Here is a 224,479-nt window from a genome sequence, read left to right as displayed (position 1 = left end):
GTCGAGCGCCTCGGCGAGCTCGCGGATCGTCGCGGTGGCGAAGTTGGCGAGGCCCTGCGCGGCGGGCGCGCCGGTGAGCGCCTGCGCGGCGGTGTTCATGATCTGGCCGATGGTGATCGAGCTGAGGTGCAGGTCGTCGAGCAGCCTGCTGTCGTCGCCGACCATCTCGGCGGGCAGCTCGGCCCGCTCGGCGGCCAGGCGGCGCAGCAGCTCGACCGTCGGCTCGCCGTCGGTCGTCGCGGCTTCCGCCGACGCCTTCGCGGGACGCGCCACCTCGCGGACGACGACGTCGGGGGCCGTCTCGCAGGGGCTCGCGAAGAACGCGAACTCCTTGCCGACCTCGAGCGGCCGCACGAGGCGTCCGTCGAACAGCACCTCGTGCAGCACGGGGACGCCGAGCGTGTAGGCGGCTCCGGCGACGCGGAGCAGCCCGGCCAGCGACTCGTCGTCGGTGTCGAGCGAGACGACGGGCACGTCGGTGATCGCCGAGGCGAGGTTCCCCAGCACCCGGCCGGGCCCGACCTCGATGAACATGTCGCAGTCGGCGGCGGCCTCCGCGACGGCCTGCGCGAACCTGACGGGCGCGACGATCTGCTCGCGCAGCAGCGCGGGAAGATCGGCCCCTTCGGCGAGCGCGCTGCCGGTGACCGTCGAGACGACCTTCGCGGCGGGCGGCGCGAACTCCTGCGCGGCGAGGTCGCGCGCGAACACCTCGGCGGCCGGCGCGACGAGCGGCGAGTGGAACGCGTGCGACACCCGCAGCGGCGTCCAGCCGAGCCCCGCCGCGCGCACCGCGCGGCCCAGCCGCTCGACCGCGTCGACGGGCCCCGCCACGACGGTCTGGCCAGGGCCGTTGTATCCGGCGACGACGACGGGAAGCCCGCCGATCAGTTCCGCGACCCGCTCGGGGGCCGCGCCGACCCCGGCCATCGTGCCCGGCTCGCTGTGCTCGGACATCGCCGCGCCGCGTCTTCTGGCCAGGCGCAGCACGGCGTGCTCGTCAAGCGACCCGGCCCAGTGCAGCGCGGACAGCTCGCCGAGGCTGTGGCCGAGCCCGACCCCCGCCTCGATGCCGAGAGCGGACAGCGCGCGCAGCCCCGCGACGGAGCCCGTGACGATGCGCGGCTGGGCGACGGCGGTGGCGACCTGGTCGCCGCCCTCGGGCAGCGCGGCGGCCCGGTAGACCGCGTCCACCTCGGCGAACCTGCGGCGGAGCGCGCCGCCGCCGCTGCCACGGCCCGAGCCCTGCCCGGGGAACAGGAACCCGACCTTGACGTCGCCGGCCCTGCCGAAGGAGCAGCCGTCGGCGGCGCGCATCGACGCCTCGCCGGAGTCCATGGCGTCGAGGAGCCGGTGCAGCTTGCGTTCGGCGTCCTCGGGCGACGCCGCGACGACCGCGGCCCGGTAGGGCAGGTCGCGCAGTTCGGCGCGCGCGGCGGCGGCGAGGTCGCCGAGCTCGGCGTAGGACACCTTGAGCACGAAGTCCGCGAGCCTGGCCACCCGCGCGCGCAGGTCGTCGGCCGAGACCGCGTCGACAAGCAGCAGCTCGGCGTCCTGGCGGGCGGCGGCCAGCGCGCTGAGCCGCGAGTCGAGCGCGCGACGGCGGCGCGGCGTGGTGTTCTCCACGACGATGTGGGTGTTGATGCCGCCGAAGCCCATCGCGGTGACGGCCGCGCGCAGCGGGCCGTCCACGGGCCAGGACTCCGCCTTGCGCAGCACGCGGAGCTGCGCCTTGTCGCCGTCGGCGGCCGACAGCAGCTCGTGCGGGTCGGTGCAGCCGAGGGTCGGCGGGAGCACCTGCTCGTGCACCGCCATCGCCGCCTTGATCAGCCCCGCGACGCCCGCGGCGGCCTTGGTGTGCCCGATCATCGCCTTGACCGTGGTGATCACGGCGGGCCGCGCGGCGTCGCCCGCGGCGGCCCGCGCCCGCGCCAGCGCGGTCAGCTCGTTGCGGTCGCCGACCTGGGTGCCGGTGCCGTGGCCCTCGAACAGCTCGACGGTGTCCGGCCCGAACCCCGCCCTCGCGTAGGCGCGGTCCATCGCGAGGACGTAGCCGCCGACCTCGGGACGGGTGATGCCGCCCCTGCCGTCGGAGGAGACGCCCCAGCCCGCGATCGTCGCGTAGACGCGGCGGCCCTGGGCGACGGCGTCGTCGTGCCGCATCAGCACGACCATGCCGCAGCCCTCGCCCGGCCAGAAGCCGTTCGAGCCGCGGTCGTAGACGCGCATCTCGGACTTGGCGAGCGCGCCGGTCTTGGCGAACCCGATGATCTCGAACGGGTCGATCGACAGGTCGACGCCGCCCGCGACCGCCGCGTCGAGGTCGCCGTCCACCAGGGCCTTGCAGGCGGTGGAGACCGACAGCAGCGACGACGAGCACGCGCCGTCGACGGTGTAGCCGCCGCCGTTCAGGTCGAAGTGGTTGCAGATCCGGCCCGCGATGGTGTTGGCGAGCCCGCCCGCGAGGGTGTCCTCATCGACGCCGGGGAAGGGGGCCTTGTAGGACTCCTCGTAGCCCGCGAGGAAGTCCGCGAGCCTGTCGTCGTCCCAGCCTTCTGCCTTGAGCGCGGCGGCGAGGGTGCGCTTCACATACGGCCAGCGCAGCCGCATGAGGTTCGCGCGGGTGAACTCGCCGGTCAGGGAGTTGCCGACGAGCACGCCGGTGCGCTCGCGCGGCAGTCCCTCGGCGGCGGGAAAGCCCGCGTCGGCGAGCGCGCGGGCCGCGGTGTCGAGGGCGAGCCAGTGGGTGAGGTCGGTCGACCGGTAGGTGCTGCCCGCGATCTTGTAGGCGACGCGGTCGAACGTGTAGCCCTCGATGACCGCGGCGGTCCGCGCGTAGAACTTGTCGGGGGCCGACGGGTCGGCGTCCCAGTAGTCGTCGAGCCGCATCCGCACGTCGGGCAGGCGGCGGAAGGCGCGGCGGCCGGTCACCGCGTTGTCGAACAGCTCGGCGGGGCTGGCGGCATCGGGGTAGCGGCACGCCATGCCGACGATGGCCACACGGGTCATGGCCGTGTCCCCTGACGGACCGCGTAGAACGCCGCGATGCGCTGCCGCCAGTCCTCGTAGGCGGGCAGTTCGTCGTGGGTCTCCAGCCCTGTCGTCTCCAGCCCTGTCGTCTCCGGCTTGGTCTCCAGGCAGACCGCCGCTGCCTCCTCCGGCGACATCCCGCACAGGATCTGGGTGGCGAGCGCGGTGTGCTCGTTGAGGATGCCGCCGCGCGCCCGCGCCTCGGCGGCGAAGGCGCTGCCCTGGGCGAGGAACGGACCGTGCCTGCCCGCCCTGTCGCGCAGGCGGCGCAGCTCGTCGGCGGAGCCGCCGCAGGCGTAGGTCGCGGCCAGGCCCGTGCCCGCCCACAGGTCCTCGTGGCGCTCGGGCGCGTAGGCGTCGATCAGGTCGGCGACCCAGTCGGGATGGGTGCCGCCGACGAACCACAGCGCCCTGCCGACGCCCTGGTCGACGGCGCGGGCGCGGTACCGCGCGGACCCGTGAGCGGGCCACGGGAACACGGTGTCCCTGTGCTGCTCGTGAACGTACCGGCGGGTGTGGAAGTACGCCTGGTGGAAGCCGTAGCCGTCCAGGACGAGCCAGCGCAGCAGCGGGTCGGGCGCGCTCGCCCTGCCCCACAGGGGCCTGGGCAGACGGGCCAGCGCCCAGCCGACGCCGACGTAGGCGGTGTAGACGTGAGCGCCGCCGCGTCCTTCGAGAAAGCTGTCGAACCTGCCTCCGCCGCCGCCGGGCAGCGCGTCGAGCATGGTGCAGGCCATGCCCGCGCCCTCGTAGGCGAAGCCCTGGAACCGCTCGGGCAGGGCGTCGAGGCTCCGCTCGGCCTCGGCGAGGTCGCGGGCCTCCATCACGTGTCCGTAGCCGGTGAGGAACATCGCGCCGACCGTCTCCAGCAACACGCGGCTTTCCGGGTCCTTCTCCGGAAAGCCGCGTGTTTCCAGCCGGGTGGCCGAGACATGCGGGGTGAGAATTCTGCGGCGAGCCGCGCGCCATCCTTTTGCCATTTGCCCAACCATCCCTCGATTGGCTGTGATCGGGATTTCCGATTCAATCTCGCAAATGGTCGGGCGGCCGGGCTACTCCGAGCGTGCCGCCTTGCGGCCGAGGCCCGTCGCCGAGCGCACTCCCCCGGCCGTCAGGGCCCCGCCCGCGAGGACGAGGAGCAGCGTGAACACCCATTCCCGTGAGCCGTCGTGCCGGTAGACCTTGTCGCGCCTGCCGACGTCGCGGGCCGCGACCCGCGCGCCGAGCACGACCGCGCCCTCGCCGCCGTACAGCGCGACGTCGGCGCGGACCGGGCCGCCTTGCGGCTGGAACGAGCCGAACCAGTCGCAGGCGCGGTGCCCGGGATGGGTGACGCACTCGAGCCGCTCCGCGGTGAACGTGCCGGGCGCGCCCGCGCCCGGCGTGGCCGCGCGCGCGACCTGCCCTGCCGTGGGCGCCGCGAGGTACAGCAGGAACAGCCCGAGCAGGGTCACGACCACGCCGAACGGCGACCTGCCGGACTTCGGACGCCGCGCGGCCGTGGCGGCGGCCTCCTCCTCCGGGTCGTCCCACACCGAGGCGTCGGGGGGACCCTGGACGGCGGCCACGCGCTCAGCCCTTTCCCGCGCCGACCAGCTCGCGGCGCTGCTCGGGCGCGCAGTCGCACTCGGCCGCCGCCCGCTCGACGGGGTTCGGGCGCAGGTGCACGATCATCGCGATGATCATCGGGATCGTCACGATCGCGTTGTAGAACAGGTGGAGCTCCACCCTCGGGACGAGGAGCTGGATGATGCTGGTGGGCACCGGCTTGTCCGCGATGTTGCTGTGGACCGTCGCCTGGATCAGCAGGAGCAGGTGCTCGAGGTGGTGCCAGACCTGGATGCCGAGCGCGATGTTCCACCAGGTCCTGGAGCGGCCGGTGAAGCCGCCGCGCAGCGCGATGAAGCCGGCGAGCATGAGCAGGGCGTAGCCGTAGTGCAGCCACTCGGACTTGACCAGCCACGGGAACTGGAGCCCGAGGACGCCGCGCGCCTCCGGCACCGGCCAGCCGAGGGCCCAGATCTGGTACGCCTGCGAGAGGTGCTCGGCCCAGTGGGCCACGACGATGAATCCGAAGACGCCGAGCGCGGTCTTGTGCCAGCGCGTGTTGAGAGCGGTCACGGGGGTCTCCCTGAAATTTCGGAGGGCTTATCCGAAAGGGTAGGAGAGGCTATTCCCGGCATCCTTATTCCAGAATGCTCAGATATGCGGAGGCGGGGCCGCTCCCGCACGGCCCCGCCTCCGACGCGCTGACGTCCCTCACATGCCGAGTATTTGTCCATTAAAGCGGTGTATTGCCGTGTTTGCGGGGCTGGGGGGCCTCGCGCTTGGCGCGCAGCATCGCGAGCGCGCGGGCGACGGCCGCCCGGGTGTCGACGGGGTCGATCACCTCGTCCACGAGGCCGCGTTCGGCCGCGTAGTACGGGTGGACGAGTTCGGCCCGGTACCGGGCGGCGAGCTCGGCGCGTCTGGCGGCCCGGTCGGGGGCGGCGGCGAGATCCGCGCGGTGCACGACGTCCACGGCGGCCTCCGCGCCCATCACCGCGATCTCGTTCGTCGGCCACGCGAGCGAGACGTCGCAGCCGATCGACCGCGAGTCCATCACGATGTACGCGCCGCCATATGCCTTGCGGATAATGACCTGGACGCGCGGGACCGTGGCCTCGCAGTAGGCGTAGAGCAGTTTCGCGCCGTGCCGGATCGCCCCCGCGTGCTCCTGGTCGGTACCCGGCAGGAAGCCGGGGACGTCCACGAGGGTGACGAGCGGGATACCGAACGCGTCACAGAACCTGACGAACCTCGCCGCCTTCTGCGCGGCCTCGGCGTTCAGCACCCCGGCGAGGACCATCGGCTGGTTGGCGACGACCCCGACGGTCTCGCCGTCGATCCTGCCGAGCAGGCACAGCACGTTGCCCGCCCAGCCCTCGTGCGCCTCCATCGCCTCGCCGTCGTCGAGGAGTTCGGCGGCGACCGCGCGCATGTCGTAGGGCCGGTTCGGTTCGACCGGCACGAGTTCGGCGAGCGCGGGCCGCTCGTCGTCGGCGGCCCCGCACGGCCCGGCGGCCGGGGGCTCGTCAAGGTTGTTGGACGGCAGCAGGGACAGCAGATACCTGACCTCCGCGAGGCAGGTCTCCTCGTCGTCGTACACGAACGCCGCGACGCCGCTGCGCCCGCCGTGCACGTCAGCGCCGCCCAGCTCCTCGTGGGTGACGCGCTCGCCGGTGACCGCCTCCACCACGTCGGGGCCGGTCAGGTACATCCGCGCGGTCCCCCTGACCATGAAGGTGAAGTCGGTGAGGGCCGGCGAGTAGGCCGCCCCGCCCGCGCACGGCCCGAGGATCACGCTGATCTGCGGGATGACCCCGGACGCCTTGACGTGCCTGCGGAAGATGCCGCCGTAGCCGTCGAGGGACATGACGCCCTCCTGGATGCGCGCGCCGCCGCTGTCGTTCAGCCCGACGAGCGGCGCGCCGCAGGCCAGGGCCAGGTCCATCACCTTGTGGATCTTCGCGGCGTGGGCTTCGCCGAGCGAGCCGCCGAACACCGTGAAGTCCTGGGCGTAGACGAAGACGCGGCGGCCGTGGACCGTGCCCGAACCGGTGACGACGCCGTCGGTCGGCGGACGCCTGCGCGCCATGCCGAGGCCGCTCGCCCGGTGCGCGCGGTGCGGTTCGAGCTCGGTGAACGACCCCTCGTCCAGCAGCAGGCCGAGCCGTTCGCGCGCGGTGAGCTTGCCGAGTCCGCGCTGCCGCGCCACCGCCGCCTCGTCGCCCGCCCGCAGCGCGGCGACGGCGGCGGCGCGCTCGGCCCGCAGCGCGTCCATCGTGCGCGGCGGCGGCGCGACCCGCAGCTTGCGCGGGACCGGCACCGGCACGTAGTCGGCGTCCGAGGGAATGGTCATCGGTCCTCCCGGGAATCGGTCCGCCGCCCGTCCGGACGGGACGGGCGGCGGACGCGGTCAGGCCGCCGCGGCGTGCGCCGTGCCCGGCGGGGTACGGTCGACGCCGACGACCTCGGCCTTGGCATCGCGCTTGCCGAGGTAGTGCTTGACCCACCAGCTGATCCCGCGCGCGGCGCACACGAGCGTCGTCGCGTAGAACAGCGTGTAGGTCACGTTGAACACCATCAGCACGCCGTAGGTGGTCGACACCCCCGCGCCGAACATGAACTGGGCCCGGCCCGTCGAGGGCGTGGTGCCCGGGTCGGTGATCATGTAGTTGGTGTAGAGGATGAACGCCACGCCGGACATGACGGCGAGGCCGGTGGACAGCGGGTGGTCCCAGATCCAGTAGCGCACCAGCGCCTGGATGACGAACCCGCCGGCCCAGCCCACGATGAGCAGCACGCGCTTGGTGAGCATCGCGTTGATGACGGTGCCCGCCATCGCGATGAGCAGCGGGATCAGGATGCGGAACTCGGTGTTGGCGTACTCGGTGAACTGGTAGGGCGGCGCGATGCTCGCCCAGGTGCCGAACGCGAGCAGCCCCGCGGTGATGCCGAGGTTCGACGGGTTCATGAAGTGCCGCATCCGGCCGTTGATCGGGGCCTTGAGTATGTACTTGCCGCCGACGCCGACCAGCACCCCGAACATCACGGGCCACCACTGGTCGTTGGCGTAGAACAGCATGTTCACGGCGAGGCTCGTGATGTGCGCGGGCAACAGGAACTCGTACAGGCCGCGGAACCCGCGACCACGGAACTTGGGCGCGCGTTTCTCGGTCCAGGCCGACAGGCTCTCCAGCATGACGTCGAAGGTGTAGCCGGTGGCGAGCGCGAGGAACGGCCACAGGTAGGGCTGTTCGAAACCCAGGATGGTGTAGCCGAGGATGTTGAAGACGGACAGCGACAGGGCGAAGTTGCGCAGCGCGAGATAGCGCGGGTCGGCCTTGGGCTTCTCCTCGGGCGCGGGCGGCGCGGGCCGCACCGCCTCGATCGTCGACGTCATCGGATCTCCTCCGCGGCGGTGTCGGACAGGATCAGGGAGTGGGTGCCGGGAGCCAGCGTCAGCTCCTGCGTGATCTGCTTGCCGGTGGCGTCGGCCCACTGGAGGCAGACCTTCACCGGGGCCGTGGCGTCGCCGAGGCCGAACCTCACCTGGAACGACCGCTTGCCGCTGTGGCCGCCGCCCCCGTCGAGCTGGCCGAGGCGGGTGCCGCCGTCGGCGGTCCAGATCTGGGCGGTCGCCCCGTAGGCCGGCGTGCCTGGGGCCTGGAGCCCGCCGCCCTTCCCGGCGACCGGGCGGTACAGGTTGAGCGTGAGGTGCTGGCCGAGGTCGGCGGCGCTGTTGGCGTAGAAGGCGGGCGGACCCCACTGCCTGGCGACGGCGAGGTCGAGCGCGCCGGTGCCCCTGGTGTCGCCCGTGGCGAGGCCGCGGGTCGGGACCGGCACGGCGAGGCCGAGCTGGTCGCTGACGTTGGTGTAGGTGCCGTCGCCCTCGGCCGCGAAGAAGGCGAGCTCGTCGGAGCCGGACAGGTCGTCGCCGGGCTCGACGTGCGGCCACATCTTCGGGTCGGTGTAGACGTGGTCGTTGGACATGGCGAGTTCCTGGAGCCACGGCCACCGGTTGATCTTGCCCTTGACGAACCCGTCGGCCTGCACGACGTCGAGGTGGCCGGTGTTGGAGAAGTCGCCGGTCTTGTAGTCCCAGCCCCAGCCCGTCCAGGCCAGGCCCTTCTCCTGGGCGCGCTGCACGAACGGGGCGTCGCCGTCGCGCATGAGGCGGTCGGCCTCGGCGGGGTCGGCCGCGGTGTTCATGAAGATGAGGTTGCTCTCCTCGAGGCCCCAGGCCGCGGTGATGTTGCTGACGAGGATGTCGAACCGTCCCTTGTTGTCCAGGTCGGCGAAGTCGACGCCCATGCCCTTGAACGAGTCGTGGCCGACGGCGAACGACTTCGGCGTCGTCGGGCTGCGGGTCGATTTCACCTCGTTGAACCTGATCTCGTCGGCGGTGGAGACGTTGTGCAGCAGCCTGTCCTGGCCGAAGTCGTTGGCGAGGTACAGCTCGGGCTTGCCGTCGCCGGTGAGGTCGGCGTTCGACGCGGCGAGGGTCCAGCCGCTGCCCGCCTCGAACGGGATCGCCTTCTTGTCCTCGACATAGGAGATGGTGGGCTTGTCGCCCGCCTCGCCGCCCAGCCAGCGCAGCACATGCGAGCCGCCCGCGTTGTGCGCCGAGGACATCGAGGAGTTCATGGTGACGTTGCGCAGGCCGGTCGGGTCGAGCACGTCGGAGTCGGGGAAGTAGTTGGCGACGACGATGTCGGGCTCGCCGGTCCCGGCGAACGACCCCACGGTGACGGCGTTGGTGTTCCAGCGCGGCCCGTGGTACCTGCCGTCCGGCGAGTGCCCGGGGACGAGTTCCGTCGGCTGGTAGGACGCCATCTCGATCTTGCTCGCGTCGGCCTTGGCGAGGAACACCACGGGGGTGCGGCCCCAGTAGTAGACGAGCAGGTCGAGGCGGCCGTCGCGGTTGTAGTCGCCGGGCACGCAGCCCATCGGGGCCATCTTCCCGTCCATCGGCAGCGGGGCCGCGTCAAGGACGAAGGGGGTGAACCGGTCGGCGGCCGAGGCCGTGGGCGTGTAGGTGACGACGACCTCGTCGGTACGCGTGTCGACGATGCACAGGGCCGTCGCCCGGCCCGTCCCCGCGAGGTCGTTGACGGCGATCGCCGCGCCGACCGAGGAGATCCACGAGCGGATCCGCTCATAGGCGGGGTTGACGTCGCGGACTGTCTTGGCGGGCGCGTCGTATCCGGCGGGCATCTCGATGGGTAGTTCGGTGAAGCCGTAGCTCTTGGCGAGGTCGCTCTTCTCCTCGCCGGACGCCTGCGGAAGGCGGGCGACGAAGAACATGACGATGATGGCGGCCAGGGCGACCGCGCCCGGCAGAAGGGCGCGGACTCGGCTGCTGGGTTCTGTGCTCATCTCTCCATCCCAGGAAGTGGCGGCTGAGGGGGCGGCTGGGGGACGCGGGGCACTGCTGGCGGCTACCCGATCGGCACCTCCGTGAAGTGGGCGCGGACCCTGCCCCGCCAGATCTCGTAGGCGGGCACGGCATGGGACTCGGCCGGGTCGACCGCCGCGCCGTCGGCGAGCGCGACCGCGCGCTCGACGGTCAGGCCGGTGAGCGCCTCGAGCGCCTCGGCCGAGTGCGGCGCGACATGGCCGGAGAAGGCGCGGGCGCGCGCGGCGAACACCGCACCCTGGGCGACCTGGGGACCGTGGCCCAAGCCGTCGGCGACGGCGCGGAACGCGGCGAGGTCGCGCGGCGCGCAGCCGCCCGCGAAGGTCGCGGCGAGGCCCGCGCCGCTCCACAGGTCGGCGCGGCGGTGCTCGGCGAACGCGCCGATCGCGTCGGCGACAGCGCGGGGCCGCGCGCCGTGGATGAACCACAGCGCGCGGCCGATGCCCTGGTCGACGGCGCGCGGGAAGTAGTCGGCGTCGCCCTCCCAGGCGTAGGGGGCGGGGACCTTCTGCTCGTCGACCCAGGTCCTCGTCTCGAAGTAGGCGCGGTCGAAGCCGTAGCCGTCGACGGCGAGCCAGGTCATCGCCGGGTAGTAGGGCGAGCCCGACAGGTCGGGCATGACGTTCTTCCACAGCGGGCGCGGCAGCCTGGCCATCGCGAACCCGATGCCGATGTAGGCGAGGAAGATGTGCGGCGCGCCGGGGCCGCGCAGCAGCGCGCGGGTGCGGCCGCCGCGGCCCGGCATGGCGTCGCGCACGGTGCACGCCATCGTCGCGCCCTCGTAGGCGAAGCCGCGCAGTTCGGGGGCGACGAGGGAGAGCCTGCGTTCCAGCTCCCACTGCTCGCGGGTGTCGATCCCCCACTCGAAACCGGCGATCACCGACTGCGGGATCTCCTCGAGCGCCGCAGCGGCGGGGGTCCCCGCCGAGGGGAAGCCGCGCGCCGCGAAACCGATGCGCGCGAAGGACGGGGTCAGGGCGAGCCTCAGCAGCGAGCCGAACGGACTCGGCATGGTGTGCCTCCAGGGGGTCAGGTGCGGGGCGACCTGCTGCCCATGGTCAATTCGCGCGTCGCGGGTTGCTTCTTTCGTGATGCGGCACCCGGCCGGCGCATCTCCCCCGGGTGGCAGCAAGGTGCGGGGCCGCGTCAGCTTCCTGCCGCCGTCCCGGCCCCCGCGGCGGCCCTGGGAAGCACACGATGGAAATGTGCGAGCGGCCAAGGGCATTGGACGGGAATAACCGGATGTTCATGGAAGTCACTTTGCGGCGGGTGCCGCCCGATCCGAACAACTCACCCGTCGACGGGATTCGGATTCTGGCGATGCTGCCGCGGCATTGGCGGACGGGGCTGCGCCGTGAATCCGGCGACGTCATTATCGAGGTCCGGCTCGACGCGTCGGCCACCGCACGCGCGATACGCCGGGAGATCTCCCGGGCCATCGCCGATCCGAGTGTCGGCGATTGGGAGCCCGCCGGAAGCAGATTCGTGCCCGACGCGGCATGGGAGAGGGGAAGGCGATGAGCGGACACATTTCCACCGGTTCTGGTTGCACGATTCGGTGGGCGGATCCGCGTGAGCCGGCGCACGCCGAGGCCGTCGCGCACATGTCGGCGGCGGAGGTCGAGCGCGCGATGGGCTACCACCGCGAGGCCGACCGGCGGCGCTTCGTGACCGCGTGCGGGCTGCTGCGCGCCGCTGCCGCCGCCGAGCTCGGCGTCACGCCCGGCGAGGTGGTCGTCGACCGGACCTGCCAGGGATGCGGCGCGCAACACGGCAAGCCGAGGATCGTCACCGACGGGCCGGTCCTCGAGGTGTCGGTCTCGCACGCCGGCGACCGGGTGGCCGTCGCGCTCAGCGCGCTGGGCCCGGTCGGCGTGGACGTCGAGCAGATCGTGCCGGGCGCGGCGGCGATGCCCGAGCTCGCGCTGACCCCGGCCGAGCGGACCATACTGCGCGGCGTCCCTCCCGAGGGGAAGGACGCGGCATATGTCGCCATGTGGGTGCGCAAGGAGGCGGTGCTCAAGGCGACCGGGCACGGCCTGCGCATCCCGCCCGACCAGGTGGAGGTGACCGGGCCCGACGCGCCCCCCGCGCTGCTGCGCTGGCCCCTTGACCTCGCCCCGGCGTCGGTGGGGCTGTTCCCGCTCGACCCCGGCCCCGGCTACGCGGGCGTCGTCGCGATCCTCGGCGCGGGCGGCCGTGACGTCCCGGTGGAGGGCCGCGCCTACGCGGCGGCGGACGCCCGCGTAACGGCTCCCCCCGCCCCTCTCCCATCGCGCCTAATGCACACGCTACGATAAAGTAGAAGGTGGGCGAACAAATGAACTTCATCATGATTCCCGGGCCATGGCAGGGGGCTTGGATCTGGGAAAGCGTGGTCCGGCGGCTGCACGAAATGGGGCATAGGGCATATCCCATAACGTTGACCGGACTCGCCGCCGACGCGGCCGCCGATGTCAGTTCGATCGGCCTGCGGACGCATATCAATGACATCCTGAGGGCCGTCGAGGAAAACGATGTGCGCGACGCGATCATCGTGGCGCACAGCCTTTCCGGCGTGGTCGGCGGAGTGGCCGCCGACCGCATTCCGGAACGTGTCGCGCGGGTCGTCTACCTTGAGGCGTTCGTGCCGCGCGCGGGCCAGGCCGTCCTGGACGCCTTCCCCGCCCCGCTCGGGGAGGAGGAACGGCGGCTGATCGACGAGAGCGGCGGCCGCTGGCCCGTTCCGGACAGCAGCGTGATCGCCGACGGGCAGGGGATCACGCCCAAGCAGGCCGACTGGCTCGTCCGGCACTCGGTGGACCACCCGGGCCGGCCGCTGTGCGAACCCGTGACGCTCAGCCGCCCCGCGGCAAGGCAGAAGGCCGTCTACGTGGTCTGCTCCGGCGACCACTTCGACGACGCGCTCGCCGCCGACGTTGAACCGCTGCGCGCCGAGCCCACCTGGTCCTTCCGCACCCTCGACGCCGGCCACTGGCCGATGATCTCGGCCCCCGACGACCTCGCCGCCCTCCTTGACGACGTCGCGCGGGAAGCCTCCCTCGAGGTCTCCCGCGCGTCGACCACCTGACTCCCCGCCCCGAGGCGGATCAGGCCATGGGCTAGATCCACTAGATCCAGTTGGCCTCGCGGGCGCGGAGCGCGGCCTGGAAGCGGTTGACGGCACCGAGCCGGGTCATCAGGTCGGCGACGTACCTGCGGTAGGTGCGGACCGAGACGTTGAGGTCGCGGGCGGCGATCTCGTCCTTGTCGGCGTCGCACAGTGCCGCGAGCACCTTGCGGTCCATGTCCGACAGCAGCGGCCCGCCGTCGCCGGGGCCCGCGTCGAGCACGTCGGCGGACTGCCAGATGGTGTCGAAGTAGGCGACCATCTGGGCGACGAGCCCGGGTTCGCGCACCAGCAGCGCGCCCTGCTTGGAGTCGCGCGGGTTGACCGGGACGACCGCCGCGCCCCGGTCGAAGATGACCATGCGGTCGAGCGGTTCCGACGTCACCCTGATCTCCGCGCCGAGCCCGGAGATCTCCCGTACGTACGCCGCCATCGGCGCGTCCTCGAGCGCCCCCGGATGGTAGACGCAGCGCAGCACGAGGCCGCGGCGCAGCGACCTGGTGTCCAGCGGCAGCGCCTTGTCGATCGCGGCGCGCGACAGCGGCCCGCCCGGATGGACGGCGAGGGTCTCCCGGTAGGAGAAGAACGCGAGGTCGTCAAGGCGCAGGCGGACCCGGTCGAGGCCGTTGATGCGCTCGATGTCGAGCGTGGGCTCCTTCGCCTCGCCCTGCCGCTGGTCCTCCACCAGGGAGGAGATCGCGTCGCGGGCGGCCAGGACCTGGCGGATCTGCCCGTTAAGGTCGTGCAGACGGCGTTCGATCAACCGCTCGACGCCGATCCTCGGCTCGGTGACGGCGATGCGGTGCCGGTCGGAGATCTCCAGCAGCGCGAGCCTGCCGAGCGCCTCGACGGCCGCCTCGATCGCGTCGGGGTCCCAGCCGAGCGCCTGGCGCACGGTGCCGATCCCCTCACCGGGGTGGCGGAGGAAGAACCGGTAGACCTCCTCCTCCTCGACCGAGATCCCGATCACGGACATGTCCATCCGGTTCCACCTCCCGCGGGCTGAACAGATCAAGACTAGACCTGGCCTTCCTCGGCGACGCCACCGCGCACGTGCTCCCCGGTGATCTCGTCGAGCCGCCCGGCGTCCCGGACCGGACCGTAGGAAAGGCAGTCCCACGCCGTGCCGTCGAACTCGTCCGGCTCTTCCATCACAGCCCCCTGTTTCACCTCGGTAGGAATGGACAAAATGGACAGACATCTTCACGATAGTCGGGTGGTTTTTCATCTGATGTCCGCTTAAGTGCGGTTCGCCGGGGTGCGCATTCTGGAAGCAGGACCGCAGGCCGGAAATCCGCACCACGGGAGAAGCGCGCGCGCCGGGCCGTCCCGACGATGGAGCGATGGCGCCGAAACTGCTCGCCGTCTCCGACCTCCATGTCGCGATGCGGGAGAACCGCGAGTTCGTCGAACGGATTCGCCCGGAAGGCGACGGCGACTGGCTGATCGTCGCCGGGGACACCGCGGAGGTGTTCGATGACGTGCGCTGGGCGCTCGCCGCCCTGAGCCGCCGCTTCGCCCGCGTCCTGTGGGCCCCCGGCAACCACGAACTGTGGACGGCGAAGCACGATCCCGTCCGGCTGCGCGGAGAGCGCCGGTACCGGTACCTGGTGGAGATGTGCCGCTCGCTCGGCGTCGTGACGCCCGAGGACCCCTACCCGCTGTGGGACGGCCCCGGCGGGCCAGTCCGGATCGCGCCGCTGTTCCTGCTGTACGACTACACGTTCCGCGCGCCGGGCACCAGGACGAAGGACGAGAGCCTCGCCGCGGCCTACGCGGCGGGGATCGTGTGCACCGACGAGTTCCTGCTCCACCCCGACCCGCACCCGACCCGGGACGCCTGGTGCCGGGCCCGCGTCGCCGAGACCGAGCGCAGGCTCGCCGCGCTCGCCGCCGAGCCCGTCGTGCTGGTCAACCACTTCCCCCTGGTCCGCGACCCCACCCAGGTGCTCAGGCACCCGGAGTTCGCGCAGTGGTGCGGCACCCGCGCGACCGCCGACTGGCACGTCAGGTTCAACGCGGCGGCCGTCGTCTACGGGCACCTGCACATCCCCCGCACGACATGGCACGACGGCGTCCGCTTCGAGGAGGTCTCGATCGGCTACCCGGCCGAATGGCGGACGCGCGGGACGGCCCCTCCGCCGCCCCGCCAGATCCTCCCCTTCGACACCGTCCGCTGGTGACGCGCACGGCCCGCCCCCGTCAGAGCCCAGCGGGCTCAGGGAACTCAGCGGGCTCGCGCAGGTCGACGGGCCCGCCCAGCCCGGCGGGCTCAGTCGGCTCCGCGGGCTCAGCCAGGTCGGCGCCCTTGGGCAGGTCAGCGGCCTTGGGCAGGTCGACGGGCTCGGGCAGGTCGGCGGGCTCAGCCAGGCCGGCGGGCTCGCGCAGGTCGGCGCCCTCGGGCAGGTCAGCGGCCTTGGGCAGGTCGGCGGGCTCAGCCAGGTCTGCGGAAGGCGCGGTGGGGCCGTCGAAGACGTCGTTGATGGCGGTCAGGCCGGAGAGCATCGTCGCGAAGTCGATCCGGCGCGGGCGCAGCCGGTGCGGGTCGATCGTCTCCTGCGCCTTGTCCCAGTAGTCCTCCTTGTTCCGGGTCCGGTCGTAGAAGAACCTGACGAACTCCAGCAGCGACCCGAGGAACTCGCGGTAGTCGCGCTCGTACGCGGCCATCGTCGCGGCCTCCGTCGACGGGTCCCGCAGCACCGCGTCAAGCGACTCCGCGAGCCCCTGCGCGCCGCGCATGGCGAGGGTGACGCCGGTGGACAGCAGCGGGTCGATGAACGCCGCCGCGTCGCCGACCAGCGCCCAGCCGGGACCCTGGAAGCTGCGGCACGTGTAGGACCAGTCCTTGATGCTGCGGAACGCCGCGGCGCGGGTCGCGCCCTCGGTCAGCGCCCGCACCTCGACGGCCTCGCCGAGCTCCCGCGCGTACAGCTCCTCAAGGCTCAGGCCGCTCGCGCGGAACTCCTCGATCGGGGTGACGTAGCCGACGCTCACCGTGCCGTCCGCCAGCGGGATGTACCAGAACCAGCCGTTCGGGCGGTTCTCGGTGACGGTGTCGCCGGCGCGGGTCCCCCGGTACTTCTTGCAGTCCGCCCAGTAGGTCCACACGGCGATGTTGCGCAGGTCCTCGTGCCACTCGATGAGGTCGAACCTGCGCGCCAGCAGGTGCTGCTGGCCCGTCGCGTCCACGAGGGTCCGGCAGCGCGCGGTGTGCTCGGCGCCCTCGCCGCGCAGCGTGTAGACGACGCCGGTCACCCTGTCGCCGTCCATCAGGACGTCCTTCACCGACGCCTCCTCCACCACCCGCGCGCCGAGTTCACGGGCGCGGGCGAGCAGCATCGCGTCGAAGTCGGCGCGGCGCACCTGGTGGGAGTACTCGTAGTCCGACGACTCGGTGAACCTGAAGTCCCAGGTGCCCTGGTTCCTCCCCCACAGCAGGGTGCCGCCATATTTGCGGTTGAAGCCGAGTTCGTCCATCCGCTCGCGGACGCCGAGTTCCTCGAGGGTCGGGATCGTCCCGGTGATCAGCGACTCGCCGATGTGGTAGCGCGGGAACCGCTCGCGCTCCAGGACGAGCACCCGGTGGCCGCGCTTGGCGAGCAGACCCGCGGTGGCCGAGCCGCCGGGCCCGCCTCCCATGACGATGACGTCGAATTCGGCCTCGGTGTCCATCACAAGCGTCCTCCCTGTTCGCGGCGGTGACCCTCAGCATGCGCCGACCGCTCGGCGGGGCACTTCTCCGAGATTGCCGGAGAGGTGAGACCGGAGAGGTGCGAGGGGCGCGCGCATTCAGCACGTCAGGAGGTGCGCGGGACTTCCTCACGGGCGGACGATGATCACCGGTGAGAATTCCCGGAGGGGGAACGGCGATGAGCGATTCCGGCCCGACCGTCCGACCGCTGACCGGCACGGAGTACGTGGAGAGCCTCCGCGACGGCCGTGAGGTCCACCTCTACGGGGAGCGCGTGAAGGACGTCACCGCGCACCCCGCCTTCCACAATCCGGTGCGGATGACCGCCCGGCTCTACGACGCGCTGCACGACCCCGAGCGGCGGGACGGCCTTGTCAAACCGACCGACACCGGCAGCGGCGGGTTCACCCACGCCTTCTTCACCACCCCGCGCGACGCCGCCGACCTCGTCGCCGACCAGCAGGCGATCGCGGGCTGGGCGCGGCTCGGGTACGGCTGGATGGGCCGCAGCCCCGACTACAAGGCGTCGTTCCTCGGCACGCTCGGCGCGAACGCCGAGTTCTACGCGCCGTTCCAGGACAACGCGCGGCGCTGGTACCGGGAGTCGCAGGAGAAGGTCCTGTACTGGAACCACGCGATCGTGCACCCCCCGGTCGACCGTGACCGGCCCGCCGACGAGGTCGCCGACGTGTTCGTGCACGTCGAGCGGGAGACCGACGCCGGGGTCGTGGTGAGCGGCGCGAAGGTCGTGGCGACGGGCTCGGTCCTCACCCACTACAACTTCGTCGCGCACTACGGCCTGCCCATCAAGGACAAGCGGTTCGCCCTCGTCGCGACGGTGCCGATGGACGCGCCCGGCATGAAGCTCATCTGCCGCCCGTCCTACACGGCCGCGGCCGCGATGACGGGCAGCCCGTTCGACTACCCGCTTTCCTCGCGACTTGACGAGAACGACACGATCCTCGTCCTGGACAAGGTCCTGATCCCCTGGGAGAACGTGTTCATCTACGGCGACATGGAGAAGATCCGGCTGTTCAGCGGCAGGTCGGGGTTCCTCGAGCGGTTCACGTTCCACGGCTGCACGCGGCTCGCCGTCAAGCTCGAGTTCCTCGCGGGGCTGCTGGTGAAGGCGCTGGAGATCACCGGGACCAGGGACTTCCGCGGCGTGCAGACCAGGCTGGGCGAGGTGCTCGCCTGGCGGAACCTGTTCTGGGGCCTGTCGGACGCCGCCGCGCGCAACCCGACCCCGTGGGTGGGCGGCGCGGTGCTGCCGAACGTCCAGTACGGCATGGCGTACCGGTGGTTCATGCAGCTCGGCTACAGCAGGGTCAAGGAGATCATCCAGCAGGACGTGGCGAGCGGGCTCATCTACGTCAACTCCGGCGCCGAGGACTTCGCCGACCCCGAGATCCGCGGCTACCTCGACAAGTACCTGCGCGGCTCGGGCGGCGCGGACGCCGAGGAGCGCGTCAAGGTGATGAAGCTGCTGTGGGACGCCGTCGGCACCGAGTTCGGCGGCAGGCACGAGCTGTACGAGCGCAACTACGCGGGCAACCACGAGAACGTCAGGCTCGAACTGCTGCAGGCCCAGTTGTTCGGCGGTCAGATAGATTCCTACACCGATTTCGTGGATCAGTTCATGAGTGAATACGACCTTTCCGGATGGACGGTCGACGACCTTTCCTCGTTCCCCGGGCTGAAGCAGCGCGGCAGCGATTTCCCGACGCCCTGACGATGGCATGAAGCTGGTATCTCGGCGGCAGTTTCCTGACATCGGCGGCCGCCCTTTCCGATGCGTTTCCGGCGCACGATGGGGGTCACGGTCCCGCTATCTCAGGGAGAGACCCATGACCCGTTCCGCAAGGCCCGCCTGGGTGGCCCCCTACCTCGCCAGGCTCGGCGTCGACGCGCCCGGCGCGCCGACGCTCGACGCGTTGCGCGCGCTGCACCGGGCGCACGTCGAGCGGCTGCCTTACGAGACCCTGGACATCCAGATGGGCGTCGCGACCTCGGTGGACCGGCGCGAGGCGGTGCGCCGGGTCCTCGCCGGGCGCGGCGGCTACTGCGTGCAGCTGAACACCGCGTTCGGCGCGCTGCTCTCCGCGCTCGGGTACCAGGTCACCGGCCACCGCGCCGGCATCCAGGGGCGTGGCGCGACCGCGCCGTCGGACGCCGGGTTCGCCCCGCACCTGACCCTCACCACCCGGCTCGACGGGGACGCGTGGCTGGTCGACGCGGGGCTCGGCGACGGCCTGTACGAGCCGGTCCGGCTCGCGCAGGGCCCCGTCGAGCACGGCCCGCTGCGGTTCACGCTGCTGCCGTCGCGGGTCGAGCCGGGCGGCTGGCGGCTCGAACACGACCCGCGCGGCTCCATCACCGCGATGGACGTGCGCCCCGCGCCCGCCGCCAACGACGAGTTCGCCGCATGGCACCCCTACCTCGCGACGTCGCCGAACTCCCGGCTGGTCAGGGCGGTGTGCGTCATGCGCCGCGACGCCTCGGGCGCGGACGTGCTGATGGGCTGCGTCCTGCGCAGGATCGACGCGGCGGGCCGGAGCACGCGGGAGCTGCCCACCGCCGCCGCCTGGTACGAGGCGCTCGCCGACGTGTTCGGCCTCCGCCTGGCAGAGATTTCCCCGCAGCGCCGCGAAACCCTGTGGGAAAAAGTGCGAAAAGCACATGAGGAATGGCTGTCGGCAGCACCGAAGATGCCGGTGGACGAGCAGTTGACAACGATGTGATGCATGGCCTCGCGCACGGGAACGCGCCGCCTGGTCAGCATATGGGAAAACCACCAGAGAAAGGCGAGTCGCAATGAGCGATCGAGCGGAGTCCCTGGCCGCGGCCGAACCCGTCGCCGATGTCCGCCTCGGCAGTTACGCCGGTGAGTACGTGCGGTGGGAGGAGCGGCTGTGCGGGCTCATGTCCACGCTCGGCGTCGCGCCGCGCGGGGTGGTCCAGGTGGGCGCGCACCGGGGCCAGGAGATCCCCGCGCTCGCCGCGTGCGGGTTCGGCAGGATGGTGCTGGTCGAGCCCAACCCCGACCTCACCTCGATCCTCGAGGACGAGCTCACCGCGTTCCTCGGCCCCGCCCTGTCCGACGCGGCGGGCCCGCCCGTCTGGGAGGTGGTCCGCGCCGCGGCGGGCCGCGCCCGTGGCCGCGCGGTCCTGCACGTCACCGAGTACGACCAGCAGTCGAGCCTGTTCGCACCGGTGGCGTCGCTCGCGGTGCGGCGCAGGGACATCACCCCCGTCGTCCCGGTCCACGAGGTCCAGGAGGGCTGCAACGTGCTCGTCGCCGACGTGCAGGGCGCGGAGCTCGAGGTGCTGCACGGCACCGACCTCGACCGGATCGACCTCGCCGTCGTGGAGGGCAGCGCGGTCCCCCGCTACCGTGGCGGCGCGACCCTCGCGTCGGTCGCCGACTTCCTGCGCGGCCGCGGCTGGCGTCAGGTCGCGGAGTACCCGCACGCGCGTCCGGGCGTCTCCGACGTCGCCTGGCTCGCGCCACGCCCCCGCCTCCTGCCCGCCTCCTGAGACTCGCGCAAGACTCAGCCCCGGCGTGCGCGCCGGGGCTGAGTCACAGGTGCCGGTCACACACCCGCGGGGGCGCGCTGCGGCGCGGCGTCCTCCACGGGCGGCTGGCCGCGCCACTTGACGCGCTTCTCCACGAACCGGATGATCGGCTGCTCGAACAGGTAGTAGCTGAGGGTCGACAGCACGATCGTCCCCGCCGTGACGGTGAGGAACAGGTCCCAGAACCCGAACTTGCCGATGAGCATCTGCACCGGGACGATCTCGCCGAACACACTGCCGCTCTCGAAGCGGAAGTACATGACGGTGAAGTGCCACAGGTAGATGCCGTAGGAGATCCTGCCGAGGAACACAAGGACCGGGTTGCCCAGGACGTTCTTCATGTAGCCCGTGGTCGCGCCGGGCACGACGAGCGGGACCATGATGAGGAACGAGAAGAAGAACATGCACAGGTGCCTGATCACCGCGGCCTCGGGCGACAGCCAGTCCGAGGTGCCCGGTGTGCTGAACGGCTGCGCGCAGTTGAGCGCGTAGAAGGCCAGCGCGCCGAGCCAGAACAGCCCGGGACGGGCGAGCGCGGCGCGGTGCAGCGCGGCGGGGCGCTCGGAGACCTCGGACTGCGCCGACCAGACGGCCATCGCCATGCCGATCGCGAACAGGCTGCACACGCTCAGCGGGTAGAAGTACTGCGACGGCCACATCTCGAACGCGCCGTGGATGTAGATCGTCCAGGCGTACTCGGCGGCGACGAAGACGCCGAGCGGGGCGATCATGCGGCGGGCCTTGGCTGCCGGGTCGGCGACGCCCTTGGCGAGCCGGTGCATGACCCAGGCCAGGACGGGGAGCAGCGCGTAGAACTGGATCTCCGTCGGGACGGTCCACAGCACGTCCATGCCGGCGTAGTAGTGGAAGTCGTAGATGTGCAGGAGCAGGTAGGGCCGCAGGACGTCCCACACGCCGGTGATGGCCGAGGCGTTGAGCAGCACGAGGTCGACGGTGACGACGAGCCAGAACGCCGGGAGGATGCGTGAGGCGCGGCGCAGGTAGAACTTGCCGAGGGCGGGCCGCGGCGCGTCGCCGAACGCCCTGCGCGCGAACGGCCGGTACAGCAGCAGGCCGGACAGGACGAAGAACGGCCCGAGGGACAGCTGGCCGGCCGCGAGGATCGCCCAGATGTCCCTGCTGTTCTCCGACGCGTTCGACGCCTGGACGAACGTGGCGAACGCGACGTGGGTGAACAGGACGCCGAGCGCGCAGACCCCGCGGATTCCGTCGAGGACCGGTACGCGTTTCTTCTGGCTGCCTGTGGGGATGTCAGCGATGGCCGTCATCGGGACCACCTTTCTGGAGTGCGTGCCGCAAGCATCGCGCGGCACCGCACCCCGGAACATCTTTCTAAATGCTTTGCGGCGTGCTTTGCGACCGTCTAGACAATGGTCACCGGAAATGTGTCGAGGCCCCTGCCGACCCAGGTTTCCCTGCGGGTGTACTGGCCCGCCTGGGCGAGCCCCGGGAAGCGCTGGAGCAGGCGTGGGAGGGCGATCGACGCCTCAAGCCTGGACAGCGGCGAGCCGAGGCAGAAATGCGCGCCCGCGCCGAAACTCAACGGCTGCACGTCGGTGCGTTCGGGATCGAACAGACCGGGGTCGGCATAACGTTTCGGGTCACGATTTCCGGCGCCAAGGATCACCAGGATCTTGCTTCCGCCGGGAATTGTCCTGCCGAACAGTTCACTGTCCTCGGCGACGAGGCGGCTCGTCGCCTGGACCGGGGCCTCAAAACGCAGAACCTCCTCGACGTACCCGGGCGCGAACGCGTCGTCGGCGCGGAGCCGCGCGGCGTGCTCCGGATGCTCGAACGCCAGGAGCAGCGCGTGACCGAGGAGGAACGTGGTCGTCTCGAAGCCCGCGGTGAGCAGCAGCATCATGTTCCCGACGAGCTCGTCGCCGGTCAGCCGGTCGGCGTCGCGGACGTGCGCGAGCGTGCTCAGCACGTCGTCGGACCCGCGGCGGCGGTCCATGAGTTCCACGAAGTAGGCGGCGAGGTCGTCCATGGCGCGGTCGGCGGGCGCGAGGCCGTCGGAGGTGAACCCCTCGAGGGCGAGGGTGAGGTCGGCGGCGATCTCACGGAACCAGACGTGGTCGGACTCCGGGACGCCCAGCAGCGCGCTGATCACCGCGATCGGCAGCCGCGAGGCGAACTCCGCGACGAAGTCGACGGGCGATCCGTCGCCGCCGAGCTCGGCCATGCCGTCGAGCAGCCGGTCGGTCATCTCCGCGATGCCGGTCCGCATCCCGGCGACCCGTGACGCGGTGAACCCCCTGCTGACCAGGCGGCGCATCCGCGCGTGGTCGGGCTCGTTGCGGTACAGCATCGAGTCGGCGTATCCGCGCAGCGACGAGTGCGCCCGCCAGCCGGGCGCGGCGCGGTCGTAGCCTTCGGCGTCCTGGACGCGCAGCCTCGGGTCGCGCAGCGCCCGGTCGCACGCCGCGTAGCCGACCGCCGCGTACAGGCCGGGCTTCACCTCCACGAGGTCGCCGTGCGCGCGCAGCCGCTCGTACAGCGGGTACGGGTCGGTCCTGCCCTCGGGCGACACGAGGGCGGCCAGCGCCTCCCGCGCGCTCATCGCGACCGTGGTCTCCATCGCGGGTCCTCCCGGGTCAGGCTGCGGTGAACTCGAAGACGGTGAGCTGCCCTGCGGGGTGCGCGGCGCGCAGCCGCAGCCCCGCGCGCACGCCGAGGTCGGCGAGCTCGGCCCTGCCGCGCTCCTTGCCGCCGTAGTAGACGAGCATCCGCAGGTCCATCCCGGTGTGCGCGGTGCCGTCCGGGCGGACCTTCTCCACCACGAACACCCTGCCGTCCGCGCCTGCGGCCTGCGCGCAGTTGGCGAGGATGCGGGCGGCGTCGCGGTCGTTCCAGTTGTGCAGGACGAACGACAGGAGGTAGCCGGGCGCTCCGGCGGGCAGCGGGTCGAAGAAGCTGCCCTCGACGACCTCGGCGCGCTCCGCGAGGCCCGCCCTGGCGAGGGCGGCGGCCGCCGCCCTGACCGTCTCGGGCTGGTCCACCAGGACGCCGCGCAGCGTCGGGTGGCCGGTCAGCAGCTCGGTGAGCAGGGAGCCGTCGCCGCCGCCGACGTCGATGAGGCGGCCCAGGCTCCCCCACGGGTAGGCGGCGCTGATCGCGGGCGCGCGGCCCGGGACGTTGCGGCCGAGCAGGGTGTCGAAGGCCGCGCCACGGGCGGGGTCGGCGGCGAGGTCGTCCCAGAAGCCGTGCCCGAACGCCCTGGTGAAGGCTGCCTCACCGGTGCGGACGGCGTGCGCCAGCTCGACGGCGGCGGTCTCGGCCTTGCCGATGCCGTCGAGGTCGAGCCAGCCGCGCAGGCCCGTCGGGTGCCCCTCGCGCAGCGGGCCGGCGAGCCTGCCGAGCCCGAACACGCCGGTGGCGGCGTCCCAGGTGAACACCTCGCGTTTGGCGAGGTAGCGCAGGAGCCGGCCGAGCGCGTCGGGGTCGGCCCCGACCGCCTCGCCGAGCTTGTCGGCGGTGTCCCTGCCGTCGGCGATGTGGTCGGCCACCCGCAGGGTCGCCGCCACCCGAACCGCCATCGGCGTCACGAGCTGCGCCATCGCCCAGACCTCGGCCCCGGTCCCGTCCTCGTCCGCGAACACCACGGCTCCTCCCGTCGGCTGCCCGCCCATCGTCGCGCCCGCGTCGCGGCGGCCACATCTCCCGCCGTGCGCTAGCGGAAGAGGGCCGGGTCCATCGGCGCGACGTCGCGGGCCACCGCCACGGGGAAGGGCATCCGGCCGAGGATGTCGGCGCGGACGTCGACGCCGGGGGCCGTCTCGACGAGGACGAGCCCGTCGCGGGTCAGGTCGAAGACCGCGCGCTCGGTGACGACACGGGCCTCCTGGCCGCGCCGCACCCCCTCCCCCGCGTGGTAGGTGGTGTGGTCGACGGCGCTGACGAACTTGGCGATGTCGCCCTCCCTGACGATCCGCAGCGCGCCGCCCCCGCACTCGGCCTTCAGCCCTCCGGTGCTGAACGTCCCGGCGAAGACGAGGCGGCGGGCGCGGTCGGCGATGTGGGGGAAGCCGCCCGCGCCGGGGTTGGCCTCGCCGAACCTTGTGACGTTGACGCGTCCCTCGGCGTCGAACTGGGCGAAGGCGAGCGCGGCGAACCGGCACAGGCCCGCGTCGATGAAGTCGAACTGGGCGGGCCCGTCGAGCAGCGCGGTCGGCCCGTAGTTGGCCGAGAACCGCCAGCCGCCCATGACGAGCCCGCCGAACGAGCCGTGCTCGGTGGTGAACAGGAACCGGTCGGCGGCGTCGGGGACGTCCTCGGCGAGGGCGAGCACCGCGTCGGAGGAGTTCCCGAACCCGAAGATCGCTGTCTCGCCCTCGCGCAGCTCGGCGGCGGTCCTGCGGGCGACGACCTTGTCGATTCCGGACGGCAGCCGGGGCACGAGCGCGGCCGGGTCGGCGACGGGACGCAGGTAGCCGGGGTCGCGGCCGACCCCCGTGCCGACGGGCTCGCCCTCGGCCACCACGACGTCGTCCACCAGCGGGGCGGGGATTCTGACCTCCCCCGCCGCGCGGGAGCCGCGCGGCACGACCCTGTCGACCTGGGCGATGACCCGGCCGCCGCAAGACTTCACGGCGAGGGCGAGCGCGAGACAGCTCGACAGGAGCGGCTGCCCCTCGAACGACAGGTTCCCGTCCTCGTCGGCGCTCGTCGCGCGGATGAGCCCGACGTCGAGGTTCCACGTCGGGTAGTAGAGGTACTCCTGGCCCTGGAACTCCACGAGTTCGACGAGGTCGTCGCGCGCGCGGTCGGTGAGGCGGCCGCCGCCGTGCCGTGGGTCGGCGTGCGTGCCGAGGCCGATCCGCGTCAGATGGCCGGGACCCTTGCGGGCGACCTCCCGCAGCCAGTGCATCGCCGCGCCGATCGGCCAGTTGTACGCCTCGATCCGGTCGGCCCGGATGAGCCCGGTGAGCGCGGGCCGCTCGCCGGTCGCCGGGTCGCGCGGATTGACGTAGGAGCCGGAGACGATCCGCTTCATCAGGCCCGCGCGGGCCACGTGGTCCATGCCGGGGATGCCGAGCGCGTCACCTGTCGCGCAGGTGAAGAAGAAGGTGAGGCCGTGCGGGGCGGACGTCGCGGCGTGCCGCTCCCCGAGCGCCCGCAGCAGCGCGTCGGGGGTGATCCAGCCGATGACGCCGGTGCAGCCGACGGTCTGGCCGTCGCGGATGCGGCCGACGGCCTGCGCGGCGGTCGTGACCTTGCTCATCACGCCCTCCTCGCGGCGTACCCGGCGAGCGAGGCGAGGGCGGGCTGGCGGGTGAGGCCGTCGGCGAAGGCCGCCGAGCAGACCTCGTCAAGGGCGCGCGCGTCGGCGGCGAGGGCGGTCTTGGCGGCGGCGACGGCGTGGCCGGGCAGCAGGGCGAGCCGCGCCGCGTGGTACTTCGCGCGCGACAGCGCCGCGCCGGGCCCGGCGAGTTCGTCAACGACGCCGAGCCGGCACGCCTCAGCGCCGGTGATCGGGGCCGCGCCCCACACGAGGGTGCGGGCGCGGGCCGGGCCCACCCTGTCGACAAGGCCGGACAGGCCCCACGGCGGCACCCAGCCGAGTTTGACCTCGGGCAGGTGCCAGCGGGCGTCGGCCGCGGAGACGACGAGGTCACAGGACGTCGCCAGCAGGAACCCGCCGCCGATCGCGAACCCCTCGACGGCGGCGACGACCGGCACTTCGAGGCGCTGGAGCGTCCTGGCGACGGCTCCGGCGGCCTCCTCGTGCCGGACGACCGCCTCCCGGTCGAGCCCGGCGAGCTCCTTCAGGTCTGATCCTGCGCAGAACCCCGGGCCGTCGCCGGTCAGCACGATCGCGCGGACGCCGGGGTCCGCCGCGAGGGCGAGCGCGGCGCCCCTGAGGGTTTCCATCAGCGCGCCGCTGAGCGCGTTGCGCACGCGCGGCCGGTGCAGCCGGACGACGGCCAGCGGGCCGTCCCTCTCGCAGAGCAGTTCGGACATGGGCGCTCCCTGTGGTGCGGATACCTGCAACGCATCGTCACCGGGGAGCGCGCCCGGCGGGCGGCCCGCGCGCTTCAGGTAGCTGACGGCGCGAATCCCGTTCCTGCCAGCCGTGGGACACAGCAGTTTCGGAGAAGCGCGGGCCGCGCGCCGTCGTCAGAATGGTCGGCGAACCATCCATCGACCAAGCCGCAGGCCGCCAGGCCGCACGAGTACGGCACGGAACGCGGGCCGCCCGGAGGAGCCGGGCCTCGTCAAAGTCGCGTTCCGGCGAGTACGGCCCGGGACGCGGGGCGGCCGGGAGGAACACATGCACGTCAAGGACGACTCGACCACCGCCGTCTCCGCCGACGGGACAGTGATCGCCTATGAAAAGGTCGGCCAGGGGCCGCCCGTCGTTCTGGTCGGGGGCGCGTTCAACACGCGGGACTTCGGGCCGAACGCCGAGCTCGCGCCGCTGCTCGCCGAGCACTTCACCGTCGTGAACTATGACCGGCGCGGCAGGGGCGGCAGCGGGGACACCGCGCCCTACTCGGTCGCCAAGGAGATCGAGGACCTGGCGGCGGTCATCGACACGGTCGGCGGGTCGGCCGCCGTCTACGGCATCTCCTCGGGTGCGGCGCTCGCGCTCGAGGCGGCCCGTGCCGGGCTGCCCATCACGCGGCTCGCGCTGTTCGAGGCGCCTTTTGTGGTCGACGGCACCCGGCCGCCCATCCCCGACTACGCCGCCGAGATCGACGCGCTGATCGCCCAGGGGCGCGCGTCGCAGGCCATCAAGCTGTTCATGCGCCAGGGCGTGCTCGTGCCCGGCTTCGTCGTCGCGATGATGCCGCTGATGCCCGCGTGGAAGCACATGAAGTCGCTCATCCACACGCTGCCGTACGACGTCGCGGTCCTCGGCGACACCGGCCGCGGCCTGCCGCTGCCCGCCGAGCGGTACGCCGACGTCACCCTGCCGACCCTCGTGGTGTCCGGCGGGAAGAGCCCCGAGTGGTCGCGCAACGCGATGGCGCACCTCGCCGGGATTCTGCCGTCGGCGCGGCTTGAGACGCTGCCCGGCCAGACCCACATCGTCAAGGCCAAGGCGCTCGGGCCGGTCCTCATCGACTTCCTGAGGGCCTGAGCACCGGAGACCGCGCGGAGGGGGGACGGCCAGGCCGTCCCCCCTCGCGTCATGCGGCGGGGCGCAGCTCCCTGCGCAACAGCTTGCCGTTGGACGAGCGCGGCAGCGCGGCACGGAACTCGACGGCCCTCGGGTACTTGTACGGCGCGATCGACCGCTTCACGAACTCCTGGATGCCGCGCGCGGTCTCCGCGGTCTCCGGCACCCCGGGACGCAACACCACAAAAGCCTTGACGATCATGCCACGGCCCGGGTCGGGCACCCCCGCGACGCCGCAGTCGAGGACCGCCGGATGGTCGAGAACGGCACGCTCGACCTCGGGACCGGCGATGTTGTACCCGGCCGAGACGATCATGTCGTCGCTGCGCGCCTGGTACCAGAAGTAGCCGTCGGCGTCGCGGACGTAGACGTCGCCCGTGAGGTTCCACCCGTCCCTGACGTAAGCGCGCTGGCGGGGGTCGTCAAGGTAGCGGCAGCCGGTCGGGCCCTGGACGGCGAGCAGTCCGGGGACGCCGTCGGGCACCTCCCGCAGGTCCTCGTCCACGATCCGCGCCCGGTACCCGGGGACGGGCAGGCCCGTCGCGCCCGGCCTGATGTCCCCGTCGGCGGCGGAGATGAACACGTGCAGCATCTCGGTCGCGCCGATCCCGTCGATGAGGCGGATGCCGGTCGCCTCGTGGAAGGCGTGCCAGACCCGTTCCGGCAGGTGCTCGCCCGCCGAGACCGCGCGGCGCAGCCCGGACAGCCGCCCGGCGAGGCCCTGTTCCAGCAGCGCGCGGTAGACGGTCGGCGCGGTGAACAGCACTGTCGCGCCGACCCTCTCGACGGTCTCGGCGAGCGGTCCCGCGCCGGGTCCCGGCTCGCCAAGGTAGACCGACGCGCCCGCGCGGAGCGGGAACACCACGAGGCCGCCGAGCCCGAAGGTGAACCCGATCGGCGGGGTGCCGAGGAAGAGGTCGTCGGGGACCGGTTTGAGCACGTGCGCGGAGAACGTGTCGGCGATGGCGAGCACGTCGCGGTGGCAGTGCAGGGTCGCCTTGGGGCGGCCCGTCGTGCCCGAGGTGAAGGCGAGCAGCGCGGTCTCGGCGGCGTCGGTCGGCACCGCGGGCAGCGGCTCCCTGCCCGCGCAGCGCGCGGCGAGGTCGTCGGGCGCGTCGCCGCCGAACGCGACGACGGGGACCCCGGCGAGCTCGCCCGTCGCGCGGTGGTCGCACAGCGCCGCCGACGGGCGGGCGATCTGGGTGATGGCGGCGAGCTCGTGCGCGCGCAGCAGCGGCATCGTCGTGACGGCGACCGCACCGGCCTTCAGCACGCCGAGCCACGCCGCGACGAGCCACGGGCTGTTCGCGCCGCGCAGCAGGACCCGGTTGCCCGGCACGATCCCGAGGTCGTCGGCGAGCACCCTGGCGATCCTGCCGGACAGCAGGTCGAGGTCGCCGTAGGTCAGGACGGCGTCCTCGGTGACGAGGCAGCGCCGGTCGGGGCCGAAACGCGCGACGGCCTCGTCGAGGAGGACCGCCGCGCAGTTCAGCAGCTCGGGATAGCGCAACTCCGGCAGGTCGAAGCTGAGCCGGGGAAGGTCGTGCGGCGCGGGCGTCCGCTCCGCGCAGAACTTGTCGACGTGCGCCATGACGCGCCTCCTCGCTCGTGACGGTGCCCCCAAGATCCCAGCCGGGCCGTCGGGCGACATCTTCGAGCGTGCGCGGACGCGGTCAGGCGGGCGGCGCGTCGGCCGGGCCGAACAGCTGCCGGACCTCGGCCTCGCCCTCCCAGCCCGGCCAGTTGTCGCGGTGGACGGCGAGGAACTTCTCGGCCCACTCGACGGCCTCGTCGCGGGAGGCGACGTCGTACAGCGCGTAGGCGGCGAGCGCCTCGGCCTCGCCGAACGGGCCCTCGGCGCGGGTGATCTCCCCGTCCACGACCCTGCTGCGCACCGCGGTGAAGGTCGGCGCGAACCCGGCGGTGTCGATCAGCGCGCCGGCCTTGGCCGCCTCCTCGCCGAGCGCGCCGATCGCGGGCAGCAGGCCGGGCGGCGGCGGGCCGATCTCGGCGTTCTCGGGCGTCCTGAGGAACATGATGAAACGCATGGCATTGCTCCCTGTGGGGTCAGCGGTTCTTGCCCTGCTTCAGCTTCTCGACGGTGTCGGCGACGCGCTTCGCGCGCGTCTCGGGCTTCTTGGCGGACTCGACGGCGAGCGCGAACGCCTTGCGGTGGCTCGCGGCGAGGCCGTCGAAGAAGCGCTTGGCCTCGGGCTCGGCGGCGAGCGCGGCGGCGAGGTCGGCGGGCACCGCGATCTCGCGCGGCGCGGTGTCGAGCGTGACCTCGACGTCCACCTCGTCGCCCGCCGCGATCCCGGCCAGCGCGCGGTTCTCGGCGCTCACCGGGATGCGGAACTCCCCGCCCATCGAGCCGACGGTGCTGGGGTAGGTGTGGCCGTTGATGGTGACGTTGACGGCGGGCCGCTTCCCGCCGCCGAGCCCGGTCACGACCTCCTCGGGCACCACGAGGCCGGTTGAGGTCTTCCCGTGCAGTCGCAACGTGGTCCGGAAATTCATGGTCGCGATTATTCCTTTCTGAGAGTGCCCCGAACGGGGCGCTGACCGGCTGAGCAATCTCGGAGAAGTTCCTCACGCCGCGTGATCACATTCGGTGGCCGCGGCAAGAAGTCGTGACCGTCCGTGTTCGCCGCGGACGAGGAGGTCGGTCAGCGCGGGGCCCGTCGCCGTCCCGCGCAGGGCCGCGGCCGCCGCCGCGAGATCGGCGGCGACCGAGTCGAGGACCGCGGCGACGGCGTCGGCGTTCTGCTGGAGGATGTCCCGCCACAGGGCGGGGGACCCGGAGGCGATCCGTGTCGCGTCGCGGACGCCCTGGCCGGTCAGGGCGAGCGTCTGCGGGTCCGCGTCGGCGAACCGCGCGGCGACGGCGGCGGCCACGAGGTGCGGCGCGTGCGACACCTCAGCGGCGATCGCGTCGTGCGCGGCGGCGTCGAGCACGACGGGCCGCGCGCCGCACAGCGCGACTGCCTCGCGGACCGCCGCGACGGCCCCGGGATCGGTGCCGGGGCCAGGGCACAGCGCCCACGTCCGTCCGGTGAACAGGTCGGCGCGGGCGGCCTGCGGCCCCGACAGCTCACGGCCCGCCATCGGATGGCCGGGCACGAAGCCGGGGTCGTCAAGCTGTCCGGCGATCCAGCCCTTGGCGCTGGCGACGTCGGTGAGCCAGCGGCCGAGGCCGCGCGCCCGCGCCTGCCGGACGGCCGCCGGCACCGCGCCGGGCGGCGTCGCCACGATGACGAGGTCGGCGGGCGGCGCGCCGTCGCGCAGCCGCGACCCCGCGCCGCGCAGGACCGCGGCGTCGACCGCCCCCGGGTCACGGTCGGCGAGCCTGACCCGCACCCCCCTGCGGCGCAGCGCGAGCGCCGCCGAGGTCCCGATGACGCCGCAGCCGACGACCACCGCCGTTCGCACATGCTCCGGACTCCGCACGAGCCCCGCACCCGTGAGTCCCGCGCTGCGTGTGAGTCCCGCACCCAGTGTGAGCCCCACACCCAGTGTGAGTCCCGCACTTCGTGGGAGCTCGCTACCCCGCCCGGACGGCCCTGCCCGCATGATCTCTCCCGCTGTGTCGGTGCCCGCACCGCCACCTTAGGCGGAAATTGCCGATAAATGGTGTGACAGGAAGCGGAAATGGCCTGGCAGCTTGCTGACGACGGCAAGACAAGTCAATTGTCCGCGACCAAGGCAGCATTGATTCCAGAAGGGCAGTGAAGAAACCGATAAAAGCAGAAAAATGGAGCTGATCGAAATGCTGAACGGAACCTCACGGGACAGGCTCGGCGGCGGCACCGCGTGGGACAAGCGCGGCGGCGGCACCGGCACGGCCTGGGACTGACTGACCATGCGCGTCGTCGTCGTAGACGCCTTCGACAGCTTCGTCCACACGATCGCCCACTACGTGCGGTCGGCCGGCGCGACGCCGGTCACCGTCAGGTCGGACGCGGCCACCCCGGCCGCCGTCCGCGGGCTCGCGCCCGACGCGATCCTGCTCGGACCCGGCCCCGGGCACCCCGCTGACTCCGGACACGTCCGGCTTGTCGACGCGTTCGCCGCCACCGTCCCCATGCTCGGCGTGTGCCTCGGCCACCAGGCGATCGGCCTCGCGTTCGGCGCGTCGGTCACCCCCGCCGCCCACCTCATGCACGGCAAGACGAGCCCGGTGCGGCACGACGGCCGCGGGCTGTTCGCCGGCCTCCGCCAGGGCTTCCCCGCCGCGCGGTACCACTCGCTGATCGTGGCGGAGCCGACCGTGCCCGCCGAACTCGAGGTCACCGCGCACGCCATGGACGACGGGTACGTCATGGGCCTCAGGCACCGGAGCCTGCCCCTTGAGTCAGTCCAGTTCCATCCCGAGAGCATCGCCACCGAGGACGGCGCGCGGCTCATCACGAACTTCCTCGGCGCGCACCGGCCGGGAAGCCGCCTCCTGGCAGCGGTCTGAGCGCCCCGAGGGGCGCGCGGAGAACAGGTGCACGGAAAAGGCCCGGCCACTCCGGCCGGGCCTTTTTCCGGAGTTTCTCAGGAAATCAGTTCACGGCCGGTGACCGCCCAATAGGCGGCGCTCATCTTGGCGAGGGTCTCCTGCCATTCCCGCGCCGGCACCGAGTCGGCGACGATTCCCGCGCACGCCCGCGTCGTGTAGACGCCGGGCTCGTGCACGAGGGTTCTGATGCACAGCGCCATGGTGACGTGCCCGCCGACGTCGATCAGCCCGAGCGCGCCGCCGTAGAGGCCGCGCCGGTCCTGCTCCAGCTCCTCGATGAGCTCCATAGCGCGGATCTTCGGCGCGCCGGTCATCGTGCCCGCCGGGAACGTCGCGGCGATGACGTCGTAGGCGTCGCGGTCCGGCTCCACGTCGGCCTCCACCGTCGAGACGAGGTGGAGCACGTGGGAGTACCGCTCGACGGCGAACAGGCCGGAGACCTCGAGGCTCGCGGGACGGCAGACGCGCGCGAGGTCGTTGCGGCACAGGTCGACAAGCATCGTGTGCTCGGCGATCTCCTTGGTGTCGGCGCGCAGCCTTGCCGCCGCGCCCGCGTCGTCGCCGTCGCGCGGGACAGTCCCGGCGATCGGGCGCATCGTGGCGCGGCCCCCCGAGACCCGCACGAACATCTCGGGGCTCGCCCCGACGAGCGTCCGCCCGGCGACCTCGGCAAGGTACATGTACGGGGACGCGTTGCGGGCGCGGAGCCTGCGGTAGGCGTCGAGCGGTGTCATCGCGCTGGCGAGGCGCAGTTCGTGGCCGAGCTGGATCTGGTAGACGTCGCCGACCGCGATGTGCCGCAGGCTCCGCGCGACCCGCGCGGTGAACTCCGCCTCGGTGACGCTGTCGGCGAGCGGCGTCGCGGGCGGGACGGCGGGCTCGGGCAGGGGCGGGAGCCGTGCCGAAAGGAGCGCGGCGATCTCGTCGGGGTCGGCGGCGGGCCAGGCGGCGGACGTGTGCGTGCGCAGCTCGGCGGTGCCCGCCCGCAGGTCGTAAACGACGCAGCCCTCGTGCAGGGCGAGGTGGACGTCGGGGAGCACGGGCTCCCCGGAGACCGGGATGTCCTCGATGTACTGCACCGACTCGTAGCCGAAGTGGGCGAGGAACCCGAACCTGAACTCGTCGGGCGAGCCGTCGGCGTCGAAGACCGCGTGCACGGCGCGCAGCACGTCCCACAGGTCGCGTGGCGTGCGCAGGGCGTCGCCGTCAAGGAGGGGCGCCACCCGCGTGCGCACCGCCTCGCGCACCTCGGGGACGCCCTCGATCCTGACCTCGGACCCGAACACCGAGACCGCGCACAGCAGGCCGAAGCCGACGTAGGCGCGGTGCTCGTCGCGGGCCTCAGGGTCGGCCGACTCCAGCAGATGGACGTGCGCGCCGCCGAACCGTCCGGCCAGCGCGCGGTAGGCGTCGAGGGGGTCGCCCGGCGTCAGCCCCCGGACTGCCGTGGTGACGGCGATCTTCCGCCCTGTGATGGTCATGGGTGTCCTCCCTGCGGTCGACGACGGCCGGGGACCCCGTGAGGTCCCCGGCCACGGCGGCGGACGCGGTCAGCCCGCGACGGGCTCGGGCTCGGCGGCCTCCGGCTGCGCCTGCCCGATCGGCGGCAGATGGCGCAGCCGCCTGGCGACGAGCACCGCGGCGAACGCCATGAGCACACAGCCGACGGCGGCGACGGCGTGCACCCCCGACTCGAAGGCGGCGGCGGCGCTGTCGAGCAGCGGCCCGGCGACGGCGTCCGGACTGTCGGCGGCCACGACGCTCGCCCCGGCGAGGCTGTCGGCGGCCGTCGCGGTGTCGGCGGCGGACAGCCCCGCCGGGACGTCGACCGACGCGCGGTAGACCGCGAAGCCGAGCGTGCCGAGCAGCGCCGCGCCGAGGGTGCCGCCGAACTCGTTGCTCATCTGGGCGAGCGAGCCCGCCGATCCGGCCTGCTCCTGCGGCGCGGAGCCGACGATCATGCCGGTGCCGAGCGCGACGAGCGCCGAGCCGCAGAACGAGAACACCGCGAACCCGACGATCAGGGTCTCCGTCGCGGCGTCCCCGGAGATCTGCGTGAAGACCGCGAGGACGGCGGCCGTCCCCGTCAGGCCCGCCGAGATGAGCACCGCCGGCCTGATCCGCGCCGCGAGGAACGGCACGGCGACCATGAACCCGAACGTCGCCGCGGCCATGCCGGGCAGCATCGCGAACCCGGCGCGCAGCGTGGACATGCCGTCGGCGAGCTGGAAGTACAGCATCATCACCAGCATCACGCCGCCGCCGGTGACCGCGTAGCACAGCTGCGCGACCAGCGCCGTGCTGATCACCTTGTGCCGCAGCAGACCGACGTCCACGACGGGGTCGGTCAGCGCGATCTGGCGGCGGACGAACACGACGCCCGCCGCGAGGCCGACCACGACCGCGCCGAGCGGCGCGGCCGCCCAGCCGTCACGGGCGAGCTCCTTGACGCCCCAGATCAGCGGGAGCAGCGCCGCGAGCGACAGCAGCACGCTCGCCGCGTCGATCCGGCCCGCCGCCTCGTTGCGCGACTCGGGCAGCACCCTGCCGCCGACCACGAGCAGGACGAGCATGACCGGCGCGCCGAGCAGGAACACCGAACCCCACCAGAAGTGCGCGAGCAGCACCCCGCCGAGCAGCGGGCCGACGATCGCGCCGAGGGTGAACGTGCCGCCCCACAGCGAGAACGCGCGGGCGCGCTGGCCGTCGTCGGCGAACATCGTGCCGATGAGCGCGAGCGTGGACGGCATCAGCGTCGCGCCCGCGACGCCGAGCAGCGCCCGGCACACGATGAGCATCTCGGGACTTGACGCGTAGGCCGTCAGCACCGACACCACGCCGAAGGCCACGGCCCCGACGAGCAGCAGCTTGCGACGGCCGACGCGGTCGCCGAGCGTGCCCATGGACAGCAGGAACCCGGCGAGGAGGAAGCCGTAGACGTCGTTGATCCACAGCTGTTGGGTGCTGCTCGCGCCGAGGTCGGCGGACAGGTTCGGGAGGGCGAGCAGAAGGACGAACAGGTCGATCGAGACCAGGAAGGTCGGCAGCGTGAGCACCGCCAGCCCGATCCACTCCCTGCGTCCCGCCTTCGGTGCGGCATCCACGATCGAGGGTCCTTTCCTAACGATGGGGGTCAGCTGACTCCGGCGGGGACGGCCGCGCGCAGCCTGACGGGCAGGCTCTGGTGGCCGTTCATGATGAAGGTCGGCAGCGGCTTCAGCTCGCCCGGCGGCACGGCCAGGCTCAGCTCGGGGAAGCGGGCGAACAGGCTCGACAGGCCGATCCGCGCGACGAGCCGCGCCACGCCCGCGCCGAGGCAGTAGTGCGGGCCGTGCCCGAACGACAGGTGCTCCTTGTCCCGCCGGGTCAGGTCGAACACGTCGGCGTCGGGACCGTGCAGCGCCGGGTCGCGGCCGACGCCCGCGTAGTTGACGAGGATCGGGTCGCCCTGCGGGATGACCACGCCGCCGCCGAGGTCGATGTCGGTGACGGCGTACCGCAGCGGGAGGTGCGCGAGCGGGGACTCCACCCTGAGCGTCTCCTCGATGACGTCGTCCCAGGTCGCCGCGCCCGACGTCACGAGGGCGAGCTGGTCGGGACGGCTGAGCAGCGCGGTGATGGCGTTGTCGAAGAAGTTGATGGTCGTCTCCGACCCCGCGCCGAGGATCGCGAAGATCGTGTCGGTCAGCTCCTCCTCGGTGAGGCGCGAGCCGTCCTCGTCGCGGGCGGCGATGAGGTCGCTGGTGATGTCCTCGCCCGGCTCCGCGCGCTTCGCCGCGATGTGCTCGGCCATCGCGCCGCGCCACCCGAGCAGGACGGCCTGGGCCTGTTCGGGCGTCACCGTCGTGTCGACCATCATGTCGATGACCTTGGCGGTCCTCGCGCGCGCCTCCTCGGACATGCCGATGAGCTCTGCGACGAGCATCGCGGGGAGCGGGTAGGCGAAGTTCTCCCTGAGGTCGACCACCTCGCCGGGCGGAACCGCGGCGAGCGCGTCGAGGAGCGTCGTCGTCAGGCCCTCGATGAGCGGGCGGACCTGCTCGGTGCGGCGCGGCGTGAACGCCTTGCCGACCAGGCGGCGCAGCCTGACGTGGTCCCTGCCGTACGCGGTGACCATGTTGTCCATCGCGACCCAGCTGATCATCTCCCAGTCCATCGGGATCGCGCCCTCGCGGAACGCGGGCCAGTGGCTGCGGGCGCTCTTGGTGACGTTCGGGTCGGTGAGGATGCGGCGGATCGCGTCGTGTCCGTTGACCGACCAGGCGAGGACGCCGCCGGGCAGCTCCACGAGCACGGCGGGCCCTTGGGCGCGCAGCGCGGCGGCCTCGCCGTGCAGATCTGCGCCTGTGACGTTGAGGACGGGGCAGCGAGATGACATGGGGGGCTCCCAAGGGTTCAGACGAGTTCGGGGAAGACCTCGGCGGACCGCCGTCCCATGAACGCCGCGAGGTCCGCGACGGCACGGGCGAGCTCGGGCAGGTCCTCGGCGACGAGCGCCTGCGGCCCGTCGCACAGCGCGACCTCGGGCCGCGGATGGACGTCGACGATCACGCCGTCCGCCCCGGCGACGACCGCCGCCCGCGTCAGCGGCAGCACGAGGTCGCGCCGCCCGCCCGAGTGCGACGGGTCGACGATCACCGGCAGGTGCGACAGCCGCTGCGCGACGGGGACCGCGGCGATGTCGAGGGTGTTGCGGGTCGCCGTCTCGAACGTCCGGATGCCGCGCTCGCACAGCACGATGTCGAGGTTGCCGCGCTGCGCGATGTACTCGGCGGCCATCAGCCACTCCTCGACCGTCGCGCTCATGCCGCGCTTCAGCAGGACGGGCTTGCCCGCCTGCCCGACGGCCTGGAGCAGCGCGAAGTTCTGCATGTTCCGGGTGCCGATCTGCAACATGTCGGCGTATTGGGCGACAAGCGCGACGTCGCGGGCGTCGACCACCTCGGTGACGATCGGCAGCCCGGTCGCGGCCCTGACGTCGGCGAGGATCTGCAGGCCGCGCTCGCCCAGGCCCTGGAACGCGTACGGCGACGTCCGCGGCTTGTAAGCGCCGCCGCGCAGCAGCGCCGCGCCGAGGTCGCGGGCCATCAGCGCGGCCTGGAGCGTCTGCTCCGGGGTCTCGACGGCGCACGGCCCCGCGATGACCGTCAGATGGCCGGGGCCGATCGGCACCCCGCACACCTCGACGGTCGAGCGCTCGGGCCTGTGCTCCCGGCTGACCAGCTTGTACGGGGTGGAGATCCGCATGACGCGGCTGACGCCGGGGAGCGCGCGCAGGCCGAGCAGCAGGAACCGTTCGACGTCGCCGACGAGTCCGATGAGCACACGGCTCGTGCCGCGCGTCACGAACGCCGAGCCGCCGACCGACTCGACAAGGGCGACGACCGAGCCGATCTGCCCGGGCGTTGCCTCCGCGGACATGACGATCACCATGGGGGTGCTTCCCTTCGGGGTGGGGTCGGCCTGTGCCGTCAGGCGGCGACGGCGTCGCGGAACTGGCCGGGCGCGCGGCCTTCCCCGGCGGGTCCCCGGTAGGACTGGGCGAGGTCGAGCCAGGCGTCGCCGAGCGGGCCCGTCGCGGTGACGGCGAGGTCGGCGCGGTGGCGGCGTCGGGTGACGAGCAGGCAGAAGTCCTCGGCCGGGCCGATGATCTTCTCGGCCGAGTCCTCGGGGCCGAACTCCCACAGGCGGCCCGACGGGAGCGTGATCTCGTAGCGGAACTGCACGTCCGGCGGGGTGAGGCCGCGCGACTGGTAGCCGAACTGCCACGTCAGCGCGGCGAACCCGACGAGGTGCTCGATCCGGTCGGTCCGCTCGACCGCCACGCCGAGCGCGTCGGCGATGTCCTGCCCGTGCGCGAACAGCTCCATGATCCCCGCGCACGCCAGGATGACGGGCGGCAGCGGGTTGACCAGCCACGGCACGACCTGGCCGTCGGGGACGGCCGCGAGGGCGGCGACGCAGCCGCTGCGCTCCTCCCGCCAGCGCCGCATCAGCCGCTCGGGCGAGTCCTCCGCGTAGTCGTCGAGCGCCGCGTTGACCGCGCCGTCGAAGTCCTCCTGGGCCGCCGCCGTCACGCGCGCGAACTCGTCGGCGTCCTCGGCCGCGAGCCGCGCCAGCCGGAAGATGAAGCACAGGTGCGCGACCTGCTGCGCCACGTTCCATCCCGGCGCGGGCGTCGCGCTCTCCCACGCTCCCGGCTCCAGCACTCCGACGAGCGCCTCCACCACTTCGCTCTCCCGCGCGAGGTCCGCAAAGACCCCCTGCACTCCGCTCACCCAAGCACCCCTTCCGGGTCCCGGACGCGCCCACCGCGCCGCTCCCCCCACCCTGCGCCCCCACCCCACCCCCGGTCTTCTTCCCCCATGCGCACCTCCCCGCCCCCGACGGACGGACCCGCCACACACCTACCCGACGCGCAAACAGTCCCCGACGGACGGACCCGCCACACACCTACGCAACGCGCGGACGGCGCCCGGGGACTCTCTCGACGCGCGGGAGCGCGAGGCGCGGGAGCGCGAGGCGCGGGTAGGCCGGGCGGCGGCCGGGCAGCCGTTAAACGGGCACGACGCGCACCTGCGCGACGCGCGGACGGGTGTCGGTAGACGGGCACGACGCACACCCGCACGACGCGCAGGCCCACGAGGCGCAGGTAAGCGGGGCGGCGACCCGGGGACCGTTGGACGGGCACGACGCGCAAACGCGCGAGGCGCGGGTAGGCCAGGCGGCGGCCGGGCAGCCGTTGAACGGGCACGACGCACACCTACGCAGCGCGCGGACGGGTGCCGGTAGACGGACACGACGCACACCCGCGCAAGGCGCAGGTAGGTCGGGCGGCGGCCCGGGCCCGTTGGACAGACACGACGCACACCTACGCGACGCGCGGACGGCGTCCGGGGACCCGCACGACGCCCACCCGCACGACGCGCAGGCGCGCAAGGCGCAGGCGCGCAAGGCGCAGGCGCGCAAGGCGCAGGCGGGCCGGGCGGCCGTTGAACAGGCACGACGCACACCTACGCGACGCGCGGACGGCGTCCGAGGACTCGCTCAACGCGTGGGCGCGCGGGGCGCAGGTAGGTCGGGCAGCGACCCGGGGCCCGTTGAACGGGCACGACGCGCACCTACTCGACGCGCGGACGGCGTCCGGGGACCCGCACGACGCGCACCCGCAAGACGCGCGGGAGCGCGAGGCGCGGGCGCGGGTAGGCCGGGCGGCGGCCCGGCGGTCGTTGGACGGGCGCGACGCGCGCCTGCGCGGCGCGCGGGCTTGCGGGTGGGCTGGGGGCTTGGCGTGCGGGTGGGGGCGGGCTCGACGTACCTGCGCGGGCGGGCCAGTGGGCCGGGGGCCCGAGGTGCGGGCGGGCCGGGGGCGGGAGCGGGAGCGGGGGCGGGGTGGGGGCGCGAGGTGCGGGTGGGGCGGGGGTGGGGTGTCGGGAGGGGGTGGGGGTCAGGGGGTCAGGGGGTGGTGGGGGGTGTGGGGGTTGGGGAGGGCTAGGAGGACGGGGGGGTCTAGGGGGCCGGTGGCGGTTAGGGTGAGGTCGGTGTTCGTGGAGCCGGGGTTGACGTCCACGCGGACTGCGCCGACGGCGGTGCGGGGGGTGGTGGGGCCTGGGGCGGGGGACGCCTCGGAGCGGCCGATGAGGTTCCAGGTGCCGAGGGGGACGCCGTCGAGGGTGAAGCGGCCGGGGCCGCGCAGGAGGGCGAACGCGACCGGACGGCCCTCGATGATCCGGTCGGGGAACAGGCCGACGAACACCGGCTCCTCGCCGAGCGACGACACCACCCGGCCCGTCACCCGTCCGGTGGTGCGGTCCCCGGCGACGGCGGCGGGCTCGAGGCGCGGGACGACGCCGCCGAGCTGCCGGTACGTCGTCGGCGGCATCCCGACGCTGTAGGCGAAGCGTTTGCTGAACGACCCGACGCTCGCGTAGCCGACCCGGTGGCTGATCTCGGTGATGGAGTCGGTGCCCGAGATGAGCAGCCGCCTCGCCTCGTGGATGCGCAGCGCCGACAGGAAGTGGCCGGGCGACAGTCCTGTCATCCGGTGGAACACCCGGGAGAAGTGGAACTTGCTGAACATCGCGGCCCCGGCGAGGTCGTCGATGGCGAGCGGGCCCGACAGGTCGTGGCGCATCAGCTCGATCGCGCGCAGGATCGACCGTTCGACCTGCCGTTCGTTCAGCCGCGCCGGGCGCGGGATCTCCCGGTCGACGTGCCGCGACATCGCCGCGACCGCGGCTGCCGCGTCCCGCCGTTCGAGCGCCGCGAGTATCCCCAGGTGCTCCTCGTGCAGCACCTCCTTGGCGTCCGGGGTGAGCGAGAGCCTGCTCCACGCCTCGACCCAGAGTTCGTGCGCGGCGCGCTGGGCGGCGGCGAGCAGCTTGTTGCCCGCGATCCTGGCGAGTTCGGCCTCGAACAGCAGGTTCAGCGAGCCGAGCTCCGCGCTCTGCGGCAGCTCCTCGGCGTTGCGCGACATGACGGCGCGCAGCCGTGCGAGGCCGTCCGGGGTGATCCGTTCGGCGGCCAGCTGGACGATCTTGATCTCCAGTCCGGCCCGCAGTTCGACGAGGTCGGCGAGGAAGTCGGCGTTCACCGGCCGTCCCATGAGCAGCGCCCCGGCGATGGGGTCCTTGCCCGGGTAGACGACGAACGTGCCCGACCCGCGCCGGATCGAGACGCGTCCCGCCGACTCGAGCACCTTGAGCGCCTCGCGGACCGCGACCCTGCTGACGCTGAGCGCCTCCGACAGCTGTCTTTCCGACGGCAGCCGGTCGCCCGCCCGGTAGGTTCCGGACTCGATCAGATGGGAAAGTTGCTGTCTGACCTCCGCATATATCCCCACTTGCCGGATCGGCACAAGCGGGAACGTTCCACGGGTTTCTCTGCTCAAGGGGGTTCTCCAGGCATGGCGAGCTGCCAGTGGACTAACCAATCCTCTGAACGACCCTGACTGATGTCAATGCGCTCCCACGAACCCACCGCTTGTGGCCATCCGCCCCGCGCGGCACTCCCCACCCTCTACATTCTTCTCCCGCCCCACCCACCGGACCAGGCATTTCCCCCACAACCCGCCAAACCTCCGCCCCAAGCCGAAATGCCTCCCCCGCATTTCGGAAACACACGAGAAACCGCGAGTTAATGCGAACACTCGACCGCCCCCGGGGTGCACCCGACGGATTCCGGGGACGCGTGAAGCGTCCCCGGAATCAGGTCCCACAGGGCCCGGGAGCCGGAGTCAGGTGAGTTCTGCGGTGAACTCCGCGGCCGTCATCGGGGTGGAGAACATGGGGTAGTCGTAGCGGAGGGCGTTGTCGTGTTCCTCCTGGGAGGTGGCGGCGACGCAGTCGGACAGGGTGATGACCTGGAAGCCGTGCTCGTAGCCGGTGCGCATGGTCGACTCGACGCAGCAGTTGGTGAGGAAGCCGCCGAGGGCGATCGTGGTGATGCCCTTGCTGCGCAGGATGAAGTCGAGGTTCGTGCTGGCGAAGGTGTCGAGGCCGCGCTTGCCCTCGATGACGATGTCGCCGGGCTGCGGGACGAGCTCGTCGATGATCTCCGCGCCCCAGCCGCCCTTGACGAAGGCGTTGCCGTCGACCACGCCCTTGAGGATGCCGTACGGGTGCGAGGTGATCTCGTAGTAGCCGGGGTGGAACGTGATCGGCGCGTGCATGATCGTGACGCCCGCGGCGCGCGCGGTCTCGACGGCCTTGCGGGTGTTGCCGAGCATGCCGGTCGTCTCCATCACGCCCTTGACGGCTTCGTGCAGCACGCCGCCCTCGGAGGTGAAGTCGTTCTGGTACTCGATCAGCACGATCGCCGTCGTCTTCGGGTCGATGGCCATGGTCTCTCCCAGGGATGATGTGAGTCACTTCACTTAACCACTTATCAGACAAGCAGGCAAGCGGTAGGATCGTCGGCATGGACCCGATCGTTTTTCGCGCGGTGACCCGCACCCCGCTCAGCCTGCTGGTCTCGGGGCAGGTGCGGGAGCTGATCCTGTCCGGCGCGCTGCCGGTGGGCACCGAACTCCCGAGCGAGAAGGACCTCGCCGACCAGTTCGGCGTGTCGCGCTCGACGGTGCGCGAGGCAGTCCGGATCCTCCAGGCCAAGGGGTTGATCAGCGGCGGCGACACCGTCTCCACCGCCAAGCCGAGGGTGTCCGACGCGCTCGCGTCCGGCAGCGCGTCGGAGGCGTTGGAGAGCGCGTTGCGCCTGGGCAGCGTTCCGCTCGGCGACCTCGTTGAGCTGCGGCTGGCGCTCGAGGGCGCGGCCGTCGCCAAGCCTGGGGTGGCCGACCTCGAGGACGCGCGGGACGCGTTGGAGACGATGCGCATGCCGGGCGTCGACGTCGCGACCTTCCACGACGCGGACGTCCGCTTCCACATCTGTCTCGCGGGCGCGGGCGGGAACACCGCGTTCGCGCTGGTCATGTCCGCACTGCGCGACGCGATCGGCGGGCACCTGCTCGCCGCGCTCGATCGGCTTGACGATCCAAGACCCACCCTCGCCAGGCTCGTCGCGGAGCACGCGGCGATCCTCGAGGCCGTCGAGAGCGGGTCGGGCGAGCGCGCCGCCGAGCTGATGCGCGCGCACATCTGGGACTTCTACGCGTCGGCGCTGTCATGAGCTTCCTTTCCGCGCTGGCCGCGGCAGTTCCCGACGTCGTCACCGACCCCCAGATCCTCACCGGTTACCGGTCCGACCAGATGGCGCTGGCCGAGGCGGGCGAGCCGCTCGCGCTCGTGCGCGCGCGGTCCGTCGAAGACGTGTCGGCCGTCCTGCGGCTCGCGACCGAGCACGGCGTGCCCGTCGTGACGCGCGGGGCGGGCTCCGGCCTCGCCGGCGGCGCGAACGCGATCGACGGGTGCGTCGTGCTGTCCGTCGCGGCGATGGACGAGATCGTCGCCATCGACGCGGACGCGCGCACCGCCACCGTCCAGTGCGGCGTCCTCGGGGGCACGCTCGCCGAGGCGCTCGCCGCGCGCGGCCTGTGGTACCCGCCGGACCCGGCGAGCAAGGCGTTCTCCACCATCGGCGGGAACATCGCGACCAACGCGGGCGGCGGGTGCTGCCTGAAGTACGGCGTCACCGGCGACCACGTCGCGGCGCTCACCGCGGTCCTGCCGTCGGGCGAGGTCATCCGGACCGGGGGGCGGCAGCGCAAGAACGTCGCGGGGCTCGACCTGACCCGGCTGCTCGTCGGGTCGGAGGGCACGCTGGCCGTCATCGTGGAGGCGGTGCTGCGGCTGCGGCCCGCGCCCCGGCCGCCCGCGACGCTCGTGGCTTTCTTCACGACCGTGCAGGACGCGGCCGAGGCCGTCGGGGCGATCCAGGCGTGCGGCGACCCGTCGCTGCTCGAGCTGATGGACCGCACCACGATCGGGGCGGTCGAGCGGGCCACCCGGATGGGCCTCGACACCGACGCGGGCGCGCTGCTCATCGTGCAGACCGACGAGCCCGACCCCGACGCGGCACTAGCGCGCTACTCCGACGCGTGCGCCAAGGCGACCGAGCTCGCGAGCACGACCGACCCGTCCGAGGGCGAGCAGTTCCTCGTCGCCCGCCGCCAGGCGCTGCCCGCGCTGGAACGGCTCGGCCCGACCCTCCTTGACGACGTCGCCGTCCCGCGCGCCGCCCTCGCCCCGATGATCGCCGCGATCGAGGAGATCGCCGCCCGGCACGGCGTCACCATCGGCACCTTCGGCCACGCGGGCGACGGCAACCTCCACCCCACGATCGTCTTCACCCCCACCACCGAACCCGCCGCCCGCGCCGCCTTCGAGGACATCGTCCGCACCGCCCTGTCCCTCGGCGGCACCATCACCGGCGAACACGGCGTGGGCACCCTCAAAACCCCCTACCTGACGGAAATGCTCGGCCAAACCGAACGCTCCCTGATGCACCGCATCAAAACCGCCTTCGACCCCACCCACACCCTCAACCCCGGCAAAGCCCTCTAACTCCCCGAGCACAGCGCGCCCTGGCCGTCGCGGGTCAGGTTGAGGTTCGGGGGATGAGGTGGGCGGTCGGGGGGGTGGCGGGGGGTGGCACGTCCTCGGCGCGGCTCGCGGCGACGATGCGGCGGACGAGGTCGGCGGCGCTGGTGGGGGGGTCGTCCAGGGCGACCGTGGTGAGGGCGGGGGTGTAGAGGGCGGCTAGGGGGTGGTCGTCTATGCCGACCACGGCGACCTGGGCGGGGACGGGGACGCCGAGGTCGGCCAGGGCGGCGAGGACCGCGAAGGCGGTTTCGTCGTTGTAGGCGCAGATGCCCGTTGCGCCCGTGGCGAGGAGGGCGCGCACGGCCTCGCGGGCGGCGGCGCGGTCGGGGGGGACGGCGCGGGACTGCGGTTCCGGCATGCCGAGTTCCGCGCAGGTCTGGGCGGCGGCCTGGCGGCGTGCCGCGTCGAAGGTCGCGAGCCGGGGGTCGGCCGTGCCCGCGTAGGCGACGGCGCGGTGGCCGCGTTCGGCGAGGTGGCGCACCTGGAGGACGGGCGGCCGCTCCGCAGGAGGGGCGTCCGACAGCGCGACGACCAGCGGCGCGCCGAACCTGCGCAGGTAGGCGTCCTCGGCGCGGTCGGGCTCGGTCAGGTGCAGCACGACGGCGGGCGCTAGCTCGGTCGCCGGATGCCGGATCGCCGTGGACGGGTCGTACCCGAGCTGCCAGACAAGGTTCAGGCCGTGCGCGCGCAGCCCGTCGGCGAGGGGTTCGAGGTAGGGCGCGTAGCTGGGCGGGATGATCGGCTCCCGGTGCGCGAACAGGACGAGGTCGCTCGCCCCCCTGGCCAGCGCGCGGGCGGGCGCGTAGGGCGTGTACCCCAGGCGCGCGGCGGCGGCGCGGACGCGTTCGCGCGTCTCGGCGGGGATCGTCTGCCCCGGCTTGTCGTTCAGCACATAGCTGACGGTCGCCGCCGAGACCCCCGCCGCGCGGGCGACCTCGGCGCTGGTGACCCGGCGCTGCCGACCTCCCATGCTGACCTCCTCCAACGCGCGCACCACATCTTGACGCCGCCGTAACGCGACATTAACTTATGCGCCTAAGTGATTCTACTTAAGCGCGTAAGCGCAGCGTGGAACCCACCCACCCCATCCCTGCAAGAACATCGGAGGGTCACATGACCTCCATCGACAGCGACCCGACCCCCGACTCCCCCACCACCGAACCCTCCCGAGCCCGTGTCGCGGACTCCGGTGGGGACAGCCCGGCCCCCTCAGGCCCCGGTGCGAACAGCCCGCGACTCGGGCGGCCCGGCGCAGCCGGACCTTCCGGAGCCCGCGTTCCCGGCCCAGGTCAGCGCAGCCCGAAAGACGGTAGGCCCGGCGCGGCCGGGCCTACCGGAGCCCGTGTCGTGGGCCTTGATGAGCGCGGCCCGGAACTCGGGCCGCCCGGCGGAGCCGGGTCTTCCGGAGCCCGTGTCGCGCCGCCCGGTGCGGGCGGTTCGGGGGCGGCGGGGCCCGGGTTGTGGACCTACTTTGCGCTCTGTCTGGCGAACCTCGGGCTGTACACCATGTTCATGGGGGCGCTCACGCTGCTGCTGCCGCAGCAGGTCGCCGCGCTCGTCGGGGAGGACGGCAAGGTCTCGGCGCTCGGCCTGGTCACCGGCATCGCCGCGCTGGCGGCGGCCGTGGCGCAGCCCGTCGCCGGGTACCTGTCCGACCGGACCCGGACCAGGCTCGGCAGGCGCAACACCTGGGTCCTGGGCGGCGGCATCGCGGCTGCCGTCCTCATCTACCTCGTCGGACGCACCGCGACGATCCCGATGCTGATCCTCGCGTGGTCGGCGGTCCAGGCCGCGGGCAACGCGGTGCAGGCGGGCGTCACCGCCGCGCTCGCCGAGCGTATCCCGGTCGAGCGCCGCGCCTCGGCCTCCGGCGTCATCGGCCTCGCGACGATGCTCGGCATCGTGGTCGGACCCGTCGTCGCCAGGGCGGCGGGCGGCGGCGAGGCCGGATACACCGCGCTGGCCGGGGTCGTCCTGTTCAGCTCGCTGATCTTCGCGCTCACCACCAAGGACCGCCGCGCCGCCGAGCCCGTCGCCGCCGCACCCGGCAAGCCCGCCGCGCCGCGGGACCCGCAGGTCCGCCGCGACTTCTGGTGGGGGTTCTCCGGGCGCGCCGCGCTCTTCCTCGCCTACGCCATGGTCAGCGGGTACACCCTGTACATGCTCCAGGACTACGTCGGCCTCTCCGCCGAGGACGCGGAGTCCAAGGTCACCCTGCTCAGCGGGGTCATGGGCGCGGCGGTGATCGTCGTCGCGCCGCTGTCCGGACTCGCCGCCGACAAGACGGGACGGCTCAAGCCGTTCGTCATGGCGTCGTCCGCCCTGTTCATCCCGGCCTTCGCCGTCATGTACGCGATGCCGACCCTCACCGGCATGGTGACCGGCATGCTCCTCGTCGGCCTCGCCTTCGGCTCCTACATGGCCGTCGACCAGGCGCTGATGACCCGCATCCTGCCGAGCATGGACGACGCGGGCCGCGACCTCGGCATCCTCAACATCGCCTCGGCGGGTCCGCAGATCGCCGCCCCGTTCGTCGCGAGCCTCATCATCTCCGCGATGGGCGGCTACCGGACCCTCTTCGCGGCAGGGATCGTGCTCGCCGTCCTCGGCACGCTCGCGATCCACCCCATCCGCTCAGTCCGCTGACCAGAAAGAACGACACGATGATCTACCGAGACTCCACCGCGCCCGTCGAAGCGCGCGTCGAGGACCTGCTGTCCCGGATGACCCTCGAGGAGAAGGCGGGACAGATGTTCCACACGATCCTCCTCATGGGTCCGGACGGTGAGCTGTGGGAGGGCGAAAGCCCCTTCGGACACGTCTCGACCGACGCGTTCGTCTCCGGCAAGCTCATGACGCACTTCAACATCCTGCAGGCCGCGCCGCCCGCGCAGATGGCCGGGTGGCACAACCGGCTCCAGGAGCTCGCGGCGCGGACCAGGCTCGGCATCCCGGTGACGATCTCCTCCGACCCCCGGCACAGCTTCACCGACAACCCCGCGACTGCCCTGTTCGCCGGCGCGTTCTCCCAGTGGCCCGAGTTCCTCGGCATGGCCGCGACGCGTGACGCCGAACTCGTCAGGGCCTGGGCGGACATCGTGCGGCGCGAGTACCTGGCCGTCGGGATCCGGGTGGCGCTGCACCCGATGGCCGACCTGGCGACCGAGCCCCGGTGGGCGCGCGCCGTCGGGACCTTCGGCGAGTCGGCGGAGCTCGCCGCCGAACTCGTCGCGGCCTACATCCGGGGCATCCAGGGCGACGAGCTCGGCCCGCACAGCGTCGCGGCGATGACCAAGCACTTCCCCGGCGGCGGCCCGCAGAAGGACGGCGAGGACCCGCACTTCGCGTACGGCCGCGAGCAGGTGTACCCGGGTGGCAGGTTCGAGCACCACCTCATCCCGTTCGAGGCGGCCTTCGCGGCAGGAACGTCGCAGATCATGCCTTACTACGGCATGCCGGTCGGCACCGACCTCGAGGAGGTCGCGTTCGGGTTCAACCGCGGCGTCATCACCGCGCTCCTGCGCGAGAAGTACGGCTTCGACGGCATCGTCTGCACCGACTGGGGCCTGCTCAACGACATGGAGATCGGCGAGACCACCGAGGTCGCCCGTGCCTGGGGCGTCGAGGACCTGACCCCGCGCGAGCGCGCCCGCAAGGCGCTCGACGCGGGCGTCGACCAGTTCGGCGGCGAGGCGTGCCCCGAGCTCATCGTCTCCCTCGTCCGCGACGGCGAGATCACCGAGGAGCGCATCGACGTCTCAGTCCGCCGCCTCCTGCGCGAGAAGTTCCGCCTCGGCCTGTTCGACGCGGCCCCGCTCGACCCCGACGAGGCCACCGCCACCGTCGGCCGCGCCGACTTCCGCGCCGCGGGCCTCGAGGCCCAGCGCCGCTCGCTCACCCTCCTGAAGAACGACGGCGTCCTCCCGCTGCGCCCCGGCGTCCGCGTCTACACCGAGGGCGTCGACCTCGGCCCCGAGTTCCCCACCGCGACCTCCCCCGCAGACGCCGACGTCGCCATCCTGCACCTGACCGCGCCCTACGAGCCACGCTCAGGCAACTTCCTCGAAGCCCTCTTCCACGCGGGCGACCTCTCCTTCCCCCCATCGGAGATCGACCGCATAACGGCCATCGCCGCCCAAACCCCCACCGTCATCGTCATCCACCTCGACCGTCCCGCCGTCATGCCCGAGATCAACGAAGCCGCCTCCGCCGTCCTCGCCGAATACGGCGCCGACGACACGGCCCTCACCGCCGTCCTCACCGGCGCCCACTCCCCCGAAGGCCAACTCCCCTTCGACCTCCCCTCCTCCATGAAGGCCGTCGAGGCCAACCGCCCCGACGTCCCCCACGACACCGCCGACCCCCTCTACCCCTTCGGCCACGGCCTCACCTACTGACCACCCCTCACCCCTGCGCCTTTGGTGGCCCCACTGGGCACGTCCGATGTCGGACGTGCCCGATGGGGTCAGGGGGTGTGGGAGTTGGTCATGAGGGCGGCGAGGTCTTCGGGGTTGAGGAAGGAGGGTGGGGGTGGGGGTCCCCAGTTGAAGAGGCCGCGGGCGCCCTCGAAGGTTTCGGGGGTCCAGGGTTGGTCTTCGGGGATGGTGTCCATGTCGGAGTAGTACTCGCTGAACATGCCGGACGGGTCGCGCAGGTACCAGAAGAAGTTGGAGCCGGCGTGGTGGCGGCCGAGGCCCCACACGTGCCGTTCCGGGTGGTCTTCGAGCATGCGCTGTGCGCCCCGGCCGATCTCGTCTATGTCGTCGACCTGCCACGAGGAGTGGTGCGGGAAGACGACGGGCGAGCGCATGACCAGGAGGTTGTGGTGGTCGGTCGAGCAGCGCAGGAACGCCGCCGCGTCCTTGACGTGGTCGCTGGCCTTGAAGCCGACCCCGTCGCGGAAGAAGGCGACGGTCGCCGCGAAGTCGGTGCTGCCGAGGACGACATGGCCGAGCTTGCGCGGCCGGACCGGGCCCTCCCGCAGGACGCCGGGGGCCCGGACGCCGACCCTGTCGAGCCTGCCGGGACCGTTGTACGGGGTCGCGGCCACGACGGGCTGGACGAGCCGTGACTCGACCTGGAGCACCGCGCGGACCCCGGTGCCGGGGTCCGTCGCGGTGAGCGTGCCCCCCTCCTCCGCCGCCGCCTCGACGCCGAGCGCCGCGAGCGACGCCGCGGCGCGGCCGAGGTCGTCGGGGTCGTCCACGCCGATCCGTACCTCAACGAGGCGTCGGAAGGGCGCGTCGGTGAGGTGCAGCTGACGGCCTCCGTCGGTGCCGGAGAACCAGCCGCCGTCGTCCTCGGTAAGGCCGAACTCGCGGTAGTAGGAGCGGGTCTCGGCAAGGTTGGGGACGCCGAGGGTGATGGAGCTCAGACGGTGCAGTGCCACGGGCTCCTCCTCAGACGAGCGGGGTGATCTTTTCCTCGATGCCGAGCAGTGCCTTGCCGTAGACCTCCGCGCCGATCGTCTGGGAGATGACCGCGTGCCTCGCCCCGACGTTGACGTCGCGCCAGATCCGCTGGAGCGGGGACACCTCGGCGAAGCCGCCCGCGCCGTGCGCGTTCATCAGGATGGTGAGGGCGTCGACGATGTGCGCGACTGCCGCGCCCGCGTCGGCGCGCACCCTGGCCCGCGCGGTGTAGTCGAGCGACTCACCGCGTGCCGCCGCGCCGTCGACGTCCTTGGTCGCCCTGTCCACGAGCAGGTGGGCGATGTCGATCTTGGTGGCGGCCTCGGAGATCTGCAGCTGGAACGCCGTCGACTCGGCCTGGGTCTCGAAGAAGGTGTAGGAGATGGGCTTCTTGCCCGCCTTGTCGATGACGAGGTTCAGCGCGGCCCTGCCAAGGCCGAGCTGCGGGCCCGCGAGGACGAGGGTGAGCAGCGGGATGAACGCCGACCGGTACAGCGCCTCCTCGGTGTGCTCGGTCGCGTAGGTTCCCTCGACGGCCTCGGGAACCGACATCACCCGGTGCTCGGGGACGAAGAGCTTCTCCCCTACCAGGCAGTTGCTCGCGGTGCCCCGCATGCCCGCCACGTGCCAGACGTCCTCGACGGTGAGCTCCGACGCGGGGACCAGCACGAGTCCCTGGTCGACGACCTCGCCCGCCTCGTTGGTGAGCGGCGTGCCGAGCACCGCCCAGGTCGACCACCAGGAGCCCGAGTTGTAGTACCAGCGCCCGGAGATCTCCCATCCGCCCTCGACCTTGCGCGACGTGGCGGTCGGCGTCAGCACGCCGGTGACCCTGGCCGGCCCCGAGCCGAACACCTCGTCCTGTGCCCGCTCGGGGAACAGCGACGCGAGCCAGTTGCACACGTTGGTGAGCGCGACGACCCAGCCGGTGGAGCCGTCGGCCTCTCCGATCGCGGCCGAGACGTCGAGCATCGTGCGCAGGTCGGTCTCGTGGCCGCCGTAGCGCTTGGGCACCGAGACCGCGAACAGCTCGGCCTCGGTGATCGCCTCGATGCACTCGGTGGCGACGCGCCGGTCGGCCTCGGTCTTCGCCGCGTGTTCGCGGACCAGCGGCTGGAGCGCGACAGCGCGGGCGACGAGTTCAGCGGAAGTTGTCATGTCTTTCCTCCTCAGATGGGGGTGGTCAGCGGGAGCAGGCGGTGATCGCGTCGGTCACCGCGCGCCTGGGGCGTTCGGCGTAGTGGGAGTGGGTGCCGAAGGCGCGGTGGCCGTAGACGAGCGGCGCGGCGACCCTCGTCTCGGCGTCGGTGACGGCGCCGAGCAGGAGGATGTGGTCGCCGCCCTCGATCTCCTGGGCGAGGTCGCAGGCGATCCAGCCGGGCGCGCCGACCAGGCGCGGCAGCCCGGTCTCGAACCGCCACTCGACCGACGCGAACCTGTCGACGCCGCGTTTGGCGAAGACGAGTGCGTCGGCGTCCTGGCCGTGCCCGAGGACGTTGACCCCGAACCTGCCGGTGCGCCGGACGCGCTCAAGGAGCGACGACGCCCGGTCGAGCGCGACGGTCACCATCGGCGGCCGCAGCGACAGCGACGCGAAGGCGCTGACCGTCGTGCCGTAGGGGATGCCCTCGTCGGCGGCCGTCACGACGGTGACGGGTGCGCAGACACCGGCCATCAGGTCGCGGAAGGTCTGGTCGGTGACCATCTCCTGCTCCCTTCTATTCATCATGATGATTATGGAGATATTGGGATCCAGGGGCTGTCCTCGTCAAGAGTTGGCGCTAATGTTTATGACGAATTGGTCCCCGGGGAGGGTGCAAGTGGCTGCCGCCGACGAGCAGAACGACATACCCGCGCTCCGGCGCGACGAGTGGCGCCGCCCGGAGCGGAGGGCCGAGGCGGGCCGCTCCCGGGCTGAGGACGCCGCCGATGTCATCGCCGGGCTCTCCCTCGGCGTCAAGCAGGGCACCAGGCTCGGCACCAAGGAGGAGCTGCGGGCCAGGTGCGGGGTGTCGGTCGGCACCTTCAACGAGGCGGTCCGGCTCGTGCAGGCGCGCGGGCTCGTCACCGTGCGGCCCGGCCCCGGAGGCGGGCTGTTCGCCGCCGAGCAGTCGCCGATGGTGCGCCTCGGCCACTCCGTCCTCGCGCTCGACTCCGACAAGTCGTCGGTCTCCGACGCCGTCCGCATCAGGGACGCGCTCGACCCGCTGCTCATCGAGGACGCGCTGTGGCACGCCTCCCCCGCCGACATCGCGGCCCTGCGCGAGCTGCTGAAACCCATGGCCTCGGCGGTGGCCGACGCGGACCCGACGGCGTTCGTGCACGCCAACTGGCAGTTCCACGTGCGGATCGCGGCGATCAGCCAGAACCGGATGCTGCGCTCGATCTACTCGACCCTGCTCGACATCATCGAGGGCCACACGCTGTCGGTCCTGCCGACCGAGGACCGGCCGCTGCCCGAGTACATCCAGCAGCGGTACCAGCTGCACTCCTCTCTTGTCGACGCGCTGGAGCGCAGGGACGCGTGCGAGGCGTCCCGCCTCATCCGGGCGCACAACACGAGCTCCGTCGAGAGCTGAGCCGGGGTGCGGGCCCGGCGCGGCCCGCACCCCGCGTCTCACGGGTTGACGACGGCCATCCACATCGGCTCGCTGCGGGCGCGCATCGCGCGCACCGCGTCCTTGACGTCGGCGAGCGCGAACCGGTGGGTGAGCAGTTCGTCGACGTTCAGGGTGCCGTCGGTGAGCAGGCCGATGACGTCGGTGGCGTCGGTGCGGGTGCATGAGCGGTTGCCGACGATCCGCCACATGTTCGCCATCATCGCCACCATCGGCAGGGGCAGCGGCGCGAGGTTGCCGCCCATGTGCAGCATGGTCCCGCCCATCGCGAGCGAGGCGAGCGCCTGCGCGGTGCCCGCGCCCGCCGGGGTGTAGTCGGTGAGCGCGTCGACGCCCTCGGGGACGATCGCGCGCAGCGCGCGGGTCAGGCCGCCGGTCGTCTCCCAGTCGTCGGCGAGCTCCTCGGTGGCCACCGTCTCGACCGGCAGCGCGCCCGCGAGCTCGCGGACCGCCGCGAGCCGTTCGGCGGAACGGCCGACGAGGATCAGCCTGCCCACGCCGAACAGCGGCGCGAGCTTGACCGTCGCGGTGCCCATCGTGCCGGTCGCCGCGGTGACGAGCAGGGTGCCGCCCAGCGGGACCGCCGCGCCGCGCAGCGCGCGGACCGCGTTGGCCAGGTCGTGGACCTTGGCGGCGAGGTCGAACCCGATCGCGTCGGGCAGCCGGTCGACGAGCCACCACGGCACCCGGATGTACTCGGCGAGGCCGCCGTCGTGGTACTCGGCGTACAGCGGGGCGGGTCCCGCGCCGAAGGCCGCGTGGCCGATCATCGCGGCGTCGGGGCACATCTGCTCACGGTCGCTGCGGCAGTACCCGCAGGAGCCGCACGACAGGTTGGGGTGGACGCGCACCCGGTCGCCGAGGCCGATCCGGGTGACCTGCTCCCCCACCGCGACGACGTGGCCCGCCGCCTCGTGCCCCAGGGTGGTGGGCAGGTGGCGGAAGGCCCCGCGCTTCAGCAGTTCCATCATGCCGGGGGCGAGTCCGGCGGCGGCGACCTTGACGAGCACGTCATGGGGTCCTGGCTGGGGAATGTCGATCTTCTCGAGGGCGAGGTCGGGGGAGTCTTGACGGGCGCGGGCGGCGAGCATGGTCGACATGGGGACGGTCGTCCTTCTCCTGTGCGGGGTGGGTGGGGGTGGTGCGGGGTCCGGCTTGCCGTTCAGGCGTGCCTGACCCCGTCGGCGAACTCGGGGATGGTGAGTTCGGCCTTCCTCGTTGCGGGCGCGACCTGGGGAACCGGCCGCGCCGACAGAAGCGTGATGCTGACCGACTCGTCGTCGGTCACGCTGGTGAACGCGCAGCCGACGGGGACGCGCACGAAGTCGCCGGGCGCGAGCTCCACGACGCCGCGCTGGGTGGCGAGGGTGCGGCGGCCGCTGATCTGGTACTGGATCTCCTCGGCGTCGCGGTGCCGCACGTAGGCGCGCGGTTGCGCGGCCGTCAGCCGGGTGGTGCCGAGCCAGACGTGCGACGAGCCGTACAGCCATGTCGTGCCCGTCTCCTCCCCGACGGTCAGCACGGGGATGCGGGCCGCCTCGTAGTGCGCCTGCTCAAGGAGGATCTGTTCGTCCACGGGCTGGATGGCGACGTCGTGGCCGAGTCCGCCGAGGCACTCGGTGACGAGTTCGTTGACGACCTTGGGTTCCCACCCGTCGAAGGGCGGGAACAGCGGCGCGGAGACCCGGTCGGCCCGGGCGATCTCCGTGACTGGCGCGGGGATGTAGAACAGCAGGTGGCTTTCCCGCCGCCCGTAGTTGTCGTGGGCCGTGCCGACGGGGATGCGCGAGAACTCTCCCGGCCTGTGCTCGACGGTGCCGAGTTCCGTCATGAGCGTCCGGTCTCCGGCGATCTGGTAGGAGATCTCGTCAACGTCGCAGTTGCGGTGGTAGAAGGGCTGGCGGTTGTCCATCGTCTGCCACTCCACGCGCAGGTGGTCGCCCTCGTAGACGCCGCGCGGCGGGGCGAAGGGCTGGGCCTGGTAGTCCGGCGCGAAGCTGACGACCTCGAGCGGTTCTGCGTCCTTCCACAGCTTCATCGGCCCGGGGACCGGCGCGGTGAAGAACAGCTCCTCACGCCGTCTGACGACGCGGGCGGGGCCGCCCGGGGGAAAGGAGTCGATGGTCTCCTTGACGATGCCCATGGGGTGGTCTCCTCGTAGGTGGGGTTACCGGTCGGCGAGCCGGCACAGGTAGGCGAAGCCCTGCTCAAGCTGGGCGGCGGGCCAGCATTCGACGCGTTTGGCGGCGGCCTCCGCGGCGTCGGAGAAGTGCGTGACGGGCCCGGCGGCCATGGCGTTGAGCTGGAGCGCGCACGCGCGGTCGAGCAGAACGGCGTGCATGACGGCGGCGGCGACGCCCGTCCCCGCCGCGACGAGCCCGTGTCTTGGCATGAGGGCGGCGGGCGCGTCGCCGAGCGCCGCCGCGAGGTCGCGGCCGAGCGCCGGGGTGCCGATCAGCCCGCCGGTTCCGGCGAACCTCGGCACGTCCTTGCCCCCGAACAGCGCGCCCTCGTGCGAGATCGGCAGCAGTGCGGTGCCGAGCGCGCCGAAGGCGACGGCGGCGCGCGCGTGGGTGTGGACCACGCAGTGCGCGTCGGGACGTGCCTTCAGGATCTCCAGGTGGATGAAGACCTCCTTGTGCGGGGTGCCCTCGCCCGCCACGACCTGCCCGTCGAAGGAGACGAGCTGGACGCGGTCCTGGGCGGTCTCCTCAAGGCCCCAGCCGGGGGCCTTGATCCAGACGCCGCGTCCTTCGGGGTCCCGCACCGCGACGTGGCCCCAGATCATGTCGCCCTGGCCCGCCGCCGCGAGCGCGCGGCCGGCCCTGACCGTCAGGGCGCGGGCGGCGGCCTCGCTCGCGGGGACGGTCATCTCGGCAGCGCCGCGTAGTAGGCGGCCGCGCCCGGGTGCAGCGGCACGGGCGACGTGCCGATCGCGACGGGGTCGAGCGGGTAGGTGACCGGGCTCCGGTCGGCGGGGATGTGCCGGTACTGGCGTTCCAGCGCGTCGCGGGTCTCGCCGAGAATCCAGGCGATCGTGTAGGCGACGTCGTCGGGCAGATCGGTCGTGGTCAGCAGGAGGAAGTCGCTGAAGTCGAGGGTGTGCAGCTCGTCCTGGCCAGGCAGGTAACCGGCCGGGAGGACGGCGTCGGGCCAGCCGAGGTCGTCGCGCAGCCCGTCAAGGACATGCGGCTCGAGCGGGAGGAAGGTCAGGTCGGGCGCGATCTCCTGCCAGTCCGGGACCATGATCGCCTCGTGGATGATCGCGTCGGCGCGGCCCGCCCTGACGTGCGCGATGGAGTCGAAGGGCCGTTCGTCCTCGAGCAGACGGCCTCCCCAGCCCGTCACGTCGATCTCTGACCTGGTGAGGACCTCGTGCGCGGCCCAGCCGACGTGGTTGATCCCGTCGTGCATCGAGGTCGCGAGGCTGAGCGCGGGCCGCGCCTTACGCAGCTCCGCCACCGAGGAGACCCCCAGGGACTTGTGTACGCCGAGGACAAGGCGGTCGCGCTGCGGGAGCACGCCCAGCGCGCGCACGTGCGGATACGCCTCGCCCGCGTAGACGCCCCCGCCGTCGAGCGCGGCGGTGACGAACGCGGAGGGCGTCGACAGGGCGATGTCGACCTGTCCCCTGGCGACCGCGTGGACGGCGTCCGCGCCGCCCCTGCCGTTCCAGATCGCGATCCGGGTGTGCGGTCCGCTCCGGTCGCCGAGTTCGAGGGAGATCCAGCCGCAGATGCGGTGCAGGTTGTACTGGCCCCAGTCGCCCTGCAGGTGCAGCGTGATCGACCGGTCGATGCGGGGTTCGTCGGGTCTGCCCATGGACGAGCGCTCCAAAAGATCGTGGTGTCTTACATTACAGGATGCATGTCCTGAATCAAGGGACTGAGTGGGTACCCTACAGGCTACGCGAAAAAACGGAAAGAGTCCCTCCGTATTGGTACGCTCCCGGCATGACCCAGCCGAAGCCACCGCGCAAGGACGCCGCGCGGAACCTGCGCCGCGTCATGGACGCCGCCGCCGAGCTCTTCGCCGAACGCGGCCTCGACGCGACGCTCGAGGGCGTCGCCCGCCGCGCGGGGGTCGGCGTCGCGACCGTCTACCGGAAGTTCCCCGACAAGGAGGCCCTGGTCGAGGCGCTTTTTGTGGAACGGCTCTCCCGGCTGACCGAGATCGCGGAAGAGTGCCTCGCCGTCCCCGACTCGTGGGAGGCGCTGGCCAGGTACATGGAGTTGATCTGCGCCGAGCAGGCCGGCGACCGTGGCTTCGGCGACGTGCTCATCAGCGGGGCCTTCGGGATCGAGCGCATCGTCCGGGCCCGCGACAGCCTGCTGCCGCTGGCCATCGAGGTCCTCGGACGCGCACAGCGCGACGGCCACGCCCGCGCCGACCTCGCGGCCACCGACCTGCCGCTGCTCATCCAGGCGGTCGGGTCGATCGCGGCGTTCACCCGCGACGCCGCGACACCGGTGTGGCGGCGGCACCTCGCCGTCGTCCTCGACGGCATGCGCGCGCCCGGCGCGACCCCGCTCGACGGGCCCGCGTTCACCCCGCAGGAGATCGACGCCGCGACGCAGCGGCTGTATCCGGCGAAGCGGTGAAGCGCCGTCATCCGGCGCCCGCGAGGCTGATCCCGTGCCGGGAAAGCGCCGCGCCGACGCGCGTGTGGTCGTCGGCGGCGAAGACCGCGGCGACATACCTGTCGGGCTTCACCAGGACGAACCTGCCGCGCGCCGATCCGAGCGCGGCCGCAAGCCGTCCGTCGGCGTCCGCGACCGCACGCCGTCCGGACGTCGCGCGCGGCAGCCGTTCGCCCAGCACCACGTCGACGCGGTCGAACGGCCAGGCCACCAGCGCGTCCCATGCCTCGGCGGGCACGTCCACCCCCAGGAGCACGGGGTGCTCCCCCAGCACCGCGTCGAGCCTGCGCGGGTGCGGTTCCGACGGCGCGAGCACGAGCGGTTGCGGGAGCTGCGTCCCCACGAGGCGCTCGTCGCCCCGGCCCGTCCTGACCACGAGCCCGTCGGCGTGGACCGCGCGCGGCCTGAACCGCATCTCCGCGAGATAGCGGCGGCCGCGCGCCGACCTGAGCAGCGCGCGCACGACGACGTCCCTGAGCAGCGCCCGCCGCGCGTCGGTCGTCATGACGACCCGGCCGAGCCGCTCGGAGAACGCGACCATCGCGGTGGCATGCGGCCGTCGCTCCGGCTCGTAGGTGTCGAGCAGCGCGTCGGACGCGCGGCCGTGCCAGACCTCGGCGACCTTCCAGCCGAGGTTCGCCGCGTCGCGCACGCCGGAGTTCAGCCCCTGGCCCGCGAACGGCGGCATCATGTGCGCGGCGTCGCCGAGCAGGAAGCATCTGCCGTCACGCCAGCGGTCGGCGACCACCGCGTTGAACGTGTAGTTAATACACCTTTCGACCTGCTCGGGGGCGATCGTGCGGTGCGGGGCCACGAGCCGCTGGATCGTGGCGAAGTCGGGACGGGTTCCGCCCGTGCCCTCGCCCGGACGTAGACGGAACTCGTAACGGCAGCGCCCGTCACGGCCCGGCACGATCACCGTGGGCCGCTCCGGCGTGCCGTGGTGCATGCCGTACCGCTCGTCGTGGGCGTCGCCGAGGGTGTCGGCGACGAGCCAGACGTCCTTGTGGCTCGTGCCCGTCATGTCGATCTTCTTCAGCTCGCGCAGGATGCTGCGGCCGCCGTCGCAGGCGAGCAGCCATGACGCGGCGAGCTCGCGGGTCTCGTCGGTCGCGACGTCGCGCAGGGTCGCGCGGACGCCGTCCTCGGCGTCGGCCACGTCCACCAGCTCGGTCGAGAACGCCGTCGTGACGTTCTCGCGCGGCGCGAGCGCGTCGAGCAGGGCGCGTTCCAGCTCGGGCTGCGCGAACTGGTTCTTGAACGGGTAGCCGAGCCGGTAGGGCTCGGGCCCCCGCGCGTGGAAGAGCTGCCTGCCCTTCCTGTCGTAGTAGCGGGTGCCGGTGCCCGGCACCACGATCCGCATGACGGCGTCGGCGAGGCCCGCCGACTGGAGCGTGCGCAGGGACTCGTCATCGAGGCTGATCGCCTTGGCCTCGTCGCTCGTCGTCGCGTTGCGTTCCACGAGGACGACGGGGACGCCGCGCGCGGCGAGGAGGTTCGCCATGGTCAGTCCGACGGGCCCTGCCCCGACCACGAGGACGGGAAGCGGGGATGGGGTCATGCGAGCGCGCCGTCGAGGAAGGCCCAGGTGCGCTCCCACGCCTCGGTCGCGGGCCCGGCGCGGAACATGTGCGGGCGCGCGTCGCACGCGAAGGCGTGCCCGGCCTCGGGGTAGACGTGCTGGGTGAAGGCGACGCCCGCGTCGGCCAGCGCCTTGTCGATCGCGTTGACGTGCTCGGCCGGGATCGTCGGGTCGTCCGCGCCGACGTGCAGCAGCAGCGGCGCGGTGATGGACGCCGCGCGGTCGAGGACGGCGTGCGGGCCCGCCGCGATGCCGGGGCCGTAGAAGACGACGGCCGCGCCGAGTCCCGGCAGCGCGGTCGCGGCGGTGAAGGCGGCGCGGCCGCCGAAGCAGAAGCCGGTGGCCGCCGTCTTGTCCGCGTCGATCCCCTGCTCGGCGAGGTGGTCGAGGCACGCGGTCACGTCGGCGACAATCGGGTCGACGCCGATGGCCCCGATCAGGCCGACCGCGTCGGTGTGCCGGTCGTAGGGGAGTTCGGCCACGCCGGTCCGGTGGAAGAGGTCGGGGGCCAGCGCGAGGAAACCGCGCTCGGCGAAACGCCGGGCGATGTCCTTGATGTGCGCGTTGACGCCGAACGCCTCCTGGAGCACGATCACCGCGCGCCCGGACGGCGTCGCGGGCCTTGCCACGTGGACGTTCATCGGCCCGTCGGCGGTGTCGAGGGTGATCAGGTCGCTCATGGTGTGTCTTTCCTGTCTCGGGTGTTCAGGCTTCGGCGCGGACGGTGTTGCGCAGGACGCCGAGCCCGCTGATCTCGACCTCCACGACGTCGCCGTCGGTGAGGAAGACCTGGGGGTCGCGGCGGAAGCCGACGCCGGAGGGGGTGCCGGTGAGGATGACGTCGCCGGGCTCGAGGCGGGTGAAGGTGGAGATCGTGCTGATCAGCTCGGGCACGTCGAAGATCATCAGCGCGGTGGTGGAGGACTGGAGCTCGACTCCGTTGCGGCGGAAGGTGATGTCCAGCTTGCCGGGATCGACCTCGTCGGGGGTGACCAGCGCGGGGCCGAGCGGGGTGGCGTCGTCCCATGCCTTGCCCTGGGTCCACTGGTGGGTCTTGTACTGGAAGTCGCGCATCGTCACGTCGTTGCAGATGGTGTAGCCGAGCACGTGGTCGAAGGCGTCGTCGCGGGCGATCCTGCGGCCGCCGCGCCCGATGACCACGGCGAGTTCCGCCTCGTAGTCGACCTTGTGCGACTCGGGCGGCAGCACGATCGCGTCGCCGTGCGCGATGAGGTTCGAGGCGAACTTCGGGAACAGCACGGGGTAGGTCGGCAGCTCGCGGTTGCTCTCCTCGACGTGCGCCCGGTAGTTCAGGCCGACGCAGAAGATCTTTCCCGGCCGGGAGACGACCGGCAGGAGGCGCAGGTCGTCCACGGGCACGCCGACGGGCTCGGCCTCGGCGTCGCGCAGCGCCTCGGGACTGATCGCGGCGTCCACGGCGGTCAGGCCGACGAGCCGGTGGGCGAGGCCCGCCTCGACCCTGGCGAGCGCCGCCACGCCGTCGGCGTCGCGGAAGGAAACGTACTTCATGGGTCCACTCTCCAGCCGATGCGTCCTGATAATCAGGCATCTGTTCCTGTTGCGCGGAACAGCTTAGGCATGGTTAGAGTTGTTTCGCAATACAGGAACTATGTCCTGATATACGAGACAAGGAAGAGCATGGCCATCGCGAAGCTGGGCCACACCGGCCTGTGGGTCTACGACCTGCCCAAGATGCGGGACTTCTACGAACGGGTCCTCGGCCTCACCGTCACCGACGAGGACGCCGACCTCGGCATCGTGTTCCTCAGCGCACGCCCGGAGGAGGAACACCACGAGTTCGTCCTACAGACCGGGAGGACCGCGGCGATCGGGGACAAACAGCAGCACCAGATCTCCTGGCGGGTGGAGTCCCTCGAGGACATCCGCGCCTTCCACCGCGTGTTCGCCGCCGAGGGCGTCAGGGTGCAGCAGGAGGTGACGCACGGCAACGCCTTCGGCATCTACTTCTTCGACCCCGAGGGCAACCGCAACGAGGTCTACCTGCGCGTCGAGCGTGACGTGCCCCAGCCGTTCCGCAAGACCATCGACTTCGGCATGGAGGCCGCGGAGATCTGGGCGGAGGCCGACCGGCTGCTGAACGACGGCGGCACCGCCTACCAGCCCGTCCAGTGAGCGTGCGCCGCCGTGGCATCCCGCCACGGCGGCCGGGCCGCGCGGGTCTAGGCGGCGATCCGCGCGAGCTTCTCGCTGATCGACGCGGCCGCCGCGCTGACCGCCGCGGCGACCTCGGGCACCCGCTCCTCGGGGACCCGGTGCGCGAGGGCGGCGACGCTGACGGCCGCGGCGACCGCGCCGGACTCGTCGCGGATCGGCGCGGCGACGCCGACGACGTCGGGGTCGAGCTCGCCGCGCGAGACCGCGTAGCCGAGCTCGCGGATCTCGGCGAGCCGCGCGAGCAGGGCGTCGGCGTCGGTGACCGTCGCGCCGGTCAGCCTCGGCAGCCCGCTCGCCTCGATGACGCTCCGCACTTCTTTCTCCGGGGCCCAGGCGAGCAGGACGAGCGCTGACGCGCCGGCGTTGACGGGGAGGATGTGACCGCGCTCGTAGGACAGCCGCACGGGACTGTCGGTGGACTCGCGCTCCAGGCAGACCACCGAGGTGCCGGTACGCCGGGTGAGCAGCACGGTTTCGCCGACGTCCGCGACGAGCTCGCGCATGACCGGCCGCGCGACCTCCGACAGCCCGATCCCCTTGCGCGCGAGCCTCGCCAGCTCGAACACCCGCGGCCCGAGCCGGTAGCCGGACGGCCGCTGCTCCTCGATGAAGCCCGACGACGCGAGGCTCTGCAGATACCGGTACGCGGTCGACCTGGCGACGCCGAGCTGGTCCGCGACCTCCTGGCCGCCGATCACCAGCCGCTCGTCGTCGAACAGCGCGAGGATGTCGAGCGCCCGGTCCGCGGTGGAGTTCCGCTCCCGGTAAGTCCCGGAGCGCCCCTGACCCTGTCCTGCCATACAGGAAACCCTACACGCCCCTCAGGCCGCCGTCGGCCCCGTCGCCCAGCCCGTCAGCGGCGGCGGCGCTTGGGTGCCGCGCGCTTCTGCGGCGTCCGTTTGGGCGGTTGGGGGGCGCGGCCGCGCGAGCTGTTGGCGGTGCGGCCCCGGACGATGCCGATCAGCTCCTCCATCAGGTCGGACGTCTCGCCGGCGGGCCAGGCGAGGCCGATCCGCGACTGCGGGGCGTCCGTCACCGGGCGGTAGGTGAGGTCCTTGCGGTGGTGGAGCCGGGCCAGCGACTGCGGGAGCAGCAGCACCCCGGCCTCGGCGGCGACGAGTTCGATCGCGTCCGCCGTGCTCTCGGGACTGGTGAACGCGGGATTTCCGGGCCGCTCGGTCCAGTCGATGACGTCGTCGAGCGGGGCGATGACCTCTTCGTCGGCCAGGTCGGCGAGCGTGAGGTCGTCCACCGCGGCCACCGCGTGCTCCTTCGGCACCACGACGACGGTGGTCTCCACATAGAGCGGGATCACCTGCAGGCCCTCGCGCTCAACGGGCAGCCGCACGAACGCCGCCTCCGCGCCCCCGTCACGCAGGAGCGGAACCGCCTCGGCGGCGGACACCTGAATCAGCCGAAGCGGCACATCGCGCACCCGCTCGGCCCACACCCCCGCCCACTTCGCGGGCGTCACCCCCGGCGCGTACACCAGCCGGAACTCGCCCTCACTCACCTCCCCACCCTAACCCCGTTTCAGGGGCGGGGGGCGCGGCGGCGCAGGACGACGACCGCGCCGACGGCGAGGGCGGCGGCGAGCGTCAGGGGGATCGTCAGGTCGGGCCGGGAGGAGGTGACGTATTCGGTGACCGTCACGACGGCGCGGTAGGGGTCGTCGGACGCGGAACGGGTGAAGTGGATGTCTTGGGTGATGTGCGCCGCGTTGAACGCGCCGTCGTAGCGGGTGAGGAAACGCGGGCCCGTCAGGGTGGCGGAGATGGTCGGGTATTGGGGGTCTGGCTTCACCTCGCCCGCGAAGGTCAGGTCGGCCGGGCCGCCCTGCGGGGCGGGGTTGGTGACGTCCATGCGATGGTCGGCCAGGACGTACAGGCGCAGCGGCTGAAGGCCCTCGGCGGTGGCCGACAGGCGCATCGGGTAGACCGGCGTGTCGGTCTCGAACGCCAGCCGCATCGGCGGCAACCCGTCGGCGAGGCTGCCGGAGGACGGGGCGAGCCGCACCGCGACGACGAGCCAGCCCTCCGCGAGATAGGGCTCGAGCGCGCCTTCGAGGTCGTCGGGCAGCGTGAAGCCGTTGCGGTCGAGCCAGCGTGACACCGCTGCCGCGTCGTCCCCGCCGAGTTGCGCGACCTCGTACGGCCCGAGCCGCACCCGGTCCACGACGGTGACGCCGCGATCGGCCGCGCCCGGCGCGCCCGCGCCGACGCCGTCGCCGTCCACCTCGACCCGCCGCACCTTGACCTCGGGCCGGCTGATCCGGTCGAGCTCGGCGAACACCTCGCCGTCGGCCACCTCGAACCGCGCCCGCGCCGGAACCGGCATCAGGAACGCCGCCCGGTCCGCCGCGGACCGCGCCTGCACCGCAAGGGTGATCGACTCCGTGCGCCCGTCGAGCTCCACGAGCGCGGTCTCCCGCAGCGCCCGCAACTCGTCATTGGCGACGAACGCCCCGCACGCACACGCCCGCGACGCGACAGGCCCTCCCACCACCACCCCCACGACGACCCCGACCACCACCGCGACCCGCCGCACTCCCGACCAAATTCCCATACCCCCTCCGACTCCCCCACCCCCGCCCGGGTTCCCACCGCCACCCGGGTTCCCGCCGCCACGCGGTGCGATCCCGTCAGGCGGGCGGGGGCGTGGTGGGAGGCGGGGCCAGCATACGGTCGACGATGATGTGCAGAATCGCACGGAAGTAATTCCTCGCCTGCACGTCGTCGGACCGCAGCATGCCTTTCTTCGGAGCCAGCAGCCCCGTGCTCAGAAACCCGTTGACACACCAGATCACAACACCAAGAAAGGCATAGGGCCCAAGGTCCGGCGGCACCACATCCTTGATCTTCCGCGCGGACATCTGCATCAAAGGACGCGTATAAAGATCCTCCACCTCAGGAATCCCCGTCGCGTCCGACGCCCACCGCTGCGCCCACAGCGCAAGCAGATCCGGATTGGCAAGAAAAACATCCATATAAGCATCAGCGATCTGATGCGCCGCCTCATACGGCGACTCAGTCCTGTCAATGACCTCCTGAATCCTCCCCCGATGCTCCTCATACATCCGATCCATCATCTGCAGGTAAAGCTGCCTCTTGTCCCCGGCGAGACCGACGACCGTGGAGACCGACACTCCCACCGAGTCCGCGACGAGTTCGAGGGAGGTCATGTCATAGCCGAGACCCGCGAACAACCGCGTCGCGACATCAATGACCCGCTCGCGCGTGACCTCTTCTCTCACACCCCTATCCTACGAGACGACCCGACGATCCGGACATCTCATCCCTCACGGGGACGCCAACGATCGCTCCGGAAGTTCCGAACCTCCTCTATATCCTTATTTCACTAATCTTTTCCCCACACCGTGCTACATGCCGGAATTCGTCAAGTGCGCGCGGTGGTCTCGTCAGGGACGCGCTGGCAAACTCAGAAGTGTCTCGGCCTCCGCGACAGACGCGATCGGGCGGTCGAGCGCGCGGGCGAGGCGCACCGTGCGTTCGACCAGCGGCCGGTTGCCGACGGCCGGCTCACCCTTGCGCAGGTACAGGGTGTCCTCCATGCCGGCGCGCGCGTTCCCGCCCATGGCGAGGCCGATCGCGGTCAGGTCGAGGTTGGCCCGGCCGATCGCGATGATCTGCCACACGGCTCCGGGCGGCAGGCGTCGCACGATCGTCGCCAGGTTGTCGGCGGTGGCCGCCGCGCCGCCGACCACGCCGAGGACGATCGAGAACTGGAGCGGGTCGGCGAGAAGCCCTTCGTCGTACAGGCGCAGACACGCGTCAAGGTGCCCGGTGTCGTAGATCTCCAACTCGGGCTTCACGTCAAGCTCGCGCATCCGCGCCGCGAGCCGCCGCACTCCGTCGGGCGGATTACGGAACTCCCCCGCGCCGAAACTCATCGTGCAGGGATTGAGCGTGGCCATCCGGGGCCGCAGCTCGACGAGCCTCGCGCGCTCGGCGAAGTCCACCGAGAGCCCTACGCCGGTGGACAACTGGACGAGGATCGGACATCGCTCCGCGATGAGGTCGAGCGTGCGGCGCGCGACGGTGAGGTCGGCGGTCGGCCTGTCCTCCTCGTCGCGCAGATGGATGTGGGCGACCGCCGCGCCCAGGTGGTACGCCTGTTCGACGGCCGCCGCGATCTCGTGCGGCTGGGTCGGCAGGTGCGGGTTGTCGCTCTTACCGGCGATCGGACCGGTCGGCGCGACGGTGACGATGACGCTCATGGGCTCTTTCCGTTGTCGAGGGGGTACGTCGGCGTGTCCACCGCGACCTCAGGACGTGACGCGCAGCGCCGCCATCGGGCAGGCCCTGGCGCCGGCCGTCGCGGCGGACTCCAGCTCGGGCGGAAGGTCGCCGTGCCGCACGCTGACGACGCCCTCGTCGTCGAGTTCGTACACGGCGGGCGCGGTCAGCTCGCATCGCGCGTGCCCCTCGCACCGCGCCCGATCCACGACGACGTTCACGGGCGGGCCCCCGTCGGGACGACGCGCAGGGGTATCGAGCGCAGGCTGCGGACGATGGGGTTGCCGCGCCGCTCGACGTCCCCGGCAAGCTCGAAGCGGTCGACCCGCTCAAGGAGGGACGCGAGCAACTCGGCGGCTTCGAGCCTGGCAAGCCCCTGGCCCGCGCAGCCGTGGATGCCGTAGCCGAAGGCGAGGTGGTCGACGGGGTTGCGCCGCAGCTCGAACTCGGTGGGCCTCGGGTAGTGCCGCGGGTCACGGTTCGCCGCCGCCCAGTGCAGCATCACCCGCCGCCCCGCCGGGATCGCGACGCCGTCGACCTCGGCGTCCCGCCGGGTGACGCGCCAGAAACCCTGGACCGGCGACTCGAGCCGAAGGATCTCCTCGAAGATCGGCCCGGCCAGGGTCGGCTCGTCCTTGAGCTCGGCCCAGACGTCGGGTCGCTCGGCGAACAGCCGCAGCATCGCGCTGACCGCGTTGACCGTGGTGTCCATTCCCGCGGTCATGTAGGCGCTCATCGCCTTGACGGCGCTGAGCCGGTTCAGCCGCCCGTCGTCGACGGCGTCGAGGATGGTCTCGCCCCAGCCGCCAGGCGCGATCTTGGCGCGGTCGGTCATCGCCTCCATCCAGACCTGGTAGGAGATGAGCGCGTCGAGGTGCTCCTGGGCGTAGGAGCCGAAGGGTCCGAACGCGGCGAAGATGGCGTCCGCGCCGGGGTGCAGCTTCTCGCGTCCTTCCAGCGGGAGTCCGACGAGGTCGGCGACGACGTTGATGGGGTAGACGGCGGCGAGGTCGGCGACGCCGTCGAAGGTGCGGCGCTCGACGAGTCCGTCCACGAGGCGATCGGCGTAGGAACGGATCTGCTCGCGCACCGCGGAGAGGCCGCGCGGAGCGAGCTTCTCCCGCAGGACGGCCCGCAGCTGCTCGTGCTCCGGCGGGTCTGCGCTGAGGATCGAGCCGGCCAGCCGCTCGTTGAACTCCGGGGTGAGCGCGACGCCCTCGGCGGAGCTGAACGTCTGCCAGTCGCGGGCCGCCGCGCGGACGTCGTCGTAGCGGGTGAGGACCCAGAAGTCGTAGCGGCTGAGGTGGACCGCGGGGCTCAACTCGCGGAGCCGGTCAAGCGTGGGGAACGGGTCAGCGACGATGTCGGGGGCGAAGAGGTCGAGGTCGGAGACTTCGGTGGGTTCATTGGTGGCGGCGTTCGACATGGGCCATCCCTTCAAGGGGGCGCGGGGGGTGGGTCGAGCGTTGACGCGGTCGAGCACTTGCCCGGAGGCCGCGGCGGCGTGCGGCGCATCTGCGGTCCAGGCATGCGGGACCAAGCCCTGCTCCGCACGGTGAGCCGAGCTTGTGGGGTCGGGCTTCGTGGGGTCGGGCTTTGGGGGGGTCGGGTCCTACGAGGCGGGGGCCTGGGATGACGCCCCCGCGATCACCAAAAGTGGGTCATCCGCCTTTCACTTCGGGGGACACCGCGGCTTCCCGCGCGTCGAGCCAGGCCAACGCGCGCTCGGCCCAGCGCACTTCGAGTTGTGCGCGTTCGAGGTCGCCGGAGTAGGCGAGGACCCGCAGTCCCAGGGTCAGGTTCCGGGTTTCCTCCGGCCGATTCCGCAGGCGTAGATTGATGCGTTCGTGTTCGCCGGACTCGATCGCGTCGAGGATTTCGCGCAGCCTCCGGCAGTGCCGCTCGTGGTGTTCCCGGTGTGCTTCCAGATGAGCCCGAAGCGCTTCGGGAGCGTCGTCGGCGAAGATGAGCTGCAGGCGCTCGACGTCGCGGTTCGGCGGGTAGACGGGAGGGGAGTTGACCCACTCGGTGAGGACGGATCGGCCTTCCTCGGTGATCCGGTAGGTGAATTTCTCAAGGTTCTCACCCGCCATATCGGGATCGCGGGTAATGAGACCCATTTGCGTCATACGCCGGAGTTCCGGGTAGATCTGACTGTGCCGCGCACTCCAGAACCACCCGAGTCCGGTGTCGAACTGTCGCGACATGTCATATCCGGTACCGGGACCGGTCGACAAATAACCAAGAATCGCAAGACGCAGAGACACCAGCAGTCCGATCAGATCGTCCTCTTGAGGGGTTCCACCCTAGCCAGCGCGATGGTCGGCGGCGGGCAGCGGTTCGGCGTCGACCAGGACGAACAGGACACGGCAGATCCCGCCGGAACGGTTGAGCCAGCCGTGCCGCGTTCCCCGCTGCACCAGCAGGTCGCCCGCGCGCAGCAGCCGCTCGGAATCGTCAAGGACCGCGTGGATCTCGCCCTCGATGACGTAGCAGTAGTCAAGGGAGCTGGTCCGGTGCAGGTAGACCGACTCATCGGTCCGCGGCGCGAAGTCCACGACGCGGCACACCGTCCCCGCGGGCGGGGGCGGCAGCGACGGCGTCGCGCCGATCGGGTCCTCGTACGGCTTCGCGTTGTCCGGCACGCCGTCGTGCCGCCAGATCTCGAAGACCGTGCCGCCGTCCGGCGGTTCCCACTGATGGGGGCAGACCTCGTCCGCGACGACCACGGCGCGGCCGTCGCCGTCGTGGCCGGTGACCACGCGCCTGACCGGTTCCAGCGGCGTCATGAGCGACCTCCCTGTCCGCCGGCCGCGACGGCGAGCGGCGGCCGGTAGGTGAACCCGTCGCCGCCCGTCTCGAGCGCGACGGGGTTGCGCAGCGTGCCGAGCCCGTCGATCTCCACCTCGACCACGTCGCCGGGGCGCATGAACACCGGCGGTCGACGCCGCAGCCCGACGCCCCCGCACGTCCCGGTGACGATGACGTCGCCGACCTCGAGCCTTGACGCCGTCGAGACGTAGTGGATGAGGTACTCGATGGAGAACAGCAGTTCGCCGATCGACGCGGACTGCATCACCTCGCCGTTGAGCCGCGTGGTGAGCCGGTGACGGTAAGGGTCGCCGAACTCCTCGGGCGTGACGAGCCACGGCCCGAAACCGCCGGTCGAGCCGAAGTTCTTGCCCATCGTGATCTGGGTCGTGTGCCGTTGCCAGTCGCGGACCGAACCGTCGTTGTAGCAGGCGTAACCCGCGACGTGGCGCAGCGCGTCCGACACCGGGATGTGCCGGCCGGCGCGGCCGATCACGACGGCGAGCTCGCCCTCATAGTCGAGTTCGGCGGAGACCCCGGGCACCAGCAGCGGCCGCCCGTGCCCGACCTGGCTGGCGGCCACCCGCAGGAAGAACAGGGGGTGGTCGGGCACGGGCCGGTCTCCGCCCTCGCGCACGTGGCTCAGGTAGGTCAGCGCGGCGCACCAGATCGCGTGGGGATCCGGGACGACCGGGAGGAACTCGACCTCGGCCAGCGGTATCGCCGTTCCCGACCCCTCAGGGCGCAGGTCGGGGCGGTCGCGATCGAGCCAGGCGAGCACCGAACGCATGTCACTCGGCGCGTCGGCGCGCAGGTCGGTCAGGGCGACGAGGCCGGCGTCGGTGACGACGCCGACCGCGGCGGTGCCGTCACGGACGTAACTGGCGAACTTCATCTCCTTGCCTCTTTCCACCGCGAGCGGGTGTCGGCGGTGAGGCGAATCTAAGATGTACGCATCAACATGTCAATATTGACATAGCTGGCCGGGCGGGGGATCGTTCGAGCCATGCAGGAACATGACGGCACGACCCCTCCCCCCTATGACGTCCTCATCGTCGGCATGGGGCCGGTGGGCGCCATGGCCGCGATCGCCGCGGGCCGGGCCGGACTGCGGACGTGCGTGGTCGAGCAGGCCGCGGACGTCTACCCGCTACCGCGCGCGGTGCACTTCGACGCCGAGATCATGCGGCTCTTCCAGCGGGCGGGCCTTGCCCCGGCCGTCGAGCCGATCATCGGCCAGTACCGCGGCGGCGTGCACCTTGGCGCGGACGGCGAACCCATCCGCGACTTCCGCGTGCCCGCCGAACGCGGCCCCCTCGGCTGGTATCCGCACAACACCTTCCTCCAGCCCCGGCTCGAACGTGTGCTGCGAACCGCGGTCGCCGACCTTGACCGCGTGGACGTCCGGCTTGGCTGGACGGCCGAGAAGATCCGGCAGGACGACGACGGCGTCGACGTCACGGGCCGCACCGCCGCAGGAGTCGCCGAGGCGCTGCGCGCGCGGTGGGTCATCGCCTGCGACGGCGCGAGCAGCACGGTGCGCAAACAGGTGGGCATCCGGCTCACGGACTACGACTTCAACGAGCCGTGGATCATCATCGACGCCGTCGTCGCCGACCCCGACCGATTGCCGGACTACTCGGTGATGTGGTGCGACCCCGCCCGTCCCGGCACCTACGTGCCCCTGCCCGGCAGCCACCGGCGCTGGGAGTTCATGCTCCTGGACGGCGAGACCGCCGAGACCATGGGCGCGCCGGAGAAGATCGCCGAACTCGTCGCGCGGTCGGTCGACATCGCCGACGTAGAGCTCGTCCGGAGCGCGGTCTACCGGTTCCACGGCCTGATCGCGGAACGGTGGCGCGCGGGGCGGGTCTTCCTCGCGGGCGACGCGGCCCACCAGACGCCCCCGTTCTACGGCCAGGGCATGTGTCACGGGATACGCGACGTCACCAACCTCGTCTGGAAACTCGAGCTCGCCGAGCGGGACCCGCGGTTCCTCGGGCTGCTCGACACCTACGGGCTTGAGCGCCACCCGCATGTCCGGACGGTCATCGACGCCTCGGTCGAGAACGGCCGCTACATCTGTGTCCTCGACCCCGAGGAGGCGCGGCTGCGCGACGAACGGCTCCGCGCCCGCGCGGCCGCCGGCAAGGACGTGCGGTCCTTCCGGTCGGTGATCCCCGGCCTGGTGGCCGGGCTCGTGCAGCCGGACGGCGAGGGAACCGAGGCCGGACAGCTCATGCCGCAGCCGACGGTCAAGGGACCCGACGGCGCGGAGCTCCTCCTTGACGAGGTCCTCGGCGACGGGTTCGCCCTCCTCACACTCGACGGCCCGCGCGCCGCCGACGACGTCGAGTGGTTCACCGACGTCCTCGACGGACGCGTGGTCGGCGTGGACGAGACAGTCGACGCGACAGGTGAGCTGCGCGACTACCTCGCGGCGAACGCCGCGACCGCCGTCCTCGTGCGGCCCGACCGCTATGTCTACGGCTTCGCGCGGGGACCGGCCACGGCCGACGACCTGCTCGCCGAGCTGCGCGACCACATCGCGTCCTACCAGCGCTGAATGAGGGAATCGATGACCGGTATCCGTCCCCGCCTGAGCCATCTCGGGTTCTACGTGCGCGACCTCGACGGCCAGGCGGAGTTCTACAAGCGGGTCTTCAAGCTCCTGGAGACCGACCGCGGCGTCTCCGGCGCGGGCGACCCCATCGTCTTCCTGACCGGCGACAGCGGTGAGCACCACCAGCTCGTCCTCACCGCGGGCCTCCCGCCTGAAGCCGCACGCACCTGGCTCAACCAGGTCTCGTTCCGCGTCGCCTCGCTCGCGGAACTGCAGGAGTTCTGGGGGTGGCTGCGCGAGTGCGGCGTCACGCCGAGCGCCACGGTCAGCCACGGCAACGCGTGGAGCGTCTACTTCCCCGACCCCGAGGGCAACAACGTCGAGGTCTACGCGAACTCGGACTGGTACGTCCCGCAACCGTTCCGCGAGCTCATCGACCTGAGCCGCCCGACCGAGCAACTCCTCGCCGAGACCTACGAGAGCGTCCGGCAGAACGGCGCGTTCCAGCCTGTGGCGGAATGGGCCGCGCGGGTCGAGGAGCGGCTTGACGCGCTCAGCTCGACCACCCCCCACTGACCGATCCAAGGACGCACAGCATGAAGCACGCATTCCCGGCCCTCGCGAAGGAGGCATGATGCCGACACTTCACGGCGTCGACCCGCTCACCGGTACGCGCACCCTGAGCAACGCGCGCGAGTGGCTGCACGCCCATCTCGACACGCGCAGCCACCCGTTCAACGCCATCGCGGTCGAGGAGGCGCGCAGGGTCGTCGACGGGCTGCCCGGCCTCGAGCCCGAACCATGGGCCGAGGCGTGGCTCGCGGCGGCACGGACGTTCGAGGCGCGGGCGCTCGCCGCGCTGTCGCGTGACCGGCCGGCCGACGCGCGCGAGGCGTGGTGGCAGGCATACCAGTTCGCGTTCCTCGGGCGTTATCCGACGCCGCTGCACCCGGCCAAACAGTTCGCCTACGACGAGGCACGGCGCTACTTCCTCAAAGCCGGCGCGTTGGACGGCGTCGAGCGCGTCGAGGTGCCGATCGCCGACGGCGACCGGGAGGGAAGGGACCGGGTGACCTTCTATCTCGCCCGGCCGGACACCGCGACGGCGTCGGCACCGGTGGTGCTCGTGTGGGGCGGCGTCGACGCCTGGAAGGAGGAGACGTACGTCCGCACCGCCGGGCTGCGCCGCGACGGGATCGCGACGATCCATCTCGACATGCCGGGCGTCGGCGAGTCGCCGCTGTTCGCGGGCCCCCGCGGCGAACGCATGTGGGACCCCGTCTTCGACTGGATCGACCGCAGCGACCTCGACAGCGCCAGGGTCGCCGTGCTCGGGCTGTCGTTCGGCGGCTACTGGGCGATGAAACTCGCGCACACCCACCGCGAGCGGCTGACCGCCGCCGTCAACTGGGGCGGCGGCGTGCACCGGACCTTCCAGGTCGCGTGGCAGGAACGCTCGCGCGGCGCGGGGTCCTACCTGATGGACCTGATGGCCGCCCGCGCCAGGATCTTCGGCGGCACGACGTTCGAGGACTACATCGCGCGCTGCCCCGAGCTGTCGCTCCTCGACCAGGGCGTCCTCGATCGGCCGAGCTGCGACCTGCTGCTGGTCAACGGCAAGGACGACAGACAGAACGACCCCACAGACACTTACCTGTCCCTGGAGCACGGCTCACCCAAGACCGCGCGGCTCTTCCCCGGAGGCCACATGGGCGACGGGCCGGTGGGCGCCACCGTGGCCGCATGGCTCAGGGACCGGCTCGCGCCCGCGAACACCGCGTCGTGAAGGACGGAACCGATGACCGATAGGCACCTCATCACGCACCTGCGGCACGTCGACATCGCCATGCCCGACCTCGACGCGCAGCTCACCTTCTACCGCGACCTGTGGGGCCTCACCGAGGTCGCCGCCGACTCCGGCGTGCGCTTCCTCGCCGCCGAAGGCTCACCCGAGCAGTACGTCGTCAGGCTTCGGCGCGACCGGCTGAAGCGGCTCGACCTCGTCGCGTTCGGCGCGGCGAGCGTCGCCGACGTCGACGCGCTGGCCGGCGGGCTCGTCAAGAACGGCGTGCGCATGGTCCGGGAACCGGGTCCGCTCGACACGCCGGGCGGCGGGTACGGCGTCAGGTTCTTCGACGGCGACGGCCGCGTCGTCGAGGTCTCGGCGGACGTCGCCGTCCGCGCCCACCGCAGGATCGAGGCGCGGGAGTCCATCCCGGTCCGGCTCTCGCACGTGGTGATCAACTCCCCCGCGCCCCAGGCGACGGTCGACTGGTACGTCAGGAACCTCGGCTTCCGGCTGTCCGACACCCTGGTGCTCGGCGACCGCGGCCCGTTCATGTACTTCCTGCGCTGCAACCCGCAGCACCACAGCTTCGCCGTCGCGCGGGCGCCGCACGCCTCGTTCCACCACGCGTCCTTCGAGATGCGCGGCCTTGACGAGTACATGCGGGGCACCGGACGGATGCTCCGCCACAAGGTGGAGAAGGTCTGGGGGCCAGGACGCCACTACGCGGGGGACAACACCTTCAGCTACTTCCTCGACCCGGCCGGCAACACCGTCGAGTACACCACCGAACTCGAGCTGCTGGACGAGGACACGTGGCATCCCCACGTCTACGACATGCTCGCGAACGAGGACGTCATCGACCAGTGGGGCACGGCCAACCCGATGAACGAGGCGGTCGCGGCCCGTCAGTTCAACGACCCCGACCACTGCCTGTTCCAGGCGCCCCCGATCTGAGCGGAGAGCAGCGCGATGCAACCATCCACAGTGAAACCGGGACGAGTCGCGGTGGTCGGATCCGGCCCCGCCGGCATGGCCGCCGCGCTCTCCATCCGGCAAGCCGGACACGAGGTGACGATCCTGGAGCGCTACCCGGAGACCGAGCCGCGCGGGAACATCCTCAACCTGTGGCCTCCGCCGCTCAAGGCGCTCGGCCTGCTCGGCGTGGACATCGAGGACATCGGCGCCCCCTGCCAGACGGTGTTCTACTCCGCGTCCGGCAGACGCCGCCGCGCCGAGATCCGCATCCCCGACGAGGTCCAGGCCGAGTACGGCGGCGACTTCATCGGCCTGCTCCGACCCGAGCTATACGCCAGGATGCACGCGGCGCTTCCGGACGGCGTCCTGCGGACCAACGTCGCCGTCACGTCCTTCACCCAGGACTCCCGTGGCGTCACCCTCCAGCTGGAGGACGGCTCCGAGGAGAGCTACGACCTCCTCGTGGGGGCCGACGGGGTCGGCTCGATCGTGCGCGGCGCGCTGTGGGGCGACGTCCCCAAACGCGAACACAACCTGCACATCTTCGGCGGCTACACCCTCGCCGACATCGCCGCGGAACGGGGCATCTGCGCCATCTCGTGGTCGTCGACCGTCCAGGGCAGCTGGACCTCGATCCGCAGCAAGGGACGCGACGGATTCGAATGGTGGGTCGTCGCGGCGCACGACGCCGACCGGCCCTTCGAAGGCGACCTGCACGCCGAGGCGACCCGGCTCGCCGGCGGCTTCACCGGCCCGCTCCCCGCGCTCATCGCGGCCACCGACCCGTCCCACATGCACCGATGGGTCCTGCGCGACAGAAAACCGCTGGCACGCTGGTCACGCGGCCGCGCCCTCGTGATCGGCGACGCCGCCCACCCGACCTCCCCCTACGCCGGCTACGGCGCGGGAATGGCGATCGAGGACGGCTACTTCCTGGGCCGCCGCCTGCGCGGCGTCGACCTCTCCGACGCCTCCGCCACCGAATCCGCCCTCCTCGCCTTCGAAAAGCCCCGCCGCGCCCACACCGCACGCCAATCCCAACAGGCTTACCTCCTCAGCCAGGTATGCCACCACGCCCCACGCCCCCTCCGCCCCCTCCGCGACTTCATCTTCAACCGCACCCCCCTCCTCCAAAAAGTGGCCGCCGACTCAACCCCCGGCCTGATCATGAACCAACTCAACGTCATCCTCGAAACAGAAAAAACCTTCACCTAACCCCACCCGCCCCCGCCCTTCCAGCCCACGAGGCTTTCGGGTCAGCGGATGAGGATGAGGCCGCAGCTGTAGGCGCGGGCGTGGCCGATTCCCTGGGTGAGGGCGGTGACGAAGACCTTCGGGTCGGTGACCGTCAGGGTTCCCTTGATCTCCGCGCGGGCGATACGCAGACCCTTGTGCGGTGCCTGGCTTGAGGCGCGTGGAAGGAGACGAAGCGCGAGCCGTTCGGTGTCGGCGACGGCGCCGATGCGGGTGACGCCGTCGGGGGCGACCGCGGGTTCACCGATCGGTTGCAGCCGGCGTGCGAACCAGGTCCGCACGTGTTCGGGGCGGGTGTGCGCCACCCGGACGCCGCGGGTTTTCGGCGGCGAGCCAGGTGCCGGCGGGATACTGCGGACCGGGTTGACGACAGTCCTGAAGTCGACCCGGTCGCCGACCCGGAAAGCGCGATCCACGATGAGGGTCTCCGGCACGTCGGCGAGGGCTCCGCGGGGCATCCCGCTCCAGTCCGCGGGAACCGACGACTGAACCACGAGGTTCACCCTGGCCTGCCGTAGGTCGACGGCCCAGGTCGACAGCACGCCCATCTGGGCACGGGCGTCGCGGCTGCCGTCGTCCACCCAGCCGCCGAAACCGCTCATGACGGTCCGGTGCATGTCCTGCGCGTCGAGGAGGGACCTGGCGACGAACGGGTGCCGCGCGTCGAGGGTCAGCAGGGTCTGGGTGGTGACGAACCTCGCCGCGCCGCCCGGACCTGAGGGTGTGTGCGCGGTGGTGGCCGGTGTGTTCACAGGATGATGTCCCATCCACGGGCGTTCGGGGCGATGGTGATGCGGTGCCGTGTCTCCCAGCGCAGACCGTGAACGCCTCCGTCAGCACCGAACCGTACGGGCTGGTCCGACAGCGGTCCCGCGCCAGGGATCGGGCTCGGGCTCTCGATCCATGCCAGCGGGCGCACACCGGTCGCCGGAGCGGACGGCGAGCCTTCGTAGCGGTGCACGTCAGGGAGCAGCGCGTGCGTCTCGAACACCTCCTTGAGCGCCCCCGGCACAACGCCGAGAGCGAGGTCTCCCGAGGGCGGGCACGCCTTGCGCCCGAGCCAGAGCAGGCGTTTCGGGTGTTCCAGGGCGTGCGCGATCCGGTCAAGGAGCGCCACGTCGGAGTGCTCGAGGCCGACGAGGAAGGCGGCGTCGGCCAGGTACCAGCGTTCGGTGATCAGCGCGTGGCGGTGGACCTGCCCGGAAACGAGCGCCCCTGACTCCGGGTCCGCGGAGACGTACTTCGGCGAGCCGTACCATTCGTCCACCTCCCATCGGCCGAACGCGGTGGACGTCGCACTCTCCGTCCCGGGGATCTCGACGGCCTTGGCGGCGCGCCGGTAGTCGGTGATGAGGTCGCGGGGACGCAGGGGCATGGTTCCTCCGCCGACCGTGTGGTAGTCGCGCAGCGCCGTGCCCGGCCTGTCGGCACGGACTCCGAACCTGACATGCGCGAGTTCGCCAAGGGGCTCGTCCCGGTCCAGGCCGAGAGCGGCGGCACACAGCCCGATCACCCCTGACTTCGTGGGATGGCTCCGGGTGTCGCGGTGGGCGAACCGGCCGGTGACGCCCCATGACTGCAAAGGCCCGGCCAACCGGACGAGCAGGACATGCGTGTCGCTCACGGGATGAGGTCCTCGATCCGCTCCACCACGGCCAACGAGGTCGGCAGGCTCAACTCCCCGAGCAGGGCGTCGACCTCGGGGTCGTAGGTGAGCACGCGTTCGGTCCGCAGATCCGGGCGGCGGCCGCTGACGAACCCGTGGTGGCGCAGCAGTCTGCGGACGGCAGCCGGGCCGGCCGGCCCCTCCCCTCCCGCCGACGCCGGGCCTTCGTCGACCGGCCGCTGGAACGCGGACGCGTAGTTGTAGGGGCGTTCCCCCTCGAACGCGAGGACAAGCGCGGGGAGCGAACCGGTGGACGCCGTGGAGTTCTTCTTCGCCTCAGGGACCGCCTCAACAAAGGCGTTCACGAACTCCGCCTCGGCCTCGGACGCCGCCGCCTCGGCCTCCTCCTCGGCCATCCCCGCGATCCGCAGGTTGGCGCGCAACTGGACGCGGTCGAGAACGGCGTGCCGGTAGAAGGTGCCGGAGATCAGGGACTGGTATCCGGTCATCCCGGCGCCCGCGTCGTCGGCGGAGTCGAGGAAGCTGAGCGCGTTGCGTTTGCGGTCGAGCTTCGCGTCGTCGGCCGCCGCGTAGAAGTCCTCGATCTGCTCCGCTTCGTGCACGGTGAAGGCGTGCCCGGTCTGCACAGCGCCGTCGACGTTCGGGGAGTCGGGGATCTCCGCAAGGAAACGGCCATAGAGGGCGATGTCGATGGCGTCGCGGGGGGCCAGGGCGAGCAGGACCGCGTCACGGGTGGGCCTGGGCAGCGGTGGCAGCGTCGGCTTCGCCGCGGGCGCTTCTTCCGTGGCTTCCGCCGTCTCCGTCTTCCTGGCTCCGCGACGTGGTTTCCGCGCCGCGATCTCCGCCTGCGCCGCGAAATACTCGTCGCGCCACGCCTTGATCTCCTCCGCCGCGGCGGCGATATGGCCGGCGATCCGCGCCGCCGCATCGGACGGCGCGAAGATGAGGACCTTCGTCAGATTCGCCACAGTCCGCTTCTTCGGGTCACCGAACTTCAGGCCGCTCCCCTCCATCACCGCGCGCGTCGTGACGAGCGCATCATCCTTCTCCCAGCCGTGAGCGGACTCCAACTCGCGGCCTGCGAGGATCGCCCACTCCCTCGTCCGCACCCCCATACTCCGCCCACGAAGCGCGCCACGACCTGCGTTGGCGCGGTCGCGGGTGTGGACGCGCTCGGCCCGCCGCCGGGCCTGACTTGTGATCATGTGGCGTTCGACGCCCCCGAAAACGAGGGTCTTGGGCTGCGCGTTCTCGTCACGGACGGGAAGAACCGCGGCGAGCGTCTCGATGAGGTGCAGGGACAGGAACTGGCTCCGTGATGCCTCAGTCACGAGGTGGTGTCCTTCTGTTCGTCGTTGGGTTGGTGCGTGCGGCCCGGTCCTGCTCCGGCGGGGTGTGGAACTCGACCGACCACCAGTAGCCGATCCGCGCCCTGCGGTCGTTCCAGAAGACGAGGTCGTCGGCGAGTTCGGTCCAGGACGGGGGCGGCTGTTCACAGGACCGCAACCGGGTGACGGCGTGCTGGAGATGCCGCCACGGAACACCGCGCCTCGGCGCGGTGATCCGAGCCATGAGGCGCTGGGCCCCGGGGTTGTCCGGCCCGCGCCCCGTCCCGTCGCCGATCCGGCGGGCCGCCTCGCCGAGGCTGCCGGTGCCGTACGAGGGACTGGAACGCCCCTGGTGGTAGATCGCGAACAGGAAGGCGATCCGCTCGAACATGTCACGGTGTTCGTCACCGCCGTACCAGCCCGCTCGGATGTGCGCGTTGGTGCCGCCCCTGGCCCTGCGCAGTTCGGCGAGGGTCCCGTATTCGCGGTTGCGCACGAGGGTGGTGAGCCAGGCGGTGAGCGCGGAGCTGTCGTGCGGCACAGGAAGCCGCTCCGGATCCGCTCCGGCGGACGGACGGGGCTCGGTCACGCGTGGATCTCCCCTTTCAGTTCCGCGGGCGCCCAGATGTCGGCGATGTCGTCCTCGAACCGCCGCACGGCGCGGGCCCGCGCCTGGTAGTTGCGATCGCCCGGCGGCAGCGCGTCAAGACGCCGATGCAGGTGCGCGCGGGCGGTCGCCAACAGGTCGGCCGCATAGGCGAGGAGCGGTTCGGACACCGGGTCCTCGGTCTCCAACCCTCGGTCGACGACCTCGTCGAGCAGCTCGTAGAAGGGCTGCTCCGCGGCCGGCCAGAAAGCCCACCGGGCGTCGAGACGGGCGATCTGGCCCGCCTCGTCGGCGGCCCGCACAGCCGGGAAGGCGGTCTCGGCGGCCACGACCGCCGCGCGCCTCAGGCTCGCCGCGAGATACTCCGCGACCTTGGACCCCCGCCAGGAAGCCCGGTAAAGATGCTCCGCCATCCCCGGGGCGTACGGAAAGGCCCCGTGTGTCCACGCGACCGGCAGCGCGTGGTTGGCCAGCAGCCCCACCGCCCAGAGGTGGTACGGGGCCCCCGACTCCCACCGCTCATGTGGCACTAGTTCGCAGAGCCTCGCGTACAAGCCGGTCTGGTTCTCCACGACTGCGCTGTAAAGCGCGTGCGCCTCCTGCCAGAGCGCCCTCGTGGGGGACGGCCACAGCGGCTTCTCCACGCCATTCATCGTCCTGCTGAACACGGCGTCCTGGAGGTGCAGCTGAGGATCGAGCTCAAGGAGTTCACCGGCGCCTATGACGACCTTGTCGACCAGAATCTGGCCACGCGGTCCCGGACGCGGACGCAGCAGCACTGACCTCCCCAGCGAACTGTGCAGGTCCGCGGCACCCCGAGGCGCCCTGGGCGCTGCCTTCTCCTTGAAGGTCCGGCGCTTGATGCCGCCCGCCGTCCATGACGTGTTGAGCTCGTCCTTCGACCGGTCCCCAGCCGGGTAGAGGTTCAGACGCAGCGTCTCCCCCAGTGTCCGGCCCAGGGCGACGACACGGATTCGTCCCGTGAGCCGAGCCGCCGCGAGATTCGTCACCTTGGGGCCGAGCCGCTCCCCGGACATCCTGGCCCGGCCCGGGAGGCCGTACACGTGCTGCGTGAGGGTGGCCCGAAAGGCGTCGGCCGCCGAGAGCGGACTGTCGGCGTCGAGGTGCTGGTGACTGAAGTGCAGCGAATAGTCGCCCGCGCCTTCGATCAGCAACTGGGCGGTTCCCACACCCTTGTCCTCAAGGTCCTCCTTGAGACAAGAGTTCTGCAGCAGGGGTACCTCCTCGTGGAAGAGGTCCCAGGAACCCGCCGGCTGGCGGTCCAGCCACGCCGCGGCCGGTGCCAGGTCCCTACGCTCCGTGATCCACGTACGCCACTCCTCGTCCGACGACGGACAGGTGCCCGAAGCGAAGCAGATGGCCATCAGATACTCGATGACGGCGACCGTCTCCCCAGGCGACGCACAGTCCACAGACACGAGGTCATCGGCCCTGGCAAGAAGCCCACACAGCGAGTAGTGCGCGACCGCCCCATCAAGCGCGACCGTCGGTACGCACGGCTGGCACCGCGGATCCCAACTGGGACACCACCTCCCAGCGGCTCCAGACAGAGAGGGTTCAGACAATTCCTGACTACCACTCTTTCGACCATGGACAGCGGACAGGCACCGGCTAGGCCGGACTGCGGATCGACGTGTCCCCACACACGCGGGGAAGGAATCGGGCAACGCCCTTGAAGCCGTCGACGGGCCACTCCCGCCATCGCGGGAAGTATTTCCTCGGTTCGCGCACCACATTTTCGGAACAGAGGACGTTCGGGGGTTTCGGGAAAGCGGACGAACAGGAGGACTTACACTGGGAGGTCGCCGAAACAACGGCGGTCCCGGCAGGACCGCACCGGCGGACCCGGCGAGGTCCTTGGGCGGTTCCCGTCCCGCGCACACGGGACAGGAACCGCTGAGTGGCCGGGGCAGGCCGCTCTTGGTGCTTTGGGTGCACCAAGAGCGGCCCTCACCAGAGGTGGTCGACGATCTTGCCCACCACCGCAGCGACCACGATGAGGGTCATCTCCCATCCATGGCGCTCCCACCACTCACGCGGCGACGTCCTCATAGTTCCTCCGTACCTGGACCTCCACCGTGCGATCTGCACGGCGGGCGTCCCGGTACGGCCAAGGCGTCGCCGACACACAGATGTCTACCGCAGCGCACCGGCCTGGTGGGGCAGATTCCTCCAACCGGCATGGCTCGGACGATGGGTCAAGGCCCTCGACGCTGTCGACTCGACTGTGTTTGGCGGTGTCGGCTCAGCGCCGTGCTTCGCGGCTTCGGTCGGGCGGAGATGAACTTCGCTGACTTGGGTTCAGCGGGGGCGGCGGCGGATGAGGATGTTGAGGGTGGTGCGGGCGTCCTTGCGGCGGTCCGGGGTGGGGGCGAGGACGGAGATGAGGGCTACGAGGAACATGACGCCCGTGTACAGCAGGCCGACGCAGCCGCTCAGGGCCGCGGTCCAGTAGAGCAGCTGCGGGAGTTCGGACATTGATCAGGTCCTTTCAGGAGTCGCATCTCGGCTCGTGCGGTGATGGCTCCACGGTCGCGGAAGCCGGGGGCGCGGCAAAAGTTCTGATGGCCCTCATTCCTATTTGCGCAGGTGGGACCGGGATTACCTGACGACTCCGACCTTGAGATTCCGTGTCAGCCGCAGGTGGAGGGGAGACGGTGATCGATATCGACAGGACCGCGCGCAACCGCTTGGGCGCGATGGTCAACGAACTCTGGGAGGCGACGGGCCTGCGGTGCCGCCAGGTGACGGAACTCGGGGTCGCCGACCGGACGTTCCGCAACTGGCGTCGTGGGACTGCCCCGTCGCATGAGCACACCGAGAAGTTCAGGTCCGTGCTGCACTCCCTACAGCAGGCGGCGGGCCGCGAGTTCTACACGGAGGAGGAGTGGCACACCGCCCTGCGCGCGGCACAGGAAGAGGCGTACAGATCTCGGGACAAGCAGCTCGATCGGCCCCGGGCGCATCCTGATCGCCACGTCGTCACCGCGGCCGACCTCCGGAAGCGGATGCGCGAACGCAAGGTGATGGACGCGTTCGTCGGCGACCCAAGTCCTCGGGCCGCGTCATACCTGTGCTGGTATGCCGATGCTCCCGTCGGCAAGACCACGTTGCTCGCCGACTACGTGCGGCGGCCTCCGGCCGACGCCGACATCTTGTCCTACCTCGTCTCCCCCACGTACGGCACCGACACACGTGCCAGGGTCGAGACCGAGATGGCGGCTCAGATCGCGGTGTTGCTCGGCACTCCGCTACCCGATGTTCCCCGGGGCGTCGGGGCGTGGAAGGCCCTCTTCACCGAGGCCGCAAGAAAGAGCGCGGGCCGAAATCGGCGGCTCCTTCTCGTCGTCGACGGTCTCGATGACGACGCGGCCTGGTCAGGGCTCGCGGCCGACGGAGGGACGAAGGAACCGGCCCGGAGAACGGCCCGTGGCAGCGTCGCCGCCTTCCTTCCCGCGTCTCCGCCGCCCGGTATGCGGATCATCGTCTCGCTCAGACGCCGGCTCCGCTTCCCCGACGACCTCCCTGCCCGGCATCCACTACGGGGTGGCAGGAACCTGTGCCTGCGGGAACTCCTCCCGGTCGAAGACGCGCCGCCCGCCCGACGGGAATCACACCACGCCGACTTCAACCGGGTGGTGATGGGCCTGCTCGCCGTCGCGGAGGGCGGTCTTCGCTCGGCGGATCTGGCGGATCTCACCGGGATCCCTGCCGCCGATCTCGACCGCCGTCTGGAAGGACAGCCGGGGCGCTCGTTCCGCCTGGACGATCCGGTGCTCCAGACTTATGCGCTCGCCGACACGGACCTCGTCCGGTCCGTCAAGACAAGGTTGGGCGAGAAGGGCGTCGCCCGGCACACACGGGCGCTGCTCGACTGGTCGCGGCGCTGGTGCGCGGCCGGCTGGCCCGACGGGACTCCCCCGTTTCCGCTGGCGCATCAGCTCCGGCTGCTCACCGGCACGGCGGAACGCGCCGACTATGTGCTTGACCACGTCCGGCTGCGCCGGCTGGCCGACGTGTTCGGCCCGGACGCGGCGCTGGCCCAGCTCGACGCGTTCGAGGAGGAGGTGGGCTCCGCCGGGGAGGTCTCCCCCGCGGGTCTCGCGGTGCTCGTCCGGCTCGCCGCCGCCCGGGCCGTCCTGCGCGGGGAGCCGCGCGAAGTTCCCTTCGAGGCACCCGGGCTTCTTGTTCGGTTGGGCGAGGTCGAGCGCGCCCGCGGCCTCGCGCGTTCCGCGCCGACCGCCGCGGCGAGGAGCGCGCATCTCGCCGACGTGGCGGTGGAGATGGCCCGCTCCGGACGGGACGGGGCCGAGGCCGTCGCGCGGGAGGCCGCCGCATGGCTCGTCAACGCCGGCCCGGACTTCCCCGGTCTCCACCGGGACCCCGAGACGCATGCGCGGCTGCTCGGCGCGGCCCGCGAACTCGTCAGGCTGAACTGTCACCACGACGCGCGCCCACTACTCCGTGCCGTGGTCGACGATCCGGCGGCCGGAGTCGAAGCGCTCACCGAGGCGGCCGGGGCACTCGCCGAGATCGGCGACCCGGAGATCAACGAGGCGTTGTGCGCGCGGGCCGAGTCCCTGGGCGCGGGCAGCGTCCGTGCCCGTGCGGCGGCGGTCGACCTCTGGGGAGCCCTGGGACACGCTGTGCCCTCGCTCAGGGAGGTCGCCGTGGCCCACATCCAGACCATCTGCGACGAACTCGGCAGCTCAGCCGGACTCGCCGCCGTCGACGTCATGGCGGTCAGCGCGTCCGCTCTCTTCCGGCTCCGGTACAAACGGCCCTATGCCCGTCACCTGATCGGGACCGCGAGGACCCGGATCACGGAGGCGCTGGCCGACCCGGCGGCGCTGTCCGAAGCGGACCGGGCCCACCTGGACCGCGAGCTTGCCGGAACCTTGGCGCGGATCATCCAGGCAATGCACGACTCCGACGCCACGCTCGGTGTTTCCGCCGTTGGCGAGCAGCTACTGCGGTCCCTTCCAGAAGATCTGCGGGTCGGCCTGCTCGGCGACGACATCGCGGGACGCGCGGCGGAGATCGTCGCGACCTCCGTGGAACGCAGGAAGCAGGTGACGCGGAAATGGGCTGCCGAACAGCGGGCGAAGAAGAACGCGAAGCGCCGGGACTACTACGCGCAGCAACAGGGGTGGGCCAAGGACCGACGGGCAGGGAACGCCGGGCGGGCGCAACAGGTCGCGTCGCCGCCTCGGCAGAGGGGATCGCAGGAGCCGGAACTCACCGCCAGCGGGGGTCCCCTGCGAGAGGCGTACGACCACCTCGCCGCGGGGGATCTCCTGCGCAGCCGGAAGTCACTGGACGACGCCCTGCGCAGCCGCCGCGCTTCGTCCGGGCAGCCCTTGGTCCCGGGGAACTGGACGGTGGACCTGGCGCAGGCGCTGGGCACAGCCGGCGAGTTCAGCGCGGCCGAAGCCCTCGCTGAGCACCTGCCCGTCGGGCCGGACCGCGCACGCCACCTCGCGGCGCTGTCTCTCGGGTGCTCCCTCGGTGGGCACGGGCTCGAAGGCCGCCGCTATGCCCGCGAGGCGGCGCGCTCGGCGTCCGGCGGCACCGAACCCGCACTCGCTTACGCGGTCGCCAGAGCTCTCGCCTGGGCTGGGGAAGAACTCGCGGTGGCGGGACTGCCCGACAACGTCCAAGCCCTGACGGCCATCGCGGCCGGGCTCGTACGCCACCGCCCGGAGGAGGCCGCAGGTATCACCGGGCCCCTCATCGAGAAGCTCACACGGCGGAACTCCCCGGGAAGCGCCCTGCGCGTCGTTCCCGACCTCGCGGCTCTCCTGCTCGCTTACCCCGACGTCCGGCGACCCGACCCCAAGCTGTCCGAAGCGCTCCGCGACGCCGCACTCAACCTCGCCCGGAAGCCACCGCCACGGCACGCACCTTCCACAGCCGTCATCTCCCTGCTGACGCGGCTCGGTCTCCTCTCAGAAGAGGACACCCATGTCGTCACGGCGGAGACTGACACCTGGCGGCACTCCCACAGGTCAGGGCAGACGCCTTGCGGCGAACTCGCCGTGCTCTTCGCCATGGACGGCGACACCGCCGCCCTCGACCGCCTCGTGAAGGCGGCCCGGACGCCGGACGCGCAGACGGCGATACTCAGTGCGGCAGCCGCCTACTTCGCGGGAGTTCCTGTGGCCCCGACCGTGGCCCGCGCAGCCGCACACCGCGTGGTACGGACCTGCCTGGCACTCACCCGCGCAACCGAAACCGAAGCTCCGCCAGCCGAGGCCCCCGCCCGAACTTTCACACAACGCCTCCTCAAAACCGGCGGATGGCCCCCAACCATCCCCCTCCTTCCCACCCTCGCCCCCGATTCCCTGACCCCCCTCGCCACACTCACCGGACACATGCTTAAGTTGCGGGATGCTGGGTGGGTCGGTAGAGGGCCGCTTGTGTCGGGAAGGCTGCGATGACGGTGGAATCGCGTCATATAGCGCCGGCGTACACTGCGGATTGGCAGGTTTGGCTGGCTGAGAACCTGCTCCGCGGTGTTGAGACGGACAAGATCGTCGCCAAGATGGTCGATCATGGCTTCGCGGTCGGCGACATTCGGGGATGGATCGCCGCGCAGCGGGAAGCGCCCGCCTTTCGTGCGGCGTTGAGGGTTCAGGCTGAGCAGCATAAGTTGCGCTCTTTGACTGACGCGCTGAGCGACCAATGGCGTCAGTCCCCCACCGCCACGGTCGTCCCGGTGATGGACCCGCCCGACGTCGACGCGTTCTTCACGAACCACTATTTCGCGAACCGCCCGGTGGTTCTGCGCGGGCTCGCCGCCTCCTGGCGCGCGGTGAGCCGCTGGACGCCGGAGTACTTCGCCGAGTCCTTCGGAGACCGCACCGTCGAGATCACCGCCGGCCGTGACGCCGACCCCCGGTTCGAGGACAACTTCGTCGCGCACCGCACCGAGGTCGCCATGCGCGACTTCGTCAAGGACGTCATGGACGGCACGGGCAACGACCGTTACCTCGTCGCCAAGAACCACGTGCTCCAGCGCCCCGAATTTCAGACCCTCCTTGACGACATCCGCTGCCCGGACGGATTCCTGGATCCTGCGGGGCTGAGGGAGTCGGCGAAACTGTGGTTCGGACCCCTCGGCACAGTCACCCCTTTCCACCACGACGCGTGCAATATCCTGTTCGTCCAGATCTACGGGTCCAAGAAGGTCCGCATGGTGGAACCGCACGAGCTTCCGCGCCTGTACAACGACCGAGAGTGCTTCAGCCCCGTCGACCTTGACGACATCGACCTCGATCGCTTTCCTTGGATGACGGACGTGCCCGTGGCCGAGGCCGTCGTGCGCCCGGGCGACGCGCTGCTCATCCCGCTCGGCTGGTGGCACTGGGTCAAGTCCCTCGAGGCGAGCATCTCGCTGTCTTTCACCGGATTCGCCCTCCCCGGCCGCCCGAGCATCTGGCGGTACCGCTGAGCGAACACGCTCACTCCGCGCGGTAGTTCCCAAGCAGCAGGTCGGCGAAGGTCGTCGTCTGCCACAGCACGCACGCCACGTCGTTGTGGAGGGGGCGCCGGCGCAGCAGCACATCGGTGGCGTCGTACATCTGCAGCCCGTCACGGGAGAAGTCGTAGCCGACGTCGATGAGGAGCGTGTCGAGCGCGGACACTCCCGCGATGACTTCCAGCCGCAGCCCGAGCAGCGGGGCGGCCCGGCGTAGGAGCGTCGTCGGGTAGCGGTAGACCTGGGGGTGCCCGTAGGTCGCGAAGCAGACCGGCGGGTCCTCCAGCGCGGCCGCCGTCACCGTCGCCGCCATCTTCTGATACGACGGCAGGCGCGGCTTCCGCTCCTCGTACAGGTGCAGGAGGCTCACGACCTCGGGGTTGAGCGAGCGCAGGTACTCCTCGACACCCGGCGTGGCGTCTACCGTGAACACACGCCGGCACCTGCTGACGACGGCCTCCGCCTCCCGCGTCAGATGGTGGACGCCGAGCACGCCGAGTCCTACCGCCGCGATGTCGAACGGCGCTTCCGCGGTGGGTCCACTCATACGATCCTCCTCATCAGGGCCTCGGCGGCGGCGAAGCGTTCGTCGGGGGTCTCCGCGCCGAGCACAGCCTCGACCTCCGGCCGCAGCGCCTCGACGACGAGAGCGTCGAGATCCGGATCGTCCAGCGGCCCCCACGCCTCCTCGAACGACCCGCTGAACGGCGAAGGAAAAGGCCATGGCGAGGGCGACGGAGACGGGAAGGGGGAAGGGAACGGAGCTGGCGTAGGGAAGGGCGAGGGAGCCGGATAGGGCGAAGGCGAGGGCGCTGGTGACGGCGAAGGATAGGGCGAGGGATACGGGGGCGGATACGGCGGCACCGGCGTGGGATCAGGATGGGGAGGCAGCGGATACGGCCCCGGCTCAGGGCTGGCGGCGCTTGCCGGGGCGGAGGAACTTCCGGCCTGGGAGGTCGTGGCGGCGCTGGAGAACGGGGGCGAGCCGGCGCTGCTCTGGGCACCGCTTACCGTCGAGCCCCCGACGCCCACGCCCACGCCCACACCGCACCCATCGCCAGCTCCCGCACCGACGCCTACTCCCGCTCCGCACCCTTCGCCTGCTCCCTCACCGACATCAACGACGGCGCATGGCCGTGGTTCTGGCTGGGGTCGGCTTGCTAATCGGACTACCAGTCCGTATCTTAATCCGGACCAGTAGTCCGATTGATTGGAGGGGCGTATGTCTGCGGCTATGGATGTGTTCGGGAGGCTTGCCGCGGTGAGTGTGGAGGGTGGGGGGCCTGAGGCGATGCTTGATCTGTGTGGGGAGGACGTGGTGTTCGAGTTTCCGTTCGCGCCGCCGGGGCGGCCGGAGAGGGTCGAGGGCAAGGCCGCGCTTCGGGAGTATCTGCGGTCGGTCGCGGACGCCGTGCGGTTGGAGGCGGTGCCCAGTCTTGAGGTTCATGAGAGCGTCGACCCGAATGTGGCGATCATCGAGATGACGACGACGGGGACGGTCACGGCGACCGGGGCGCCCTTCAGGCAGCGGTACGTCGCCATCCTGACCGTGCGCGACGGTCTGATCTCCCACTACCGGGACTATTGGAACCCGTTGTGGAGCGCCCAGTGGAGTGCGGCGTGAGCGGCGTGCTCGTCACCGGGGCGAGCGGCACGACGGGGAGCAGGGTCGCCGCCCGGCTGACGGCGCGGGGCGCGCGGGTGCGGGCCGCCAGTCGGAGCAGCGCGGTCGCCTTCGACTGGTACGACCCCGGCACCCACCGGGGCGCGGTCGACGGCGTCGACCGGATGTACCTGGTGCCTCCCGTCCGCGACCCGGACCCGCAGGCGGTGATGCTGCCGTTCCTCGACCTCGCCCGGACGGCGGGCGTCCGCAGGGTGGTCCTGCTGAGCAATTCCCTGATCGCGGCAGGCGGCCCCTCGACGGGCGTCGTGCACCAGGCGATCTCGGAGACGTTCGAGGAATGGGCGGTGCTGCGCCCCGGCTGGTTCATGCAGAACGTGATCGGCGGCCACGCGCACGCGGCGTGTCTGCGCGCGACCTCCACCATCGCGACCTCGGCCGGCGACGGCCGCGCCGCGTTCGTCGACGCCGGCGACATCGCCGAGGTCGCGGCCGAGACCCTGCTGTCCGCCGTCCCGGCGAACACCGACCTTGTCCTCACCGGGCCGGAATCCCTGAGCTATGACACGGTCGCCGCGATCCTGACGCAGACCACAGGTCGCGAGATCACGCACCGAAGACTCGATCCGGCCGACCAGCCCGCGTTCTACCGGGCCCTGGGGCTCCCCGAAGCCACCGGCCACTTCCTCGTGGCCATGGACTCGATCGTCGCGGCGGGCATGGAGGACCGCACGACCGATACGGTGGAGCGCGTGACCGGCACCCCCGCGCGTTCGTTCCGCGACTTCGCCATGGCGGAATTCCCCGGGTGACGATGAGGGAACGCGCCGACGCCGCCCGCAACCGCCAGGCCATCCTGGCCGCCGCGAGCACCTTGTTCGACACGGCCGACGACCCGTTGAAGGTCACCATGGACGATGTCGCGGCCGCGGCCGGCGTCGGCAAAGGCACCCTGTTCCGGCGTTTCGGCGACCGCGCGGGGTTGCTGCAGGCCCTCTTCGACACCCGGATCGACGGTCTGCGGGCCGCGATCGTCGACGGGCCGCCGCCCCTCGGCCCGGGCGTCCCGCCGCGTGAACGCCTGCTCGCCCTCCTCGACGCCATGGTCCAGTTCAAGCTGGACAACCGCAGGCTCACCCGCGCCCTGGAGCAGACGTCCGAACGCGCGTCGTTCCTCGAATCGCCGAGCTACCTGCTCGCCCACGCCCTGTTCACCGATCTGCTCACTGACCTGACCGGCCGGGAGCGCGCCGCCTGGACCGCACACGCCCTCCTGTCCTTCACGCGCATCGACCTGCTGGAGCGCCTGCTCGCCGACCAGCCGTGGACGCCCGAGCGCCTCCGCCAGGAGATCCAGGACGTCGCCGCCGGAATCCTCGGCCCCGCACAGGACCAGGCCGGACGCTGAGTCCACGCAGCACCCGCGACCGGGGACTGAGGTCCCCGGCCCGGAATCAGGGCCCCCGGCGCAGCAGTGCGCTCCAGAACCTCCGCGGACGGAAGGGGCGGCGGGTCCGCCTGCGCGGGTCGTACACAAGACCCTCCAAGGGTGGTGGGTGGTCGGGCCTCGGCGTCATTTCGCTGGGTGGGTCAGGGTTGGTGTTGTTTGGGTGAGTCTGGTGTGTTCGGTTTTGGTGGGGGGGATGTGGGTCATTGCGAGGCGGAGGATCGGGGGGGCCATGAGTGAGGTGGTGATGGCGATGAGGATGATGATGGTGTAGGCGGTGGGGGTGAGGATGCCCAGGCGTAGGCCGACCGTGGCGACTATGACTTCGATGACGCCGCGGGCGTTCATGCCCGCGCCGAGGGCGAGTGCCTCCCAGCGGGTCAGGCCGCACAGGAGTGCGCCCGCGAAGGCGCCGAGGAACTTGCCGGCGATGGCGACGGCGAGGACCGCGAGCGCGGCGAGCAGGACGGGGCCGTCGCCGAGCGCGGTGAGGTCCATGCGGAGTCCGACGATCGCGAAGAACACCGGGGCGAGCACCGACATGACGAGGGCGCGCAGCACGGGCAGGTCGTCGGAGGTCGCCGCCCGGGTGCCGCCCAGGACGATGCCCGCGACGAACGCGCCGAACACGGGTTCAAGGCCGAGCCGCTGCGCGCCCGCGGCTGCGAGCAGGACGAGCGCCGCGATCGCCGACGCCGTCGCGCCCGGCGTGCGGGCGGTCCGCGCGCTGAGCAGCCCGAGCGGCCGACGGAGCAGGGCAGCCATGGCGAGGACGAGAAGGAGGCCGCCGATCGAGGTGAGCACGTGGTCGGCCCGGACGCCGGTGGTCGCCATGGCCGAGACGATCGCGAGCAGCAGCCAGCCGACGGCGTCGTCCACCATGCCGACGGTGAGGGTGAGCTGTCCGATGTCCCGGTGCAGCAGGCCCATGTCCATGAGCGTCTTGGCGATGACGGGGATGGCGCTGACGCACATCGCGACGCCGAGGAAGAGCGCGAACACGTGCCGGTCGGCGTCCGGGGGGACGAGGCCGTCGGCGAGCAGCAGCCCGCACCCGACGCCGAGGCCGAGCGGGATCACCAGGCCGAACGCGCTGATGACCGCCGCTGACCTGCCGCGCCTGCGCACGAGGCGCAGGTCGAGGTGGATGCCGGTGAGGCCGACCAGCAGGAGGACGCCGATCTGCCCGAGCGCGTCGAGCAGGTGGAACTGGCCGGGGTCCTTGGGCAGCAGCCATGCGGTCAGGCCCGGCAGCAGCTGGTCGGCGACGGACGGGCCGAGCAGCACCCCCGCGCACAGCTCCCCGACCACGGCGGGCAGGCCGAGCCTCCTGGCGAGCGCGCCGAGCAGGAGCGCCACGGCGAGCAGCACCCCGACCTGGGTCAGGAAGGTCATGAGCTGGTCCGGGCCGAGCAGCGGGACGGGGGTCATGCGCGGCCACCGTCCGTCCGCTCAAGGGGGTGCGCGGCCCGGGCCGGTGGGACGAGCCGTGACGTGATCAGCCGCGCCAGGGCGCGCGCCTGCGTCTCCAGGTAGAAGTGGCCGCCGGGGAACCTGACGACCTCGGTCTCGCCGGTGGAGTGCCAGCGCCAGTTGTCGATCTGGGCGTCGGTGAAGATGTCGTCGGCGCCGCAGCAGGCGACGATGTCGGCGTCGATCACCGACCGCCGTTGCAGCGGGGTGAAGGTCGCCGACAGGCAGAAGTCCCCGCGCAGGACCTCCGCCGACCTGTGCAGCAGCGCGGGGTTCGCCAGGACGCACGGGGGCAGCGCCCCTCCCGCGATCCGCGCCACCTCGACGATCTCCGCGTCGGAGTACCGCAGCGGCCACCGGTCGAACGGCAGGACGGCGGTCAGCGGGTCGGCGTTCGCCGAGGCGAAGAACGTGGTGCAGTAAGGGCCGCCCGCCCGTTCCAGTTGCGAGGCGAGCACAAGCCCGAGGTGCGCGCCGAGGCTGTGCCCGAAGATGGCGATCGGCCCTTCGAGGTCGGCGACCTGCCCGCGCAGGTCGCGCACGGCCGCGCCGAAGCCGGTGATCCGGCGTTCGCGCCAGCGCCTGCCCCGGCCGGGCAGGTCGAGCGGAACCGGCCTGACGGACGGCGGGAGTTCCGCCATCAGCCCTGCGAAGATCTGTGCGGTGCCGCCGGCGTGGGGCAGCAGCACCAGGGGCGTTTCCACGACGCCGTCCTTTCCTGCCTCGCTGCCGGGCCGGGCGGCGACGGCTTCGTCGCCGCCCGGCCCGGGGCTCAGGGCTGGTGGGGGGAGAAGGTGAAGCCCCGCCTGCTGCGGCGCACGGTCCTGTTGTGCCGGTAGCGGTCGGTGCCGGAGACCAGGACCGCGCCGTACTCGGTCAGGTCGATGCCGCCGCCGTACTCGGCTACGCCGTCGGTGCCCGGGTAGATCCGGACGCTGGTGGGGACGTACCGAGCGGTGAAGCCCATGCGGTAGTCCTTCTTGGCTCCGGTGTGCGGAAGCGAGGCGTGCATGAGCGTCGACCAGAAGATGACGCACTCGCCGGGCCGCATGACCAGCGGGAACGCCTGGGACTCGTCAGGCTTCCAGTCCGGGTCCTTCTGGAGCCGTCGGTAGTCGTAGCCGTAGAACCCGCGCTTGATGTCGTCCTTGACCCGTCGGTTGATGGCGGCCGGATCGTAGGCCATGCCCTTGGACTCGTCGTAGTTCATCGACGTGTGCGTGCCGGGCATGAGCTGGAGGCAGCCGTTCTCCTTGGTCGAGTGGGTGAAGGCGGTCCACGCGGTGATCGCCCCGCCGAACGCGGGCTGCTTCTCCACGGACGGCCAGACGATCTGCGGGGTGCCGCTGGCGTGCCCGAACGTCGCGGCCTGGTGCCAGTCGGTACCCTCGTCGCCCTGGAACTTGGGGAAGAACTCGCTGCGCCAGCACAGCACGTCGGGGCCGAGGATGGAGGCGACCCGGTCGACGATCTCCGGCTTCATGATGTGCTCGGACAGCAGGTCGATGTCCAGGTGGCGGTCGTAGTTGGCGATGCTGCCCGCGACCTCGCCGGAGTAGATCGCGTGTGACCTGTCGTTGAGCTGGCGGCGGATGGTGTTCCAGCGCGCCGTCATGTCCTCTTCGTCGTAGATGCGGACGGGGCCGAGGTAGCCGTTCCGCTGGAAGGCCGCCTTCTCGGCCTCGGTGAGCCGGAAGCGGCTGCCGGTCGTGGTCATGGATGCGTCCTTTCGGTGGGTGCGGCGCTGTCGCGGGCGACGCGGGCGGCGACCTCGCCGAGGCTGCCCTCGAACAGCGGCTGCATGTCGAGCTCGACCCCGAAGCGCGCCCGCACCTTCGCGATCAGCTCGAGGGCGAGCACCGAGTGGCCGCCCAGGTCGAGGAAGTTGTCGCCGGGCTGCACAGCGCCCTCCTCCAGGAGTTCGGCCGTCCAGCCGAGGATGTGCTCCTCGACCTCCTTCGTCCGCGCGGGACTGTGCGTCTTCTCCTTCACCGTGGGTCCTCTCCCTTCTCGTAGAGCCGTGCGATCATGTCCCGGTCCGCTTTTCCGTTGACGGTCCGGGGAAGTACGTCGAGCCGCAGGTAGTGGGCAGGCCGCATGTAGTCCGGCAGCAGGCCCGCGACGTGGCGGCGCAGGTCCGCGCCGGTCACCTCGCCGCCGGCCCGCGGCACGAAGGCGCAGCACAGACGCCGGTCCCCCGACGCGTAGGCGCGCACGAGCACGACGGCGTCGAGGACCTCCGGGCACTTCCGGACGGCCGCCTCGATCTCCGTCAGCTCGACGCGGTGGCCGCGCAGCTTGACCTGGAGGTCGGCGCGCCCCTCGAACGCCAGGTCCCCGTCTGGGAGCCGGCGCACCAGGTCGCCCGTGGCGTAATACCGCAGGATCGCGCCGCCGTCGGGGTCGGGGGCGTACCGGAACCGCCGCTCGGTGAGCGCGGGCCTGCCGAGGTAGCCGTCGGCCACCTGGGGGCCGGCGAGCCAGAGTTCGCCGACGGTCCCTTCGGGGGCCTCGCCGCCCGCGCCGTCGACGATCCGGACCCCGAAGCCGGGCAGCGCCCTGCCGATCACCGACGCGTCGCGGTCCAGGTCCGCCCGCGTCATGGGGTGGAACGTGGTGAAGACTGTCGTCTCGGTGATGCCGTACCCGTTGACGATCTTCGGACGATCCAGCCCGAACCGGTCGGCCCAGGCGCGCACACTCGAGGCGTCGACCTTCTCGCCGCCGAAGATCACATACCGCAGCCGGGGCAGGGCGCGGTCCGCGGTGAGCGCGGTCTCGGCGAAGGACGCGAACGCGGTCGGCGTCTGGTTGAGGACGGTGACGCCCTCGTCCGCGACGATCCGCAGGCACTCGCGCGGGCTGCGTGCGGTCCCCGGCGGCATGAGCACGACGGCTCCCCCGGTGGACAAAGCACCCCAGATCTCCCAGACGGAGAAGTCGAACGCCAACGAGTGGAACTGGAGCCATCGGTCCTCCTCGGAGAAGTCGAAAACCTCGCGCGCCGCCCTGAGCAGGGCGACGGCGTTCGCGTGCTTGACGGGCACGCCCTTGGGCCGGCCGGTGGTCCCCGACGTGTAGATGACGTAGGCGACGTCGGCCGCCGTCGGGCCCGGGATCGGCGCGGCGTCTCCGTCCCTCAGGTCGTCAAGGAGGCCGAGCGGAAGAAGGCGCGGCGCGTCGAGTCCGTCCTGGGGGACGCCGACCAGGACGCCGGCGCGGCAGTCGGCGAGGACGAAGCGGTTGCGGTCCGGCGGGTTGCGCAGGTCGAGCGGGACGTAGGCCGCGCCGCAGCGCAGGATGCCCAGGATCGCGACGACCGCCTGCGGCCCGGCGGGCATGCGCAGCGCCACGAGGTCGCCGCGCGCCACGCCGCGCTCGTGCAGCGCGCTGGCGACGCCGTGCGACCAGCGGTCGGCCTCCGCGTAGGTGAGCGCCGCGCCGTCCAGCAGGACCGCGGGGTGGTCCGGCCGCGCCGCGACCGCGGCGTCGAAGAGATCGAGCAGATGCGCGGACGCGATGTTCGGCATGCCTTCACGGGTGCGCACGGTCGCCTCCTTCGGCAGGAGCGGTCAGCGCGGCAATCTGGCGGGCGACGTCACGCGCCTGGAAGGTGGCCGCGCGGAAGAAGTTGGCGAACGGGACGCGCAGCCCCGAGGCGGGGCCGATCGCCCAGATGCGCTCCGGCCCGTGGCCGGGCGACAGCACCATCCGGAAGGAGGCGTCGAGCTGGGTGACGGCATGGGCGTCGTGGGGCGGCGCGGTCAGGTACAGGGTCCGGCGGCGCGCGTGCAGGGGCGGCGGGTCGAACCCCGTCGCGGTGACCACGAGGTCGAACCCGGCGGGGTCCACTGAGCCGAAGTCCGCGACGCCCAGCGCGCCGCGCTCGATGTGCTCGAGCATGCGGTGGGCGGTGGGCAGGGCGATCGCGGTGACGTAGCGCCACAGGAACTTGTCCTTGGCCACCGGCAGCGCGCGGTCGCACAGCACGTCGAGGATGCCGATGACCGAGTCCTGCCACGGGCACGCGTCGGCCTCCGCGAGCTTGGTCTCCTCGCGCAGCCGGTCGAACGGATCGGCGGCCCGCGAGAGCTGCTCCGCCAGCGGCGGATGGCCCTTGCTCCGGGTGTCGCGGTCGAGCAGCCGGTAGACGTCGGCGGGCAGGTCGATCGTGCCGAGGTCGACCTCGGCCGGGAGGGTGCGGGTGCGCACGGCGGGGAACTCGCCGGACCGCGAGGTCATCACCACCTCGCTGCCCGCGTCGCAGAGCACGAGCGCGGCGTCGATGCCGGACTGTCCCTGCCCGACGACCAGCGCCCGGCGCGGCTGCGGGTTCGTGCGCAGCCGCCGCGACGGGAACGGCGGCAGTCCCCTGAGCCCCGGCACCCGGCGCAGGGGCCCCGCGCCGACCGCGATGACCGCCGCGTCGACGGGGAGCCGCCGCCCGTCCGACAGCACGGCGTGGTAGCCGTCGCCGTCGGCGGTGATCCGCCGGCATGCCGCGCTGACGCGTTCGACGGCGCAGCCGCGCGCGGCCGCCCGCCGACAAGCCGCCCGATAGCGGTCACGGTAATAGCGGCCCATCACGAACCTGGGAGTGGCCGTCGGCCGCTCTCCCCCGAGGAAGTCGAGGAAGTCGTCGGGGCGGTCGGGGAAAAGCGAGTTGATCCCCGGTGAACTGTTCGCCAGGAGCAGCGGATCTTCGTCATCGAACACCGACGGGTAGTCGCGGTCGTCGGGATCGACGACGATGATCGACGACCCGGCCGGCGCGGTCTCGACAAGGTGCACGACCGCCGCGGTGCCGGTGGCCCGGCCGCCCACAATGAGGACCCGAAAGGCTCCGGAAGACGCCGGACCGCGTTTCCCCTGATCCGCCGGAATCGAATCGGCGGCACTCACCATCGCCCTCATCTCCTGTTTCCCTCACCTGATTGGAGAAGCCAGGAGATCTCACCTCATCCCGTTCCGTCCACCTTCACGGAACGCGGACTGTTGAACGTGATGAAAGAAATGCCCGCGCGCGGACGCCGACGCCTGACCGTCGATGTGCTAAATCGCCGAGCATTCCCCCGCTGATCGCCACACATTTGCGAAAAGACCTCGATCGGCGGCGGAAATATTCCTATTGACAGCGCGTCCACCACGGTTGTTCAGTCGATCTGAACCATTCGCCGACACCGGAAAGGAAGCGTTCGCAGTGTCCAAGACCCGACGCCGGGACCCCAATCACGCCCTGCGCGGGCTCATGGCGGAGGCCGGGTACTCCAACACCGCGCTGGCCTCGGCGGTGAACCGGGTGGGCCGGGAGGTCGGCCTCGCGCTCCGCTACGACAGGACCGCCGTGTCGCACTGGCTGGCCGGCACCGCACCGCGCCGGACGGCGGCCCCGCTGATCGCCGAGACGCTGTCACGCCGCCTCGGGCGTCCCGTCGGCGTCGCCGAGCTCGGCGCGCCGGTGCGCGCGGAGACCATGCCCGGCACCCGGTCAAGCGGCGCGCTGGCGATCACCGAGGTGACCGCCCTCGCCGAGCTGGACGGCCGCCCATCCCGCCGCGCCGCGACGCCGATCGCCTACGACCTGAACTGGACCCGGTCGGTCGGCGCGCCCCCCGCGCCGGCCGACCGCCGCGAGTCCTCGGGCGAACGGTGGCGCGTCGGTCCCGGTGAGGCGGCTCTCGCCGAGCAGGCCGTCGCCCTGTTCGCCCGCAGCGCCGACCGGATCGGCGCGGGCCATGTGCGCTCGTCGATCAGCGCCTACCTCGTCTCGCCGATCTCCGGCTGGCTCACCAGCGCGGCCCCGGACAGGACGCATCGCCGCCTTCTCACCGCGGCTGCGCAACTCGTGCACCTGCTCGCCGACGTCTGCGCCGACGCTGGCGTTTACGGGCTCGCCCAGCGCTACCACGCCGCGGAACTCCGGCTCGCGCACGAGGCCGACGACCCCGTCATGCGGGCCATGGCCCTGCGCGCGATGAGCAAGCACGCCCGCCACCTCGGCCACCTCGCCGAGGCCGCGAACCTCGCCGAGACGGCGCTGCGCACCGCGGGCACGGGCGCGGCGGCGAGCATCCGGTCGTTCCTGCTGGCCGAGGTCGCGGTCACCGCGGCCCTGACCGGTGACGCGCGGCGCGCGACCCGCTCGATGGACCGCTCACTGCGGCTTGTGGAGGGCAAGGGCGGCGGCGTGCGACATCCGTTCACGCACTACCCGCTCGCCGCCGCCCACTTCCAGCACGCGCTGGTGCGCGAGGCGTTGCGGGAACCCGGGGCCGCCGCCGAGGCGCTGCGCTGCTCCCTCGCCGAGCGCGACGTCTCCGAGCACCGCGCGCTGGCGCACTCGCTCGCGCTGCTCGCCTCGTTCCAACTCGCCGGCGGCAGGGTGGAGACGGCCTGCGAGTCATGGCGCGTGTTCCTGCTCCATTATCGGCATCTCAACTCCCGGCAGGCGGACCAGCGCCTGCACGAACTCCGCAGCCTTCTCACCCCTTATCGCCGCAGCACGGCGGTCCAGAAAATTCTGTGCGAGGCCGCCCGCGTCACCGCCGAAAAGTAAACAACGAACTTCAGCGCCTTTCGGAAGAATCCGCACTCCCCGCGGTGAATACCCCTCGGAACGGCACTGACCCTTGTGGTCCCGGAGCGCGGGTCATACACGACGCCTCCACATATGCGCGAAGCTGTACCGTCTCATCCGTGCTTGCGCGATAAGAGATCACTCATCACACAGTTCGCATGCGACCTCTATAGGGGGACGCGCACATCAGCGGCCGGGTTGTCATGGCATTTCCGACGCAATTTCGCGCTGCGGTCAGGGCGGCCTCACCGCGTCAGGAGGGGTTGGAGGATTCTAGGAGGGTGTTGAGGGAGGGGAGGAGGGCGTCGGTGATGTGGATGGGGTGGGGGATCAGGGTGTTGGCGTGGAAGAGGTCGGCGGCGTGCTGCTGTTCGGCGACGAAGTCGGGGGTGATGGGGAGGAGGCCCCAGGGGCGGGTGCGCAGGGCGTGTTCCCAGGCGTCGAGGTCGCGGCCGTCGGACGCGGCGAAGAAGGCGGCGGCCTCGCGCGGGTGCGCGGCGGTCCAGGCGTCCGCCTCCTGGAGGGCCGCGACGATCGCGGCGAGTTCCGCGGGGCGGCCGGTGGCGAAGTCGCGGCGGGTGAACCACAGGGAGCGGTGGCTGAACAGGCCGTCGGTCTCGATGAGGGTGCGGACGCCGGTCCGCTCCTCGACCTCGGTCAGGTAGGGGTAGGACCCGACCCAGGCGTCGACCTCGCCGGACAGGAACCGCTGCGCGGCGTCGTCGTAGACGTCGACGGGGACGATGTCCTGCCAGCCGAGGCCCGCCTTCTCCAGGGCGAGCAGCAGCAGCGTCGTCTGCCATGAGCCGTGGCCGAGCGCGACCTTGCGGCCCTTCAGATCGGCGATGTCCCGGATGTCAGAGTCCTCCCTGACGACGAGGCGGCCGTTCTCCGTGCGCGGTCCGGAGATCGCGACGTAGACGATGTCGTGCCCGAGGCTCTGGGCGGTGACGGGCGGGGTCGAGCCGGTGCCGATGAAGTCGTAGCCGCCGTCGAAGAGCCGGTCGCCGTGCTCCGACGGCAGACCCCGGGTCGGGTCGACGGGCTCGCCGGCGGGAAGGTCGCGCAGGTTCACCCACTCGACGTCGGGAATGGCGCGTTCCAGGATTCCGAGGTGGCGCAGCACCCAGAGCGAGTTGTTCTGCGGGAAGTATCCGACGCGGACTGTCATGACAGGTGTCCTTTCAGGAGGGGCAGTACGTGGGCGCCGATCCGGCGTGCTTCTTCCAGATGGGGCATTCCGGCGAGGATGAGGGAGTCGACGCCGAGCGCGAGGAGTTCGTCTATCCGGGCGGCGACCTGGGCGTAGGAGCCGACGAGGCCGAACGCGGGCCCGTCGCGCAGTTCGCTGAAGCCGCCCCACACGTTGGGCTGGACCTCGCGGTCGCGGAAGCCGTCGCCCGCGCCTGCGAGGAAGGACTCGCCCCGCTGGACGCCGACGGAGTCGCCGTGCTCGGTCTCGCGCGCCGCGCGGGCGGCCCAACCGTGGCGGATCTCCTCCCACGCCTCGTCCTCGGTCTCGCGGGCCAGGACGTCGACGCGGACGGCGAACTTCGGCGGGGTCGCGCTGTGCGCGCGGACCAGCGCGAACTTCTCGGCGAGCGCGTCGAACGGCTCGAGCCACGACAGGTACTGGTCGGCGTGCCGTCCCGCCGCCGCGATCGCGGCGGGCGAGGAGCCGGAGAAGAAGATCTCCGGGAACGGCTGGCCGCTCAGCCAGTCGGGCAGCTTCGCGTTCTCGACCTGGTAGAAGCGGCCCTTGTGGTCGAACGGGCCGTGCCACACGCCCTTGAGGACGTCGAGGAACTCCGCGGTGCGGTCGTAGCGGTCGTCGTGGTCGACCCTGTCGCCCCACCAGAGCTGGGACGGCCCTCCCCCGCCGGAGATGATGTTGAACACGACCCTGCCGCCGGTGGCCCGCTGGAGCGTCGCGGTCATCCGCGCCGCCTGGACGGGGTGCAGGAACCCGGGCTGGAAGGCGATCATGAACCGGTAGGCGGACGTCTCGGCGGCGAGCGACGCGGCGGCCGCCCACGGGTCGTCGGTGTGCGGGAACGACGGCATCAGGCCGCCGACCAGGCCCGCGTCCTCGGTCGCCAGGGCCACCTCGGCGAGATAGTCGAGGTGGGTGAAGCCGTCGGGCGCGCCGTCGCGCACGCCGGGGGCGATCCGGCCCGGCGCGTCAGGGGCGAAACCGCCCCTGCTGTTGACGCGGCGGTGCAGCGAGGTCTGGTCGCCCTCCATGTGCAGCCGCCAGTAGAGGTCAACCATGGACTGTCTCCTGCCGTGCGAGCCTCGGGATCAGGGACTCCCCGAGGAGATAGGCGGCGTCGGGCAGCGGCGCGGCGTCGATCAGGAACACGCCGACGCCCCGGGCGGCCTGCTCGCGGATCGTGGCCTCGGTCGCGTCGAGGTCCGTCAACGCCAGCCGCAGTCCGACCACGACGCCGGGAAGGTCGGGAATCTCCTGGTCGGCGGTGTCGAGGACGTGGACGTCGGCGTGCTCGGCGGACAGCCGGAGCGCCTCCGGCGACGAGCCCGACAGGTACACGCGCGGGAACGGGCCGGGCGCGTCAGGGAACCTGAGCCCTCCGGCGCGCACCTGGTAGAACTCGCCGTCGAAGTCGAACGACGAAGCCGTCCAGACGCCCTTGGCGATCGTCAGGAACTCCGCCGCACGCCGGTACCGGGCCGGGCCTTCAAGGAAGTCGCCCTGGGCGCGGGCGACGGCGCGGTCAAGGTCGACGGCGATCTTCCAGTCGAGCCGCCCCGCGGAGAACCGCTGGAGCGACGCCGACAGCTTCGCCGCGTAGACGGGCGTGGTCACGGCCGGGTGGAACTCGGCGGCGACCCGGGCGTGACGGGTCGCGCGCAGCGCTCCGGCGGCCGAGACCAGCGACTCGACGCCGTCGGGGTCGAACGGCACGACGAGCCCGGCGAGCCCCGCGAGGTCGGCGGCCCTCGCGGCCCGCCCGACCGGGTCACGGCGGGCCGGACGGACGTCGGTCACGAACCCGGGCAGCTCCGGACGGTCCGGGAAACGGGTCGGCGCGAGCACATGGATCTCGACGGGGCTCACAGGGCGACGTCCTTTCGCGCGCGCGCCGTCCCGGCGATGCCGAGGTCGGCGAGCAGGTCGGCGCGCAGCTCCGCGGCGTCGTGCTCGCCGGAGTCCTCGATGCGGCGGTCGGTGATCAGCTTTCCGTCCCGCAGGACGAGGACCCGGTCGGCCAGGCGGATCGCCTCGTCGACGTCGTGGGTGACCAGCAGGACGGCTGGCCTGTGCCGTCGGACGAGCGCGCCGATCAGATCCTGCATCTGCAGGCGGGTCAGCGCGTCGAGCGCGGCGAAGGGCTCGTCCAGCAGCAGCAGGCGCGGTTCGCGCACCAGCGCCCTGGCGAGCGCGACGCGCTGGGCCTCGCCGCCCGACAGCGTGGCGGGCCACGACCTCGCGTGCCGCTCGAGCCCGACCTCGGCGAGCGCTTCGAGCCCCCGGCCGCGCGCGCCGCGCGGCTGGCCGATGACGACGTTGCCGAGCACCCGCTTGGACGGCACGAGGCGCGGCTCCTGGAACACCACGGTCCGCGCCGACGGGACGAGGACGGTGCCGCCGTCGGTCCGCTCGAGCCCGGCCAGGATGCGCAGCAGCGTGGTCTTGCCCGTACCGCTCGCGCCGAGCAGCGCGACGAACTCGCCCTGCGGGACGTCGAGGTCGACGCCGTCGAGGACGGCGCGTCCGTCGTATACGCGCCGGACGCCGCGCACTTCCACCGCCCGGCTCATCGGACGGCCACCTGACGCCGCCACGGCATGATGAGCCGCTCGACCACCCGGACCAGCAGGTCGGCGCTGAGGCCGAGCGCCGCGTACACGATGATGCAGACCACGAGGATGTCGGTGCGCACGTAGTTGAGCGCCTGGTTCATCAGATGGCCCACCCCCGCCGTCGCGTTGATCTCCTCGGCCGCGATCAGCGCGATCACGCTGATCGTCAGCGCCAGCCGTGCGCCCGCGAGGATCGAGGACAGCGCGCCGGGGAGGATCACCTCGAAGACCAGGCGCGGCCCGCGCAGCCCGAACGTGCGCGCGGCCTCCACGACCTTGCGGTCGACGTTGCGGACGCCGCTGTGCACGTTGACGTAGGTCGGGAACGAGACGGCGACCGCGATCAGCAGGATCTTCGACGCCTCGTCGATGCCGAACCAGACGATGAACAGCGGCACCAGCGACAGGAACGGGACGGCCCGCAGCATCTGCAGGGAAGAGTCCACAAGTTCCTCGCCGAGCCGGGTCAGCCCGCTGAGCACCCCGAGCACGAGGCCCGCCGAGATGCCGAGGGCGAGGCCGAGTCCGGCGCGCGTCAGCGAGACCCGCAGCGCCTCCTGGAGCTGGCCGTCGCCCCACAGCTCGCCGAACGCCGCGCCGACGTCGCCCGGCGAGGCGAGCACGTCGGGCCGGATCCAGCCGCGCGCGCTCCCGGCCCACCAGAGCGTGAGCAGGGCGATCGGGCCGAGGGTCCGCAGCGCAAGGGACAGGCCGGGCGGACGGGTCCGCGCCTTCGGCGGCTCGGGGGTGACGAGGCCCGCGGTCGTCATGACAGCCCGACCAGCGTGTACGCGCCCACGTCCACGGGCTGCTTGATGACCTTCTGCTCGGTGAAGAACCGCGAGACCGTCTCGAAGCGGGCGAGGTCGTCGGCGGTGACCGGCCTGACCGGGTCGGTGTCCCTGAGGAAGCCGAGCGTGACGTCCTTCAGCTTCCCGGCGACGGCCTGCGGCCCGGCCTCGGTGTTGACGTTGACGAACGGGGCGGGGTCGGCCTGCTGCTTGACCGAGCCGTCGTGCAGGTAGTTCGTGAGGACCTTCACCACCTCGGGGTGCTTGCCATAGAAGGCGTCGGCGACCACGTAGATGGTGTAGTTGTCGGAGTCGATCGCGTCGCCGTCGACCAGCAGTTTGCCGTCGGCGTTGGCGATCGCGGGCGCGGTGAAGCTGTTCCAGGTCGCCCAGGCGTCGACCTGGCCCGAGTTGAACGCGGCGGGCGAGTCGGCGGGCGGCAGGTAGACGCGCTTGACCTTGTCGATCGGCACGTTGTTCTTCTCCAGCGCCTTGAGCAGCAGGTATTCGCCGGTGCCGCCCTGGTTGACCGCGACGGAGCGCCCGGCGAGGTCGGCGACCGAGCTGATCGGGGAGTTCTCCTTGACCAGGATGCCCTCGCCCGCGGCGGGCGGCTGCACCGCGAAGATCTTGAAGGTCGGCTTGACGGCGAGCGCCCCGATCCCCGAGGTGATCGAGCCCGTCGCGATGTCCAGCGACCCGGCGTTGATCGCCTGCGCGGCGGGCGCGAACGGGCCGAACTCCCCGGCCCACTCGACCTTCGCGTTCACCTTGGCGAGCGCGGCGTCGAGGGTGCCGTCCTTCTTCCCGACGGCCAGCGGACCCGTGTTGCCGGGGTCGGGGATGCGGATCGTGATGGTCCCTGACGACTTCGCGTCGTCGTCGGAGCCGCCGCCGCACGCGGTGAGGCCGAGCAGGGCGGTGAGTCCGGCCGCCAGCAGGGCGAGGGGCTTCATGGGGTCTCCTTGCGAATCAGTTCTTGTGCGGCGGTCAAGGGCGCGAAGTCGGCCCAGGCGCGGACGTCGACGGCCTCCGCGAGGAAGCCGTGCGCCCGCAGGAAGCGTTCCTGTTCGGCGAGCAGGTCGAGCCGTTCGTCCGAAAGGTCCGGGTGCAGGGGTTGGTGGACGTAGGCGCGCGCGACGGCGTCGCTGCCCGCGCCCGTCTCGGCGGACAGGATGCGGCGGAGCTCGGCGGGTTCCCGCGCGGCCCAGTCGGCGGCGCGCAGCAGCACCGCGAGGAACCGGACGACGAGCTCGGGCCGCTCGTCAAGCAGCGTCTGATGGACGGTGATCGGCCGCGGGGTGCCGTTGTTGATCCTGGCGCGCCGGTCGGGCAGGGCGTCGAGGTCGATGGCGACGTCGGCGTCGAACCTGAGCGCGGCCTCGACGGCCAGCGCCCCCTTGACGTAGACCGCGTCGACCTCGCCCTTGGCCAGCGCCGCGAGTTCGGCCTCCCACTGGGGTGCGCGCCTCGCGGCCTCGACCTCGACGAGCGCGGCGTCGGCCAGGTCGCGGCCTTCGGCGCGCAGGGCGCCGGCGAAACCTTGCAGCGCCATCGCCCGCCAGAAGTCGATCGGGATGTCGCGGCGCGGCACGGCGAGGCGCAGTCCGTCGAGGGACGTGACGGGCTCGCCGCGCCGGGTCAGGATCGCCTGGCGTTCCTCGATCCAGGTGAGCCCGAGCAGCCGGGTGCGCTCGCCGCGTGCCCTGGCCCAGAGGGCGGGAACATTGCCCCCCTCGCGGAAGAGCCCCTCGAGGGCGTGCGTGTAGTGGGTTTCGGCCTCTTCGGGGGACACGCCGTCCTGGAGTGACTGGACGGTGATCCCGTCGGGGGCGAACTCGTCGGAGAGCCACCCCAGGTCAGCGGCGATTCCCGTCGCGGTGGGGACTGGACAGCGGGTGAACCAGAGGGTCGGCGGAGCCATGCCGGGAGCTAATCACTACTATTCTGGTAGGACAAGTCGAGTCCCGCGATACGGGAAAGGGCACCATGACCCAGCGAACACAGTCCGTCGACCGGGCCCTCGCGGTGCTGCGCGCGTTCCGCGACGGCGGGCCGACGCTCGGCATCTCGGAACTCTCCCGGCGTCTTGAGCTGTCGACCTCGACCGCGCACCGGCTCGCGCGGTCGCTGGTCACCGCGGGCTTCCTCGAACAGGACGCCGCCGGGGCCCGCTACCGGCTCGGCCCGACCGTCGCCGAACTCGGCCAGCTCGGCTTCCACCAGCGCGGACTGCACCGGGCCGGGCCCGAACTCGCCGCGCTCGGCAGGGCCACCTCGACCACCGTCGACCTCGCCATGCACTCCGAGCGTGAGGCGCTGATCCTCGTCGGCGACTCCGTCCGGCCGGACACCGGCCTCGGGCTGCGCCGCCCGCTGCACTCGACGGCGCTGGGCAAGGTCCTGCTCGCCTGGTCGCCGCCGAGCGACCTCGACGACCTGGGACCGCTGCCCGCGATGACCGACCGCACCATCGTGGACCCGGCGGAGCTGCGGGAGGAGCTGGCCCAGGTCCGCGAGGACGGTTATGCCGTCAACGACGGCGAGTCACAGGACGGGGTGAGGACGCTCGCCGTCCCCGTGCTGGACCGTGCCGGACATGCCCGGTATGCGCTTGCCGTCAGGTCCACCCCTGCGGTGATCACGACGGCGCGGCTCGCCTGGTTCGTCACGCGTGCGCACGCGTGTGCGCGCGCTTTGGAGATCGTCCTTCTGTCCCCGGAGGAACGCTGGACCGGCCGCCCGGACTGACGACGCGGCTCTCGACCGAGGTCATCTCGGGCTCGGCGGGTCGGCCGGGGACTCGAGGTCGGGGGCGCGCATGCGCCAGGCGTCGGTGATGAGCTCTTCCAGGCGCGCGACGTCGACCGTCTCCAGCCGGAGCATGACCAGGGGCAGTCCGTCGTAGGCGGGGGTGGTGAAGAAGCGGTCCGGCTCGCCGAGCAGCAGCGCCTGCTTCTCCGCCTCGTCACCGACGTACAGGACGGCGATGTCGATCCGGATGCCGCGCGGCTCACCCGGTCTGCGCTCGGGGTAGGACCAGACGAAGCCCTTGCCGGAGACCCCGAAGTCGAAGCCGTCACTGTCGATCTCGACCACGTCGGGCAGCGCGAGCGCCAGCCTGCGCACGTCGTCGGCGTCAACCATCGTGGCCGCTCCCGTAGACCGTTGTCCGCACCGCGACAGGCTATCGGGCCCGGGTCAGTCGGTGACGGGGACCTCTACGAAGCCCGCTGCGCCGCGTTCTATCGACGCTCTGCCCGCCGTGGCTCCGGCGACCCACGCTTCGAACTCGTCAAGTTCTGCGACCGGCACCGCCACGTCGGCTTCCACGGCGACGCCGTAGCGGACGTCGTCCGGCTGGTGGCCCCGGCCGTGCAGGTCGCCAAGGAAGCGGCCCGCGAGCGCGTGCTCGACGCGCACCGTGACCGTCAGTACGGGCTGCAGCTCCACCACGCCGACCGCGTCCACGGCCGCCGCGACCGCCTCCCCATAGGCGCGCACCAGACCGCCCGCCCCCAGCTTCACCCCGCCGAAGTACCGCGTCACCACCGCTGCCGTGTCGGTCAGCCCCCGGCGCACCAGCACCTCGAGCATCGGAATCCCCGCAGTCCCGGCCGGCTCCCCGTCATCACTGCTGCGAGTGATCTCCCCCCGCTCCCCCAGCACATACGCGGTGCAGTTGTGCGTCGCATCCCGATGCGCCCGCCGATGACCCCCCAGAAACTCCACAACCTCGGCCTCACTACGCACCCGCGCCAAAGTGCAAACAAACCGCGACTTACGGATCACCAGCTCGTGTGACCCCGCCCTCCGAATCATCCGCATCGTGCCCCCGAGTCTACGGCCGCCCCCGGAACCGGGTCGCGGTGGGCGTCGCGGATAAATGGAGCGACAGCGGCGGGGAGGGGTGCGTATCGTCCGTGACGTGACCAAGCTGAACCAGATCATCGCGGTGGAGAAGGGGACCAAGTCCCGCGCCCAGCGTGATCTCGCCGAGGCGCAGAACCGGCTGCAGAAGCCGGTGCTCCTGTCGGGGATCTCGCGGACCTACCAGCCCAGCGACGACGAGGGCGAAACGCTGCCCGCGGAGTCGACAAGGGTCCAGGTGCGGGCCGAAGAGGTGCTGCGCGAGGCGGGCGCGTCGCTGGCGCGGCTGTTCGACGTCGTCGCCACCAAGGACTGGGCGAACTGCGAGGCCCGCGCCGACGTCGTCGTCGACGGGACCACAGTCCTGTCCGACGTCCCGGTCACGTACCTGCTGTTCCTGGAGAAGCAGCTCACCGAACTCCAGGCGTTCATCGCCAAGCTGCCGCTGCTGGACGCCGCCGAGACCTGGGTCTTCGACGAGTCCGCCGACCAGTGGCGCGCCGAACCCGTCAGGACCACGCGGACCAAGAAGGTGCCGCGCGCGCACGTCCTGTACGAGGCGACGGACAAGCACCCCGCCCAGGTCGAGACCTACACCGAGGACGTCATCGTCGGCACCTGGACGAAGGTCGGCTTCTCCGGGGCCCTCCCGGCCCGCCGCGTCAACGAGCTCAAGGAACGCGCCGAGCGGCTGACCGCCGCGGTGAAGTTCGCCCGTGAGGAGGCCAACGGCATCGACGTCACCGACCGCCGCGTCGGCGACGCCGTCTTCCGCTACCTGCTCGACTGACCCCGAGACTCCCCCGCCTGGAGCGCGGGGGACGGGCCGCGAGGCCCGGCAAGCTGAGGATGACGCTCAGTCTGAAGGCGGCGACAGCGCGGGTTCGATTCCCGTCCCCGGCACCCGTGCCGGGGTAGCCCAGTGGCAGAGGCAGCCCCGTCAATCTCAGACTCTCGCTCCAGTCTCAGCACACACCGCTCACCACCGGCTTCCGGCCGGGGACCCAGGACGATGGGATGCCGGTTCGAGTCCGGTCTGCGCCTCCACCCGGCGCGGTAGCTCAAAGGCAGAGCACACCGTAACGAAATCTGATCCCCGACCCCAACCCCCCGGCGGACACGAGCACCCAAGGGCCCCGGGGCCGGGTACACCCCCGGGGCCCACCCACCCACCCGCTCGGCATGCCCGGCCCGCGAACGCGGCCCTCGGAATTACCCAGCGCTCACCGCCCCAAAGTATGTGCTTTAAACAGCATGTTGAAAGAGAAGCTATTTAAAGCACATACCGCATAGCGCCTGGTCAGAGGTGCAACGACGGAGCCCCGCCGCCCGAGATGGACGGCGGGGCTCATGTTTCGCGGCGAACTCCTGCTGAAAACGAAGTCCCGCACCTACCGTGGGAGCTGTCGAGACACCACAAGGAAGGGCGGGACTATGGATGACGGTAACACGATCGGCGAACGGCTCAAGCGGGCCCGGAAAGAACGCGGGATCACCCAGGAGGCGCTCGCAGCGAGGGCAGGCGTAAGCGTCGACCTCGTGTCCAAGCTCGAGCAGAACCGGCGCACGTCCGCGCGGGTCTGGAGCCTCATGGCGCTCGCGCGCGCCCTCGACGTCGAACTGTCAGCGCTCACGGATGGACGGGACCGGCTCGCGTTCGGCGAGCCTGACATCGGCGGCGGCGTCTTGGCCGTTCGGGACGCACTCCTGTCGCCGTCCCTGCTTCCGGGGTTCGGCGGTCTGGACGCCGACGACGACGGGACGCCGACCCCCATCGCCGACCTCGAACAGACGGTCGCGGCCGGGTGGGATCGCTACTGGGTCGGAGACCTCGCGGGCGTCTCCGCACTCGTGCCCGGCCTCATCGCGGACGCGCGGCTCACCCACCGTTCCCTTGGCCCGCAGGCGGCAGGCCCGCTCGCGCAGGCATACGAGCTGGCTGCGTCCCTCATGGCGCAGATCGGTCGCGGCGACCTCGCCGCCATCGCCGCCGAACGCGGCATCGGCGTCGCCGCGCTCGGCGACGACGAACTGCTGTGGGCGACGATCCACGGCACCTACTCATGGGTGATGCTGCGCCAAGGCCGGCTCGCCGAAGCCGAGACCGTCGCGTACGACGCCGCCCGCCAGATCCAGCCGGGATTCACGGACCCGGCGACGCGGCTGGCCGCGTGGGGGCTGCTGCTGATGGCGGCGGCCGGTGCGCGGGTGGTGGCGGCCCGCAGCGGGCAGGGAAGCATGGTCGGCCATGACGCGGCGGAGTACCTGAGCATGGCGGGCGCTGCTGCCGAGAGAATCGGCCGCCGAACGCCGATCTACGGGACCTCGTTCGGGGCGGCGACGGTCCGGATGCAGACCGTCTACACCCACGTCGGCAGCGGGGAGCCGGGCGCAGCGCTGGAGGAAGCCGCGCGCGTCCGGCCGGGTGATCTGCGCGGGATCTCCCACTGCCGTCATTTGCTGGACGTCGCCCAGGCACAGGTGGACATGCGCCGCCCGCGAACGGCCGCCGCCCGGCTCGACGAAGCCGAGCGCCGCGCGCCCGCTTGGTTCGCCCAGCAGACCCTCGCGCGGAGCCTCGTCGCGGACGTGCGGGAGCTGGAGACTCGGGTGAGCCCGGTGACGCGGCGGCTGGTCCGGGCGGTCGGCCTCGACTAGGACGCTGCGTCCTACCCGCGCCCGTCCGATCCGGCGCGGGTAGGACGTGGTGTCCGAGGGCGGCAGTATGCGGCCACGCGACTAGGACGCTACGCCGGTGGTACCCCGCGCGGTCTCACGCTGAGATGGGCACATGACAATCTGTGATGGCGCGGGTGGCTGCTGTTGCCCCTCCCCCTCCGGGAGGAACGCGCGATGACCTACACCCAGACCGAGCAAGACGCCGTCGACCTCTCGGTCCTCCAAGCGCGGTACCCCGAGTGGCGGCTGTGGCGCGCGGACGGCGGGGCGTGGATGGCGACCCGGGCCGACCTCACCGACGCCCAGACAACGGCAGGCATGTCCCCCACCCTCATGGAGGACACCCGTCGCGCGCTGGCCTCCGAACTGGCCGCGCAGGCACTCGCCGACGTCCACCGGTCGATGGGCTCCGAGTGCACCGTCACCGCCGCCCGGGACCATCTCCGTGACCGGCGGCCGTGCTGCTCGTCGGCCGGGCAGCGGGAACGGCCGTGACGGCCGGGGCGATGGCGGCCGTCACGGTGGTGCAGCTCGTCACCCTCGCCGGGGTGGCCGTGGCCGCGCTCGTGCCGAGGCTGTCGTGACCGAGAAGCCGCTGCGGCTCGTGCGGAGCGCGGAAGCCCACGACCTGCTCCACGCCTTGGGAGGGCATCCGGATGTGCGGGCCGCTCTCGGCGACACGATCGCGCACGACTCCGTGGTCGTGACCGGCCCGACGGGGGCCCTGCTGCGGGTGTGGGTGCGGCAGCGGGGAGACGAGCCCGCGGAGTATTACGCCCACCTCAACGGCGGTGAGACCGACGATTTGGTCGGGACGCATGACGGGTTGGGGTCCGTGGCGGGGATTATCCGGCTGAGAGTCGGCTGCACAAGGTAGGGGTGGGGGCGTTCATGCCGCCCCACCCCGCGCATTCCACCCTACGCGCCCGGAAAGCAGCGAGGCCCCACCCGAAGATCGGTGCCGTTGTCTGGGCTCCTCTGGGTGGGGTGGCGTCAGTCTGCGGGCCGGGTGCGGGTGGGGTCAGGGTTGTGTTGGGGGATGGGGAAGTTGGCGTGGAAGAGGTTGGTGGGGTCGTAGGTGTGTTTGAGGTGGCGTAGGCGGGACAGGGCCGTGGTGCCGAAGGCGTCGAGTAGGCGTTCCGGGCGGGTGTCGGTGTCGAAGGACAGGTAGAGGCCGTCGGTGTGCGGCGCGACCCGCGAGTCCCAGACGGCGTTCAGCGAGGACTGGTCGGCGGCCATGGCGGTGAGGGCGAAGTTCTGGTGACGGTGGGGGTAGGCCGTCGCGTCCGGGGCTAGGTCGTGCGCGGCACCGCCGGTGGCGCGGATCTGGAGGAAGTAGGGCGTTCCGGAACGCGCGGCGTCCGCGAAGGCGCGGCTGACGTCCTCGTCAAGGTGGGTGACGAGGCCGGAGCGCACCGCGGGGTCTCCCCCGCCGGTGTGGTGTTTGTCGGCGGGCGGCACCACCCCGGCGTAGGGCAGGAGGTAGCCTTGGTGGTCGAGGAGCGGGCCCGCCTCGGCGAGCCGTTCCAGCTCCTTGACCGCGGTGTTCGTGTCGTCGCCCGCGTAGACGGTCATCAGCTGGGCGACCGCGTCGCGGCCGCCGCGGGGCGGGGAGAGGACGAGGAAGCTCGTCAGCTCGCGCGGGGCCGCCTCGACCGCCGCGCCCCAGCGCTGGAGGAGCCCGGAGATGTCGCGCGCGCCGAGGGTCATCTGCGAGAAGACGACGTCGCCGAGCTCCATCGCCTCGATCTCGACCCACGTCACCACGCCGAGGTTGCCTCCCGCGCCGCGCAGTCCCCAGAACAGGTCGGGGTTCTCCTCGGCGGACGCGCGCAGCACCCTCCCGTCGGCGGTCACCACCTCCGCCGCGACCACGTGGTCGATCGTCAGCCCGAACTTCCGGCCGAGGAAGCCCATCCCGCCCGTGGTGGCGAGCCCGCCGACGCCGACGCCGCCGAAGTCGCCGGAGCTGATCGCCCACCCGTGCGGGGTCAGCGCCTCGGCGACCGCGCCCCAGGTCGCGCCCGCGCCGAGCCGTACCCGCCGGGTCCGCAGGTCGACGACCTCGACGCCGTTCAGCGCGCCGACGTCGAGCACGATGCCGCCGTCGTTGGTGGAGCGGCCGCTGATGCCGTGGCCGCCCGAGCGCACGCCGAACGGCACGTCCTGGGAGCGCGCGTAGCCGAGCGCCTCCACGACCTGGTCCGTCGTCCCCGGGCGCAGGACGAGGCCCGGCGACCCGGACCGCAGATAGTTGTGCCGCACCGAGGCGTACTCCCGGTCGCCCGGCTCGACGGCGTCGCCGGCGAGACTCGCGGGCACCCTGGCGTAGTCGATCCCCGGGCGGCGCAGCTCGAGCGCGGCAGACCCGCGCCGGGACGACGCGGGCACCGTCCCGGCCTTGGCGCGCTCGCGGGCCACGTTCTCGCGCACGGCGGGGGCGATCTCCGCGCCGAAGACCTGGAGCGCGCCCGGGTCGTCGGAGGCGAGGACGAAGGTGCCGATGCCGTCCTCCAGCGCCAGGGCGGTCAGCTCCTCCGTCCACTGTGCGACGGGTCCGCGCAGGAAGCCCTGGGACTCCGCGGAGATCTCGCCGCCGATGTTCAGCAGGCGGCGGATCTGGGCCGGGTCGCGGCCCGCCTCGGCGGCGGTCTCGTCGATGAGGGCGTTGCCGCGGCGCAGGTCGCCGTCCTTCAGATAGGCGAGGCTGGGCAGCCAGCCGTCGGCCTTGCGGGCGACGAGCCGGAGCATGCGCGGGCCGTATGCGCCGAGCCAGACGGGGATGTCGTGCGCGGGCGCGGGGCCGCGCTTCGCCCCGTTGACCCGGTGGTGCGCGCCGTCGACGCGCAGGATGCCGCGTTCGTCCGCGGCCCAGATGCCCCGGATGATCTCCAGGCCCTCCTCCAGCGCGGTGACCGACTCGGCCGGGGTGAGCCGCTGCGCGCCCATGGACTCGATCGCGTCCCAGAACCCTCCCGCGCCGATGCCCAGCGCGAACCTGCCCTGCGACAGCAGGTCGAGCGACGCCGCCGCGCGGGCCAATACCGCAGGCGGGCGGAGCGGCAGGTTGAGCACGTTCCCGGAGACCGTGACGCGCTCGGTCCGCGCGGCGACCCACGACAGCAGCGTCCAGGTGTCAAGGAATCCCGGCTGGTACGGGTGGTCCTGGAAGGTCACGAGATCCAGCCCGGCGGTCTCGGCGGCCTGGGCGAGCCGGACCGGGCCCTGCGGGTCGCGGTTCTGCGGGGTGAGGAACGCGCCGAACACGAGGTCGTGGCCGTAGTCCGTCATGTCGCACTCTCTTCTGCAAAGATAATCTGCCCTACAGACTATATGCTCGGCAACATATCTGAGTCGCAGCGTATTTCCGGCTAGGCTGGGCGCGTGACCATCGGGGAGAGGCCGCAGGCGGCGCACCAGCCGTCCACGCTCGGCTGGACGCTCACCGTGCTGCTCAGGCAGTGGCACGAGCGGGTCGAGGACATCGCGCGCGACCTCCCGCAGGGCGTCCGCGGCTACCAGGTCCTCTCCGCCGTCACGCACGGGACGCCGCCCACCCAGGCGGCACTCGCCGCCCGCCTCGGCATCGACCGCACCGTCATGACCTACCTGCTCGACGCGTTCGAAGGCTGCGACCTCCTACGCCGCACGCCCGACCCCGCCGACCGACGCGCCCGCCGCATCGTCCCCACCGACCACGGCCGCGCCGTCCTCGCCGACCTCGACGCCCGCGTCACCGAAGCCGAAGCCGACCTCCTACGCGGCCTCGCCCCCAACGAAAGAACCCTCCTCCTCACCCTCCTGGAACGCGCCGCCTCCACCGCCTCCCCCAACACCGACCCCTGCACAGAAGTCCTCCCCCCACCCCTCCCCTGACCCCTGCCCCCCACTTCACAGCAAAAAGACTGGACGCCCGCGTCACCACCAAGTGGTCAGAGGTTTCCTCGGGTTTGTTGTTCTTGTTCGATTGCTTGGAAGAGGGCTTTGAAGTTGCCTTTGCCGAAGCCGAGGGAGCCGTGGCGTTCGATGAATTCGAAGAAGACGGTGGGGCGGTCGCCGGTGGGTTTGGTGAAGATCTGGAGGAGGTAGCCGTCCTCGTCGCGGTCGACGAGGACGCCGCGCTTCTGGAGTTCCTCGATGGGGGTGCGCACGTCGCCGATGCGGGCGCGCAGCTCGGGGTCCTCGTAGTAGGAGTCGGGGGTCGCCAGGAACTCGACGCCCTCGGCGGTCAGGGCGTCGACGGTGCGGAGGATGTCGTCGGTGGCCAGCGCGAGGTGCTGTGCGCCCGGGCCCTGGTAGAACTCGAGGAACTCGGCTATCTGCGACTTCTTTTTGGCGATCGCGGGCTCGTTCAGGGGGAATTTCACCCGGTGGTTGCCGTTGGCGACGACCTTCGACATCAGCGCCGAATAGTCGGTCGCGATGTCGTCGCCGACGAACTCGGCCATGTTGGTGAAGCCCATGACGCGGTTGTAGAACGCGACCCAGCGGTCCATCTCGCCGAGCTCGACGTTGCCGACGATGTGGTCGAGCGCCTGGAACATCCGCTTCGGCGCGCCCTCGCGCCTGCGGAAGGACGACGTGCGCGCGACGTACCCGGGCAGGTAGGGGCCGGTGTAGCGGCTGCGGTCCACGAGGGTGTGCCGTGTCTCGCCGTAGGCGGCGATCGCGGCGATCCGGACCGTGCCGTGCGCGTCGGCGACGTCGTGCGGCTCCTCGAGCACCGTCGCGCCCGCGCGGCGGGCGTGCGCCACGCACTTGTCCACGTCGGGGACCTCGAGCGCGATGTCGATGAGGCCGTCGCCGTGCCGGGCGTGGTGCGCGGCGATCGGGCTGTCCGGGGCCACGCCGCCCTTGACGACGAACCGGACGGCGCCGCTGCGCAGCACGAACGAGACGTGGTCGCGCTCGCCGGTCTCCGGCCCGGAGTAGGCGACGAGTTCCATGCCGAACGCGGACTGGAAGAAGTGGGCGGTCTGGGTGGCGTTGCCGACGGCCCAGACCGCCGCGTCCCAGCCCGTCACGGGGAAGGGGTCGGCCGCGGCGTCGTACTCGACCAGGCCGACGAGGCGCTTGACGGTGTCGAGGTCGAGGTCGGCGAGGACCTCCGCGTTGGTCAGGGTGTCGTTGCGTGACATGGGCCTTCGCCTTTCTCCGCGCACCTTGAGGTTGGCGCTGAGTCAAGACGAAGAACCCACTTCTGCACAACCTGCCCGGTTCCTCCTGGGCAGAGTGGCCAGATTGGCGAGTGCGGGACGGCCTGAGGTGGACAGATCGCCAGTACCGCGACACGCAGGGGTCACCCGGCGTGTGCGCCGACCTTGAACAGGCGCATCATGTTGCCGCCCATGATCTTGGCGATGTCGTCTTCGGGCATGCCGGCGAGGTCGTCGACGTAGGAGACGGGGTCGGCGAGGCCCTCGGGGTGGGGCCAGTCGGAGCCGAAGACGACGCGGTCCGCGCCGACGAGGGCGGCGAGCTCCTTGAAGTTCTCCTCCCAGAACGGGCTGACGTAGACGCACCGCTTGAAGGCGGCGATCGGGTCCTCAAGGAACGCCGAGGGCATCTTGGCGTAGGTGTCCGACAGCGCGTGGAAGACGTGGGGGATCCAGTCCGCGCCGTTCTCGATCGACAGGATGCGCAGGTCGGGGTTGCGGGAGAGCGCGCCGTGGCAGGTCAGGGCGTACACCGTGTCCTCGATCGGGCGCTTGCCCATCGCGGTCATCCGGAAGGCCGTCGGCCGGAAGGGGGTGAACTCCCCCGCGGGCTCCCAGGCCGAGAGGAACTCGTTGTAGCCGCTGTCGGACGCGTGCATCGAGACGGGGATGCCGGCCTTCACGCAGGCGTCCCAGAACGGGTCGAACTCCGGGAGCCCGAACGACCGGGAGCCGCGGAAGCCCGGCACCGGCGCGGGCCGCACCAGGACCGTGCGCGCACCGCGCTCCAGGCACCATTCGAGCTCGGCGAGGGCCCGGTCGACGATCGGGAGGGTGATCACGGGGGTGGCGAAGATGCGGCCCTCGTAGTCGAAGGACCAGGTCTCGTGCATCCACTGGTTCAGGGCGTGGATGACGTCGTGGATGAGCTCGGGGTCGTCCTTCATCCGCTCCTCGACCAGGCTGGCCAGGGTGGGGAACATCAGCGAGTAGTCGAGGCCGAGGTCGTCCATGACCTTCAGCCTGGCGGCCGGCTCGCGGAAGGCGGGGATCGCCTTCATGGGGTCGCCCATGATCTCGCGGTAGGACTTGCCGTCGGGGTTGCCGTTGCGGAAGTAGTCCTCCTGCGCGCCGGGGCGCGCGACGACGTCGAACGTGGGGTTCGGGATGTAGTCGCTGATGTGGCCCCGGACCACGATCTTCGTGCGGCCCTTGACCTCGATGTAGTCGATGGCCCCCTTGGCCCGGTCGGGCAGGAACTTGGTGAGCGCCTCACGTGTCTCGTACAGGTGGTTGTCGGCGTCGAACACCGGAAAGGCGAGCTCACGAGACGGCATGTCATTCTCCTCAAGGTCGGGGAACGTTCGGACCGGTTCGGGTAATGACATTACCAACTAACCAAGGGCCAGGGAAGTCTTTTCATTACCAGACCATGACGGATACGCTGCGTCCGCGTCCGGAAGCCGAACAGAAAGGCGCTCGAATGACGTTCGACCTGGCCCATCTCCGCGACCGTCTCGACCTTGAAACCACAGGTGAGGGAGTTTTCACGGGCAAGAACCTCGCGCTCGACTACAGCCGGGTATTCGGTGGGCAGATCCTCGCCCAGACCATCATGGCGCTGCAGAAGATCGCCGAGGGAAAGGAGCTGAAGTCCTTCACCCAGCATTTCCCACGGGAGGGCGACGTGACCCTTCCGATGGAATACCGGACGACGGTGCACCAGGCCGGCCGGACTTTCGCCACGGCCGGGGTCCGGGCCGTCCAGGGGGAGCGGCTCGTCAGTCTCGCCAGTGCCTCCCTGCACCGGCCGGAGCCCGGCATCGAGAGGTCCGATCCCGCCCCCGAGGCCGGATCACCACGGGACGCGGTCCCGCTCGACCTGCCGATGGTGCCGTGGGAGATCCGGGTGGTCGGCGACACCGACCTCACCCGGCGCGACGTCCGCCCCGCCCGCTACCGCTTCTGGACCCGTGTCCCCGAGCCGCTGCCGGACGACCCCTGGCTCCACCGTGCGCTGTTGGCGCACGCCACCGACCTCACCGTGATCGGCACCGCGCTGCTGCCCGTCGAGGGTCTGTCCCAGGAGGACGCCGGCATCGCGTTCCATTCGGCTGTCACCTCCCACACCATGTGGTTCCATCAGGGGTTCCGGCTCGACGGGTGGCTCCTTGTCGACCAGGCCGCGCCCGTCATGTCCGCCGGGCGCGCCTTCGGCGGCGGTCACGTGTGGACCGCCGACGGCCGGCTCGTGGCGTCCTTCGCCCAGGAGTCCATGGTCAGGCCGGTCGCGCCGGTCACCGGCTGAGCGGCGGGCCGGGCGGTCGGCGACCCGCTCGGCCCACCCGTGCTCAACCGCGCCGGGCGATCTCCGACTTCATCCCCTCGAGGCCGACCAGGACGGGCAGCCCGCTGACCGTGACGGCGTTGCCGTGGCCGAGCTGGTGGATGTCGAAGACGGCCTGGACCGCGGTGGTGAACCCCTGGACGTCGAGCGTCTGGTTGACGGCGCGTTTGGCCATCCGCAGCGCGAACGCGTCCTTGGCCGCGATGTCCAACGCCAGCTCGCGGGTGCTGGCGTCGAGGTCGGCCGCGGGGACGACGCGGTTGACCATGCCGATCCGCAGCGCCTCGTCCGCCCTGATCGCACGGCCCGTGAAGAGGATCTCCTTGGCCAGGCGGGGGCCGAGCTCCCAGGTGTGGCCGTGGTACTCCACCCCGCCGATGCCCATGGCCACGACCGGGTCGGAGAACTTCGCGTCGTCGGCGGCCACGATCAGGTCGCACGGCCACACCAGCAGGAGCGCGCCCGCGATGCACGCGCCCTGCACCGACGCGATCGACGGCTTGGGCACGTTGCGCCACCGCAGCGAGTACTCCAGGTACTGCTTCGCCTCGGTCGCGTAGATCTCGTTCACCGTGAACTTGCGTGGCGTCAGCGGATCACCGGTGCTCAGGTCATGCCCGGAGGAGAAGTGCCTGCCGTTGCCGCGAAGGACGATCACCTTCACCTCGGGATCGTCGGCCGCCCGCTGCCACAGGCCGTCCAGCGCGTGCAGCAGCTCGGGGTTCTGCGCGTTGGCGACCTCCGGGCGGTTCAGGCTGATCGTGGCGACGCCGTCGGCGACGTCGTACAGGACAAGGGCCTTGTCGGTGTTGCTCACAGCTCCTCCTGTCACAGGCCGAGCAGGTCGGCCAGATGGGTTCGGTGCCGCCCGCAGTCCCCGAACAGCAGTTCGGAGGTCTTGGCGCGCCTGAGGTGGTGGTGGCTGGGGTGCTCCCAGGTGAAGCCGATGCCGCCGTGCACCTGGAGGCCGCCCTCGACGGCCTCGGTGTACATCCGCGAGCACCATGCCTTGGCGATGCTCGCGAGGATCTCCAGTTCCGGGTCGTCGTCGTCAAGGGCCGCGGCGGCACGGCGGGCGGCCGCGGCACCGGACTCCACATCGAGGTAGATCTCGGCGAGCAGGTGCTTGACACTCTGGAACGAGCCGATCGGGCGGCCGAACTGCGTGCGGACCTTGGCGTAGGCGACGGCCGCCTCCAGCGCGGCCTCGGCTCCGCCGACCTGCTCGCAGGCGAGCGCGACCGCGGCGGCGCAGCGGAGCCTGCGCGCGCCGTCTTCGCCCGCCAGCCGGACGGCCGCCGCGCCGTCGAAGGAGATGTCGGCGAGCCCGCGCGTGGGGTCGAGCACCGTCCGCGAAGCGACCGTGACGCCCCGCGCCCTGAGGTCGACGAGGAACAGTTCGCCGGAGCCGACCTCGACGACCGCTACGTCGGCGTCGGCGGCCCCGACGACATGCCTGGCCGTGCCGACGAGCCCGCCGTCCGCCCAGCGGATCTCGCTGACCGCCGCGGGCAGCGACGGCGCGACGGCTCCCAAACGCCCGCCCCCCGCCAGGTCGCCGATGAGGTCCTTGTCGACGGGTTCGCCGTGCAGCAGGGCGTCAAGGGTGAGGACGGTCGGCAGGAGCGGTCCCGCGTACAGACCGCGGCCGCATTCCTCGAGGACGACGGCGAGTTCCCGGAAGCCGCCGCCCGATCCGCCGAGCGGCTCCGGCGTCGCGAGCCCCGCGAGCCCGAGATCCCCCGAGAGCCGGGCCCACAGGTCGCGGTCGAAGCCGGAGCGACGATCCCACGCCTCGGCGGGCGCGCCGCCCTGCTCGGCGAGCACGGCGCGGACTGAGTCGCGCAGCGTCCGCAGGTCGGCGTCTGTGCTGTCGGCCATGTCAGGGCTCCTTAGGCAGGCCGAGGACCCGTTCGGCCAGGATGTTCTTGATGACCTCGGTGGTTCCGCCGGCGATCGTGCTGCACCGGGCGAGCAGGTAGTTCCAGGCGGGGCCGGACGGCGCGGGGTCGAGGCCGTCGAGTCCGGCCAGCGCGATCTCGGTCGCGGGCAGCGCCTGGCTGAGCCGGCTCCACGCGAGCTTGATGAGCGACTGTTCCGGTCCTGGCGCGCCGCCCGCCTCGGCGTCCGCCAGGGAGTTCTCGCCCATCATCGCCAGCACCCGCGCCTGGAGGTAGCGGGCGGCGAGCTCGTCCCTTCCCCGGTGGTCAAGAGCGGCCGGCCCGGCGCGCCGGTGCTTGGCGACGAGGCCCGCCGCCGCGCTCTCCAGCAGCGCGGCGACGGTGATCACTCCGGCGCGCTCGTGCGCCAGCGTCGTCATGGTGACGTTCCAGCCCGCGTTCTCCGGCCCGATCAGGCAGGACACCGGCACCCTGACGTCGTGGAAGAACATCTCGGCGAAATCGGCGTCGCCGGTGATCTGCCGCAGCGGCCGCCGGTCGATCCCGGGAAGGTCGAGCGGGACGGCCAGGGCCGAGATGCCCTTGTGCTTCGGGGCCCGTCCGTCGGTGCGCACAAGCAACTGGCAGTGGGTGGCCTCCATGCCCTGGGACGTCCAGACCTTCTGGCCGTTGAGCACGTAGGAGTCGCCGTCGCGGACGGCGGCCATGCGCAGCCCGGCGAGGTCGGAACCGGCCTCGGGTTCGCTGAACCCCTGGCACCACAGCTCCGAGCCGTCAAGGATGCGCGGCAGAGACGCCTTCTGCTCCGGCGTGCCCCAGGCCATCAGGGTCGGGCCCACGTTGTTGACGCCGAGCACCCCGGCGATGCCCGGCGCGCCGAGCTCGGCGAAGGCGAGGTCGCAGGCCACCCGGTCGGCGACGCCGAGACCACGGCCGCCGTACTCGACGGGCCAGTGCGGCGCGGCCCACCCACCGGCCGCCAGACGGCGCTGCCAGTCGAGCCGGGCCGCGTGCGACCGGTCATCTCCCCATTCCCGTACGAACTCCGGGAGCGCGTCGCCGAGGAACCGCATGAGCTCCTGCGCGGGCGGGGAGGCGGCGATCCTGCGCTCGGCCGAGGTCCCCGTCATCGCGACGGCACCTCGACCACCATCGCCGCACCCATGCCGCCGCCCGCGCACATCGCGGCGACGCCCCGTCCGCCGCCGCGTCGCCGCAACTCGTGGACCAGGCTCACCACCATCCGCGCGCCGGTGGCGGCGATGGGATGCCCGAGGCTGCATCCGCTGCCGACGGGGTTGACGTCGGCGGGATCGAGCTTGAGCAGCCTCGTCGCCGCCGCCGCGACTGACGCGAACGCCTCGTTGATCTCGAAGACGTCGACGTCCGCGACCGTCAGGCCGAGCCGGTCGAGGGCCTGCGGGATCGCCCGGACGGGGGCAAGGCCCGTCATCTCGGGCTCGACCGCGACGGTCGACCAGCCGCGCACGTACGCCAGTGGCGCGAGTCCCCGCTCCTCGGCCCGGTCCCGGGACATGAGGACGACGGCGGCCGCGCCGTCGTTCACGCCGGCGGAGTTGCCGGGCGTGATGCCGAACCCGTCGATCTCGGGATGCAACGGGCGCAGGGAGGCCAGCTTCTCCAGGGTGGTGGAGCGACGCGGATGCTCGTCCACCTCGAACACCGCGTGCCCGCCGTCCCTGCCGACCACGGTCAGCGGCACGATCTCGTCGCGGAACCAGCCGAGGTCGCCCGCGTTCACCGCCCGGCCGTGGGAGGCGTGGGCCCAGGCGTCCATCTCCGCCCGGGTGAGACCCGCCTCGACCGCGGTGTTCCAGCCGACCGTGATGCTCATGTCGTCGTTCGGCGCGCCCTCCCGGCTCTCGTGGGAGGGCGGGATCCATCCTTCGGCCCAGTCGTCGGTCCCCGGCGTGCGGAACGCCGACCGCGGCGACGTCGAGGTGGAGTGCGCGCCGCCCGCGATGACCACGTCCTGGGCTCCGGTGGCGATGCTCGCGGCGGCGATGGCGATGGCGCTCAGCCCCGACGCGCAGTGCCGGTTGACGGCGAGGCCGGGCACCCGCGTGAGCCCGGCGGACAGGGCGGCGTGCCGGGCGACGTCTCCGCCGCCGTACATGGACTCGCCGAGGACGACGTCGTCGACCTCGTCCGGGCCGAGCCCGGTCCGGTGCAGCGACTCCACGATCATCGCGCGGGCGAGTTCGAACGCTGTGGTCTCGGTCAGGCTGCCCTTGAACGAGGTTCCGATCGCGGTTCGGCAGGCGGACACCAGGACGGCATCGGACATGCGTGCTCCCAAGAAGGTCAAAGGGGTCGGGGCAGCGACAGGGCGTGCTGGGCGATGATGTCGCGCTGGATCTCGCTGGTCCCCGCGTAGATCGTGGTTCCCTTGGCGTGCCGGACGGCGTACTCGAACCCGCCCCCGCGCACGGCGGACGGCTCGCCCCGCGAACGGAGCGCGTCGGCTCCGACGAGTTCGAGGACGGCGGCGGCCTGGCGTTCGAGCCGCTCAGTGCTGAAGAGCTTCGCCATCGAGCCCTTGCCCCGCACGTCGAGCCCCTCGGACTGGAGCCAGACGCTGCGGCGCTGGAGCAACAGCGACACCTCGATGTCGGCGCGGGAGCGGCCGATCCGCTCGGCCACCGCCGGGTCACCGATCCTGGGCCTGCCGTCCTCGCCGACGGCCTCCCGCGCCCAGGCGACGAGGTCGGCGAGCAGCCGTTGTTGCTCGCCGACGAACCCGTTCGCGTGCTCCCTGGACAGGGCCGCGCCCATCACCTTCCACCCGCCGTCGACCTCGCCGATGCGCAGGTCGTCGCCCACGCGAACGTCGTTGTAGAAGGTGATGTTGGTCCGCTCGCCCGAGAGGGTGCGGACCTCCTGGATCTCCACCCCCGGCTGGTCCATCGGCACGAGGAAGGTCGTCAGGCCCCGGTGCTTGGGCACGTCGGGATCGGTGCGCGCCAGCAGGAACACGTAGTCGGCGATGTGCGCGTTCGTGGTGAACATCTTGGATCCGGTGATCGTCCAGCCGTCGCCGTCCCTGACCGCCCTGGTGGCCGCGGCGGCGGCGTCCGAACCGTTCTCCGGCTCGGTGAAGCCAAGCGCGATCACGATCTCCGCCGCGAGCGCGCGGGGGATGATCCGCTGCTTCAGCTCCTCGGTGCCCAGCAGCGCGATCACATGGGAGACCATCATCGTGGTGCCGATGCCGTAGGTCGGGGCGTTGCGGCGCTGGAGCTCCTCGGCGTGCGCGAGGACCTCGAGCGGGGACCGTCCCTGCCCGCCCTCCTCCACCGGCCAGCCGAGGGCGAGCCAGCCGCGCTCGCTCACCGCCTTGGAGAACCGGGGATGGTGGTTGACGCCGCTGCGGTGGCACTCCTCGAGGATCTCGTCGGTCAGCACCTCGTCGAGGAAGGCGCGGGTCTCCGCCCGCAGCCGTTCGCTCCCCTCGCCCAGGCCGAAGTCCATCACAGTTCCCCTTCCGCGCGGGCGGCGGCGGTCCGGAAGCTGGCCGCCGGTTCCTCGAGCACCGCGGCCCAGGAGCGGGCGCGGCGGAAGTACAGCTGGACGGGGTACTCGAGCATGAAGCCGTACCCGCCGTGGAAATGGAGCGCGTCGTAGGTGGTGTCGCGCGCGGTCTCGGCGGCGAAGCCCAGGGCCAGGGCGGCTAGTTCGCCGAACCGCCCGGGGTCGGCGTCCGCGGCCCAGGCCGCCTCCCGGACCAGCAGCTCACAGCCGTCGACCTCGCAGGCCCGGTCGGCGAGCCGGTGCGCGACCGACTGGAACGCCCCGACCGGCCGTCCGAACGCCTTACGCTCCTTGACGTAGGCGACGCCGATCTCCAGGGCCCTGGTGGCGAGGCCCGACAGGGCCGCCGCGGTCAGGACCCGCCATTCGTCAACCGCCTTGCCGAACAGCGCGAGCGCCTCAGGTCCCGTCAGGACGGCCGGGTCGTCCGCGGCGACGGCGACGTCGGCGAGCGGCAGGCAGCCCAGGTTCCTGACGGGTTCGGCCCGGCCCGCCAGCGGCACGAGCAGCAGCCGGTCGCCGTCGAGCACCAGGGCGTCGTCGGCGATCGCGCCAGCGGGAACGAGCCCCGCCGACCCGGCCGACGCCGGCCGGACCGCGATCGTGACGACGCGCTTTCCGGCGAGCATCTCCGCAAGGGCGGCCTGCGGCCCCGCACCGGGCAGGCGCGCCAGCAGCCGGGCGGCGACCTGCGCCTCGATGAGCGGCGCGGGGGCCAGGCACCCGCCGTGCCGCTCGGCGACGAGCGCCAGGTCGAGCAGCGTGATCGCCTCGCCGTCCTGCCCTGACGCGACGGCCATGTCCACGGCCCCGATCCGCAGGAGCCGGGACCACAGCGACGGCAGGTGGCCGAGCGGCTCGGCCTCCCGCACCGCGTCCGGCGTCACAAGATCGCCATAGAGGTCGGCGAACGCCTCGGTCAGCCGCCGTTGGTCATCACTCGGTCTCAGATCCACGCGAGCCCTCCCCGACGCCCGCGCATCGCACCGACCGACGGAAGGGGGCGTCTCCGTTCTTGCGCCAGATCATCGCAGAGAACCCATTGACTGGCAATAGCCTTACCCGGCTAGGGTAACCCTATTACCAAGCGGAGGAGGCATGCGGTGCGGATCGACGGCAACAGCGTGATCGTGACCGGCGGCGCGGGCGGGCTCGGCGCGGCGACGGTGCGGCGGCTCCACGCCGCGGGCGCCCATGTGGTCGTCGCCGACGTGGCCGACGAGCGCTCGGCCGCGCTCGTCGCGGAGCTCGGGAAGCGGGCGTGCCACGTGCACACCGACGCCTCATCGACCGATGACGTGCTCGCGGCGATCGCGACCGCCCAGCAGATGGGACCGCTGCGCGCGGTGGTGACCGGTCACGCCGGTCCGGCGGTCGGCGGACGGCTCGTCGGCAGGGACGGCTCGCCCCTTGAGCTCGACGGCTTCCGGACCACCCTGGAGTCCTACCTGACCAGCACCTACAACGTCATGCGGCTGACGGCGGCGGCCATGGCGGCCTCCGAGCCGGAAGGCGACAGCGGCCGTGGCGTCATCATCACCACCGCCAGCATCGCCGCGTTCGAAGGGCAGATCGGACAGCTGGCCTACACGGCGGCCAAGGGCGGGGTCGCCGCCATGACGCTGGTCGCCGCCCGCGACCTCGCCGTGCGCGCCATCCGGGTGCTGACCATCGCGCCCGGCACCTTCTACACCCCGGCGTTCGGCATGTCGGAGGAGGACGCGACCGCGCGGTTCGGCGCGGCGATCCCCTATCCCCCGCGCATGGGCAGGCCCGCGGAGTACGCGCGGCTCGTGGAGTCGATGATCGACAACGACTACCTCAACGGCGAGACCGTCCGGCTGGACGCCGCGCTGCGCTTCGCGCCGAAGTGAGCCGGGCCGCGGGCCCCGGCCGTCAGCGGCCGGGGCCCGCGAGCGTGCCGGCCAGGCCGTCGACGCAGAACTCCAGCAGGTGCTCGCTGTTGAGGACGCCGCCCGCCAGCTCAGCGCCGAGGGCGTGCATGCTCGCCGCGCCCATGACCGTCTGCAAAGTGATGATCGCCAGGATCTCGGGGTCGAGGTCGGCGCGGTACACGCCGTTGGCCACGCCGCGCACCACGAGGTCGCGGATCAGCCGCTGCAACGGGGCGAGCACCCTGGCGAAGTCGGCCGGGCGGGTCTCGGCGAGCTGCAGGTTGTAGATGACCAGCGCCCGGTTGATCCCCGTACCGATGTCCTCGCCCGGCTTGCCGTAGATCTTCTCCAGCAGGAACTTCAGCCGCGCGCGGTCGTCCTCGATCTGCTCGATCTCGGTCCGCCAGGCCGCGGTGCTCTCCATGATGATCTCTTCGAACAGGGCGAGGAGCAGCTCGTCCTTGCTCCCGAAGTGCTGGTAGAGCGCGCGCAGCGAGGTCTTCGCGCGCTCCACCAGCTCCTGTGCGGTGAAGTCGGCGCGGCCGGTCTCGCTGAGCAGCTCCGTGGCGGTCCGCATGAGCAGCCGGGACCGCGTCTCGGCCTTCGCCCGGGCCTCGCGCAGCGATCGTTCGACCGACCGCTCACGCCAGGTCCCCGTCGCAGCCGCCGCGTCGTCGCCGTCCACCATCGTGCCTCCGTTGTCCGCAGCCGACGGAACTCGCCCGCCGGTGAATGCGGGAAAATGCGTTCCTCCGGAAGTGTAGCTGGCCCGCGATAAGGAGATTACCGTTCGACTCGGCCCTCACGTTCCCTGACCATCGCCGACCGGTTGACCTTGGTGGCGGCGGTCCGCGGAATCCGGTCGACGAGTTCGACGGTCTTGGGGACCTTGTAGGCGGCCAGCCGCGCCCTGGCGAAGGAGACAACCTCGGCCTCCGTGACCGCGCCCGACCCCGCAGACGGTTCGACCACCGCGTGGACCCTGCGGCCCCACCGCTCGTCCGCGAGCCCGATGACGACGACGTCGGCGATTCCCGGATGCTCGATCAGCGCGCTCTCCACCTCGGCCGGGAACACATTGGCCCCGCCCGTGACGATCATGTCCACCCGCCGGTCCGCGATGTAGAGGTAGCCGTCCTCGTCAAGACGGCCGATGTCCCCTCCGGAGGCGAAGCCGTCCTCGGTGGCGGGGAGCCGCGCGGCACCGCCCCGATAGCTGTAAGTACCGCTCGCCGGCGACCTCAGGTAGATCTCCCCGAGTTCGCCGACGGGCACGTCATCGAGGTTCCCGTCGAGGATTCTGATCTCCGTTCCCCGGGAGCCACGGCCGACGCTGCCGGGGTGCGCCAGCCACTCGTCGCCGCGCAGCGCCGTCAGGCCGAGGTTCTCCGTCATGCCGTAGGCCATGACGACCTGTTCCGGCGAGAGCAGGTCGAACCAGGTGCGCAGCAGGCCCGGCGGCATGACCGCCGCACCCTGGAGAATCCACCGGAGGCTCGACAGGTCGCGGCCCGCGACGCCTTCGACGGCGGCGATCCGCTGCAGCATGGTGGGCGTCGCGGTGAACGTCGTGATCGCGTGCCTTTCGATGACGTCGAGGACGAGCGCTGCGTCGAACCGTTCGAGCACCACGAGCACGTCGCCGCCCAGCAGGGAGTTCAGGGTCGCGAAGCCGTTGGTGTGGTACATCGGCCCCGGGACGAGGATCGTCTGGGGGCGTGCCACCGGCTCCCAGTGCTCGAGGAACGGCCGGGACAGCTCGGGCGACCACAGGGCGGGCCGCTCGTTCACGATCACCTTCGGGGTGCCGGTGGCCCCGCTGCTGCAGATGCCGCTGTGCTGGGGCGAGGTCAGGTCCGGCACCGCCCCCGGCTCCTGGGCGGCGGCGAGGTCACGGAACTCCGCGAGCCGGTCGCCGTCGACCACGACGGCCGGGTCTATCGCGGCGAGGACCCTGCCGCGCTCCCAGTCGGGCAGGTCCCATCGGACCGGGACGGGCACCGCGCCCGCCTTCCAGACGCCGAGGGCCGCGAGCACGAGGTCCACCGAGTTGGGCACCGCGAGCGCGACCCTGTCGCCCGCGCCCGCGCCCCGCAAGCCGAGCGCCCGGCACCAGCGGTTCGCGCCCTCGTCCACCGCGCGCCGGGTCAGGCTCCGGAACGCGCCGCCCGCGTCCACGACGACCAGGGCGAGCGCCTCGGGTTCCGCGTCGGCGAGTTCCCGCAGCCGGACGCCGAACGGCACACCCTCCACGGCGCTCACGCGCGGACCTTCGGCGGGATCACCGTGCGGGAGGCCAGCGGCCCCTCGGCCGCCGCGCGCATCGAGATACGCGGCAGCACCACGCGGGGGTCGAGCGAGTCAAGGAACCCGACGACTCCGGCGACGTCCTCAGGCTGGAGTGCGTGCATCTCGAACGAGACGTCCTGCAGCATCGGCGTCTCGACCGGTGCGGGGATCACGAGGTTGACGTTGATCCCGTCGCGCTCCAGTTCGGCGGCGAGCGACTCGGCGAAGGCGTTCATCCCGGCCTTGGACGCCGAGTAGGCCGCGCGGCCCTTCATCCCCTGCTCGCTTGAGGAGGACGAGATGAGCACGATGCGGCCGCCCTGGCGCATCTTCGGCAGCACGCCCTGGACGGCCACCAGCGTGGAGCGCAGATTCGCGCGGAGCACGGCGTCGAAGTCCTCGACGCGCTCCTTGCGGACGAAGGTCCCGGCGAGCGTCCCCGCCGCGTGCACCAGCAGGTCGACCCGGCCGACCGCGGCGACGACCCCGGCGAACCCGACGGGGTCGGCCGCGTCGGCGGCGACCCAGCGCGCGCCGATCCGCTCGGCGGCCGCGCGCAGCGGCTTCGCGGTCCGCGCGGTCAGCACCACCTCGTAGCCCCTGGCCATGAGCACTTCGGCGCAGGCGAGCCCGATGCCGCCGCTCCCCCCGGTCACGACGGCGGTCCGGGGGGAGTCTCGCGGTTCAGCGGGGTCCATGTCCTTCTCCTTCCTGCGGGGCCTATGACGCCTATGACGCCCGTGTCATCATCAGATCTCGTCGCGCGCACCGCGCCTCCCTCCTGGGCGGGCGAAAGGGCGGACATGCACGTGCCGCCGGGACGCCAAGCCCACCGCGAATGTGATCTTGGCCATAGGGAGCCCGACGTCGCTGTCAGGTACCGCTATCCTTGGGTCATGTCAATGGAGAAGACCGGCGCCGCCGTTCCGCACCGGCCGTCGATGTCGGGCGGCGCCCCGGCGAGGGAACGCGCCCTGCGCAAGCAGGGCCGGGACACCATGCGCCGACTTCTCGACGCGGGCCGGACGGCCTTCAGCGAGATGAGCTACCACCAGGTCAGGGTCGCCGACGTCGTCAAGATCGCCAAGACCTCGCACGGCACCTTCTACCTGTACTTCTCCAACAAGGAAGACCTGTTCAGGGCACTGGCCAGGGACGCCATGCAGGACGTCGAGGAACTCGCCGAGCGCTTCCCGATGGTCCTGCCGTCCCCCGCGGGGCACGCGGCGCTGCGCGCCTGGATCGAGGAGTACGGCGAGCTCTACACGACCCACTCCGCGGTGATCCGGCTGCTGACCCAGCCCGACACCGTCGGCGAGGAGCTGTGGGCCGACGGGATCGACATCCTGGGCAAGCTCAGCAAGGCGATGACCGCGGTGATGTCGGACTCCGGACGTGACGCGCGCTCCGCGGAGCTCACCGCGCTGTCCTGCCTGATGATGATCGAGCGCATGAACTTCGTGCAGTCCCTGCGTCACCTCATCACCCTCGACCGGGACGAGATCACCGACAAGCTGACCGACATCACCTTCGCCGCCTTCCTGTCCACGCCCGTGCGCTGACGGCCGTCAGGCGGGCATGATCTGCCCTCCGTCGACGCAGAGCACCTGGCCCGTCACGAACCTCGCGTCGTCGCCGGCGAAGAACACCGCGGCCCCGGCGACGTCCTCGGGCTGCAGCACGGTCTGCATCGCGGACATGTACTTGATCATGTCCTGGAAGCCGCGGGGGACGATCTTGTCGGTGGCCTCCGTCATCGTCACGCCTGGCGAGATGCAGTTGACCGTGACGCCGTACTTGCCGAGCTGGCTCGCCATGAACTTGGTCAGTCCGATGACGCCCCACTTGGTCTGGCTGTAGCTGAACGCGCCGACCTCTTCGAACGGCCTCTCGCTGGGCGGAAGCACGTACATGTAGGCGGCGTTCGAGCTCTGGTTGATGATGCGGCCGTACTTCTGTTCCACCATGTAGGGCGCGACGTTCCTGGTCATCAGCCACGCGCCGTGCAGGTTGACGTCGAAGACGCGCTTCAGGTACTCGGGTGAGTTGTCGGAGTTGTCGATGTCGTAGTACAGCGCGGCGTTGTTGACGAGGATGTCGATCCTGCCGAACCTGGCCGCGGTGTGCTCCGCGCAGGCCGCCGCCGAGGCGTCGTCGGAGATGTCGGTGACGACGAGCTCGACCTCGCCCCGTCCCTTCAGATCCTCCAGTGCGCGGGCGCCCCGCTCGGGACTGATCTCGGCGATGACGACCTTCGCGCCCTCGGCGAGGAACCGCTCGGCGAATGCCTTGCCGATGCCCTGTCCCGCGCCGGTGATGATCGCTGTCTTGCCCTCGAGCCTCATGGCCTCTCCTAGTCTGTGTTGAGCAGCAGACAGCCCGCCAGCGGACCGCCTCCCGCCGCCACCACGGCGACCGACGCGTCGGCCACCTGCCGTTCTCCCGCCTCATGGCGGAGCTGCACGACCGCCTCGTGGAGGTGGCCGAACCCGTGCAGCCGTCCCCCGGAGAGCTGGCCGCCCCAGGTGTTCAGGGGCAGTTCCCCCGTCCGCGCGATGCGTTCGCCGCCCTCGACGAACGGTCCTGACTCGCCTTCCCCGCAGAACCCGAGCGCCTCGAGCCACGACAGGGTCAGGAAGCTGAAACCGTCGTAGAGCTGGGCGCAGTCGACGTCGCCGGGGCGCAGGGTGGTGCGCGACCACATCTGCGCCGCCGCGTCGTGGGCGGCCATCCGGGGGAAGTCCGCGCGCTGGTCCCAGCTGGGACGGCCGTGCAGCGCCGCGCCCATGGCCGCGAAGCGCACCGGCGGCTTCGGCAGGTCGGCGAGCGTCTCGACCGACGAGACCACCACGGCGGTCGACCCGTCGGCGGGGACGTCGCAGTCGTAGAGGCAGAACGGGGTCGAGATCATGCGCGCGGCGAGGTAGTCGGCCATGGTCAGCGGCGTCCGGTAGATCGCGTTCGGGTTCAGCGCCGCGTTCGCCCGTCCGACCAGCGCGACCTGCGCGAGCTGCTCGCGGGTCGTGCCGTAGTCGTGGAAGTGCCGTGCGGCGTTCAGCGCGAGCCAGTTCGCCGCCGAGTAGGCGTGGAAGGGCAGGGTCCATTCCAGGAATCCCGACGCCCGGCCGCCGCCGCGGCCCTGGCCGCGCGACCCGCCGAGGCCGATGCCGCCGTGCCCGGCGCTCGCCTCGGTGACGGTCCGGTAGACGACGACGTGCCGGGCGAGCCCGCACGCGACCGCGCAGACCGCGTTGATGACGGGTGCGAGCTGCGCCGGTCCCTCGGGTCCCCCGCTGTGCCAGTTGAGCTCGAGGCGCAGCGCGTCCTGGACGTCCGGGGTGCCGGGACCGGAGAAGCCGGGCGGGGACGCCATCGCACCGGGGTAGGCGGCGAGCCCGTCGATGTCGTCGCGGGTCAGCCCGGCGTCCTTGATGGCCCGTTCGATCGCCTCGATCGTCAGGTCGAGCGCACCGCGGCCAAGACGCCTGCCGACGGCGGACTGGCCGGTCCCGCTGATGACGGCGAGGTCCTCGGCCCTCACTGCCCGACCTCCGCGAACACGGGGATCCAGACGTCGCGGTCGTTGACGAAGCCGACCTCCATCAACGCGCCGATGGGCGGTTCGCCCTCGACCCCCGTCATCAGCCGGAGTCCCGGTGCGTCGTCCAGCTCGATGAGGCCGATCGAGTAGGGCACCGGCACAGTGGCGTTCCAGGGCTGGTGGTTGACCGTGATCGACACGAGGGTGCCGCGCCCGCTCACCTGCTCGGGTTTCAGATCGCGCGACAGGCAGGACGGGCAGACCGGCGCGGGCGGGTGCAGCCAGCAGCGGCAGTCCTGGCAGCGCCACAGCATCAGCCTGCCCTCGCCGCCCGCCGTCCAGAACACCCGGTTGCGCTCGGTCAGCTCGGGCAGAAGCCGGAACTCGGTCACCGCGCTCACTTCCCGTCGAACAGGACGACCTGGCGCAGGGCGTCGCCGCTGCGCAGGTTGGCTATCGCGTCGTTGAGGTCCGCGAACGCGATCCGGCTGGTGATCATCGGCTCGAGGTCGAGGAGGCCGGACCGCCACAGGTCGACGAAGACCGGCACGTCCCTGCGCAGGTCGCAGGAGCCGTAGACGGCGGGCCGGATGGTCTTGGCGTCCATCAGCAGCGCGAGCGCGTCGATCGACCAGCGGTCGTCCGCCGAGCCAGCGCCGGCGATCACGAGGTCGCCGCCGCGCGCGGTCAGCTTCCACGCGGTGTCGATCGCCGCCGACTTCCCGACCGCCTCGAAGACGTAGTCGAAGCCCTGCCCCCCGGTGAGCAGCCCGGCGGTGGCCTCGACATCGTCAGGACCCGCCGTGTGGGTCGCGCCGAAGGTCAGCGCCGCGGCGTGCTTGGCGGGGTTCGGGTCGACCGCGAGGATGACCGACGCTCCCGAGATCTTGGCCCCGGCGATCACGGCGAGGCCGACGCCGCCGGAACCGACGACCGCGACCTTCGCGCCGGGCCGCACCTTCGCGGTGTTGATCGCCGCGCCGACCCCCGTCGCGACGGCGCAGCCGAACATCGCCGCGTACTCCAGCGGCACGTCGTCGGGCACCTTGACGACGGCCTGCCGCGGCACCACGGTCTCCTCCGCCCAGGTGCCGACCCCCGACATGCCGAAAGCCGGCGTGCCGTCGCCGAGCAGGAAGCCTGGACTCCCGTATGCCTCGATGAGCAGCGCGATGCACAGGTGCGGATGGCCGCGCAGGCACTCCCCGCACCGCCCGCAGGACGGCGTCCAGTTGACGACGACGTGATCGCCGACCGCGACCTCGGTGACGTGCGCGCCGACGGCGGCGACGATCCCCGCCCCCTCGTGGCCGAGCACCGACGGGAGCGGCATGCTCGGCAGCACCCCGCTCATCGTGGACAGGTCGGACTGGCACACGCCGGTCGCCCTGATCCGCACCTTGACCTGCTCAGGTCCCGGATCGATCGTCGTGACGTCGTCAAGCAGCTCGACCTTGTCGGCCCCTACCCGGTGCAGCACCGCGGCGCGCGCCATGGTCACTCCTCCCAGTCGATGATGTTCTGCTCGCCCTTGGCGGTCAGCCGCACGGTCCGGCCGACCGGTTCCTCGCGTCCGGCCTCGGCGAGGAGGGCGGGGTCCTCGATCCAGCCGTAGGCCCGCGCGCCGTCGGGCAGCTCCACCACCGCGATGCCGCGTTCGGCGACGCCGTCGCGGCCGTGGACCACCGAGCACGCGGCGACGACGGCGTCGCCCTCGTGCCGGTCGACGACCTCGCGCGGTTCCCCGACGGCTCCGAGATCGACGCCGGCGGCGAAGCCCGGCTCCGCCGACCACACGCCGTAGATGTGCTTGGTCATGTGCATGCCGACCCCGGACAGCAGGCCGTGCCCGCCCTCCTCGCGCAGCCTGCCGGTCAGCGTCGCGAGCGCGTGCAGCAGGTAGGCCGAGCCGGGACCTCCGGCGAAGGGCAGGCCGCCGGTGACGGTGAGCCCCCGAGGGTCGCCGGGATCGAGCCCCAGGGCGTCGCAGGCGAAGCGGACCGCTGAGCCGAAACAGGCGTAGAGGTCGAGGACGCCGATGTCGTCGAGGCCGAGCCCCGCGGTCGTCAGCGCGGCGGCGGAGGCGGCCCGCATCGCGGCCGAGCGGTCGAGGTCCGCGCGGGCGGCGATGTGCCAGGCGTCCTCGGCGTAGCCCTGGCCGCGCAGGTACACGCGCCGGTCGGCCGGGACCCCCGCCGCGTCGGCCGCGGCGGTGCTGGTGAGCAGGACGGCCGCCGACATGTCGACGTCGATGACGGCCACCGTGTGCTTGGTGTAGGGCGACCCCACCAGCCGGTTGCCGGGCGTCGGGGTCACGAGTTCGTCGGCGGCGCGGCGCTGCCGGAACCACGCGTAGGGGTTGGCCTCCGCGACGGCGCTCATCGCGCTCATGATCGCCCCGCGCGACCTGCGTTCTTCCTGCGGGGACTCGCCGCTCGCCGCCCGTCTGGCGGTCTCCAGCAGGGCGAAGGTCAGCCAGGCCGGGTGGACCCCGTGCGCCAGCTCGGTCGCGAGCGGGTACACCTCGAGCGGGTAGGGCGGGCGGGGCGTCGCGGGGAACGACCACGCGGTCCGCTCCCCCGCCTTGCGGGCGGCGCGGCGGGTGGCCAGCGCCTCGCCGCCCACGACGAGGGCGACGTCCATCTCGCCCCTGGCGATCGCGGCGGCCGCGTCGCCGACGAGCCGCTGCGGCACGTTCCCGCCGATGCCGGAGTACCGGCGCTGCCGGGGGTCGGCCCCCAGCAGCGCGGCGAGCCGTCCGGCGGGATCGTCGTAGGACCAGGACTCGCAGTAGACGACCTGGAGCGAGTCGAGCGCCCCGAGCAGTCCGGGGGCCCCGCTGTCCTTCGCCGCTTCGGCGGCCGCCTCGGCCCACTGCTCCAGTGGTTCGGGGGCGGGTGTCCGGCGGTAGGTCCGCTGGCCGACGCCGACCAAGCAGGGGGTTCTTGGATCCATTACCGTCCTTCCACGGTCGGGAGGGCAGGTGCGGCGGTGCCCGTCCGGGCCGGGCTCGGGAGGGCGCGTACCCGGGCCCGGCCCGGGGCTCTGGTTGACGACGACGGTTCGCGAGAAGCCGTGGGCAAGACCATGACATAGCCGTCACGTAAAAACCAGTGTCTCAAGCGAGAAGACCGGCGAAACGCCCTTGAATCAGGGATCAGACCCCCAAATTGCCGCGTTGCCAGCTTCGAACTATGACGTTGATGTCAGTAAAGTGATAGCCTCCGGCTCGGCGCCAGAACCTGAACGAGGAGCGAGCCCGTGTCAGAGCATCGGATGACCATCGACGGCCAGAGCGTGGACGCCGACGAGTACTTCGACGTGGTCAACCCCGCCACCGAGGAGGTCGTCGGCCGCGCGCCCCGGTGCGGCCCCGACCAGCTCGACCTCGCCCTTGCGGCCGCGCGCCGCGCGGCCGACGGACCCTGGTCACGCGATCTCGACCAGCGGCGCGCCGCCCTGTCGCGGGCCGCCAAGGTGGTCGAGGAGGCGCTCGGCGACATCTCGACGCTGCTCACCCTGGAGCAGGGCAAGCCCCTGGCCGACTCCATGGCCGAGCTGATCGGCGCGGTCATCTGGCTGCAGCACTTCGCCGACCTGCCGCTCCCCGGGCCCGAGGTGGGCGGGGACGCCGGCTGCCGCACCGAGCTCCACCGGCACCCGCTCGGCGTCGTCGCGGCGATCACGCCGTGGAACGTCCCGGTCGTGCTGGCCTGCTGGAAGATCGCACCTGCGCTGCTCGCGGGCAACACCGTCGTGGTCAAGCCGTCGCCCTACACCCCGCTGTCCACGCTCCTGCTCATCCAGCGATTGCAGGCGGCCTTCCCGCCCGGCGTGCTCAGCGTGGTGTCCGGCGGCGACGAACTCGGCGCGGCGCTCACCCGCCACCCCGTCCCGCGCAAGATCACCTTCACCGGGTCGGTGGCGACGGGCCGCAAGGTCCTCGAGGCGGCCGCGCACGACCTCAAGCGCGTGACGCTCGAACTCGGCGGCAATGACGCGGGGATCGTCCTTGACGACGCCGACGTGGACGCCGTCGCCGACGCCCTGTTCTGGGGCGCGTTCTACAACACCGGCCAGGCGTGCGTCGCCATCAAGCGCCTCTACGTCCCCGAGCGGCTGCACGATCCGATCGTCGACGCGCTCGCCGGGATCGCCGCCGACGTGGTCGTCGGCGACGGCATGCAGCCCGGCGTCCGGCTCGGCCCCCTGAACAACGCGCCCCAGCTCAACCGGGTCACCGAGCTGGTCGATGAGGCGCTGGCCGGCGGGGCGAGCGCGGTGGTCGGCGCGGAGGTCCGCGAAGACCGCGGGTTCTACTACCCCGTCACCCTCCTGACCGGAGCACGCGCCGACATGCGCGTCGTCGCCGAGGAGCAGTTCGGCCCGGTCCTGCCGATCCTCCCCTACTCCGACGTCGAGGAGGCGATCTCGTCAGCGAACGCGACGTCCTACGGGCTCGGCGGATCGGTCTGGGGCTCCGACACCGACCGGGCGGCCCAGATCGCCGGAAGGCTCCGCTGCGGCACCGCATGGGTCAACGCGCACATGGCGCTCGGTCCCGAGCAGCCGTTCAGCGGATGGCACGACAGCGGTTACGGCACGGAGAACGGCCTGCTCGGTTACCACGAGTTCACGCAGGCGCAGCTCGTCCGCACCCCCAAGGCGGACGCGCCGGCACCCTGGTGAAGTCCCCCCGAGACGGCGAACGGCCGGTGCTCCGCGCACCGGCCGTTCGCCGTCCGGCTCATCCCCCGGACGCCGCGAGGCCGCGGAGCGCGCCGACCGTCGCGGCGTCCCTGGCGATGTGCTGGAAGGGGTCGAAGCGGAACGCCTTCATGGCGTTCAGATGGGTGATCTTGTTGATCTCCTCGTCGCTCACGCCGGCGAAGTGCTTCATCGCCATCTCCGGCGCGTGCGGCCAGGTCGAGTCCGAGTGCGGGTAGTCGCACTCCCAGGTGATGTTGTCGATCCCGATGCGGTCACGCTCGGCGACGCCCGCCTTGTCGTCGATGAAGCAGAAGGTGAAGACCTCCCTGGCCCGCTCGCTCGGCAGTTTGTCGCCGAAGTCGGCCTTGGTCCAGAAGCGGTGCTGCTGGTAGACGTAGTCGACCCGCTCCAGCGCGTACGGGAGCCAGCCGATGCCGCCCTCGGACAGCGCGAACCTGAGGTCGGGGAAGCGCTTGAGCACCGGCGACCACAGGACGTTCGCGAACGCCTGGATGCTGTTGACGGGCTGGAGCGAGATCAGGACGTCCATCGGGGCGTCCTCCAGCATGACGAGCTTGGACGACGACCCGATGTGCAGGCAGATCCGGACGTCGTGCTCGACGCAGGCCCGGTAGAACGGGTCCCAGTGCTCGGAGTGCAGGCTCGGCCAGCCCAGCGCGCTAGGGTCCTCGGAGAACGTGACCGCCGTGCAGCCCTTGGCCGCGACCCTGGCGACCTCGGCCGCCATCAGTTCCGGATCCCAGATCGGCGGGATCGACAGCGGGATGAACCTGCCGGGGTGCGAGCCGCACCACTCGTCGATGTGCCAGTCGTTGTAGGCCCGGAGCATCACATACGACATCTCCTTGTCCTTGGCCTTGCTGAACAGCTGGCCGCAGAACTGCACGAACGACGGGAAGCACATCGAGGACAGGACCCCGTTGAGGTTCATGTCCTTGACCCGCTCGACGTGGTCGTAGCAGCCGGGACGGATGTCGGTGTAGGCGGTCGGGTCCCAGCCGTACTCCTCCTTGGGGCGGCCGACCACGGCGTTGAGCCCGATGTTGGGAACCTTGATCCCCTCGAAGACCCAGACGTCGGAGCCGTCCTCCATCCGCACGCTTCGCGGCGCCTGGTCACGCCACCGGTCGGGCACGTGCGCGTCGAACATGTCCGGCGGCTCCACGATGTGGTCGTCCACGCTGACCAGGATCAGGTCCTCGATGTCCATAACACTCCCTGACGTATACGTCATGTTCGGCTCAGGGTAGCGAACGCCCCCGTCGGGCACCACCGCCGGTTTTACGCGCTTCTCCGCGCTCGCCGCCACCGATTCTCCCTTGAAGCATCCGCTTCCTCGGATGCTAACCATGACATGAACGTCAGAGAAGTGCTACCGTCGCGATCGAGAACCACGGCCGACGGCAGGAGTGACGATGCCCCTTGAACCCTTCGAGCTGAGGCCCGGAGACGACCGCCCCTGCTACGACATGGCCGTGCAGACCATGCCGCGCGAGCGGATGCGCGAGATCAGGGAGCGGCGGCTCCGCGAGACCGTCGCACGCGTCTTCACCAAGCCCGTCCCGTTCTTCCGGCGCAAGCTCGCCGCCGCCGGCGTCACCGACCCCCGCGACATCACCTCGCTGGACGACCTGCGGGCCATCCCCGTCACGGTGAAGCAGGAACTGCGCGACTCAGAGGCCGAGCACCCGCCCGTCGGCGACTACCGGGGCACCGACGTGCGCGAGAACGTCAAGCTCGGCACCTCCACCGGGACCACGGGCACCCCGACGGTCTGCCTGTGGACCAAACGCGACCTGCTCATCGACTGCGAGGCCGGGGCCCGGATGTTCTGGGCGATGGGGATCAGGCCCGGCCATGTCATCACCCACGCCCACCCCTCCTACCTGTACGGCGGTGGAGCCCTCCAGACGCTCGCCTACGAGCATCTGGGCTGCCTGACCATGCACGTCCCGCCGCCGGACGACGAGGAGCTCGCCGAGAAGGGGCTGCGCATGTGGCAGCGCCTCCCCCCGGACTTCCCCTTCATGGGGTTCTCGACCGGGGCCTTCATCACCCACGCCGAACGGCTCGGCCTCACCCCCCAGGAGGTCGGGCTCGACTTCTCCCGGATGCCCAACCTCGGCGGCAGCGACGGCACCCTCGGCCTGTCGACGGCCGGGGCCGAGTGCTTCGCCTACCTCGGCGCGCCCTGCGGCGACCGGCGCGGCTCCCACCTCGCCGAGGACTACACCTGCGTCGAGATCCTCGACCCCGACGGCGACCCCGTGCCCGACGGGACCTGGGGACGGCTTGTCGTCACCACCTTCGGCCGCGACAACTTCCTGCTCAGATACGACCTCGAGGAGGTCGCCAAGACCGACTCAAGCCCGTGCGGCTGCCCGCAGACCTCGGTGCGCGGCTGGTGGGGCGGGCGCGAGAAGGACCTGATCACCGTCCAGGGCAGGTCGCTGCTGCTCCCGGAGATCGAGCGGACCCTCCGCACCGTGCGCGCCCTGTCCCCGCTGGAGTACCAGGTGGTCAGGCCCGCAGGCCGGGACGCGGCGCTGCGGATCAGGGTCGAGCGCGGCAGGTCGAGCGAGGAGCCGATCGAGGTGCTCGCCGACGCCGTCCGCGACGCCTTCACCAAGCTCGACATCGTCGTGGACCCCGAGATCCTGCCCCGCGACACGCTCCCCCGCGCCGGATACAAGTCGACCCGCGTCGTCACCGAACCCTGAGGAGGGGTCCGAGCCATGCGTGATCTCCAGACCTTCACGCTCGCCGACATCAGCCGCGAGCACTCCCGCAGCTGGCCGGAGCGGACCGCGGCAGTCTGCGGTGACCAGCGGCACACCTACCTGGCCCTGGACGACCGGGTCAACCGGCTGGCCAACGCGCTCGCTGTGCGCGGGGTGCGGGAGGGCGACCGGGTGCTGTGGCTCGGCCAGAACTGCCACAGGCTCGTCGAGGGAATGCTCGCGACGGCCAAGCTGAAGGCCGGGTTCTGCCCGGTCAACTGGCGGCAGTCCGTCGGCGAGTTCGGCCATGTGATCGAGGACCTCGCCCCCGCGGTCGTGCTCTGGCAGTCCCAATGCGAGGTCGCCGACACGCTCGCCGACGTCCAGAAGCTCCACGGAACCGCCGTGTGGATCGACGCCGACACCGAGTACGAGCGGATTCTTGCGGAGTCCTCGGCCGAAGACCCCCTCGCCGACGACGACGACCTCGCGCCCACCCTGTTCATGTACACGGCGGCGTTCTCCGGCCGTCCGCGCGCGGCGATGCTCTCCCACCGCGGCCTGATCGCCCAGAACCTGACGATCTCGCTGGTGCAGGGCATCACCCCCGAGTTCGTCTTCCTCAACACCGGCCCGCTGTTCCACATCGCGACGATGATGACGACGCTCGCGACCCTGCACATGGCGGGCACCAACGTGTACACGCCGCGCAACGACGCCGTGGAGTTCTGCCGCCTCATCGACGCCGAGAAGGTGACGGGCGCGTTCCTCATCCCGCACGTCGCCAAGCAGATGGCCAGGGCGAACGCGGCGCGCAAGTACGACCTGTCGAGCCTCAGGACAGTCCCGATGGGCGACAAGGACTTCCAGGAGATGACGTCCCGCGCGGACTCGCCCTGGATGCGCAAACCCGGCGGATACGGCCAGACCGAGGTGTGCGGGATGCTGACGCTCTCGGCGTTCGGCGACGCGCCGCTCGGCCCGGGACGGCCGACGCCCATGGCCGGGCTGCGCATCCTCGACGAGTCGGGCCGGGAGGTGCCGCACGGCGAGACCGGCGAGATCGCCGCACGCGGCCCCGTCGCCATGCTCGGCTACTGGAACGACCCGCGGGAGACCTCCCGCAGGCAGGACGGCGGCTGGCACCGCACCCACGACCTCGGCCGCCGCGAACCCGACGGAACCGTCACCTTCATCGGGCCCAAGACCGAGCTGATCAAGACGGGAGTGGAGAACGTCTACCCGGCCGAGGTCGAGCAGGCCCTGTCCCAGCACCCCTCGGTCGCCGAGTCCATCGTCATCGGCGTCCCCGATCCCCAGTGGGACCAGAGCGTCAAGGCGGTCGTCAAACTGCACGCCGGTGCGGAGGCCACGGCCGAGGAGCTCATCGCGCACGTGAAGTCCCTGCTCGCCTCGTACAAGAAACCGCGCACCGTCGCCTTCGTCTCCGACTTCCCGCGACTGGACAGCGGCTGGGTCGACCGCGACGCCGTCCGGGCGGCCCACGGCGCCGGCGGCACGCCGGGCCGCGGCGTCTAGCCCCGTCGCGCGGGCCCCGCTCCGGCGGGGCCTCCCCCGTTCCCCGATTCAGGAAGGATCCGGCGCATGTCCCCGCACACCGACCACCAGCCGCACTCCGCGTCACCCAAGGACGCCGACCCCATGGAGTCCTACACCAAGCTGGCCGGCGACGTCCGCGACCCCTACCCGATGCTCGCCGCGATGCTCGCCGAGGCGCCGGTGCACCGGATCGACCTCGGCCATCTCATCGGCAGGGACACCGGCGGCGTGAAGAACCCCGCCCTGTTCACCGTCCTGGGGTACGAGGCGGTGCACGAGGTCCTGGGCGACAGCAAGACCTACTCCTCCGCCATCTACGACAAGGTCATGGGCCCGGTCATGGGCCACACGATCCTCGCGATGGACGCCCCCGAGCACATGAGCCACCGCGGCAAGATCGCCCACGTGTTCCGGGCCCGCGCCCTCACCCGCTGGTCCGACGCCGTCATCGGCGCGACGGTAGACGACCTCATCGACCGGTTCGCCGCAAGGGGTTCCGCCGACCTGATCCGCGAGCTCACCTTCCCGTTCCCCGTCCAGGTGATCGCGAAGATCCTCGGCCTTCCGCCCGAGGACTACAAGGACTTCCAGCGGCTGTCGCTCGACCTCATCTCGATCCAGAACGACCGTCCGGCGGGCCTGGCCGCGAGCCGCGCGCTCAGCGAGTACTTCACCCCGCTGATCCGCGAGCGGCGGGCCGACCCGCGCGACGACGTGATCAGCGACCTCGTCCGCGCCGAGATCGACGGACGGCCCCTGGCGGACGAAGAGATCCTGCCGTTCCTGCTGCTCCTGCTGCCGGCCGGCGCGGAGACCACCTACCGCTCGTCGAGCAATCTGCTGTTCGGCCTGCTCAGTCGGCCGGAACAGCTGGCGGAGGTCAAGGCGGACCCCGAGACGCTCCTCCCGCAGGCGATCGAGGAGGCCCTGCGCTGGGAGCCGCCGCTGCTGAACGTGGTCCGCGCGCCAGTGCGCGACGTCCAGTTGGCGGGCGTCGACATCCCGGCGGGCGCGATGATCTCGGTGTCGATCGCGTCGGCGGGCCGCGACGCGGGCAGGTACGCCGATCCCGACGTGTTCGACCTGCACCGCGACCCGGAGCAGCACATCGCCTTCGGCCACGGGATGCACCTGTGCCTCGGCATGCACCTCGCCCGGCTGGAGACCCGCATCATGGTCACGCGGCTGCTCCAGCGGCTCCCCGACCTCCGCCTCGACCCCGACGCGCAGGACGTGCACATCCACGGCCTCATGTTCCGGTCGCCGCCCGAACTCCCCGTCCTGTTCACCCCGGCCTGACACGGCGCGGCCCGGCCGGATTCTGATCCGGCCGGGCCGTCCGCTGTCCGGTGCCGGTCAGGGACCGACCGTCCCGCCGGGCACCGACGTCTTGGACTCCGGAGGGGCGATGGGCTTGCCGCTCGGATCGGTGTACGCCTCGACGCCCCCGCTGAGCAGCGTGATGTTGCCCGCCAGCCAGCGCCCGCCGACCTTCTTCATGCTGATCGCCAGGGTCGCCCCGGTGTTGGACTGGATCGAGGCCGAGGTCGTCACCTTCGTGTCGATGACGACCACCACGTTGGCGGCGGAGTCCTTGATCCGCCCCGGATAGACGCCCTGGATCGTCGCCAGGGAGCTCACCTTGTTGGCGGTGAAATATGTGGTCAGGGTCTCGGCGGTCGGTCTGATCGCGTCGCCCGCCTCCTTGGTGAGCAGCGCGTACTTGGCCTGGAACGACTCGTCCATGTGCGCGTGGTCCCAGTTGAAGAACGTGCTGGCGACCTTGCCCGAGGTCTCCTCGAGCGCACGCCGGTCCTCCTCGGCCGCCGTCAGCGTCCCGTTCTGCTGCCACTGCAGAACGGACACCGCGGCGAGCGCGACGACGAGGACCGCGGTCGCCGCGCGCCCGACACTCGGCATCGCCGGAAGGGTGACGGTCAGCCTCCGCCTCGTCGGCGCGGCGGGCGCGTCCTCCTCCGCCTTGTCCGGCTCCTCCGGCTCTTCCGGCTCTTCCGCCGTCTCCGGCTCCTTCGGCTCCTTCGGCTTCGCCGACTCCGCTAGCTCCTCCGGCTTCGCTGCCTTCTCCGGCCCTTCCGGCTCTTCCGACTTCTTCGGCTCCTCCGGTTTCTCCAGCTTCTCCGGCTTCGCTGTGCCGCCCTGCGGGGTCCATCGCAGGGCGGGCTTCAGCGCGAGGCCGGTGAGCTCGGGACGGAAGCGCCGGGCGCGGCGGGGCACCACGGCGACGCCGCGCACCGGTGCCGGGAGGTCCGCGGCGGAGGCGGGCTCGGAGTCGTGGTCGGTCATCTTCTTCTCCTTCTCGCTCGTCCGGCGAGGTTCAGCGCGTTCAGGGCGACCCTGAGCAGCACGAGCCCGGCCAGCACGGGCGGCAGCCAGAGGTACCAGCCGGGCCCGCCGTCGGTTTTGTTCGCGCTGTTGCGCACCGCGACGGAGTCCGGTCCGCCCGGGGAGTCCCCGCCGCCCGGACGCGGCGTCGCGGTCACCGGCGGCGTCGCGTTCGCCGGCCGGTCGGGGGAAGGCTGCTGCACGGCCGGGAGCGCGATCCCGGGACATGTGGGGATTCTCGGGATGACCGGCAGCGAGAGCAGCTCGCGGTACTCGGTCGCCGCCTTGACCGGCCCCGTCGTGATGATGAACTTCAGATTGAGGTTCGGGTCGCCGTTGACGTAGGTGGTCACCCCGTTGAGCGCCGCCACGAGCTGCGGCGCCCACTGCAGGCCGGTCGACAGGTCGGCGACGTTCTCGCGGGTGAGCAGGGTCGGCAGTCCGGTGCCGAGCGCGCTCAGCGTGCACTTCATCGCGGCCTTGGAGTCGTCGAGCAGCTTGGTGAGCCGGGCGAGGACGTCGGGGCTGTCCTCGAGCAGGCGGACGAGGTCGCCCTTGGTGTCCGCCAGCGCCGAGGTCAGCGCCGCGGTACCGGACAATCCGTCGGCCAGGGAGTTCCGGTGGTCGGCGAGGACCTTGGTGAGACCGCCGAGGTTCGTGATGAGCCCGTCGATGACCTGCGTGTCGTCGGCGAAGGCGCCGGCCAGCCTGCTGACCGCGCTGATGCCGTTGCCGAGCGAGTCGGCCCTGCCGTCGAGTCCGGCGGCGAGCTCGCGGGTGACGGTGCGCAGATCGTCGGGGTTCAGACCGGACACCGCCCGGTTGACCACGGAGAACAGGTCACCGTAGGTCTGCGAGACGCTCGTCCTGGCGAGCGGGATCGTCTCGCCCGGCTTCATCGGCGCTGCCTCGGCCTGGCCGGGACCCGGTTCCAGGTCGACGTAGGGCTCGCCGATCGCCGACTTCAGTCCCGCCGCCGCCGTGACGCCCGACGGGATGCGCCGGCCCTTGTCGATCTCGAGCTCGGCGACGACCATCCGGTCGGCCGACCTGACCGACCTGACCTTGCCGACGGCGACGCCGAGATAGGTGACGTCGAAGTTGGGCTGGAGCCCCGGTGAGCTGGCGAACTCGGCGCTGATCCGGTACGGCTGGGCGAACGCGTCGAGCCTGAGCACGCTCTTCAGCGCCCACACCGAAAGGACGACGGCCAGCAGCGTGAAGGCGGCGAGGTTGACGGTGATCCGGCGGTTCATCCGACGGGCCTCAGCATCTCGACAAGTTCGGGAAGGGTGGGTCCCGTAGGTTCCTTGGCCCCGGACGGCTCGTCGATCTTCAGCACCGGATAGATCAGGAGCTGTCCGTTGTACACCGAACGCGGCATCCGGTAGACGAACTCCTGCGCGCTGGCGATCAGCGTGCCGAGCCTCGTCTTGTCGCTCGCCAGGGTCTTGAGCATCGGCCCGAGCTGGGTGATCATGTCGTGCATCTGGTCGGTGTGCTTCAGCAGCACTGTGTCGTTCACCGTCTTCGCGAGGTCGGACAGGCTCCGCAGCGCCGTGAGGATTCTGTCCCGGTCGTCGGCGAGCCGCGCCGTCGCCTTGGCGAGCCGGTCGGGGAGCCGGTCGAGCGGGCCCTTCTCCTTGGCGATGGACCTGCCGAGCGCGGCGAGGTCGTCGACGGCGTCGGCGAGTTCGCCGCGATGGTCGGCGAACAGCTGGGTGAAGACCGCGGCGTCGCGGATCATGCGGTTCATCTGCTCTCCGCGTCCGCCGAGCCCCTCGCTGGCCGCCTTCGCGATCCCCGGCACGTCACCTGCCGCGAGCGCGCTGACCAGCGGACCCGCGTGGCCGACGATCTCCTCGAGCCCCGGGGTCACGCTGGTGTCGGCGATCCGGTCGTGGTCGGCGAGGAACGGGCCCTGCGAGAGGTCGCCCCCTGCGGGGGGCGTCAACCTGACGTAGTTCTCGCCGAGCAGGGACGTCACGGAGATCTCGGCCCTGGTCCCCACCGGCACGTTGACCCCCTCCTTCAGCGACATCTCCACCCGCGCCCGGTAGTCCGCGCCCGATCCGACGAGCTCGACCTTGACCACCGACCCGACGGTGACGTCGGCGATCTTCACGCTGTGGCCGACGACGAGGTTCTGCGCGTCGGTGAAGTCCGCGCTCAGGGTGAGCGGTCCCTTCGTGGCGTGCAGCGTCTGGATCGAGCAGCCGGTAAGGGCGAGGACGGCGAGCAGGACCGGCCCCAGGAGCAGCTTCACTCTCACGTCGGCTCCTAGATGCAGTTGGAGTAGGGGGGCGGCAGCGGGCACGGGACCTGGGAGTTGGGACGTGGCTCGCGCAGGATCGCGGTGACGTAGGCGCGCAGGAAGTTGTCGAGGGAGACGCGGCTGACGACGGCGCGCTGCTTCTCGTCGTAGCCGTTGACGAACTGGTAGCTCAGGCCGGGCATCGCCTCGAGGAACTTGCCGAGGCTCTCGGCGTTGCCCTGCAGGGTCAGCGCGATCTGGCCGAGGCTCACGATGTCGCGGGGCAGCGTGCCCTGGTACATCTTGATCAGGACGCCGCCCTTCTCGGCGAGGTCGGCGGCGCTCTCGATGAGGGTCTTGATGTCCGCCCGCTCCTCCTGCAGCGCCCGCGACGTCTTGCCGAAGTCGTCTACCAGCGAGCCGAGTACCTTCTCGCGGCCGCGCACCACCGAGGCGAGCCGGTTCAGGTCGTCGGCGACCTTCAGCAGCCGCTCGTCCTGTCCGGCGAAGGCGTCGGCGAGCCTCGCCGTCTGCTCAAGCGCCTGGTTGATCCCTGCCCCGTTGCCCGACAGCATCCGTCCCGACTTGTCGAGCAGGGCGTCGGTCTTGGTCGGGTCGAAGCTGCCGAGCAGGGTGGAGAACGACCGGAGTGCGTCGTTCACCTCGACGGGGACGCTCGTCCGCTCCTTCGGGATGACCGCCCCGTCGGAAAGCCTGGCGTCACCGGGCTTCCAGGCGGGGGTGAAGGTGAGGGTGCGTTCGCCGATCAGGCTCAGCGGGACGATGGCCGCCGTCACCGAGGCCGGCAGCGGGACACCGTCGTCGATCGTCGCGACGACCTTGACCCGGTCGCCGTCCGGGACGACGTCCTCGACCCTGCCGATGTTCACGCCCATGACCTGGACCCGCGAGCCCGGATAGAACGAGACAGCCTTGGTGAAGTAGGCGGTGACCCGGTAACCCTGCCCGCCCGGCAGGACGGAGCATGCGGTGAGCGCTGCGGCGAGCGCGGCGGTCACGGCGGTGGCAAGGACGGCCTTGGCGTGGCGGATCACTGGACCTCTCCCGTCGGGACCAACGGGAAGTTGGGCGGATTGAAGTTGGGCTGCGGCCCGAACAGACCGGGCTGCAGCGGGCCGAATCCCACAAAGCCCCCCTCGGTCCACCGGCCGTCGTGGTTGCCGGCGAGACCGAGCCCGAAGAAGGCGGGCCCGAACCACGCGAACGTGACGTTCAGCGAGGCGAGGTTGTCGCCGGTCAGCGCCTCGGTCGTGAGGTGGAGTCCGTCGAGGACCTTCTGGAGCTGGGCCTGCCTGGTGTCGAGCAGTTCGCTCAGGTTCTTCACGACGGTGCTGCCGTCGCCCAGCGCCGCGGCGAGCCGCTCCTTGCGTCTGGCCAGCTCGGCGAGAAGGGTCCTGCCGTACTCGAGGAGCTGGCCGAGCTGCTGGTCCTTGGCGCTGAGCGTGCCGGTCAGCTTCTCGCCGTTGGCGATGATCGCGGCGATCTTCGGGAAGTCGTCGTTCAGGGTCTTGCCGACCTTGCCCAGGTCGGCGAGCAGATCCTGGAGCTCCCGCCGGGACGGCAGCTCCACCCGGGACGCCTCGGCCAGCAGCCGGTCGATCGCCTTGGTGTCGAGCCCGCCCGCCAGCCCCGTCGCGGAGTCCAGCGTCTTGTTGAGGGTGTAGGGGATGCTCGTGCGCTCCAGCGGAATCCGCCGCCGCGCTTCGGGAAGCGACTCGAGATACGGTTCGGCGACCGGCCCGGAGAGCTTGACGTACTGGCCGCCGAGCAGGTTCGCGAGCCTGATGTCGGCGCGGGTCCGCGGCCCGAGCTCGATGCCCCCGTCGACCTTCCATTCCACGATGACGTGGCCGTGGGCGAAGTCCGGCCTGATGGCGGTGACCCGGCCGACCTGGACCCCGGCGAGCTGGACCTGGCTGCCGGTCTGGAGCCCGCCGGAGGAGGCGAAGACCCCGCTGACGGTGTACCCGCGCGTCCCGAGCCCGAGCGCGCCGAAGGCGTAGACGGAGATCAGCAGGACGGCGACCAGCGGCACGGTGACCAGGGCGAGCGCCTTGGGGTCGCGGTCGCGCAGCGACCTGGCTCTGCGCCGCCGGCTCAGGGCCTTCATGGCTTCCTCACCTCGCTGCCGAGCAGCATCAGCTTCATCATCGACACGAAGGTCTGCTGCTGTGCGGAGGTCAGCTCGGCCGGTTTCGCGGCCCCGCCCCCGCTCCCGGCGGCCGGCGGGGGCGGCAGGTTCCACGGGAACGGACAGGTGTCGGTGTAGACGATGTTGATGCACAGCGCGTTGGCCCGCACGAAGTGGCCGCCGTTCAGGATCGACAGCATGGCCTGGAGCGCGGTCGGCATGCCCTTGATCAGCTTCTCGATCACGCCGATGTGCTGGTGCGTGATCTCCATGAGGTCGGCCGAACTGTCGAGGAGCGCGGCGAGGTCGGCGCTCGACGGGCCGATCACCTTGTTCAGCCGGGCCATGAGATCGCTCAGCTGGACGATGCCGTCGTCGACCACGTCGCTGTTCGTGGCGAAGGCCGCGGTGAGCGTCGTGATGTTGTCGATGGTCGCGCCGATCTGCCGGTCGCGGGCGGCCAGCGCGTCGGTGATCGTCTTGTAGTCCGCGACCATCTGCTGGATCGTCCCGGTCTGGGTTCCCATGACCTTGAGCAGGCTCGCCAGGTTCGCCGTGATCTGGCCGACGTCGTCGCCGTTGCCGTCGAGGGCGACGGCGAACGCCTGGAGGATCTTGTTGACGTCGGCGGGGTCGATGCCGCCGATCAGCGGGCCGAGATCGTTGATGAGCGCGCCGAGGTCGACCGCGGAACGGGTCCGCGTCATCGTCTGCCCGGCCGTCAGTGACCTGGGGCTCGTCCCCGGTTCGAGCATGACCTCGCGCTCGCCGATCAGGTCGCGCCAGCGGACGACCGCGGCCGAGTCGTCGGGCAACTTGACCGCGCGCCGCACGGTCATGGTGACGACGGCGGCCCCCTTGTCGACCTTGACGCCCGCGACACGTCCGACGGGCGTCCCCGCGACCTTGACCAGGTCTCCCTGACGCAGCCCGTTGACGTTGTCGAACCTGGCGTGCAGCCGGTAGTGGGACCCGAGGTCCGTCCCGACGATCCGGAAGGCCATGAAGAGCGCCAGGGCGGCGGTGACGACCGCGAAGAGGGAGAACCTCCAGGCCGCGCTCCGGTCTGGTCCCGGCCTGCGGCGGCCGCCTGCGGTCCGGGCGCTCATCTCCCGCCTCCGTTCGGCTTCTTCGGGCTCGGCTTCTTCTGGCTCGGCTTCTTCGGGTCCGGCTTGTCGGGGATCGCCGGGACGATCGGGCCGCACACGCCGGGCAGGGTGTCGCACAGCACGTTCGACGGGTCGATGTGCACCGTGACCCGGGAGAGCAGCGTGTTGTGGGGTCCCGGCACCCGGACGATGCCGGTCAGCTGGGTGAGGACCGCGATGCCGCCGTTGATCAGGTCGGGGAGATAGCGGCGGTACCGGTAGAGCGCGTCGAACGGCGGGACGACGGCGTCGAGGATGTTCCCGATCGCCTTCGGGTGCGCGGAGAGGATCTCGTCGAGGATCTGGGTGGACTCGGTCAGCCCGGTCAGCAGGGCGTCGATCTCGTCCGGCCGGTCGCCGATCACCGGGGCGAGCGCGTCGAGGCTGCGGACGGTGGTCGCGACGTCGTCGCGGTGGGCGGCGAGGGTGCCGGTGAGGGCGGTCCCGTCGGTGAGGAGCCCTTCGATCGACCGCTTCCGGCGGACCATGAGGCCGAGCAGGGCCGAGGAGTCGTCCACGAGGCCGGCGAGTTCGGTGCCGCGTCCGTCGAGGCCCTTTCCCAGCGTCGAGAGTATGGTCGCCAGATCGTCGGGGCCGATGGCCTGGAGCAGGCGCTTGGCCGGTTCGGCGGCGTCGGTGAGGTCCTCGGGATCCCTGGTCTGGCGCACCGTGGCCCCGTCGGCAAGGTACGGGCCGGTGGACTCGCCCGGGCCGGGCCGCAGGTCGATGTACTTCGGACCGAAGATCGACAGCGGCATGATCGCGGCCACCGAGTCTGTCGGGGCCTTCACCCCGGGGTCGAGCCGGATCGTGACGAGGGCACGGCCCTGCGGCGTCAGCTCGACCGAGGCGACGCCGCCGACCGTGACGCCCCGGATCTTGACCGTGGAGTGCTGGTCGAGGCCCTCGCCCGCCCTGCCGAAGCTCGCCTTGAGGTAGGCCGCGCCGGGATGGGTCTGCCGGGTCGCGAGGAGCGCGGTGAGGAGGCTGCAGGCGATGACCGCCGCGCCGATCGAGCCGTAGCGCCTGCGTGAGCGGGGCGTGAGGTCGTTGGTTCTCATCCGGTGAGGTTCACCGTCCCGCCGTGGCCCCAGAAGATGTAGGACAGCAGAAGGTTGACGATGATGATCGTGACCATCGACTCGCGGATGGCGAGGCCGGTCGCCACCCCGACGCCGACCGGGCCGCCGACCGCGTTGAAGCCCCGGTAGCAGTGCACGATGATGATGATCACCGCGAAGACGGCGACCTTGACCACGCTGTAGAACACGTCGATGGGCGGCAGGTAGAGCCGGAAGTAGTAGTCGTAGATCCCCGGCGAGACGCTGAAGAAGTTCACCGAGATCAGCCGGGTCGCGGCGAAGCTCGCGAACAGCGCGAGCAGGTAGAGCGGGAGCAGCGCGGCGAGGGTGGCCGCCACCCGCGTGCACACGAGGAAGGCGAGCGAGTTGATGCCCATGACCTCGAGGGCGTCGATCTCCTCGGAGATCCGCATCGCGCCGAGCTCGGCGGTGAAGGACGCGCCGAGCTGGAAGACAAGCGCGATGCCGGCGATGATCGGGGTGACCTCGCGGACGTTGGCGTAGCTGGCGATGATCCCGGCGAGCGACTCGACGCCCAGGCGCTGGAGGCCGGGGATGGCCTGGAGCCCGACGGTCGTGCCGGTGAAGAAGGACATGAAGAAGACAACCAGCACCATGCCGAGCCCGAGGACAGTCGCGCCCGCGCCGGAGATGATGTCGCTCATCTGCCGCAGCACCGTCCTGAAGTAGCGGCCGCGGCCGATGTCGACCACAAGGTGGTACAGGACCATCCCGGTGAACGTGCAGAAGTCCACGACGCCGGACGGCCACCGGGGGCGCATGCCGCGCAGCATGCCGGAGAGCCGGTGCGGGAGGAGAACTGTCATCAGATCCTCGGGGGGAAGAGGGCGAAGGCCAGCGTCGAGATGACGTAGTTGGCGGCGAACACCAGCAGCGCGGCGATCACCGCCGCCTGGTTCACCGCCCGCCCGACGCCGCTCGGGCCGTAGCCGCAGGTCATGCCCTTCCAGCACGAGACCGAAGCCGCGATGAAGCCGAAGACCCAGGCTTTGAACAGCGTGATGACCAGGTCGGAGAGCTGGAGGAGCGAGGTCGCGCCGTCGAAGTACGAACCCGGCGTGACGCCGCCCTGCACGACGTTGAAGAAGAAGCCGCCGGCGATACCGGACAGGATGATCAGCGAGCAGAGCATCACGCCGACCGTGCTCGCCGCCCAGAGCCGGGGCGGGACGAGCCGGTGGACGGCGTTGATGCCCATGACCTCCATGGCGTCGAGCTCGTCGCGGATGCGCCTTGAGCCGATGTCGGAGGTGATCGCCGAGCCGCCCGCCCCCGAGATGAGCAGCGCGGCGGCCACCGGGGCGACCTGGGTGACCAGGGCCTGGACCACCGTCGCGCCGGTCCCGGACTGCGCGCCGATCTGCTGGACGATCTGGCCGACCTGCAGGGCGATGGTGCCGCCGAGCGGAAGGGCGATCAGCATGACCGGCAGCATGGTGATCCGCGCGAGGAACCAGCACTGTTCGACGTACTCCGCCCACCAGTTCCGCACGGCGGGGGTCTTGCGCAGACCTTCGCCCGCGATGGCGATCAGCAGCCCGGTCTGGGTCAGCGAGCGCGAAATCACGCCGGCCATCCTGATTCCTCCCTCCTCGGCGGTCCCAAGAGTATGACGTGACCGTCAGCAACATTCAAGAAACTTCTGAACCAACAAGACGCGAGCAACGCCTGGGCAGCACTGAGGGCATGGTGGGGGCGGGGGTGGTGGGGTTATGTATGACGTGAGAGTCAGTCAAAATCGGGGATTCGGTCGGCCGCTAGCTGCTCTCGAAGACCATGGGGAGCGCGTCGAGGCCGTTGACGAAGGCCGACTCCGTGCGGCGGGGCTCCCCCGCGAGACGCAGCCCGGAGAACCTGGTGAGCACCTCGGTGAGGACGACCTGCATCTCCATCCTGGCCAGCGGAGCGCCAAGGCAGTAGTGGCCGCCGTGCCCGAACGACAGATGCGGGTTCGGGTTCCTCGTCACGTCGAACCGGTCGGCGGTGGGGCCGAACACCGTCTCGTCGCGGTTGGCGGACAGGTACATCATCAGCACGTAGTCGCCCTCGCGGATGGTCGTCCCGTCGAGCTTCACCTCCTCGGTCGCGGTGCGCGCGAAGCTGGAGAACGGCGACACCCAGCGCAACATCTCCTCCACCCCGGTGGGGATCAGCTGCGGGTCGGCGCGCAGCAGCGCCGCCTGGTCGGGGTGCTCGGCGAGGGCGCGCAGCCCTCCGGCGATGAGGTTCCGCGTCGTCTCGTTCCCCGCCACGAGGAGCGAGATGCAGAAGCCGACGATCTCGAAGTCGCTGAGCGCCTTCCCGTCCGCCTCGGCGTGGACGAGGTCGACGATCAGGTCGTCCCCGCCCTCGGCCCTGCGCCGGTCGAGCAGGTCCTGGAAGTACACCGCGATGTCCATGGCGGCGATGAGGTTCTCGTCGCTGGGATCGACGGCGGCGCGCATCGCCACGTCGCTCCACTCGCGCAGCCGCCGCATCCCCTCGGGTTCGGCCGGGACGCCGAGGAGCTCGGTGATGAGGGCCAGCGGCAGCGGGACCGCGAGCTGCTCGACCACGTCGAACGGCTCGTCCGGCGCGATCGCGTCGAGCAGCGCGACGGTCAGCTGACGGATGCGCTCGTGCAGCTGGCTGACGCGCCTGCGGTGGAACTGGGGGAGCACGATCCGCCGGTAGTGCACGTGGTCGGGCGGGTCCATGTAGAGGATCGACTGGCCCTCCGAGATCTCCCGCTGCCGGTCCCCCAGCAGCACCCCCTTGCGCGAGCAGAACCTCGCCTGGTCGCGCGACGCCTCCATGACGTGCGCGTGCCGGGTCAGCACCCACATCTGGGCGGGCTCCGACCAGTAGACGGGGGTCTCCGCGCGCAGGCGCGCCAGCTCCGCGTGCGGATCGCGGTAGAAGGCCGCGTCACTGACATCGATCACTGCGCGACCTTCTCGCGCGGCTCACTCACCGTGGCGACCGGGGGCCGGGTGCGGCTCCACATGATCCAGGTGAGCACGAGCGCCGGCACATAGATGAGGATCGCGGAGCCGCCGAGGGTGTCGGCGTTCGCCAGGAGCGCGACGATCACCATGTGCACCCAGGTTCCGTGCCAGGTCAACAGCGAGATGGCCCTGGGGTGGCGCAGCAGACCTCCGGGCACCGGGACGTCGGGGTCGTCCCGCTTGAGCCAGAACAGCAGGACGAGAAGCGAACCCGTGACGATGGTGTAGCCGGTCTGGCTGGCGAAGGGCAGCCCGAACCAGAAGCCCGGCCCGTCGTAGGTGAACACCCGTCCCAGGTACGTGCCGCCCAGCCGCGACATCGGGTCGATCAGCCAGACCGGCCACACCGCGAGCACGACGGCCAGCACGTACTCCTGCCCGGTCGCGCCTGGCATCCGGGTCCGCCAGGGTCCGGAGAGGATCAGCCGGGCGCTGGCGAAGGCGAAGTAGACCGAGAAGAAGTAGCTGAGCGGCACGAACAGCGGCACGTCGAAGAACCACAGCTCGTCGCCGCGGAACTCCTCGTTGAAGGAGTAGGAGGTGTAGGGCAGGCCCCAGTGGACCGAGGTGTTCTCCGCCGTGCCGCCGACAAGGAAGGCGACGACGCTGAACAGGAGGGTCTTGCGGAGGCCGAGGTCCCGGAGCGCGGCCCAGCCGAACACGGCGGCGAGTACCAGGACGTACCACCGCTCGGTGATGGTTCCCCACAGCTCGGTCATGCGTTGGCCACCGCCTTCTTCACCGCGATCAACAGGTCATCGGTCGTGACGCCGAGGATCTCGTCGGCCTGCTGCACGTCGTCGGCCTCGAAGACCGCGGCGATCCGCGCGCGCAGGTCGTCCGCGTCGGCGCTGTGCGCGCCGACGAGCGCGGCGGCGGTCCGGTCGATCACGTCGGCGGGACCGACGTGCATGTCCCCGGCCAGCATCGCCGCCACGACGACGCCGTCGGCGTCAAGGGCGACGCCGGCCCGGCAGAGCTTGCGGCCCTTGTGGTTGCCGAACCCGGTGCGGCTGCCCTCGGGGGCGGCGGCGGTGAACCGGCTCGAGGAGACCCGGAAGATGAGGTCGTCCGAGGCGAACCAGTCGATGTACCCCTGCATCCCCGACAGCTCGGCCTCGCTCATCGGCTGGTCGTACAGCTCGGCCCCCGACTCGGTCAGCACCTCTCGCAGCGCGTTGACGAGGTCCTCGTAGGTGACCGGATGCCCCGCGATGTCCGCGGCGGTGACCACGTACTCGCGCATGTCCTTGATGACCTTGTCGCGGAACTTCTCGTCGGGGATCCGCGCGACCTTCAGGTAGAGCTCGACGTCGGGACGGGTCAGGTTGATGAACCCGCCGATCATCGTGCAGGTGCCGGCGTCCTGGGCGATGAGCGCGCCGAGCTTGCGGTCGCGCCAGCGCAGGTCGCTCGATCCCTCGTAACGGACTTCGCCGAGGCCGATCCGCCGCAGGACCTCGGCGAACAGCGGCTGGTACCGGGAGAGTTCGGCGTCGAGGTCGCCGTGCTTGTCCTTGTCCAGGTTGAAGGCCCACATCGCGGTGCAGCCCTCCTGGTAGAAGGCGGTGCCTCCGCCGAAGATCGGCCGCCGCACCACCGAGACGCCGAGGGCCCGGCACGCCTCGACGTCGAGAGTCGCGTCGATGTCGTCGAACCAGCCGACGTTCACATGGGTCTCGCCCCACACACTGGTCAGCACGATCGGGTCGCCGCCCTTGGAGATCGCCTCTCCCAGGACGGGCCCGCGGGCCATCGTCTGATGCGCTGTCATCGCGCCCACGTCCACGAACCGCCATCGGTCGATTTCGCTCATGGCGCGCACTCTATGACATGAACGTCAGCGAAACTAGACCATCTTTACGCCACTCGACCGCCCCAGCGCGCCTAGACCGGCATCGGCCTTGACATACCAACATCCCGAGCGATTCATTAGATGACGCTCGCGTCATACTCAGGTCCGCCTCTCCTCGGAGTCGTCATGTCGCCACTGCCCGAAGGTGTCTCCCCACTGCTGATCAACGGCGAGGTCCGGCACACCGATGCCGCGTTCCCGTCCGTCAACCCCGCCACCGAGCAGGTCGTCGGCTGGGCCTCGGACGCCTCGGCCGCCGACATGGACCAGGCGATCGCGGCGGCGCGGACCGCCTTCGACACGACGGGATGGGCGACCGACCACGCCTTGCGCGTCCGCTGCGTACGCCAGCTGCACGCGGCGCTCCAGCGGCACCGCGAGGAGCTCCGCGAGCTGACGATCGACGAGGTCGGCGCGCCCCGCTCGCTCACCCGGATGGCCCAGCTCGACATGCCCATAGACGATCTGGCGTGGGTCGCCGACCATGCCGAGAACTACGCCTGGGACCGCGACATGGGCGAGTCCACGTCCATGGGCATCCGCAGCTTCCGCCGGATCCACCGGGAGCCGATCGGCGTCGTCGGCGCGATCACCCCGTGGAACTTCCCCCACCAGTTGAACCTCGCGAAGATCGGCGCCGGGCTCGCCGCGGGCAACACCGTGGTCCTCAAGCCCGCGCCCGACAGCCCCCTGTGCGCGACGGCGCTCATCGGGCTCATCACCGACGAGACCGACCTGCCGCCCGGGGTCGTCAACATCGTCACCGGCACCGACCACGAACTCGGCGCGATCCTCAGCAGGGACCCCCGGGTCGACATGGTCTCCTTCACCGGGTCCACCGCCACCGGGCGGTCCGTCATGCGGGAGGCGAGCGACTCGCTCAAGCGGGTCTTCCTCGAGCTGGGAGGCAAGTCGGCCTGCATAGTCCTCGACGACATCGGCGAGGGCCTGCCGCTCGCCTGCATGTACACCGCCGTCGCCGTGCTCACCCACGCCGGGCAGGGCTGCGCCCTGACGACCCGGCTGATCGTCCCCCGCGACCGGTATCAGGAGGCGGTCGCCCTGGTCGCCGAGACGATGGCGGCCAACCCGCCGGGCGACCCGCACGACCGGCGCACGTTCTGCGGGCCGATCATCTCCGAGCGGCAGCGCGACAGGGTCGAGGGCTACCTGCGGCTCGCGCTCACCGAGGGCGGCGACTTCGCCACCGGCGGCGGACGGCCCGACCGCGACAAGGGCTTCTGGATCGAGCCGACCGTCATCACCGGCCTGTCCAACGAGGCGAGGACGGCGCGCGAGGAGATCTTCGGCCCCGTCCTCGTGGTGATCCCGCACGACGGCGACGACGACGCGGTCCGGATCGCCAACGACTCCCCCTACGGGCTGTCGGGCGCGGTCCACGGCGGCGACGTGCCGCGCGCCAGGGCCGTCGCCGCACGGCTGCGCACCGGGACGGTCAGCGTCAACGGGGGCATCTGGTTCGGCCCCGACATGCCCTTCGGCGGCTACAAGTCGTCCGGTCTCGGCCGGGAGATGGGGACGCTCGGGTTCGAGGAGTACCTGGAGACCAAGTCGGTCGGCGAGGCACTCTGACCGCGCCGACCGCGCCCGGCCGAGGGAGGCGGGCCCGCCGCGCCGCCGGACGCCGCCGGCGTCAGCGGGCCCGCCAGACCGGTGCTCGCTTCTCGGCGAAGGCACGCGGTCCCTCCTGGGCGTCCTCGCTGGCGTAGACGCCGGAGACCTCCGCGTCGCTGAGGTCCCACAGCGTGTCCTCGCCCGCCGGCGCGCCCTCCCTCGCCCCGTAGGCGATGCGCTTGGTCGCCTGCACGGCGAGGGGCGCGTTGGCGGAGATCACCCGGGCGATCTCCATGGCCTTGGCGAGCGCCGTGCCGTCCGGGACGACGTGGTTGACCAGGCCCCAGGCCGCCGCGTCCGAGGCCGTCAGGGGGGCGCCGGTCATCAGCAGCTCCATCGCGATCTTCGGCGGCAGGGCGCGGGTGATGCGGAACGCGCCACCCGCCGCGGCCACGAGTCCCCGCTTGACCTCGGGAAGACCGAAGACCGCGCTCTCGACGGCGACGACGAGGTCGCAGGCGAGCGCCAGCTCCATCCCGCCGCCCAGCGCCGTCCCGTTGACCGCGGCGATCGTCGGTTTGCTCGTGAAGTGGCGGACGAATCCGGCGAAGGACCACTGCTCCATGCCCTCGGGGACCAGGCGCTCACCGCGCGCGATGGCCTTGAGGTCGGCCCCGGAGCTGAAGGACGCCTCGCCGGCCCCGGTCAGCACGACGCACCTGACCTCGCTGTCGTGTTCTGCCTCTTCGAGCGCGGTGCCGATCAGCGCGCAGACGTCGGCGTCGACCGCGTTGCGCACCCGCGGCCGGTTGATGGTGAGCACCAGGACATGCTCGTCCCGGTCCACGAGGACCTTGGATTCCACGCCTTCCTCCACGCCTCGACCGTCACGGAATATCGGTAAGAAGATTACCATCCATCATTTATTTGAAGTAAGAGTCAGATTACCGATCTTCTTGGCCTCCCGGGGAGCCGCCGTGCGGGCGACGGCGTCGGCCATCCTTTTGTCTTTGCGCTGATAGGCTTGCCTGCCAAGGAGGTGCCCCCATGGAGAACGAGGTGCCCGGGGAGAGCACCGGCGACGGTCCGCGCCGCGGCCAGTTCCGTCCGCCGCGGCTCGCCGAGGTCGTCGCGTCGGTGCTGCGGGAGCGCATCATCGACGGCGAGATCCCCAACGGCGGCCTCCTGCCCAAGCAGGACGACCTGCTCGAGGAGTTCCGGATCAGCAGGCCGTCGCTCCGCGAGGCGCTGCGCATCCTGGAGAACGAGGGCCTCCTCACGGTCCGCCGCGGCAACGTCGGCGGCTCCGTCGTCGAGGTCCCCACCGCCGACACCTCGGCCTACCTGCTCGGCATCGTCCTGCAGTCACGGCGCGGCACCGTCGCCGACCTCGCCGTGGCCATCAAGCACATCGTGCCGATCACCGCCTCGCTCTGCGCCGAGCGCGCGGACCGGGAGACCGCCGTGCTGCCCGCGCTCAGGGCGAACCTCGAACAGGCCGAGGCCGCGCTGGACGACGGGGTGGCCTTCACCCGGATCTCCCGCGCCTTCCACGAGTCGGTCGTGGCGTCCTGCGGCAACGAGACGATGATCCTCACCCTCGGCGCGCTGATGAGCCTCTGGTCGGAGCAGGAGCGCCAGTGGGCCCAGCGGGCACGGGTCGAGGACACCTACCCGAACGAGGAGGCCCGCGCGGGCATCCTCACCGCCCACCGGGCCCTGGTCAAGGCGATCACCGAGGGGGACGCCGACCGGGCCGCCCACGTCGCCCGCAGCCATCTGGAGCACGCGCGGAACTACGCGGTGAAGGAGGCGGGCATGACCGTCGTCCGCGCCACCTCGCTCCGCAGCGGGCTGCACCAGGTCGGCGGCTGAGCCCCCGGGCGGCCCGCGCTCAGCCTCCGATCGTCACGGGACCGTCCATCAGCTCGACCATGACCCCGTCCGGGTCGACGACAGTCGCGACGATCCCGCCCGACGGCGTGGGCATGACGCGCGGCGTGCCGCCGAGGCCGAGCGCCGCGAGCCGGTCGAGCGTGGCGCGGACCGGGACCTGGAAGGAGACGAGAAAGGCCCCCCGGTGCGGCAGGCCCCGCGCCGGTTCCTCCCCCGCGACGGCGTCAGTCCCCAGGTCGAGGAGTTCGAGCACGCCACGGTCGGGATCGCTCTCGTCGCCGAGGAAGATCGTGCGCGGCCGGTCGGTGACCGTGCCGAGCAGCGGTTCGAGATCGACGGGCAGGACCACGTCGAACAGCACGGTGAGCCCGATCCCCTCGACGTAGAACCGCAGCGACTCCGCGACGTCGGCCGGGCAGAGCCCGACGTGGTGGACCTGGATCACCCGGCCACCTCGATCAGCAGATCTCCCGTCGGCGTCGGCCGCGCGCGGTCGCCGGGCGCGAGGATCACCGTCGTGAACGTGCCGCCGATCGCGGCAGGACCGTCAATGACGAACCCTGACATAAGGGACTCCATGGCATAGACGGGCACACGGTCGTGCCACCGCTCCCCCGCCCAGATGCGGCGGTGCCCCACGGGCCCGACGACGCCGGATTCCGGCAGTTCGGGGTCGGCGGGCCGGTCCACCTCGCCGACGGCGGTGAGCCTTATCCCCCGCAGCAGGGGTTCCTGGGCGCGCGCCTCGATCAGCCTCGCCTCGGCGTTGCGCCGGTGGAACTCCGCGACGGCCGCCTCGACTTCGCACGGGTCGGCGACGGGGATCGAGGTGTCGAAGGTCTGACCGGGATAGACGAGGAGCAGCGACCATTCCAGCCTGACGCGCTCGTCGGGGACGTTGGCGATCCGCAGTTCCGCGCGGGCCGAGCCCTCGAGGTCGGCGGCCAGCTCCGCGAGATGCCCACGGTCGGCCTGCGCGGTCGGGCTGAGGTAGCCGCGCGAGCCGTCGATGACGTGGTCGGCGGCGAGGAGCCCGAGCGCGGAGAAGCCCGCTGCGGCGCGCGGGATGAGGACCCGTTTCATCCCCAGCGCGCGGGCCTGGGTGGCGGCGTGGACGCCGCCCATGCCGCCGAACGCCACGAGGTCGAAGCGGCGCGGGTCGGCGCCGGCCAGGGAGAGCACGCGGCGGATGGCGTCGGTCATGTGCGCGTCGACGAGGCGGACGGCGGCGGTCGCGACCTGCTCGGCGTCAAGGCCCACGCGGCCGCCCAGGTCGGCGAGCGCGGCGCGGGCCCCGGCGACGTCGAGTTCCATCCGGCCGCCGTGGAAACCGGCGGGGTCGAGGCGGCCGAGCACGAGGTCGGCGTCGGTGATGGTCGGCTCGAGGCCGCCGCGCCCGTAGCAGACGGGACCCGGCGTGCTCTGCGCGGACTGCGGCCCGACGTGCAGGACCCCCTGCTCCTGCCAGATGATCGAGCCACCGCCCGCGCCGACCGAGGGGATGTCGACCATCGGGATGCCGACGCAGTAGCGCTGGAACCAGTTCCAGTCCATCTTGACGTCGGGCCGGCCGTCGCGGATGAGGCACAGGTCGTAGCTTGTGCCGCCCATGTCGACGCTGACCACGTCGCCGAGCCCGGCGGCCGCCGCGTGCCGGGCGGCGGCGCTGACCCCGCCGGTCGGTCCCGAGCCGAGCGTGGCCACGGCCCGCCGCGCCGCGGCGTCGGCGGTCGCGACGCCCCCCGCCGAGGTCGCGACGAGCAGTTCGTGCGCGTAGCCGTTGTCGGCGAGCCGCTCGGTCAGCCGGCGCAGGTAGCGGGCGATCGGGGGGCCCACATAGGCGTTCACCAAGGTGGTGGACGTCCGCTCGAACTCCGGCGGTTTGGGATGCACCTCGTGCGACAGCGAGACCATCTCGACGTCGGGGTACTCCGCAAGGATCAGCTCGCGGGCGCGGCGCTCGTGCCGCGGGTTGAGATAGGAGTGCAGGAAGGCGACAGCGATCGAGGTCACGCCGAAGGCACGGAGCCTGGCGACGGCCTTGCGGACCCCCTCCTCGTCAAGCGGGGTGTCGATCTCGCCCTCGGCGGTCATCCGCTCGTCTATCTCCAGCCTGACCCGACGCCGGGCGATCGGCTCGGGAGCCGGAAGGGTCGGATCCCAGATGTCCTCCTTGTAGCAGCGCCGGAACTCGATCTCGTCGCGGAAGCCACGGGTGACCAGCAGCCCGGTCGGCGCGCCGGTCATCTGGATCATCGTGTTGTCGCCCGTCGTCGTGCCGTGGACGATCGTCAGGGTGCCGGTGAGCAGGTCGCGCAGGCTCATGTCCTCGGCGGCCGCCAGCTGTTCGAGGCCCGCCATGACGCCGTCGCTCTGATCGAGCGGGGTCGTCGGGGCCTTCTCGAGCAGAAGGCTGCCGTCGGGACGCTTCAGGACACAGTCGGTGAACGTGCCGCCGACGTCGATGCCGATCCGGTAGGTGGTCACCTGCGGGCCTTCCGTTCCTGCTCGGTCGCCTCGAGGTCGAGGGCGAGGGTCATCTCCGCCAGCGAGCCGGTGATGACGACGCCGTAGTCGCGCCGGGCCCCCTCGACGGACACGTATTCGTCCCAGACGTCGTCGAGCACGGCCTGCGGGTCCCGCAGCAGCGGATCACCCCAGCCGCCCCCGCCGCCGAACCGGTAGTCGAGCCGCTCGCCGGTCTGCAGCAACACCCCGGAGACCGCCGGGGAGACCTCGACGGTCCCGACCGTGCACCGGTCGGGCGTGCCGTCGTGGCCGCCCGCGATGCCCGGATGGGTGTGCCGCTGGTTGACGATGTACTGGTTGACGCGCGTGGGGGTGCGCACCTCCTTGACGAAGTGGGAGCCGCATCCGCCGCGCCAGCGGCCTGGTCCGCCGGAGTCGGTGAGGTAGTTGCGGCCGCGCAGGATGTGCGGGAACAGCTGCTCGTTGATCTCGGCGCTCGCCTTGATCAGGTTGCCGTTCGACGCGCTCAGCGCGCCCCAGCCGTCGGTGCCCTTGGCGGCGCTCACCCAGCCCGCGCTGACCTCGCCGCCGTGGTCGAAGAAGGCGACGCCCGTCCTGGGGTCGGCGTCCCCCCACATCTGGCGGGGGCTGCCGAACTTGTAGCTCTGCGGGCAGCACCGGTCGGGGATGATCTGGCTCATCGCGAGCGCGATCGCGTCGCCGACCTCGACCCCCGGATGGTGGGTTCCGCTGGAGACCGGTTTGCCCTCGGGCGGGTTGAGGCAGCAGCCCGGCGGGACGCGCAGGTCGATGCAGTGGAAGAACCCCTCGTTCTTGGGGATCGAGGGATCGACGAGGCTGGCCAGCTGCGCGATCACGTTGCCCCGGGTGTTGCCGAAGGTCGACCACGCGGTGATGTGCGGCCGGGTGTCGGACCCCTCGAAGTCGATGATCAGCCTGTCGCCCTCGACGGTGATCGCCACGTGCACGTGGATGTCGGTGTTGCCGGCCGGGTCGGAGTCGACGTAGACGTCGGCCTCGTACACGCCGTCCGGCCATGCCGCGATCTCGGCGGAGAAGCGCCGGGTCGCGTCGCCGATCGACCACTCCACCGCCGCGCGGACGGTGCCCGCGCCGTAGTCCTCGATGATCTCGGTCAGCCGCCGCGCGCCGAGCTGGGCCGCGCCGACCTGCGACCGGAGGTCGCCGATGAAGCCGGGCAGCCGGTTGTTGGCGCGCATCATCAGCACGACGTCCTTGCGCTCGACGCCACGGTCCACGAGTTTCAGCACCGGATAGCGGACGCCCTCGCTCCAGATGTCCTTGGCGAACACGTTGTAGCCGCCGGCCATCGCGCCGCCGGTGTCCCCGTGGTGGCACTGGATCGAGGCGAACAGCACGAGCGTCCCCTCGGCGTCGAAGACCGGGGCGAACACGTTGACGTCGGGCAGGTGCCCGCCCCCGTGGTATGGGTCGTTGGCGATGAGGACGTCGCCGGGGTGCAGGTCGCCGGCGAAGAAGTCGGCGGCGAACCTGACGGGCAGGGTCGAGGACAGCATGAACTGCGGGATGCCCACCGACAGGGCGGCCAGCCTGCCCGTGGCGTCGAGGATCGTCGCGTTCCGCTCGTTCGACTGGTTGAGGATCGGCGTGGTCGCCGTGCGGGACACGTAGGTGGCCATCTCGAAGCAGATGGTCTCCATCGCGGAGCGGATCACCGTGGCGGTGACCACGTCAACCGGGCTGCTGACCTGGACGGTCATGTGCGGGCCTCCGGGTAGCGGAGCCGACCACGCTGATAGCGCGGTTAGCAAATTCGGGTAATGACATTTTCCCCTCGGTATAGATCAAGCTTGACATACTTCTTACCGGCTCGCCAGAGTGGCAGATCCGTCAGGCGTGGACATCGATCACGACGCGGCCCAGGGTCCGTCCGGCGAGGATCCGGTCGGCCAGGGCGTGGATGTCGGAGAGGGGTTCGACCGTGGTGAGGGAGTCGAGACGGGAGAGCGGAAGGTCGGCGCCGAGCCGGTGCCAGGCGCGGTCGCGGCGGTCGGCCGGGCACCTCACCGAGTCGATCCCGAGCAGGGAGACCCCGCGCAGGATGAAGGGCAGCACCGTCGCGGGCAGGTCGTTGCCGCCGACGAGTCCGCACGCCGCGACCGAGCCTCCGTACCCGGTCTGGGCGAGAACCGTCGCCAGGGTCTGGCCGCCCACCCCGTCGATCGCGCCCGCCCAGCGCTCCTTGTCCAGCGGACGGCCCGCCGTCGCCAGGTCAGCCCGGTCGACGAGCGTCGTCGCGCCGAGTCCGCGCAGGTAGTCGTGGAGCTCCGGCCGGCCCGTCGAGGCGGCCACCCGGTATCCGAGCCCGGACAGCAGCAGCACCGCGACGCCGCCCACGCCGCCGCCCGCGCCGGTGACGAGGACCTCGCCGCCGTCCGGGCGCAGCCCCGCGTCCTCCAGGGCGAGCACGCACAGCATCGCGGTCAGCCCCGCCGTCCCGACGGCCATCGTCTGGCGCAGCGTCATCCCCGAGGGCTTCGCGGTGACCATCCGGGACGGCACCCGCTGCCGGGTCGTGTATCCGCCGGGCCTGGTCTCCGACAGCCCCCACCCGGTGACGAGGACCTCCTGTCCCGGCGCGAAGGCCGGGTCGGCCGAGGCGGACACGGTCCCGGCGAGGTCGATCCCGCAGGTCATCGGCAGCGACCGGGCGATCTTCCCCCTGCCGGAGACCGCGAGCCCGTCCTTGTAGTTGAGGGAGCTGTAGCGGACGTCGATGGTGACCTCGCCGTCCGGCAGGTCGGCGTCGGTGAGGTCGACGCGCTCGGCGGGACCCTTGCCGGTCAGGACGATCGCGGGGTGGACGCTCATGGCGCTCTCTCCTCCCGGGGCCTTGCGGTCCCGCTATGTTCTTATCTTTTTAATAATGGCACAATAGCCCCGCCCACCCCTTCGCCCGGGATGGAGGTGACCGGTATGCCCTCCGAACTGCACGGTCCCGCGCTGGAGACGCTCCAGCTCGCCCGGCTGCCGATGACGCTCGGCGGTTTCCTCACCGACGTGGCCGAACGCCACGGCGCGCGCGAGGCCCTCGTCTTCGACGATCCGCTGCTCAACGGGGCGACCGTGCGGTGGACCTACACCGAACTCGCCGGGCGGGCGCGCGCCGTGGCGCGCGGTCTGCTGCGGACGGGGGTCAGGCCCGGCGCACGGGTCGCGATCCTCATGGCCAACCGCCCCGAGGCCGTCGCCGCGCTCTTCGGGACGGCGCTGGCGGGGGCCGTCGCGGTCCCGCTGTCGACCTTCGCCACCCGGCGGGAGCTCGGGCAGATGCTCGCGCTCGCCGAGGTGGAGACCCTGCTCATGCAGGGCCGGATGGGCGGGCGGGACCTCAGCGCGGACGTCGCCGCGCTCGACCCCGCGCCGCGGCGCGTCGTCGTCCTCGGACCTGACGACGCGCGGTCCGGCTCGACCAGCTGGGACGCCTTCCTCGCCGACGGCGCGGAAATCCCCGACCACGTCGTAGACGACGCGGCCGCGTCGGTCGGCCCGGACGATCCCGGGCTCGTGCTGTTCAGCTCGGGCACCACAGCCTCGGCCAAGGGAATGCTGCACCGCCACCGGGCCCCCGTCCTGCAGTTCTGGATCCAGGCGCGGCTCTTCGGCCGACACCCCGGCACCCGGATGTGGACGGCGCTCCCGATGTTCTGGACGGCCGGGATGAACACCGCGATGGGCGCGACGCTCGCCGCCGGAGGCTGCTGGATCATGCAGGAGGGCTTCGACGCGGGCGTGGCGCTCGGCCTGATGGCAAGGGAGCGGGCGACCGAGCCCTACACGCTCCCGCACCAGGCGAGGGCGATGGCCGAGCATCCCGACTGGCCGACCACCGACCTGTCGAGTTTGCGGTGCGTGTACGGCAAGTCGGTCTTCTCCCGGCACCCCACCGTGACCGGCGACCCCGCCTGGCAGATGCCGGTCGGCTGGGGCATGTCGGAGACCTGCGCGTTCGTCTGCGCGCACCCGTCGGACAGTTCGCGTGAGACGCTGCGCGGCAGCCTCGGCCGGCTGATGCCGGGCCAGAGCCTGCGGGTGGTCGACCCCGTCACCGGCGAGGTCCTGCCGACCGGCGAGGTGGGCGAACTCGCGGTCAAGGGCGCGACGCTCATGCTGCGTTACCTCGGGAAGGAGCCCGCCGAGTGCTTCGACGCCGACGGCTGGTTCCGCACCGGCGACACGGGCTCCGTCGACGCGGACGAGCAGGTCCACTGGTCGGGCCGCCGCACCGAGATGATCAAGACGGGCGGGGCGAACGTGGCCCCCGCCGAGATCGAGACCCAGCTGCGCGCCCATCCCGGCGTCCGGGTGGCGCGGGTGCTCGCGCTGCCCGACGAGCGGCTCGAGCAGATCCCCGTGCTCTGCCTGGAGATGGCCGACGGCGTCGCGCCCGACCCCGCCGAGGTCACCGCCTTCCTGAGGGGGCGGCTCGCCTCCTACAAGGTGCCCAAGAAGGTGTTCTTCTTCGCCCCCGGCGAGATCCCGATGACGGCCGGCGGCACGAAGGTCGTCGACGAGGCCCTGTACCCGCTCCTCTATGCCCGCCTCACAGCTCAGGAGAGCCCATGACCACCGAACAGACCCCGACGTTGGACGTGTCCGACCTCGCCCGGCACATGGGGGTGCCGATCATGCCGGGTGAGCTGAGGGAGCCCGTCACCGTCGGGGACATCCGCCGGTGGGCACAGGCCATGCACTACCCGAACCCGCTGCACTACGACGCGGCGTGGGCGGCCGAGAGCCGCTTCGGCAGGATCGTCGCGCCGCAGTCGTTCACGGTGGCCACCGACACCAGCCACGGCTGTGCGCCCGCCCAGGTCGGCCGAATCCCCGGCTCCCACCTCGTCTTCGGCGGCGACGAGTGGTGGTTCTTCGAGGCGCGCGTCGAACCCGGCGACAAGCTGCTCTGCCACCGCATGCCCTACGACTACAAGGTCGCCGAGACCTCCTTCGCCGGGCCGACCTGCTTCCAGCGGGGCGACACCCTCTACCTCAACCAGCGCGGCCAGCGGGTCGCGCTCCAGCGCTGCACCGCGATCCGCTACCAGGTCGGCGAGGCGATGAAGAAGAAGCTCTACGACGACGCCGCCGAGCCCGAGTGGACCGACGCCGAGCTGGCGAAGCTTGACGAGATCAAGGCGGGGTTCATCGACCAGATCCAGCGGCTCGGCCACGACAGGCGGCTGCTCGGCGACGTCAAGGCGGGCGACGTCCTCGCGCCGAACGTGCTCGGCCCGCACAGCCTGGCCAGCTTCACCACCGAGTGGCGTGCCTACCCCATGACGACCTGGGGCGCGATGGCCAAGGGCCCGACCTCCGTATCCGGATCCGAGCTCGGCTACACCGCCGACATGGCGGGCCGCGAGGGCGACCGCGACCTACAGCGCACCAACCCCGAACTCACCGACGGCGCATATTACGGACCCTCCCGAGGACATCTCCAGCCCCGATGGGCCAGGCAGGTCGGCATGCCGAGGGGCTACGGCTACGGCGCGTCGATGGGCGCATGGGTCCTCGACTACACCGCGGCCTGGGCTGGCGAGTGGGGCGAGATCACCCACGCCGACATCACCTACCGCGCCCCCGCGCTGACCGGGGACGCGAGCTTCCTGTCCGGGGTGGTGACGGGCGTCCGCGAGGAACGCCGCAGGGTGCACGTCGCCGACGTGGCGGTGCTCGTCGCCGACCAGAACGAGAAGGTCCTGGCGACGGGAACCGTCTCCGTCAAACTTCCCCTGTCCTGACGCCTCCGCACGACAGAACTGAGGAAACACATGCCCGTCCACTACGAACCGAACGCCCATGGCGTCGACCACGTCGTGCTCATCACCCTCGACCGGCCGGAGGCCAAAAACGCCTGCGACCTCGAGCACTTCCACCAGCTCGCGAACGCGTGGAAGCGGTTCGCCGCCGACGACGACGCCTGGGTCGCGATCATCACCGGGGTCGGCCGCGCGTTCATGGCGGGCGCGGACCTCAAGACCTACGTGCCGGAGATCACCGCCCTCGCCAAGCGCATCGAAGCGGGCGACGTGAGCACGGTCAACGGCTACTCGCTCTCGGACGGCACCGACGCCGTGCTGCGCAACTCGAAGCTGTACAAGCCGATCATCGCCGCAATCAACGGGCCCTGCGTCGCGGGCGGGATGGAGCTGCTCGGCGGCGTCGACATCCGGGTCGCCAGCGAACACGCCACCTTCGGCGTCCTGGAACCGGCCCGGGGGCTGTTCGCGGGCGGCGGCACGACGGTACGGCTCCCCCGTCAGCTGCCGTTCGCGCAGGCCATGGAGTTCCTGCTGTGCGCCGACCAGGTCGACGCCGCGCGCGCCCTGGCCATGGGCCTGGTCAACAAGGTGGTCCCCGAAGAGGCGCTGCTGGACGAGGCGTTCGACTACGCGGCCCGGATCACCAGGAACGCGCCGCTCGCGGTGCGGGCCACCAAGCGCAGCGCGCTCCAGGGGCTCGGCATGGACCTGCGCGAGGCGTACCGGAACGAGTCGCGGATCTCGAAGGAGATCTTCGCGACCGAGGACGCGAGGGAGGGGCCGCGCGCGTTCGCCGAGAAGCGCCAGCCGCGCTGGACCGGCCGATGATCACACCGTCCGACCTGCGTCTCGACGGGCTGACCGCGGTCGTCACCGGCTCGTCCCAGGGCATCGGCAGGGCCTGCGTCGACGCCCTCGAATCCTTCGGGGCCAAGGTGATCGGCCTTGACCGCGCGCCGGGCTCCACCCATCTGGTCGACGTGCGCGACGTCGAGGCCGTGACCGCGATCGCCGGGGAACTCCCGAGGGTCGACATCCTGGTCAACAACGCGGGCGGCACCTTCTGGTCCCCGTTCGAGGACCTCTCGCCCAAGGGCGACGAGGCCCTGGTCCGCAGCAACCTCCTGCAGGTCGTGTGGACCACGCGCGCGTTCCTGCCCGCCCTGCGCGCCGCCGAACTCCCCTCGGTCATCAACGTCACGAGCATCGAGGCGCACCGCGCCGCACCCGGGTTCGCGGTGTACGCCGCGGCGAAGGCAGGCGTGGCGAACCTCGCCAAGAGCCTCGCCCTCGAGCTCGCGCCGGTCCGCGTCAACAACATCGCGGTCGACGTCACCCCCACGCCGGGCGTCGGCGACCTGCCCCACGCCACGAGCCCGCTCGGCCGCAAAGGCCATGTGGACGACACCGCGGGGGCCGTCGTCTACCTCGCCGGACGCCTGTCCGGCTTCGTCACCGGAAGCACGATCCACGTCGACGGCGGCAACCACGCCGCCGCCGGCTGGCACCGCACCCCCGAAGGATGGACGACATGACGATCTCCGTCGGCCTCAGCATGCTGGTCCGCTACGACCTGCAGGCGGACGTCGCCCGGCTCGCCGACGACCTCGGCTACGACGGGCTCTGGTTCCCCGAGCACCTGATCTGGCCCGCCGACTTCGGCGGCGCCTCCCCCTACGAGGACGACGACCACCCGCCCGTCGACCCGCGCATCCCCACCTACGACGCCCTCCTGTGGATGGCCACGCTCGCGCAGGTCACGTCGCGGATCAGGCTCGGCACCTACGTCTACAACCTCTCGCTCAGACATCCCTTCGTCGCCGCCCGGGCCGTGCAGACCCTCGACGTCATCTCCGGCGGACGCGTCGACTTCGGCGTCGGCGCCGGCTGGTCGAGGGCCGAGTACGCCGCCGTCGGCGTCGACTTCGCCTCCCGGGGACGGCGCGTGGACGAGAACATCGCCGTCTGCCGGAAGCTGTGGACCGACGATCCCGTCAGCCACAAGGGCGAGTTCTACGCGTTCGATCCCGTCCATTTCCTGCCCAAACCCCCGCAGGGCCGGGTCCCGATCCTCATCGGCGGCGTCTCGAACGCGGCGCTGTCCCGCGCGGCCCGGCTCGGCGACGGCTGGATCGGCATGCGCCACTCGCCCGCCGACATCGCCGCCAAGCGCGCCCGGCTCGGCGAGGACGTCACGATCGTTACCGGCGCGCACATCCGAACTGTCGAAGACCTGCGCGCCTACGAGGCCGCCGGGGCCGACCGCGTCATCGTCGTCCCCTGGCGGCGCAGCACCGACGCGCTGACCTCGATCCGCTCCTTCGCCGAGGAGATCCTCCAGCCCGCCAGAACCGAGGGCCTTCTCACGACCGACCCCGCCTGACGCACCGCCGGGTTGTCGAAGCTCGGGGTTGTGCTGACCTTTATGAGCGGGGCGCGGTTGTTGGGCGTTACCAGGTGATTGTGGCTGCGATGGGGAGGTGGTCGCTGGGGGTGGCGGGGAGGGTTCGCGAGGTCGTCAGGGTCAGGGTGCGGGTGAGGATTTCGTCGGCGCGCACCACGGGGAAGGCGGCCGGCCAGGTGAAGCCGAATCCCTGACCGGCTGTTTTCTGGGCGGGGCGCATTTGGGAGGTGATCGGGGCGAGGGCGCGGTCATCGGTGGTGCCGTTGAGGTCGCCCAGGAGGATCACGCGGTCGTTCTGTTCTGCGGCGATGGCCTTTCCCAGGGCCTCTACGCCGATGTTCCTGGAGCCCGTCCAGAAGCCTGATTTGGGGGTCAGCCGCACGGACCCGAGGTGGGCGACGAATACCGTCAGCGTGCCGTTTTCTGTGGTCACGGTCGTGCGCAGGGCTCGGGTTTCGAGTGAGTTCCTGTCGGGTGGGAGGGAGGTTTTCAGTGGGCCATAGTTCATGATGTCGATCGGCTGGGTGTCGGACAGCGGGAGTTTGCTCCACAGGCCGACCGTGCCCAGGACCGCGTGGTGCGGATATGTGCTTCCCAGCTCTTTCCTGTAGGTGTCCGTCGTTTGGGGGGTCAGTTCCTCCAGGGCCAGGAGGTCGGCTCCGAACGCGGCAAGGGCGCGGGCGGTGCCGACGGGGTCGGGATTGGCCGCGCCGACGTTGTGGGTGGCCACGGTGAGGTCGGCGTCCGGGTGGGACTTGTCGACGAGCAGCCCGCCGAACAGGCACGTCCACACCACGAGCGGCAGGAGCAGCGCGACCACCGCAGAGGCGGAACGACGCCACAGCGACCCGGCCAGCAGCACCGGAATACCGAGGCCGAGCCAGGGGAGGAAGGTCTCCACGAGGCTGCCGAGGTTCCACGGGCGGTTCGGGATCTGCGCGTGCGCCAGCATGAGCAGGCCGAGCAGCAGCGCCAGCGCGGTCGGCACCGGGCCGCGCCGCCAGGGCTCCGGCCGGGAGGCGGCGAGGACGGCCCGGCGGGCGCGGCCGACGCCGGGAGGCCGGTGGATCTTGCGGGACGCGTCTCGCGTCGGGGCCGGTGGTTGAGGCATCCGGACAGTCAAACCGACGTGAGGTCGCCAGGGCGTATGGGATTTCCGATACGCGGGCGATATGTAACGGCTCGTAGCATCGACGTATGCGTGTGCTGATCGTCGAGGACGAACCACTTCTCGCGGAGGCCATCCGCGCCGGCCTGCGGCTCGAGGCGATCGCGTCCGACGTAGCGGGCGACGGCGACACCGCGTGGGAACTGCTGTGCGTCAACGCCTACGACATCGCCGTCCTCGACCGCGACATCCCCGGGCCGTCGGGTGACGAGATCGCCAGGCGCGTCATCGCCTCCGGCAGCGGGATGCCCATCCTGATGCTCACCGCGGCCGACCGTCTCGACGACAAGGCCGCGGGGTTCGAGCTCGGCGCGGACGACTACCTGACCAAGCCGTTCGAACTCAGGGAGCTCGCGCTCAGGCTCAGGGCGCTCGACCGCAGGCGCGCACACCACAGGCCGCCCACCCGGGAGCTCGCCGGCCTGCGGCTCGACCCGTTCCGCAGGGAGGTCTACCGGGACGGGCGCTATGTCGCGCTGACCCGGAAGCAGTTCGCCGTGCTCGAGGTCCTCATCGCCGCCGAGGGCGGTGTCGTCAGCGCCGAGGAGCTGCTCGAGCGGGCGTGGGACGAGAACGCCGACCCGTTCACCAACGCCGTGCGCATCACCGTCTCGGCGCTGCGCAAGCGTCTTGGCGAACCGTGGATCATCGCCACGGTGCCGGGCGTCGGCTACCGCGTCGACACGCGGCCGGACGCGGAACGTGGATAGGGCACCCGGGCTGAGCGTCCGGCTCAAACTGACCCTCAGCTACGCCGGATTCCTCATGCTCGCGGGCGCGCTGCTGCTCGCCGCCGTGTGGATCTTCATCCTGCGTCACCTGCCCGACTACACGAGCGTCCCGGGGGGCGTGCTCGTCCGCTCGACCCTCCTGCACGACTTCGCGTCGGCCGCGGGCGCGGTGCTGCTCGTCCTGCTGGTCTTCGGCCTCGCGGGCGGGTGGCTGCTCGCCGGCCGGATGCTCGCCCCGCTGTCCCGCATCGCGGACGCCACCCGCCTTGCCACGCACGGGTCGCTCTCCCACCGCATCCGGCTCCCTGGCCGCAGCGACGAGTTCCGCGAGCTCGCCGACGTCTTCGACGGCATGCTCGCCCGGCTCGAAGCCCACGTCGCCGAACAGCGGCGGTTCGCGGCGAACGCGTCCCACGAACTGCGCACCCCCCTCGCGATCTCCAAGGCCCTGCTCGACGTGGCCCGCAACGACCCGACCCACAACACCGACGAACTCCTCGACCGCCTCCACACCGTCAACACCCGCGCGATCGACCTCACCGAGGCCCTGCTCCTGCTCAGCCGCGCCGACCAACGCTCCTTCACCCGCGAACGCGTAGACCTCTCCCTCCTCGCCGAAGAAGCCACCGAAACACTCCTCCCCCTGGCGGAAAAACGCGGCATCACCATCACCACCTCCGGCGAGGTCACCCCCACCACCGGCTCCCCCACCCTCCTCCTCCAACTGACCACCAACCTCATCCAAAACGCCATCACCCACAACCTCCCCACCCAAGGCGCCATCTGGATCACCACCACCACCCACCCCGAAACAGCGATCCTCACCATCGAGAACACCGGCGCCCCAATCCCCCCACCCCTGGCCGCAACCCTCACCGAACCCTTCCAACGCGCCACCACCCGCCTCCACACCACCGGCCTCGGCCTCGGCCTGACCATCGCCAAATCCATCACCGAGGCCCACACCGGCACCCTCACCCTCACCCCCCGCCCCACCGGCGGCCTCCACATCACCGTCGAACTACCCACAGCAAGCCCACACGCCAACAGCTCACACCAGGGATCGACCCGCGGGGTTTCTCCTAGTTAGAAATCGCACGTGAGCTGCCCTACCGAACCCAGGCTCAACTCCACGACAGCACCGCTTACCCGCGCCCGCACGGAAGTCCACTAGCACGGCCCACGCATCGCGGTGCGTCGTGCCACGGAAGTTTCCCCGGTAGAAGAGGCTCGGGTTCCCTCGGCGCGTGAGGGAACCCGGGCCGGGGCGCGGTTCGGTCAGCGGGCCAAGAGACCTCGCTGGTAGGCGCGCATGAGGCGGCGCGGGACCTGGATCCGCTCGCCGTCGACCGTCACCGGGGTGAGGGCCGGACGGTCTGCCGTCCACTGTGCCCGGCGGGTGCGGGTGTTGCTGCGGGACTTCTTGCGTTTGGGCACGGCCACGGTGGGCTCCTTACCAGCTTGACTTGGTGATGCCGGGCAGTTCGCCGCGGTGGGCCATCTCCCGGAAGCGGACGCGGGACAGGCCGAAGCGGCGCAGATGGCCGCGGGGGCGGCCGTCCACGGCGTCGCGGTTGCGCAGCCGGGTCGCACTCGCGTCACGCGGCTGACGATTCAGCTCCCGCACGGCCTCGGCCTTGATCTCCGGCGACGTGCGCGGACTGGAGATGAGCCGCTTCAACTCCGCCCGGCGGACGGCGTGCCGGGCGACGACCTCGCGACGGCGCGCGTCGGCGGCGATCTTGCTCTTCTTCGCCATCAGACCTTCTCCCCCCGGGCGCGGATACGGCGGACGGCCGCCTCGACGCCGATCTTGTCGACGGTCTTCATGCCGCGCGTCGACAGCTTCAGCTTCACCGTGCGGTTCTCGCTCGGCAGGAAGTACCGCTTGGTCTGGATGTTCGGGTCGAACCGGCGGGCGGTGCGGCGGTGGGAGTGCGAGATCCGCTTGCCGAACTGCGGCTTGGCTCCGGTGAGCATGCAGATCGCGCTCACTTGGCGGCTCCGTAGCGCTGCCGGAAGCGCTCGACCCTTCCCGCGGCGTCCAGGGTGCGGCTGCGACCGGTGTAGAAGGGGTGGCTCGCCGAGGAGACGTCCACGTCGATGACGGGATAGGTGTTGCCGTCCTCCCACACGATCGTCTTGTCACTCGTCGCCGTCGAGCGGGTCAGGAAGGCGTAGTCGGCCGACGCGTCGCGGAACACGACGGGCCGGTACTCCGGGTGGATCCCGGGCTTCATCTAGCGGTCCTCTCGGTAGATCACGTGCTTGCGAACGACCGGGTCGTACTTGCGCAGCACGAGGCGGTCGGGGGTGTTCCTGCGGTTCTTACGGGTCACGTAGGTGTGGCCGGTCCCCGCGGTCGACCTCAACTTGATCAGGGGGCGTAGTTCGTTCCGTGCCACCTTGTGTCCTTTCCGGTCTCGGGCCATGCCATAGTAATGAAAACGGTTATCATTGCAAGTGAGGTTACGCCATGACCGTCCCCGTCGTTCTTGTGGCCGGGATGCACGGGCCCGCACGGGCCGCCGTCGTCGACCGGCTGTTGCGCGAGCACGCGAACGCAGTCGCCCTGCACCACGACCTGCGCGGCATCACCGCGGGCCGGATCGTGCGCGTCGTGCGCGACTCCCGGCGCGTCGTCGAGCACACCGAGATCGACCTGGCGCACGGCTGCGTCTCATGCACCGTCCGCGAGGACCTGATCCCTCAACTCCTGCGATACGCCGTCACCGCGTCCCTGCTGGTCGTCGATCTGTGGGACTGCGTGGAACCCCGCATGGTCGCCGACGCGCTCGGGCACGCCGAGGAGTCCGTCGACCGGTTCCGGCTCACCGGCGTGCTCACCGCGCTGGACGCCGAGCACACGCCTTCGGACCTGTGCCGCGGCGACCTGCTGACGGAAGCGGGCAAGGCCGGGTCCGCGGGCGACCCCCGCTATGTGGCGGAGGTCCTGGCCCGGCAGATCGAGTACGCCACCGGCCTGGTGCTGCCCGAGCTCATGCCCGCTCCCCTGCCCGGGGTGCCAGAAGAAGACCTCGACCTGTGTCGGGAGATCCTCTCCCACCTGGCGCCCGCCACGCCCGTCAGCGCCACCGCCGACCCGCTGCCCCGCGTCACCGGCCCCGCCCTGTGCACCCGCGAACTTGCCCTCCGCGTCGACCCCGCCACGGCGCTGCTCCCCTGCGACACCCATACCGACGCCGTCGACACCATCGTCTGGCGCGCTCGCCGCCCCCTGCACCCCGCCCGGTTCTTCGACGCCGCCGACGCCCTCGCGTCCGAGACCGTCCGCAGCCGCGGCCGGTTCTGGCTCGCCAACCGCCCCGACCGCATGATCGCCTGGGACGCGATCGCCGGAGTCGTCGGCATCGCGGACGCCGGCGCCTGGCTCGCCGCGCTGCCCTCCGACGCGTGGAACGAGCTGCCCCCCGCACGCACCCTGGCCGCCGACCTCGACTGGTGCATCGAGCACGGCGACCGCGTGCAGCACCTCGTGTTCACCGGCCCCGACCTCGACCGCGTCCGCATCCATCGCCTCCTGGACGCCTGCCTGCTCGGCCCCGGCGAATCCCCCGAACCCGACGACGACCCCTTCACCGCCTTCCTCGACCTCAGGAGACCGTATGAGCCACCCGCGTGACCGCCGCGTCACCGGCGTCACCGTCCAGCAGCAGAAGCAGATCGCCACCGCCGTCAAGAACGCCCGCGAAATGGCCCTGCTCCCCTACGGCAACCGCATCTCCGCCCGCTGACCCCCCGCCCATCGCACCCGACCGGTTCCTCCGTCCGGCTACCGGCGGCCCGCTCCCCGGCGGCGCTCACCCGCCGCCGGGGTGACGGGCCTCCGGGCGGAAACGGCCGAGCGTGCGCCGGTCGGGAACCCGTCGCGGGCCGCCGATGTGGCGGAGCGGTCTTGGCTACCGCTGTGGGGAGGTGAGGTCGTCGGTGAACCAGCGGGTGGTGAGGTCGACCGTCTCCGGCAGGTGGACGGTGAAGAGCTCGAAGTGCGTCTGGGGGATCTCAACGATGTCGAGGTGTTCGATGGGGCTGAGGGCTCGGCGGGCGGTTGATGCGGGCGTGATGGCGTCGTCGGTGGCGAGGATGGCGTGGACGGTGGTCATGACGGCGTGGTCACCGGGCTTGCCCGTGCCGGCGATCATCTCGGGTGGCTGCCCGGCTGCCTGGCGCAGGGCGGCGTCTTCGAACATGCCGAGGATCTCCGGGCCGAGGATCTCCGGGCCGAGGATCTCCGGGCCGAGGATCTCCGGGCCGAGGTCGGAGGTGTCCAGGCCGGCGAAGGGTACCAGGACGACGGTCGAGCGAACCCTGGCGTCAGAGGCGGCCACGGCAAGGGCGTGACCTGACGCCGCCGAATCCCGCGGCCATCACCACCCCTGACACCGGACCGGCGGAGTGGTCGGGCAGGTAGAGATCACCCGCCAGGCGGACGCCGTTGGAGGGAAAGTACACGGCGACGACAGGGCACGGGGAGGCACAGTGGCGGATCAGCAAGAAGGCATGCGGCAGCCCCAGCAGGCCCGCAGCCAGGACTCGGCGGCGAAGGTCCTCGACGCGGCGCTCGAGATCCTGGGCAGTCAGGGTCCCGCAGGACTGACGATCGCGGCGGTCAGCGAACTCTCAGGGGTGTCCAACGGCTCGATCTACCACCGGTTCGGCGACCGTCGGAACCTCCTCGTCGCCGCCCAGGACCGGTTCCTGGCCCAGATCGAGGACACCTGGCTGTCGCGCACCGCCGCGGTCTGGGACATCCCCGACCGCGACATCCTGCTGGGGCGGATGATCGACGTGTTCTTGACCGTGTTCCCCGAAAACCGGCTGATCTTCCAAGCATTCATGCTCAGCGGCTCCGACGACCCCAACCTCCGTCAACGCGGCACCGCCAGCACCCGCAAAGCCGCACGCGAGTTCACCGCCCTGCTGATCGACCGGTTCGATGCCACCCCAGAAGCAGCGGACAGCGCCTACCGAATCCTCTGGGGCCAAGCCCTCTCCACAGCACTGTTCACCAACACCGAAGTCACCAAGACCCCCGCCACCCCCCAAACCCGCCATAAACACCTACTAAAAGCCCTCCAAGCCACAAATCACAACATAACTCAACCCCCACCAACCAACCACCAACCAACCTAAACCCTTCGCGACCTGGGGCTAATTGAAGAGGCGAAGATTCGATACCTCCGCCTGTGCGCGTCCTTCGGCTACTGCATTGCCGCGGTCGTCAGCCTCTCCCACTGTCTCACCCCCTTCAGACCGCGCCCGGTCCGATTCCTGAACCACGCACGGTTCGGAGGCATAAGCCAGGTTTATGTATCTCTTGCCCCGCAAAGCAGCCCACCCGTGCGAACGCGACGCCGGTGCCCTAATCCAGTTCGCGAACGGTTCATCCCAGTCGGGCAAGGCGTGGCGACCCGGCCGCCGAACGGGTGGCACTCGACATCGAAATGGACGCGCACAGGCGACCGCGCAACTCGGTAGTCGCCTACGCTGATCGCGCATGGCAGCTGGCCGCCACAGCCGAGCAACCCTAACCCGCAGCTAACCCACTCACGACGCTTGAACGCCTACCGGGTAACCCCGCTGGGTGCACGGGCCAAGCGACCTAGCCAAATTCGACCGGTGCCCCTACAGCAGGCAACCCCCGACCCGCGAGGCGCGGACCCATCCTGACCAACACCACGACCATCGCTCACGCACAATCCCCGCCTCCGCGGGGAACCTGCTCAGAACGTCACACAGCGCCCTGTCGGAAACCACCTCCGCCTGCGCGGAGAGAACAGCAGCTTCGCCGCCTCCCGCGTCGGCAGCCGCGGGCCACCTCCGCCTGCGCGGAGAGAACGATCGCGGCGAGGCGCGCCTGCTCGGCGCTGGCGGGCCACCTCCGCCTGCGCGGAGAGAACACTGAAACCCTCCAGGGACCCGCGCGGCGCGCCGGGCCACCTCCGCCTGCGCGGAGAGAACGCATGACGCCAAGCTCCCCGGTCGCCTCAAGAAGGGCCACCTCCGCCTGCGCGGAGAGAACGATTGCGAAGAGGTGAGCCCGTAGGCTCACCTCGGGCCACCTCCGCCTGCGCGGAGAGAACCCTTCGTGACCTGGGCTTAAAGGGGTGCGTTATGGTTTTGAGATACTGACTGCTTGCGGTGCGGCATGTGCTCCACCGTAGCGGGCGGAGGAGTGGGCTGGGCGGGCGCCGGGGAGGGTTGGCAAGGTGTTCGCCGGCGGTGGTCCTGGTCTGCCGGGGCTGGTCTTTGCCAAGGTGCCGACGTCACGGCTCGATCTTGGCTTTCTGAACAGGAACAGGCGCCCGCCTGATGCCGGCGAGGCTCGACCGGTCGGCATCGCGTAGATGCGTGTCTGCTCCGTGCTCGGCGCCTCCTGGAAGTTGCACACGAGGTTGTACCGGCGAGGAGGGGACGGGCCCCCAGGACGAGGCACGCGAACGCGCCAACCGCGGGCGGGCCGCCCGCTCCCGCCGGACGAGGAGACGGACATGACCGACGAGAACCACATCGCCGTCGTCGGGGTGGCGGCACGCGTGCCGGGAGCCGAGCTGGCGGGCGGCGCGTCGTGACGGCGATCTCCGCGACCTCGGCGCTCTGCGTCGCCGCATCGGCGATCTCGGCCACGGATGCCGCCGCGACGCCCGCGTGCACGTCGATCCCGAGGAGCGGGCCGAGCCGGTCCAGGTCGGCGCGCACCGCGGCGACGGCGGCAGGCGCCTGGCGATGGGTCGGGACCAGGGCGGTGCCCGTCGGGTCGCCGACGACCGCCAAGACGTCTCCTTCGGCGTGCTCGGCGAGGCGGACTATGGCCTCCAGCAGGGCCAGGTTCCACCGACCGTAGGCGGCATTGAGATCAGTGAAACGACCAGGGGCATCCAGGTCGACGGTTTCGTCGGTGCTCAACTCCGCGGAAGCTCCGCCGATCGTGACGGTGAACCGCTGAGGGTCGGGGTCGCTGCCCGGCGGCAGCGGGGGGCGACCCCTGCCGTGGTGGGAGGCGATGAGGTGGAGGGTCAGCGGGTCAGCATCGCGGCAAAGGGCATCGGCGATGCGCGCGGACAGGGCCTCGTGTCGCATCCCGCTGGGGTATCGGGCCATGATGCGGGCACGGCGAAACGCGGCCCGATCAGCGGGGTCCATGCCGGACTTCGCCAACACCGGAGCCTTGGGGCTCAAGGCGCGGAGGGGACGTCGGTGAAGCATCGCCTGGAAGCGCGGGTCGCGTTTTCCCTCGTCATGCCAGGCGGCAGCCAGGACGACGGCTCTTTTCCAATCCTGGGGCAGCCGGAGAGCGTCGGCGAAGAAGGCGGTTCGGGCCGCGACCTGCTGCTGGTGAGTATCGAGACCAACCGGCCCGGAGGAGTGGGCGGAGGAGTCGAGTTCTCCGTCGTCACCTTGGAGACCACCACCTCGGCTGGACAACAGCACTACGGCTTCGTCTTGGCCGATGAGGAGGGTGGTGATGGTGAGACGTTCGGCGAGTCGTGCCAGGTTGTCCAGGAAGGGCAGCCCGTGAGCGGACGGCTTGGGCAGAACGCGGCGGACGGCGCTCACGGTCAGCGCCCGCTCCGGGTCTTCGGCGAAGGCGATCAGACCCGTGATAGCGGGTGCCAGATCTCACCTCTCGGGCGCTGATGGGTTCCGGGGAGCGTCCAGGGCCCAGGTAGCGCACCACGATCGGCTGGCCGTCGCCAGCCGGTGCGTCGTTGGCGGGCTCGCCTTCGATGTCGCTGACCGGATGGTCTTCATGGGCGGAAAGCCACCTGCGAACCGCCGCGATCGGAGCCTCAAGCGCTTCTTCCGCGACCGGCGGTACAGCGTGCAATACGGCCTCCCAACGAGCGAGATCTTGGGGAAGGCCGCAACGCCAGACGATCGCGACATCCGGCTCGCCACGGTCTAGTCCGTGCAGGTAGGGCCCGACCGTCAGTGAAGATCGCCTTCGGGCCATCCCCCGACGTCCACGAACGGGCCGCCACCCACGCCACGAACTCCGCCTCCACCGAGACGAAGTCGCAAAGGAGGACCGACCCACCGGTAACCAACACACAGCCACCGAACCGTTACCCGATCAGCGTCCGCCCGCATCAGAACGGCCAGTCGCGTTAAGAGGCGCCCACGGGGCTCCTTAACGTGACTGGCCGTTCCATTGCTGCTCAAGCCCCGACTACGGCGCAGCGGACCGAGGATGCCGGTGATCTCGGCGACGGCTTCTCCGCCGGGTCGGGTGTAGGGAATGAGCACAGCTTCTCAGGTCAGCGGTAGCGCCACAGCTGGGTGTTCGCGGTGGAGCAGTACTCCAGGACGGCTTCGGCCCCGCGGCGCCCCAGGCACTTCCAGCGGGACTCCCGCTGGGAGTCGGTCCAGATGTACTTGACGGCTTCCGCCGTGCCGGGCATATAGCGGATCGTCCACTCAAATCGGTAGATGTTGAAGTTGCACGGATCGGCTCGCAGCAGGGCGCCGTCGATCTCCTCCGTGGGGAGCAGGCAGTACAACTGCCCGTTCATGCGCGGGTTCACGAGCTTCACCTCATTGTTAGGGCCGCTGCCATGGCGCACGTGAGCCCAGTACTGTCCTTGACCCTGGTCGCAGAAGTCGACCTGCGCGTAGTCTCCTTCACCCAGGCCGTCCAGGCACTCGTCGCGCACATCGTTGACGATGCTGAAGAGGTCGGTGAACGGCCACCCCGGATTTGCGGCGGCCGGCGAGACCCCGCCGACCGTGAGAGCCGCCGCCGCCAAGCCCACCGCGGCGCTCCCCTTCAGCAACCTCGACGTCTTCCCCATCGAACCTCCCCAGACCGTTGCCCATGTGCGAGCCACGGTAAGGGGGCGACACGGCCCGTCCCCAGTGGCCGTTGTCCCGCAGGTCCCGGGACAACGAAGGCGACCACAGAACGGTGTGGGCTTTGCCGGCCCACGAGGAGGATCGGAACGGATTTTGGCGGTAGCGGGCTGATCTTGGCATCGGTTCGGTGACGGGTGTGTTGAGCTGGGCGGGAGGCTCTTAGCGTTCCTGCTCATGCCAGTGGATCTCTTGTCTGATGAGCAGGTGGCGAGGTATCGCCGGTTCCGTGGCGAGGCGTCGGTCGGGGAGCTGGAGCGGTTCTTCCGGCTGGATGCCGCGGCGCGGGTCGGTCGGCCACTACAAGGTCGTGCTGCCGACCGCCGCCTCCGGCCGACTAGGGCGTGAGAGCAGCTCACGGTGACGGTGGGCGGTTATCGGAGGAGGATGTCGCAAAGGCTGTCGATGAGGTCCTGGGTGACGTCCTGGCGGGAAAGGAGCCGGTAGACGAGGGTGCCAAAGAGGATCTCGGCGAGAATGGGGGCGGGTGCAGTTGGGCTGATCTGGCCCTGGCGTTCGGCTTGAGTGATGCGTGCGGTGAGCACGGCCTGGGCGGTCTCGCTGAATCGTTCGCGAAGCCTCGCGGCCACGTCGGGGCTCTCGGCGGTAGCGGAGATGAGGGCGAGTGCGAGGGCGGAGGTCTGCGGTTTCCGGCTCTCAATGCCGACGAGTTCGCCGAGCCAGTGGCTCAGGTCACGACGAAGGTCCCCGCTGTCGGGCATCTCGGAGGCATCGGCCAAGACATAGCCGTCGAGTACGCACTCGGCCACGACGGCGCTTTTGGAGGGCCACCAGCGGTAGATGGTCTGCTTTCCGACGCCGGCGGCGGCGGCGATCCGGTCGATGGAAAGTCGGTCGTAACCATGTTCGGCGAGCTGATCGCGAGTGGCCTCGAGGATGGACCGGCGGGCGGTCTCGCTGCGGGTACGGCCGCGTCTGGGCTGGGGCACACCGTGAACACTAGCCATGAGCGCTGCCTATAGAGTAAAACAAGACAACTAGTCTCGAAAATGAGGAGCTTTCGATGACCACCCCTGCACGGCACCCCGCACCTCGCACTATCAGCGAGCAGGCCCGCGCCTACCTCGACAACGCCCCAAGCGGCTCGGTGCCCTTCCCCGCGTTGCAAGACATCGAGGGTTGGCTCGCCCTCATCAGTGCGGCAGACGGCGTTATCGCTCAGCGCTTCGCCGGCCTGTCGTTGCCGGTGGAGTCCACCGAGCAACAGATCGCCGGGGTCCGCACCTGGGTGCAGACCGCGCAGGGCGTTACGAGCGGAGACGAAACGCCGATCTATCTCAACCTGCACGGCGGTGCTCTGGTGTTCGGCGGCGGCGATGTGTGCCGGTCCACGGGAGAGATCGCCGCCATGACAAACCAGATGATCACCTGGGCCGTCGACTATCGGATGCCGCCACTGCACCCTTATCCCGCCGGGCTGGAGGACTGCCTGGCCGTCTACCGGGCGGCCCTGGAGATCCGCGACCCGGCCGCCATCTTCGTCGGCGGTGGCTCAGCGGGCGGCAACCTGGCTGCAGCGCTGTTGCTGCGCGCCAAGGACGAAGGTCTGCCCATGCCTGCCGCCCTCATCCTGGCCACTCCCGAAGTCGACCTCACCGAATCCGGCGACACCTTCACCATCCTCGACGGAGTCGACCCCGTCCTGTCCAGCCTCAAGGCCGTCAACGAGCTCTATGCGAACGGCCACGACCTCACCCACCCCTACCTGTCGCCACTCTTCGGCGATCTGTCCGGACTGCCACCGACCTTCCTTCAGTCCGGAACCCGCGACCTTTCCTGTCCAACACCGTCCGCATGCACCGAGCCCTGCTCGCCGCCGGAGTCCCCGCCGAACTCCACGTCTTCGAGGCCATGCCACACGGAGGCTTCGGCGGCAGCACCCCCGAAGACCAAGAACTCGCCGCAGCCCAACAACACTTCATCAACACCCACCGCACAGCTCGCTGACCCGCACGCGTTCCCGGCGGCCCCGCCATTGTGCAGACGGCCGGGTCGAGAGAAACTCCGCCGAAGGGCGGCCATCCTGGTAGATGCCCTTGTATCCGGCGGTGCAGACGTTGAGGGACTTCGAGCCCGTCATCTTCCAGACGATCCAGTCGGCGTCCTCGATCCAGCGGTAAGCACGGGAGTAGAGGTCGGGATCTTCTTCCAGAAGCTACCCGCGCCGCGAGGTTCGGCCGGTAGCCCAGCTCGCTCATCGCCGCCAGGACAACGGGCGCGGGCCCGCGGACGCACCCGCTCAGGCGAGTTGATCACCCGGGACACCGTCATCGCCGATGACCCTCGCCAGCGCAACGAAGTCCTCCACAACCGTCGGCCTGCTCTCGGTGGAACGACCCTGCTTCACCTCGGCGTCCCAGCGGCTACGACGACTCGTGAGACATCGTTTCCAGCCTCCCTCCGAGACCATGGGCGCACCCGTCATCCGCCATCGACCAGTCGGCAGCTAAGACCCGTGGCAAACCGCCCGCACTCTCCACGATCCGGACGTTCAGGCTGAAGGCTTCGGGTTCCATCGGTGGCTCCATTCCATCGGTTGGGAGACGCGGTGGTGCTACCTGGCCGACGGCCAGGAGATCACGAGCCGGGAGTGCCGCTTGGTCAGCACGAACCCATCGGGAAGGTCGACGTCCGGGGTGCCCAACGGGTAGACCGACAGGCGAGGCTCGGGCCGTCCGGCGCGGTCCCACGCGGCGATCTGTTCGGCGAGCAGCCGGGCGGCCGCGTGGGCGTCCGACCCGTGCGCGAAGGCTCCGAACTCGTAGCGGCCGTCGTCGAGTTGGCGCGGCTTGGGCCGGTAGGCGAGGGTCGGGCCGTCGACGAAGGCCGGCGTCCCGCACTGCCACGGAAGCGCCACCACGCCCTGGTCGATCGCCTCCTGCGAGCAGGTGACCAGCGCGAAGCCCGGCAGCGTCGCCGCGAGCCACAGGTCCTGGTCGGAGAAGACCTCGTCCCTGTCGATCAGGACATCGGTCCAGGTTTCCGCCCGTGGAAGGTCCAGGACCCCGGCGAGCTGCCCGGCGTCCGCGCTGTCGAGCTCGTCCATCCACAGGCTCACCCGGGGCTCCTCCAGCACGGGGACACCCGTTCCGACGTGCTCGCCCGCGCCCATCATCGGGACGAACCCGCACGCAACATGACCCCTGCTCACCAGGACATCGCCTTGACGCTCCAGCAACCAGGACCGGGTCAAGCCCTTCATCCGGATCGGCACGACGAGCCTCCCGTCCGCCGCGAGCTGTTCGCTCCATGCGGGCGGCACGTCCCAGGCGCCGACCGTCACGATGATCGCGTCGAACGTCCGGTCGCCGTGTAGGGCGAACTCGGCGTCCGCGCACACCACCTCGACGTCGTCGTAGCCCGCCGCGCCCAAGCAGCGGACCGCCCTCGCGCTGATGTCCGGGTCGATGTCGAGAGTGGTCACCGACCCCGCTGCGCCGACGATCTCCCGGATGAGCGCCGCGTTGTACCCGCCCGATCCGACCTCGAGCACTCGATCGCCGGGCTTCAGGCCGGCCTGGCCGAGCATCACCGCCTGGAGCCACGGGGCCGACACCGAACTCGTGTTGATGCCGCGCTCCTCATCACGCTTGGTGACGATCGCGACGTCCCGATATGCCGTCTCCACGTCGGCGTCGTCCTCGGCGAACACATGCCGGGGCACCGCCAGCAACGCCCGCCGGATCTCGTCGCCGAGTACCATGCCCAACGTCCGCTCCGCGATCCCCTCGACCATCGCGTTCCGCAGCTCGTCGACACTCATCGTCTCCAAGTCGGGCCCCTCTCTCCTGCGTCCGCCCACCGCCCCCTGCGGAGAGGCGTGCCCGCCAACCGTGATTCTGCAGCTCGTCCGCCAGAGCGGTGAGCGGTTCGATGCCTTTCAGTGCTTTTCCTCCCCGTGCGCAGCGGTTCTGTCTCTAGGGAAGTTAGAGAAGCACAAAGCGTGCCGGCCAGAAGAATGCTTGAGAATGCTCACTTCAGGGAAGGGCTTCGAGCGCCTTGGTGATCAGGGCGCGCGCGTCGGCTCCGTGGACGGCTTGGCGAGCGTTTTCGGTGAAGGTCTTCAGGTAGAGCGCGATCTCCCGGGGCTGGCTCACCGTCAGTTCGGCGGAGGGGAGTTCGACGAGCACGCGTTCTTCGTCGAAGATCCAGAAACCGGAGGTCGGGAACATGGCGCGCTTGGTGTCTGTGGGGATGATCCCCAGACTCACGCGGGGCAGTGAGATGACGGCCATGAGGCGGTCGAGCTGGCCCGCCATCGCCTCGGCACCGCCGATCCACGTATGGAGAACGGGCTCCTCCAGGACGACGGCGAACCGGCGGTCTCCCGTGTAGAGCACGTTCTGACGCTCCATGCGGGCCTGCACGGCCTGCTCTGTGTCGTCGGGCACGCCGTTCAGGGTGACGAGCTTCTTCATCACGGCCATCGTGTACTCCGGCGTCTGGAACAGGCCGGGGACGACGGCGGGCTGGTAGATGCGGAAGTGACGGGTCGCCTCGTACAGCGGGACAGCGGACTTCTGCACCTGGCGCAGGCCGGTCTTCTGCCGACGCCGCCACTCGACGTACATTCCGGCGATGTCGCGGACCGAGGCCAGGAGATCTTCGGCCTGGTCCTCGGCGTCGCACGCGCGGCACCAGGCCCGGATGTCCTCGGACGAGGGCGTCTGCTTGCCGTGCTCGATCTTGGAGACCTTGGTCCCGTCGTACCATCCGGCCGCGGCGGCGAGTGACTTGGCGGTGTGGCCCGCCTCCATCCGGATCTCGCGCAGCCGAAGACCGAGCGCTTGGCGCGCGGCGAGAACGTTGGAGGCGGGCATTCGGACAGGTTTACCGGATGAGGTCGAAAGCTGTGTGGTCAGTGCCGCGTTCCCACACCGCTTCGAAGGCCGCCGAGCACAGACGGACGGCTGCCGGGTCGGTGGAGACCTCACTCGGCTGGACGGCGCCATCGCCCGCGAAGTGGTTCCACTGAAGGACGGCTTCGTCGAAGAGCCAGAAGTCCGTCCCAGGCAGCGCCAGGTCAGCGGCCAGGCGCGCGGGAGCCAGCGCACGAGTTCGCCGGCTCCGAGGTTCGTGGAGGCGGTCACCGCGTGCTCGTAGGCGATGTAGTCGGTCACGGGTTCGGGGACGGGCGCGAACGCCTCAACAGCCGCGCTCGTCTCCTGGTCAAGGATCCATCCCTGGAGGATGTAGTCGCCCGTCGCCGGGTCACGCCACACCGTGGGCGAGTTGTTGATGTCGGATTCCGGGTCCTTACCGAGGAACTCTAGAGCCATGGCCGTCTCCCATGTCGGGGGTGTGCGCAGGAATGCTCGATCACCAGGGCGCCGCAACCACCGAACGAAGCCAAGACCATACGGCGTTTTGACACATTTATTCGATTTGCTGGCGCGGCACACGGTGGGCGTCCACAACTGATGAATTTCGCGTTCGGGCTGGTGGCGGAGGGCGGGCAGCATTTTTTCTGCCAGTGGCGACCGTGCACGGGTCTAGTTTCCGCGTAATGAATTGACCGCGGAGGGTCACATGTCTCGATTGGAGCATCTGGAGGACCTGGGGCGGAGGCTGACCGATCTCGGGGTGGGAGCGCGGGTGGTGAGCGGGGAGGTACCCGTTCTGCGGGTGGAGAATCCGGGACCGCCGACGCTCGATGAGGTCGTCGGCTGCCAGGTCGGGCCGCAAGGAGCGCTCTGGTTCTCCTGGGTGGGATCCGGGGTTCTCCTAGCTCCCGTCGGCGAGGCGGACGTCGCACGCGAGCGTGTCGCGCTGGTTCTCGCCATGGCGGGAGGTGCGGAGTCATGAGCCGGTGGTCGCGGAAGCGGGAAACCCGGACGGCGAGCGGCCGATGGCTCGGGGACCAGCGGTTCGAGCTCGGACGGCAGAAGGTCGCCGACGTGCAGAGATGGGCCTGACGCATAGGCGATCATCACGAGGAGGGCGCGGCCACGGGCAACGAGCTTGGTGAGCAAGAGAAGCGTCAGTACCTCGGACTTTGGCGCCGGACGACAGACATCGTGCAAGGAATCCCGGAGGTCAGTCGGCCACGTCGACGCCGTGGCCGCGGGCGAGTTCGGCGAGGCCGTGGTCGTAGCCCTGGCCCACCGCGCGGAGCCGCCAGGTTCCCTCGCGGCGGTAGACCTCGGCGAGGATGAGGGTTCGCTCGGTGGTGGCGGCGTCCAGCGCGGCCTCGGCCGCCGGGGCCATGCTGCCAGAGGCCGCTGTGATCTCGATGGCGCCCACGTCGCCGAAGGTCGCCGGGCCGTCGATCGAGGCGGCAATGACTACCTTGTGGACGGCTGCGGGCAGGGCAGCGAGGTCGAGGGTGACGGCCTGTTCGGCAGGGCCGTTCGTCGACAGCGCGATGGTGCCGTCGGGGCTTTCGGGGGCTCCGTAGAACACGAAGTCGTCGTCGGTGGCGACCTGCTGGTCGGTGTCCACGGCGAAGGCGACCACGTCGACGTCGCAGGTGCTCTGGTGGGCCCAGGAGGCGCTGATCGTCCATCTGCCGGAGCCGGGAAGGTCGGTCACGTGGCCGCGGGCCAGGATCGCACAGGCGGTGGCGGTGGGAGCAGGCTGGGCCGGCGTAGTCTTCGGGCCGAAGAGCCATTCGCTCGTGCGCAGGGCGACGTCGAGGGTGCGGATCCTGTCCATGCGGCGGTCCTGGTCCGCGCCGTCCAGCAGGAGGACGTCGGTGACGCTCTTGGAGAGGTTGACCGATGCCGCGCCGCCGAACTCCACGATCTTCTCGCGCGCGGAGGCGGCGCGTTCGTGGGAGCCGCCGAGGACCAGGACGCGGTGCCCGGCCAGAGGTCCCGAAAGCTTGGTGGGAGCGGGAGCGGGAGCCGTCCTGGGGGCGGGTACGCGGGGTGCTTTGTCCTGGACGGGCTGGCCAGGCTGCACTTGATGCAGGAGCCGGACGAAGGTGTCCTCGTCGATGACCGGGACTCCTGCCTCCCTCGCCTTGTCGGCCTTGAGAGTGTCGGTCGCGGCGTCGTTGGCGACCAGGACGCTGGTGTGCCTGCTGACGTTGTTCATGACGTTCAGTCCCGCGGCGACGGCGCGTGCGACGAGTTCAAGGCGGGGCGTCTGCGTCTCACCGGTGATCGCGATCTTCATCCCTTGCACCAGCCGGTCGTTCAGCGGTCCCGGATTGCTGAAGGCGCAGCGGGCTTTGGGCACGCGGACCGGGTACCGCGAGCTCTGCCGCGGCGGGCATTCCACCAGCGGCAGCGGCATCGCCAGGAGAGCCGCCGAGCGAAGGGAGGCGCGCAGCACCCCGGCGAGCATCCGGGTGTCGCCAAGCGCGGTGTGCGCCGGCTGCGGCGCGACCCCATAGTGGTCGACGAGAGTGCCAAGCTTCAAGTCGGGGGTCGCAGGGGCGATCCGCCGGTTCAGCGCCACCGTGCACAGCCGCTGCTCGACCGGGATCCTGATCCCGGCGGCCGCGAACTCCCGCGCGAGGAAGTCGTAGTCGAACTGGGCGTTGTGCGCGACCATGACCCGGCCCTCCAGCAGCGCCGCTACCCGGGCCGCGATCTGCTCGAACCGGGGCGCCCCCCGCAGGCGTTCGGAGGTAAGCCCGTGGATATGGACCGGCCCGGGATCGCAGCCCGGGTCCAGCAGCGTGGAGAACTCCTTGTGCTCCCTGCCCTGCCGGTCGATCGTGATCGCCGCGACGGACAGGATCCGGTGCTGGGAGGCGCGCAGCCCTGACGTCTCCACATCCACCACCGCCCACTCGTGCGGATACAGGTCAGCGGCAGCAGCGGTCACGAACATTTCGGCAGAGTACCGGGGCTATGCCGTCTGAGACCCCGGATCGCTCGAATCGCACTATGCCAGGCAATCGGGACCGCTCGTCGGGGCCTGGCTGCGTCGAGGCCGACAGGCCAGTCGCGCATGCGGCGACGGAGACGGGCATCTTGAGCTACCCCTGAACGACGGCCAGCTTGATGCTGTCCGTGCCGAAGGTGGAAGCTCAGTCGCTTCCTCCTCCAAGTGCTCGATCAGCACTGTCTGGAGCTGCGGATGCAGATGGGCCTCCGGCTCCTCGACGAGAAGAATCGTCAAGTCGGCTTCAGCCGCGTCGGTCAGCTGTGCGAGGACCGTGGCGATGAACAGCAGATTCGCGTACCCGAGCCCCGACTCTGCGAGCCCCCTTGGATCGAGCCCCGCCTCGTCCATGAGCAGACGCAGGCTCCTCACAATCGACGCGACAGATGCCTCGCCGAACCCCAACGCGGCGGACTGCTCCCGTGCACCCGATGTGAGGTCCGAAAGCGGCTGATGGACCGCTGCAATCGCATCCGGCAGGGGTGCGATCTCGCCGATGTCCTTGAACTTCTGACCCATCACCCCGAGCAACTCATCGCGCTACTCCGGCTCTCGCAGCAGCCGCTCGATCACCCCGCCCTGGCGAGACGCGAGCTCCCATTGCGTGTCTCGCAGAGGAGGCAGGTAGAGGTGCCGGATCCGACGGCGAGCTTCCGGCTCGGGATCCGCATCACTCGTCTTGACCAGGCCGGCCTGCCAGGACGTCGTGCCCCGCTGTCGGCCGGACCAGGGCGGCTCGTATGTCGCGCTGATCGTCAACCGACGCTGGCCTCCGCCGCGGTGGAGGCCACTTCCGTCGAAGTAAAGGTCCTTCTTGCCGTCGAGCGGAGCCGGGACGAGCCGGACAGCATCCATCACGTTCGACTTCCCGCGGTTGTTCTCGCCGAGGAGAACGGTGACGCCCTCTCGCAGATGGACCACGGAGTCGTCGAAGGACCTGAATCCGCGGAGCCCGAGCCTTGCCAAGTACACGCGCGACCTCACTGGGGGTGGTGAGCTGGGTGGTACTTCCGGTGGACAAGCTGCCCCAGCGACGCACGCGACAGGGCTTAGCAGATGATAGCGCCTACCGCTACAGATAGAGAGACGAAACTAGCGAAACAAGATCACTCGCCTATCAGTGGACAACAACATCCTCATCAACACCTGATGCAAAGAAGGTGACAACGTTCGCACTCCGTCACGCTATTCTCACCCGTGACCCTCTCACCGTGAGTGCGCTCAAGAGCACAGAGCGCCCAGGTACACCGGGGGCATACCAACGAGAAGAGGTTGGCCGTTGATGGGCGAAGACCGTGGAGAAGCCGTGTGGGCGGATATCTTGGACTTCGCTGGAAATCGGGTGACACAACTGCTTGTCGCGGAGCAGTCGGGCAGTAACGCGCCGAGCGCGGACAACGTCGTCAGGATTACTCCTAAGGACGTCGTCGCGACCTTCGGTGGGGCTTTGCGTTTCGACCATGAGGCTCTTCGCAGGTCTCAGCGGGGAGCCCTCTACAGCGTCCTCGGCCACTGGACCGCTCACAGCGACGTTCCCGCCACCGTCGTGATGCCGACGGGCACTGGGAAGACCGAGACGATGCTCGCGCTTCTTGTCGCCGAGCGCATCGAGCGGTTGATCGTGCTCGTCCCCTCGGACAGCCTGCGCGAACAGATCGCCGCAAAGTTCGAACGACTCGGAGTTCTTCAGGAACTCGGGATCGTGAACGCATCAGCGGCACGGCCCTCTGTCGGCCGGATGACCCGGAGCTTCTCCGACGCGGCAGCCGCCGCGGATTTCGCGAGTGCCTGCAACGTCGTCGTCGCCACACCCCAAATACTCAACACCAGCACCGCGGAAGCCCGCAACGCGATCCTCGACGCCTGCACGCACCTGTTCGTGGACGAAGCGCACCACGTCGAGGCCCGGACATGGACGACGGTTCGGGAACGGTTCGCCGACAGGCCCGTCCTGCAGTTCACGGCGACCCCTTTCCGCGAGGACGGCAAGCACATGGCCGGCAAGATCGTCTACACCTACCCGCTCCGCGCAGCTCAGAGCGACAAGGTCTTCGCACCGATCGACTACTACTCGATCCTGGACTTCGACGACACCGACGACGCCCTAGCCCGCGGTGCCCTCGATCGGCTCGGCTCGGACCTGGCCGCAGGCTACGATCACGTCCTTATGGCGCGCGCGAAATCCATCCCGCGTGCGAAGGAACTCGCCGAGTTGTACCGGCGTCTCGGACCCGAGTACAACCCGGTTCTGATCTACAGCAGCATGAGGGCTACAGCGAAGAAGGCTGCCCTCGACGCCTTGCACGCCGGCGAGACTCAGGTGATCGTCTGCGTGAACATGCTCGGCGAGGGCTTCGACCTTCCCTCGCTGAAGATCGCTGCAGTGCATGACCCGCAGAAGAGCCTGAGCGTCACCCTCCAGTTCATCGGCAGGTTCGCCCGCACCAAGGCAGGGTCAGGCGAACCTCGGCAGCGCGTCCGTCTTCGTCGCTCGCCCGGACGGAGTCCTGGACACACGGCTTCGGTCCCTGTATGCCGAAGACGCGGACTGGAACGAACTGCTTCACGACCTGTCCGACACCGAGATCTCCGAAGAGGTCGAGGTCGGTGACTTCGAGCAGGGCTTCACCGTCAAGCCGGCGGAGATCTCTCTGAGCAACCTCTCTCCGAAGATGAGCACAGTCGTCTACCGTGCTCCGACCACCTCTTGGCAGCCCGAGCAGCTCTACGACTTCTTCGGCCGGGAGAACCTGCTCACCGATCCGATCGGCCTTAACCTCAAAGACAACGTCGCCTGGTGTGTCGTCGAGGTCCCCGCTCCCGTCAGGTGGAGCGACAGCAAAATCCTCTACGACACCACCTACGAGTTGTTCGTCCTCTACTTCGATAACGTGCAGCGCCTGCTCTACATCAACAACTCGGCCAACGATGGTTATTTCGAAGACCTCGCCAAACAGGTCCTCGGCGAGGATGCCGTCAAACTCGACGGGACCACCGTCTACCGGGCGATGGCCGACGTCGTCAGGCTCATCCCCACCAACGTCGGCCTTCTGGAAGCGCGCAGCCGGTTTCGCCGCTTCTCCATGCACGTCGGCATCGACGTCACCGAAGGCTTCCCCAGGACAGAGTCGGCGACCAAGACCCAGACCCATATCTCAGGATCGGGCTTCCGTAACGGAGAGCCGGTGTCCATCTCGGTCAGCACCAAGGGAAGGATCTGGAGCGCGACCACGGCGGAGACCCTCAAGCATTGGCGCGACTGGTGCGATGAGATCGGGCGGAGGCTGCTCGACTCCACGTTGACCATCGACCACATCATGAAGAACTTCATCCTGCCGGAACGGGCGACCGAGCGACCCGAAGCCGCGGTCCTCGCCATGGAATGGCCTTGGAAGCTCTATCTCCGACCCAGCGACTCCGTCCAGGTCCAGTGGGGTGACACCAGCTACCCGATCACCGACCTCGACTTGCGGCCGCTCAACGGAAGCACGACGGGACCGATCTTCTTCGACGTTGTCACGGACCAGGCATCTCTCCAGTACCGTCTCGACATCAGCGAAACTGGATTCGCCTACACCTGCGCAGTGGAATCGGAGCCCGTCGTCCGTAGCCGTGGTGAACTCTTCGGCCCCCTGAGCGTGTGGCTCGACAAGCATGGCCTCACCGTCCACCTCCAGCACGATCAGATCCTGGACACCGACGGAAACCGCCTCGCGGTGAATCACGACAAGCTTCCATTCCCGCAAGAAAGCCTCATCGCACAGGATTGGACCGGAACCGACATCAGAGTCGAGTCACAAGTCGATTCCAAAACCAAGCAGCGCCGCCCCCAGTCCATCCAGACGAGAGCGATCCGGGACCTGATCTCCGAACGGGAATGGGATTTCATCCTTGATGACGACGGCACCGGCGAAGTGGCTGACATCGTCGCAGTCACCAAGGTCGACGAAACACTTCTGGTCCGCCTGGTTCACTGCAAGTACTCAAGCGACGATCAGCCCGGCAGCAGGGTGGCGGATCTCTACGAGGTCTGCGGACAAGCCAACAAGAGCACTCGCTGGCGCCACCACATCGACACCATGTTCACGCGCCTGGAAAAGCGCGCGCGGGCCAAGGGCCCCCGCAACGGAGCCACGCCCTTCGAAGCCGGAGACATCAAGAGCTTTCGTCGTATCTGGGGACAGGCCAAATTCCTCCGGACGGAATTCGAAATAATGGTCGTCCAACCCGGCTTGTCAAAGGCGAAAGCCTCCGAAGAACAGCTCCTCATCCTCGGCTCCACCGAGCGCTACGTAGAGGACATCACCCTCGGCAAACTGATGGTCCGCTGCTCCGCGTAACCCATCATGAGGGCACCGGGACCTGACAACGTCACAACGATGGGCCCGCAGCCACCAGCAGCAGGCCCATCGTTGTGATATTCACCATACTCGAGCACTCCGATACAGGGCCCTCCGGAGGACTCCACAACTTCCGGCCAAATCCGTGATCACCACCATTCTCGCTACCGTCGCGGTAGTGCACGGATCTGGACGAAGTATGACGACCGCAGGTCAGGGCTACAAGCCGAGGTCTCGGGAGATTATCATTTTCATGATTTCGTTGGAGCCGGCCCAGATTTTGGTTACTCGGGCGTCGGTCCAGGCTTGGGCGGTGTGGTATTCGGTCATGTAGCCGTAGCCGCCGTGGAGTTGGACGCAGGCGTCGATGATCTGGTTTTGGATTTCGGCGGACCACCATTTGGCTTTGGCGGCGTCTACGGGGGTCATGTCGCCGGTCAGGTGGTTGGTGAGGCAGGCGTCGATGTAGTAGCGGGTTACGTCGGCCTTGGTGGCCAGTTCGGCCAGGAGGAAGGCGTTGTGTTGGAATTTGCCGATGGGCTGGCCGAAGGCTTCGCGGGTTTTGACGTAGTCGAGGGTCTCTTCCAGGACCTGGGTGGCGTGGGCGAGGTTGGTGACGGCGGAGCCGATGCGTTCTTGGGGGAGGAGTTTCATCATGGAGATGAAGCCCTTGCCCTCTTCGCCGATCATGTTCTCGGCGGGGACTCGGACGTCGCTGAAGAAGAGTTCTGCGGTGTCGGATTCGGGCTGGCCGACCTTGTGGAGTTTGCGGCCGCGTTCGAAGCCTGGCATGTCGGCCTCGACGGCGAACAGGGAGATGCCCTTGGAGCCCTTTGACGGGTCTGTGCGGGCGGCGACGATCACCAGGTCGGCGCTGTAGCCGTTGGTGATGAAGGTCTTGCCGCCGTTGATGATCCAGTCGGAGCCGTCCTTGACCGCGACGGTCTTGAGGGCGGCGAGGTCGGAGCCGCCGGACGGCTCGGTCATGCCGATGGCGGTCCAGAGTTCGCCGGTGCAGAAGCGCGGGAGCCAGCGGCGGCGCTGCTCCTCGGTGGTCAGCTTGACGAGGTAGGGGGCGACGATGTCGGCGTGGATGCCCAGGCACGAGGCGTAGCCCATGGAGACCTTGGCGAACTCCTCGTTGGCGACGACGTTGAAGCGGAAGTCCTCAGCGCCGGAGCCGCCGTACTCCTCGGGCACCTCGAGGCCGAGGATGCCAAGTTCGCCGGCTTCCTTCCAGACCTCGCGGTCGATCGAGCGCTGTTCGACGTACTTGGGGTAGTTCGGCCTCAGGACGCGGTCGGCGAAGCTCCGGACGGTCTCCCTGAACGCCTCGTGGTCCTCGTTGAACAGTGTGCGGCGCATGGCTGCCTCCCGGTTCGTCCTGATTAAGCGCTCGCTTAATGTAGCTCACGCCGGGGCTGAGTCCACCCCGAGGCTGCCGCCGCACAGTCGACGGCGACGGCCGCACAGGGAGATCTCCGTCACCTTTTCTGCCCCGACCGCCTTGCCCGGGCCCCGACGTGACCGACATCCTGGGAGGAATCCACCCCGGACGACTCCACCCCCGCCGACGAGGAGCTGCGCTGCCCTTGGACGGATCGACCCTCGGCTCCTTGGGCGCGGCCCTGCTGGGCACCGGCGTGTACTACATCTCGTTCGTGCTGTTCCGGCACGCCGCGCTGCGCATGCCGCCGCTGCGCGGGAGCAGGCCGTTCCAGACGGCGTGGGCCATGGTCGGCGACGGCGTCTGGTTCCTGGGCGGGCTGCTGCTGTTCGTCGGACTCGCCTACCAGGTGATCGCGTTCCTGTGGCTGCCCCTCGGCGTCGTGCAGCCCGCGTTCGCGGTGAGCCTCCTCCTGCTCATCCTCTACGGGTCGGCTTACCTCGGCGAGAGGTTGAGCCGTAGGGAGGGCGTGAGCATCGCGCTCTTCGCGGCGGCGATCGTCATGCTGGGGCTGTCGGGAGGGCAGCGGGCCGACGAACTCGACGCCTCCGCGCCCTCCCTTCTCCTCCTCGTACTCGTGGTCGTACCGCCGCTTCTCATAGCGGGACTTGTGTGGCTCGTAGGCGACCGGCGTACGGGCGGACGTCACGCGAAGCCGCTTGCGGGGGTCGCCTACGGGATCGGGGCGGGGGTGTGCGGCGGGGTCGCGGAGACGGGCATCAGAGGGATCGCCGCCGTGTGGGCCACCGAAGGCGGCGTCTGGGCTGTGCTCGCCTCGCCGTATCCGTATCTGACGCTCGGCATGGCCGGGATCTCCCTGTTGCAGCTCCAGGTGGCGCTTCAGCGGTGCCGCCTTGTCATCGTCGCGGTGCTGCTCACCATCAGCGGCCGCTCGATGCTCGTCCTTTGCAGCACTGTCCTGTTCGGGGAGCCTTGGCCTTCAGACACCGCGCCTCTGCTGCTGCGTTACGGGGGCTTCGCTCTGCTGGTGATCGGCATCGTCCTCTTCCCGCGTCACGAAGTCCCCCACTCGACAGTCCCCGCGCTGCGGCCCCTGCGCAAGGTGGCTTAGGCGGCGGGGCGCTTGATCTGGAAGACGGCTGTGGACGCCTGGCCCTCTCCGTACGTCCATCCGGCGACGGTCTCGTGGCCGGGCAGTTCGGCTATCCAGCCGAGCTCGTGCGGGCACCGGCCTGGGCCGAGGTAGTAGCCGCCTCGGCTGCGCGCCCAGTACTCGGTAAGGCAGAGCATGCGGAGGTGGTCGCGCAGGGCGGGGTCGGAGATACGGCGCAGAGCCTTGTCGAACTTCGGCTTCACCTTGACGTCGGCGTCGAACGTGACGAGGCCGCCGGGGCCGTGCGCCGTCCAGGTCGCCGAGCGCAGCGCGCCGGGCAGCGTGCCGTCGGTGGTGATGCGCTGGAGCCACTGGACGCGTCCGGTGAGCTCGTCGGGGTCGACGCCGGCGAGGTCGGCGCGGTGTTCGGCAAGGACGCGCAGGAGGTCCGCGCCGGAGACCGTCAGCTCGAAGTCGGCTCCGGAGGCGACCTCGGCGAGCGCGGGGCCCGCGTGCTCGCCGAGGGGGCCGTAGGGGTCGCACAGGTCGGCCTCGACGACCCACAGGGAGTTCGCGTGGTCGACGGGCCACCGGTCCCAGCTGAGGGCCGCGTGGACGTCCTGGGCGGCTTCGCCGGGCGGGGTGAGGAGGGCGGCGGGGTCGAGGTCGCCGCCGACGAGGTCCTCGATGAGCAGGAAGGACATCTCGTCGTTCCAGGCGTAGTGCGCGTATTCGGCGGTCGTGGGGTAGTCGCCGAGGGGTCGGTCCAGCAGCGCCTCGAAGGCGAGGGACAGTTCGCGCTCCCATTCCTGGGGGTCGGGGACGGTCATGGAGTGGGCTCCTCGTGAGCACTGGTCGGGGGAACTCCCCTGTCTTAGCGTTAGCGATGCCGCCCGCGCCGGAAAAGCGGCGAATAACCGTCTTCTCCCGGTGCCTTGGTGGACTTCTCTCGGGTCAGAGGGCGTCGAGGAGGCGCGCGGTCAAGGAGTCGAGACGCAGGGCGCGTTCGGGATCGAAGTCCGCACCTTCGAGCGGTAGACGCCTGCTCCGCATGAAGGCAGAGAGGGGTTCCGCAGGGGGCGCGTCCACGAGTGCCGCTATGGGGACGATCGCGCGGGACACCGGTTGCGCGGCCACCAGCGCGGCGGCTTTGGTGAAGAGCCTGAAGGCGATCGGGAGCGGGTCGGCCATGCCGGTGCGTACGAAGCCCGGGTTGTACATCACATAGCGGGTGCGCGCGGCGGGGTGGCGGAGCGGGAAGGCGACGCCCAGAAGGTCGTTGAGCCGGGAGGACTGCATGGCGGCGCGCCTTCCCCGGTAACCGGACGTCAGCTGGAGGTCGTCCCAGTGGACGGTCCCCGGAAGCCCGCCCGGTCCCGCGAGGTTCATCACGACGGGGGCCTCCGCCTTCTCCAGGTGGGGCAGAAGGCCGTGGCCGAGGACGTAACGGCTCAGGTAGGCGAGCGCGAAGGTGAACTCCAGGCCGTCCTCGGTCTCGACCCGTTGGGACGCGTACCTCTGCGCGCCGAAGACGAGGCCGTCTACCGCGTCGGCAGACGACGCCACCTTCGCGACGGCGTCACGCATGCCCGCGACCGTCGAGAGGTCGGCCCGGACGAACTCGGCGCGCCCGCCCGCTCCCCTGCGCCCCGCCTCGGCGAGCAGCGCCTCGCCCTTGGCCTTGCCGCTCGCGACGGCGATGACGCGGTCGCCGCGCTCGAGGAACCGCAGGGCGAGTCCCCTGCCCATGCCGTCGGTGCCGCCGGTGATCACATAGGTCCGCATCCGCGCTCCCCACAAGTCATCGTTCGTTGACTTGGAGGCTAGGAAGCCCCGGGAAGACAAGTCAACATTCGTTGACTTACGCTGACTCCATGGCCGCACAACCCGTCACGAAGACCGCGCGGCACCCGGGACGCCGGCGCGACCGGGCCGCCACCCGGGCCGCGCTGCTCGACGCCGCCCGACGCCGTTTCGGCAGGCAGGGATACGAGGGGACGGGGCTGCGCGAGATCGCGGCCGACGTCGGCGTGGACCCGGCTCTGATCCCCCGCTACTTCGGCTCCAAGCGCGCGCTGTACGCCGAGGCCGTACACGTTGAGATTCCGAGCGGGCTCGCCGCCGACGTCAACGCGCCGGTCCCCCACCTCGCCGACGCGCTGCTCCGCGAGGTCGTCTTCGGCGACTGGCCGGGGTTCGACGGCGAGCACCCGCTCGTCGCCATGCTGCGCTCAGCGGGCCACAGCGACGTCCGCGACCTGCTCAGGCACCAACTGTGCGACGGCTACCTCAACGCCCTCAGCGGCCGTCTGGACGGCCCGGACGCGGCGCTGCGGGCCGAGCTCCTCGGCGCGCTCCTGATCGGCATGGGCGTGCTGCGCTCGGTCGTCGGCTCGCCCGCGCTCTCCGACGCCACCTACGAGCAGCTCAGGCCGCTCGTCGCGCGGCTGAGCGCGGCGCTCGCCGCCGCGCCGGCGGTCAAGGGGTCCAGCGGTGGCGGCTCCCGGGGTGGTCCTCGCCGAGGCGAGGCGAGCCGGTGAAGCGCTCGCGCAGGGTGGCCCCCTCGTAGGCGGACCAGACGAGGGAACGACGGCGCAGCTCGGGGACGACGAGGTCGACGAAGTCGCGGTGACCGGTCGGCGGCACGGGGTCGGCGACGTTGAAGCCGTCAACGTCGGCTTCGTCCATCCAGCGTTCGAGCTCGTCGGCGACGGTCGCGGGCGAGCCGACGAGGACGGGACCGCCGCCGCCCACGCCGACGAATTCGCCGATGGCCCTGGGCGTCCACTTCCGGGTGGGGTCGAGGGTGGTGAAGAGTTCGACCATGCCCCGGATGCCGTCGGTGTCGACGTATTCGAGGGGCTCGTCGGGGTCGAGCGTGGACAGGTCGATCTGCATGAGGGCGCTCCAGCGCGCGAGGCTGCCCTCCCAGCTTGCGTAGGAGGCGTAGTCGGCGTACTTGGCGCGCGCCTGCTCGTCGGTCTCGGCGACGACGACGGTGGTGATGGGGAAGAACTTCAGGGATTCCGGGTCACGCCCGGCCGCGCGCGCCGCGTCCTTCACCTGCGTCACCAGGCGACGTGCCCCGGCCGTCTCGTACGTGGACAGGAAGACGCCCTCCGCGTGACGTCCGGCGAACGCGCTGCCCGCACGTGAGGTACCGGCCTGGAACAAGACGGGCGTACGCTGCGCCGAAGGCTCCGAGAGCGCTATGTCGCGCACCTTGTAGTACTCGCCCTCGTGCGCGACCGGACGCACCCGTGACGGGTCCACGAACACGCCGTCCTCGACGGACCGTACGACGGCGTCGTCACGCCAGCTCCCCTCCCAGAGCTTGTACACGACCTCCATGAACTCATCCGCCTGCGCGTACCGCTGGTCGTGCGGTATCTGCCGGTCGAGGCCGAGGTTGCGGGCGGCGCTCTCCAACGCGGACGTCACGATGTTCCACCCGACGCGGCCCTTGGTGAGGTGGTCGAGGGTGGTCATCTTGCGGGCGAAGCTGTACGGCTGCTCGTAGGTCGTGGAGACGGTGACGGCGAAGCCGAGATGCTCGGTGACGGCCGCCATGGCGCTGATCGGGAGCAGGGGGTCGTCCGTCGGGGTCTGGACGCCGTCGCGCAGCGCCGCGTCCACCCTGCCCTGGTAGGTGTCGAGGGGGCCGAGCGCGTCGGCGATGAACAGGGTGTCGAAGGTTCCGCGCTCCAGGGTGCGGGCGACCTCAGTCCAGTGGGACAGCTCGCGGTACTCGTGGGCGCGACTGTCGGGGTGCCGCCACAGGCCGACGGCGGTGTGGCCCACGGTCGACTGACGCAGCCCGTTCAGACGGATGCGCTTGCTCATCTTTCCTCCTCGAGAAGGGTGCGCAGGAGTTCGGACTCGATCCTGGTGAAAGCCGGATCGGCGTATGCCGCGACCGTGCGCGGCCGGGGCAGGTCGACCTCGACGCAGCTGACGACGGTCGCGGGGCGGGGCGAGAACACGTAGACGCGGTCGGACAGGAAGACCGCCTCCCGGACGTCGTGGGTGATGAGCAGGACCGTCCAGCGGTACTCCTCCCACACCCGCTCGATCCACTGCTGCATGCGCGCCCTGGTGAGGGCGTCGAGCGCGCCGAAGGGCTCGTCGAGCAGGAGCACCTCGCGGTCCTGGACGACCGTGCGCAGCAGGGCGGCGCGCTGCCTCATGCCGCCCGAGAGCTGGGCGGGGTAGACGCTGTCGTATCCGGTGAGGCCGAAGACGTCGAGCAGGGGTTCGACCTTCTTGCGGGCCTCCTTGCGGCGCATACCGGCGACCTCAAGGCCGAGCGTCAGGTTGTCCAGCACCTTGCGCCACGGAAGGAGGGCGTCCTTCTGCGGCATGTAGGCGAACCTCCCCGGACGCTCCGAGAGCGGGGCCCCGTCTACGAGCACTTCCCCTGACGTCGGGGACAGCGCGCCCGTCAGGACCGAGAAGGTCGTGGACTTGCCGCTGCCGCTGGGGCCGAGGATGGAGACGAACTCGCCTTCGGCCACGTCGAGCGAGAGGTCCTTCAGGACGGGTACTCCGTCGAAGGAGCGGTTCAGGCCGCGGATCTCCAGCTTGCCCGTCATGTCCTGTCCTCCTTGCGCGACTGTGGCCGCCTCCAGGGAAGGGCGACTCTTTCGACCGCGTACGTCAGCGCGAAGAGCGCGAGGGTGAGGACCGCGCTCACGCCGACGGCGGCGAGGACGAGGTCGGTGCGGAAGGAGTTCTTGGCGTTCTGCATGTAGATGCCGAGTCCTTCGGTGGCGCCCGCGTACTCGGCGAAGATCGCGCCGACGACCGCGTAGGTGATGGCGATGCGCAGCCCGGCGAAGAAGAACGGCAGGGCGGTCGGGACGCGCAGCGTACGGAAGATCCGCCACCGGCCCGCGCCCATGCTGCGCAGGAGCGCGGTGCTGTCCTTGTCCGTCGCGTTGTAGCCCTCGACGAGCCCGACGGTGATCGGGAAGAACGTCACGAACGCGACGAGCAGCACCTTGGGCAGCAGGTCGAAGCCGAACCACAGCACGACGAGCGGCGCGATCGCGATGAGCGGCAGCGTCTGGCTGACGATGAGGACGGGCATCAGCGCGCGCCTGAGGACGCCGGAGAGGTCGATGAGGACCGACAGCGCGAACCCGACGGTCAGCGACAGCGCGAAGCCCGCGAGCGTGGCGCGCAGCGTCGGCAGCGCGTTGTCCAGCAGCGCCTGCCGGTGCTCCCAGCCCTGCCCGAGCACCCGTGACGGGCTCGGCAGCACGTCGTCGCCGAGCGCGCCGGACGCGGAGTAGAGCTGCCAGGCCGCGACGAGAAGGGCGACCAGGGCAAGGGACGGAAGCCAGCGGCCCACGCGCAGCCGTGAGCCGAGGGCGGTCTTGGGCGCGCTCATTGCCGCACCACCACGTCGGCGCGCTCGGGGGTGCGTTCGCGGGCGAGCATCGCTTCCTCCTGCGCGGCCCACAGGTCCCAGTAGGGCACGTAGGTGTCTCCGTCACGCGTCAGCGCGCGTTCCTTGCGGACGTGCTCGGGCACCTCGATCCAGACCAGTACGCCGACGTACTCGGCGGCCCGCTCACAGCCCGCTCCCACGCCCTCGATGACGAGGTGTTCCGGCGGGTCCAGGACGACCGGCTCTTCCCACGTCTCCTTGTGCCAGTCATAGCGGGGCACATACGCGGGTCGGCCTTCGGCGAGGGGGACGAGCACGTCGGCGACGAGCCTGTCGACCCCGGCTTCGAGCCCGTCCCAGCCTCCGTACAGGTCCTCAAGGCTGACGACGGGGGCGGCGAGCAAGGCGGCGGCCTGTACGGCGAGCGTGGACTTGCCCGAGCCCGACCTCCCGTCGACGGCGAGGACACGGGTGCGTCCGGCCGTCGGAGGGGCCGCGCGCAGGAGGGCGGCGAGGTCGGTCATCGGGGGCTCCCGTAAACGGCGACCTTCTCGGGCGTGATGCGGAGCACCACGCGCGACGCCTCCTGCGCGGGGTCGGCGACGACGTGGGGCCGGCCGGTGTACGCGAGCGCGAGCCTGTCCATGAGGGCGACCGCCCCCTCGGTCTCCACCCTTGCGACGCCCTCGATCCGCGCGTAGTGCTGCGGCCTGTCCCGCGCGTACAGCACGACGCTGACGCGCGGGTCGGCCGCGACGTCGCGGGCCTGGCGGCGGAAGTCCTTGGTGACCATGAACAGCTCGTCGCCGTCGCGGCCCACCCACATGACGCACTGGTGGCGCGTCCCGGTCGCCAGGACGGCGAACTCGGGCGCGTCGATCAGGGCGCGCGCGGCGTCGGGCAGGACGGTCATGCCGCCTCCAGGTAGGCGTTGGTGGTGGCGGCGCGCCAGACGCCGGCGTCGGGCAGGACGCCGTTCGCGGCGAGCCACGCGGCGTAGGGCGCGTGCAACTCCTCGCGCTGGACGCCCCAGACGCCGTCGTGCGTCCACGTCCCCGAGATCAACGTGAGGGACCGTTCCAGAATCTCGCGCGGGAAGAACGGGATGTACCTCTCGAACGCCTCAAGGGCCAGCTCAGGCCGTTCCACGGCCGCCAGGTAACCGCGCCCGGCGGCGGCGAGGAACGCGCGGACGAGCTCGGGGTCGCGGTCGAGGGTGGCGTCGGCCGCGCCGAGCACGTAGCTGTGGAAGCTCGGCCCGCCGATGGTGTCGACCGGCCAGTAGACACCGGGGTCGCCGAACAGCACGTCCCAGGCCCAGTAGTTGCCGAAGCTGGCGTCGGCGGCCCCGGCGGCGAGGTCGGCGACGCTCAGTTCGCGCAGGCCGCTGTCCACGACGCGGACGGCGTCGGGGTCGCCCCCGTCGGCGGCGACGAGGTGCCTGACCATCGCGGTGCCGCGCGGGGTCGGGTTGTAGGCGACGCTGCGGCCTTCGAGGTCGCGGGGGCGCTCGATCCCCGAGCCCGGGTAGGTGCGGATCGTCTCCATCGCGCGGTGGTTGATGGCGGCGAGGCCGGTGAGGGGTTCGCCGTGCGCACGCCGGACGAACAGCCGGTTGACGGGGAAGACCGCGAAGGCCGCCTCGCCGCGCGCGAGGTAGGCGAGGGAGTCACCGCGTGACGGGTCCGCCGAGGAAAGCTCGACGTCGAGGCCCGCTTCGGCGAACCAGCCCTGGGCGGCGGCGACGAACAGGCCGCCTGAGTTCGTCCAGGGGTGCAGGTATTCGAGGACGACCCTTACGTGCCGCGTCACGGTGCGGCCTTGGGCAGGTAGTCGTTGGTGTAGTACGTCGACCAGTCGGGCTTGGACTTGAGGGCCTTGCCGTCCGCGTCGTGCAGAAGGCCGTTGTCGTACAGGAAGTCGCCGTAGGCGCTCCAGAACTCGGCACTCTGGTAGCCGACGTTGCCGTCGGCGTCACGCAGGTAGTTGCCGTCGGCGAGGGCCTGCTGGCTCTTCACGACCAGTTCGGGGTCGGGGAACGCGGCCTTCTCGGCCTCGACAAGGATGTCGGCGGCCTCCTTGGGCTTGTCGGCCGCGTAGGCGTAGCCCTTCTGGACGGCGGCGAGGAAGCCGCGCGCCTCGTCGGCGTTGGCGTCGAGGTACTTGCGGCTCGTGGCCAGGAGGTTGGAGTACTGGTCGGGGAAGCCGTAGTCGGTCAGCTCGAAGGTCTTGACGGGCTTGCCGACGAGTTCGGCCTGGACGACCTCCCAGGTCTTCACCGAGATGGTGAAGTCGGCGCGGCCGTTGTAGACGGCCTCGTACGCCGCGGTGCTCAGGCTGACGTTCTTGAAGTCGCCCTTGCCGCCGTCGTACTTGATGATGTGCTTCAGCTCGGGGCCCTCGTCGGGGGTGCCGAAGCCCGCGTAGGTCTTGCCGTCGAGGTCCTTGGGCGAGGCGATGTCGGCACGGTCGGCGCGGACGGCGATCGCGTAGGTGCCCTTCTGGTTGGGCGCGAAGGCCGCGACGACGTCGTGGCCCGCGGCCTGGGCGTAGGCGACGCCGGCCTGGTAGGAGAAGCCGAAGTCGGCGGTGCCCTGCTCGACGAGGGTCTCCGGCGCGGTCGACGCGTACGGGATGATCTTGAGGCTGATGCCCTCGTCGGCGAGGTAGCCGAGCTTGTCGGCGACGTACAGGCCGGTGTAGTCGGTGTTGGGCGACCAGCTGAGCGCGACGGTCACCTCGCTCTTGGCCTTGGCCGAACCCTCCCCCTCGGCCTTGTCATCTGAGCCGCCGCAGGCGGAGACCGCCAGCAGGACAGTCGCCGCAAGGGCGGCGGCGCGCGCGGTTCGTCTCATTCCGATCCATCCTTCCACCAGGGCATACGCCACTTCGTTGGCGATGCCGGGCGGAATACTATGGCGAACAAGTAGGAAAAGTCGAATTCTTCGGTATGCGCGTGTATACGCTAGAGTCCACGCGTGATCTACGACAGGCTGCGCGACGACGTCCTCGCCGGGCGGTTCCCCTCAGGCAGCCCGCTACTGGAGACCGTCTTGGCCGCCCAGTACGGCGTCTCCCGGACGCCCGTACGCGAGGCGCTGACTCGGCTCGCGCAAGACGGCCTGCTCAAGCGCGCGACACGCGGCTACGAAGTACGCGCGGGCACGCCGGAAGACGTCCTGGAGATCTACGAGGCGCGCATCGCGCTGGAAGGCCAGGCCGCCGCTTCGGCCGCGGAACGCCGCACTGACCTCGACCTCGTGCGGCTGCGCCACCTCCACGAGGAGGCTTCCGACCCGGAGACGGCCCGCGAAGCCAACTCCCGGTGGCACCGCGCCCTGTGGCAGGCCGCGCACAACGCGACGATAGAGGCCCTGCTCACCCGGCTCACCGCACAGCTGCGCATCTACGACCGCACCCCGCACGAGACCCCTGAGGACCTCGCCCTCACCCGCGACGAGCACGCCGCCCTTCTGGAGGCGATAGCGGACCGCGACCCTTCCGCCGCGCGCGCCGCCGCCGACCGCCACCTCACCCGCTCCCGCGACCTGCGCCTGGAGACCTTCGCCCGCGTCCTCGACTGACCCCGCGCACGCCGACCGAGCGGCGTACCCGACCGAACCGCGAGTTCGACCGAACCGCGTCCTCGGCTGAACCGCGCACCCCGACCGAACCGCGCGCCTGAGCCCGCGCGCTCGGCCGAACCGCGCGCTCGAAGGGACCTGGGCGCGTCCGGTCATGCGAGGGGGAGGCGGATTTCCATGCAGGTGCCGGTGGGGATGTCGGCTACCGAGGCGCTGCCCTGGTGGGCGTGGGCGATCTCGCGGACGATGGCGAGGCCGAGGCCGCTGCCGCCGGTGTCCTTGGTGCGTGAGGCGTCGAGCCGGGTGAAGCGCTCGAAGACCGCCTCGCGCATCGCCGGGGGGATGGTGTCCCCGTCGTTCTCCACTTCGAGGACCGCGCAAGGGGGCTCGGCGTATACCCGGATGACGACGCGCTCGGCGGCGTGGCGTACCGCGTTGTCGAGAAGGTTCGTGAACAGCCGTGCAAGGTGGAGGCGCGAGCCCTCGACGTAGACGGCGTCCGCCTCCACCTCGATCCTGTCGTCGTCCTTGCGCCGCGCGACCTCGTCGCGTACGAGCCGGGAAAGGTCAAGGCGTTCCTTTTCGCCGACCGCTCCGGAGTCGAGGCGGCTCAGGACGAGCAGGTCCTCGATGATGGCCTGGAGACGGTCGACGCTCTCGTTGAGCCGCTCGGCCGTGGCGGGCCAGTCGGTGTCGCCGGGGTGCAGCAGGGCGCCGTCGAGCTCGGCGCGCATGGCCGTCACCGGCGTGCGCAGGTCGTGGGAGGTGTTGGAGGTGAACTCGCGTTCGCGGACCAGGGACGCCTCGAGCCTGTCGATCATCTCGTTCGCCGTGACGGCGAGCGCGCGCAGCTCGTCGTGGTGGGCGGGCAGCAGGATGCGGCTGCCGAAGGAGCGGCCTCCCGCGACGGACGCGCCGATCTCCTTGGCGGCGCGGCGGATGTGCTCGACGGGCCGCAGCGCCCTGCCGACGACGAGCGCGGTGCCGATCGCGGTGAACGCGAGCAGCAGCAGCGACCCGGCGACGAGCTGGCCGAGGAACCCGTCGCTGATGTACCAGGGGACGACGTCGTCGAAGGAGTAGACGTACCAGTCGCCGTCGGGCTCGTAGACCCGGAACACCACGATGATCTTGCAGCCGGGAATGTCGGGCAGGTCGCAGGTGACGCCGGTGCCGGTGGTGTCGTCGTCCGGGGGGATCAGCGGTGACTGCCGCGGTTTGGCCGCGAGGTTCCCGGTGCCCGCCGCGACGACCCCCTTGGCGTCGATGACCTGAAGCGCGCCGCCGTCCGACACGTTCGGCGGGATGACCCTGGGCAGGTCGGCGCGCTTGATCAGGTGGACGGTCTTCAGCGCGACGGCCTGCGCCTCCTCGACCCGGTAGGTGACCGCCTGCCCGTGGTTGACCAGCGTGAGCAGCGCGGAGGCGACGACGCACAGGACCGCCATGACGGCGGTCGCGATGACGGTGAGGCGCGTCCGGATCGACCAGGCGTTCATCGACCAGGTGTTCATCGCGCCTTCCCACCGGGGCCGGAGCGCCGCGGCCCGGGGATCGGCCCGGTGACCGCGCTACCCGGCACCTGCTCCCTCCCCCTCGTGAGCGATCGCGCACCTGTCGTGGCATCTGCCCTGCTGTGGGGTATTGCCACGGGTGGGTAGGCACGAAGACCCTGGCGGGTCAAGATCCCGGCAAGCCTCACCCGTGGACGGGCCGTGCGCGCCGCGCCTAAACTCCGCTCGACGCGGCCGGAGGTGGCGGGTGGACGACTGGCGCAGGGAGCCCTTGCCAGGCGGCGGACGGGAACGCGAGACGCCGCCGTGGGCGCGCAGGGCCCGGTCGTGGGGCAGGTCTCCCGTGGGCCGCGCGCTGGGGGCGGCGCTGGCCTGCGCGGTCGTCGGCGGGCTCGCGTTCCAGGCGCTCGGCGACGACGGGACCGACGGGGAACGCCCCGCCGAGGAGGGCCCTCCCGCCGCGCTGGGGCCCGGCGTCGGCAAACTCTGGCGGGGAGCCCCGTGGTTCGCCGCCGACGCCGTCCACGACGATCTGGCGGGCCTCCCGGCCCTGTCGCCGGATTCGCTCAGCGCGCGGCTGCTCAGGGACGTCGCCATGGGCCCCGCGGCGGCCAGCGTGTTCACCGTGCAGGCGCGGCACGAGGCGGTGCGGGTGGAAGGCGTGCGCGTCAATCACGTGCGCTGCCGGGATGCCTCGGCGGGGACGGTCTTCACCGCGCGGGTCGGCGGGGGCACCGGCGAGCACGTCGTCAGCCTCGGGGTGGACGTGGACGCGGCGAAGCCCGTCGCGGTGGCGCTCGGCGAAGGCGGCGGCCGGTTCCGTGGACTCACGATGCGGCGTTACGACGTCGAGCGGTTCGAGGTGCTGTTCACTTCGGCGCGGCGCTGCAGGTTCCTCGCGCAGCTCGTCGTGTCGTCGGGGGGACGCACGACCCTGCTCGACCTGGCGAGCGTCTGGAGCCCGAACGGTGCGAATCCACTCGGCTTCGAGGTGACCGGGCCCGCCTCGGGCTACCAGCGCGCTTACGCCCTCACCCCTCGCGGGACCTACGGGGAGCGTGTGAAGGTCGAGAAGCTCGATCCGCGTGACGTGACCGTCGTGGACGGCGGCCTCGCCTTCCCGCCGATCCCGTAACACCCGTCAAAAGGCAGAGCCCGCAAGGAGCCCAATGACGCCCGCGAGAAGGCCCGCGACGGTGGTGCCGACGACGTACGACGCCGAGCGCACGGCCGTGCCTTCGACGGCGAGGCGGTAGGCGTCATACGACAGCGTCGAGTAGGTCGTGAACGCGCCGCACAGGCCGGTCGCGGCGAACGCCATGACGCCGTCGCCGGGGGCGAGCCCGATGAGCAGGCCGAGGACCGCAGAGCCCGTGACGTTCACCGTGAAGGTTCCCCAGGGGAAGTCGGAGCCGAAGCGGTACTGGACGGCCCGGTCCACGAGGTAGCGGAGGAGGGCGCCGAGCGCGCCGCCGAAGGCGACGAGGAGGACGGTCATCGGCGCAGCACCGCCCGGGCACCGCGCACGCCGACGGCGACGGCCGCCAAGGCCGTCACGGGAGTGAGGACCAGACAGGCGAGGGCCGCGAACCGGTCGAGGGCGAGGACATCTGCGGTGTACGTGGAGAAGGTCGTGTAGCCGCCCAGTACGCCGACGCCAAGGAACGGCCTGGTGAGCCGGGGAAGGGAGGGCACTTCGGTGACGGCCGCCATGAGCACGCCCATGAGGAGCGCTCCGCTGACGTTCACGCCGAGCACGGCCCACGCGGAGGCGGCGGACGGGAAGAGCGACACAAGGCCCCAGCGCGCGACCGCGCCGAGGGATCCGCCGAGGGCGACCACCGCCAGGACCGCAGGAGCGAACTCCGCCCGTGCGCGCGCGGGCGGAGACTTGTCTTCGTCGTCCGTCACGGGCCCGAGTCTAGGACGCGGTGGGGTCGAGCGCGGGGGCCGGATAACGGTCGCGGAAGGTGAACGCCTCAGGCGACGGGCCGTGGGCGCGCAGGATCTCCAGGCGTGAGACCGCCTCGGCGGGGGTGGGCCGGTGGCCGTCCGGCACCCACCACAGGGCGACGACGGGCTCGCCGAGGTGCTCGAACCACTCCCTGCGGCGGCGGACGAACTCCAGGTGGACGGTCCGGTAGGTGAAGTCGAAGAGCGCGTCCACCGACGTCCAGGTGGCGAGGTTGATCAGGACGCGGTCGTCGTCGTAGGGCCGCAGGGACGTGGCGTCCCCGCCGTCGTCGTCCACGAGCCGCCAGACGAAGCCCGGCGACCGGTCGGCGAGCGCGTTGACCGGTTCGAGGCCGGCCATGAACTCGGCGAGGACGGGCGAGTCGGTGGGGGCGAGGGCGCGGGCGACGTTGACGACGGCGAGCTGCATGGGACCCAATATGTCAAACTTCGTTGGTTTTAGAAAGCGCGACGCAGCAGCGGCCCGCCCCGGGGGCCATCCGCGCCCTCCAGGACGTGCCTTCGGCGAGCCCTTCGAGCAGGGCGAGGTTCATCGCGCACACCAGCGGCGGGAACTCCTCGGCCAGCGCGTGAAACGGGCAGTTGAGCAGGCGGACCTGCTCGTCGCGCTCCAGGGGCACGTATCCCCGCGCGCGCAGTACGTCCAGCAAGGGCTCCCGCTCGCCTGCGCGCCCCGCCTCCCTCGCCGCTTCGACGGCCCGGTCGTCAAGGCCCGCCTCGGCGACCGTCTCCGCCAGCAGAGACGCCACACCCCGGTAGTCCCGAGGGGGCACGCTCGCGGTGAACTCCGTCTCCGCCCGCCTGTAGTACTTGGCAGGACGGCCCGCCCCCGGCCCGGCCCTGCCCTCCGGCCTACGGAAGACGGCGTCGAGCAGCCCCCCTTCGACGAGCTTGTCGAGATGGAAGGCGGCGAGCGTACGGGAGACCCCGGCGGCGGACGACGCCTCGTTGCGCCCGACGTCGGCTCCCGCGCCCGCCACGAACTCGTAAAGACGGCGGCGTACGGGATCTTGGAGGAGCGCGATCGCTTCGATGTCCACGGGGACAATTCTAAAACCAACTTCCATTGACGAATCGTTGTGGTGAACCTACAAACGGCCCCGGGTCAGCTTCGTGGATGATCTGTAGGGCCACCCGCCCTCTCCCCTGGCAGACTCGGTTCCCAGGATGGAACGCCGTTCGCCCACCGACGAACGGCGTTTGTGCGATCTATACGGGAGACAGCATGCGTGAAGCGGTCGTCACCGGCCTCGGCGCGACAACCCCGCTGGGCGGTGACCTTCCCTCGACATGGGCGGGCCTGCTCGCGGGCAAGTCGGGCGTGACCCTGATCGAGGACGAGTGGGCTGCCGAGCTGCCCTCCAAGATCGCCGGGAGGCTCCTCGTGGAGCCGACCGAGCTGATCCCCAGGCACGAGGCGCGCCGCCTCGACCGGGTCGAGCAGATGGCGCTGATCGCCTCCCGCGAGGCGTGGAAGGACGCCGGCGAGCCCGAGGTCGACCCGGTGCGCCTCGCCGTGGTGATCGGCACCGGCATCGGCGGCGCGATCACCATGCTCGAGCAGTACGAGATGATCCTCGACGGCAAAGCCCGCAGGGTGTCGCCGAACACGATCCCGATGCTCATGCCGAACGGGCCGTCGGCCTACGTCAGCATGGAGCTCGGCGCGAAGGGCGGCGCGCGCACCCCGGTCAGCGCCTGCGCGGCGGGGGCCGAGGCGATCGCGTTCGCGGCCGACCTCATCCGGCTGAACAAGGCGGACGTCGTCGTCGCCGGCGGGGCCGAGGCGTGCGTCCACCACCTGACGATGACGGCGTTCGCCCAGATGCGCGCGCTGTCGACCCGCAACGACTCCCCCGCGACGGCCTCGCGCCCGTTCGACGTCACCCGCGACGGGTTCGTCATGGGCGAGGGCGCGGCGGTCATGGTGCTGGAGAGCGAGGAGTTCGCCAAGGCGCGCGGCGCGCGGATCCACGGCCGGGTCGCCGGGTCCGGGATCACCTCGAGCGCGGCCCACATCACCGCCTCCGACCCCGAGGGCCAGGCGCGGGCCATCGGCATCGCCCTGGGCGACGCGGGGCTGTCTCCGCTCGACGTGGACCACGTCCACGCGCACGCGACCTCGACCCCGCAGGGCGACGTCGCCGAGGCCGAGGCGATCGCGACGGCGCTCGGCACCCACCCCGTCGTCACCGCGACCAAGTCGATGACCGGCCACCTCATCGGCGCGAGCGGCGCGCTCGGCGCGATGAGCGCGATGCTGTCGGTCCGCGACGGGATCGTGCCCGGGGTGCTCAACCTGAACGAGATCGACCCGGAGATCAAGGTGGAGATCGCGGTGGGCGCGTCCCGGGAGATGCCGGTGCGCGCGGCGGTCGCCAACAGCTTCGGCTTCGGCGGGCACAACGTCTCGCTCGTCTTCACCCCCTGACACCTCGCCTAGGGCCCGTCGCGCGTGCGGCGGGCCCTTCGCGTGTTCAGGGCAGTTGACGGGTCGGCGTGACTTCGCCGAGGTGGAGGACGATCTCGAACCACTCGGCGGGCGATCCGCCGGTCATGTGGTGCGCCGCGTCGTTCGCGGGGTCGTAGACGGGGCCGATAGCGCGGAAGAAGGCGGGCCGGGTAAGCCAGGCCGCCGCCTCCGGGGGGCCGTCGGCGCGCAGGTCGAGCAGGAAGTCGCCGGAGGCGAGGAAGGACTCGAACAGTTCGGGGGCCGCGTCGGGCACCTGGTACGTCCGCCCGCCCGCGTAGGCGTTCAGCTCGCCGCGCTGGAAGGTCAGGCCGATCGAAACATAGCCGGGGCCGAGGCGTTCGCGCAGGAACCCTCCGGCGTTGGGCAGCGCGCGGGCGGGCGCGGGCGGGAAGCGCATCGCCCTCCCGGGGCCGTTGGAGGAGTGCGAACTCGACGTCCACCACAGCGCCTTCTCTCCGAGGTGGGCGTGCCACCAGGAAAGGTTCTCGGCGTAGCACCGCTCAAGGCAGGCCATGTTGTGCGGGTCATCAGGCGGGGCGTCGTGGTCGTGGAGCTCAAGGAACTGCACGACGAGACGGGCGCTGTGGACCGTCCAGGAGTCGGCCGTCAGCTCCGCGACGAGCAGGTGGGCGTCACGGGCGCGTTCCTTGATGTCCTGTCTCTTGCGGAGACGGCCAATGTAGGTGAAGGGGTCCTCTTCAGGGGTCGGGCGTAGTTCGGCGTAGAGGGCTTCGACTTCGTGGACGCGGGAGGGCGCGACCTCGCTTATGTGGGCGATGATCCCGTCGAGCAGGTCGGCGTCCGCTATCCCGGGGATGATGCCGACCAGGCGGACCGGACGTTCCGGGTGGTCCCGGTTGAAGGCGTGCATCCAGGACAGGAGGCCGAACACCTCCTCGGTGGCGGCCAGCGGGCCCGCTGCCTTGAGGAGGGCGTTCGGGTCTCCGCGGCCTGTGCGGACGTACTCGTCAAGGCGTAGGCCGAGGCTCGTGTCCACCTCCAAGGCGACAGCTCGGAAGGCGCCCTCCTCCACGAGGAGCCTTGCGATGCGCGTCTGGAGCGTGAACAGCTCGTGCGCGCCGCGCGTGCCCGCGCCGTAGCCGACGATTGACGCGTCGCCGACCATGGCGAGGAGGGGGCGGAGGTCGTCCAGGGGGGCGGCCGGGTCGACCGTCGTCAGGGGGTGGGCGGCCGTCTCGATCCACTTGAGCACTGCCGCGCGTTCGGCGTCTGTGGGTGTCATGACGCCGAGCCTCGGACGTCAAGCGCGCTTGAGGTCAAGCGTGCGGGCGGCCGCCTCCGGACATCGGCTTCCCTAGCCCCGCGCCCGTGGACGGTCCCAGCCGGGCGGCAGGGACTGCGACAGCGACCATGACGGGTCGGGCCTGAAGTCGCACCATGTGCCGTCGAACGGGAACGCGCCCTTCTCGATTAGCTCCGCGACGCGCAGGCCCTCGGCCCTGACGGCGTCGGCGTCGTCCACCCAGTAGTGGTCGGGGAAGTTCAGCCGCTCTTCCAGCTCGTGCTCGTCCTTCCAGGACCAGCTCAGGTCGCGGTTGACCCACATGTCCAGGTCCTGGTCGGTGATGTCGACCCCTGCCGCGTGCTCGTCCTGCCAGAGGACGCCGGGTTCCTCGAGGTTCACGTACCAGCCGAAGAACTTGTCGCGCGGGTACCAGAAGAACATCACCGAGTGGGCGGCGTCGGGCGGGGTGTACATGAAGATGTCGGGTCCGGTCCAGCGCATCGGCGTCAGCTCGCGCTCCACGGTGACCCACTCGGCGAAGGGCATGTCACGCAGGCCCCGGCCGTCGGCCGTCATGGTCGCCGACATCGGCGTGTTCCGCGGGATCCACAGCCTGAGGCCGAGGTCGTCGTGGGCGACGACCCGCACGGCCCGCACGTAGACGAGCCTGTCCCCCGTGAAGTGCCGATGCAAGATCTCCTGTCCCGGGGTGAACCTCGTCGTCGCCGGGTCCTGCTGCATCGTCATGAACGGATTGAACCAGATCCGGCGCGGGACATTCCCGCGCCCGACCACGACCGTGCCCGACCCGTCCTTGATCGTCCGGTGATGACCGGAACGCGCGTGTCGGGTTCCCGCGGCTGCATAATCGGCGCGACGGGTCGGCCAGGGGGCGCACGGGAGGCGGCATGGACGGGGTTCTCGCGCGGCTGCGGGCCAAACTCGCCGGGGCGGCGGCGCGGCCGGGCGGGCCCGGGCACCTGAACGCGGCGCTGCCGGAGGCCGACGTCGCGGCGTTCGAGGCCGAGCACGGGGTGCGGCTTCCGGCGGCGTACCGGGCGTTCGTCACGGGGTTCGGCGACGGCGGGGCCGGACCCGACCTTGGCGTGCTGCCGCTGCGCCGCGCCTGGGCGGAGGTCGTGGCGGACCTCGACGGGCACCTCGCCAAGCCGAGCCCGTTCGTCCCCGGCCGCCGCTATGACGACGAGTGGTGCGAGGAGTTCCTCGAGCGGGAGGGCGACGACGCCGAGTACTACCGTGGCGCGCTCGCGGTCAACCACGGCGGTGGCGGTATCTACACGCTGCTCGTCGTGACCGGACCCGCGCGCGGCCGCCTGGTCCGGGTGGACGCCGCGGAGCACAGCGCGCCGCGCGTCCTCGAAGACGCCGACTTCCTCGCCTGGTACGAACGCTGGCTTGACGAGCTGCTCGCCGGATACGACCTGCGCTACTTCGCCCTGAAGCTGCCGGGCGGTGAGGCGGAGTTCCTTGCGGCGGCCGGTGACCCCGACGCGGCGGTGCGGCGGCAGGCCGTCCTGTCGTTCAGCGCGCCGCCCGAGCTCTCGGCGTCGGCGCGGCGGGCGGTGGCCGAGGCCGTGGGGGATGCCGACGCGGCGGTGCGGCGGACCGCCCTGTACACGGCGCGGTACCAGCGGATCGGCGAGGCCGAGGCAGCCGCCCGGGACGCGCTCGCCGACGCCGATCCCGGGGTGCGCGAGGCGGCGCTGGGCGCGCTCGCCGCCCTCGCCGTCCCCGACGCCGCCGCGCTCGCCCGCGCGGCGCTGCGGGACACGTCGCGGGACGTGGTCGCGCGCGCGGTCTGGACGCTCCAGGACCTCGCCGACTACACCGCCGACGACGCGGCCCCGCTGCTGTCCTCCGACGATCCGAAGATCCGGATCACCGGGGCGTGGAGCCTGCACAAGGCGCGCGGCGCGGGCGTCGCCGACCTGATCGCTGCGGCCTTCGCCGACCCGGTGCCCGAGGTCAGGTCGGGCGCGGTCCACTCCGCCGAGCGCCTGCGCCTGCCCGAGCTGCGGCCCGCGATCGCCGCGCTGTTGGCCACCGAGACCGACGTGCTCGTGCGCAACAGCCTGCTCCGCTGGCAGGAGAAGGACCCCGGCTGACGCGGGTGTCGGATTCTGTCAGGGGCGTCATCTATCCTCCGGCCATGGTCCAGAGCAGCGCCGCGACCGTCGCGGCATACGTCGCGGAGGTCCCCGAGGCCCGCCGCGAGGCGATCGAGCGGATCCGCGCGCTCTGCCTCGCCGAACTCCCCGGCTTCACCGAGGAGATGTCCTACGGCATGCCCGCCTACGCCCGCGAGCACGGCGCGGAGATCGCCTTCGCCGCCCAGAAGCGCTATATCTCCTTCTACCTGCTGCGCACCGACGTCCGCGCCGCCTTCGCCGACCGCCTGGCCCCCCACGACGTCGGCAAGGCGTGCCTCCGCTTCACCACCCCCGCCAAGATCGACTACCCCCTCCTGCGCGACCTCCTCCGCGCCACCGCCGCCGCCCCCGGCATCCCCTGCTTAGCCGACCCGAGCGGCCCGAAATCCGGTGGCGGAGCGCTGCGGCCTCCGCCAGGATGCGCGGCATGGACGAGGTGTTCGCAAGGCTGCGCGAGAAGCTGCGGCGGGCGGCGGAACTCCCGGGAAGCGGCGACGTCTTCGGGGCGAAGGCACACGGGTTCCGGATGCGGCCTCCGCTGCCCGAGGCCGACGTCGCGGCGTTCGAGCGCGCGCACGGGGTGCGCCTGCCGGAGCCCTACCGCGCGTTCGTCACCGAGTTCGGGGACGGGGGCGCGGGACCCGACTACGGGGTGCTGCCGCTGGCCGACGCCGCAGGCATGATCGTGGACGACCCGGTAAGCCGGCTCGCCGAGGCGAGTCCGTTCGAGGCCGACCGCGTCTACGGGCCGCAGTGGTGGGATGAGCTGTACGACCGGGAGGGCGACGACGCCGAGCACTGCCGAGGCGCCCTGGCGGTGGTGCACGGTGGCTGCGCCCTCTACACCCTGCTCGTCGTGACGGGACCGGCGCGCGGGCGGCTCGTCCGGGTCGACCTCGACGGAGGGCTCGCGCCCCTCGTCCTTGACGACGTGGATTTCCTCGCCTGGTACGAGCGCTGGCTTGACGATGTGATCGCGGGCTACGGCACGACGTTCTTCCATGACAGGCTGCTCGGCGGCGAAGTCGCGTTCGTCGCGGGGGCGCGGGATGCCGATCCGGCGCGGCGGGCGCGGGCCGTGTCCTCGTTCAACGCGCTGCCTGAGGTCTCTGAGGCGGGGCGGCGTGCCGTCGTCGCGGCGGTCGGCGACCCCGACGCGCGGGTGCGGGCCGCGGCCCTGTGGACGGCGCGGCGGCTGCGGATCGGGGAGGCGGTGTCGGCGGTGCGGGGCGCGCTCACCCATCCGGAGGCCGAGACGCGCCGGATGGCGCTCGGCACGCTCAGCGCGCTGGGATGCGCGGATCTTCCCGGCCTCGCCAGAGGGCTGCTGGCCGATCCCGTGGGCGCGGTCGTCGCCGCGGCGGTCCTCGCGCTCCAGGAAGCCGGCGCGCTGACTGTCGCGGACGTGGCGCCGCTTGTGCGGTCCGTGGACGTGGGGGTGCGGGTGGCCGCCGTCCACGGGCTCCGGGAGGCGCACGGGGACGTCACGGGGCTTGTGGCGGGCGCGCTCGCCGATCCCGAAGCCCGCGTCCGGTGGACCGCCGTCCAGGCGGCCGAGAAGCGCGGGTTGAGCGGGTTGCGTCCGGTGCTGGCCCGGCTGCTCGAGGCGGAGGAGGATCCGACTGTGCTGGTGAATCTGCGCAGGGTCGTCCCGGCGTTGGAGGTCAGGTGAGGAGGCGGGAGCGGAGGCGGTCGGGGTCCGCGCCCAGGGCGTCGGTGAGGAAGTCCTCGACGGAGCCGTGGTCTTTCTCCGCCTGGTCGAAGGCGGCCTCCAGGTAGGGGGCGCGGACGTCGAGGAGGGGGGCGAGGAGGGCGGGGTCGATGGGGCTCGCCCTGCCCTTGAACAGGTCGGTGAGGTTGGCCTGGCGCTCGTTGGTGAGCAGGTAGTCGGCCATGATCGTCTCGCGGGGGACGTCGAGGGCGGTCAGGAGCAGGGCCGCCATCCAGCCTGTGCGGTCCTTGCCCGCCGTGCAGTGGAACAGGACGGGGGTCTCGGCGCGCTCGACCAGGGACAGGGCCCGGGCGAACGGCTCGCGGGCCTCGGCGTCGGTGACGAACCAGCGGTACAGGTCGACCATGATCGCCTCGGCGCGGCCGTCGGCGAGGGTGCGCCGCTGGAGCTCGGGGTCGGGGTCGATGACCAGCGGGGCGATGAGGGCGTAGATGTCGTGGTCCTCGGCGACGACGGGCAGGTGGTGGTAGGAGGTCCCGTCGGGGAGCAGGTCCTCGCCGCTCATCGCGATCTCCGGCGCGCCCCGGAAGTCCACGACGTCACGGACGCCGAGGGCGCGCAGCCGGGCGATGTCGGCGTCGCTCAGCTGGTGCAGCGCCTCGGTGCGCAGCACGAGGCCGGGGCGGACGGCCCGGCCGTCTGCCGTGGCGTACCCGCCCAGGTCGCGTGCGTTGGGCGCGGTCTCCAGCCCCAGGCTCAGGCCCCCGTTGTCAGCCATCCCCTGCTCCTCTCCACGTGATCGTCGCAGGCAGACTAAACCACCCGGAAAGCGGCTTATCACCCACCCAGGCCGAGGAGCGCGGGCACGTCGGCGACGCCGGGGAGAAGGTGCGTGTGCCGTTCAACCCCCAGTTGCCCGGCGTTCATCGCCCCGGTCAGCACCCCGACGACATACGCCGCGCCCGCGTTCGATCCGGCGCGCAGATCGAGCACGGTGTCACCCGCGGTGAGCACCGACGACACCGCGCGCACGCCTGTGAGTTCCATCGCACGGAAGATCATGTAGGGCGCGGGCCGGCCCGCCGCGACGTCGTCGGCGCACACGACGGCGTCGACGACCGAGGAGTCCCAGCCGAGCCGGTCGAGGATCGCGTCGGTGATCGACCTGTCGAAGCCGGTGGTCAGCGCGACCTTGATCCCCGCCTCGCGCAGAACGGTGAACGCCTTCTCCACCCCGGGAAGGGGCTCGGGCCTGCGGGCCGCGTAGGCGGCGGTGAGCCTTGCGTGGAAGTCGGCGAACACGTCCTCGACGGTCCCGGGCGACGGGCCCCCGAGCAGCGCGTAAATCGCCTCCCTCTTGTCCGCGCCCATCGCGCGGTCTATGTCGGCGTCACTCGGTGTCGCTCCCGCGGCTTCCACGGCCTCGCGCAACGCCACGTAGACGGCTCCGTGCTCCTGCACGGTCGTGCCCGCGACGTCACAGGCGACGAGTTCGATCATGGGGGTCTTCCGTTTCCGGCGTCGTCAGGACGACGCCTGCCAGCTCCGCAGCAGCGCGGGCTGCGCCGCCTGGGAGTTCTCGATGGTGAAGCCGACCTTGTCGGGCCGGTAGCGGTCGTCGGAGTACTCGACGGGACTGCCGTCCGCGCCGCGCGCTATCCGGCACTCGCGTAGCAGCGGGAACCCTTCGGGGACCTGAAGGAGCGCGCTGTCGGTCTCGTCGGCGGCGACCGCGTCGATGTGGTGCCTGGCCAGGGACATGTCGACGCCCTGGTCGGCGAGGTGGGCGTACAGGGAGCCGGAGTCGCAGTCGAAGTCGAGCAGGAGGCGGCCGACCGGCTCGGTGAACGTGGTCCGCTCGAGCATGGTGGGGGCGTCGTCGATGAGGCGCAGCCGCAGCAGCTGGACGACAAGCGCGCCCTCCTCGAGGTCGAGCGCGTCGGCCACGTCGGCGGTGGCGCGGCGCAGCGCGATCTCCTGGGTGCGCTGGCCGGGGGTGCGGCCGAGGCCGTGCACCCAGCGCGAGAACGACATGAACGTGGCGAACGGCTGGCCGAGCGACTGGCGCAGCACGACGGGCGGCTTGCCGCGCCCGCCGCCGACCATCCCCTCCGCGCGCAGCGCCGCGAGGGCCTGGCGGACGGGGCCGCGCGAGGCCCCCCACTGCGCGCAGAGCTGCGCCTCGGAGGGCACGGGGTCGCCCACGGCGAGTTCGCCCGTGGCGATCCGCCGCCGCAGGTCCACCGCGATCCGCTCGTGCAGGGGAAGTTCCATGAACTTGACTATACAGGCGTCCACCGCCTTGGGGAGAGTGAATTTCTGCCCTTTGACGAGGACATCCTTAACACTGGGTGAACGACTGGCGTACTTCTCCCGCGACTGTTGACGTGGGCTTCGTCGGCTCGCGAGGCTTCTTGTCATGACAAGTTTGCGCACTCAACTCGACGAGGTCGACCTTGTGGTCGTGGGGGCCGGGATCGTCGGCCTCGCCCATGCCCTGGCCGCCGTGGAACGCGGCATCAGCGTCGCGGTCGTGGAACGCGACGCAGGGCCGCGCGGCGCGTCGGTGCGCAACTTCGGCCACGGCTGCGCCACCGCGCAGGACGGCGCGGCGCTGCGCTACGCGATGGCCGCCCGCGAGATCTGGCTCGGCCTCGCCGCCGAGGGCGTGTGGGCCCGGCCGACCGGCACCGTGGTCGTCGCGCGGGCCGACGACGAGCTCGCGGTGCTGCGCGAGTTCGCCGAGCTGCGCGGCCCCGACCATGTGCGGCTGCTGGACACGGCCGAGACCCGCGCGCGGGTGACGCTCGGCGACGGCGTCGTAGGCGGCGCGTTCCTCCCCCTCGACGTACGGGTCAACCCGCGCCAGGCCGCGCCCGCGCTCGCCGCGGCGCTCGCCGCGCGCGGCGTCAGGTTCCACTGGGCGACCGCCGCGCACACGATCGGCCCCGGCGAGGTGGGCACCTCACGCGGGACGGTCAGGGCGCGGCACGTGGTCGTCGCGGTCGGCCACGACGTCGACCGCCACTTCCCCGACCTCGCCGCCGACGCGGGCGTGGCCCGCTGCTCGCTGCACATGCTGCGCGTCCGCGACCCGCACGCCCGCCCGATCGAACCCGCGGTCCTCACCGGCCTGTCCCTGCTGCGCTACGACGGGTTCGCCGCCTGCCCGTCCCTCGCCGCCGTGCGCGCGCGGTTCGAGCGCGACGACCCCGGCCTGCTGGACGCCGGGGTGAACCTCATGCTCACCCAGCTCCCCGACGGCGACCTCACGATCGGCGACACCCACGCCTACGCCTCCGACGTCGCCCCCTACCGGGCCGAGGAGCTCGACGCCGTCGTCCTGGCCGAGACCGCGCGGCTGCTCGGCGTCGGCTCCCTGACGGTCAGGGAACGCTGGCGCGGCGTCTACGCGGCGGCGCCCGAACCCTTCCTGATCGCCTCGCCCGCCGAAGGGGTCCGGCTCGTCTCGGTCACCTCCGGCATCGGCATGACCACAGCTCTCGGGCTCGCGCCCGAGGTCCTGCAAGACCTCATCCCCTGAGATCCCTCATCCTCCGAACGGAGAGAACCATGAAGTCCCTGCTTCGCCTCACCGCCGTGACGGCCCTCGCCGTCCTGCCCCTCCTCGCCGCCTGCGGCGGAGGGGAGTCCACCACCGAGGCGTCCGGAGGAGCCTGCCCGAACGGGAAGGTCCGCTTCGGCGTAGAGCCTTACGAGGACCCGGCCAAGCTCAAGCCCGCCTACGGGGTGCTGGCCAAGGCCCTCGAGGAGAAGCTCGGCTGTCCCGTCGAGCTCCAGGTCGTCGAGGACTACTCGGCCGAGGTCCTCGCGATGCGCAACGGCCAGCTCGAGCTCGCCCAGTTCGGCCCGCTCGGGTATGTGTTCGCCAGCACCAAGGCGGGCGCGGAGCCGCTCGCCTCGTTCGCCGACGCCTCCGGCGCGCTCACCACCTACACCGCGGGCATCTGGGTGCCCGCCGACTCCCCGATCCAGTCGATCGCCGACCTCAAGGGCAAGTCGCTGGCTCTGTCCAGCGCGGGCTCCACCTCCGGCGACGCGCTCCCCCGCTACGCGCTCGCCCAGGCCGGGATCGCCGAGGCCGACGTCAAGCTCAACTACGCGGGCGGGCACCCCGAGGCGCTGCTCGCGCTCACCAACGGCAAGGTCGACTCGGCCGAGATCAACAGCCAGCAGCTCGCCACCGCCGAGGCCGCCGGCCAGTTCGACAGGTCGAAGTTCCGGCAGGTCTGGACCTCCGACCCGATCCCGAACGACCCGATCACCGTCGCCTCGTCCCTCGACCCGGCCTTCAAGAAGAAGGTCGCCGACGCGCTCCTCGGCCTCGACGCCGACGCCGTCGCCCAGGTCGGCGCGTTCCTCGACGTCACCCCGCCCGGACCGCTCGTCGCGGTCACCAAGGACACCTACCGGCCGCTGTTCGACCTCGCCGACAAGCTCGGCCTGACCGAGAAGGACGTCTAGGCGATGACGCTCCGCGTCCGGGGGCTGCGCAAGGAGTTCGGCGCGCGCACCGTCCTCGCCGGAATCGACCTCGACGTCGCCGCCGGGGAGTTCCTCGCGGTGCTCGGGGCCAACGGCTCGGGCAAGTCGACCGCGCTGCGCTGCGTCGTCGGCCTCGAGACGCCCACCGCGGGCGCGATCGAGGTGGGCGGCGACGGCGTCGCCGCGATGGTCTTCCAGAAGATCCACCTGGTCGGCCGCCGTAGCGCGCTGGACAACGTGTGCGCCGGGGCGCTCGGCAGGCTGCCGCTGCGCAGGTCGCTCACTCCGGCGCTGTTCCCCCGGGCGCTCCGCGAGGAGGCGATGGCCTGCCTCGACCGGGTGGGCCTCGCCGACCGCGCGGCCGAACCCGCGCGCCGCCTGTCCGGCGGCCAGCAGCAGCGCGTCGCGATCGCGCGGGCGCTGTGCCAGCGCGCGACGCTGCTGCTCGCCGACGAACCCGTTTCGGCGCTCGATCCGAAGGCCGCCGAGCAGGTCGTCGCGCTGCTCGCCGAGCTCGCCCGTGACGGCCTCGCCGTCGCCGCCGTGCTGCACCAGCCCGCGCTGGCCCGCGCACATGCCGACCGGATCGTCGGGCTGCTCGGCGGCAGGATCGACCTCGACGCCCCCGCCTCGGCGGTCGGCGACCACGACGTCGACCGCCTCTACGCGCCCGACGAACACGCACCCGACAAGTTCTCCCCCGAACCCGTGCCCGCCGAGCAGGAAGTCCGATGACCGCACCCCTGAGCAAGGCGGGTCCCGTCCTTGAGCCGCCGCGCCGCCGCCTCCCCTCCCCGACGGTGTGGACCGTCGCCGCCGTCCTGCTCGGCGTACACGTCCTCGCCTGGCAGGGCACAGGGTTCTCGCTGACCGCGCTCGCGCAGGGCTGGCGCGGGATGGCCTCGTTCGTCGCCGACGCGCTGCCGCCCGACTTCGACTGGGACACCGTGCTCGGGCCGAGCCTCGAGGCCGCCGCCGTCACGCTGTACATCGGGCTGCTCGGCACGACGCTGTCGATCCCGTTCGCGCTCGTGCTCGCGGTGCTGGCCGCGCGCGTCACCGCGTACGGAACGGCCTCCTACCAGGCGGCCCGCTCGCTGCTGTCGTTCCTGCGCTCGGTGCCCGACGTGGTCTTCGCGCTCATCTTCGTGACCGCCGTCGGCCTCGGGCCGTTCGCCGGGGTGCTCGCGCTCGTCGTGCACAACACCGGGGTCATGGGCAAGCTGTGGGCCGAGGCGATGGAGGAGAGCGACCCAGGGCCGCGCGAGGCGATGCGGGTCCTGGGGGCCTCCCGGCTGCAGACCGCGCTGCACGCCGTGCTGCCGACGGTCCTGCCGCAGCTCGTCGGGCTGCTGCTGTACCGGTTCGACGTGAACGTCCGCGCGTCCCTCGTGCTCGGGCTCGTCGGCGCGGGCGGCATCGGTTTCTTGATCAACCAGTCGATCAAATTGTTCCGCTTCGACCAGATGGCTACCCATATCCTCGTCGTGCTCGTTCTTGTCATCGCCGTCGACCAGGCTTCGGCTCTGGTCCGGCGCCGCATCGCCGTCTAGGCGGCCCTACCCCTCGGCCCACCCCCGGTCCTCACTCGCGCGCCTGAGAAAACCGGACCGTCCGGACGCCCCCGTCCTGACGTCTCTTCCTCATGCCCATCGAAGGACCCCACAAGTGAAGTACCCCCTCCTCGCCGTCGCGGGCGCCGCGGCCGTCGCCGTCTCCGGGGCCGCGGCCCTCACCGCGACGGCGTTCGCGCCGCTGTCCGCGCCCGCCGGGGCCGCCGTGCCGAAGAACCGGCACGTCGTGGTCTTCGGGATCGACGGCGTCCGCTGGGACAAGGTCGAGTCGCTCGACCTGCCTGCCCTCGACGGCCTCGTCGCGTCCGGCTACGCCTCGCCGACCTGGCTGTACGCGCGCCCGCTCGCCAAGACGTCCTCCGGCCCCGGCTGGGCGACGGTCCTCACCGGCACCTGGCCGGACAAGCACCGGGTCGCCGACAACCGCTTCCAGGACCACGCCCTGGCCGCGAACCCGACGTTCCTGCACCTCACCGAGGCGTACGACAGCACGTTCGGCACGTACGCGGCGGTCGACTGGAAGCCGATCGGCCAGACGATCATCCGGCCCGGCGTGGACCGCGAACTCGTCCTCGACGGCGCGGCGCACGGCTACGCCTCACAGGACGACGAGATCCGCGACGACGCGGCGGCCCACCTGCGCGACAAGGGGCCGCACGCGTCGTTCGTCTTCTTCGGCGAGGTCGACGCCGCGGGCCACGCGTCGGGCGGGGCGAGCGACGCCTACGCCGCCGCCCTGCGCGCGACGGACGCGCGGATCGGCGCGGTCATCGACGCGGTGAAGAGCCGCCCGACCTACGACCGCGAGGAGTGGCTGTTCGTCGTCACCAGCGACCACGGCCACACCGACGCGGGCGGGCACGGCGGCGGCTCCAAGCTGGAGCGCGGCTCGTTCGTCATCGCCGCCGGGCCGGGGATTCCCGTCTCCTCCCCCGCGGTCAAGGCCAAGAACGTGGACGTCGCGGCGACCGCGCTCGACTGGCTCGGCGTCCCACCGCCCGCGCACCTCGACGGACGGCCCCTCACCGGCGCCGCACCCGCCGACCCGTTCGACGCCCAGGCCCCGCTGCTCGCCGCCCGCCAGGACGAGTCGGGCATTCCCCCCGAGACCCCCGGCTGGACCAAGACGTTCCCGACCGGCTGGCGCGTCGACGACGGCGCGATGGGCGTCGGCGGCGTCGCGGAGTGGCGCGGCTGGGCCCTGGCGAACGACGAGTTCTGGACCGCCGCGGAGCCCGGCCAGGACCGCGAGAACAACGTCAGGGCGCGCGGGGTCTTCGCCGTCGCCGACCCTGACGAATGGGCCGACAAGCCGCATTCCGGGGTCTTCACCAGCACCCTCGTCTCGCCCAGGATCGACGTCGCGGGACGCCGCACCCTGCCGATCTCGTTCGTCTCGCACTACAGGCAGCGGGGAACCCAGCGCGCCACCGTCCTCGTCTCCTTCGACGGCGGCCCTGACCGCCGGATTCTCGGGTTCGACGCCGACGCGCCCTCCCGGCCCGTGCGGTTCACCATCTCCGTCCCCGAGGGCGCGCGGAACGCCGAGATCAAGTTCCGGCTCTCCGACGCGGGCAACGACGGCTACTGGACCGTGGACGCGCCGGTTTTCGGGTGATCCACCCCGTGTTCCGGCGGATGTCCGCAAGGGCGACGCCGGGGCCGTCACCAACCCGTGCGGCGGCGTGGCAAGCTTGTGTCATGGCTGAGTCAGAGCACGACGAGCAGATCACCTCCGCCACCGCCGAGGAGGCGGTGGAGGAGACTCCGGAAGAGGCCGCCAAGCGCAAGTTCCGCGAGGCGCTCGAGCGCAAGCGCGGCGCGCAGCACGGCGCGGCGGGCGGCGGGCGCGGCGGGTCCAAGATCCACGGCACCCACGCCCAGGCGGGCGGCAAGCGCACCTTCCGCCGCAAGGCCGGCGGCTGACTTACCCCGGCGCCGCTCCGCGCGGCGCCGCCGACACGCGGGACCCCGGCCGTCCGCCGGGGTCTGGCGTCAGCGGCGCTTCTTGCGCTCGTCGTCGGGGGCTCCGGCGACGAGGTTCTGGAGCCACCGGGTGAAGTCGTCGAACCGCATGTAGCGCTGCTCCCTGCGGGCCGCCCTCGTCATCTTGCGCGAGCCGTTCGGGTAGAACCTGCGCGCCCACGGCGAGCCGGGACGGGCCAGCCGGAACGCGCCGAGCAGCGCGAGGAAGCCGATGAACAGCCCAGCGAGGCCGAGCCAGGTCTTGCCTTTCAGCACCGAGACGATCGAGAAGCCGAGATTGGCCACGAGGTAGCCGGCGAAGACCCACATGCCGTCCTCGGCGTCCTCGCCGCCGCCCAGGCCCAGCGGGCTGAAGCCGAGCAGGGCGAGGCCGCACAGCGAGATCGCGATGAACACGACCTCCACCGACAGGCGGCCCTGCTCGCTCCAGTAGACGTCCTGGAGGTGGAAGACCAGGGCGAACTCGTCGAGGACGAGGGCCATGCCGACGCCGAAGACCGACGCGGCCACCGCCGCCCAGGCCGACTCGGCGTCGGAGACGGCGAGGCCGGTGACGCCGCCCACGCACATGAACGCCAGGCCGAAGACCACGTGGTGGATGTGCTGCCCGCCGGGGGTGACGTTCCCGAACCACCATCTGACGTCGGCGCGGATCAGCCGGACGCTCACCCGGATGAACAGAAACCCGCAGATGAACGCGACGAAGAAGCAGAAGAGGCGCAGTTTGCCCGCGTCGAGGATGTCCTGCGAGAACCAGTGCGCCATGGGGCACCGATCCTAGGATCACGCGCGGTGACCCGGCGTCACGACACGCGTTTCGCGCCCCCGCGCAGCCACAGCAGCCCGAGCACGGGCAGCACGACGGGGATGTAGCCGTATCCGGAGCCGAAGTGCGACCACACGGTCGCCTCGGGGAACAGCCCGGGGTCGAGGTAGCTGAACAGCCCGATCCCGAGGACGCCGACGAGCTCGACCACGATCGCGCCGAGCGCCACCGACCGCCTGGAGCTCCACAGCGCCACGGTCGCCAGCAGGTAGATCACCGCGGCGAGCGCCGACAGCAGGTAGGCGACCGGGGCCTCGTCAAGGCGCGTCGCGATCTGGACCGCCGAGCGCGCGCCCGCCGCGAGGGTGAAGACCGCGTAGACCGCGACGAGCGCGCGGCCGGGCCCCGAGGCGAGTTCGCGCGGCTTCGCCGGGCGCTGAGAGGTCGTGTCAGACACCGGTGACGCTCCACAGGTCCTGCATGCGCAGGATGACGACGGGGACGGTGAGGCAGGCGACGGCGGCCGCGACGGTGCCCCACTTGCTGCGCTCGCCCACCGCGAGGAACGCGCCGACGGGCAGCACCACGAGCGAGCCGATCAGGTAGCCGATGAAGGTCGCCTGCTCGGCGGGCTCGTGCCCCCCGGCCAAGCGCACGGCCGCCACGACGACCTGGGCGAGCAGCCCGGCCTCGACCACGGCGATCGCGAGCAGGTGGACCGCCTGGATCGTCTTGTCCGCGCGGGACATGAGCAGGAACCACACCGCGACGGCCAGGGACACCGCGATGAGCGCCCCCGCAAGCCAGCCGACCATGCTCTGCTCTCCCCTCCTCGATGCGGCGGACCCACCGTACCGCCGCCCTCAGGAAGGTCGCGCCCGGGTCAGACGCAGGCGGGCATCTGCCTGTCCTGCACAGGGATCTCCACCCCGGTGCCCTCGTAGGCGGCGGCCAGCCTTGTGACGGCCTCACGCAGCTGGTCCGGCGACTTGGCGAACGGGAGGCGCAGATAGTCCTCAAGGACGCCGTCGGCCCCGAACATCGGGCCGGGAATGACCCTGACCCCGTGCCGGAGCGCGGTCTCGCTCAGGCACGTGGCGACGGGGAAGGGCAGCCGCGCCCACAGGCACATGCCGCCCTCCGGGACGGTGAAGGTCCAGTCCGGGACGCGGGCGCGCAGCGCCGCGACGAGCGCGTCGCGCGCCTCGCCCAGCTGGGCGCGCCGCTCGGCCCGCACCTCCTCCACCCGGCAGAACAGCTCCGCGGTGATCAGCTGCTCCATGACGGGCGGCGCGATGTCCATCGGCTCTCGCAGCGTCGCAAGGCGCTGGGCGAGCGGGATCGTGGTGCGGATCCAGCCGACGCGCAGGCCGCCCCAGAACAGCTTGGACGCCGACCCGACCGAGATCACCCGGCCGCCCCCGTCGAAGGACGCCATCGGCGGCATGGGCGCGGCGGCGTCGATCGACAGCTCCGCGAAGGTCTCGTCGACGACGATCTGGGCCTTCGACGCCCGGCTCGCCTCGACCACCGCGGCGCGGTCGTCGGCGCTCATGAGGTGGCCCGTGGGGTTCTGGAAGTCCGGGATCAGGTAGGCGAGGCGGACGCCCGACTGGCGCATGCCGTCGGCGAGCAGCTCGACGTCCCAGCCGTCGCTCACCCCGACGGTGGCGAGGAGCGCGCCGCGGTTGCGCAGCGCGCCGAGCGCGTGCGGGTAGGTGGGCCGCTCGACCATCACCGGCTCGCCGGGCCGCACCAGCGTCTGCACCAGGAGGTTCCACGCCTGCTGCGCGCCGTTGGTGACGACGATCTCCTCGGGCCTGGTCGGCAGGCCGCGTTCGGTGTACCGGTCGGCGATGGCCTCGCGCAGCCGCAGCAGCCCGGCCGGCTCGTAGCCGGGCCCGCACGTGTACAGCGGCAGCTGGGCGACGGCCGCCTCGACCGCCTCGGGGAACACCGCGGGGGCGGCGTGCGAGGCGCAGCCGAGGTCGATCGTGCCGGGCTGGGCGTCGCGCGGGCTCGCGGTGAACGCGGGGCCGCCCGGCCGGTCGGCGCTGACCGCCGGAAGGGCAGTCCAGCTTCCCGCGCCCTGCCTGCTGGAGACGAAGCCGTCCTCGCGCAGGTCGTCGTAGGCGGAGGTGACCGTGGTGCGGCTCACCCCGAGCGCGCCCGCGAGATCGCGCTCGGCGGGCAGCCTGACGCCCAGGGGAAGCCTGCCGTCCTGGACGAGGGTTCTGATCCCCCTGCTGAGGGCCGCGTACAGGGGCCGTTCGGACGGCAGGGGACCAAGGAGACGGGCCAGTTGAACCCCGCCGACGTACCGCACCTCACTCATACGGGCCACTTTGCCGGATTGGCTCTTAACAGGCAAGCCAATGGCCGCCTTAATGGGAAGTGGCCCGAAAAACCCACCCACAAGAAGGTGCCAGATGATCGTCGTATTGGTCTTCCTCGCCGCACTGGCCCTCTTCGGCCCGCGCTTCGGCGCGGACACCCGCGACGGCGGGGACTGGGCGGAGAACCGCCCCTTCGCCGGCCGCCGTCACGTGGCCGACGAGACCGGGCGCGGCGATCCTGGTGACGTCCACGCCGCGGAGCCGGAAGAATACGCGCATGAGCGTGAGCGTGCCGGTCATTCACCGGCGTATTGCTGAGGAGTTGGGAGTACGGGAGCGGCAGGTCGAGGTCGCGGTCGAGCTGCTCGACGGCGGCTCGACCGTCCCGTTCATCGCCCGGTACCGCAAGGAGGTGACCGGTGCCCTCGACGACACCCAGCTGCGCACGCTGGAGGAACGGCTGCGTTATCTGCGCGAACTCGAGGAGCGCCGCGCCGCGGTGCTCGAGTCGATCCGGACCCAGGGCAAGCTCGATGAGGCGCTGGAGGCCCAGATCCTCCAGGCCGACTCCAAGGCCCGTCTTGAGGACCTGTACCTCCCCTACAAGCCCAAGCGCCGTACCAAGGCGCAGATAGCGCGCGAGAACGGTCTGGAACCGCTCGCCCTGACCCTGCTGGAGGACCCGTCCCAGGACCCCAAGGCGCTGGCCGAGGGGTACCTGGGCGAGAACGTGCCCGACGCCGCCGCCGCGCTGGAGGGCGCGCGCGCCGTCCTCGTGGAGAAGTTCGCCGAGGACGGCGACCTCATCGGCGAGCTGCGCGAGCGCATGTGGGGGCGGGGCCGTCTCGTCTCCCGGGTGCGCGAGGGCAAGGAGGAGGCCGGGGCCAAGTTCTCCGACTACTTCTCCTTCGACGAGCCCTTCACCAAGCTGCCCTCGCACCGCATCCTCGCGCTGTTCCGCGGCGAGAAGGAGGAGATCCTCGATCTCGTCCTGGAGCCCGAGGAGCCGGTGGAGAGCGGCCCGAGCAGCTTCGAGCAGAGCATCGCGCGGCGCTTCGACGTCGCCGACCGGGGCCGTCCGGCCGACCGGTGGCTGCTCGACGCCGTCAGATGGGCGTGGCGGACCCGTATCCAGGTCCACATCGGCATCGACGTGCGGACCAGGCTGTGGCAGGCGGCCGAGGACGAGGGGGTGCGGGTGTTCGCCGCGAACCTGCGCGACCTCCTGCTCGCCGCGCCCGCCGGGACCCGCACGACCATGGGCCTCGACCCGGGCCTGCGCACCGGCGTGAAGGTCGCCGTCGTGGACGCCACGGGCAAGGTCGTCACGACCGACACGATCTACCCGCACGAGCCGCGCCGCCAGTGGGACGCCTCGCTGGCGGTCCTCGCCAAGCTGGTCAAGGCGCACGGGGTCGAGCTCGTCGCCATCGGCAACGGCACTGCCTCGCGGGAGACCGACAAGCTCGCGGGCGAGCTCGCCAAGCTGATGCCGGGCCTCACCAAGATCATGGTGTCCGAGGCGGGGGCGTCGGTGTACTCGGCGTCCGCCTACGCCGCGCAGGAGCTGCCGGGGATGGACGTCTCGCTGCGCGGGGCCGTGTCGATCGCGCGGCGGCTCCAGGACCCGCTGGCCGAGCTGGTCAAGATCGATCCGAAGTCGATCGGGGTCGGGCAGTACCAGCACGACCTGTCGGAGACCAAGCTGTCGCGCTCGCTCGACGCGGTCGTCGAGGACTGTGTGAACGCCGTCGGCGTCGACGTCAACACCGCGTCGGTGCCGCTGCTCACCCGGGTGTCGGGCATCGGGCCCGGCCTCGCCGACAGCATCGTCGCCCACCGCGACGCCAACGGCCCGTTCCGCACCCGCAGGGCGCTCAAGGACGTGGCGCGGCTCGGCCCGAAGGCGTTCGAGCAGTGCGCGGGCTTCCTGCGCATCCCCGGCGGCGACGACCCGCTCGACTCCTCGGCCGTCCACCCCGAGGCTTACCCGGTCGTCCGGCGCATCCTTGAGGGCACCGGCGCGGACCTCAAGACCCTCATCGGCAGCTCAGCCCTGAAGCGGCTGAAGCCGCAGGACTACGTGGACGACACCTTCGGCCTGCCGACCGTCACCGACATCCTCGCCGAGCTGGAGAAGCCGGGACGCGACCCGCGTCCCGCGTTCAAGACCGCGGCGTTCAAGGACGGCGTCGAGAAGCTGACCGACCTCAAGCCGGGGATGCTCCTCGAGGGCGTCGTCACCAACGTCGCGGCGTTCGGGGCGTTCATCGACGTCGGCGTCCACCAGGACGGGCTCGCGCACGTCAGCCAGCTCGCGAACACGTTCGTGAGCGATCCGCGCGACGTCGTCAAGCCCGGCGACGTCGTCAGGGTGAAGGTCCTCGAGGTCGACCTCCAGCGCAAGCGGATCTCGCTGACGCTGCGGCTCGACGAGGACGCGCCGCGACCCCGTCAGGGCGGCCAGGAGGGCCAGGGCGGGCCGCGCGGCGGTCGGCCACGCGGCGGTTCGGGCGGTGGCGGCCAGGGCGGCAAGGGCGGTCAAGGCGGCCAGCGCGGGCAGGGCGGCAAGGGCGGCGGCGGACGCCGTGAGCCCGCGCCCGGCGGCGCGCTCGCCGACGCGCTGCGCCGCGCGGGCCTCGCCTAGCGCGCTAAC

The 224,479-nt window shown here is 71.2% G+C and carries 216 protein-coding genes and 2 pseudogenes (1 of these 218 running past the window's edge); 72 read left to right on the top strand and 146 right to left on the bottom strand.

Annotated elements, in window-relative coordinates; all coding sequences use genetic code 11:
• The 8 genes from R9X44_RS17610 to R9X44_RS17575 all read right to left on the bottom strand — a co-directional run.
• Positions 1-3,009, bottom strand: the 5' portion of a protein-coding gene (locus tag R9X44_RS17610; protein ID WP_319815268.1) for a type I polyketide synthase. Its footprint begins 2,589 nt before the window's first position; 3,009 of the gene's 5,598 nt are visible here — the first part of the coding sequence; it begins with the start codon at positions 3,007-3,009; the stop codon falls past the left edge of the window.
• A complete protein-coding gene (locus R9X44_RS17605; protein ID WP_319815267.1) occupies positions 3,006-4,010 on the bottom strand; it encodes a DUF1702 family protein in 1,005 nt (334 codons plus the stop codon). The genes R9X44_RS17610 and R9X44_RS17605 overlap by 4 nt, the downstream gene beginning before the upstream one ends.
• 72 nt (positions 4,011-4,082) lie before the next feature.
• On the bottom strand, positions 4,083-4,598 hold the full coding sequence (locus R9X44_RS17600; protein ID WP_319815266.1) for a hypothetical protein: 516 nt from the start codon (positions 4,596-4,598) through the stop codon (positions 4,083-4,085).
• A 4-nt stretch (positions 4,599-4,602) separates the two neighbouring features.
• Complete coding sequence (locus R9X44_RS17595) at positions 4,603-5,151, bottom strand: hypothetical protein (protein ID WP_319815265.1); 549 nt, start codon at positions 5,149-5,151, stop codon at positions 4,603-4,605.
• A 160-nt stretch (positions 5,152-5,311) separates the two neighbouring features.
• Positions 5,312-6,931, bottom strand: a complete 1,620-nt coding sequence (locus R9X44_RS17590) for an acyl-CoA carboxylase subunit beta (protein ID WP_319815264.1) — start codon at positions 6,929-6,931, stop codon at positions 5,312-5,314.
• 57 nt (positions 6,932-6,988) lie between these two features.
• Positions 6,989-7,975, bottom strand: coding sequence for an enediyne biosynthesis protein (locus tag R9X44_RS17585; protein WP_319815263.1), 987 nt, complete (start codon positions 7,973-7,975; stop codon positions 6,989-6,991).
• Entirely contained in the window at positions 7,972-9,951 is a 1,980-nt protein-coding gene (locus R9X44_RS17580; RefSeq protein WP_319815262.1) for a CRTAC1 family protein, read from the bottom strand. Before R9X44_RS17580 ends, R9X44_RS17585 begins: the two co-directional genes overlap by 4 nt.
• Before the next feature lie 62 nt (positions 9,952-10,013).
• The gene (locus R9X44_RS17575) at positions 10,014-11,003 is read right to left on the bottom strand and encodes a DUF1702 family protein (protein ID WP_319815261.1); all 990 of its coding nucleotides are present in this window, start codon (positions 11,001-11,003) and stop codon (positions 10,014-10,016) included.
• A gap of 230 nt (positions 11,004-11,233) precedes the next feature.
• Between R9X44_RS17575 and R9X44_RS17570 the strand changes: the two genes are divergently transcribed.
• From R9X44_RS17570 to R9X44_RS17560, 3 genes are read left to right on the top strand one after another with little or no spacing between them, the layout of a single operon-like run.
• Positions 11,234-11,512: a hypothetical protein gene (locus R9X44_RS17570; protein WP_319815260.1), complete on the top strand. Its 279-nt coding sequence runs from the start codon at positions 11,234-11,236 to the stop codon at positions 11,510-11,512.
• Complete coding sequence (locus tag R9X44_RS17565; protein ID WP_319815259.1) at positions 11,509-12,291, top strand: 4'-phosphopantetheinyl transferase family protein; 783 nt, start codon at positions 11,509-11,511, stop codon at positions 12,289-12,291. The genes R9X44_RS17570 and R9X44_RS17565 overlap by 4 nt, the downstream gene beginning before the upstream one ends.
• A 20-nt stretch (positions 12,292-12,311) precedes the next feature.
• Positions 12,312-13,061 (top strand): alpha/beta hydrolase, encoded by a 750-nt coding sequence (locus R9X44_RS17560; RefSeq protein WP_319815258.1) that lies wholly within the window; start codon positions 12,312-12,314, stop codon positions 13,059-13,061.
• A 40-nt stretch (positions 13,062-13,101) separates the two neighbouring features.
• On the opposite strand, the gene R9X44_RS17555 is transcribed toward R9X44_RS17560, so the two are convergent.
• Both R9X44_RS17555 and R9X44_RS17550 read right to left on the bottom strand, forming a co-directional pair.
• Positions 13,102-14,082, bottom strand: a complete 981-nt coding sequence (locus R9X44_RS17555) for a hypothetical protein (protein ID WP_319815257.1) — start codon at positions 14,080-14,082, stop codon at positions 13,102-13,104.
• A 35-nt stretch (positions 14,083-14,117) separates the two neighbouring features.
• A complete protein-coding gene (locus tag R9X44_RS17550) occupies positions 14,118-14,252 on the bottom strand; it encodes a hypothetical protein (RefSeq protein ID WP_319815256.1) in 135 nt (44 codons plus the stop codon).
• A 191-nt stretch (positions 14,253-14,443) separates the two neighbouring features.
• Here R9X44_RS17550 and R9X44_RS17545 point away from each other — a divergent pair, with 191 nt between their 5' ends.
• On the top strand, positions 14,444-15,283 hold the full coding sequence (locus R9X44_RS17545; protein ID WP_319815255.1) for a metallophosphoesterase: 840 nt from the start codon (positions 14,444-14,446) through the stop codon (positions 15,281-15,283).
• A 19-nt stretch (positions 15,284-15,302) separates the two neighbouring features.
• On the opposite strand, the gene R9X44_RS17540 is transcribed toward R9X44_RS17545, so the two are convergent.
• Complete coding sequence (locus tag R9X44_RS17540) at positions 15,303-16,772, bottom strand: NAD(P)/FAD-dependent oxidoreductase (protein WP_319815354.1); 1,470 nt, start codon at positions 16,770-16,772, stop codon at positions 15,303-15,305.
• 197 nt (positions 16,773-16,969) lie between these two features.
• Between R9X44_RS17540 and R9X44_RS17535 the strand changes: the two genes are divergently transcribed.
• The 3 genes from R9X44_RS17535 to R9X44_RS17525 all read left to right on the top strand — a co-directional run bounded on the left by R9X44_RS17535 (position 16,970) and on the right by R9X44_RS17525 (position 20,328).
• On the top strand, positions 16,970-18,523 hold the full coding sequence (locus R9X44_RS17535) for a 4-hydroxyphenylacetate 3-hydroxylase N-terminal domain-containing protein (RefSeq protein ID WP_319815254.1): 1,554 nt from the start codon (positions 16,970-16,972) through the stop codon (positions 18,521-18,523).
• A gap of 115 nt (positions 18,524-18,638) precedes the next feature.
• Positions 18,639-19,532, top strand: coding sequence for an arylamine N-acetyltransferase family protein (locus R9X44_RS17530; protein ID WP_319815253.1), 894 nt, complete (start codon positions 18,639-18,641; stop codon positions 19,530-19,532).
• Positions 19,533-19,605: 73 nt separating this feature from the next.
• A complete protein-coding gene (locus R9X44_RS17525) occupies positions 19,606-20,328 on the top strand; it encodes an FkbM family methyltransferase (RefSeq protein WP_319815252.1) in 723 nt (240 codons plus the stop codon).
• 56 nt (positions 20,329-20,384) lie between these two features.
• Here R9X44_RS17525 and R9X44_RS17520 read toward each other — a convergent pair whose 3' ends face one another.
• The 5 genes from R9X44_RS17520 to R9X44_RS17500 all read right to left on the bottom strand — a co-directional run bounded on the left by R9X44_RS17520 (position 20,385) and on the right by R9X44_RS17500 (position 26,352).
• Positions 20,385-21,656, bottom strand: a complete 1,272-nt coding sequence (locus tag R9X44_RS17520) for an acyltransferase (protein ID WP_319815251.1) — start codon at positions 21,654-21,656, stop codon at positions 20,385-20,387.
• 95 nt (positions 21,657-21,751) lie between these two features.
• On the bottom strand, positions 21,752-22,969 hold the full coding sequence (locus R9X44_RS17515; RefSeq protein ID WP_319815250.1) for a cytochrome P450: 1,218 nt from the start codon (positions 22,967-22,969) through the stop codon (positions 21,752-21,754).
• Positions 22,970-22,985: 16 nt separating this feature from the next.
• The gene (locus R9X44_RS17510; RefSeq protein WP_319815249.1) at positions 22,986-23,990 is read right to left on the bottom strand and encodes a methyltransferase; all 1,005 of its coding nucleotides are present in this window, start codon (positions 23,988-23,990) and stop codon (positions 22,986-22,988) included.
• Between the two features lie 71 nt (positions 23,991-24,061).
• Positions 24,062-25,612: a CoA-transferase gene (locus R9X44_RS17505; protein ID WP_319815248.1), complete on the bottom strand. Its 1,551-nt coding sequence runs from the start codon at positions 25,610-25,612 to the stop codon at positions 24,062-24,064.
• Positions 25,612-26,352 carry an enoyl-CoA hydratase/isomerase family protein gene (locus R9X44_RS17500; RefSeq protein WP_319815247.1) on the bottom strand — a complete coding sequence of 247 codons (741 nt, stop codon included), beginning with the start codon at positions 26,350-26,352 and terminating at the stop codon, positions 25,612-25,614. The genes R9X44_RS17505 and R9X44_RS17500 overlap by 1 nt, the downstream gene beginning before the upstream one ends.
• A 310-nt stretch (positions 26,353-26,662) precedes the next feature.
• Between R9X44_RS17500 and R9X44_RS17495 the strand changes: the two genes are divergently transcribed.
• Positions 26,663-27,475 (top strand): alpha/beta fold hydrolase, encoded by an 813-nt coding sequence (locus tag R9X44_RS17495; RefSeq protein WP_319815246.1) that lies wholly within the window; start codon positions 26,663-26,665, stop codon positions 27,473-27,475.
• Between the two features lie 49 nt (positions 27,476-27,524).
• Here the strand turns inward: R9X44_RS17495 and R9X44_RS17490 are convergent, their stop codons facing one another.
• The 4 genes from R9X44_RS17490 to R9X44_RS17475 form a co-directional block, all read right to left on the bottom strand.
• Positions 27,525-29,105, bottom strand: a complete 1,581-nt coding sequence (locus R9X44_RS17490) for an AMP-binding protein (RefSeq protein ID WP_319815245.1) — start codon at positions 29,103-29,105, stop codon at positions 27,525-27,527.
• Positions 29,106-29,187: 82 nt separating this feature from the next.
• On the bottom strand, positions 29,188-29,562 hold the full coding sequence (locus R9X44_RS17485; RefSeq protein WP_319815244.1) for a YciI family protein: 375 nt from the start codon (positions 29,560-29,562) through the stop codon (positions 29,188-29,190).
• A gap of 19 nt (positions 29,563-29,581) precedes the next feature.
• Positions 29,582-30,031 carry a YdeI/OmpD-associated family protein gene (locus R9X44_RS17480; RefSeq protein WP_319815243.1) on the bottom strand — a complete coding sequence of 150 codons (450 nt, stop codon included), beginning with the start codon at positions 30,029-30,031 and terminating at the stop codon, positions 29,582-29,584.
• 72 nt (positions 30,032-30,103) lie between these two features.
• Positions 30,104-30,943, bottom strand: coding sequence for a prephenate dehydrogenase (locus R9X44_RS17475; protein ID WP_319815242.1), 840 nt, complete (start codon positions 30,941-30,943; stop codon positions 30,104-30,106).
• Between the two features lie 430 nt (positions 30,944-31,373).
• Here R9X44_RS17475 and R9X44_RS17470 point away from each other — a divergent pair, with 430 nt between their 5' ends.
• The gene (locus R9X44_RS17470) at positions 31,374-31,973 is read left to right on the top strand and encodes an aminodeoxychorismate/anthranilate synthase component II (protein WP_319815241.1); all 600 of its coding nucleotides are present in this window, start codon (positions 31,374-31,376) and stop codon (positions 31,971-31,973) included.
• A gap of 77 nt (positions 31,974-32,050) precedes the next feature.
• Here the strand turns inward: R9X44_RS17470 and R9X44_RS17465 are convergent, their stop codons facing one another.
• The 8 genes from R9X44_RS17465 to R9X44_RS17430 all read right to left on the bottom strand — a co-directional run bounded on the left by R9X44_RS17465 (position 32,051) and on the right by R9X44_RS17430 (position 41,856).
• Positions 32,051-33,496, bottom strand: a complete 1,446-nt coding sequence (locus tag R9X44_RS17465; RefSeq protein WP_319815240.1) for an anthranilate synthase component I family protein — start codon at positions 33,494-33,496, stop codon at positions 32,051-32,053.
• 69 nt (positions 33,497-33,565) lie between these two features.
• The gene (locus R9X44_RS17460) at positions 33,566-35,119 is read right to left on the bottom strand and encodes an MFS transporter (RefSeq protein WP_319815239.1); all 1,554 of its coding nucleotides are present in this window, start codon (positions 35,117-35,119) and stop codon (positions 33,566-33,568) included.
• A 29-nt stretch (positions 35,120-35,148) separates the two neighbouring features.
• A complete protein-coding gene (locus R9X44_RS17455) occupies positions 35,149-36,393 on the bottom strand; it encodes a cytochrome P450 (protein WP_319815238.1) in 1,245 nt (414 codons plus the stop codon).
• A gap of 17 nt (positions 36,394-36,410) precedes the next feature.
• On the bottom strand, positions 36,411-37,448 hold the full coding sequence (aroF, locus tag R9X44_RS17450; RefSeq protein WP_319815237.1) for a 3-deoxy-7-phosphoheptulonate synthase: 1,038 nt from the start codon (positions 37,446-37,448) through the stop codon (positions 36,411-36,413).
• Positions 37,449-37,486: 38 nt separating this feature from the next.
• Positions 37,487-38,293 carry a TIGR03084 family metal-binding protein gene (locus R9X44_RS17445; protein ID WP_319815236.1) on the bottom strand — a complete coding sequence of 269 codons (807 nt, stop codon included), beginning with the start codon at positions 38,291-38,293 and terminating at the stop codon, positions 37,487-37,489.
• Between the two features lie 593 nt (positions 38,294-38,886).
• On the bottom strand, positions 38,887-39,066 hold the full coding sequence (locus R9X44_RS17440; protein WP_319815235.1) for a hypothetical protein: 180 nt from the start codon (positions 39,064-39,066) through the stop codon (positions 38,887-38,889).
• Positions 39,067-39,462: 396 nt separating this feature from the next.
• Complete coding sequence (locus R9X44_RS17435) at positions 39,463-40,857, bottom strand: helix-turn-helix domain-containing protein (protein ID WP_319815234.1); 1,395 nt, start codon at positions 40,855-40,857, stop codon at positions 39,463-39,465.
• A gap of 393 nt (positions 40,858-41,250) precedes the next feature.
• Positions 41,251-41,856, bottom strand: coding sequence for a cysteine hydrolase (locus R9X44_RS17430; RefSeq protein WP_319815233.1), 606 nt, complete (start codon positions 41,854-41,856; stop codon positions 41,251-41,253).
• A 77-nt stretch (positions 41,857-41,933) separates the two neighbouring features.
• Here R9X44_RS17430 and R9X44_RS17425 point away from each other — a divergent pair, with 77 nt between their 5' ends.
• Both R9X44_RS17425 and R9X44_RS17420 read left to right on the top strand, forming a co-directional pair.
• Positions 41,934-42,641: a FadR/GntR family transcriptional regulator gene (locus tag R9X44_RS17425; protein ID WP_319815232.1), complete on the top strand. Its 708-nt coding sequence runs from the start codon at positions 41,934-41,936 to the stop codon at positions 42,639-42,641.
• Positions 42,638-43,975 carry an FAD-binding oxidoreductase gene (locus R9X44_RS17420; protein ID WP_319815231.1) on the top strand — a complete coding sequence of 446 codons (1,338 nt, stop codon included), beginning with the start codon at positions 42,638-42,640 and terminating at the stop codon, positions 43,973-43,975. The genes R9X44_RS17425 and R9X44_RS17420 overlap by 4 nt, the downstream gene beginning before the upstream one ends.
• A 34-nt stretch (positions 43,976-44,009) precedes the next feature.
• Here R9X44_RS17420 and R9X44_RS17415 read toward each other — a convergent pair whose 3' ends face one another.
• Positions 44,010-44,984, bottom strand: coding sequence for a LacI family DNA-binding transcriptional regulator (locus R9X44_RS17415; protein WP_319815230.1), 975 nt, complete (start codon positions 44,982-44,984; stop codon positions 44,010-44,012).
• Positions 44,985-45,526: 542 nt separating this feature from the next.
• Here R9X44_RS17415 and R9X44_RS17410 point away from each other — a divergent pair.
• On the top strand, positions 45,527-46,660 hold the full coding sequence (locus tag R9X44_RS17410) for an MFS transporter (protein WP_413774952.1): 1,134 nt from the start codon (positions 45,527-45,529) through the stop codon (positions 46,658-46,660).
• A 17-nt stretch (positions 46,661-46,677) separates the two neighbouring features.
• Positions 46,678-48,411: a glycoside hydrolase family 3 protein gene (locus R9X44_RS17405; RefSeq protein ID WP_319815228.1), complete on the top strand. Its 1,734-nt coding sequence runs from the start codon at positions 46,678-46,680 to the stop codon at positions 48,409-48,411.
• 68 nt (positions 48,412-48,479) lie between these two features.
• Here R9X44_RS17405 and R9X44_RS17400 read toward each other — a convergent pair whose 3' ends face one another.
• From R9X44_RS17400 to R9X44_RS17390, 3 genes are read right to left on the bottom strand one after another with little or no spacing between them, the layout of a single operon-like run.
• Positions 48,480-49,403, bottom strand: a complete 924-nt coding sequence (locus tag R9X44_RS17400; RefSeq protein WP_319815227.1) for a VOC family protein — start codon at positions 49,401-49,403, stop codon at positions 48,480-48,482.
• Positions 49,404-49,413: 10 nt separating this feature from the next.
• The gene (locus R9X44_RS17395) at positions 49,414-50,583 is read right to left on the bottom strand and encodes an acyl-CoA dehydrogenase family protein (protein WP_319815226.1); all 1,170 of its coding nucleotides are present in this window, start codon (positions 50,581-50,583) and stop codon (positions 49,414-49,416) included.
• Positions 50,584-50,608: 25 nt separating this feature from the next.
• On the bottom strand, positions 50,609-51,154 hold the full coding sequence (locus R9X44_RS17390; RefSeq protein ID WP_319815225.1) for a flavin reductase family protein: 546 nt from the start codon (positions 51,152-51,154) through the stop codon (positions 50,609-50,611).
• Between the two features lie 91 nt (positions 51,155-51,245).
• Between R9X44_RS17390 and R9X44_RS17385 the strand changes: the two genes are divergently transcribed.
• Complete coding sequence (locus R9X44_RS17385; RefSeq protein WP_319815224.1) at positions 51,246-52,004, top strand: FadR/GntR family transcriptional regulator; 759 nt, start codon at positions 51,246-51,248, stop codon at positions 52,002-52,004.
• 38 nt (positions 52,005-52,042) lie between these two features.
• On the opposite strand, the gene R9X44_RS17380 is transcribed toward R9X44_RS17385, so the two are convergent.
• From R9X44_RS17380 to R9X44_RS17365, 4 genes are all read right to left on the bottom strand, one after another.
• On the bottom strand, positions 52,043-53,143 hold the full coding sequence (locus R9X44_RS17380) for an alcohol dehydrogenase catalytic domain-containing protein (RefSeq protein ID WP_319815223.1): 1,101 nt from the start codon (positions 53,141-53,143) through the stop codon (positions 52,043-52,045).
• Between the two features lie 62 nt (positions 53,144-53,205).
• Positions 53,206-54,186: a hypothetical protein gene (locus R9X44_RS17375; RefSeq protein WP_319815222.1), complete on the bottom strand. Its 981-nt coding sequence runs from the start codon at positions 54,184-54,186 to the stop codon at positions 53,206-53,208.
• Positions 54,187-54,210: 24 nt separating this feature from the next.
• Positions 54,211-54,915 (bottom strand): class II aldolase/adducin family protein, encoded by a 705-nt coding sequence (locus R9X44_RS17370; protein WP_319815221.1) that lies wholly within the window; start codon positions 54,913-54,915, stop codon positions 54,211-54,213.
• The gene (locus R9X44_RS17365; RefSeq protein ID WP_319815220.1) at positions 54,912-55,865 is read right to left on the bottom strand and encodes a TAXI family TRAP transporter solute-binding subunit; all 954 of its coding nucleotides are present in this window, start codon (positions 55,863-55,865) and stop codon (positions 54,912-54,914) included. The genes R9X44_RS17370 and R9X44_RS17365 overlap by 4 nt, the downstream gene beginning before the upstream one ends.
• 131 nt (positions 55,866-55,996) lie before the next feature.
• Here R9X44_RS17365 and R9X44_RS17360 point away from each other — a divergent pair, with 131 nt between their 5' ends.
• The gene (locus tag R9X44_RS17360; RefSeq protein WP_319815219.1) at positions 55,997-56,644 is read left to right on the top strand and encodes a helix-turn-helix domain-containing protein; all 648 of its coding nucleotides are present in this window, start codon (positions 55,997-55,999) and stop codon (positions 56,642-56,644) included.
• A 7-nt stretch (positions 56,645-56,651) separates the two neighbouring features.
• On the opposite strand, the gene R9X44_RS17355 is transcribed toward R9X44_RS17360, so the two are convergent.
• From R9X44_RS17355 to R9X44_RS17345, 3 genes are read right to left on the bottom strand one after another with little or no spacing between them, the layout of a single operon-like run.
• Positions 56,652-58,244: an FAD-dependent monooxygenase gene (locus tag R9X44_RS17355; protein WP_319815218.1), complete on the bottom strand. Its 1,593-nt coding sequence runs from the start codon at positions 58,242-58,244 to the stop codon at positions 56,652-56,654.
• Positions 58,241-58,945, bottom strand: a complete 705-nt coding sequence (locus tag R9X44_RS17350; protein WP_319815217.1) for a dienelactone hydrolase family protein — start codon at positions 58,943-58,945, stop codon at positions 58,241-58,243. The genes R9X44_RS17355 and R9X44_RS17350 overlap by 4 nt, the downstream gene beginning before the upstream one ends.
• 25 nt (positions 58,946-58,970) lie before the next feature.
• Positions 58,971-59,795, bottom strand: a complete 825-nt coding sequence (locus tag R9X44_RS17345) for a fumarylacetoacetate hydrolase family protein (RefSeq protein WP_319815216.1) — start codon at positions 59,793-59,795, stop codon at positions 58,971-58,973.
• Between the two features lie 129 nt (positions 59,796-59,924).
• Here R9X44_RS17345 and R9X44_RS17340 point away from each other — a divergent pair, with 129 nt between their 5' ends.
• A complete protein-coding gene (locus R9X44_RS17340) occupies positions 59,925-60,419 on the top strand; it encodes a VOC family protein (protein WP_319815215.1) in 495 nt (164 codons plus the stop codon).
• A gap of 47 nt (positions 60,420-60,466) precedes the next feature.
• Here the strand turns inward: R9X44_RS17340 and R9X44_RS17335 are convergent, their stop codons facing one another.
• From R9X44_RS17335 to R9X44_RS17290, 10 genes are all read right to left on the bottom strand, one after another.
• A complete protein-coding gene (locus R9X44_RS17335; RefSeq protein WP_319815214.1) occupies positions 60,467-61,261 on the bottom strand; it encodes an IclR family transcriptional regulator in 795 nt (264 codons plus the stop codon).
• Positions 61,262-61,314: 53 nt separating this feature from the next.
• Positions 61,315-61,974, bottom strand: a complete 660-nt coding sequence (locus R9X44_RS17330) for a LysR family transcriptional regulator substrate-binding protein (RefSeq protein ID WP_319815213.1) — start codon at positions 61,972-61,974, stop codon at positions 61,315-61,317.
• A gap of 20 nt (positions 61,975-61,994) precedes the next feature.
• Entirely contained in the window at positions 61,995-63,026 is a 1,032-nt protein-coding gene (locus R9X44_RS17325; protein ID WP_319815212.1) for a DUF2330 domain-containing protein, read from the bottom strand.
• A 76-nt stretch (positions 63,027-63,102) separates the two neighbouring features.
• A complete protein-coding gene (locus R9X44_RS17320) occupies positions 63,103-63,714 on the bottom strand; it encodes a TetR/AcrR family transcriptional regulator (RefSeq protein ID WP_319815211.1) in 612 nt (203 codons plus the stop codon).
• Between the two features lie 165 nt (positions 63,715-63,879).
• Complete coding sequence (locus R9X44_RS17315) at positions 63,880-64,698, bottom strand: 3-keto-5-aminohexanoate cleavage protein (RefSeq protein ID WP_319815210.1); 819 nt, start codon at positions 64,696-64,698, stop codon at positions 63,880-63,882.
• A gap of 48 nt (positions 64,699-64,746) precedes the next feature.
• A complete protein-coding gene (locus R9X44_RS17310) occupies positions 64,747-64,938 on the bottom strand; it encodes a ferredoxin (RefSeq protein ID WP_319815209.1) in 192 nt (63 codons plus the stop codon).
• The gene (locus R9X44_RS17305; protein ID WP_319815208.1) at positions 64,935-66,143 is read right to left on the bottom strand and encodes a cytochrome P450; all 1,209 of its coding nucleotides are present in this window, start codon (positions 66,141-66,143) and stop codon (positions 64,935-64,937) included. The genes R9X44_RS17310 and R9X44_RS17305 overlap by 4 nt, the downstream gene beginning before the upstream one ends.
• A 235-nt stretch (positions 66,144-66,378) precedes the next feature.
• The gene (locus tag R9X44_RS17300) at positions 66,379-66,984 is read right to left on the bottom strand and encodes a PadR family transcriptional regulator (RefSeq protein WP_319815207.1); all 606 of its coding nucleotides are present in this window, start codon (positions 66,982-66,984) and stop codon (positions 66,379-66,381) included.
• A 39-nt stretch (positions 66,985-67,023) separates the two neighbouring features.
• Positions 67,024-67,506 (bottom strand): cupin domain-containing protein, encoded by a 483-nt coding sequence (locus tag R9X44_RS17295; RefSeq protein WP_319815206.1) that lies wholly within the window; start codon positions 67,504-67,506, stop codon positions 67,024-67,026.
• Complete coding sequence (locus R9X44_RS17290) at positions 67,503-68,423, bottom strand: fumarylacetoacetate hydrolase family protein (RefSeq protein WP_319815205.1); 921 nt, start codon at positions 68,421-68,423, stop codon at positions 67,503-67,505. Before R9X44_RS17290 ends, R9X44_RS17295 begins: the two co-directional genes overlap by 4 nt.
• A gap of 111 nt (positions 68,424-68,534) precedes the next feature.
• Between R9X44_RS17290 and R9X44_RS17285 the strand changes: the two genes are divergently transcribed.
• The 5 genes from R9X44_RS17285 to R9X44_RS17265 are packed head-to-tail and all read left to right on the top strand — an operon-like array spanning position 68,535 to position 74,070.
• Positions 68,535-70,094, top strand: a complete 1,560-nt coding sequence (locus R9X44_RS17285; protein WP_319815204.1) for a bifunctional 3-(3-hydroxy-phenyl)propionate/3-hydroxycinnamic acid hydroxylase — start codon at positions 68,535-68,537, stop codon at positions 70,092-70,094.
• Between the two features lie 12 nt (positions 70,095-70,106).
• A complete protein-coding gene (locus R9X44_RS17280; RefSeq protein WP_319815203.1) occupies positions 70,107-70,667 on the top strand; it encodes a VOC family protein in 561 nt (186 codons plus the stop codon).
• Between the two features lie 55 nt (positions 70,668-70,722).
• Positions 70,723-71,877 (top strand): alpha/beta hydrolase family protein, encoded by a 1,155-nt coding sequence (locus R9X44_RS17275; RefSeq protein ID WP_319815202.1) that lies wholly within the window; start codon positions 70,723-70,725, stop codon positions 71,875-71,877.
• Between the two features lie 12 nt (positions 71,878-71,889).
• Positions 71,890-72,834, top strand: a complete 945-nt coding sequence (locus R9X44_RS17270) for a VOC family protein (RefSeq protein WP_319815201.1) — start codon at positions 71,890-71,892, stop codon at positions 72,832-72,834.
• 51 nt (positions 72,835-72,885) lie between these two features.
• Complete coding sequence (locus tag R9X44_RS17265) at positions 72,886-74,070, top strand: NAD(P)/FAD-dependent oxidoreductase (protein ID WP_319815200.1); 1,185 nt, start codon at positions 72,886-72,888, stop codon at positions 74,068-74,070.
• A gap of 41 nt (positions 74,071-74,111) precedes the next feature.
• Here the strand turns inward: R9X44_RS17265 and R9X44_RS17260 are convergent, their stop codons facing one another.
• The 6 genes from R9X44_RS17260 to R9X44_RS17235 form a co-directional block, all read right to left on the bottom strand.
• On the bottom strand, positions 74,112-74,861 hold the full coding sequence (locus R9X44_RS17260) for a type I-E CRISPR-associated protein Cas6/Cse3/CasE (protein ID WP_319815199.1): 750 nt from the start codon (positions 74,859-74,861) through the stop codon (positions 74,112-74,114).
• The gene (cas5e, locus tag R9X44_RS17255) at positions 74,858-75,733 is read right to left on the bottom strand and encodes a type I-E CRISPR-associated protein Cas5/CasD (protein ID WP_319815198.1); all 876 of its coding nucleotides are present in this window, start codon (positions 75,731-75,733) and stop codon (positions 74,858-74,860) included. The genes R9X44_RS17260 and cas5e overlap by 4 nt, the downstream gene beginning before the upstream one ends.
• Positions 75,730-77,067, bottom strand: a complete 1,338-nt coding sequence (locus R9X44_RS17250; protein ID WP_319815197.1) for a type I-E CRISPR-associated protein Cas7/Cse4/CasC — start codon at positions 77,065-77,067, stop codon at positions 75,730-75,732. Before R9X44_RS17250 ends, cas5e begins: the two co-directional genes overlap by 4 nt.
• Complete coding sequence (gene casB, locus R9X44_RS17245; protein WP_319815196.1) at positions 77,060-77,653, bottom strand: type I-E CRISPR-associated protein Cse2/CasB; 594 nt, start codon at positions 77,651-77,653, stop codon at positions 77,060-77,062. Before casB ends, R9X44_RS17250 begins: the two co-directional genes overlap by 8 nt.
• A complete protein-coding gene (locus R9X44_RS17240; RefSeq protein ID WP_413774951.1) occupies positions 77,650-79,257 on the bottom strand; it encodes a type I-E CRISPR-associated protein Cse1/CasA in 1,608 nt (535 codons plus the stop codon). Before R9X44_RS17240 ends, casB begins: the two co-directional genes overlap by 4 nt.
• Before the next feature lie 736 nt (positions 79,258-79,993).
• Positions 79,994-80,170, bottom strand: a complete 177-nt coding sequence (locus tag R9X44_RS17235) for a hypothetical protein (protein ID WP_319815194.1) — start codon at positions 80,168-80,170, stop codon at positions 79,994-79,996.
• A gap of 179 nt (positions 80,171-80,349) precedes the next feature.
• Here R9X44_RS17235 and R9X44_RS17230 point away from each other — a divergent pair, with 179 nt between their 5' ends.
• Both R9X44_RS17230 and R9X44_RS17225 read left to right on the top strand, forming a co-directional pair.
• Positions 80,350-84,132, top strand: coding sequence for a hypothetical protein (locus R9X44_RS17230; protein WP_319815193.1), 3,783 nt, complete (start codon positions 80,350-80,352; stop codon positions 84,130-84,132).
• Positions 84,133-84,353: 221 nt separating this feature from the next.
• Positions 84,354-85,145 carry a cupin-like domain-containing protein gene (locus R9X44_RS17225; protein ID WP_319815192.1) on the top strand — a complete coding sequence of 264 codons (792 nt, stop codon included), beginning with the start codon at positions 84,354-84,356 and terminating at the stop codon, positions 85,143-85,145.
• A gap of 10 nt (positions 85,146-85,155) precedes the next feature.
• Here R9X44_RS17225 and R9X44_RS17220 read toward each other — a convergent pair whose 3' ends face one another.
• On the bottom strand, positions 85,156-85,719 hold the full coding sequence (locus R9X44_RS17220) for an SAM-dependent methyltransferase (RefSeq protein WP_319815191.1): 564 nt from the start codon (positions 85,717-85,719) through the stop codon (positions 85,156-85,158).
• 687 nt (positions 85,720-86,406) lie between these two features.
• On the opposite strand from R9X44_RS17220, the gene R9X44_RS17215 reads away from it, so the two are divergent.
• From R9X44_RS17215 to R9X44_RS17205, 3 genes are read left to right on the top strand one after another with little or no spacing between them, the layout of a single operon-like run.
• Positions 86,407-86,796 (top strand): nuclear transport factor 2 family protein, encoded by a 390-nt coding sequence (locus R9X44_RS17215; protein ID WP_319815190.1) that lies wholly within the window; start codon positions 86,407-86,409, stop codon positions 86,794-86,796.
• A complete protein-coding gene (locus tag R9X44_RS17210; protein ID WP_319815189.1) occupies positions 86,793-87,608 on the top strand; it encodes an ergot alkaloid biosynthesis protein in 816 nt (271 codons plus the stop codon). The genes R9X44_RS17215 and R9X44_RS17210 overlap by 4 nt, the downstream gene beginning before the upstream one ends.
• A gap of 2 nt (positions 87,609-87,610) precedes the next feature.
• The gene (locus R9X44_RS17205; RefSeq protein WP_319815353.1) at positions 87,611-88,204 is read left to right on the top strand and encodes a helix-turn-helix domain-containing protein; all 594 of its coding nucleotides are present in this window, start codon (positions 87,611-87,613) and stop codon (positions 88,202-88,204) included.
• 165 nt (positions 88,205-88,369) lie between these two features.
• Here R9X44_RS17205 and R9X44_RS17200 read toward each other — a convergent pair whose 3' ends face one another.
• The 6 genes from R9X44_RS17200 to R9X44_RS17175 form a co-directional block, all read right to left on the bottom strand.
• Positions 88,370-89,674, bottom strand: coding sequence for a cation:proton antiporter (locus tag R9X44_RS17200; protein WP_319815188.1), 1,305 nt, complete (start codon positions 89,672-89,674; stop codon positions 88,370-88,372).
• Entirely contained in the window at positions 89,671-90,420 is a 750-nt protein-coding gene (locus tag R9X44_RS17195; protein WP_319815187.1) for a thioesterase II family protein, read from the bottom strand. Before R9X44_RS17195 ends, R9X44_RS17200 begins: the two co-directional genes overlap by 4 nt.
• A 68-nt stretch (positions 90,421-90,488) precedes the next feature.
• Positions 90,489-91,433, bottom strand: coding sequence for a chlorinating enzyme (locus R9X44_RS17190; protein WP_319815186.1), 945 nt, complete (start codon positions 91,431-91,433; stop codon positions 90,489-90,491).
• Positions 91,430-91,708 carry an acyl carrier protein gene (locus R9X44_RS17185; protein WP_319815185.1) on the bottom strand — a complete coding sequence of 93 codons (279 nt, stop codon included), beginning with the start codon at positions 91,706-91,708 and terminating at the stop codon, positions 91,430-91,432. The genes R9X44_RS17190 and R9X44_RS17185 overlap by 4 nt, the downstream gene beginning before the upstream one ends.
• Positions 91,705-93,264: an amino acid adenylation domain-containing protein gene (locus tag R9X44_RS17180; RefSeq protein ID WP_319815184.1), complete on the bottom strand. Its 1,560-nt coding sequence runs from the start codon at positions 93,262-93,264 to the stop codon at positions 91,705-91,707. Before R9X44_RS17180 ends, R9X44_RS17185 begins: the two co-directional genes overlap by 4 nt.
• The gene (locus R9X44_RS17175; protein ID WP_319815183.1) at positions 93,251-94,540 is read right to left on the bottom strand and encodes an FAD/NAD(P)-binding protein; all 1,290 of its coding nucleotides are present in this window, start codon (positions 94,538-94,540) and stop codon (positions 93,251-93,253) included. Before R9X44_RS17175 ends, R9X44_RS17180 begins: the two co-directional genes overlap by 14 nt.
• A gap of 376 nt (positions 94,541-94,916) precedes the next feature.
• Between R9X44_RS17175 and R9X44_RS17170 the strand changes: the two genes are divergently transcribed.
• Positions 94,917-96,272 (top strand): hypothetical protein, encoded by a 1,356-nt coding sequence (locus R9X44_RS17170; protein ID WP_319815182.1) that lies wholly within the window; start codon positions 94,917-94,919, stop codon positions 96,270-96,272.
• Between the two features lie 274 nt (positions 96,273-96,546).
• Here the strand turns inward: R9X44_RS17170 and R9X44_RS17165 are convergent, their stop codons facing one another.
• The 7 genes from R9X44_RS17165 to R9X44_RS17135 are packed head-to-tail and all read right to left on the bottom strand — an operon-like array spanning position 96,547 to position 102,833.
• Complete coding sequence (locus R9X44_RS17165) at positions 96,547-97,464, bottom strand: ABC transporter substrate-binding protein (protein ID WP_319815181.1); 918 nt, start codon at positions 97,462-97,464, stop codon at positions 96,547-96,549.
• The gene (locus R9X44_RS17160; RefSeq protein WP_319815180.1) at positions 97,461-98,564 is read right to left on the bottom strand and encodes an LLM class flavin-dependent oxidoreductase; all 1,104 of its coding nucleotides are present in this window, start codon (positions 98,562-98,564) and stop codon (positions 97,461-97,463) included. Before R9X44_RS17160 ends, R9X44_RS17165 begins: the two co-directional genes overlap by 4 nt.
• Positions 98,557-99,372 carry an LLM class flavin-dependent oxidoreductase gene (locus tag R9X44_RS17155; protein WP_319815179.1) on the bottom strand — a complete coding sequence of 272 codons (816 nt, stop codon included), beginning with the start codon at positions 99,370-99,372 and terminating at the stop codon, positions 98,557-98,559. The genes R9X44_RS17160 and R9X44_RS17155 overlap by 8 nt, the downstream gene beginning before the upstream one ends.
• Complete coding sequence (locus R9X44_RS17150; RefSeq protein ID WP_319815178.1) at positions 99,369-100,076, bottom strand: ABC transporter ATP-binding protein; 708 nt, start codon at positions 100,074-100,076, stop codon at positions 99,369-99,371. The genes R9X44_RS17155 and R9X44_RS17150 overlap by 4 nt, the downstream gene beginning before the upstream one ends.
• Positions 100,073-100,888, bottom strand: coding sequence for an ABC transporter permease (locus R9X44_RS17145; RefSeq protein ID WP_319815177.1), 816 nt, complete (start codon positions 100,886-100,888; stop codon positions 100,073-100,075). Before R9X44_RS17145 ends, R9X44_RS17150 begins: the two co-directional genes overlap by 4 nt.
• Entirely contained in the window at positions 100,885-101,865 is a 981-nt protein-coding gene (locus tag R9X44_RS17140; RefSeq protein ID WP_319815176.1) for an ABC transporter substrate-binding protein, read from the bottom strand. The genes R9X44_RS17145 and R9X44_RS17140 overlap by 4 nt, the downstream gene beginning before the upstream one ends.
• Entirely contained in the window at positions 101,862-102,833 is a 972-nt protein-coding gene (locus R9X44_RS17135) for an ABC transporter substrate-binding protein (protein ID WP_319815175.1), read from the bottom strand. Before R9X44_RS17135 ends, R9X44_RS17140 begins: the two co-directional genes overlap by 4 nt.
• A gap of 65 nt (positions 102,834-102,898) precedes the next feature.
• Here R9X44_RS17135 and R9X44_RS17130 point away from each other — a divergent pair, with 65 nt between their 5' ends.
• Complete coding sequence (locus R9X44_RS17130; protein WP_319815174.1) at positions 102,899-103,660, top strand: IclR family transcriptional regulator; 762 nt, start codon at positions 102,899-102,901, stop codon at positions 103,658-103,660.
• A gap of 21 nt (positions 103,661-103,681) precedes the next feature.
• Here the strand turns inward: R9X44_RS17130 and R9X44_RS17125 are convergent, their stop codons facing one another.
• Together R9X44_RS17125 and R9X44_RS17120 are read right to left on the bottom strand one after the other, a co-directional pair.
• Positions 103,682-104,056: a hypothetical protein gene (locus tag R9X44_RS17125; protein WP_319815173.1), complete on the bottom strand. Its 375-nt coding sequence runs from the start codon at positions 104,054-104,056 to the stop codon at positions 103,682-103,684.
• Between the two features lie 54 nt (positions 104,057-104,110).
• Positions 104,111-104,737: a YigZ family protein gene (locus R9X44_RS17120; protein WP_319815172.1), complete on the bottom strand. Its 627-nt coding sequence runs from the start codon at positions 104,735-104,737 to the stop codon at positions 104,111-104,113.
• 100 nt (positions 104,738-104,837) lie between these two features.
• Here R9X44_RS17120 and R9X44_RS17115 point away from each other — a divergent pair, with 100 nt between their 5' ends.
• From R9X44_RS17115 to R9X44_RS17100, 4 genes are all read left to right on the top strand, one after another.
• Positions 104,838-105,569, top strand: coding sequence for a hypothetical protein (locus R9X44_RS17115; RefSeq protein ID WP_319815171.1), 732 nt, complete (start codon positions 104,838-104,840; stop codon positions 105,567-105,569).
• 644 nt (positions 105,570-106,213) lie between these two features.
• On the top strand, positions 106,214-107,437 hold the full coding sequence (locus tag R9X44_RS17110) for a helix-turn-helix transcriptional regulator (protein WP_319815170.1): 1,224 nt from the start codon (positions 106,214-106,216) through the stop codon (positions 107,435-107,437).
• Between the two features lie 195 nt (positions 107,438-107,632).
• Positions 107,633-107,953, top strand: coding sequence for a hypothetical protein (locus tag R9X44_RS17105; RefSeq protein ID WP_319815169.1), 321 nt, complete (start codon positions 107,633-107,635; stop codon positions 107,951-107,953).
• A gap of 85 nt (positions 107,954-108,038) precedes the next feature.
• The gene (locus R9X44_RS17100) at positions 108,039-108,335 is read left to right on the top strand and encodes a hypothetical protein (RefSeq protein WP_319815168.1); all 297 of its coding nucleotides are present in this window, start codon (positions 108,039-108,041) and stop codon (positions 108,333-108,335) included.
• Positions 108,336-108,451: 116 nt separating this feature from the next.
• Here the strand turns inward: R9X44_RS17100 and R9X44_RS17095 are convergent, their stop codons facing one another.
• The gene (locus tag R9X44_RS17095; RefSeq protein ID WP_319815167.1) at positions 108,452-110,749 is read right to left on the bottom strand and encodes an LLM class flavin-dependent oxidoreductase; all 2,298 of its coding nucleotides are present in this window, start codon (positions 110,747-110,749) and stop codon (positions 108,452-108,454) included.
• A 93-nt stretch (positions 110,750-110,842) separates the two neighbouring features.
• Between R9X44_RS17095 and R9X44_RS17090 the strand changes: the two genes are divergently transcribed.
• The gene (locus tag R9X44_RS17090) at positions 110,843-111,334 is read left to right on the top strand and encodes a MarR family winged helix-turn-helix transcriptional regulator (RefSeq protein WP_319815166.1); all 492 of its coding nucleotides are present in this window, start codon (positions 110,843-110,845) and stop codon (positions 111,332-111,334) included.
• 56 nt (positions 111,335-111,390) lie between these two features.
• Here the strand turns inward: R9X44_RS17090 and hppD are convergent, their stop codons facing one another.
• Positions 111,391-112,596, bottom strand: coding sequence for a 4-hydroxyphenylpyruvate dioxygenase (gene hppD, locus R9X44_RS17085; RefSeq protein ID WP_319815165.1), 1,206 nt, complete (start codon positions 112,594-112,596; stop codon positions 111,391-111,393).
• Between the two features lie 161 nt (positions 112,597-112,757).
• Complete coding sequence (locus R9X44_RS17080; protein ID WP_319815164.1) at positions 112,758-113,951, bottom strand: amidohydrolase family protein; 1,194 nt, start codon at positions 113,949-113,951, stop codon at positions 112,758-112,760.
• Between the two features lie 146 nt (positions 113,952-114,097).
• Between R9X44_RS17080 and R9X44_RS17075 the strand changes: the two genes are divergently transcribed.
• Positions 114,098-114,922, top strand: a complete 825-nt coding sequence (locus tag R9X44_RS17075; RefSeq protein ID WP_319815163.1) for an acyl-CoA thioesterase — start codon at positions 114,098-114,100, stop codon at positions 114,920-114,922.
• Positions 114,923-114,965: 43 nt separating this feature from the next.
• Here R9X44_RS17075 and R9X44_RS17070 read toward each other — a convergent pair whose 3' ends face one another.
• Genes R9X44_RS17070 through R9X44_RS17045 form a run of 6 tightly spaced genes read right to left on the bottom strand, consistent with a single transcriptional unit; the run spans position 114,966 to position 121,370 of the window.
• On the bottom strand, positions 114,966-115,778 hold the full coding sequence (locus tag R9X44_RS17070) for an enoyl-CoA hydratase (protein WP_319815162.1): 813 nt from the start codon (positions 115,776-115,778) through the stop codon (positions 114,966-114,968).
• 11 nt (positions 115,779-115,789) lie between these two features.
• Positions 115,790-116,842, bottom strand: coding sequence for an acyl-CoA dehydrogenase family protein (locus R9X44_RS17065; protein ID WP_319815161.1), 1,053 nt, complete (start codon positions 116,840-116,842; stop codon positions 115,790-115,792).
• 1 nt (position 116,843) lies between these two features.
• Positions 116,844-117,992 carry an acyl-CoA dehydrogenase family protein gene (locus R9X44_RS17060; RefSeq protein WP_319815160.1) on the bottom strand — a complete coding sequence of 383 codons (1,149 nt, stop codon included), beginning with the start codon at positions 117,990-117,992 and terminating at the stop codon, positions 116,844-116,846.
• Positions 117,989-119,170 carry a thiolase family protein gene (locus tag R9X44_RS17055; RefSeq protein WP_319815159.1) on the bottom strand — a complete coding sequence of 394 codons (1,182 nt, stop codon included), beginning with the start codon at positions 119,168-119,170 and terminating at the stop codon, positions 117,989-117,991. Before R9X44_RS17055 ends, R9X44_RS17060 begins: the two co-directional genes overlap by 4 nt.
• A gap of 17 nt (positions 119,171-119,187) precedes the next feature.
• Positions 119,188-120,354 (bottom strand): acyl-CoA dehydrogenase family protein, encoded by a 1,167-nt coding sequence (locus tag R9X44_RS17050; RefSeq protein WP_319815158.1) that lies wholly within the window; start codon positions 120,352-120,354, stop codon positions 119,188-119,190.
• Entirely contained in the window at positions 120,354-121,370 is a 1,017-nt protein-coding gene (locus R9X44_RS17045; protein ID WP_319815157.1) for an acyl-CoA dehydrogenase family protein, read from the bottom strand. Before R9X44_RS17045 ends, R9X44_RS17050 begins: the two co-directional genes overlap by 1 nt.
• A gap of 147 nt (positions 121,371-121,517) precedes the next feature.
• On the opposite strand from R9X44_RS17045, the gene R9X44_RS17040 reads away from it, so the two are divergent.
• Positions 121,518-122,288 (top strand): SDR family NAD(P)-dependent oxidoreductase, encoded by a 771-nt coding sequence (locus R9X44_RS17040; protein ID WP_319815156.1) that lies wholly within the window; start codon positions 121,518-121,520, stop codon positions 122,286-122,288.
• A 22-nt stretch (positions 122,289-122,310) separates the two neighbouring features.
• On the opposite strand, the gene R9X44_RS17035 is transcribed toward R9X44_RS17040, so the two are convergent.
• The 3 genes from R9X44_RS17035 to R9X44_RS17025 form a co-directional block, all read right to left on the bottom strand.
• A complete protein-coding gene (locus R9X44_RS17035) occupies positions 122,311-122,997 on the bottom strand; it encodes a TetR/AcrR family transcriptional regulator (protein ID WP_319815155.1) in 687 nt (228 codons plus the stop codon).
• Positions 122,998-123,092: 95 nt separating this feature from the next.
• Entirely contained in the window at positions 123,093-124,571 is a 1,479-nt protein-coding gene (locus tag R9X44_RS17030) for a class I adenylate-forming enzyme family protein (protein ID WP_319815154.1), read from the bottom strand.
• Entirely contained in the window at positions 124,568-125,296 is a 729-nt protein-coding gene (locus R9X44_RS17025; protein WP_319815153.1) for an SDR family oxidoreductase, read from the bottom strand. The genes R9X44_RS17030 and R9X44_RS17025 overlap by 4 nt, the downstream gene beginning before the upstream one ends.
• Positions 125,297-125,494: 198 nt before the next feature.
• On the opposite strand from R9X44_RS17025, the gene R9X44_RS17020 reads away from it, so the two are divergent.
• The gene (locus R9X44_RS17020) at positions 125,495-126,160 is read left to right on the top strand and encodes a TetR/AcrR family transcriptional regulator (RefSeq protein ID WP_319815152.1); all 666 of its coding nucleotides are present in this window, start codon (positions 125,495-125,497) and stop codon (positions 126,158-126,160) included.
• 6 nt (positions 126,161-126,166) lie between these two features.
• Here R9X44_RS17020 and R9X44_RS17015 read toward each other — a convergent pair whose 3' ends face one another.
• From R9X44_RS17015 to R9X44_RS16995, 5 genes are read right to left on the bottom strand one after another with little or no spacing between them, the layout of a single operon-like run.
• Complete coding sequence (locus R9X44_RS17015; RefSeq protein WP_319815151.1) at positions 126,167-126,943, bottom strand: SDR family oxidoreductase; 777 nt, start codon at positions 126,941-126,943, stop codon at positions 126,167-126,169.
• 8 nt (positions 126,944-126,951) lie between these two features.
• Positions 126,952-128,139 (bottom strand): thiolase family protein, encoded by a 1,188-nt coding sequence (locus R9X44_RS17010; RefSeq protein WP_319815150.1) that lies wholly within the window; start codon positions 128,137-128,139, stop codon positions 126,952-126,954.
• Complete coding sequence (locus R9X44_RS17005) at positions 128,136-128,531, bottom strand: Zn-ribbon domain-containing OB-fold protein (RefSeq protein ID WP_319815149.1); 396 nt, start codon at positions 128,529-128,531, stop codon at positions 128,136-128,138. Before R9X44_RS17005 ends, R9X44_RS17010 begins: the two co-directional genes overlap by 4 nt.
• 5 nt (positions 128,532-128,536) lie before the next feature.
• Positions 128,537-129,634 (bottom strand): alcohol dehydrogenase catalytic domain-containing protein, encoded by a 1,098-nt coding sequence (locus R9X44_RS17000; RefSeq protein ID WP_319815148.1) that lies wholly within the window; start codon positions 129,632-129,634, stop codon positions 128,537-128,539.
• Positions 129,635-129,636: 2 nt separating this feature from the next.
• Positions 129,637-131,094, bottom strand: coding sequence for an acetyl-CoA synthetase (locus R9X44_RS16995; protein ID WP_319815147.1), 1,458 nt, complete (start codon positions 131,092-131,094; stop codon positions 129,637-129,639).
• 306 nt (positions 131,095-131,400) lie between these two features.
• Between R9X44_RS16995 and R9X44_RS16990 the strand changes: the two genes are divergently transcribed.
• Positions 131,401-132,828 (top strand): aldehyde dehydrogenase family protein, encoded by a 1,428-nt coding sequence (locus R9X44_RS16990; protein ID WP_319815146.1) that lies wholly within the window; start codon positions 131,401-131,403, stop codon positions 132,826-132,828.
• A 58-nt stretch (positions 132,829-132,886) separates the two neighbouring features.
• Here R9X44_RS16990 and R9X44_RS16985 read toward each other — a convergent pair whose 3' ends face one another.
• On the bottom strand, positions 132,887-134,080 hold the full coding sequence (locus R9X44_RS16985) for an amidohydrolase family protein (protein ID WP_319815145.1): 1,194 nt from the start codon (positions 134,078-134,080) through the stop codon (positions 132,887-132,889).
• A gap of 205 nt (positions 134,081-134,285) precedes the next feature.
• Between R9X44_RS16985 and R9X44_RS16980 the strand changes: the two genes are divergently transcribed.
• From R9X44_RS16980 to R9X44_RS16970, 3 genes are all read left to right on the top strand, one after another.
• Positions 134,286-135,590, top strand: a complete 1,305-nt coding sequence (locus R9X44_RS16980; RefSeq protein WP_319815144.1) for a hypothetical protein — start codon at positions 134,286-134,288, stop codon at positions 135,588-135,590.
• 15 nt (positions 135,591-135,605) lie between these two features.
• Positions 135,606-137,129: an AMP-binding protein gene (locus R9X44_RS16975; protein ID WP_319815143.1), complete on the top strand. Its 1,524-nt coding sequence runs from the start codon at positions 135,606-135,608 to the stop codon at positions 137,127-137,129.
• A gap of 66 nt (positions 137,130-137,195) precedes the next feature.
• Positions 137,196-138,449: a cytochrome P450 gene (locus R9X44_RS16970; RefSeq protein WP_319815142.1), complete on the top strand. Its 1,254-nt coding sequence runs from the start codon at positions 137,196-137,198 to the stop codon at positions 138,447-138,449.
• A gap of 57 nt (positions 138,450-138,506) precedes the next feature.
• Here the strand turns inward: R9X44_RS16970 and R9X44_RS16965 are convergent, their stop codons facing one another.
• The 12 genes from R9X44_RS16965 to R9X44_RS16910 form a co-directional block, all read right to left on the bottom strand.
• Positions 138,507-139,454, bottom strand: a complete 948-nt coding sequence (locus tag R9X44_RS16965) for a hypothetical protein (RefSeq protein WP_319815141.1) — start codon at positions 139,452-139,454, stop codon at positions 138,507-138,509.
• On the bottom strand, positions 139,451-140,749 hold the full coding sequence (locus R9X44_RS16960; RefSeq protein ID WP_319815140.1) for an MCE family protein: 1,299 nt from the start codon (positions 140,747-140,749) through the stop codon (positions 139,451-139,453). The genes R9X44_RS16965 and R9X44_RS16960 overlap by 4 nt, the downstream gene beginning before the upstream one ends.
• A complete protein-coding gene (locus R9X44_RS16955) occupies positions 140,746-141,765 on the bottom strand; it encodes an MCE family protein (RefSeq protein ID WP_319815139.1) in 1,020 nt (339 codons plus the stop codon). Before R9X44_RS16955 ends, R9X44_RS16960 begins: the two co-directional genes overlap by 4 nt.
• An 8-nt stretch (positions 141,766-141,773) precedes the next feature.
• Positions 141,774-142,802 carry an MCE family protein gene (locus R9X44_RS16950; RefSeq protein WP_319815138.1) on the bottom strand — a complete coding sequence of 343 codons (1,029 nt, stop codon included), beginning with the start codon at positions 142,800-142,802 and terminating at the stop codon, positions 141,774-141,776.
• Entirely contained in the window at positions 142,799-143,878 is a 1,080-nt protein-coding gene (locus tag R9X44_RS16945) for an MlaD family protein (protein ID WP_319815137.1), read from the bottom strand. The genes R9X44_RS16950 and R9X44_RS16945 overlap by 4 nt, the downstream gene beginning before the upstream one ends.
• Positions 143,875-145,008 carry an MCE family protein gene (locus R9X44_RS16940; protein ID WP_319815136.1) on the bottom strand — a complete coding sequence of 378 codons (1,134 nt, stop codon included), beginning with the start codon at positions 145,006-145,008 and terminating at the stop codon, positions 143,875-143,877. The genes R9X44_RS16945 and R9X44_RS16940 overlap by 4 nt, the downstream gene beginning before the upstream one ends.
• Entirely contained in the window at positions 145,005-146,108 is a 1,104-nt protein-coding gene (locus R9X44_RS16935; protein WP_319815135.1) for an MCE family protein, read from the bottom strand. Before R9X44_RS16935 ends, R9X44_RS16940 begins: the two co-directional genes overlap by 4 nt.
• The gene (locus R9X44_RS16930; protein ID WP_319815134.1) at positions 146,105-146,956 is read right to left on the bottom strand and encodes an ABC transporter permease; all 852 of its coding nucleotides are present in this window, start codon (positions 146,954-146,956) and stop codon (positions 146,105-146,107) included. The genes R9X44_RS16935 and R9X44_RS16930 overlap by 4 nt, the downstream gene beginning before the upstream one ends.
• Positions 146,956-147,726: an ABC transporter permease gene (locus R9X44_RS16925; RefSeq protein WP_319815133.1), complete on the bottom strand. Its 771-nt coding sequence runs from the start codon at positions 147,724-147,726 to the stop codon at positions 146,956-146,958. The genes R9X44_RS16930 and R9X44_RS16925 overlap by 1 nt, the downstream gene beginning before the upstream one ends.
• Before the next feature lie 181 nt (positions 147,727-147,907).
• Positions 147,908-149,074 carry a cytochrome P450 gene (locus R9X44_RS16920; RefSeq protein WP_319815132.1) on the bottom strand — a complete coding sequence of 389 codons (1,167 nt, stop codon included), beginning with the start codon at positions 149,072-149,074 and terminating at the stop codon, positions 147,908-147,910.
• Positions 149,071-149,856: a carotenoid biosynthesis protein gene (locus R9X44_RS16915; RefSeq protein WP_319815131.1), complete on the bottom strand. Its 786-nt coding sequence runs from the start codon at positions 149,854-149,856 to the stop codon at positions 149,071-149,073. The genes R9X44_RS16920 and R9X44_RS16915 overlap by 4 nt, the downstream gene beginning before the upstream one ends.
• The gene (locus R9X44_RS16910) at positions 149,853-150,953 is read right to left on the bottom strand and encodes a lipoyl protein ligase domain-containing protein (protein WP_319815130.1); all 1,101 of its coding nucleotides are present in this window, start codon (positions 150,951-150,953) and stop codon (positions 149,853-149,855) included. The genes R9X44_RS16915 and R9X44_RS16910 overlap by 4 nt, the downstream gene beginning before the upstream one ends.
• A gap of 165 nt (positions 150,954-151,118) precedes the next feature.
• Between R9X44_RS16910 and R9X44_RS16905 the strand changes: the two genes are divergently transcribed.
• A complete protein-coding gene (locus tag R9X44_RS16905; protein ID WP_319815129.1) occupies positions 151,119-152,585 on the top strand; it encodes an aldehyde dehydrogenase in 1,467 nt (488 codons plus the stop codon).
• A gap of 61 nt (positions 152,586-152,646) precedes the next feature.
• Here the strand turns inward: R9X44_RS16905 and R9X44_RS16900 are convergent, their stop codons facing one another.
• Complete coding sequence (locus tag R9X44_RS16900; RefSeq protein WP_319815128.1) at positions 152,647-153,432, bottom strand: crotonase/enoyl-CoA hydratase family protein; 786 nt, start codon at positions 153,430-153,432, stop codon at positions 152,647-152,649.
• A 182-nt stretch (positions 153,433-153,614) separates the two neighbouring features.
• Between R9X44_RS16900 and R9X44_RS16895 the strand changes: the two genes are divergently transcribed.
• Positions 153,615-154,442, top strand: coding sequence for a FadR/GntR family transcriptional regulator (locus tag R9X44_RS16895; RefSeq protein WP_319815127.1), 828 nt, complete (start codon positions 153,615-153,617; stop codon positions 154,440-154,442).
• Between the two features lie 19 nt (positions 154,443-154,461).
• On the opposite strand, the gene R9X44_RS16890 is transcribed toward R9X44_RS16895, so the two are convergent.
• The 4 genes from R9X44_RS16890 to R9X44_RS16875 all read right to left on the bottom strand — a co-directional run bounded on the left by R9X44_RS16890 (position 154,462) and on the right by R9X44_RS16875 (position 159,806).
• Entirely contained in the window at positions 154,462-154,908 is a 447-nt protein-coding gene (locus tag R9X44_RS16890) for a VOC family protein (RefSeq protein WP_319815126.1), read from the bottom strand.
• The gene (locus R9X44_RS16885) at positions 154,905-156,950 is read right to left on the bottom strand and encodes a hydantoinase/oxoprolinase family protein (protein WP_319815125.1); all 2,046 of its coding nucleotides are present in this window, start codon (positions 156,948-156,950) and stop codon (positions 154,905-154,907) included. Before R9X44_RS16885 ends, R9X44_RS16890 begins: the two co-directional genes overlap by 4 nt.
• On the bottom strand, positions 156,947-158,695 hold the full coding sequence (locus R9X44_RS16880) for a hydantoinase B/oxoprolinase family protein (protein WP_319815124.1): 1,749 nt from the start codon (positions 158,693-158,695) through the stop codon (positions 156,947-156,949). Before R9X44_RS16880 ends, R9X44_RS16885 begins: the two co-directional genes overlap by 4 nt.
• Positions 158,696-158,825: 130 nt before the next feature.
• A complete protein-coding gene (locus tag R9X44_RS16875; RefSeq protein ID WP_319815123.1) occupies positions 158,826-159,806 on the bottom strand; it encodes an MDR family oxidoreductase in 981 nt (326 codons plus the stop codon).
• 105 nt (positions 159,807-159,911) lie between these two features.
• On the opposite strand from R9X44_RS16875, the gene R9X44_RS16870 reads away from it, so the two are divergent.
• From R9X44_RS16870 to R9X44_RS16850, 5 genes are read left to right on the top strand one after another with little or no spacing between them, the layout of a single operon-like run.
• Entirely contained in the window at positions 159,912-161,561 is a 1,650-nt protein-coding gene (locus tag R9X44_RS16870; RefSeq protein ID WP_319815122.1) for a class I adenylate-forming enzyme family protein, read from the top strand.
• Entirely contained in the window at positions 161,558-162,736 is a 1,179-nt protein-coding gene (locus R9X44_RS16865; protein ID WP_319815121.1) for a MaoC family dehydratase N-terminal domain-containing protein, read from the top strand. The genes R9X44_RS16870 and R9X44_RS16865 overlap by 4 nt, the downstream gene beginning before the upstream one ends.
• A 30-nt stretch (positions 162,737-162,766) precedes the next feature.
• Positions 162,767-163,585, top strand: coding sequence for an enoyl-CoA hydratase-related protein (locus R9X44_RS16860; RefSeq protein ID WP_319815120.1), 819 nt, complete (start codon positions 162,767-162,769; stop codon positions 163,583-163,585).
• Positions 163,582-164,292: an SDR family oxidoreductase gene (locus R9X44_RS16855; protein ID WP_319815119.1), complete on the top strand. Its 711-nt coding sequence runs from the start codon at positions 163,582-163,584 to the stop codon at positions 164,290-164,292. The genes R9X44_RS16860 and R9X44_RS16855 overlap by 4 nt, the downstream gene beginning before the upstream one ends.
• Positions 164,289-165,140, top strand: a complete 852-nt coding sequence (locus R9X44_RS16850; protein WP_319815118.1) for an LLM class F420-dependent oxidoreductase — start codon at positions 164,289-164,291, stop codon at positions 165,138-165,140. The genes R9X44_RS16855 and R9X44_RS16850 overlap by 4 nt, the downstream gene beginning before the upstream one ends.
• Positions 165,141-165,207: 67 nt before the next feature.
• Here the strand turns inward: R9X44_RS16850 and R9X44_RS16845 are convergent, their stop codons facing one another.
• Positions 165,208-166,272, bottom strand: a complete 1,065-nt coding sequence (locus R9X44_RS16845; RefSeq protein WP_319815117.1) for an endonuclease/exonuclease/phosphatase family protein — start codon at positions 166,270-166,272, stop codon at positions 165,208-165,210.
• Positions 166,273-166,358: 86 nt separating this feature from the next.
• On the opposite strand from R9X44_RS16845, the gene R9X44_RS16840 reads away from it, so the two are divergent.
• Together R9X44_RS16840 and R9X44_RS16835 are read left to right on the top strand one after the other, a co-directional pair.
• Positions 166,359-167,039: a response regulator transcription factor gene (locus R9X44_RS16840; RefSeq protein ID WP_319815116.1), complete on the top strand. Its 681-nt coding sequence runs from the start codon at positions 166,359-166,361 to the stop codon at positions 167,037-167,039.
• Positions 167,032-168,150: a HAMP domain-containing sensor histidine kinase gene (locus R9X44_RS16835; RefSeq protein ID WP_319815115.1), complete on the top strand. Its 1,119-nt coding sequence runs from the start codon at positions 167,032-167,034 to the stop codon at positions 168,148-168,150. Before R9X44_RS16840 ends, R9X44_RS16835 begins: the two co-directional genes overlap by 8 nt.
• 188 nt (positions 168,151-168,338) lie before the next feature.
• On the opposite strand, the gene rpmF is transcribed toward R9X44_RS16835, so the two are convergent.
• Genes rpmF through rpmG form a run of 5 tightly spaced genes read right to left on the bottom strand, consistent with a single transcriptional unit; the run spans position 168,339 to position 169,465 of the window.
• On the bottom strand, positions 168,339-168,503 hold the full coding sequence (rpmF, locus tag R9X44_RS16830; protein WP_319815114.1) for a 50S ribosomal protein L32: 165 nt from the start codon (positions 168,501-168,503) through the stop codon (positions 168,339-168,341).
• 10 nt (positions 168,504-168,513) lie between these two features.
• Entirely contained in the window at positions 168,514-168,819 is a 306-nt protein-coding gene (rpsN, locus tag R9X44_RS16825; RefSeq protein ID WP_319815113.1) for a 30S ribosomal protein S14, read from the bottom strand.
• Complete coding sequence (gene rpmB, locus R9X44_RS16820; protein WP_319815112.1) at positions 168,819-169,055, bottom strand: 50S ribosomal protein L28; 237 nt, start codon at positions 169,053-169,055, stop codon at positions 168,819-168,821. The genes rpsN and rpmB overlap by 1 nt, the downstream gene beginning before the upstream one ends.
• Positions 169,052-169,300 (bottom strand): type B 50S ribosomal protein L31, encoded by a 249-nt coding sequence (locus tag R9X44_RS16815; protein ID WP_319815111.1) that lies wholly within the window; start codon positions 169,298-169,300, stop codon positions 169,052-169,054. Before R9X44_RS16815 ends, rpmB begins: the two co-directional genes overlap by 4 nt.
• Positions 169,301-169,465 carry a 50S ribosomal protein L33 gene (gene rpmG / locus R9X44_RS16810; RefSeq protein ID WP_319815110.1) on the bottom strand — a complete coding sequence of 55 codons (165 nt, stop codon included), beginning with the start codon at positions 169,463-169,465 and terminating at the stop codon, positions 169,301-169,303.
• 71 nt (positions 169,466-169,536) lie between these two features.
• On the opposite strand from rpmG, the gene R9X44_RS16805 reads away from it, so the two are divergent.
• Positions 169,537-170,703, top strand: a complete 1,167-nt coding sequence (locus R9X44_RS16805) for a CobW family GTP-binding protein (protein WP_319815109.1) — start codon at positions 169,537-169,539, stop codon at positions 170,701-170,703.
• A pseudogene (gene rpsR, locus R9X44_RS16800) lies at positions 170,699-170,815 on the top strand (30S ribosomal protein S18); the annotation flags it as partial. The gene R9X44_RS16805 and the pseudogene rpsR, both read left to right, overlap by 5 nt.
• A 165-nt stretch (positions 170,816-170,980) precedes the next feature.
• On the opposite strand, the gene R9X44_RS16795 reads toward rpsR, so the two are convergent.
• Positions 170,981-171,409 (bottom strand): hypothetical protein, encoded by a 429-nt coding sequence (locus R9X44_RS16795; RefSeq protein WP_319815108.1) that lies wholly within the window; start codon positions 171,407-171,409, stop codon positions 170,981-170,983.
• A 172-nt stretch (positions 171,410-171,581) separates the two neighbouring features.
• On the opposite strand from R9X44_RS16795, the gene R9X44_RS16790 reads away from it, so the two are divergent.
• Positions 171,582-172,214: a TetR/AcrR family transcriptional regulator gene (locus R9X44_RS16790; protein WP_319815107.1), complete on the top strand. Its 633-nt coding sequence runs from the start codon at positions 171,582-171,584 to the stop codon at positions 172,212-172,214.
• Between the two features lie 966 nt (positions 172,215-173,180).
• Here R9X44_RS16790 and R9X44_RS35765 read toward each other — a convergent pair.
• The 3 genes from R9X44_RS35765 to R9X44_RS16775 all read right to left on the bottom strand — a co-directional run bounded on the left by R9X44_RS35765 (position 173,181) and on the right by R9X44_RS16775 (position 176,881).
• Complete coding sequence (locus R9X44_RS35765; protein WP_413774953.1) at positions 173,181-174,512, bottom strand: CRISPR-associated endonuclease Cas3''; 1,332 nt, start codon at positions 174,510-174,512, stop codon at positions 173,181-173,183.
• 827 nt (positions 174,513-175,339) lie between these two features.
• A complete protein-coding gene (locus tag R9X44_RS16780) occupies positions 175,340-175,873 on the bottom strand; it encodes a hypothetical protein (RefSeq protein WP_319815105.1) in 534 nt (177 codons plus the stop codon).
• A gap of 432 nt (positions 175,874-176,305) precedes the next feature.
• Entirely contained in the window at positions 176,306-176,881 is a 576-nt protein-coding gene (locus R9X44_RS16775) for a TetR/AcrR family transcriptional regulator (RefSeq protein ID WP_319815104.1), read from the bottom strand.
• Positions 176,882-176,955: 74 nt separating this feature from the next.
• Here R9X44_RS16775 and R9X44_RS16770 point away from each other — a divergent pair, with 74 nt between their 5' ends.
• Complete coding sequence (locus tag R9X44_RS16770) at positions 176,956-178,452, top strand: alpha/beta hydrolase fold domain-containing protein (protein ID WP_319815103.1); 1,497 nt, start codon at positions 176,956-176,958, stop codon at positions 178,450-178,452.
• Between the two features lie 54 nt (positions 178,453-178,506).
• Here R9X44_RS16770 and fxlM read toward each other — a convergent pair whose 3' ends face one another.
• The 3 genes and pseudogenes from fxlM to R9X44_RS35760 all read right to left on the bottom strand — a co-directional run bounded on the left by fxlM (position 178,507) and on the right by R9X44_RS35760 (position 181,231).
• Positions 178,507-179,715 (bottom strand): methyltransferase, FxLD system, encoded by a 1,209-nt coding sequence (fxlM, locus tag R9X44_RS16765; RefSeq protein ID WP_319815352.1) that lies wholly within the window; start codon positions 179,713-179,715, stop codon positions 178,507-178,509.
• A gap of 214 nt (positions 179,716-179,929) precedes the next feature.
• Positions 179,930-180,772 (bottom strand): helix-turn-helix transcriptional regulator, encoded by an 843-nt coding sequence (locus R9X44_RS16760; RefSeq protein WP_319815102.1) that lies wholly within the window; start codon positions 180,770-180,772, stop codon positions 179,930-179,932.
• 10 nt (positions 180,773-180,782) lie between these two features.
• Positions 180,783-181,231, bottom strand: a pseudogene (locus R9X44_RS35760) (DUF6879 family protein).
• 250 nt (positions 181,232-181,481) lie between these two features.
• Here R9X44_RS35760 and R9X44_RS16755 point away from each other — a divergent pair.
• Entirely contained in the window at positions 181,482-181,757 is a 276-nt protein-coding gene (locus tag R9X44_RS16755) for a hypothetical protein (RefSeq protein ID WP_319815101.1), read from the top strand.
• Positions 181,758-181,988: 231 nt separating this feature from the next.
• On the opposite strand, the gene R9X44_RS16750 is transcribed toward R9X44_RS16755, so the two are convergent.
• Genes R9X44_RS16750 through R9X44_RS16740 form a run of 3 tightly spaced genes read right to left on the bottom strand, consistent with a single transcriptional unit; the run spans position 181,989 to position 184,760 of the window.
• Entirely contained in the window at positions 181,989-183,734 is a 1,746-nt protein-coding gene (locus R9X44_RS16750) for a TerD family protein (protein ID WP_319815100.1), read from the bottom strand.
• Between the two features lie 54 nt (positions 183,735-183,788).
• Positions 183,789-184,307 carry an AAA family ATPase gene (locus R9X44_RS16745; RefSeq protein WP_319815099.1) on the bottom strand — a complete coding sequence of 173 codons (519 nt, stop codon included), beginning with the start codon at positions 184,305-184,307 and terminating at the stop codon, positions 183,789-183,791.
• Positions 184,308-184,328: 21 nt separating this feature from the next.
• Positions 184,329-184,760, bottom strand: coding sequence for an AAA family ATPase (locus R9X44_RS16740; protein WP_319815098.1), 432 nt, complete (start codon positions 184,758-184,760; stop codon positions 184,329-184,331).
• A gap of 310 nt (positions 184,761-185,070) precedes the next feature.
• On the opposite strand from R9X44_RS16740, the gene R9X44_RS16735 reads away from it, so the two are divergent.
• Positions 185,071-186,399 (top strand): DEAD/DEAH box helicase, encoded by a 1,329-nt coding sequence (locus R9X44_RS16735; protein ID WP_319815097.1) that lies wholly within the window; start codon positions 185,071-185,073, stop codon positions 186,397-186,399.
• Between the two features lie 61 nt (positions 186,400-186,460).
• Positions 186,461-188,128, top strand: a complete 1,668-nt coding sequence (locus R9X44_RS16730) for a hypothetical protein (protein WP_319815096.1) — start codon at positions 186,461-186,463, stop codon at positions 188,126-188,128.
• A 219-nt stretch (positions 188,129-188,347) separates the two neighbouring features.
• Here the strand turns inward: R9X44_RS16730 and R9X44_RS16725 are convergent, their stop codons facing one another.
• A complete protein-coding gene (locus R9X44_RS16725; RefSeq protein ID WP_319815095.1) occupies positions 188,348-189,493 on the bottom strand; it encodes an acyl-CoA dehydrogenase family protein in 1,146 nt (381 codons plus the stop codon).
• 227 nt (positions 189,494-189,720) lie between these two features.
• Between R9X44_RS16725 and R9X44_RS16720 the strand changes: the two genes are divergently transcribed.
• Entirely contained in the window at positions 189,721-190,647 is a 927-nt protein-coding gene (locus R9X44_RS16720) for a hypothetical protein (protein ID WP_319815094.1), read from the top strand.
• On the opposite strand, the gene R9X44_RS16715 is transcribed toward R9X44_RS16720, so the two are convergent.
• Together R9X44_RS16715 and R9X44_RS16710 are read right to left on the bottom strand one after the other, a co-directional pair.
• Complete coding sequence (locus R9X44_RS16715; protein ID WP_319815093.1) at positions 190,644-191,459, bottom strand: hypothetical protein; 816 nt, start codon at positions 191,457-191,459, stop codon at positions 190,644-190,646. The genes R9X44_RS16720 and R9X44_RS16715 overlap by 4 nt on opposite strands.
• 124 nt (positions 191,460-191,583) lie before the next feature.
• Positions 191,584-192,414 carry an SDR family NAD(P)-dependent oxidoreductase gene (locus R9X44_RS16710; protein WP_319815092.1) on the bottom strand — a complete coding sequence of 277 codons (831 nt, stop codon included), beginning with the start codon at positions 192,412-192,414 and terminating at the stop codon, positions 191,584-191,586.
• Between the two features lie 89 nt (positions 192,415-192,503).
• Here R9X44_RS16710 and R9X44_RS16705 point away from each other — a divergent pair, with 89 nt between their 5' ends.
• Complete coding sequence (locus tag R9X44_RS16705; protein ID WP_319815091.1) at positions 192,504-193,169, top strand: TetR/AcrR family transcriptional regulator; 666 nt, start codon at positions 192,504-192,506, stop codon at positions 193,167-193,169.
• On the opposite strand, the gene R9X44_RS16700 is transcribed toward R9X44_RS16705, so the two are convergent.
• The 7 genes from R9X44_RS16700 to R9X44_RS16670 are packed head-to-tail and all read right to left on the bottom strand — an operon-like array spanning position 193,108 to position 198,876.
• On the bottom strand, positions 193,108-194,472 hold the full coding sequence (locus R9X44_RS16700) for an LLM class flavin-dependent oxidoreductase (protein WP_319815090.1): 1,365 nt from the start codon (positions 194,470-194,472) through the stop codon (positions 193,108-193,110). The genes R9X44_RS16705 and R9X44_RS16700 overlap by 62 nt on opposite strands.
• Positions 194,469-195,221: an ABC transporter ATP-binding protein gene (locus tag R9X44_RS16695; RefSeq protein WP_319815089.1), complete on the bottom strand. Its 753-nt coding sequence runs from the start codon at positions 195,219-195,221 to the stop codon at positions 194,469-194,471. Before R9X44_RS16695 ends, R9X44_RS16700 begins: the two co-directional genes overlap by 4 nt.
• A complete protein-coding gene (locus R9X44_RS16690) occupies positions 195,218-196,021 on the bottom strand; it encodes an ABC transporter permease (RefSeq protein ID WP_319815088.1) in 804 nt (267 codons plus the stop codon). The genes R9X44_RS16695 and R9X44_RS16690 overlap by 4 nt, the downstream gene beginning before the upstream one ends.
• Positions 196,018-196,545 carry a phosphoribulokinase gene (locus tag R9X44_RS16685; RefSeq protein ID WP_319815087.1) on the bottom strand — a complete coding sequence of 176 codons (528 nt, stop codon included), beginning with the start codon at positions 196,543-196,545 and terminating at the stop codon, positions 196,018-196,020. Before R9X44_RS16685 ends, R9X44_RS16690 begins: the two co-directional genes overlap by 4 nt.
• Positions 196,542-196,934 (bottom strand): pyridoxamine 5'-phosphate oxidase family protein, encoded by a 393-nt coding sequence (locus tag R9X44_RS16680; protein ID WP_319815086.1) that lies wholly within the window; start codon positions 196,932-196,934, stop codon positions 196,542-196,544. The genes R9X44_RS16685 and R9X44_RS16680 overlap by 4 nt, the downstream gene beginning before the upstream one ends.
• The gene (locus R9X44_RS16675; RefSeq protein ID WP_319815085.1) at positions 196,931-197,833 is read right to left on the bottom strand and encodes an ABC transporter substrate-binding protein; all 903 of its coding nucleotides are present in this window, start codon (positions 197,831-197,833) and stop codon (positions 196,931-196,933) included. The genes R9X44_RS16680 and R9X44_RS16675 overlap by 4 nt, the downstream gene beginning before the upstream one ends.
• Positions 197,830-198,876 (bottom strand): ABC transporter substrate-binding protein, encoded by a 1,047-nt coding sequence (locus R9X44_RS16670; RefSeq protein WP_319815084.1) that lies wholly within the window; start codon positions 198,874-198,876, stop codon positions 197,830-197,832. Before R9X44_RS16670 ends, R9X44_RS16675 begins: the two co-directional genes overlap by 4 nt.
• Before the next feature lie 123 nt (positions 198,877-198,999).
• Between R9X44_RS16670 and R9X44_RS16665 the strand changes: the two genes are divergently transcribed.
• Entirely contained in the window at positions 199,000-199,605 is a 606-nt protein-coding gene (locus R9X44_RS16665; protein WP_319815083.1) for a GntR family transcriptional regulator, read from the top strand.
• Between the two features lie 152 nt (positions 199,606-199,757).
• On the opposite strand, the gene R9X44_RS16660 is transcribed toward R9X44_RS16665, so the two are convergent.
• Entirely contained in the window at positions 199,758-201,119 is a 1,362-nt protein-coding gene (locus R9X44_RS16660) for a HAMP domain-containing sensor histidine kinase (RefSeq protein WP_319815082.1), read from the bottom strand.
• A gap of 247 nt (positions 201,120-201,366) precedes the next feature.
• On the opposite strand from R9X44_RS16660, the gene R9X44_RS16655 reads away from it, so the two are divergent.
• Positions 201,367-202,254, top strand: coding sequence for a hypothetical protein (locus R9X44_RS16655; RefSeq protein WP_319815081.1), 888 nt, complete (start codon positions 201,367-201,369; stop codon positions 202,252-202,254).
• A 6-nt stretch (positions 202,255-202,260) separates the two neighbouring features.
• Here the strand turns inward: R9X44_RS16655 and R9X44_RS16650 are convergent, their stop codons facing one another.
• The 4 genes from R9X44_RS16650 to R9X44_RS16635 are packed head-to-tail and all read right to left on the bottom strand — an operon-like array spanning position 202,261 to position 204,133.
• Positions 202,261-202,617: a CrcB family protein gene (locus R9X44_RS16650; RefSeq protein ID WP_319815080.1), complete on the bottom strand. Its 357-nt coding sequence runs from the start codon at positions 202,615-202,617 to the stop codon at positions 202,261-202,263.
• Entirely contained in the window at positions 202,614-203,030 is a 417-nt protein-coding gene (locus R9X44_RS16645; protein WP_319815079.1) for a CrcB family protein, read from the bottom strand. Before R9X44_RS16645 ends, R9X44_RS16650 begins: the two co-directional genes overlap by 4 nt.
• Positions 203,031-203,040: 10 nt before the next feature.
• The gene (locus R9X44_RS16640; RefSeq protein WP_319815078.1) at positions 203,041-203,502 is read right to left on the bottom strand and encodes a DUF3291 domain-containing protein; all 462 of its coding nucleotides are present in this window, start codon (positions 203,500-203,502) and stop codon (positions 203,041-203,043) included.
• Between the two features lie 13 nt (positions 203,503-203,515).
• Entirely contained in the window at positions 203,516-204,133 is a 618-nt protein-coding gene (locus R9X44_RS16635) for a transcriptional regulator (protein ID WP_319815077.1), read from the bottom strand.
• Between the two features lie 185 nt (positions 204,134-204,318).
• On the opposite strand from R9X44_RS16635, the gene R9X44_RS16630 reads away from it, so the two are divergent.
• Complete coding sequence (locus R9X44_RS16630) at positions 204,319-205,524, top strand: beta-ketoacyl-[acyl-carrier-protein] synthase family protein (protein WP_319815076.1); 1,206 nt, start codon at positions 204,319-204,321, stop codon at positions 205,522-205,524.
• Between the two features lie 46 nt (positions 205,525-205,570).
• Here the strand turns inward: R9X44_RS16630 and R9X44_RS16625 are convergent, their stop codons facing one another.
• The gene (locus R9X44_RS16625) at positions 205,571-206,809 is read right to left on the bottom strand and encodes an erythromycin esterase family protein (protein WP_319815075.1); all 1,239 of its coding nucleotides are present in this window, start codon (positions 206,807-206,809) and stop codon (positions 205,571-205,573) included.
• Between the two features lie 72 nt (positions 206,810-206,881).
• Complete coding sequence (locus R9X44_RS16620) at positions 206,882-207,559, bottom strand: DUF402 domain-containing protein (RefSeq protein WP_319815074.1); 678 nt, start codon at positions 207,557-207,559, stop codon at positions 206,882-206,884.
• 161 nt (positions 207,560-207,720) lie between these two features.
• On the opposite strand from R9X44_RS16620, the gene R9X44_RS16615 reads away from it, so the two are divergent.
• From R9X44_RS16615 to R9X44_RS16605, 3 genes are read left to right on the top strand one after another with little or no spacing between them, the layout of a single operon-like run.
• Positions 207,721-208,938 (top strand): HEAT repeat domain-containing protein, encoded by a 1,218-nt coding sequence (locus R9X44_RS16615; RefSeq protein ID WP_319815073.1) that lies wholly within the window; start codon positions 207,721-207,723, stop codon positions 208,936-208,938.
• Positions 208,939-208,982: 44 nt separating this feature from the next.
• Positions 208,983-209,666 carry a DUF1801 domain-containing protein gene (locus tag R9X44_RS16610; RefSeq protein WP_319815072.1) on the top strand — a complete coding sequence of 228 codons (684 nt, stop codon included), beginning with the start codon at positions 208,983-208,985 and terminating at the stop codon, positions 209,664-209,666.
• Positions 209,663-210,655: a HEAT repeat domain-containing protein gene (locus tag R9X44_RS16605; protein ID WP_319815351.1), complete on the top strand. Its 993-nt coding sequence runs from the start codon at positions 209,663-209,665 to the stop codon at positions 210,653-210,655. Before R9X44_RS16610 ends, R9X44_RS16605 begins: the two co-directional genes overlap by 4 nt.
• Here R9X44_RS16605 and R9X44_RS16600 read toward each other — a convergent pair.
• Genes R9X44_RS16600 through R9X44_RS16590 form a run of 3 tightly spaced genes read right to left on the bottom strand, consistent with a single transcriptional unit; the run spans position 210,648 to position 212,929 of the window.
• Positions 210,648-211,433, bottom strand: coding sequence for a tyrosine-protein phosphatase (locus R9X44_RS16600; protein ID WP_319815071.1), 786 nt, complete (start codon positions 211,431-211,433; stop codon positions 210,648-210,650). The genes R9X44_RS16605 and R9X44_RS16600 overlap by 8 nt on opposite strands.
• 59 nt (positions 211,434-211,492) lie before the next feature.
• Positions 211,493-212,155, bottom strand: coding sequence for a phosphonatase-like hydrolase (locus R9X44_RS16595; protein ID WP_319815070.1), 663 nt, complete (start codon positions 212,153-212,155; stop codon positions 211,493-211,495).
• Positions 212,156-212,179: 24 nt separating this feature from the next.
• Positions 212,180-212,929: a GntR family transcriptional regulator gene (locus R9X44_RS16590; RefSeq protein ID WP_319815069.1), complete on the bottom strand. Its 750-nt coding sequence runs from the start codon at positions 212,927-212,929 to the stop codon at positions 212,180-212,182.
• Positions 212,930-213,074: 145 nt separating this feature from the next.
• On the opposite strand from R9X44_RS16590, the gene R9X44_RS16585 reads away from it, so the two are divergent.
• The 6 genes from R9X44_RS16585 to R9X44_RS16560 all read left to right on the top strand — a co-directional run bounded on the left by R9X44_RS16585 (position 213,075) and on the right by R9X44_RS16560 (position 218,661).
• The gene (locus tag R9X44_RS16585) at positions 213,075-214,199 is read left to right on the top strand and encodes a TIGR03364 family FAD-dependent oxidoreductase (protein WP_319815068.1); all 1,125 of its coding nucleotides are present in this window, start codon (positions 213,075-213,077) and stop codon (positions 214,197-214,199) included.
• Positions 214,200-214,228: 29 nt separating this feature from the next.
• Positions 214,229-215,140 carry a phosphate/phosphite/phosphonate ABC transporter substrate-binding protein gene (locus tag R9X44_RS16580; protein ID WP_319815067.1) on the top strand — a complete coding sequence of 304 codons (912 nt, stop codon included), beginning with the start codon at positions 214,229-214,231 and terminating at the stop codon, positions 215,138-215,140.
• 3 nt (positions 215,141-215,143) lie between these two features.
• Positions 215,144-215,896: a phosphonate ABC transporter ATP-binding protein gene (locus tag R9X44_RS16575; protein WP_319815066.1), complete on the top strand. Its 753-nt coding sequence runs from the start codon at positions 215,144-215,146 to the stop codon at positions 215,894-215,896.
• Positions 215,893-216,714: a phosphonate ABC transporter, permease protein PhnE gene (gene phnE / locus R9X44_RS16570; RefSeq protein ID WP_319815065.1), complete on the top strand. Its 822-nt coding sequence runs from the start codon at positions 215,893-215,895 to the stop codon at positions 216,712-216,714. The genes R9X44_RS16575 and phnE overlap by 4 nt, the downstream gene beginning before the upstream one ends.
• Before the next feature lie 115 nt (positions 216,715-216,829).
• The gene (locus R9X44_RS16565) at positions 216,830-218,353 is read left to right on the top strand and encodes an alkaline phosphatase family protein (protein ID WP_319815064.1); all 1,524 of its coding nucleotides are present in this window, start codon (positions 216,830-216,832) and stop codon (positions 218,351-218,353) included.
• 83 nt (positions 218,354-218,436) lie between these two features.
• Complete coding sequence (locus R9X44_RS16560) at positions 218,437-218,661, top strand: DUF5302 domain-containing protein (RefSeq protein WP_319815063.1); 225 nt, start codon at positions 218,437-218,439, stop codon at positions 218,659-218,661.
• Between the two features lie 69 nt (positions 218,662-218,730).
• On the opposite strand, the gene R9X44_RS16555 is transcribed toward R9X44_RS16560, so the two are convergent.
• From R9X44_RS16555 to R9X44_RS16540, 4 genes are all read right to left on the bottom strand, one after another.
• Positions 218,731-219,486, bottom strand: coding sequence for a hypothetical protein (locus R9X44_RS16555; protein WP_319815062.1), 756 nt, complete (start codon positions 219,484-219,486; stop codon positions 218,731-218,733).
• A gap of 38 nt (positions 219,487-219,524) precedes the next feature.
• Complete coding sequence (locus tag R9X44_RS16550; RefSeq protein WP_319815061.1) at positions 219,525-219,944, bottom strand: hypothetical protein; 420 nt, start codon at positions 219,942-219,944, stop codon at positions 219,525-219,527.
• A complete protein-coding gene (locus tag R9X44_RS16545) occupies positions 219,937-220,302 on the bottom strand; it encodes a hypothetical protein (protein WP_319815060.1) in 366 nt (121 codons plus the stop codon). Before R9X44_RS16545 ends, R9X44_RS16550 begins: the two co-directional genes overlap by 8 nt.
• A 68-nt stretch (positions 220,303-220,370) precedes the next feature.
• Positions 220,371-221,822: a PLP-dependent aminotransferase family protein gene (locus tag R9X44_RS16540; protein WP_319815059.1), complete on the bottom strand. Its 1,452-nt coding sequence runs from the start codon at positions 221,820-221,822 to the stop codon at positions 220,371-220,373.
• A 94-nt stretch (positions 221,823-221,916) separates the two neighbouring features.
• Between R9X44_RS16540 and R9X44_RS16535 the strand changes: the two genes are divergently transcribed.
• Together R9X44_RS16535 and R9X44_RS16530 are read left to right on the top strand one after the other, a co-directional pair.
• On the top strand, positions 221,917-222,141 hold the full coding sequence (locus R9X44_RS16535) for a hypothetical protein (protein ID WP_319815058.1): 225 nt from the start codon (positions 221,917-221,919) through the stop codon (positions 222,139-222,141).
• Positions 222,101-224,470, top strand: coding sequence for a Tex family protein (locus tag R9X44_RS16530; protein ID WP_319815057.1), 2,370 nt, complete (start codon positions 222,101-222,103; stop codon positions 224,468-224,470). Before R9X44_RS16535 ends, R9X44_RS16530 begins: the two co-directional genes overlap by 41 nt.
• Positions 224,471-224,479: the final 9 nt, after the last annotated feature.

The organism is Actinocorallia sp. A-T 12471, from assembly GCF_033875155.1.
GTDB lineage: Bacteria > Actinomycetota > Actinomycetes > Streptosporangiales > Streptosporangiaceae > Actinocorallia.
The sequence above is the reverse complement of the archived record's forward strand: the minus strand, read 5'-3'. Positions and strand labels throughout refer to the sequence as shown.

Bases quoted from the DNA above. Each gene is read 5' to 3' on its own strand.
- R9X44_RS17495 (WP_319815246.1), top strand. From the start codon at position 26,663: ATGCACGTCAAGGACGACTCGACCACCGCCGTCTCCGCCGACGGGACA.
- R9X44_RS17410 (WP_413774952.1), top strand. From the start codon at position 45,527: ATGGGGGCGCTCACGCTGCTGCTGCCGCAGCAGGTCGCCGCGCTCGTC.
- R9X44_RS16880 (WP_319815124.1), bottom strand. From the start codon at position 158,695: ATGACCGTCCAGGTCAGCAGCCCGGTTGACGTGGTCACCGCCACGGTG.
- R9X44_RS16745 (WP_319815099.1), bottom strand. From the start codon at position 184,307: ATGGGTCAGAAGTTCAAGGACATCGGCGAGATCGCACCCCTGCCGGAT.
- R9X44_RS16700 (WP_319815090.1), bottom strand. From the start codon at position 194,472: ATGAGCAAGCGCATCCGTCTGAACGGGCTGCGTCAGTCGACCGTGGGC.
- R9X44_RS17530 (WP_319815253.1), top strand. From the start codon at position 18,639: ATGACCCGTTCCGCAAGGCCCGCCTGGGTGGCCCCCTACCTCGCCAGG.
- R9X44_RS16870 (WP_319815122.1), top strand. From the start codon at position 159,912: ATGCCCTCCGAACTGCACGGTCCCGCGCTGGAGACGCTCCAGCTCGCC.
- R9X44_RS16730 (WP_319815096.1), top strand. From the start codon at position 186,461: ATGAGCACAGTCGTCTACCGTGCTCCGACCACCTCTTGGCAGCCCGAG.
- R9X44_RS17280 (WP_319815203.1), top strand. From the start codon at position 70,107: ATGACCGGTATCCGTCCCCGCCTGAGCCATCTCGGGTTCTACGTGCGC.
- R9X44_RS16895 (WP_319815127.1), top strand. From the start codon at position 153,615: ATGGAGAACGAGGTGCCCGGGGAGAGCACCGGCGACGGTCCGCGCCGC.
- R9X44_RS17565 (WP_319815259.1), top strand. From the start codon at position 11,509: ATGAGCGGACACATTTCCACCGGTTCTGGTTGCACGATTCGGTGGGCG.
- R9X44_RS16935 (WP_319815135.1), bottom strand. From the start codon at position 146,108: ATGAGAACCAACGACCTCACGCCCCGCTCACGCAGGCGCTACGGCTCG.
- R9X44_RS17335 (WP_319815214.1), bottom strand. From the start codon at position 61,261: ATGGCAGGACAGGGTCAGGGGCGCTCCGGGACTTACCGGGAGCGGAAC.
- R9X44_RS16780 (WP_319815105.1), bottom strand. From the start codon at position 175,873: ATGGGGAAGACGTCGAGGTTGCTGAAGGGGAGCGCCGCGGTGGGCTTG.
- R9X44_RS16725 (WP_319815095.1), bottom strand. From the start codon at position 189,493: ATGCGCCGCACACTGTTCAACGAGGACCACGAGGCGTTCAGGGAGACC.
- R9X44_RS17580 (WP_319815262.1), bottom strand. From the start codon at position 9,951: ATGAGCACAGAACCCAGCAGCCGAGTCCGCGCCCTTCTGCCGGGCGCG.
- R9X44_RS17390 (WP_319815225.1), bottom strand. From the start codon at position 51,154: ATGATGAATAGAAGGGAGCAGGAGATGGTCACCGACCAGACCTTCCGC.
- R9X44_RS17380 (WP_319815223.1), bottom strand. From the start codon at position 53,143: ATGTCGACCATGCTCGCCGCCCGCGCCCGTCAAGACTCCCCCGACCTC.
- R9X44_RS17425 (WP_319815232.1), top strand. From the start codon at position 41,934: ATGGACCCGATCGTTTTTCGCGCGGTGACCCGCACCCCGCTCAGCCTG.
- R9X44_RS16595 (WP_319815070.1), bottom strand. From the start codon at position 212,155: ATGATCGAACTCGTCGCCTGTGACGTCGCGGGCACGACCGTGCAGGAG.
- R9X44_RS16590 (WP_319815069.1), bottom strand. From the start codon at position 212,929: ATGGAACTTCCCCTGCACGAGCGGATCGCGGTGGACCTGCGGCGGCGG.
- R9X44_RS17305 (WP_319815208.1), bottom strand. From the start codon at position 66,143: ATGTCGAACGCCGCCACCAATGAACCCACCGAAGTCTCCGACCTCGAC.
- R9X44_RS16585 (WP_319815068.1), top strand. From the start codon at position 213,075: ATGACAAGTTTGCGCACTCAACTCGACGAGGTCGACCTTGTGGTCGTG.
- R9X44_RS16535 (WP_319815058.1), top strand. From the start codon at position 221,917: ATGATCGTCGTATTGGTCTTCCTCGCCGCACTGGCCCTCTTCGGCCCG.
- R9X44_RS16650 (WP_319815080.1), bottom strand. From the start codon at position 202,617: ATGACCGTCCTCCTCGTCGCCTTCGGCGGCGCGCTCGGCGCCCTCCTC.
- R9X44_RS16630 (WP_319815076.1), top strand. From the start codon at position 204,319: ATGCGTGAAGCGGTCGTCACCGGCCTCGGCGCGACAACCCCGCTGGGC.
- R9X44_RS17275 (WP_319815202.1), top strand. From the start codon at position 70,723: ATGATGCCGACACTTCACGGCGTCGACCCGCTCACCGGTACGCGCACC.
- R9X44_RS17150 (WP_319815178.1), bottom strand. From the start codon at position 100,076: ATGAGCCGGGCGGTGGAAGTGCGCGGCGTCCGGCGCGTATACGACGGA.
- fxlM (WP_319815352.1), bottom strand. From the start codon at position 179,715: ATGAGTGTCGACGAGCTGCGGAACGCGATGGTCGAGGGGATCGCGGAG.
- R9X44_RS17135 (WP_319815175.1), bottom strand. From the start codon at position 102,833: ATGGCTCCGCCGACCCTCTGGTTCACCCGCTGTCCAGTCCCCACCGCG.
- R9X44_RS16995 (WP_319815147.1), bottom strand. From the start codon at position 131,094: ATGGATCCAAGAACCCCCTGCTTGGTCGGCGTCGGCCAGCGGACCTAC.
- R9X44_RS17585 (WP_319815263.1), bottom strand. From the start codon at position 7,975: ATGACGTCGACGATCGAGGCGGTGCGGCCCGCGCCGCCCGCGCCCGAG.
- R9X44_RS16840 (WP_319815116.1), top strand. From the start codon at position 166,359: ATGCGTGTGCTGATCGTCGAGGACGAACCACTTCTCGCGGAGGCCATC.
- R9X44_RS16605 (WP_319815351.1), top strand. From the start codon at position 209,663: ATGATCGTGGACGACCCGGTAAGCCGGCTCGCCGAGGCGAGTCCGTTC.
- R9X44_RS16770 (WP_319815103.1), top strand. From the start codon at position 176,956: ATGACCACCCCTGCACGGCACCCCGCACCTCGCACTATCAGCGAGCAG.
- R9X44_RS17550 (WP_319815256.1), bottom strand. From the start codon at position 14,252: ATGGAAGAGCCGGACGAGTTCGACGGCACGGCGTGGGACTGCCTTTCC.
- R9X44_RS17105 (WP_319815169.1), top strand. From the start codon at position 107,633: ATGACCTACACCCAGACCGAGCAAGACGCCGTCGACCTCTCGGTCCTC.
- R9X44_RS17095 (WP_319815167.1), bottom strand. From the start codon at position 110,749: ATGACGGACTACGGCCACGACCTCGTGTTCGGCGCGTTCCTCACCCCG.
- R9X44_RS16965 (WP_319815141.1), bottom strand. From the start codon at position 139,454: ATGACCGACCACGACTCCGAGCCCGCCTCCGCCGCGGACCTCCCGGCA.
- R9X44_RS17145 (WP_319815177.1), bottom strand. From the start codon at position 100,888: ATGACGACCGCGGGCCTCGTCACCCCCGAGCCGCCGAAGGCGCGGACC.
- R9X44_RS16660 (WP_319815082.1), bottom strand. From the start codon at position 201,119: ATGAACACCTGGTCGATGAACGCCTGGTCGATCCGGACGCGCCTCACC.
- R9X44_RS17605 (WP_319815267.1), bottom strand. From the start codon at position 4,010: ATGGCAAAAGGATGGCGCGCGGCTCGCCGCAGAATTCTCACCCCGCAT.
- R9X44_RS17160 (WP_319815180.1), bottom strand. From the start codon at position 98,564: ATGGTTGACCTCTACTGGCGGCTGCACATGGAGGGCGACCAGACCTCG.
- R9X44_RS17405 (WP_319815228.1), top strand. From the start codon at position 46,678: ATGATCTACCGAGACTCCACCGCGCCCGTCGAAGCGCGCGTCGAGGAC.
- R9X44_RS17080 (WP_319815164.1), bottom strand. From the start codon at position 113,951: ATGCCGTCTCGTGAGCTCGCCTTTCCGGTGTTCGACGCCGACAACCAC.
- R9X44_RS16845 (WP_319815117.1), bottom strand. From the start codon at position 166,272: ATGCCTCAACCACCGGCCCCGACGCGAGACGCGTCCCGCAAGATCCAC.
- R9X44_RS16925 (WP_319815133.1), bottom strand. From the start codon at position 147,726: ATGGCCGGCGTGATTTCGCGCTCGCTGACCCAGACCGGGCTGCTGATC.
- R9X44_RS16715 (WP_319815093.1), bottom strand. From the start codon at position 191,459: ATGACCGTCCCCGACCCCCAGGAATGGGAGCGCGAACTGTCCCTCGCC.
- R9X44_RS16560 (WP_319815063.1), top strand. From the start codon at position 218,437: ATGGCTGAGTCAGAGCACGACGAGCAGATCACCTCCGCCACCGCCGAG.
- R9X44_RS16790 (WP_319815107.1), top strand. From the start codon at position 171,582: ATGCGGCAGCCCCAGCAGGCCCGCAGCCAGGACTCGGCGGCGAAGGTC.
- R9X44_RS17375 (WP_319815222.1), bottom strand. From the start codon at position 54,186: ATGGGCATCGTCAAGGAGACCATCGACTCCTTTCCCCCGGGCGGCCCC.
- R9X44_RS16905 (WP_319815129.1), top strand. From the start codon at position 151,119: ATGTCGCCACTGCCCGAAGGTGTCTCCCCACTGCTGATCAACGGCGAG.
- R9X44_RS16985 (WP_319815145.1), bottom strand. From the start codon at position 134,080: ATGGACATCGAGGACCTGATCCTGGTCAGCGTGGACGACCACATCGTG.
- R9X44_RS17340 (WP_319815215.1), top strand. From the start codon at position 59,925: ATGGCCATCGCGAAGCTGGGCCACACCGGCCTGTGGGTCTACGACCTG.
- R9X44_RS17120 (WP_319815172.1), bottom strand. From the start codon at position 104,737: ATGCGGATGATTCGGAGGGCGGGGTCACACGAGCTGGTGATCCGTAAG.
- R9X44_RS17270 (WP_319815201.1), top strand. From the start codon at position 71,890: ATGACCGATAGGCACCTCATCACGCACCTGCGGCACGTCGACATCGCC.
- R9X44_RS17165 (WP_319815181.1), bottom strand. From the start codon at position 97,464: ATGACAGTCCGCGTCGGATACTTCCCGCAGAACAACTCGCTCTGGGTG.
- R9X44_RS16680 (WP_319815086.1), bottom strand. From the start codon at position 196,934: ATGACCGTCCTGCCCGACGCCGCGCGCGCCCTGATCGACGCGCCCGAG.
- R9X44_RS17215 (WP_319815190.1), top strand. From the start codon at position 86,407: ATGGATGTGTTCGGGAGGCTTGCCGCGGTGAGTGTGGAGGGTGGGGGG.
- R9X44_RS16855 (WP_319815119.1), top strand. From the start codon at position 163,582: ATGATCACACCGTCCGACCTGCGTCTCGACGGGCTGACCGCGGTCGTC.
- R9X44_RS16555 (WP_319815062.1), bottom strand. From the start codon at position 219,486: ATGGCGCACTGGTTCTCGCAGGACATCCTCGACGCGGGCAAACTGCGC.
- R9X44_RS16620 (WP_319815074.1), bottom strand. From the start codon at position 207,559: ATGACGATGCAGCAGGACCCGGCGACGACGAGGTTCACCCCGGGACAG.
- R9X44_RS17485 (WP_319815244.1), bottom strand. From the start codon at position 29,562: ATGCGTTTCATCATGTTCCTCAGGACGCCCGAGAACGCCGAGATCGGC.
- hppD (WP_319815165.1), bottom strand. From the start codon at position 112,596: ATGTCACGCAACGACACCCTGACCAACGCGGAGGTCCTCGCCGACCTC.
- R9X44_RS17500 (WP_319815247.1), bottom strand. From the start codon at position 26,352: ATGTCCGAACTGCTCTGCGAGAGGGACGGCCCGCTGGCCGTCGTCCGG.
- R9X44_RS17075 (WP_319815163.1), top strand. From the start codon at position 114,098: ATGACGTTCGACCTGGCCCATCTCCGCGACCGTCTCGACCTTGAAACC.
- R9X44_RS17025 (WP_319815153.1), bottom strand. From the start codon at position 125,296: ATGGACCCCGCTGAACCGCGAGACTCCCCCCGGACCGCCGTCGTGACC.
- R9X44_RS16580 (WP_319815067.1), top strand. From the start codon at position 214,229: ATGAAGTCCCTGCTTCGCCTCACCGCCGTGACGGCCCTCGCCGTCCTG.
- R9X44_RS17015 (WP_319815151.1), bottom strand. From the start codon at position 126,943: ATGAGGCTCGAGGGCAAGACAGCGATCATCACCGGCGCGGGACAGGGC.
- R9X44_RS17315 (WP_319815210.1), bottom strand. From the start codon at position 64,698: ATGAGCGTCATCGTCACCGTCGCGCCGACCGGTCCGATCGCCGGTAAG.
- R9X44_RS17125 (WP_319815173.1), bottom strand. From the start codon at position 104,056: ATGGTTGACGCCGACGACGTGCGCAGGCTGGCGCTCGCGCTGCCCGAC.
- R9X44_RS16750 (WP_319815100.1), bottom strand. From the start codon at position 183,734: ATGTTCGTGACCGCTGCTGCCGCTGACCTGTATCCGCACGAGTGGGCG.
- R9X44_RS17065 (WP_319815161.1), bottom strand. From the start codon at position 116,842: ATGGCCGACAGCACAGACGCCGACCTGCGGACGCTGCGCGACTCAGTC.
- R9X44_RS16710 (WP_319815092.1), bottom strand. From the start codon at position 192,414: ATGCGGACCTATGTGATCACCGGCGGCACCGACGGCATGGGCAGGGGA.
- R9X44_RS17050 (WP_319815158.1), bottom strand. From the start codon at position 120,354: ATGGACTTCGGCCTGGGCGAGGGGAGCGAACGGCTGCGGGCGGAGACC.
- R9X44_RS16615 (WP_319815073.1), top strand. From the start codon at position 207,721: ATGGACGGGGTTCTCGCGCGGCTGCGGGCCAAACTCGCCGGGGCGGCG.
- R9X44_RS17590 (WP_319815264.1), bottom strand. From the start codon at position 6,931: ATGACCATTCCCTCGGACGCCGACTACGTGCCGGTGCCGGTCCCGCGC.
- R9X44_RS17520 (WP_319815251.1), bottom strand. From the start codon at position 21,656: ATGACGGCCATCGCTGACATCCCCACAGGCAGCCAGAAGAAACGCGTA.
- R9X44_RS17570 (WP_319815260.1), top strand. From the start codon at position 11,234: ATGTTCATGGAAGTCACTTTGCGGCGGGTGCCGCCCGATCCGAACAAC.
- R9X44_RS17295 (WP_319815206.1), bottom strand. From the start codon at position 67,506: ATGACGCCGCTGGAACCGGTCAGGCGCGTGGTCACCGGCCACGACGGC.
- R9X44_RS16640 (WP_319815078.1), bottom strand. From the start codon at position 203,502: ATGCAGCTCGCCGTCGTCAACGTCGCCCGCGCCCTCGCCCCCACCGAC.
- R9X44_RS17505 (WP_319815248.1), bottom strand. From the start codon at position 25,612: ATGAGCAAGGTCACGACCGCCGCGCAGGCCGTCGGCCGCATCCGCGAC.
- R9X44_RS17235 (WP_319815194.1), bottom strand. From the start codon at position 80,170: ATGTCCGAACTCCCGCAGCTGCTCTACTGGACCGCGGCCCTGAGCGGC.
- R9X44_RS17200 (WP_319815188.1), bottom strand. From the start codon at position 89,674: ATGACCCCCGTCCCGCTGCTCGGCCCGGACCAGCTCATGACCTTCCTG.
- R9X44_RS17430 (WP_319815233.1), bottom strand. From the start codon at position 41,856: ATGGCCATCGACCCGAAGACGACGGCGATCGTGCTGATCGAGTACCAG.
- R9X44_RS16610 (WP_319815072.1), top strand. From the start codon at position 208,983: ATGGTCCAGAGCAGCGCCGCGACCGTCGCGGCATACGTCGCGGAGGTC.
- R9X44_RS16705 (WP_319815091.1), top strand. From the start codon at position 192,504: ATGGCCGCACAACCCGTCACGAAGACCGCGCGGCACCCGGGACGCCGG.
- R9X44_RS17055 (WP_319815159.1), bottom strand. From the start codon at position 119,170: ATGTCCGATGCCGTCCTGGTGTCCGCCTGCCGAACCGCGATCGGAACC.
- R9X44_RS17035 (WP_319815155.1), bottom strand. From the start codon at position 122,997: ATGGTGGACGGCGACGACGCGGCGGCTGCGACGGGGACCTGGCGTGAG.
- R9X44_RS16910 (WP_319815130.1), bottom strand. From the start codon at position 150,953: ATGAGCGAAATCGACCGATGGCGGTTCGTGGACGTGGGCGCGATGACA.
- R9X44_RS16980 (WP_319815144.1), top strand. From the start codon at position 134,286: ATGCCCCTTGAACCCTTCGAGCTGAGGCCCGGAGACGACCGCCCCTGC.
- R9X44_RS16690 (WP_319815088.1), bottom strand. From the start codon at position 196,021: ATGAGCGCGCCCAAGACCGCCCTCGGCTCACGGCTGCGCGTGGGCCGC.
- R9X44_RS17420 (WP_319815231.1), top strand. From the start codon at position 42,638: ATGAGCTTCCTTTCCGCGCTGGCCGCGGCAGTTCCCGACGTCGTCACC.
- R9X44_RS16545 (WP_319815060.1), bottom strand. From the start codon at position 220,302: ATGGTCGGCTGGCTTGCGGGGGCGCTCATCGCGGTGTCCCTGGCCGTC.
- R9X44_RS17285 (WP_319815204.1), top strand. From the start codon at position 68,535: ATGCAGGAACATGACGGCACGACCCCTCCCCCCTATGACGTCCTCATC.
- R9X44_RS16805 (WP_319815109.1), top strand. From the start codon at position 169,537: ATGACCGTCCCCGTCGTTCTTGTGGCCGGGATGCACGGGCCCGCACGG.
- R9X44_RS17130 (WP_319815174.1), top strand. From the start codon at position 102,899: ATGACCCAGCGAACACAGTCCGTCGACCGGGCCCTCGCGGTGCTGCGC.
- R9X44_RS16685 (WP_319815087.1), bottom strand. From the start codon at position 196,545: ATGACCGACCTCGCCGCCCTCCTGCGCGCGGCCCCTCCGACGGCCGGA.
- R9X44_RS17290 (WP_319815205.1), bottom strand. From the start codon at position 68,423: ATGAAGTTCGCCAGTTACGTCCGTGACGGCACCGCCGCGGTCGGCGTC.
- R9X44_RS16860 (WP_319815120.1), top strand. From the start codon at position 162,767: ATGCCCGTCCACTACGAACCGAACGCCCATGGCGTCGACCACGTCGTG.
- aroF (WP_319815237.1), bottom strand. From the start codon at position 37,448: ATGGTGATCGTCATGTCCGCGGAGGCAACGCCCGGGCAGATCGGCTCG.
- R9X44_RS17455 (WP_319815238.1), bottom strand. From the start codon at position 36,393: ATGTCATCTCGCTGCCCCGTCCTCAACGTCACAGGCGCAGATCTGCAC.
- R9X44_RS16930 (WP_319815134.1), bottom strand. From the start codon at position 146,956: ATGACAGTTCTCCTCCCGCACCGGCTCTCCGGCATGCTGCGCGGCATG.
- R9X44_RS17355 (WP_319815218.1), bottom strand. From the start codon at position 58,244: ATGACCCCATCCCCGCTTCCCGTCCTCGTGGTCGGGGCAGGGCCCGTC.
- R9X44_RS17490 (WP_319815245.1), bottom strand. From the start codon at position 29,105: ATGGCGCACGTCGACAAGTTCTGCGCGGAGCGGACGCCCGCGCCGCAC.
- R9X44_RS17470 (WP_319815241.1), top strand. From the start codon at position 31,374: ATGCGCGTCGTCGTCGTAGACGCCTTCGACAGCTTCGTCCACACGATC.
- R9X44_RS17060 (WP_319815160.1), bottom strand. From the start codon at position 117,992: ATGACGGGGACCTCGGCCGAGCGCAGGATCGCCGCCTCCCCGCCCGCG.
- R9X44_RS17540 (WP_319815354.1), bottom strand. From the start codon at position 16,772: ATGGACACCGAGGCCGAATTCGACGTCATCGTCATGGGAGGCGGGCCC.
- phnE (WP_319815065.1), top strand. From the start codon at position 215,893: ATGACCGCACCCCTGAGCAAGGCGGGTCCCGTCCTTGAGCCGCCGCGC.
- R9X44_RS16875 (WP_319815123.1), bottom strand. From the start codon at position 159,806: ATGAGCGTCCACCCCGCGATCGTCCTGACCGGCAAGGGTCCCGCCGAG.
- R9X44_RS16540 (WP_319815059.1), bottom strand. From the start codon at position 221,822: ATGAGTGAGGTGCGGTACGTCGGCGGGGTTCAACTGGCCCGTCTCCTT.
- R9X44_RS17220 (WP_319815191.1), bottom strand. From the start codon at position 85,719: ATGAGTGGACCCACCGCGGAAGCGCCGTTCGACATCGCGGCGGTAGGA.
- R9X44_RS16735 (WP_319815097.1), top strand. From the start codon at position 185,071: ATGGGCGAAGACCGTGGAGAAGCCGTGTGGGCGGATATCTTGGACTTC.
- R9X44_RS17350 (WP_319815217.1), bottom strand. From the start codon at position 58,945: ATGAGCGACCTGATCACCCTCGACACCGCCGACGGGCCGATGAACGTC.
- R9X44_RS17365 (WP_319815220.1), bottom strand. From the start codon at position 55,865: ATGGGCAGACCCGACGAACCCCGCATCGACCGGTCGATCACGCTGCAC.
- R9X44_RS16945 (WP_319815137.1), bottom strand. From the start codon at position 143,878: ATGAAGGCCCTGAGCCGGCGGCGCAGAGCCAGGTCGCTGCGCGACCGC.
- R9X44_RS16915 (WP_319815131.1), bottom strand. From the start codon at position 149,856: ATGACCGAGCTGTGGGGAACCATCACCGAGCGGTGGTACGTCCTGGTA.
- R9X44_RS16960 (WP_319815140.1), bottom strand. From the start codon at position 140,749: ATGAACCGCCGGATCACCGTCAACCTCGCCGCCTTCACGCTGCTGGCC.
- R9X44_RS17020 (WP_319815152.1), top strand. From the start codon at position 125,495: ATGTCAATGGAGAAGACCGGCGCCGCCGTTCCGCACCGGCCGTCGATG.
- R9X44_RS16695 (WP_319815089.1), bottom strand. From the start codon at position 195,221: ATGACGGGCAAGCTGGAGATCCGCGGCCTGAACCGCTCCTTCGACGGA.
- R9X44_RS17535 (WP_319815254.1), top strand. From the start codon at position 16,970: ATGAGCGATTCCGGCCCGACCGTCCGACCGCTGACCGGCACGGAGTAC.
- R9X44_RS17360 (WP_319815219.1), top strand. From the start codon at position 55,997: ATGACCCAGCCGAAGCCACCGCGCAAGGACGCCGCGCGGAACCTGCGC.
- R9X44_RS17110 (WP_319815170.1), top strand. From the start codon at position 106,214: ATGGATGACGGTAACACGATCGGCGAACGGCTCAAGCGGGCCCGGAAA.
- R9X44_RS17480 (WP_319815243.1), bottom strand. From the start codon at position 30,031: ATGAATTTCCGGACCACGTTGCGACTGCACGGGAAGACCTCAACCGGC.
- R9X44_RS17140 (WP_319815176.1), bottom strand. From the start codon at position 101,865: ATGAAGCCCCTCGCCCTGCTGGCGGCCGGACTCACCGCCCTGCTCGGC.
- R9X44_RS17560 (WP_319815258.1), top strand. From the start codon at position 12,312: ATGAACTTCATCATGATTCCCGGGCCATGGCAGGGGGCTTGGATCTGG.
- R9X44_RS17465 (WP_319815240.1), bottom strand. From the start codon at position 33,496: ATGACCATCACAGGGCGGAAGATCGCCGTCACCACGGCAGTCCGGGGG.
- R9X44_RS16850 (WP_319815118.1), top strand. From the start codon at position 164,289: ATGACGATCTCCGTCGGCCTCAGCATGCTGGTCCGCTACGACCTGCAG.
- R9X44_RS16600 (WP_319815071.1), bottom strand. From the start codon at position 211,433: ATGGCTGACAACGGGGGCCTGAGCCTGGGGCTGGAGACCGCGCCCAAC.
- R9X44_RS16760 (WP_319815102.1), bottom strand. From the start codon at position 180,772: ATGCCCGCCTCCAACGTTCTCGCCGCGCGCCAAGCGCTCGGTCTTCGG.
- R9X44_RS17345 (WP_319815216.1), bottom strand. From the start codon at position 59,795: ATGAAGTACGTTTCCTTCCGCGACGCCGACGGCGTGGCGGCGCTCGCC.
- R9X44_RS16975 (WP_319815143.1), top strand. From the start codon at position 135,606: ATGCGTGATCTCCAGACCTTCACGCTCGCCGACATCAGCCGCGAGCAC.
- R9X44_RS17000 (WP_319815148.1), bottom strand. From the start codon at position 129,634: ATGGCGCGCGCCGCGGTGCTGCACCGGGTAGGGGCCGACAAGGTCGAG.
- R9X44_RS16625 (WP_319815075.1), bottom strand. From the start codon at position 206,809: ATGACACCCACAGACGCCGAACGCGCGGCAGTGCTCAAGTGGATCGAG.
- R9X44_RS16575 (WP_319815066.1), top strand. From the start codon at position 215,144: ATGACGCTCCGCGTCCGGGGGCTGCGCAAGGAGTTCGGCGCGCGCACC.
- R9X44_RS17205 (WP_319815353.1), top strand. From the start codon at position 87,611: ATGAGGGAACGCGCCGACGCCGCCCGCAACCGCCAGGCCATCCTGGCC.
- R9X44_RS16815 (WP_319815111.1), bottom strand. From the start codon at position 169,300: ATGAAGCCCGGGATCCACCCGGAGTACCGGCCCGTCGTGTTCCGCGAC.
- R9X44_RS17395 (WP_319815226.1), bottom strand. From the start codon at position 50,583: ATGACAACTTCCGCTGAACTCGTCGCCCGCGCTGTCGCGCTCCAGCCG.
- R9X44_RS17370 (WP_319815221.1), bottom strand. From the start codon at position 54,915: ATGACCGTCCCCGCGAGCGAGGCCGCCGCCCGCGCCCTGACGGTCAGG.
- R9X44_RS16530 (WP_319815057.1), top strand. From the start codon at position 222,101: ATGAGCGTGAGCGTGCCGGTCATTCACCGGCGTATTGCTGAGGAGTTG.
- R9X44_RS17515 (WP_319815250.1), bottom strand. From the start codon at position 22,969: ATGGAGACCACGGTCGCGATGAGCGCGCGGGAGGCGCTGGCCGCCCTC.
- R9X44_RS16940 (WP_319815136.1), bottom strand. From the start codon at position 145,008: ATGAGCGCCCGGACCGCAGGCGGCCGCCGCAGGCCGGGACCAGACCGG.
- R9X44_RS17525 (WP_319815252.1), top strand. From the start codon at position 19,606: ATGAGCGATCGAGCGGAGTCCCTGGCCGCGGCCGAACCCGTCGCCGAT.
- R9X44_RS17575 (WP_319815261.1), bottom strand. From the start codon at position 11,003: ATGCCGAGTCCGTTCGGCTCGCTGCTGAGGCTCGCCCTGACCCCGTCC.
- R9X44_RS17415 (WP_319815230.1), bottom strand. From the start codon at position 44,984: ATGGGAGGTCGGCAGCGCCGGGTCACCAGCGCCGAGGTCGCCCGCGCG.
- R9X44_RS17555 (WP_319815257.1), bottom strand. From the start codon at position 14,082: ATGGACATGTCCGTGATCGGGATCTCGGTCGAGGAGGAGGAGGTCTAC.
- R9X44_RS17190 (WP_319815186.1), bottom strand. From the start codon at position 91,433: ATGACCACGACCGGCAGCCGCTTCCGGCTCACCGAGGCCGAGAAGGCG.
- R9X44_RS16755 (WP_319815101.1), top strand. From the start codon at position 181,482: ATGTCTCGATTGGAGCATCTGGAGGACCTGGGGCGGAGGCTGACCGAT.
- R9X44_RS17545 (WP_319815255.1), top strand. From the start codon at position 14,444: ATGGCGCCGAAACTGCTCGCCGTCTCCGACCTCCATGTCGCGATGCGG.
- R9X44_RS17325 (WP_319815212.1), bottom strand. From the start codon at position 63,026: ATGGGAATTTGGTCGGGAGTGCGGCGGGTCGCGGTGGTGGTCGGGGTC.
- R9X44_RS16670 (WP_319815084.1), bottom strand. From the start codon at position 198,876: ATGAGACGAACCGCGCGCGCCGCCGCCCTTGCGGCGACTGTCCTGCTG.
- R9X44_RS16970 (WP_319815142.1), top strand. From the start codon at position 137,196: ATGTCCCCGCACACCGACCACCAGCCGCACTCCGCGTCACCCAAGGAC.
- R9X44_RS16865 (WP_319815121.1), top strand. From the start codon at position 161,558: ATGACCACCGAACAGACCCCGACGTTGGACGTGTCCGACCTCGCCCGG.
- rpsN (WP_319815113.1), bottom strand. From the start codon at position 168,819: ATGGCGAAGAAGAGCAAGATCGCCGCCGACGCGCGCCGTCGCGAGGTC.